Source organism: Collimonas sp. OK307, from assembly GCF_900113705.1.
In the GTDB taxonomy this organism is placed as follows: Bacteria; Pseudomonadota; Gammaproteobacteria; order Burkholderiales; family Burkholderiaceae_D; genus Collimonas.
In genome coordinates this window covers 1-230686 of record NZ_FOQI01000005.1, presented here as the reverse complement: position 1 = coordinate 230686, position 230686 = coordinate 1, and the positions used below count along the sequence as shown (strand labels likewise).

The 230686-nt window shown below is 56.6% G+C and carries 231 protein-coding genes, 1 other RNA gene and 1 pseudogene; 81 read left to right on the top strand and 152 right to left on the bottom strand.

Going from position 1 to position 230686, the window contains the following annotated elements; translation table 11 throughout:
- Positions 1-141 precede the first annotated feature (141 nt).
- The 4 genes from ychF (at position 142) to BM205_RS09465 (ending at position 4683) form a co-directional block, all read left to right on the top strand.
- On the top strand, positions 142-1233 hold the full coding sequence (ychF, locus tag BM205_RS09480; protein WP_092414252.1) for a redox-regulated ATPase YchF: 1092 nt from the start codon (positions 142-144) through the stop codon (positions 1231-1233).
- A gap of 234 nt (positions 1234-1467) precedes the next feature.
- Positions 1468-1896 carry a CzcE family metal-binding protein gene (locus tag BM205_RS09475; protein ID WP_092414251.1) on the top strand — a complete coding sequence of 143 codons (429 nt, stop codon included), beginning with the start codon at positions 1468-1470 and terminating at the stop codon, positions 1894-1896.
- Positions 1897-2060: 164 nt separating this feature from the next.
- Positions 2061-4382 carry an FdhF/YdeP family oxidoreductase gene (locus BM205_RS09470; RefSeq protein ID WP_092414250.1) on the top strand — a complete coding sequence of 774 codons (2322 nt, stop codon included), beginning with the start codon at positions 2061-2063 and terminating at the stop codon, positions 4380-4382.
- A 4-nt stretch (positions 4383-4386) separates the two neighbouring features.
- A complete protein-coding gene (locus BM205_RS09465; RefSeq protein ID WP_092414249.1) occupies positions 4387-4683 on the top strand; it encodes a helix-turn-helix domain-containing protein in 297 nt (98 codons plus the stop codon).
- A gap of 1 nt (position 4684) precedes the next feature.
- Here the strand turns inward: BM205_RS09465 and BM205_RS09460 are convergent, their stop codons facing one another.
- On the bottom strand, positions 4685-6166 hold the full coding sequence (locus tag BM205_RS09460; protein WP_092414248.1) for an aminotransferase-like domain-containing protein: 1482 nt from the start codon (positions 6164-6166) through the stop codon (positions 4685-4687).
- 173 nt (positions 6167-6339) lie between these two features.
- Between BM205_RS09460 and BM205_RS09455 the strand changes: the two genes are divergently transcribed.
- The 3 genes from BM205_RS09455 to BM205_RS09445 all read left to right on the top strand — a co-directional run bounded on the left by BM205_RS09455 (position 6340) and on the right by BM205_RS09445 (position 9227).
- The gene (locus BM205_RS09455; RefSeq protein ID WP_092414247.1) at positions 6340-6609 is read left to right on the top strand and encodes a MoaD/ThiS family protein; all 270 of its coding nucleotides are present in this window, start codon (positions 6340-6342) and stop codon (positions 6607-6609) included.
- Positions 6610-6611: 2 nt separating this feature from the next.
- On the top strand, positions 6612-7700 hold the full coding sequence (locus BM205_RS09450) for a WD40/YVTN/BNR-like repeat-containing protein (protein WP_092414246.1): 1089 nt from the start codon (positions 6612-6614) through the stop codon (positions 7698-7700).
- Between the two features lie 249 nt (positions 7701-7949).
- Positions 7950-9227 (top strand): dicarboxylate/amino acid:cation symporter, encoded by a 1278-nt coding sequence (locus tag BM205_RS09445; RefSeq protein WP_092414245.1) that lies wholly within the window; start codon positions 7950-7952, stop codon positions 9225-9227.
- 46 nt (positions 9228-9273) lie between these two features.
- On the opposite strand, the gene BM205_RS09440 is transcribed toward BM205_RS09445, so the two are convergent.
- Positions 9274-9777: a cupin domain-containing protein gene (locus tag BM205_RS09440; protein ID WP_092414244.1), complete on the bottom strand. Its 504-nt coding sequence runs from the start codon at positions 9775-9777 to the stop codon at positions 9274-9276.
- A 301-nt stretch (positions 9778-10078) separates the two neighbouring features.
- On the opposite strand from BM205_RS09440, the gene BM205_RS09435 reads away from it, so the two are divergent.
- From BM205_RS09435 to BM205_RS09400, 8 genes are all read left to right on the top strand, one after another.
- The gene (locus BM205_RS09435; protein ID WP_092414243.1) at positions 10079-11050 is read left to right on the top strand and encodes a MurR/RpiR family transcriptional regulator; all 972 of its coding nucleotides are present in this window, start codon (positions 10079-10081) and stop codon (positions 11048-11050) included.
- A gap of 1 nt (position 11051) precedes the next feature.
- Complete coding sequence (locus tag BM205_RS09430; protein WP_092414242.1) at positions 11052-12053, top strand: isoaspartyl peptidase/L-asparaginase family protein; 1002 nt, start codon at positions 11052-11054, stop codon at positions 12051-12053.
- A gap of 49 nt (positions 12054-12102) precedes the next feature.
- Positions 12103-13965, top strand: a complete 1863-nt coding sequence (locus tag BM205_RS09425; protein ID WP_092414241.1) for a dipeptide ABC transporter ATP-binding protein — start codon at positions 12103-12105, stop codon at positions 13963-13965.
- A gap of 99 nt (positions 13966-14064) precedes the next feature.
- On the top strand, positions 14065-15618 hold the full coding sequence (gsiB, locus tag BM205_RS09420) for a glutathione ABC transporter substrate-binding protein GsiB (RefSeq protein WP_092414240.1): 1554 nt from the start codon (positions 14065-14067) through the stop codon (positions 15616-15618).
- A gap of 177 nt (positions 15619-15795) precedes the next feature.
- Positions 15796-16716, top strand: coding sequence for a glutathione ABC transporter permease GsiC (gsiC, locus tag BM205_RS09415; protein WP_092414239.1), 921 nt, complete (start codon positions 15796-15798; stop codon positions 16714-16716).
- Positions 16717-16724: 8 nt separating this feature from the next.
- Positions 16725-17630, top strand: a complete 906-nt coding sequence (gsiD, locus tag BM205_RS09410; protein ID WP_092414289.1) for a glutathione ABC transporter permease GsiD — start codon at positions 16725-16727, stop codon at positions 17628-17630.
- On the top strand, positions 17630-18661 hold the full coding sequence (locus BM205_RS09405) for a DmpA family aminopeptidase (protein WP_092414238.1): 1032 nt from the start codon (positions 17630-17632) through the stop codon (positions 18659-18661). Before gsiD ends, BM205_RS09405 begins: the two co-directional genes overlap by 1 nt.
- A 22-nt stretch (positions 18662-18683) precedes the next feature.
- Positions 18684-19502, top strand: coding sequence for a M55 family metallopeptidase (locus BM205_RS09400; protein WP_092414237.1), 819 nt, complete (start codon positions 18684-18686; stop codon positions 19500-19502).
- A 376-nt stretch (positions 19503-19878) separates the two neighbouring features.
- Here BM205_RS09400 and BM205_RS09395 read toward each other — a convergent pair whose 3' ends face one another.
- On the bottom strand, positions 19879-21123 hold the full coding sequence (locus BM205_RS09395) for an MFS transporter (RefSeq protein ID WP_092414236.1): 1245 nt from the start codon (positions 21121-21123) through the stop codon (positions 19879-19881).
- Between the two features lie 147 nt (positions 21124-21270).
- On the opposite strand from BM205_RS09395, the gene gcvA reads away from it, so the two are divergent.
- Together gcvA and BM205_RS09385 are read left to right on the top strand one after the other, a co-directional pair.
- Complete coding sequence (gene gcvA, locus BM205_RS09390; RefSeq protein WP_092414235.1) at positions 21271-22173, top strand: transcriptional regulator GcvA; 903 nt, start codon at positions 21271-21273, stop codon at positions 22171-22173.
- A gap of 54 nt (positions 22174-22227) precedes the next feature.
- Positions 22228-23079 (top strand): MOSC domain-containing protein, encoded by an 852-nt coding sequence (locus BM205_RS09385; protein ID WP_092414234.1) that lies wholly within the window; start codon positions 22228-22230, stop codon positions 23077-23079.
- Between the two features lie 4 nt (positions 23080-23083).
- On the opposite strand, the gene BM205_RS09380 is transcribed toward BM205_RS09385, so the two are convergent.
- The 3 genes from BM205_RS09380 to rsmD form a co-directional block, all read right to left on the bottom strand.
- The gene (locus BM205_RS09380; protein ID WP_092414233.1) at positions 23084-23362 is read right to left on the bottom strand and encodes a YfhL family 4Fe-4S dicluster ferredoxin; all 279 of its coding nucleotides are present in this window, start codon (positions 23360-23362) and stop codon (positions 23084-23086) included.
- A gap of 102 nt (positions 23363-23464) precedes the next feature.
- Positions 23465-23953 (bottom strand): pantetheine-phosphate adenylyltransferase, encoded by a 489-nt coding sequence (coaD, locus tag BM205_RS09375; RefSeq protein WP_092414232.1) that lies wholly within the window; start codon positions 23951-23953, stop codon positions 23465-23467.
- 50 nt (positions 23954-24003) lie between these two features.
- The gene (gene rsmD, locus BM205_RS09370) at positions 24004-24663 is read right to left on the bottom strand and encodes a 16S rRNA (guanine(966)-N(2))-methyltransferase RsmD (RefSeq protein ID WP_254783817.1); all 660 of its coding nucleotides are present in this window, start codon (positions 24661-24663) and stop codon (positions 24004-24006) included.
- 212 nt (positions 24664-24875) lie between these two features.
- On the opposite strand from rsmD, the gene ftsY reads away from it, so the two are divergent.
- From ftsY to rpoH, 15 genes are all read left to right on the top strand, one after another.
- Positions 24876-26018, top strand: a complete 1143-nt coding sequence (gene ftsY / locus BM205_RS09365) for a signal recognition particle-docking protein FtsY (protein WP_092414231.1) — start codon at positions 24876-24878, stop codon at positions 26016-26018.
- A 55-nt stretch (positions 26019-26073) separates the two neighbouring features.
- Entirely contained in the window at positions 26074-26778 is a 705-nt protein-coding gene (locus BM205_RS09360) for a cell division ATP-binding protein FtsE (protein ID WP_092414230.1), read from the top strand.
- Positions 26775-27701, top strand: a complete 927-nt coding sequence (gene ftsX, locus BM205_RS09355) for a permease-like cell division protein FtsX (RefSeq protein WP_092414229.1) — start codon at positions 26775-26777, stop codon at positions 27699-27701. The genes BM205_RS09360 and ftsX overlap by 4 nt, the downstream gene beginning before the upstream one ends.
- A 21-nt stretch (positions 27702-27722) precedes the next feature.
- Entirely contained in the window at positions 27723-28559 is an 837-nt protein-coding gene (locus tag BM205_RS09350; RefSeq protein WP_092414228.1) for an AraC family transcriptional regulator, read from the top strand.
- A 106-nt stretch (positions 28560-28665) separates the two neighbouring features.
- The gene (locus BM205_RS09345; RefSeq protein WP_092414227.1) at positions 28666-29625 is read left to right on the top strand and encodes a DMT family transporter; all 960 of its coding nucleotides are present in this window, start codon (positions 28666-28668) and stop codon (positions 29623-29625) included.
- A 51-nt stretch (positions 29626-29676) separates the two neighbouring features.
- Complete coding sequence (locus tag BM205_RS09340) at positions 29677-30225, top strand: hypothetical protein (protein ID WP_254783816.1); 549 nt, start codon at positions 29677-29679, stop codon at positions 30223-30225.
- A 131-nt stretch (positions 30226-30356) separates the two neighbouring features.
- Positions 30357-30701: a DUF1840 domain-containing protein gene (locus BM205_RS09335; RefSeq protein WP_092414225.1), complete on the top strand. Its 345-nt coding sequence runs from the start codon at positions 30357-30359 to the stop codon at positions 30699-30701.
- Positions 30701-31600 (top strand): alpha/beta hydrolase, encoded by a 900-nt coding sequence (locus tag BM205_RS09330; RefSeq protein ID WP_254783815.1) that lies wholly within the window; start codon positions 30701-30703, stop codon positions 31598-31600. The genes BM205_RS09335 and BM205_RS09330 overlap by 1 nt, the downstream gene beginning before the upstream one ends.
- Positions 31601-31817: 217 nt before the next feature.
- Positions 31818-32456: a LysE family translocator gene (locus BM205_RS09325; RefSeq protein WP_092414223.1), complete on the top strand. Its 639-nt coding sequence runs from the start codon at positions 31818-31820 to the stop codon at positions 32454-32456.
- 41 nt (positions 32457-32497) lie between these two features.
- A complete protein-coding gene (gene rsmB / locus BM205_RS09320) occupies positions 32498-33808 on the top strand; it encodes a 16S rRNA (cytosine(967)-C(5))-methyltransferase RsmB (RefSeq protein ID WP_092414222.1) in 1311 nt (436 codons plus the stop codon).
- 85 nt (positions 33809-33893) lie between these two features.
- Positions 33894-34472: a DUF4390 domain-containing protein gene (locus tag BM205_RS09315; protein WP_175511218.1), complete on the top strand. Its 579-nt coding sequence runs from the start codon at positions 33894-33896 to the stop codon at positions 34470-34472.
- Between the two features lie 2 nt (positions 34473-34474).
- Entirely contained in the window at positions 34475-36763 is a 2289-nt protein-coding gene (locus BM205_RS09310) for a sensor histidine kinase (RefSeq protein ID WP_092414221.1), read from the top strand.
- 156 nt (positions 36764-36919) lie between these two features.
- Complete coding sequence (locus BM205_RS09305; protein ID WP_092414220.1) at positions 36920-37642, top strand: response regulator; 723 nt, start codon at positions 36920-36922, stop codon at positions 37640-37642.
- A gap of 40 nt (positions 37643-37682) precedes the next feature.
- Positions 37683-38051: a GTPase gene (locus tag BM205_RS09300; RefSeq protein ID WP_092414219.1), complete on the top strand. Its 369-nt coding sequence runs from the start codon at positions 37683-37685 to the stop codon at positions 38049-38051.
- Positions 38052-38323: 272 nt separating this feature from the next.
- On the top strand, positions 38324-39223 hold the full coding sequence (gene rpoH, locus BM205_RS09295) for an RNA polymerase sigma factor RpoH (RefSeq protein WP_092414218.1): 900 nt from the start codon (positions 38324-38326) through the stop codon (positions 39221-39223).
- A gap of 100 nt (positions 39224-39323) precedes the next feature.
- On the opposite strand, the gene BM205_RS09290 is transcribed toward rpoH, so the two are convergent.
- The 5 genes from BM205_RS09290 to BM205_RS09270 are packed head-to-tail and all read right to left on the bottom strand — an operon-like array spanning position 39324 to position 43418.
- Positions 39324-39965, bottom strand: a complete 642-nt coding sequence (locus BM205_RS09290) for an SCO family protein (RefSeq protein ID WP_092414217.1) — start codon at positions 39963-39965, stop codon at positions 39324-39326.
- 8 nt (positions 39966-39973) lie between these two features.
- On the bottom strand, positions 39974-40858 hold the full coding sequence (cyoE, locus tag BM205_RS09285) for a heme o synthase (RefSeq protein WP_092414216.1): 885 nt from the start codon (positions 40856-40858) through the stop codon (positions 39974-39976).
- Positions 40855-42033, bottom strand: coding sequence for a COX15/CtaA family protein (locus BM205_RS09280; RefSeq protein ID WP_092414215.1), 1179 nt, complete (start codon positions 42031-42033; stop codon positions 40855-40857). The genes cyoE and BM205_RS09280 overlap by 4 nt, the downstream gene beginning before the upstream one ends.
- A gap of 4 nt (positions 42034-42037) precedes the next feature.
- Entirely contained in the window at positions 42038-42694 is a 657-nt protein-coding gene (locus tag BM205_RS09275) for an SCO family protein (RefSeq protein WP_175511217.1), read from the bottom strand.
- A complete protein-coding gene (locus tag BM205_RS09270; protein WP_092414214.1) occupies positions 42648-43418 on the bottom strand; it encodes an SURF1 family protein in 771 nt (256 codons plus the stop codon). Before BM205_RS09270 ends, BM205_RS09275 begins: the two co-directional genes overlap by 47 nt.
- A 39-nt stretch (positions 43419-43457) precedes the next feature.
- Between BM205_RS09270 and BM205_RS09265 the strand changes: the two genes are divergently transcribed.
- Positions 43458-43658, top strand: coding sequence for a twin transmembrane helix small protein (locus tag BM205_RS09265; protein WP_092414213.1), 201 nt, complete (start codon positions 43458-43460; stop codon positions 43656-43658).
- A 139-nt stretch (positions 43659-43797) separates the two neighbouring features.
- Here BM205_RS09265 and BM205_RS09260 read toward each other — a convergent pair whose 3' ends face one another.
- The 12 genes from BM205_RS09260 to rnpB all read right to left on the bottom strand — a co-directional run bounded on the left by BM205_RS09260 (position 43798) and on the right by rnpB (position 54331).
- A complete protein-coding gene (locus tag BM205_RS09260; RefSeq protein WP_092414212.1) occupies positions 43798-44664 on the bottom strand; it encodes a cytochrome c oxidase subunit 3 in 867 nt (288 codons plus the stop codon).
- A 100-nt stretch (positions 44665-44764) separates the two neighbouring features.
- The gene (locus tag BM205_RS09255) at positions 44765-44980 is read right to left on the bottom strand and encodes a DUF2970 domain-containing protein (RefSeq protein WP_092356017.1); all 216 of its coding nucleotides are present in this window, start codon (positions 44978-44980) and stop codon (positions 44765-44767) included.
- A 50-nt stretch (positions 44981-45030) separates the two neighbouring features.
- Entirely contained in the window at positions 45031-45603 is a 573-nt protein-coding gene (locus BM205_RS09250; RefSeq protein ID WP_092414211.1) for a cytochrome c oxidase assembly protein, read from the bottom strand.
- Between the two features lie 159 nt (positions 45604-45762).
- The gene (gene ctaD / locus BM205_RS09245) at positions 45763-47373 is read right to left on the bottom strand and encodes a cytochrome c oxidase subunit I (protein WP_092414210.1); all 1611 of its coding nucleotides are present in this window, start codon (positions 47371-47373) and stop codon (positions 45763-45765) included.
- Positions 47374-47389: 16 nt separating this feature from the next.
- The gene (gene coxB, locus BM205_RS09240; protein ID WP_092414209.1) at positions 47390-48562 is read right to left on the bottom strand and encodes a cytochrome c oxidase subunit II; all 1173 of its coding nucleotides are present in this window, start codon (positions 48560-48562) and stop codon (positions 47390-47392) included.
- 32 nt (positions 48563-48594) lie between these two features.
- Positions 48595-49050, bottom strand: a complete 456-nt coding sequence (locus tag BM205_RS09235) for a DUF2244 domain-containing protein (RefSeq protein WP_092414208.1) — start codon at positions 49048-49050, stop codon at positions 48595-48597.
- A gap of 415 nt (positions 49051-49465) precedes the next feature.
- Entirely contained in the window at positions 49466-49966 is a 501-nt protein-coding gene (locus BM205_RS09230; protein WP_254783813.1) for a DsrE family protein, read from the bottom strand.
- Positions 49927-51096, bottom strand: coding sequence for an enoyl-CoA hydratase/isomerase family protein (locus BM205_RS09225; protein ID WP_092414206.1), 1170 nt, complete (start codon positions 51094-51096; stop codon positions 49927-49929). The genes BM205_RS09230 and BM205_RS09225 overlap by 40 nt, the downstream gene beginning before the upstream one ends.
- Positions 51093-51896: an enoyl-CoA hydratase gene (locus BM205_RS09220; RefSeq protein WP_092414205.1), complete on the bottom strand. Its 804-nt coding sequence runs from the start codon at positions 51894-51896 to the stop codon at positions 51093-51095. Before BM205_RS09220 ends, BM205_RS09225 begins: the two co-directional genes overlap by 4 nt.
- Complete coding sequence (locus tag BM205_RS09215; protein ID WP_092414204.1) at positions 51893-53053, bottom strand: acyl-CoA dehydrogenase family protein; 1161 nt, start codon at positions 53051-53053, stop codon at positions 51893-51895. Before BM205_RS09215 ends, BM205_RS09220 begins: the two co-directional genes overlap by 4 nt.
- A 220-nt stretch (positions 53054-53273) precedes the next feature.
- Complete coding sequence (locus tag BM205_RS09210) at positions 53274-53828, bottom strand: fasciclin domain-containing protein (protein ID WP_092414203.1); 555 nt, start codon at positions 53826-53828, stop codon at positions 53274-53276.
- Between the two features lie 177 nt (positions 53829-54005).
- An RNA gene (gene rnpB / locus BM205_RS09205) (RNase P RNA component class A) lies at positions 54006-54331 on the bottom strand.
- A gap of 170 nt (positions 54332-54501) precedes the next feature.
- Between rnpB and BM205_RS09200 the strand changes: the two genes are divergently transcribed.
- The 4 genes from BM205_RS09200 to BM205_RS09185 all read left to right on the top strand — a co-directional run bounded on the left by BM205_RS09200 (position 54502) and on the right by BM205_RS09185 (position 57736).
- On the top strand, positions 54502-55770 hold the full coding sequence (locus BM205_RS09200) for a D-amino acid dehydrogenase (protein WP_092414202.1): 1269 nt from the start codon (positions 54502-54504) through the stop codon (positions 55768-55770).
- Between the two features lie 47 nt (positions 55771-55817).
- Positions 55818-56735, top strand: a complete 918-nt coding sequence (locus tag BM205_RS09195) for an ornithine cyclodeaminase family protein (RefSeq protein ID WP_092414201.1) — start codon at positions 55818-55820, stop codon at positions 56733-56735.
- Positions 56736-56845: 110 nt separating this feature from the next.
- The gene (locus tag BM205_RS09190) at positions 56846-57517 is read left to right on the top strand and encodes a MarC family protein (protein WP_092414200.1); all 672 of its coding nucleotides are present in this window, start codon (positions 56846-56848) and stop codon (positions 57515-57517) included.
- 69 nt (positions 57518-57586) lie between these two features.
- Positions 57587-57736 (top strand): entericidin A/B family lipoprotein, encoded by a 150-nt coding sequence (locus BM205_RS09185; protein ID WP_092414199.1) that lies wholly within the window; start codon positions 57587-57589, stop codon positions 57734-57736.
- 102 nt (positions 57737-57838) lie between these two features.
- Here BM205_RS09185 and BM205_RS09180 read toward each other — a convergent pair whose 3' ends face one another.
- From BM205_RS09180 to BM205_RS09150, 7 genes are all read right to left on the bottom strand, one after another.
- Positions 57839-58603, bottom strand: coding sequence for an enoyl-CoA hydratase (locus BM205_RS09180; protein ID WP_092414198.1), 765 nt, complete (start codon positions 58601-58603; stop codon positions 57839-57841).
- A gap of 136 nt (positions 58604-58739) precedes the next feature.
- Positions 58740-59936 carry an acetyl-CoA C-acyltransferase gene (locus BM205_RS09175; protein ID WP_092414197.1) on the bottom strand — a complete coding sequence of 399 codons (1197 nt, stop codon included), beginning with the start codon at positions 59934-59936 and terminating at the stop codon, positions 58740-58742.
- Positions 59937-60030: 94 nt separating this feature from the next.
- Positions 60031-62418 carry a 3-hydroxyacyl-CoA dehydrogenase/enoyl-CoA hydratase family protein gene (locus BM205_RS09170; protein WP_092414196.1) on the bottom strand — a complete coding sequence of 796 codons (2388 nt, stop codon included), beginning with the start codon at positions 62416-62418 and terminating at the stop codon, positions 60031-60033.
- Positions 62419-62507: 89 nt separating this feature from the next.
- Positions 62508-64298 carry an acyl-CoA dehydrogenase C-terminal domain-containing protein gene (locus BM205_RS09165; RefSeq protein ID WP_092414195.1) on the bottom strand — a complete coding sequence of 597 codons (1791 nt, stop codon included), beginning with the start codon at positions 64296-64298 and terminating at the stop codon, positions 62508-62510.
- Positions 64299-64320: 22 nt separating this feature from the next.
- Positions 64321-65001, bottom strand: coding sequence for a TetR/AcrR family transcriptional regulator (locus BM205_RS09160; protein WP_092414285.1), 681 nt, complete (start codon positions 64999-65001; stop codon positions 64321-64323).
- 368 nt (positions 65002-65369) lie between these two features.
- Positions 65370-65756, bottom strand: coding sequence for an RNA-binding S4 domain-containing protein (locus tag BM205_RS09155; protein ID WP_092414194.1), 387 nt, complete (start codon positions 65754-65756; stop codon positions 65370-65372).
- Between the two features lie 2 nt (positions 65757-65758).
- On the bottom strand, positions 65759-66526 hold the full coding sequence (locus BM205_RS09150; RefSeq protein WP_092414193.1) for a Nif3-like dinuclear metal center hexameric protein: 768 nt from the start codon (positions 66524-66526) through the stop codon (positions 65759-65761).
- A gap of 74 nt (positions 66527-66600) precedes the next feature.
- Between BM205_RS09150 and BM205_RS09145 the strand changes: the two genes are divergently transcribed.
- Positions 66601-67767: a S1C family serine protease gene (locus BM205_RS09145; RefSeq protein WP_092414192.1), complete on the top strand. Its 1167-nt coding sequence runs from the start codon at positions 66601-66603 to the stop codon at positions 67765-67767.
- Between the two features lie 52 nt (positions 67768-67819).
- Positions 67820-68506 (top strand): DUF2461 domain-containing protein, encoded by a 687-nt coding sequence (locus BM205_RS09140; RefSeq protein WP_092414191.1) that lies wholly within the window; start codon positions 67820-67822, stop codon positions 68504-68506.
- 54 nt (positions 68507-68560) lie between these two features.
- On the opposite strand, the gene tatC is transcribed toward BM205_RS09140, so the two are convergent.
- The 27 genes from tatC to BM205_RS09005 all read right to left on the bottom strand — a co-directional run bounded on the left by tatC (position 68561) and on the right by BM205_RS09005 (position 93673).
- Positions 68561-69346, bottom strand: coding sequence for a twin-arginine translocase subunit TatC (tatC, locus tag BM205_RS09135; RefSeq protein WP_092414190.1), 786 nt, complete (start codon positions 69344-69346; stop codon positions 68561-68563).
- 86 nt (positions 69347-69432) lie between these two features.
- Positions 69433-69933 carry a Sec-independent protein translocase protein TatB gene (gene tatB / locus BM205_RS09130; RefSeq protein ID WP_092414189.1) on the bottom strand — a complete coding sequence of 167 codons (501 nt, stop codon included), beginning with the start codon at positions 69931-69933 and terminating at the stop codon, positions 69433-69435.
- A gap of 58 nt (positions 69934-69991) precedes the next feature.
- On the bottom strand, positions 69992-70201 hold the full coding sequence (tatA, locus tag BM205_RS09125) for a Sec-independent protein translocase subunit TatA (RefSeq protein WP_092414188.1): 210 nt from the start codon (positions 70199-70201) through the stop codon (positions 69992-69994).
- A gap of 109 nt (positions 70202-70310) precedes the next feature.
- Positions 70311-70685, bottom strand: a complete 375-nt coding sequence (locus BM205_RS09120; protein WP_092414187.1) for a histidine triad nucleotide-binding protein — start codon at positions 70683-70685, stop codon at positions 70311-70313.
- 72 nt (positions 70686-70757) lie between these two features.
- Positions 70758-71135 (bottom strand): phosphoribosyl-ATP diphosphatase, encoded by a 378-nt coding sequence (locus BM205_RS09115; protein ID WP_092414186.1) that lies wholly within the window; start codon positions 71133-71135, stop codon positions 70758-70760.
- A gap of 40 nt (positions 71136-71175) precedes the next feature.
- Positions 71176-71571, bottom strand: a complete 396-nt coding sequence (gene hisI / locus BM205_RS09110; RefSeq protein ID WP_092414185.1) for a phosphoribosyl-AMP cyclohydrolase — start codon at positions 71569-71571, stop codon at positions 71176-71178.
- The gene (hisF, locus tag BM205_RS09105; protein WP_092414184.1) at positions 71568-72332 is read right to left on the bottom strand and encodes an imidazole glycerol phosphate synthase subunit HisF; all 765 of its coding nucleotides are present in this window, start codon (positions 72330-72332) and stop codon (positions 71568-71570) included. Before hisF ends, hisI begins: the two co-directional genes overlap by 4 nt.
- Positions 72329-73144 (bottom strand): 1-(5-phosphoribosyl)-5-[(5-phosphoribosylamino)methylideneamino]imidazole-4-carboxamide isomerase, encoded by an 816-nt coding sequence (gene hisA, locus BM205_RS09100; protein ID WP_092414183.1) that lies wholly within the window; start codon positions 73142-73144, stop codon positions 72329-72331. The genes hisF and hisA overlap by 4 nt, the downstream gene beginning before the upstream one ends.
- Positions 73145-73260: 116 nt before the next feature.
- Complete coding sequence (hisH, locus tag BM205_RS09095; RefSeq protein ID WP_092414182.1) at positions 73261-73899, bottom strand: imidazole glycerol phosphate synthase subunit HisH; 639 nt, start codon at positions 73897-73899, stop codon at positions 73261-73263.
- A 64-nt stretch (positions 73900-73963) separates the two neighbouring features.
- Positions 73964-74560 carry an imidazoleglycerol-phosphate dehydratase HisB gene (hisB, locus tag BM205_RS09090; protein ID WP_092414181.1) on the bottom strand — a complete coding sequence of 199 codons (597 nt, stop codon included), beginning with the start codon at positions 74558-74560 and terminating at the stop codon, positions 73964-73966.
- 236 nt (positions 74561-74796) lie between these two features.
- Positions 74797-75585, bottom strand: a complete 789-nt coding sequence (locus BM205_RS09085; RefSeq protein WP_092414180.1) for a DNA-methyltransferase — start codon at positions 75583-75585, stop codon at positions 74797-74799.
- A 25-nt stretch (positions 75586-75610) separates the two neighbouring features.
- Positions 75611-76936, bottom strand: a complete 1326-nt coding sequence (hisD, locus tag BM205_RS09080; RefSeq protein ID WP_092414179.1) for a histidinol dehydrogenase — start codon at positions 76934-76936, stop codon at positions 75611-75613.
- Positions 76937-77010: 74 nt separating this feature from the next.
- Positions 77011-77658: an ATP phosphoribosyltransferase gene (gene hisG / locus BM205_RS09075; protein WP_092414178.1), complete on the bottom strand. Its 648-nt coding sequence runs from the start codon at positions 77656-77658 to the stop codon at positions 77011-77013.
- On the bottom strand, positions 77655-78905 hold the full coding sequence (gene murA, locus BM205_RS09070) for a UDP-N-acetylglucosamine 1-carboxyvinyltransferase (protein ID WP_092414177.1): 1251 nt from the start codon (positions 78903-78905) through the stop codon (positions 77655-77657). The genes hisG and murA overlap by 4 nt, the downstream gene beginning before the upstream one ends.
- A gap of 68 nt (positions 78906-78973) precedes the next feature.
- On the bottom strand, positions 78974-79216 hold the full coding sequence (locus BM205_RS09065) for a BolA family protein (protein ID WP_092414176.1): 243 nt from the start codon (positions 79214-79216) through the stop codon (positions 78974-78976).
- Between the two features lie 77 nt (positions 79217-79293).
- On the bottom strand, positions 79294-80049 hold the full coding sequence (locus tag BM205_RS09060; protein ID WP_092414175.1) for an ABC transporter permease: 756 nt from the start codon (positions 80047-80049) through the stop codon (positions 79294-79296).
- The gene (locus BM205_RS09055; RefSeq protein ID WP_092414174.1) at positions 80049-81002 is read right to left on the bottom strand and encodes an ABC transporter ATP-binding protein; all 954 of its coding nucleotides are present in this window, start codon (positions 81000-81002) and stop codon (positions 80049-80051) included. Before BM205_RS09055 ends, BM205_RS09060 begins: the two co-directional genes overlap by 1 nt.
- 200 nt (positions 81003-81202) lie before the next feature.
- Positions 81203-81496 (bottom strand): STAS domain-containing protein, encoded by a 294-nt coding sequence (locus tag BM205_RS09050; protein WP_092414173.1) that lies wholly within the window; start codon positions 81494-81496, stop codon positions 81203-81205.
- Between the two features lie 97 nt (positions 81497-81593).
- Entirely contained in the window at positions 81594-82217 is a 624-nt protein-coding gene (locus BM205_RS09045) for an MlaC/ttg2D family ABC transporter substrate-binding protein (RefSeq protein ID WP_092414172.1), read from the bottom strand.
- A gap of 127 nt (positions 82218-82344) precedes the next feature.
- Positions 82345-83082, bottom strand: a complete 738-nt coding sequence (locus tag BM205_RS09040) for an MlaA family lipoprotein (RefSeq protein WP_092414171.1) — start codon at positions 83080-83082, stop codon at positions 82345-82347.
- Positions 83079-83552, bottom strand: a complete 474-nt coding sequence (mlaD, locus tag BM205_RS09035) for an outer membrane lipid asymmetry maintenance protein MlaD (protein ID WP_092414170.1) — start codon at positions 83550-83552, stop codon at positions 83079-83081. Before mlaD ends, BM205_RS09040 begins: the two co-directional genes overlap by 4 nt.
- A gap of 123 nt (positions 83553-83675) precedes the next feature.
- Entirely contained in the window at positions 83676-84476 is an 801-nt protein-coding gene (mlaE, locus tag BM205_RS09030; RefSeq protein WP_092414284.1) for a lipid asymmetry maintenance ABC transporter permease subunit MlaE, read from the bottom strand.
- 8 nt (positions 84477-84484) lie between these two features.
- The gene (locus BM205_RS09025; RefSeq protein WP_092414283.1) at positions 84485-85288 is read right to left on the bottom strand and encodes an ABC transporter ATP-binding protein; all 804 of its coding nucleotides are present in this window, start codon (positions 85286-85288) and stop codon (positions 84485-84487) included.
- Positions 85289-85514: 226 nt separating this feature from the next.
- Positions 85515-86978, bottom strand: coding sequence for a glutamate synthase subunit beta (locus BM205_RS09020; RefSeq protein WP_092414169.1), 1464 nt, complete (start codon positions 86976-86978; stop codon positions 85515-85517).
- A gap of 123 nt (positions 86979-87101) precedes the next feature.
- Positions 87102-91790: a glutamate synthase-related protein gene (locus BM205_RS09015; RefSeq protein ID WP_092414168.1), complete on the bottom strand. Its 4689-nt coding sequence runs from the start codon at positions 91788-91790 to the stop codon at positions 87102-87104.
- Positions 91791-91969: 179 nt separating this feature from the next.
- Positions 91970-92692 carry a transposase gene (locus BM205_RS09010; RefSeq protein ID WP_092414167.1) on the bottom strand — a complete coding sequence of 241 codons (723 nt, stop codon included), beginning with the start codon at positions 92690-92692 and terminating at the stop codon, positions 91970-91972.
- Positions 92693-92794: 102 nt separating this feature from the next.
- Positions 92795-93673, bottom strand: a complete 879-nt coding sequence (locus tag BM205_RS09005) for a LysR family transcriptional regulator (RefSeq protein ID WP_092414166.1) — start codon at positions 93671-93673, stop codon at positions 92795-92797.
- A 150-nt stretch (positions 93674-93823) separates the two neighbouring features.
- Here BM205_RS09005 and BM205_RS09000 point away from each other — a divergent pair, with 150 nt between their 5' ends.
- The gene (locus tag BM205_RS09000; RefSeq protein ID WP_092414165.1) at positions 93824-94897 is read left to right on the top strand and encodes an NAD(P)H-dependent flavin oxidoreductase; all 1074 of its coding nucleotides are present in this window, start codon (positions 93824-93826) and stop codon (positions 94895-94897) included.
- 65 nt (positions 94898-94962) lie between these two features.
- On the top strand, positions 94963-96153 hold the full coding sequence (locus tag BM205_RS08995; protein WP_092414282.1) for a YbfB/YjiJ family MFS transporter: 1191 nt from the start codon (positions 94963-94965) through the stop codon (positions 96151-96153).
- Positions 96154-96175: 22 nt separating this feature from the next.
- Here BM205_RS08995 and BM205_RS08990 read toward each other — a convergent pair whose 3' ends face one another.
- The 6 genes from BM205_RS08990 to BM205_RS08965 all read right to left on the bottom strand — a co-directional run bounded on the left by BM205_RS08990 (position 96176) and on the right by BM205_RS08965 (position 104279).
- Entirely contained in the window at positions 96176-96406 is a 231-nt protein-coding gene (locus BM205_RS08990) for a hypothetical protein (protein WP_092414164.1), read from the bottom strand.
- Positions 96407-96452: 46 nt separating this feature from the next.
- Entirely contained in the window at positions 96453-97946 is a 1494-nt protein-coding gene (locus tag BM205_RS08985) for an AMP nucleosidase (protein ID WP_092414163.1), read from the bottom strand.
- A gap of 155 nt (positions 97947-98101) precedes the next feature.
- A complete protein-coding gene (locus tag BM205_RS08980) occupies positions 98102-98773 on the bottom strand; it encodes a glutathione S-transferase (RefSeq protein ID WP_092414162.1) in 672 nt (223 codons plus the stop codon).
- A 91-nt stretch (positions 98774-98864) separates the two neighbouring features.
- Entirely contained in the window at positions 98865-100436 is a 1572-nt protein-coding gene (locus BM205_RS08975) for a thioredoxin family protein (RefSeq protein WP_092414281.1), read from the bottom strand.
- Between the two features lie 72 nt (positions 100437-100508).
- Positions 100509-103229, bottom strand: a complete 2721-nt coding sequence (locus BM205_RS08970; RefSeq protein ID WP_092414161.1) for a TonB-dependent receptor domain-containing protein — start codon at positions 103227-103229, stop codon at positions 100509-100511.
- Between the two features lie 156 nt (positions 103230-103385).
- Positions 103386-104279, bottom strand: a complete 894-nt coding sequence (locus BM205_RS08965) for an HTH-type transcriptional regulator ArgP (RefSeq protein WP_217646036.1) — start codon at positions 104277-104279, stop codon at positions 103386-103388.
- Between the two features lie 158 nt (positions 104280-104437).
- On the opposite strand from BM205_RS08965, the gene BM205_RS08960 reads away from it, so the two are divergent.
- Both BM205_RS08960 and BM205_RS08955 read left to right on the top strand, forming a co-directional pair.
- Entirely contained in the window at positions 104438-106828 is a 2391-nt protein-coding gene (locus BM205_RS08960) for a penicillin-binding protein 1A (protein ID WP_092414160.1), read from the top strand.
- A gap of 4 nt (positions 106829-106832) precedes the next feature.
- Positions 106833-107456 carry a trimeric intracellular cation channel family protein gene (locus tag BM205_RS08955; protein WP_092414159.1) on the top strand — a complete coding sequence of 208 codons (624 nt, stop codon included), beginning with the start codon at positions 106833-106835 and terminating at the stop codon, positions 107454-107456.
- A 137-nt stretch (positions 107457-107593) separates the two neighbouring features.
- Here the strand turns inward: BM205_RS08955 and BM205_RS08950 are convergent, their stop codons facing one another.
- The 17 genes from BM205_RS08950 to BM205_RS08870 all read right to left on the bottom strand — a co-directional run bounded on the left by BM205_RS08950 (position 107594) and on the right by BM205_RS08870 (position 123689).
- On the bottom strand, positions 107594-108679 hold the full coding sequence (locus tag BM205_RS08950) for a porin (RefSeq protein ID WP_175511216.1): 1086 nt from the start codon (positions 108677-108679) through the stop codon (positions 107594-107596).
- 241 nt (positions 108680-108920) lie between these two features.
- Positions 108921-109871 (bottom strand): PDR/VanB family oxidoreductase, encoded by a 951-nt coding sequence (locus BM205_RS08945; RefSeq protein WP_092414158.1) that lies wholly within the window; start codon positions 109869-109871, stop codon positions 108921-108923.
- A 12-nt stretch (positions 109872-109883) separates the two neighbouring features.
- Entirely contained in the window at positions 109884-110321 is a 438-nt protein-coding gene (locus BM205_RS08940; protein WP_092414157.1) for a RidA family protein, read from the bottom strand.
- Between the two features lie 5 nt (positions 110322-110326).
- A complete protein-coding gene (locus BM205_RS08935) occupies positions 110327-111364 on the bottom strand; it encodes an aromatic ring-hydroxylating oxygenase subunit alpha (protein WP_092414156.1) in 1038 nt (345 codons plus the stop codon).
- A 28-nt stretch (positions 111365-111392) separates the two neighbouring features.
- Positions 111393-111626 (bottom strand): recombinase-like helix-turn-helix domain-containing protein, encoded by a 234-nt coding sequence (locus BM205_RS08930; protein WP_092414155.1) that lies wholly within the window; start codon positions 111624-111626, stop codon positions 111393-111395.
- Positions 111626-111952, bottom strand: coding sequence for a hypothetical protein (locus BM205_RS08925; RefSeq protein ID WP_092414154.1), 327 nt, complete (start codon positions 111950-111952; stop codon positions 111626-111628). Before BM205_RS08925 ends, BM205_RS08930 begins: the two co-directional genes overlap by 1 nt.
- Positions 111953-111955: 3 nt before the next feature.
- On the bottom strand, positions 111956-113125 hold the full coding sequence (locus BM205_RS08920; RefSeq protein ID WP_092414153.1) for an FAD-dependent monooxygenase: 1170 nt from the start codon (positions 113123-113125) through the stop codon (positions 111956-111958).
- Between the two features lie 14 nt (positions 113126-113139).
- A complete protein-coding gene (locus tag BM205_RS08915) occupies positions 113140-114105 on the bottom strand; it encodes a VOC family protein (RefSeq protein WP_092414152.1) in 966 nt (321 codons plus the stop codon).
- A 47-nt stretch (positions 114106-114152) separates the two neighbouring features.
- On the bottom strand, positions 114153-115628 hold the full coding sequence (locus tag BM205_RS08910; RefSeq protein WP_092414151.1) for an aldehyde dehydrogenase: 1476 nt from the start codon (positions 115626-115628) through the stop codon (positions 114153-114155).
- 12 nt (positions 115629-115640) lie between these two features.
- Entirely contained in the window at positions 115641-116447 is an 807-nt protein-coding gene (locus BM205_RS08905; RefSeq protein WP_092414150.1) for an aspartate dehydrogenase, read from the bottom strand.
- Positions 116448-116457: 10 nt separating this feature from the next.
- Complete coding sequence (locus BM205_RS08900; RefSeq protein WP_092414149.1) at positions 116458-118158, bottom strand: thiamine pyrophosphate-binding protein; 1701 nt, start codon at positions 118156-118158, stop codon at positions 116458-116460.
- On the bottom strand, positions 118151-118960 hold the full coding sequence (locus BM205_RS08895; RefSeq protein WP_092414148.1) for an SDR family oxidoreductase: 810 nt from the start codon (positions 118958-118960) through the stop codon (positions 118151-118153). Before BM205_RS08895 ends, BM205_RS08900 begins: the two co-directional genes overlap by 8 nt.
- 5 nt (positions 118961-118965) lie before the next feature.
- A complete protein-coding gene (locus BM205_RS08890; RefSeq protein WP_092414147.1) occupies positions 118966-119802 on the bottom strand; it encodes an IclR family transcriptional regulator in 837 nt (278 codons plus the stop codon).
- 9 nt (positions 119803-119811) lie between these two features.
- Positions 119812-120690: an alpha/beta fold hydrolase gene (locus BM205_RS08885; protein ID WP_254783812.1), complete on the bottom strand. Its 879-nt coding sequence runs from the start codon at positions 120688-120690 to the stop codon at positions 119812-119814.
- 13 nt (positions 120691-120703) lie between these two features.
- A complete protein-coding gene (locus tag BM205_RS08880; RefSeq protein ID WP_092414145.1) occupies positions 120704-121243 on the bottom strand; it encodes a cupin domain-containing protein in 540 nt (179 codons plus the stop codon).
- Positions 121244-121274: 31 nt separating this feature from the next.
- Entirely contained in the window at positions 121275-122039 is a 765-nt protein-coding gene (locus BM205_RS08875) for an SDR family oxidoreductase (protein ID WP_092414144.1), read from the bottom strand.
- Between the two features lie 342 nt (positions 122040-122381).
- Entirely contained in the window at positions 122382-123689 is a 1308-nt protein-coding gene (locus BM205_RS08870) for an MFS transporter (protein ID WP_092414143.1), read from the bottom strand.
- Positions 123690-124274: 585 nt separating this feature from the next.
- On the opposite strand from BM205_RS08870, the gene BM205_RS08865 reads away from it, so the two are divergent.
- Positions 124275-124979 carry a glutathione S-transferase N-terminal domain-containing protein gene (locus BM205_RS08865; protein ID WP_092414142.1) on the top strand — a complete coding sequence of 235 codons (705 nt, stop codon included), beginning with the start codon at positions 124275-124277 and terminating at the stop codon, positions 124977-124979.
- Positions 124980-125104: 125 nt separating this feature from the next.
- Positions 125105-125770, top strand: a complete 666-nt coding sequence (locus BM205_RS08860; protein WP_092414141.1) for a YcbK family protein — start codon at positions 125105-125107, stop codon at positions 125768-125770.
- Positions 125771-125849: 79 nt separating this feature from the next.
- Here the strand turns inward: BM205_RS08860 and BM205_RS08855 are convergent, their stop codons facing one another.
- The gene (locus BM205_RS08855) at positions 125850-127040 is read right to left on the bottom strand and encodes an acetyl-CoA C-acyltransferase family protein (protein ID WP_092414140.1); all 1191 of its coding nucleotides are present in this window, start codon (positions 127038-127040) and stop codon (positions 125850-125852) included.
- 58 nt (positions 127041-127098) lie between these two features.
- Complete coding sequence (locus tag BM205_RS08850) at positions 127099-127806, bottom strand: GntR family transcriptional regulator (RefSeq protein ID WP_092414139.1); 708 nt, start codon at positions 127804-127806, stop codon at positions 127099-127101.
- 195 nt (positions 127807-128001) lie between these two features.
- Between BM205_RS08850 and BM205_RS08845 the strand changes: the two genes are divergently transcribed.
- The 5 genes from BM205_RS08845 (at position 128002) to BM205_RS08825 (ending at position 133786) form a co-directional block, all read left to right on the top strand.
- Positions 128002-129303 carry an MFS transporter gene (locus tag BM205_RS08845; protein ID WP_092414138.1) on the top strand — a complete coding sequence of 434 codons (1302 nt, stop codon included), beginning with the start codon at positions 128002-128004 and terminating at the stop codon, positions 129301-129303.
- Positions 129304-129372: 69 nt separating this feature from the next.
- Entirely contained in the window at positions 129373-130101 is a 729-nt protein-coding gene (locus tag BM205_RS08840) for a maleate cis-trans isomerase family protein (protein ID WP_092414137.1), read from the top strand.
- Positions 130102-130127: 26 nt separating this feature from the next.
- Entirely contained in the window at positions 130128-131531 is a 1404-nt protein-coding gene (gene hydA / locus BM205_RS08835) for a dihydropyrimidinase (RefSeq protein WP_092414136.1), read from the top strand.
- A gap of 107 nt (positions 131532-131638) precedes the next feature.
- A complete protein-coding gene (locus BM205_RS08830; protein ID WP_092414135.1) occupies positions 131639-132823 on the top strand; it encodes a serine hydrolase domain-containing protein in 1185 nt (394 codons plus the stop codon).
- A 96-nt stretch (positions 132824-132919) separates the two neighbouring features.
- On the top strand, positions 132920-133786 hold the full coding sequence (locus BM205_RS08825) for a fumarylacetoacetate hydrolase family protein (RefSeq protein ID WP_092414134.1): 867 nt from the start codon (positions 132920-132922) through the stop codon (positions 133784-133786).
- A gap of 683 nt (positions 133787-134469) precedes the next feature.
- Here BM205_RS08825 and BM205_RS08820 read toward each other — a convergent pair.
- The 9 genes from BM205_RS08820 to BM205_RS08780 all read right to left on the bottom strand — a co-directional run bounded on the left by BM205_RS08820 (position 134470) and on the right by BM205_RS08780 (position 145715).
- Entirely contained in the window at positions 134470-135654 is a 1185-nt protein-coding gene (locus BM205_RS08820; protein WP_092414133.1) for a M20 aminoacylase family protein, read from the bottom strand.
- Positions 135655-135726: 72 nt separating this feature from the next.
- On the bottom strand, positions 135727-137184 hold the full coding sequence (locus tag BM205_RS08815; protein ID WP_092414132.1) for an aldehyde dehydrogenase family protein: 1458 nt from the start codon (positions 137182-137184) through the stop codon (positions 135727-135729).
- Between the two features lie 53 nt (positions 137185-137237).
- Entirely contained in the window at positions 137238-138563 is a 1326-nt protein-coding gene (locus BM205_RS08810) for an NAD(P)/FAD-dependent oxidoreductase (protein ID WP_092414131.1), read from the bottom strand.
- A gap of 2 nt (positions 138564-138565) precedes the next feature.
- Positions 138566-139303, bottom strand: coding sequence for a cupin domain-containing protein (locus tag BM205_RS08805; RefSeq protein ID WP_092414130.1), 738 nt, complete (start codon positions 139301-139303; stop codon positions 138566-138568).
- A 105-nt stretch (positions 139304-139408) separates the two neighbouring features.
- Positions 139409-141328: an ABC transporter ATP-binding protein gene (locus BM205_RS08800; protein WP_371326474.1), complete on the bottom strand. Its 1920-nt coding sequence runs from the start codon at positions 141326-141328 to the stop codon at positions 139409-139411.
- Positions 141329-141335: 7 nt separating this feature from the next.
- A complete protein-coding gene (locus BM205_RS08795; RefSeq protein WP_092414128.1) occupies positions 141336-142211 on the bottom strand; it encodes an ABC transporter permease in 876 nt (291 codons plus the stop codon).
- Positions 142208-143164 carry an ABC transporter permease gene (locus BM205_RS08790; RefSeq protein ID WP_092414127.1) on the bottom strand — a complete coding sequence of 319 codons (957 nt, stop codon included), beginning with the start codon at positions 143162-143164 and terminating at the stop codon, positions 142208-142210. The genes BM205_RS08795 and BM205_RS08790 overlap by 4 nt, the downstream gene beginning before the upstream one ends.
- Before the next feature lie 72 nt (positions 143165-143236).
- Positions 143237-144859: an ABC transporter substrate-binding protein gene (locus tag BM205_RS08785; RefSeq protein ID WP_092414126.1), complete on the bottom strand. Its 1623-nt coding sequence runs from the start codon at positions 144857-144859 to the stop codon at positions 143237-143239.
- A 187-nt stretch (positions 144860-145046) separates the two neighbouring features.
- On the bottom strand, positions 145047-145715 hold the full coding sequence (locus BM205_RS08780) for a haloacid dehalogenase type II (RefSeq protein ID WP_092414125.1): 669 nt from the start codon (positions 145713-145715) through the stop codon (positions 145047-145049).
- Positions 145716-146299: 584 nt separating this feature from the next.
- On the opposite strand from BM205_RS08780, the gene BM205_RS08775 reads away from it, so the two are divergent.
- The 8 genes from BM205_RS08775 (at position 146300) to BM205_RS08740 (ending at position 155421) form a co-directional block, all read left to right on the top strand.
- Positions 146300-147190 (top strand): GNAT family N-acetyltransferase, encoded by an 891-nt coding sequence (locus BM205_RS08775; RefSeq protein ID WP_092414124.1) that lies wholly within the window; start codon positions 146300-146302, stop codon positions 147188-147190.
- 19 nt (positions 147191-147209) lie between these two features.
- Positions 147210-148136 (top strand): 2-hydroxyacid dehydrogenase, encoded by a 927-nt coding sequence (locus BM205_RS08770; RefSeq protein WP_092414123.1) that lies wholly within the window; start codon positions 147210-147212, stop codon positions 148134-148136.
- Between the two features lie 209 nt (positions 148137-148345).
- On the top strand, positions 148346-149638 hold the full coding sequence (locus BM205_RS08765) for an NAD(P)/FAD-dependent oxidoreductase (protein WP_092414122.1): 1293 nt from the start codon (positions 148346-148348) through the stop codon (positions 149636-149638).
- Positions 149639-149675: 37 nt separating this feature from the next.
- Positions 149676-150782: a tartrate dehydrogenase gene (locus tag BM205_RS08760; protein WP_092414121.1), complete on the top strand. Its 1107-nt coding sequence runs from the start codon at positions 149676-149678 to the stop codon at positions 150780-150782.
- A gap of 14 nt (positions 150783-150796) precedes the next feature.
- Positions 150797-152278, top strand: coding sequence for an NAD-dependent succinate-semialdehyde dehydrogenase (locus tag BM205_RS08755; RefSeq protein WP_092414120.1), 1482 nt, complete (start codon positions 150797-150799; stop codon positions 152276-152278).
- A 41-nt stretch (positions 152279-152319) separates the two neighbouring features.
- Positions 152320-153222: a GNAT family N-acetyltransferase gene (locus BM205_RS08750; RefSeq protein WP_092414119.1), complete on the top strand. Its 903-nt coding sequence runs from the start codon at positions 152320-152322 to the stop codon at positions 153220-153222.
- A gap of 191 nt (positions 153223-153413) precedes the next feature.
- Entirely contained in the window at positions 153414-154790 is a 1377-nt protein-coding gene (locus BM205_RS08745; protein ID WP_092414278.1) for an aspartate aminotransferase family protein, read from the top strand.
- 136 nt (positions 154791-154926) lie between these two features.
- On the top strand, positions 154927-155421 hold the full coding sequence (locus BM205_RS08740) for an Lrp/AsnC family transcriptional regulator (protein ID WP_092414118.1): 495 nt from the start codon (positions 154927-154929) through the stop codon (positions 155419-155421).
- A 114-nt stretch (positions 155422-155535) separates the two neighbouring features.
- Here the strand turns inward: BM205_RS08740 and BM205_RS08735 are convergent, their stop codons facing one another.
- The 3 genes from BM205_RS08735 to BM205_RS08725 all read right to left on the bottom strand — a co-directional run bounded on the left by BM205_RS08735 (position 155536) and on the right by BM205_RS08725 (position 159970).
- Entirely contained in the window at positions 155536-156969 is a 1434-nt protein-coding gene (locus BM205_RS08735; RefSeq protein WP_092414117.1) for a porin, read from the bottom strand.
- A 342-nt stretch (positions 156970-157311) separates the two neighbouring features.
- On the bottom strand, positions 157312-157926 hold the full coding sequence (locus tag BM205_RS08730) for a response regulator transcription factor (protein WP_092414116.1): 615 nt from the start codon (positions 157924-157926) through the stop codon (positions 157312-157314).
- Between the two features lie 49 nt (positions 157927-157975).
- Positions 157976-159970, bottom strand: coding sequence for a sensor histidine kinase (locus BM205_RS08725; protein ID WP_254783823.1), 1995 nt, complete (start codon positions 159968-159970; stop codon positions 157976-157978).
- 218 nt (positions 159971-160188) lie between these two features.
- Between BM205_RS08725 and BM205_RS08720 the strand changes: the two genes are divergently transcribed.
- The 4 genes from BM205_RS08720 to BM205_RS08705 all read left to right on the top strand — a co-directional run bounded on the left by BM205_RS08720 (position 160189) and on the right by BM205_RS08705 (position 164494).
- Positions 160189-161169 carry a TRAP transporter substrate-binding protein gene (locus BM205_RS08720; protein WP_092414114.1) on the top strand — a complete coding sequence of 327 codons (981 nt, stop codon included), beginning with the start codon at positions 160189-160191 and terminating at the stop codon, positions 161167-161169.
- A 126-nt stretch (positions 161170-161295) separates the two neighbouring features.
- Positions 161296-161868 carry a TRAP transporter small permease gene (locus tag BM205_RS08715; protein WP_092414113.1) on the top strand — a complete coding sequence of 191 codons (573 nt, stop codon included), beginning with the start codon at positions 161296-161298 and terminating at the stop codon, positions 161866-161868.
- Positions 161865-163145 (top strand): TRAP transporter large permease, encoded by a 1281-nt coding sequence (locus tag BM205_RS08710; protein ID WP_092414112.1) that lies wholly within the window; start codon positions 161865-161867, stop codon positions 163143-163145. Before BM205_RS08715 ends, BM205_RS08710 begins: the two co-directional genes overlap by 4 nt.
- Positions 163146-163360: 215 nt before the next feature.
- Positions 163361-164494 carry an ABC transporter substrate-binding protein gene (locus BM205_RS08705; protein ID WP_092414111.1) on the top strand — a complete coding sequence of 378 codons (1134 nt, stop codon included), beginning with the start codon at positions 163361-163363 and terminating at the stop codon, positions 164492-164494.
- 331 nt (positions 164495-164825) lie between these two features.
- Here the strand turns inward: BM205_RS08705 and ssb are convergent, their stop codons facing one another.
- Complete coding sequence (ssb, locus tag BM205_RS08700; protein WP_092414110.1) at positions 164826-165323, bottom strand: single-stranded DNA-binding protein; 498 nt, start codon at positions 165321-165323, stop codon at positions 164826-164828.
- A gap of 145 nt (positions 165324-165468) precedes the next feature.
- The gene (locus BM205_RS08695; RefSeq protein WP_092414109.1) at positions 165469-166668 is read right to left on the bottom strand and encodes an MFS transporter; all 1200 of its coding nucleotides are present in this window, start codon (positions 166666-166668) and stop codon (positions 165469-165471) included.
- 335 nt (positions 166669-167003) lie between these two features.
- Here BM205_RS08695 and BM205_RS08690 point away from each other — a divergent pair, with 335 nt between their 5' ends.
- From BM205_RS08690 to BM205_RS08680, 3 genes are all read left to right on the top strand, one after another.
- Positions 167004-167426, top strand: a complete 423-nt coding sequence (locus BM205_RS08690; protein WP_092414108.1) for a YXWGXW repeat-containing protein — start codon at positions 167004-167006, stop codon at positions 167424-167426.
- 324 nt (positions 167427-167750) lie between these two features.
- The gene (gene uvrA, locus BM205_RS08685) at positions 167751-170606 is read left to right on the top strand and encodes an excinuclease ABC subunit UvrA (RefSeq protein WP_092414107.1); all 2856 of its coding nucleotides are present in this window, start codon (positions 167751-167753) and stop codon (positions 170604-170606) included.
- 103 nt (positions 170607-170709) lie between these two features.
- Positions 170710-171489, top strand: a complete 780-nt coding sequence (locus tag BM205_RS08680; protein ID WP_092414106.1) for a phytanoyl-CoA dioxygenase family protein — start codon at positions 170710-170712, stop codon at positions 171487-171489.
- Here the strand turns inward: BM205_RS08680 and BM205_RS08675 are convergent.
- Entirely contained in the window at positions 171475-172638 is a 1164-nt protein-coding gene (locus tag BM205_RS08675; RefSeq protein ID WP_139227227.1) for a PepSY-associated TM helix domain-containing protein, read from the bottom strand. The two genes, BM205_RS08680 and BM205_RS08675, sit on opposite strands and share 15 nt — an antisense overlap.
- A gap of 72 nt (positions 172639-172710) precedes the next feature.
- Positions 172711-174741 (bottom strand): monovalent cation:proton antiporter family protein, encoded by a 2031-nt coding sequence (locus BM205_RS08670; protein ID WP_092414104.1) that lies wholly within the window; start codon positions 174739-174741, stop codon positions 172711-172713.
- Positions 174742-174875: 134 nt separating this feature from the next.
- Here BM205_RS08670 and BM205_RS08665 point away from each other — a divergent pair, with 134 nt between their 5' ends.
- From BM205_RS08665 to hpf, 7 genes are all read left to right on the top strand, one after another.
- A complete protein-coding gene (locus tag BM205_RS08665) occupies positions 174876-175907 on the top strand; it encodes a KpsF/GutQ family sugar-phosphate isomerase (protein ID WP_092414103.1) in 1032 nt (343 codons plus the stop codon).
- A complete protein-coding gene (locus BM205_RS08660) occupies positions 175907-176515 on the top strand; it encodes a KdsC family phosphatase (protein WP_092414102.1) in 609 nt (202 codons plus the stop codon). Before BM205_RS08665 ends, BM205_RS08660 begins: the two co-directional genes overlap by 1 nt.
- Positions 176512-177105: an LPS export ABC transporter periplasmic protein LptC gene (gene lptC, locus BM205_RS08655; protein ID WP_092414101.1), complete on the top strand. Its 594-nt coding sequence runs from the start codon at positions 176512-176514 to the stop codon at positions 177103-177105. The genes BM205_RS08660 and lptC overlap by 4 nt, the downstream gene beginning before the upstream one ends.
- Positions 177106-177188: 83 nt before the next feature.
- Positions 177189-177737 (top strand): lipopolysaccharide transport periplasmic protein LptA, encoded by a 549-nt coding sequence (gene lptA / locus BM205_RS08650; protein WP_175511215.1) that lies wholly within the window; start codon positions 177189-177191, stop codon positions 177735-177737.
- Entirely contained in the window at positions 177734-178480 is a 747-nt protein-coding gene (lptB, locus tag BM205_RS08645) for an LPS export ABC transporter ATP-binding protein (RefSeq protein WP_092414100.1), read from the top strand. Before lptA ends, lptB begins: the two co-directional genes overlap by 4 nt.
- A 110-nt stretch (positions 178481-178590) precedes the next feature.
- Entirely contained in the window at positions 178591-180081 is a 1491-nt protein-coding gene (locus BM205_RS08640; RefSeq protein WP_092414099.1) for an RNA polymerase factor sigma-54, read from the top strand.
- A 167-nt stretch (positions 180082-180248) separates the two neighbouring features.
- Positions 180249-180599 (top strand): ribosome hibernation-promoting factor, HPF/YfiA family, encoded by a 351-nt coding sequence (gene hpf, locus BM205_RS08635; RefSeq protein WP_061532045.1) that lies wholly within the window; start codon positions 180249-180251, stop codon positions 180597-180599.
- A gap of 141 nt (positions 180600-180740) precedes the next feature.
- Here the strand turns inward: hpf and BM205_RS08630 are convergent, their stop codons facing one another.
- From BM205_RS08630 to BM205_RS24255, 9 genes are all read right to left on the bottom strand, one after another.
- A complete protein-coding gene (locus BM205_RS08630; RefSeq protein WP_092414098.1) occupies positions 180741-181430 on the bottom strand; it encodes a DUF4197 domain-containing protein in 690 nt (229 codons plus the stop codon).
- 96 nt (positions 181431-181526) lie between these two features.
- Complete coding sequence (locus BM205_RS08625; protein ID WP_092414097.1) at positions 181527-182669, bottom strand: deoxyguanosinetriphosphate triphosphohydrolase; 1143 nt, start codon at positions 182667-182669, stop codon at positions 181527-181529.
- Positions 182666-184414, bottom strand: coding sequence for a bifunctional shikimate kinase/3-dehydroquinate synthase AroKB (gene aroKB, locus BM205_RS08620; RefSeq protein ID WP_092414096.1), 1749 nt, complete (start codon positions 184412-184414; stop codon positions 182666-182668). Before aroKB ends, BM205_RS08625 begins: the two co-directional genes overlap by 4 nt.
- 63 nt (positions 184415-184477) lie before the next feature.
- Positions 184478-186610: a type IV pilus secretin PilQ gene (pilQ, locus tag BM205_RS08615; RefSeq protein ID WP_175511222.1), complete on the bottom strand. Its 2133-nt coding sequence runs from the start codon at positions 186608-186610 to the stop codon at positions 184478-184480.
- Positions 186611-186660: 50 nt separating this feature from the next.
- Positions 186661-187209, bottom strand: coding sequence for a pilus assembly protein PilP (locus BM205_RS08610; RefSeq protein WP_092414094.1), 549 nt, complete (start codon positions 187207-187209; stop codon positions 186661-186663).
- On the bottom strand, positions 187206-187865 hold the full coding sequence (locus tag BM205_RS08605) for a type IV pilus inner membrane component PilO (RefSeq protein ID WP_092414093.1): 660 nt from the start codon (positions 187863-187865) through the stop codon (positions 187206-187208). The genes BM205_RS08610 and BM205_RS08605 overlap by 4 nt, the downstream gene beginning before the upstream one ends.
- Complete coding sequence (locus BM205_RS08600) at positions 187862-188536, bottom strand: PilN domain-containing protein (protein WP_254783811.1); 675 nt, start codon at positions 188534-188536, stop codon at positions 187862-187864. The genes BM205_RS08605 and BM205_RS08600 overlap by 4 nt, the downstream gene beginning before the upstream one ends.
- Positions 188536-189615, bottom strand: coding sequence for a pilus assembly protein PilM (locus BM205_RS08595; protein WP_254783810.1), 1080 nt, complete (start codon positions 189613-189615; stop codon positions 188536-188538). The genes BM205_RS08600 and BM205_RS08595 overlap by 1 nt, the downstream gene beginning before the upstream one ends.
- A gap of 123 nt (positions 189616-189738) precedes the next feature.
- Positions 189739-189903 (bottom strand): hypothetical protein, encoded by a 165-nt coding sequence (locus BM205_RS24255; RefSeq protein WP_175511214.1) that lies wholly within the window; start codon positions 189901-189903, stop codon positions 189739-189741.
- Between the two features lie 152 nt (positions 189904-190055).
- Between BM205_RS24255 and BM205_RS08590 the strand changes: the two genes are divergently transcribed.
- On the top strand, positions 190056-192428 hold the full coding sequence (locus BM205_RS08590) for a penicillin-binding protein 1A (protein ID WP_254783809.1): 2373 nt from the start codon (positions 190056-190058) through the stop codon (positions 192426-192428).
- Positions 192429-192469: 41 nt separating this feature from the next.
- Here the strand turns inward: BM205_RS08590 and BM205_RS08585 are convergent, their stop codons facing one another.
- The 4 genes from BM205_RS08585 to BM205_RS08570 are packed head-to-tail and all read right to left on the bottom strand — an operon-like array spanning position 192470 to position 196489.
- Complete coding sequence (locus BM205_RS08585; protein WP_092414090.1) at positions 192470-193606, bottom strand: DUF2827 domain-containing protein; 1137 nt, start codon at positions 193604-193606, stop codon at positions 192470-192472.
- Positions 193603-194748: a DUF2827 domain-containing protein gene (locus tag BM205_RS08580; protein WP_092414089.1), complete on the bottom strand. Its 1146-nt coding sequence runs from the start codon at positions 194746-194748 to the stop codon at positions 193603-193605. Before BM205_RS08580 ends, BM205_RS08585 begins: the two co-directional genes overlap by 4 nt.
- Before the next feature lie 27 nt (positions 194749-194775).
- Positions 194776-195915, bottom strand: a complete 1140-nt coding sequence (locus tag BM205_RS08575; protein WP_092414088.1) for a DUF2827 domain-containing protein — start codon at positions 195913-195915, stop codon at positions 194776-194778.
- Between the two features lie 52 nt (positions 195916-195967).
- Positions 195968-196489, bottom strand: a complete 522-nt coding sequence (locus tag BM205_RS08570; protein WP_254783808.1) for a hypothetical protein — start codon at positions 196487-196489, stop codon at positions 195968-195970.
- Positions 196490-196526: 37 nt separating this feature from the next.
- Between BM205_RS08570 and BM205_RS24550 the strand changes: the two genes are divergently transcribed.
- Entirely contained in the window at positions 196527-196721 is a 195-nt protein-coding gene (locus BM205_RS24550) for a hypothetical protein (protein WP_254783807.1), read from the top strand.
- On the opposite strand, the gene BM205_RS08565 is transcribed toward BM205_RS24550, so the two are convergent.
- Together BM205_RS08565 and cyaY are read right to left on the bottom strand one after the other, a co-directional pair.
- On the bottom strand, positions 196718-198007 hold the full coding sequence (locus BM205_RS08565) for an MORN repeat-containing protein (protein ID WP_092414086.1): 1290 nt from the start codon (positions 198005-198007) through the stop codon (positions 196718-196720). The genes BM205_RS24550 and BM205_RS08565 overlap by 4 nt on opposite strands.
- Before the next feature lie 182 nt (positions 198008-198189).
- The gene (gene cyaY / locus BM205_RS08560; RefSeq protein WP_092414085.1) at positions 198190-198516 is read right to left on the bottom strand and encodes an iron donor protein CyaY; all 327 of its coding nucleotides are present in this window, start codon (positions 198514-198516) and stop codon (positions 198190-198192) included.
- A gap of 41 nt (positions 198517-198557) precedes the next feature.
- Between cyaY and BM205_RS08555 the strand changes: the two genes are divergently transcribed.
- The 3 genes from BM205_RS08555 to BM205_RS08545 are packed head-to-tail and all read left to right on the top strand — an operon-like array spanning position 198558 to position 200889.
- Entirely contained in the window at positions 198558-198806 is a 249-nt protein-coding gene (locus BM205_RS08555; protein WP_092414084.1) for an LPS translocon maturation chaperone LptM, read from the top strand.
- Positions 198807-198814: 8 nt separating this feature from the next.
- Positions 198815-200101 carry a diaminopimelate decarboxylase gene (lysA, locus tag BM205_RS08550; protein WP_092414083.1) on the top strand — a complete coding sequence of 429 codons (1287 nt, stop codon included), beginning with the start codon at positions 198815-198817 and terminating at the stop codon, positions 200099-200101.
- 20 nt (positions 200102-200121) lie between these two features.
- On the top strand, positions 200122-200889 hold the full coding sequence (locus tag BM205_RS08545; RefSeq protein ID WP_092414082.1) for a transporter: 768 nt from the start codon (positions 200122-200124) through the stop codon (positions 200887-200889).
- Here the strand turns inward: BM205_RS08545 and BM205_RS08540 are convergent.
- From BM205_RS08540 to BM205_RS08515, 6 genes are all read right to left on the bottom strand, one after another.
- A complete protein-coding gene (locus BM205_RS08540) occupies positions 200856-201524 on the bottom strand; it encodes a protein-methionine-sulfoxide reductase heme-binding subunit MsrQ (RefSeq protein ID WP_092414081.1) in 669 nt (222 codons plus the stop codon). The genes BM205_RS08545 and BM205_RS08540 overlap by 34 nt on opposite strands.
- Positions 201525-201540: 16 nt before the next feature.
- Complete coding sequence (gene msrP / locus BM205_RS08535; RefSeq protein ID WP_092414080.1) at positions 201541-202521, bottom strand: protein-methionine-sulfoxide reductase catalytic subunit MsrP; 981 nt, start codon at positions 202519-202521, stop codon at positions 201541-201543.
- A gap of 89 nt (positions 202522-202610) precedes the next feature.
- Complete coding sequence (locus BM205_RS08530) at positions 202611-203294, bottom strand: HAD family hydrolase (protein ID WP_254783805.1); 684 nt, start codon at positions 203292-203294, stop codon at positions 202611-202613.
- Positions 203295-203298: 4 nt separating this feature from the next.
- Positions 203299-204444 (bottom strand): c-type cytochrome biogenesis protein CcsB, encoded by a 1146-nt coding sequence (gene ccsB, locus BM205_RS08525; RefSeq protein ID WP_371326473.1) that lies wholly within the window; start codon positions 204442-204444, stop codon positions 203299-203301.
- Positions 204445-204526: 82 nt separating this feature from the next.
- Complete coding sequence (locus tag BM205_RS08520; RefSeq protein ID WP_092414078.1) at positions 204527-206713, bottom strand: cytochrome c biogenesis protein ResB; 2187 nt, start codon at positions 206711-206713, stop codon at positions 204527-204529.
- A gap of 75 nt (positions 206714-206788) precedes the next feature.
- Complete coding sequence (locus tag BM205_RS08515; protein ID WP_092414077.1) at positions 206789-207454, bottom strand: c-type cytochrome; 666 nt, start codon at positions 207452-207454, stop codon at positions 206789-206791.
- Positions 207455-207652: 198 nt separating this feature from the next.
- Between BM205_RS08515 and yihA the strand changes: the two genes are divergently transcribed.
- From yihA to BM205_RS08495, 4 genes are all read left to right on the top strand, one after another.
- A complete protein-coding gene (gene yihA / locus BM205_RS08510; RefSeq protein ID WP_092414076.1) occupies positions 207653-208381 on the top strand; it encodes a ribosome biogenesis GTP-binding protein YihA/YsxC in 729 nt (242 codons plus the stop codon).
- A 247-nt stretch (positions 208382-208628) separates the two neighbouring features.
- Positions 208629-209642, top strand: coding sequence for a porphobilinogen synthase (gene hemB / locus BM205_RS08505; protein ID WP_175511213.1), 1014 nt, complete (start codon positions 208629-208631; stop codon positions 209640-209642).
- Between the two features lie 144 nt (positions 209643-209786).
- A complete protein-coding gene (locus BM205_RS08500) occupies positions 209787-211043 on the top strand; it encodes a sterol desaturase family protein (protein ID WP_254783803.1) in 1257 nt (418 codons plus the stop codon).
- On the top strand, positions 211021-212205 hold the full coding sequence (locus BM205_RS08495; protein WP_092414073.1) for a magnesium transporter CorA family protein: 1185 nt from the start codon (positions 211021-211023) through the stop codon (positions 212203-212205). The genes BM205_RS08500 and BM205_RS08495 overlap by 23 nt, the downstream gene beginning before the upstream one ends.
- 88 nt (positions 212206-212293) lie before the next feature.
- Here BM205_RS08495 and BM205_RS08490 read toward each other — a convergent pair whose 3' ends face one another.
- From BM205_RS08490 to tuf, 33 genes and pseudogenes are all read right to left on the bottom strand, one after another.
- Positions 212294-212935 carry a peroxiredoxin gene (locus BM205_RS08490; RefSeq protein WP_092414072.1) on the bottom strand — a complete coding sequence of 214 codons (642 nt, stop codon included), beginning with the start codon at positions 212933-212935 and terminating at the stop codon, positions 212294-212296.
- Between the two features lie 121 nt (positions 212936-213056).
- Entirely contained in the window at positions 213057-214919 is a 1863-nt protein-coding gene (dsbD, locus tag BM205_RS08485; RefSeq protein WP_092414071.1) for a protein-disulfide reductase DsbD, read from the bottom strand.
- Complete coding sequence (cutA, locus tag BM205_RS08480) at positions 214912-215244, bottom strand: divalent-cation tolerance protein CutA (protein WP_092414070.1); 333 nt, start codon at positions 215242-215244, stop codon at positions 214912-214914. The genes dsbD and cutA overlap by 8 nt, the downstream gene beginning before the upstream one ends.
- A gap of 155 nt (positions 215245-215399) precedes the next feature.
- A complete protein-coding gene (gene rplQ, locus BM205_RS08475) occupies positions 215400-215795 on the bottom strand; it encodes a 50S ribosomal protein L17 (RefSeq protein ID WP_014004420.1) in 396 nt (131 codons plus the stop codon).
- A 170-nt stretch (positions 215796-215965) separates the two neighbouring features.
- On the bottom strand, positions 215966-216943 hold the full coding sequence (gene rpoA / locus BM205_RS08470) for a DNA-directed RNA polymerase subunit alpha (protein WP_014004419.1): 978 nt from the start codon (positions 216941-216943) through the stop codon (positions 215966-215968).
- 141 nt (positions 216944-217084) lie between these two features.
- Positions 217085-217708, bottom strand: a complete 624-nt coding sequence (gene rpsD / locus BM205_RS08465; RefSeq protein ID WP_092414069.1) for a 30S ribosomal protein S4 — start codon at positions 217706-217708, stop codon at positions 217085-217087.
- A gap of 192 nt (positions 217709-217900) precedes the next feature.
- Positions 217901-218305, bottom strand: a complete 405-nt coding sequence (gene rpsK / locus BM205_RS08460; RefSeq protein WP_014004417.1) for a 30S ribosomal protein S11 — start codon at positions 218303-218305, stop codon at positions 217901-217903.
- A gap of 63 nt (positions 218306-218368) precedes the next feature.
- On the bottom strand, positions 218369-218734 hold the full coding sequence (gene rpsM / locus BM205_RS08455) for a 30S ribosomal protein S13 (protein WP_092414068.1): 366 nt from the start codon (positions 218732-218734) through the stop codon (positions 218369-218371).
- A 27-nt stretch (positions 218735-218761) separates the two neighbouring features.
- On the bottom strand, positions 218762-218875 hold the full coding sequence (gene rpmJ / locus BM205_RS08450; protein ID WP_014004415.1) for a 50S ribosomal protein L36: 114 nt from the start codon (positions 218873-218875) through the stop codon (positions 218762-218764).
- Positions 218876-218900: 25 nt separating this feature from the next.
- Positions 218901-219119, bottom strand: coding sequence for a translation initiation factor IF-1 (infA, locus tag BM205_RS08445; protein ID WP_014004414.1), 219 nt, complete (start codon positions 219117-219119; stop codon positions 218901-218903).
- A 35-nt stretch (positions 219120-219154) separates the two neighbouring features.
- The gene (secY, locus tag BM205_RS08440) at positions 219155-220486 is read right to left on the bottom strand and encodes a preprotein translocase subunit SecY (protein WP_092414067.1); all 1332 of its coding nucleotides are present in this window, start codon (positions 220484-220486) and stop codon (positions 219155-219157) included.
- A gap of 34 nt (positions 220487-220520) precedes the next feature.
- Complete coding sequence (rplO, locus tag BM205_RS08435) at positions 220521-220952, bottom strand: 50S ribosomal protein L15 (protein ID WP_092356311.1); 432 nt, start codon at positions 220950-220952, stop codon at positions 220521-220523.
- A 26-nt stretch (positions 220953-220978) separates the two neighbouring features.
- A complete protein-coding gene (gene rpmD, locus BM205_RS08430; protein WP_041742931.1) occupies positions 220979-221158 on the bottom strand; it encodes a 50S ribosomal protein L30 in 180 nt (59 codons plus the stop codon).
- A 10-nt stretch (positions 221159-221168) separates the two neighbouring features.
- A complete protein-coding gene (rpsE, locus tag BM205_RS08425; protein ID WP_014004410.1) occupies positions 221169-221687 on the bottom strand; it encodes a 30S ribosomal protein S5 in 519 nt (172 codons plus the stop codon).
- A gap of 12 nt (positions 221688-221699) precedes the next feature.
- Entirely contained in the window at positions 221700-222062 is a 363-nt protein-coding gene (gene rplR / locus BM205_RS08420) for a 50S ribosomal protein L18 (protein WP_041741098.1), read from the bottom strand.
- A 12-nt stretch (positions 222063-222074) separates the two neighbouring features.
- A complete protein-coding gene (gene rplF / locus BM205_RS08415; protein WP_092414066.1) occupies positions 222075-222608 on the bottom strand; it encodes a 50S ribosomal protein L6 in 534 nt (177 codons plus the stop codon).
- Between the two features lie 10 nt (positions 222609-222618).
- A complete protein-coding gene (rpsH, locus tag BM205_RS08410) occupies positions 222619-223014 on the bottom strand; it encodes a 30S ribosomal protein S8 (RefSeq protein WP_092356317.1) in 396 nt (131 codons plus the stop codon).
- Positions 223015-223028: 14 nt separating this feature from the next.
- Positions 223029-223334, bottom strand: coding sequence for a 30S ribosomal protein S14 (gene rpsN, locus BM205_RS08405; protein ID WP_014004406.1), 306 nt, complete (start codon positions 223332-223334; stop codon positions 223029-223031).
- 7 nt (positions 223335-223341) lie between these two features.
- Positions 223342-223881, bottom strand: coding sequence for a 50S ribosomal protein L5 (rplE, locus tag BM205_RS08400; RefSeq protein WP_061936382.1), 540 nt, complete (start codon positions 223879-223881; stop codon positions 223342-223344).
- Positions 223882-223887: 6 nt separating this feature from the next.
- Positions 223888-224202, bottom strand: a complete 315-nt coding sequence (gene rplX, locus BM205_RS08395) for a 50S ribosomal protein L24 (RefSeq protein ID WP_061538669.1) — start codon at positions 224200-224202, stop codon at positions 223888-223890.
- A gap of 9 nt (positions 224203-224211) precedes the next feature.
- Positions 224212-224580 (bottom strand): 50S ribosomal protein L14, encoded by a 369-nt coding sequence (rplN, locus tag BM205_RS08390; protein ID WP_014004403.1) that lies wholly within the window; start codon positions 224578-224580, stop codon positions 224212-224214.
- Positions 224581-224804: 224 nt separating this feature from the next.
- A complete protein-coding gene (gene rpsQ / locus BM205_RS08385; RefSeq protein ID WP_014004402.1) occupies positions 224805-225077 on the bottom strand; it encodes a 30S ribosomal protein S17 in 273 nt (90 codons plus the stop codon).
- Positions 225077-225268, bottom strand: coding sequence for a 50S ribosomal protein L29 (gene rpmC / locus BM205_RS08380; protein ID WP_014004401.1), 192 nt, complete (start codon positions 225266-225268; stop codon positions 225077-225079). The genes rpsQ and rpmC overlap by 1 nt, the downstream gene beginning before the upstream one ends.
- A gap of 12 nt (positions 225269-225280) precedes the next feature.
- On the bottom strand, positions 225281-225700 hold the full coding sequence (gene rplP, locus BM205_RS08375; RefSeq protein ID WP_092356322.1) for a 50S ribosomal protein L16: 420 nt from the start codon (positions 225698-225700) through the stop codon (positions 225281-225283).
- A gap of 2 nt (positions 225701-225702) precedes the next feature.
- Entirely contained in the window at positions 225703-226557 is an 855-nt protein-coding gene (gene rpsC, locus BM205_RS08370; RefSeq protein ID WP_092356325.1) for a 30S ribosomal protein S3, read from the bottom strand.
- A 9-nt stretch (positions 226558-226566) separates the two neighbouring features.
- Positions 226567-226899, bottom strand: a complete 333-nt coding sequence (gene rplV / locus BM205_RS08365) for a 50S ribosomal protein L22 (RefSeq protein ID WP_170851020.1) — start codon at positions 226897-226899, stop codon at positions 226567-226569.
- Positions 226900-226905: 6 nt separating this feature from the next.
- Entirely contained in the window at positions 226906-227181 is a 276-nt protein-coding gene (gene rpsS / locus BM205_RS08360) for a 30S ribosomal protein S19 (RefSeq protein WP_014004397.1), read from the bottom strand.
- A gap of 10 nt (positions 227182-227191) precedes the next feature.
- Positions 227192-228019 carry a 50S ribosomal protein L2 gene (gene rplB, locus BM205_RS08355; protein WP_014004396.1) on the bottom strand — a complete coding sequence of 276 codons (828 nt, stop codon included), beginning with the start codon at positions 228017-228019 and terminating at the stop codon, positions 227192-227194.
- Positions 228019-228333, bottom strand: coding sequence for a 50S ribosomal protein L23 (gene rplW / locus BM205_RS08350; RefSeq protein ID WP_092414065.1), 315 nt, complete (start codon positions 228331-228333; stop codon positions 228019-228021). Before rplW ends, rplB begins: the two co-directional genes overlap by 1 nt.
- The gene (rplD, locus tag BM205_RS08345) at positions 228330-228950 is read right to left on the bottom strand and encodes a 50S ribosomal protein L4 (protein ID WP_014004394.1); all 621 of its coding nucleotides are present in this window, start codon (positions 228948-228950) and stop codon (positions 228330-228332) included. The genes rplW and rplD overlap by 4 nt, the downstream gene beginning before the upstream one ends.
- 3 nt (positions 228951-228953) lie before the next feature.
- A complete protein-coding gene (gene rplC, locus BM205_RS08340) occupies positions 228954-229610 on the bottom strand; it encodes a 50S ribosomal protein L3 (protein ID WP_092356334.1) in 657 nt (218 codons plus the stop codon).
- Between the two features lie 302 nt (positions 229611-229912).
- The gene (rpsJ, locus tag BM205_RS08335) at positions 229913-230230 is read right to left on the bottom strand and encodes a 30S ribosomal protein S10 (protein WP_014004392.1); all 318 of its coding nucleotides are present in this window, start codon (positions 230228-230230) and stop codon (positions 229913-229915) included.
- Between the two features lie 120 nt (positions 230231-230350).
- A pseudogene (tuf, locus tag BM205_RS08330) lies at positions 230351-230686 on the bottom strand (elongation factor Tu); the annotation flags it as partial.

Sequence of the window (230686 nt, the reverse complement as noted above, 5' to 3'; positions counted from 1 at the left end):
GCAAAATTTGTGAAAACACTCTCGATTTTGCTGGTTTTGTTGCGTGTCTGACAATTACGGGTCCTGTCATTGCGGACCAGATAAATCTTGAGCCGCAACGCCTGTCGCCACCTGTAACCTATTGATTTAGAAAGTTTTTCCATGAGTCTCAAATGCGGCATCGTCGGCCTCCCCAACGTCGGCAAATCTACCCTCTTCAATGCGCTGACTAAAGCAGGCATTCCGGCAGAAAACTATCCTTTCTGCACCATCGAGCCGAACGTCGGCATGGTAGAAGTGCCCGATCCTCGCCTGAAGGCGCTGGCCGAGATCGTCAAGCCGGAACGCATCCTGCCGGCGACCGTGGAATTTGTCGATATCGCCGGCCTGGTGGCTGGCGCCTCCAAAGGTGAAGGCCTGGGCAACCAGTTCCTCGCGCATATCCGCGAAACCGACGCCATCGTCAACGTCGTACGCTGCTTTGAAGACGACAACGTGATCCACGTCGCCGGCAAAATCAATCCGCTGGATGATATCGACGTGATCCAGACCGAGCTGGCGCTGGCCGACATGGGCACGGTTGAAAAAGCCATCCATCGCGAAAGCAAGAAAGCCCGCTCCGGCGACAAGGATGCCGCCAAGCTGGTCGCCCTGCTGGAACGCCTGATGCCGGAACTGGATCAAGCCAAGCCGGTGCGCGCCTGTGGCCTCGACGCCGAAGAAATGGCCCTGATCAAACCGCTGTGCCTGATCACCGCCAAGCCGGCCATGTATGTCGCCAACGTCTCCGACCACGGCTTCACCAACAATCCCCTGCTAGATCAGCTGACCGCTTACGCGGCTTCGCAAAATGCTCCTATCGTCGCCATCTGCGCCGCCATCGAATCGGAAATAGCCGATCTGGACGAAGCTGACAAACACGAATTCCTGGCCGACATGGGCATGGAAGAACCTGGCCTGGATCGTTTGATCCGTGCCGCCTTCAAACTGCTCGGCCTGCAAACCTACTTCACCGCCGGCGTCAAGGAAGTACGGGCATGGACTATCCATGTCGGAGATACCGGCCCACAGGCTGCAGGCGTGATCCACACCGATTTCGAACGCGGCTTTATCCGTGCGCAAACCATTGCCTATGACGATTTCATCAGCCACAAGGGTGAACAAGGCGCCAAGGAAGCCGGCAAGATGCGCGCTGAAGGCAAGGAATACGTGGTCAAGGATGGTGACGTCTTGAATTTCCTGTTTAACGTTTAATATCTTCTACGACGGGCAGATCAGCTGCCCTCATAGGATTTGGTACATGCCGACCAGGCAGCAGCCCGATTCAAAAATGTAAAGCCCGGCCCTCTCCCCTCCAAATCGGGAATGAGCGCCGGGCTTTTCTGTATCAAACATCGATGAACAAAGCCAGGCACGACGCACTCTAACGAGACGTGGCTCGCGACATCCACATGTTGCCCTCTCGCCACATCTGTTTCAGGAGGAGCCATGAACGCCAAATTGCTTATCCAGACAATGGCTGCAACTGCGCTATGCGCCGCATGCTCGTTACCGCCCAGAATCGATCTTATGGGTGATCCGGCGGTAGTAACCGCCGCCACGCGCACCATCGTTATCACTCCGGATACAACCTACGTAAACGTTACCGGCGGCGAAATCGTTAAATTCGTCGTGGGCGATAATTCATTCGCCTGGAATTTCGACGGCGCCGATTATCTTGATAAATTCGATTTAAGTCAGACCGCACCACCGGGCATGCTTGACCATAGTGTCATAGCTTATGTCGCCGCCAATCCACTTTATGCCGGCGGCGGCGATGGCGGTCGCCATGGTGGCGGACATGGAGATCATGGCGGCGGTCACGGTGGTGACTTTACCAGCGGTAGTGGTGGCCATGGCGGCGGCGGTCATAAATAGCCAAACCGGCACAACAATCGGCAACTCATCCTGACAACGCACCAATAACAAGCACAGTTACATCGAAAATTGTAACTGTGCCCTAAAATCATCGTATTGACTGTACATGCTGCTATCAACGGGCGCCAATTACACTCCCACGGACTCTGCGCGATTTGCGCAAGATGCTCCGGGGAACAAAATTGAGCGACCAGAAAATCCAGCAATATAACCACCCTGCCGGCGGCTGGGGCGCCTTGAAATATGTAGCTTTGCACTTGCTTAAAGAGAGAGTGCCGGGCGGTGGTGTGCGTACCCTGCTGGCGCAGAACCAGCCAGACGGCTTCGACTGTCCGGGCTGCGCCTGGCCGGATCGCGATCATGCATCGACCTTTGAGTTTTGCGAAAACGGCGTCAAGGCGGTGGCGGCGGAAGCTACCTCCAAGCGCGTCACGGCAGATTTTTTTGCGCAAAACAGCGTCAGTGCATTGCTGCAGCAATCGGACTACGAACTGGAAGAGCACGGCCGCCTGACCGAACCAATGGTGTACGACGCCGCCAGCGACAAATACCAGCCGATCTCCTGGCAAGACGCGTTCAGCCTGATGAGCGATCACCTGAGCACGCTGGACGATCCGAACCAGGCATCGTTCTACACGTCCGGCCGCACTAGCAATGAGGCTGCATTTCTGTACCAGTTGTTCGTGCGCGAATACGGCACCAACAACTTTCCCGATTGCTCCAACATGTGCCACGAGCCGACCAGCGTCGGCTTGCCGGAAACCGTCGGCGTCGGCAAAGGTACGGTAACGCTGGACGATTTCGACCTGGCCGATACCTTCCTGATCTTCGGCCAGAATCCCGCCACCAATCACCCGCGCATGATGGGCGAGCTGCGCGAATGCGCCAAGCGCGGCGCCACCATCGTCTCCATCAATCCCTTGCGCGAGCGCGGACTGGAGCGCTTCTCCAGCCCGCAACATCCGTCTGACATGCTGTCGCGCTCCGGCACCAGCATCAGCAACATGTTTATCCGCCCTACCCTCTGCGGCGACCTGGCGCTGGTCAAGGGCGTCATCAAGCGGGTGCTGGAACTGGACGACCTGGCGCTGCAAGACCAGAGCGAACGGGTGATCGACGTCCAGTTTATTGCAGAACACACGGCCTACTTCGAAGAGTTTGCCGCCGATATCCGCGCCGAAAGCTGGGACGACATCGTCACCGAATCGGGTGTCAGCCGGGACGATATCGAACGATTGACGCAAGTGTACGTGCGCGGCAAAAACGTCATCGCTACCTGGGGCATGGGCCTGACACAGCACAAGCATGGCGTCGCGACGATCCAGATGGTTTCCAACCTGATGCTATTGCGCGGCAATATCGGCCGCCCCGGCGCCGGCTTGTGTCCGGTGCGCGGCCATTCCAACGTGCAAGGCGACCGCACCGTCGGCATCGACGAAAAACCGACCGCCGCTTTCCTCGACCGCATCGAACAGGTTTACGGCTTCAAGCCGCCGCGTGAGCATGGTCTCGACGTGGTCGGCACGATTGAAGCGATGCTGCAAGGACAGGTCAAGGTATTCATCGGACTCGGCGGCAACTTCGCCATGGCGACACCCGATACGCCGCGCACATGGCAGGCATTGCAGTCTTGCGCACTGACCGTGCACATCACCACCAAACTGAATCGCAGCCATCTGATCCACGGCAAGGACGCCCTGATCCTGCCGACCATGGGCCGCACCGAAATCGACCGGCAGGAAAGCGGCCCGCAAGGCGTGACCGTGGAAGACTCAATGAGCATGGTGCACATTTCTTACGGCATCAACAAACCCGTCGCAAAAACCTGTTTGTCGGAAATCGACATTGTTGCGCGCCTGGCGCACGCCACGCTGAAACAAAGCCGCACGCGCTGGCTCGACTACGTCAAAGACTACGCGCTGATCCGCGACGACATTGAAAAAGTGTACGACGCCTTCAAGGATTACAACCTGCGCATCAAGCAGCCGGGCGGCTTCCACCTTGGCGTGGCGTCGCGCGAACGGGTCTGGAAAACCGCCAGCGGACGGGCTCAGTTCATCGTGCATGCGATTCCCAAAGACACGCCGATTCACCAGGCGCGCCGCAAATACGGCCCGGAACTGATGGTATTGATGACCACCCGTTCGCATGATCAGTACAACACCACCATCTATGGACTGGACGACCGTTATCGCGGCGTATTCGGGCAACGGCGCGTGGTATTTGCCAACCTGCTCGATATCCAGATGCTGGGTTTCGCACCCGGTGACCGGGTCGATCTGATCGGTGTCTGGGACGACGGCATCGAGCGCCGTGCCGACCGTTTTCTATTGGTTGAATACGATATTCCGCGCGGCTGCATCAGCGGCTATTACCCGGAAACCAATCCGCTGGTACCGCTCAATAGCTTCGCCGACCAGGCGCGCACGCCGACATCGAAATCGATCCCGGTACTGATGCGGCGCTCCATGCAGCTTGCGGCGTAATTCGATGATGAACTGGGACGATCAGATTGACGACGCAGTGCTGGCGATCTTGTCCGCACTGCATGCCGATGCTAACGACGCGCGCGGTCACTACGCCGAACCAGGAATGTCTCTGGCAAAACTCAGCAAGCGGGTCGAGCAGCGCATGAGCACTCTGCGGCGTAATCTTAGTGCCTTGGAAGACGCTGAAATTGTCAGCGTCGTTCTCAACGAAGACGGCACCGGCCGCGCTATCCTTACCGCATTCGGAATGGCGATTTTCGATGCCCTGGATGAGAGCCAGGCCACAGAGATGGCGTGATCTATTCCAGTATGGCAGCCAGCATTTCGCCCAGGCGCCGTATGGCCTGTTCGATCTGCGGCGTCCAGCTGTAGCTGTAATTCATGCGGATAAAACTGCGATAGGCGTCCGAAGTTGAAAACAAGCGGCCCGGTGCAATCGTTATGCCTTCCGCCAGCGCTTGCCGATACAAGGCCATGGAATCGATCACCGCCGGCAATTCTATCCACAACACATATCCTCCGGTAGGCCGCGTGATGCGCGTACCCGCAGGGAAAAAGCGCCCGACGAAAGCGCTCATGATGTCGCAGCGCTGTTGCAAGGTGCGTCGCACCCGGCGCAGATGGCGGTCATAGCCGCCTGCCGTCAGGTAAGCGGCTATGGCCCGTTGCGGCAAAGTCGAAGTGCTGAGCGTATTGAGGAATTTCAACTTTTCCACCTGCTCCCGATAACGCCCCGGCAAGGTCCAGCCAATGCGGTAAGCGGAAGTCAGGCTCTTGGAAAACGATGAGCAATACAGCACGATGCCGCGCTTGTCGTAAGCCTTCAACACGCTCGGATGAGCTGTGCCGAAATACAGCTCGTTGCAGACGCCGTTTTCGATAATCGGCATGTTGTAGCGTGAACCCAGCTCAACCAGTTGCCGCTTGTTTTCTTCCGGCATTTCAAAACCCAGCGGATTCTGGAAATTCGGCATCACCATGCAGGCCGCAATCGGCTGGCTCTGCATGATTTTTTTCAGCGCCGCGATATCCATTCCCAATCTCGGATCGGTTGGGATTTCGATGGCGCGCATGCCGAGCCGCTCAATCGCATGCAGCATCGCATAAAAGGTCGGCGACTCTACCGCGATCGTGTCGCCCGCTTTCGCCACCGCCTGCAAACACAGGTTGATGGCCTCGGTAGCACCCACCGTGATCACCACATCGCCGGGATCGACGCTGAGGCCGGTTTCCAGATGGCGCCTGACGATCTGCCGGATCAGGTCCGGATGACCGGGCGGCAAATCGTCCAGCACGCCCAGCGGACCGCCGCTGCGCAGGATGGCGCCGTTGTATTGGCTGATGCGCCGGGCCGGGAACAAGGTCGGATCGGGATACGGCGAGCCGAGCGGGATAGCATCGTTCTGATGAATCGATTTGAGGGTCGCCAATACATGGCGGCTGACGTCTACCTCGGCTGATACTGGTAGCGGTTGCGATCGGTCAGGTTCGGCGGGGGAGACATTAACTGCGGGAAACGCGGGATCAAGTGTCAAAGCTGATGCCGATTCCGCCGCAAACCGGGCTCGCACAAAATAACCCGACTGCGGATGACTTTCGATCAAGCCGCCGCTTTCCAGCAGCTCGTAGGCGCGCACCACGGTCGTTACGCTCAAGCCGTGTTGTCGACTGGCCTGCCGCACCGAGCTCAGGCGATCGCCGGGACGCAGCACGCCATTCTGCAGCGAAGCCCTGATCTGCTCGGCAAAACGTTGATAAAGAGGCTGGCGCGTTGTTTTCAAACCGGGAAGTGACAGAGGGCAAGGATGGGCTCATTATAGTGAAAATCGAACCGTTGCCTTGCTCATCAGCGGCAGTTATCACCCGTGCATCGCAAAAATACAGGTTCGATCTATAGTAATTACAGTATGCGCAAACATTTCTGGCGACTGATGGTGATTGATGGTGACTATTTATGGCGACACTCATTTTTACTCCGCAACTTGCCCGTTTTATCTCAGCGCCGGAAATCCACACCGACGCCCTCACCTTGCGTGCCGGCCTGGAAACAGCATTCGCATCCAACCCGCGCTTACGCGCTTATCTGCTCGATGAACAAGGCTGCCTGCGGCCGAATGTCGCGATTTTCATCGACGGCCATAACGTACGTGACCACGTGCATCTGAGCGCGCCGCTGACGGCGCACAGCAAGGTGCACGTTCTGCAAGCTCTCTCCGGAGGTTGACCATGACTGAACGCGCCTGGATCGCAAGCCGTAAAGGATTGTTTTCGCTGCAAAAACAAGATAGCGGTTGGGCCCTGGGCCCGATTGCCTTTCTCGGCGAGCCGGTTTCCATGGTGCTGCAGGACCCACGCGACGGCGCAGTCTACGCCGCGTTGAATCTTGGCCATTTCGGTGTGAAGCTGCATCGCAAGGATGCTGCGACAGAGCAGTGGACTGAAATTGCCGCACCGGCTTATCCCGTCAAACCAGAAGACTCAATCGACCCAGTCGACTGGAGCGTGAAATTCATCTGGTCGCTCGCATGCGGGGGCGCCGACCAGCCTGGCGTCATCTGGGCCGGCACCTTGCCAGGCGGCTTGTTCCGCTCCATCGACCGCGGCGAATCGTGGACGCTTGTGCGCGCCTTGTGGGATGCGCCCGAGCGCCTGGAATGGTTCGGCGGCGGCTACGACGTTCCGGGGATTCACAGCATTTGCGTTGACCCGCGCGACAGCCGCCATGTCCTGGTCGGCATTTCCTGCGGTGGCGCCTGGGTTACGCATGACGGCGGCGACAGCTGGCGTTTGAGCGCAAAAGGCATGAACGCCAACTACATGCCGCCGGAGCGCGTCGACGATCAAAATATCCAAGACCCGCATCGAATTACCGGCGCCAGGGATACCCCCGATCAGCTTTGGTGCCAGCACCACAATGGCATCTGGCGCTCCAGCAACTTTGGCGCGGACTGGCAAGAGGTCAACCCGGCACCATTGTCAAACTTCGGTTTCGCCGTAGCCGTGCATCCGGGCGATGGCAATACTGCCTGGTTTGTACCCGCACAGGCTGACCAGACACGCATCCCCTCAGATGCAGCGCTGGTGGTCACACGTACCACCGACGGTGGAAAGTCCTTCACCTCCTTGCGCAACGGTCTGCCTCAGCGGCACTGCTACGACCTGATCTATCGCCATGGCCTTGCGGTGACGGATGATGGCCGCACCCTGTTGATGGCTTCGACTACCGGCAGTGTGTGGCTGTCGGAAAACGGCGGCGACAGCTGGCAAACCATTTCCAGCAACATGCCGCCGGTTTATTCGGTGTGCTTCGGCTAATCAGGCCTGTTACTTCTTATCGCGGTAACGCGTGGGAACGATGTGCCCCTACTTCTTTCTTATTTACGATTTGCCCAGCATCGATATCAATATAGCAATAAACCATATCGATAGAGCAAAAAAATATTGGACGCAGGTGCAGCCAGCCCCGATACTCTCGGGTCGTCCGGTTTACGCGCCTGTCCCGGGCGTACCACGCTCTTGCCACCCGCTTTGCGGCAAGACACATACTCATTCCCTGATTACCCTATGAACATTTTCTCTTTCTGGTTCCGCATCCCCTTTTGGCAACGTGTGCTGGGCGGCTTCGTGCTCGGAGCGCTGGCCGGCTGGCTGGTAGGCGCTCCCGCCGAAACCTGGTTCGGCCCGCTCGGCACGCTGTACGTCACGCTGATCAAGATGATCGCCGTGCCGCTGGTTTTCTTTGCAGTCACCAACAGCATTTCCAGTTTGCACGGCATGAAAAGCGTTGCCGCATTGGGTGGCAAGACCTTCTTGTGGTTCGCCATTACAGCGGTGCTGGCGGTTGGCGTTGGCTTGCTGGTCGCGAATTTCACCAATCCGGGCCATAACCTGGGCCAGCTTACGATTGCTGCCAATTACACCGTGCGCGCAGTGCCAACCCCGATCCAGGTGTTGCTGGACGTGGTGCCGTCGAATCCGTTCAAGGCGCTGTCTGAAGGCAAGATCCTGCAAGTGATTTTCTTCGCCGGCCTGCTCGGTATGGCGCTGGTGAAGCTGGGCGACAAGGTGAAACAGGTGCGTGAACTGATGGGTGAAGCCAGCAGCGCCATGATCCAGATCACCCGCTTTGTGCTGGAAATAACCCCGCTCGGCACCTTTGGCCTGATCGCTGCACTGGTTGGTTCTTACGGTTTCGAGCGCCTGCTGCCGCTGGGGAATTTCGTGTTTACCCTGTACTTAGCGTGCGCGCTGCACATCGTAGTGGTGTACGGTGGCCTGCTGCTGAGCCATCGCCTCAATCCAATCCGGTTCTTCCGCGGCGCCTTTCCCGCGATGCAAGTGGCATTCACCAGCTCATCGAGTTTTGCCTCGATGCCTATCGCCTTGCGCAGCGTGGTACATAATCTCGGCGTGAAACAGGAATATGCGGCGTTTGCCGTACCGCTCGGCGCCAGCATCAAGATGGACGGCTGCGGTGCTATCTATCCTGCGATTGCTTCGATTTTCGTGGCCCAGTATTTTGGCCTGCAGCTGGATTTTTCGCAGTACTTCATCATCATGCTGGCCTCGGTGCTCGGCTCGTTCGGCACCGCCGGCGTGCCCGGTACCGCAATCGTGATGGTGACGCTGGTGCTCAGTTCGGCCGGCCTGCCGCTGGAAGGCATCGGCTACCTGGTCGCCATCGACCGCATTCTCGACATGATGCGCACCATGACCAATGTCACCGGACAAATGCTGGTGCCGGTGCTGGTGGCCAAGGAAGAAGGTTTGCTGGATCTGGACATTTATAACGCCGCCAACAGCGACGTCGGGCTGGACCAAAACAGCAACGCGGCTGCCTGATCCACGCGTTACCGTGCTGCGTTATTGACGCAGCACAGTAACGGCATCACGGTTCGCCATCCCAATAATCCAGGTCGTTCGACCTGCGCTGCACTACATCGAAAACCCGTTCGCCGCCGGCAGACGCCATCGCCAGAAACTTCCCTGAGTCAGGATATTCGCACACCTCCGGCTGTTCCCTGGTGCTGACCGAGAGATACTTCAGCGGCTGATCCGAGGTATTCACTATCTGGTGCGGATATTCCGGACCAGGCGGAATAAAGACGACGTCGCCGCTGCGCAGCGGCAGCATTTCGCCCGCCACCCGCAACGTGCCACTCCCTTCCAGGATAATAAACATCTCCTCCTGCGCGTAGTGAAAGTGGTATGGGCACGACATCTTGCCGGGCGCAACAGTATCTATGCTGGCGCCCAGCTTCTGTGCCACGGTCCCCGGCGCCAGGCGCGCGCCGACTGAATCGTATAAAGGCTCGCGCACGTCATGCGTGGTCGGCGCGGTGTTGAAGTTGCGAATCAAACGACGGCTCAGGCTCTCTGCGTTTTCATTCATTTTTTCTCCGAAAATTGACGGCTCCAAGGACTGAATCCCAGACCTGAACAGCAGAATACACGTAAGCACATTTTCCTGTAATTCCCAGCGGAAATACACATGCACCGTTGCGGACAACCACACGCAAAAATGGTGCAAAGCCGCATTTCCACGCTACTCACTCGCCACCCGCGCACCACTTCCGCACACATGCGATGACACAAACTACACATCTCACAAAAAGAAAATAAATTTCCTTTACTTGAAACAAAAATGAAAATATATTTACACAAATTATAAAAATCAATCCAAGGGGCAGACGGTGCAACATTCCGCAATCACAGCATGGCAACGCGAAAGTGCAGTCGCAGCACGCATAGGCAAAGCCTATCCGGAGCTATCGAAAGCGCACCGCAAGGCAGCCGATTACGTGCTGGCGAATGTATTCCACACCGCCACCATGACCATCGATGAACTGGCTGATGCAGTCGGCGTTTCGCTGGCGACCGCAAACCGCTTCGCGCATGCACTGGGATTCGACGGTTATCCGGCATTCCGGGCGGCGTTGGTGTTGGATTTCGCATCCTCGCTGGCGCCGGTCGAAAAACTGCGCGATCAAGTGCAGCGCCCTGCCACCAGCGCGGAAATCATGGCAGCAGCGCTGATAGCGGACAGGCAAAACCTGGAGGCCACACAACGCGCATTGTCGCCGGCGCATTGCGACCAGGCAGTAAGCATGATTCTCAACGCGGACAGGATATTCATACTGGGCTTCGGCGCCAGCGGTTTTCTGGCCGGCCTCATGGCGCACGCCCTGGAACCCTATTGCCGCACGGTGCTGACCGTGGCCGGGCCCGGCGGGCCGTCACAAGCCAGCCGCCAATTCTTTAAACTCGATCAGCGCGACCTGGTGATTGCACTGGCTTTCCCGCGCTATGTCACCGATACCGTGACGCTGGCAGGCCGCGCCAAGGAACGCTCGGCGCAACTGCTGGCATTTACTGACGGCCCGACATCGCCGCTGGTGCCGCTGGCAGATGTAACCCTGTACGCACAAACCGAACGCCTGTTGTCGCCGACTTCGGACGCCGCCGCCCTGGCCTTGATCCAGGCAGTGTGCGACGCGGTCGCCCATCGCGCCAATCGTTCAGTGCATGCGGCATCGAAAATGACTGAAGCCGTACTGCCGTGGCTACATCACCCGGATGGACACCGCCAGCCAGTTACTGCTAACAAGGCTGGGAAAAATGGCAACCACGCAGCAACCACCAAACCCGTAGCGAAAGTGAAATAACGTGAATACCCCAGTGACCAAGCCCGCCAATATCGCCACCATCGCCATCCATGGCGGCGCCGGCACCATCCTGCGCAGCGCCATGAACACCACACAGGAACAGGCTTACCACGACGCCCTGAACGAGATCCTCAGCGCCGGCCAGAAAATCCTGGCGGACGGCGGCAGTGCGCTGGATGCCGTCGCCTGTGCAGTGAGCATGCTGGAAGATTGCCCGCTGTTCAATGCCGGCAAAGGTGCGGTCTACACCCATGCCGGCACGCACGAACTGGATGCCGCGATCATGGACGGCGCCACACTGGACGCCGGCGCCATCGCCATGGTCGAACATGTGCGCAATCCGATTCTGGCAGCGCGTGCGGTAATGGAAAATAGCGAACATATCCTGCTGGCAGGCGCGGGCGCCGAAGCATTTGTCGCCCAGCATGGCGTAGAGCTGGTCGAGCCGGAATACTTTCATACCGAAGCCCGTCACGCCCAATGGCTACGGGCACGCGACAAGGAAGGCATGCTGTTGCTGGATCACGATGCCACCAGCCAGGCGGCGAGCGATGAGACAACTGAAATCGCTCCCATCGATCCGGATGACAAATTCGGTACGGTCGGTGCGGTCGCTGTCGACATGCACGGCAACCTGGCGGCGGCCACCTCGACCGGCGGCATTACCAATAAGCGCGTGGGCCGGGTCGGTGACTCGCCCTTGATCGGCGCCGGCTGCTACGCCAACAACCGCACCGTCGCCGTTTCCGCCACCGGTACCGGCGAAGCATTCATGCGCACGGTAGCGGCTTACGATATTTCGGCACGCATGGAGTATGCGGGCCAATCGCTGGAAGAAGCTGCCGAACAGGTGGTGATGGACCTGCTGCCGCGCTATAAAGGCCGCGGCGGCCTGATCGCCGTCGATGCCCAGGGCAACGTGGTGCTGCCGTTTAATACCGAAGGCATGTATCGCGGCTTCGCCAAGGTTGGTGAAACACCGGTGACCGCAATCTACAAATGATGCAAAAGATGATGATGCAAATGATACGTAAGATGCAGAAAGCGATCCTATGAACAAGCAAATCGGCCGCCGGGTACTGACGGTGGAACAAATGAGCGTTGGCTTCACCACTTCCGAACGCAAGGTGGAAGCGGTGCGCAATCTGTCGTTCCATATCGATGCGGGTGAAACGCTGGCCATCGTCGGCGAATCCGGCTCGGGAAAATCGGTTTCGTCGCAATCGATCATGCGCCTGATCGACTACGGCGGCGGCCGGATCACCGGCGCCAGCATGAATTTCCAGCGGCGCGATGGTAGCGTTATCGATCTGGCCAGCGCCGATCAAGGCACCATGCGCCGTATCCGCGGCTCGGAAATCGCCATGATTTTCCAGGAACCGATGACCTCGCTCAATCCGGTCTTCACGGTCGGCGAGCAGATCGCCGAATCGATACGCCTGCATCAGGGCAAGAACATGGCGGCAGCACGCGCCGAAGCCTTGCGCATGCTGGAAGTTGTACGTATCCCGGAAGCCAGACGCATCCTCGACCGCCATCCGCATCAACTCTCCGGCGGCATGCGCCAGCGCGTGATGATCGCCATGGCGCTGTCTTGCAAGCCATCGCTGCTGATCGCCGACGAACCGACCACTGCGCTGGATGTAACGATACAAGCGCAGATCCTGCAACTGATTCGCGCGCTGCAAGATGAAATGCAGATGGCGGTAATCTTCATCACCCACGATATGGGCGTGGTGGCAGAGATCGCCGATCGCGTAGTGGTCATGTGCCGCGGTGAAAAGGTCGAAGAAAACAACGTGCACGCAATCTTTGAGGCACCGCAACACCCTTACACCCGTGCTCTGCTGGCAGCGGTGCCACGTTTGGGCGCGATGCATGGCACTGACCTGCCGGAACGGATTGCCATTGCAGGCGCAATCATCACTCCTGAGATGGAAGCGGAAGCCAAGATCGTGCGTAGCATTCCAGGCGCCGACCCACAGCAACAACCGTTGCTGAAAGTACGCAACCTGACCACTCGCTTCGACGTCAAGAGCGGCGTCTTCAGCCGCGTCAGGCAGCGCGTGCATGCAGTGGAACAAATCAGTTTCGACCTGTATCCGGGCGAAACGCTCGCATTGGTGGGCGAATCCGGCTGCGGTAAATCCACCACTGGCCGTTCGCTGCTGCGGCTGGTCGACATTACCAGCGGCAGCGTCGAATTCGGCGGCCGCGATCTGGCCAAACTGCCACGTTCTGAGTTGCGCTCGCTACGGCGGGATATTCAGTTCATTTTCCAGGATCCGTTCGCTTCCCTGGATCCGCGCTTGACGGTCGGTTATTCCATCATGGAACCGCTGCTGGTGCATGGCATGGCGGAAGGCGCGCAAGAGAAAGTCGCGAAATTGCTGGAGCGGGTCGGCCTGCTGCCGGAACATGCGCAACGTTATCCGCACGAATTCTCCGGCGGCCAGCGCCAGCGGATTTGCATCGCCCGTGCACTGGCGTTGAATCCGAAGATCGTGATCGCAGATGAATCGGTATCGGCGCTGGATGTGTCGATCCAGGCGCAGATCGTCAACCTGCTGCTCGACCTGCAGCAGGAGCTGGGGATTTCATTCATTTTCATCTCGCACGATATGGCGGTGGTGGAACGCATCAGCCATCGGGTGGCGGTGATGTATCTGGGACAGATCGTTGAAATCGGTCCGCGCCGCGCGATCTTTGAAAATCCCCAGCATCCGTATACCAAGAAGCTGATGGCGGCGGTGCCGGTTGCCGATCCGAACCAGCGGCATCGCAAGCGCGAGATGCTGCCGGAAGAAATTCCGAGCCCGATCCGCAATATAGACGACCTGCCCGTGGTCGAACCTCTGAAACAGGTGGGACCGGGACATTTTGTTGCAACTCACCGGATTTCCGGTGCGTTTTAAGGACTCGTTTTAAGTGTTCGTTTTAATCGTTTTTCTAAAGCGTTTTTTGCTTTGTTTGTTTGTCTATCTTCAATGATCTTTGAACCAGGGGAGTAACACATGCGCACTACTCGATATTTCGGCAAGGTACTGGCTACCACCGCCGTTGCACTGACCGCCCAGTTTGCGGTCGGCCAGGCTTTTGCCGCCAAAGACGTCACGCTGGCAGTAGCCTCGACCTTTACCACGCTCGACCCGTACGATAGCAACGATACACTGTCGCAGGCCGCCATCAAGTCCTTCTATCAAGGCTTGTTCGGTTTCGACAAGGATTTGAAACTGGTCAATGTGCTGGCGGAAGGCTATGAAGTCAGCAAGGACGGCCTGGTCTACACCATCCGCCTGCGCAAAGGCGTCAAATTCCAGGACGGCACCGACTTCAAGGCGGATGCTGTGAAGATGGTGCTGGAACGCGTCATCAATCCGGACAACAAGCTCAAGCGCTTCAATCTGTTCAACCGCATTTCCAAGGTCGACATCATCAACGATTACGAAGTCAAGATCACCTTGAAAGAACCGTTCTCGCCTTTCATCAATACCCTGGCACACTCCTCCGCAGCGATGATTTCACCGACCGCGCTCAAGAAGTGGGGCAACAAAGATATTGCATTCCATCCAGTCGGTACCGGTCCGTTCAAGTTCGAGGAATGGAAGCAGACCGATTACCTGAAGGTCACCAAATTCGACGGCTATTGGAAGAAGGGTTATCCAAAGGTCGACAGCATCACCTGGAAACCGGTGGTCGACAACAATACCCGCAGCGCCATCATGCAAACCGGCGAAGCACAATTCGCCTATCCGCTGCCGTACGAGCAAGCCGAGTTGCTGAAGTCGAAACCAAACCTGGACCTGATTTCATCGCCGTCGATCGTGCAACGTTACATCTCGATGAATACGCTGCAAAAGCCTTTCGACAATCCGAAGGTACGGCAAGCGATCAACTATGCAATCAACAAGGAAGCATTGGTCAAGGTAGCCTTCACCGGCTACGCCATGCCTCAGGATGGCGTACTGCCGCAAGGCGTCGACTACGCGCTGAAAACCGGACCTTGGCCATACGATCCGAAGAAGGCCAGGCAATTGCTGGCTGAAGCCGGGTACCCGAATGGCTTCGAAACTGAATTGTGGTCTGCATACAACCACACTACCGCGCAGAAGATCATCCAGTTCGTGCAGCAACAACTGGCGCAAGTCGGCATCAAAGCCAAGGTCATGGCGCTGGAAGCCGGCCAACGTGTAGAGAAAGTCGAGAGCGCACCGGTTGCCGCCAACGCGCCGGTACGCATGTACTACACCGGCTGGTCGTCCTCGACCGGTGAAGCCGATTGGGGCCTGCGTCCTTTACTGGCGTCGGAATCGTTCCCGCCTAAGCTGTTCAACACGGCTTACTACAAGAGCGACAAGGTCGATGCCGACATCGCCAAGGCACTGACCACCACCGACCGCACGGAAAAGACTGCGCTGTACAAAGATGCGCAAACTGAAATCTGGAAAGATGCACCTTGGGCCTTCCTGGTGACTGAAAAACTGTTGTATGCACGTAGCAAGAACTTGAAGGGTGTCTATGTGATGCCTGACGGTTCGTTCAATTTTGATGAAATCGAATTGAAGTAATCAAGTAGAAAAAAGCAGGAAAAAAAATAGAAGAAAGCGGCACCGGATGGCACGCGAATTAGCCGGCCATCCGATGCGCGCCATAACGAATTTACTCAAACCAGGCACAGACCTGGTGAGATACATAATCCCGGGCCGGACCTGTCGTCACAGGACGGCCAACTACCAGAGCACGCCATGTTTCCTTATGTATTAAAACGCTTGCTGGGCCTGATACCAACCTTGCTGATTGTGGCGGTCATGGTATTCATGTTTGTCCACTTGCTGCCGGGTGATCCGGCACGGCTGGTGGCCGGACCTGAGGCCGATTCGCAGACCGTCGAGCTGATCCGCAAGGATCTCGGACTGGACCGGCCGATGCACGAACAATTCATCAACTATTTCAGAAAGGCCCTGCGCGGCGACTTCGGCACCTCCCTGCGCACCAAGCGCCCGGTGAGCACCGAGATCGCCGAACGTTTTTGGCCTACCTTTTGGCTCACCGTCACCAGCATGGTGTGGGCGGTGCTGTTCGGCCTGATCATCGGTATCGTTTCCGCGGTATGGCGTAATGAATGGCCAGACCGCCTCGGCATGACGCTGGCGGTATCGGGTATTTCATTTCCGTCGTTTGCGCTGGGTATGCTGCTGATGGAACTGTTCTCGGTCAAGCTCGGCTGGCTGCCTGCCATAGGCGCCGACGGCTGGCGCAATTACATCTTGCCGTCGCTGGCGCTGGGCGCCGCGGTAGCTGCCGTGATGGCGCGCTTTACCCGCGCCTCCTTCGTTGAAGTCTTGCAGGAAGATTTTGTCCGGACCGCACGAGCCAAAGGCCTGTCTGAAACCATCGTGGTGCTCAAGCACTGCCTGCGCAACTCCCTGATTCCCGTGGTCACCATGATGGGCTTGCAATTCGGCTTTTTGCTGGGCGGCTCGATCGTGGTGGAAATCGTGTTCAACTGGCCCGGCATGGGGCGGTTGCTGATCGACGCTGTTGAAATGCGCGATTACCCGGTCATCCAGGCCGAGATCCTGTTGTTCTCGCTGGAATTCATTTTCATCAATCTGGTGGTTGACGTGCTGTATGCCGTCATCAACCCTAGCATCCGTTACAAGTGAGGCCGCCTGTGTCTACTCCACTCAATCCTGTCGCGGCAATAGCTGCCGCGCCGCTGCCGAATACCATCCGCACTCCGTGGAGCGAATTCTGGCGCAAATTCAAGAAGCAGCACCTGGCGGTCGTGGCCGGCTGCTTCGTGCTGTTTCTGATCGTGGTAGCGATTGCCGCGCCTTGGATAACACCTTACGACGCTGAGAATTTTTTTGATTACGACGCATTGAATGCAGGGCCGTCGCTGACGCACTGGTTCGGCGTCGACTCCCTGGGCCGCGATATTTTCAGCCGGATCCTGATGGGCACCCGCATTTCCCTCACCGCCGGTTTTTCATCGGTGGCGGTGGGCGCGGTGATCGGCACGTTCGCCGGCCTGATTGCGGGTTATTACGAAGGTTGGGCAGAACGCATCATCATGCGCATCTGCGACGTGCTGTTTGCGTTCCCCGGCATCTTGCTGGCGATCGGCATTGTGGCGATTCTCGGTAACGGCATGACGAACGTGGTCTTCGCCGTGGCGATTTTCAGCATCCCGACTTTTGCCCGGCTGGTGCGCGGCAATACGCTGGCACTGAAGCACCTGACCTTCATCGAAGCGGTGCGCAGCATCGGCGCCAGCGATAGCACCATCATCCTGCGTCACATTTTCCCCGGCACGGTATCGGCAGTGGTGGTGTACTTCACCATGCGTATCGGCACTTCCATCATCACTGCCGCCAGCCTGTCTTTCCTCGGCATGGGTGCGCAACCGCCGATGCCGGAATGGGGGGCGATGCTGCATGAAGCGCGCTCCGACATGATGACGGCGCCGCATATTGCGATTTTCCCGAGCCTGGCAATTTTCCTGACGGTATTGGCTTTCAACCTGCTGGGTGATGGCCTGCGTGACGCCCTTGATCCAAAAATCGACCGCCGCTGATGCTTGCCCTTCCTCACATTGGCAGGCTACCTGCCGGCCCCCTGAACGCCATCAGCGACGTCGTCGGCGTTACTGTCGGCCACACCACGTTAGCGCAAGGCGCGCTGCAAACAGGCGTGACGGTGATCCGCCCGCATCAGGGCGATCCGTTTCGCGACAAGGTGCCGGCAGCGGCAACGGTGTTCAACGGCTTTGGCAAAAGCATCGGACTGGTGCAGGTGCAGGAATTGGGCCTGCTTGAAACGCCGATTGCGCTAACCAATACCTTGTCGGTCGGCAGCGTGGCGACGGCTCAGATCATTTCTGCGATCCAGGCCAATCCCGAGATCGGACGCAGCGACCCCACGGTCAACCCGCTGGTATTCGAATGCAATGACGGTTATCTGAACGATATCCAGGCGATGGCGATCAATGCCGAACATTATCAGCAAGCGCTGGCCAACACTGCGCCTGAGTTTGCCCAAGGTGCGGTCGGCGCGGGGCGTGGCATGTCATGTTTCGACCTCAAGGGTGGCATTGGCTCGGCTTCACGCTATGCAACCATCGGCGACCAGCAATATTGCGTTGGCGCGCTGGTACTCGCCAACTTCGGCAAACTGGCGGCGCTGACGCTGGCGGGCAAGCATATCGGCGAAGAATTGATCCGTTTGCGGCAAGCGGTCGCAGAAAGCCCCGAGATGGGATCGATCATCATGATTATTGCAACCGATGCGCCGCTGGATGCGCGCCAGCTGGGGCGGTTGGCAACCCGCTGCGGCGTCGGCCTGGGCCGTACCGGTTCGATCTATGGCCATGGCAGCGGCGACCTGGCTTTAGCTTTTTCGACAGCGCAGACGGTGTCATATCGCGCCTGCAGCGTGCTACGACGATCCTTTTCCTTGTACGACAATTTGCTGGACCCGCTGTTTGAGGCAGTAGTCGACAGCACCGAACAAGCCATCGTCAATGCGTTGTTTGCCGCAGAAACCGTCATCGGCCGTGATGGTCATCAGCGCCAATCCCTACGTCAAGCGGCAGCCGTCCTACCTTAGTCTCTTCTACAAATAAACGACAATGAAAATTCTTATTTCCGTTGATATCGAAGGCGTTGCCGGCGTATTCCATCCGGAACAAACCCGCGCCGGCAATGCCGAATACGAACGTGCGCGGCGCCTGATGACAGCCGAAGCCAATGCCGTAATCGAAGGCGCGCTGGCTGCCGGCGCGACCGAGATTTTGGTGAACGACTCGCACGGCGGTTTCCGCAACCTGCTGCCCGACCTGCTGCACCCCGCCGCCAAGGCCATTCTCGGCAAACCGCGCTTATTAGGCATGATGAGTGGCGTCGAGCACGGCGTCGCAGGCGTAATGATGGTCGGCTACCATGGCCGTTCGCAAAGCCGCGGCATCCTGGCCCACACCATCAACAGTTTTGCATTCGCCCGCGTCTGGCTAAACGATCAAGAGTTAGGCGAAGCAGGTATCTACGGCGCCCTCGCCGGCGAATTCAGCGTACCGGTGATTTTCGGCAGCGGCGACAATGTTTTTGTTGAAGAAAACCAGCCGCTATTTCCGCAAGCCACGCTAGTCACCATCAAAACCGCGGATGGCGCCGGCAGCGGAACATCGCTATCACCGCAAAGTGCATTGGCCATATTGAATGAAGGTGCGAAAGCTGCAGTCGGCAAGATTACAACCTGCCGTCCATTCGTCCTGCCGCCCACCATCACATGCAAGCTGCAAACCACCAACCCGGCGCTAGCCGACCTGTTCTGTCAATTGCCGATAATTGAACGGATCGACGGCGTCAATCTCACATTTTCTGCGCCGTCTGTTCAATACACAGTGCGGGTACTGAACAGTTTGTCGGCTATGTCTTTTATGCTGCGGTAGCGGCGAAAACAAAGTGCAAAGAACGGGATTTTGACGTTGCAGTTGCAGTTGCAGTTGCTTTTGAATTTGAATTTGAAGTCCGCATTGGGACGTTGCCAAATGTGGTGCGTGTCAGTCGGGAATTGTGGGAAGACATGTTTGAGCGCAGCGAGTTGGTCTTTCCACCCGACTGATGCGCGCCACATTTGGGGACCTGACCGAAGGGAAGGCAATGGCTTTGCGGTCGCCTTTCTTTGCGTACTTTCTTTGGCGAAGCAAAGAAAGTATGCGGCTGCCGGGCCGCCCCCGGCATGCATCCACGGAGTAGCTACCCTTTCAATTAACGTGAATCTCCGTCGCATGCAACAGCAAGCACTCCGTGGTCCGTTAAAAGGGGTCAGAGTAATTTACGACGATACAACTGTCGTAAAAAAACTCTGACCCCATTTAACTGCAATCCGCAGTACCAGATGCCTGCGACCAACTGCACCAACAATGCAATCGCCCACGATGCCCTGTGCGCAACCACGGCATAACTGCCCGCATCGTGCGGCCAGGCGTTGAGTAACAGTCCGAAACCATACTGCACAACAAACGCCCCGGCAAAGATCGCCAATGTCAAACCGGTGCTGACACGGCCCGCCAGATGCGCCGGAAATTCGCGCACCAGAGCCGCATACGTCAACACTCCAGAAGTACCAAACACACCGTACATGCTCCACAACAGCCAATCAGGTAAAGGTGCACCAAGCACTATCAGCAATTGCGCCAGCATGAACAAAAACATCCCCGCACCAGCAGTAGCATGCAAAGAAATCCCACGCTGCTGCAAACGACGCGCCAACCACCCCGAGCCGACCGCACCGACCACCATCGCCAGGCCAACCAGCGCCACGATATTAGCCGCAGCGGCAGCAGGCAACTGACTCACATCCCGCAAATACGGCCCGGCCCACAATCCCTGAACCCCAAGAAACACACCTTGGCTAGCCATCACAAAAGGCGCAGTACGCCAAAACACCGCGCTACCGAAAATACCCCCAATGTCACGCAATTGCGCCGCAAGACTACTCTTGGGATGCTGCTCATCCTTTTCCGGCACCAACGTAAACAAAGCCAGCACGATCATCAGGATCAGCACAGCCACCACCACGAACAACACACGCCAGGTAGTCAAACCCAAAGCCCACGCAATCGGCGTCCCGGTAGCAACCGCACCCAAACCACCAATCGCATAGATGGCGCCGTTCATCAAAGGCAAGTGATCATGCGGAAACCAGGCGACAATCGCCTTCAAACCAGCCATCAGGCAAGCCGATGTGCCAACCCCCAGCAACAGGCGGCCGATCAGCAAGCTGCCAAACCCATGCGCGTTAGCCGACACCACGGCACCGGCTGCAGCCAGCAGCAGCATACAAGCCAATACCCGGCGCGGACCAAAGCGGTCCAGCAAAATGCCAAGCGGCAGCTGGCAGGCAGCGAAAGCAAAGAAATACAAACTGGTCAGCAGCCCCAACTGCGCCGGCGACAAACCAAGTTCGCTGCTAAGCAAAGGCGCCAGCGGCAGATTGATACCGCGCGCCAGATAGGAAATGAAATAACCTGAAGAAAATATCAGGAAAATACGAGTAGCGAGTTTCATAGTCGTTCACTAATAAAAACGGAGTACAACGATAGTAAAGAGCAAATTAACCAAAAGCCAACGAAGTGTTTTATCCTTATATGTGAATGGAATTAACCGATTGCATAACGGCAGCAAATACAATACGCAAGCAAACCCCTCACCACCATGTTTGAAAGACTGCCCCCAACCCAAACCCTGCGCGCCTTTGAAGCCGCCGCACGACTAGGCAACTACACCCGGGCCGGAGAAGAACTGCATCTGACGCACAGCGCCATCAGCCACCAGATCCGCGCCCTTGAACAGCGCATCGGACGCAAACTGTTCCAGCGCGAAGGCCGGCAAATGGTGCTGACCGATGGCGGCCGCTTGCTTGCAGAGGAAGTACGGCAAGCACTGCTGGCGCTGGACCGGGCGCTGCAGATAGGCAAGGTTGAACGTCACCAAGCAGCGCAAACGCTACGCGTCAGCGCTTCGCCCTCGTTCGCCAGCGCATGGCTGGTGCCCCGGCTGGCCGCATTTCACCAACAGCATCCGCACATCGACATCAGCTTGCGCAGCACGCACGAACTGAGCGAGCTGGATTTCAGCGACGCCGACGTCGCCATCTGGTACGGCCGCGCCGGACACAAGAATTTTCGTTATCAACGCTTGCTGAAGGAAGTGATTTTCCCGGTATGCAGCCCGGCGTTCGGTGCCAGCCATCCGGCCATCACGCCGCGTGATTTGCCACGCTATCCTTTGCTGCGATTTGCCCACCATGGTGGCTGGGAGCCATGGTTTGCCGCAGCAGGCATCCAACACGGCGAGCCGCAAACCGGTCCGGTTTACGACGATCCGATGCATCTGCTGGATGCCGCCGCTGCCGATCAAGGCATCGCGCTCGCCCGCAGCTGCCTGGTGCACAACCATCTCGCCAGCGGCCGCCTGATCCGCCTGTTCGACATCACCGCTCCGGCACGTGGCACTTATTTCTCAGTCTCGCCTTTCGATACCGGGAAAGCGGCGGCTATCACCGACTTCCAGGACTGGCTGTGTGCAATCCTGTCTGACGTAACAATAGAAAAATAGAGAAATAGAGAAATAGAGAAATAGAGAAGTTGAGGAATAGAGGAATACAAACCAATGCCAACTATCACCACGCTGACGCTATACCCGATCAAATCCTGCGCCGGGATAGACCTGCCGGCAGCAACCGTCACCACCACCGGCCTCTGCCATCGGCACGTGCATGACCGTGAATGGATGCTAGTCGACAGCACCGGCCACTTTCTATCGCAGCGCAGCCATGCCGTGATGGCGTTGATCTTCCCGGTTCTGCAACCTGACGCCATGACCGTGCATGCGCCGGATATGCCGCCGCTTGAGATTGCGACTGCGGCGCTGGCTGCCGGATCGCTACCGACCGTCACAGTGCGGATCTGGGACGACAGCGTCACCGCGCACGATTGCGGCGACCTGGCTGCCGGCTGGTTCTCGCGTGTCATCGGCCTGCCCTGCCGACTGGTGCGCTTTGACCCCGCATGCAGACGCCTGGCCAGTAAAAAATGGACCCGTGACAGCGAGGCACCAACCCGCTTTTCGGATGGTTTCCCGATGCTGTTGATATCGCAGGAATCGCTCGACGATTTAAATCAGAAGTTGCAGGCACAAGGCCGCGCGGCATTGCCGATGAACCGTTTCCGGCCCAACATCGTGATCGACGGCGTGGAAGCTTTTGAAGAGGATTTCGCCGCGGTTATCCGGGCCGGACAAACATCTTTGCAACCAGTGAAGCCATGCACCCGTTGCCCGATGCCGGCCATCGACCAGGCCACCGGCGAATACGGCCCCGATCCTATGGATATCCTGATGACCTACCGCGCCAATCCGCGTGTCGACGGCGGCGTCACTTTTGGCATCAATACGATATTGCTGGAAGGAGATGGCGAAATCCTGCGCGTCGGGCAGGAGATCGAAGTAGAACTTGCGTTCTAGGGAGTTACTGCGTCTTGGCGGTGGATGGAGCCGCCAGCTCAGCCTGCAAGCGCTCGTACTTGGCTTGCAACTGCTCTTTGGATTCATGCCAGGCCGGATCCAGCGGAATGCAGCTGACCGGGCACACTTGCTGGCACTGCGGCTCATTGAAATGGCCGACGCACTCAGTACATTTGTGCGGGTCGATTTCGTAAATCAGCGGCCCCATGTAAATCGCACCGTTCGGGCACTCCGGCTCGCATACGTCGCAATTAATACAGTCGTCGGTGATCAATAAAGCCATTGCACTACTCTTTTAAATCAAGTTGCCGCGGGATCGAATGATCCCGCCTTACTACCTTGCGGTTATTTTAATCCCGTTAGAGATTCGCCGCAGCGAAGCTCCTTAAGGCTGCTGCCCGTCCAGCTTTTCCTTCAGCCATTTTTCGACCGAAGGGAAGACGAACTTGGAGACATCGCCGCCCAGCGTTGCAATCTCACGGACGATGGTGCCGGAGATAAACTGGTACTGGTCCGACGGTGTCAGGAACAAGGTTTCCACGTCCGGCAGCAGATAACGGTTCATGCCGGCCATCTGGAACTCGAACTCGAAGTCGGAGACTGCGCGCAAGCCGCGCACAATCACGTTGGCATCGTGTTGCCGCACAAAATCCTTGAGCAAGCCGGAAAAACTTTCCACCTGCACATTGGGATAATGGCCCAGCACCTCGTTCGCAATCGACAAGCGCTCTTCCAGAGAGAAAAACGGTTTTTTGTTTTTACTGTCGGCGACGCCTACTACCAATTTGTCGAACAACCCGGATGCGCGACGCACCAGATCTTCGTGGCCGCGTGTGAGCGGATCGAACGTTCCCGGATAAACTGCAGTGACCATCTTCTTCCCCTTGCACCCCAATCAGATCGCGCATTATGCCTGAATTTACATCAGCCAGAATGCCCTTGCTTTTTCAACAAGTGGTAAAACACACTACCAGCCTTGTCAGCCCGCAATAGTTGCCAACCGTTCAGCCACGACGGTAAAGCGTCCTCTTGCAACGCGAATTCGGACTCCAGGTACAGCAAACCATGCTCGGCCAGCAAACCCTCGCATTGCGGCAGCACCTTTTCCAGCCAGCCCTGCTGATACGGCGGATCGAGGAAAATCAGATCGAAACGTCCGGTATCGGCACCGGCCTCGATCCTGGCCTTACTTAGCCAGGTTACCGCATCGCCGCGCAAAATCCGCACCTGGCTGGCATCCAGCTTGGTTTTGGTGGTTTCGAGCTGGCGTGCGGCCGGTGTATTGTGCTCGATCATCGTCACTTCCAGTGCGCCCCGGCTGGCGGCTTCAAATCCTAGCGCGCCGGTGCCGGCAAACAGGTCGAGGCAACGGACCGTGCTCCAGTTGCCGTCAAGCAAATGTGTCAGCCAATTGAACAAGGTCTCGCGCACCCGATCCGGCGTCGGCCGCAAGCCTTCGCTATCCAATACCGCCAACGGCGTACGCTTCCAGGCGCCGCCAATGATTCGGACCTGGCGCGCCAATGGCGGCTTGAAGGTATGCACTGGTGTCTTCGGTGGCTTTTTGTTGCTTGGTTTTTTCATTAATTTTAATAAAAATGGGGAAATTTGCTGGAATTTCGTCAATTCAGCGGGATTCTGACAGCAGCCATGCCGCTAACTGCCATGATCAACGGGACTATCCCTAATTTGACAGGCTGCGCTCTGATAGAATGCCGGAGATTGTACCTCTTGTGCAGTAGCCCTGACCGGCTACTGCAACGCCCTATTTCACCGCCTTACAGATCAGGCCTCAGATGTTTAGTTTCTTCAAGAAAAAACCGAAACCCGAAGTTGCACCCTTGCCAGAATCTTCTGCGCCAACGGAATTAGTGCAGATGGAAAGATTGGAAACAGCGGCAGAGAGCGCTGCGGAGGTTACACCAGATACAGCAGCTCCTGTTGCCGCGGGCGCCGTGCCGGCCGTCGCGGTGGAAGTTGAAACTGAAGCGGATGCCGAAGTTGCAGCCGAAATCATCCCGGCGCCGGTGGCCGCAGAACAAAAGCGCTCCTGGCTGTCACGCTTGAAAACCGGACTGTCGAAAACCTCGTCCAACCTGAGCATCTTGTTCGTCGGCGCCAAGATCGATGACGATTTGTACGAAGAATTGGAATCGGCACTGCTGGTTTCCGACGCTGGCGTCGAAGCTACCCATTTCCTGCTCAACGCGCTGAAAAAGAAGGTCAAGGAAGACAAGCTGACCGAAGCCGCCCAGGTCAAGGCGGCGTTGCGCAGCTTGCTGATCGATTTACTCAGCCCCTTGCAAAAGCCACTGGTACTGGATCAGCACCAACCGCTGGTGATGATGATCGCCGGCGTCAACGGCGCCGGCAAGACCACCACCATCGGCAAACTGGCCAAGCATCTGCAAGCCCATAAACAATCGGTATTGCTGGCTGCCGGCGATACCTTCCGCGCTGCTGCGCGCGAACAATTGACGATTTGGGGCGAACGCAATAACGTCACGGTGATTTCGCAGGAATCCGGCGATCCGGCGGCAGTGGCGTTCGACGCCGTGCATTCGGCGCAGGCGCGCGGCACCAATGTAGTCATGGTCGATACTGCCGGCCGCCTGCCGACGCAATTGCACCTGATGGACGAGCTGAAGAAGATCAAGCGCGTCATCGGCAAAGGCATGGCCACTGCACCGCACGAAATATTGCTGGTCATCGACGGCAACACCGGCCAGAACGCGCTGGCGCAAGTCAAGGCTTTCGACGATGCGCTGGGGCTGACCGGCCTGGTGATTACCAAACTGGATGGCACTGCCAAAGGCGGCGTGCTGGCGGCTATCGCCACCACGCGCGCGATCCCGGTGTATTTCATCGGCGTCGGCGAACAGATTGAAGACTTGCAACCGTTTGATGCCGCCGAATTTGTGGACGCACTGCTAAGTTAATTTCGAATCCTTTGATTCCGACTCATTTATTGGACTATTGGACCCTTGCCATTCCATGATTGAATTCAACCAGGTCTCCAAAAAATACGCGCGTGATGTAGTCGCGCTGCGCGATATCACGCTGACGGTTAACAAGGGCGACTTGATTTTCCTGGCCGGCCCTTCCGGCGCCGGAAAAACCACGCTGCTCAACCTGATTGCGGCAATTGAGCGCCCTAGCAGCGGGACCTTGACTGTCAGCGGCGCCAACGTCGGCAAATTGAAATCTTCCGGCCTGCCTTATCTGCGGCGCAACCTCGGATTGATCCTGCAACAGCAAAAACTGCTGCAGGATCGTACCGTGCTGGCCAATGTCATGCTGCCGCTGCTGGTTACCGGCGCCACCCGTTCCGAAGCTGAAAAGCGGGCCCGGGCGGCACTTGATAAAGTCGGCCTGCTGGACAAGGCAGCGACTGATCCGAAGGCCCTGTCAGGCGGCGAGCAGCAGCGTGTATCTATCGCCCGTGCGATCGTCAACCGGCCGCAAATCATCCTGGCCGACGAACCGACCGCCAATCTCGATCGCGACAACGCCAACAAAGTGCTGGATGCGCTCCGGTCGTTTCATGCAGTCGGCGTGACCTGCCTGATATCCACCCATGACGAGCAATTCCTGAACAGCGCCAACCGCGTGGTGTTTCTCGATCAAGGACAAATTGTGGACCACTGGCAGAATTCCGCCGTGGTTAGTCACAACAGCCACAACGGAGGTGCAGCATGAAGAGCTGGCTCCGACAACATCTGTTTGCCATCAGCGATGCCCTCACCCATCTGTTCAAGGCGCCGGGCGGCTTTGCGCTGAATGTGCTGGTGGTGGCAATTGCGCTGGCGCTGCCGTTTGGCGGCCTGACTTTGATAGAAAACGTGCGCCCGGTCTCCGAGCAACTGGCAGTAGAACCGGAAATCAGCGTCTTCATGGCGCTCGATGCGGCACGCGACAAGACGACTGCGCTGGCCAAACCTATCAATACGATTTTGCAGCGACACAACAGCGCGGCTAAAGTCTTGTTCATTCCGCGCGAAGACGCTTTGATCAGCCTGAAAAACAAAACCGGCATGGATGACGCCCTGACGACTCTGGGCCAGAATCCTTTGCCGGATGCCTATGTGTTGAAGCTGGCCGGTTTCCACGATGCGCCAGACGCCGGGCGTATCGATACCATTGCGGCTGATCTGAAAGCGTTGCCCGGCGTCGATACCGTACAAGTCGATTCGGAGTGGGTCAAACGGCTGGCGGCACTGTTGGGAATCCTGCGCATGGTGCTGCTGTTCCTGGCTAGCACGCTGGCGGTGGTGGTGGTGGCTGTGGTGTTCAATACCGTGCGCCTGCAAGTGCTGACCCAACGCGAAGAAATTGCCGTCGCCAAGCTGGTCGGCGCTACCGATGCGTTTATCCACCGGCCGTTTTATTACACCGGCGCGCTGCTCGGCCTGTGCGCCGGCGGCCTGGCCCTGAGCGCTGTGGCGCTTGGTTTGCAACCGCTGAACCAGGCAATTGCCGAATTCGCCCGTTTGTATGCATCCGAGTTCCGCCTGTTGCCGCTGAACTGGCTGGCTAGCATTGTGTTGCTGGCGATCAGCGCCGGCCTCGGACTGATCGGCGCATTGCTGTCGGTGCGGCGACATCTGGCGCGCCTCGCCTGAATCCAGAATCAGAGCATCGACATGTTCCACCACCCGTCCGAATTCGTCACCTTCAAGACCAGCCCGCATCTGCCGGGCGTGGAATTGTATTCGGCGCGGCTGGTCGATCACGCATTTGCGCCGCATGTGCACGATGCGTATTCGCTGGGTGCGATTGAAACCGGGGTTGAACGGTTCCGCCACAAGGGTTCCCAACATCTGGCCCCGGCAGGCACGCTGGTGTTATTGAATCCCGACGAATTGCACGACGGCCATGCCGAGATCGCCGCCGGCTGGACTTACCAGATGCTGTTTATCGAGCCGCAGCTACTGCAAGAACTGACTGGCAGCGAGGCTTATTTCCCCACTGCTACGGCTCACGATCCGGCGCTCGCAGACAGTTTTCAATTACTGTTCAAACGCATGTGGCAGGCGCCGGACGACCTGGCTTTTGTATCGCATTTCACGGTATTGATCGACGAGGTAATCCGACGCTATGGCAAGAATCTGCGGCCGGCACCCGCGCTGACGGCCAGCCAGCCACGTCGCGTGCTGGCAATGCGGCGCGTGATCGATTGCATCGAGGCAAATCTGGAGCAGACTTTGCACATCGACACTTTGGCGGCTGAGGCTGGCATGTCGATGTTCCATTTTGTACGGGAATTCTCGGCCCAGTTTCACGCCACCCCGCATCAATACCTGCAAGCGCGCCGGACCACCCGCGCAAAAACCTTGCTGGCCCAGCGCAGCACGCCAACCGATGCCGCCGCAGCCGTCGGACTGGCCGATCAAAGCCACCTGACGCGCTGGTTCAAGCGCGCCTACGGTGTCACGCCAGCGCAGTATCAACAGCAAATTGGTACAAGACCGCTAAGCTGAAGACGGGCATGATGAGTAAATTGCCATTACTTGTCTTTGAACCCTACCTTGACTTTTCCATGCCATCTCATCAATTAATTGCAGGACCCGCTGCAGGACCCATTCTATGCTGATCGGCCTGTTATGCGCCTTGGGTGCCGGCCTGATGTGGGGACTGGTGTTCGTCGCGCCTCTGATGTTGCCCGACTACCCTGGCCTGATGCTGTCGTTCGGCCGTTATGTGGCGTTCGGCCTGATCGCGCTGGTGCCGGCTGTGCTTGACCGCAAGCGCGTAATTGCGCTGACCCGGGCCGACTGGCGCGCCGCCCTGAAACTTTCGCTGATCGGCAACCTGTTGTATTACGCCGCACTGGCGACTGCGATCCAGCTAGCCGATGCGCCGCTGCCGACCATGCTGATCGGCACCTTGCCAGTAGTGATTTCGGTATTCTCCAACTGGTCGCCGGGACACGGGGCAGAAAGCGTCGCCTGGCGTCGCCTGGCGCCGTCGCTGGTGATTATCACGATCGGCATCCTGTGTGTGAACAGCGCTGAGCTGACGCATATGCGGCTGGCGGGCAGCAGCAACACGCGCTCTATTTCGGACTATGTCCTGGGCTGTCTGATTGCAGCGGCTGCGGTCGGCGCCTGGACCTGGTATCCGATTGTCAATGCCCGCTATCTGCGCGCCAATCCGCATATCAGCTCCTCCACCTGGGCTACCGCGCAAGGTTTGGCAACCTTGCCGCTGGCGCTGATCGGATTGTTCGGATATGGCGCCTACCTGAAGCTGGCGGGTGGCTCCTATGACTTTCCGTTCGGCCCGCGGCCACTGCAATTTGTCGGCTTGATGCTAGTCATCGGCCTGTGCGCTTCCTGGATCGGCATCCTGCTCTGGAACAAGGCTAGCCAGCATTTGCCGACCGCGCTGCTGGCGCAGCTGATTGTGTTCGAAACCCTGTCGGCCCTGCTGTATGCCTTCATTTTCCGCGATGCGATGCCAGGCGCGCTAGTCATGACCGGCGTAGCGCTACTATGCCTGGGTATAGTTTTCGGTGTGCGCACCTTTCAGCATCAGATACCATAGGGGCTGTTTCCATTTTGCAGCCAGCTGCGCTATCCCGTGAAATCTGCTCGCTTGAAATCTTCCCGCTTGTTTGCCTGCTCGCTGACTGCTTGCGCCCTACTGGCGCTGGCGGCCTGCTCGCCCAAGTTCAACTGGCGCGAAGTCCGTAGCAAAGACGCTCCTTACAGCGTATTGCTGCCCGCCAAACCATCAACCTTTGCCCGTCCTATCGATCTCGACGGCGTACCGGTGACGATGACCATGACTGCCGCCAAGGTGGACGACACGGTATTCGCAGTCGGCAGCGCCACCCTGCCCGACGCCGCCAAGGCGCATGCGGCATTGATCGCGATGAAAACCGCGCTGGTGAAAAATATCAACGGCACCGTCAAGGTCGAGAAAACCACCGCAGCTGCCAGTAACGCTCAGGGCACACCGGGCCTGTCAGCCAGTATCGACGTGGAAGCGGTCGGCGCCACGCCTGGTGGCAAGCCGGAAGTCCTGTTCGGGCATTTCGTCAGCAAAGACAAGGAAATCTATCAAGTCATCGTGATGGGGCCGGAAAAGGGCGTTTCACGGGAAAACGCGGAGACTTTCATTTCGTCGTTCAAGCACAATTAGCATTGCCGGCATTGAAAATCCCAGATACCGTGCCCACACTGTAACCAGCGGTGACAGCAGTAGCGAGCCCCCTAACAAAGGGGTATTCTGTACAATGTCTTCTTTCATCAAAAACAATATTCTGAGGTTCTATGTTAGTTACATTCAAATCCAAGGCATCGGCCGAAGTCACCATGTTCGAAAACGACGCAAAGCGTATCCTCGACCTGTTGCATAAAGACGTGAAAATCGGCGTGATTACCGCTGCAGAAGGAACAGCAGCGATTGCCTTGCTGGAAGCCGAAACATCGGAAAGCCGTGCCCACCCGGTATCCGACACCGTGCAGCATGACATCGCCGCCCATCACAGCGAAGCCGGTGACGACACCGGTCATGAGCCAGTGCAGACCGTCACCTTTGCCAACAAAATTTATCCTTTGCTGGAAATGTTGCGCGAAGCGCACAAGCACAATAACGACGTACTCTGGGGCGTTTGATGACCGCTGGTCTTGAGCAACAGCTTACGACCGAAGACGGCATCCCTCTCTCCGTTACCGACTGGCTGCCTGATCCCGGTGTCCCGGTGACAGGCAGTATCCTGTTGATGCACGGACTGGGCGAGCATGCCGGGCGTTATGCCCATGTAGTACGCTTTTTCAATCGCTGCGGCCTGCTGGTGCGCAGCTACGATCACCGCGGCCACGGCCGCTCCGGCGGTCCGCGCGGCGATGTGCCGGACCAGACCGCCTTGTTGCGCGATGCCAAGCTGGTGCTGGACGATCTCAGCCGCCAGCAGCAGCTGCGTTATCCGGAACTGGCAACCAGCGCTCCCTTATTGTTCGGCCATAGCATGGGCGGCTTGTTCGCCGCACGCTTTGCGGTAGCTGGAATGTCTCCCTTGCGCGGCCTGATTTTATCCTCGCCGGGCCTGGCCTTGCGCTTGAGCCGGGTTCAACTGGGCTTGCTCAAAATGATGTCAGTGCTGGCTCCCGGCCTGGCGGTCCCCAACGGTCTGGATGTCAATCACCTGTCGCACGATCCGGCGGTTGCCCAAGCCTATGGTGACGATCCGCTGGTGCATAACAAGATTAGCGCGCGCTTGCTGAGCAGCATGCTGCTTGCAGGGAAATTCGCCCTGGACCAGGCGCACACCCTGGCAATCCCGACGCTGCTGGTGATTGCCGGCGACGACCGCATCATCGATCCAGACGGCAGCCGCCGTTTTTTTGCTGCTTTGGCACCCGCGATTGCCACGCTGCGCGACTACGACGGCATGTATCACGAAATTTTCAATGAAATCGGCGCCGAGCGGGTTTTTGCGGATGTCCGCCGCTGGCTCGATGCTTTGCCCGCACTGCAGCCTCTGGCAGCATCAACCCCCGCTTTGGTGAACTGATATCGTTTCACACCAATCGAAAAATTGCTCGTTCGACATTTATGTCCTTGCCCGGCTAATCCGCTACTGCAAACGAATATTGCCGTCAAGAAATTTTGAGATTTCGCCGAATTTCACCGAATTTCACCTTTGCCGCCACAATCGCTCCCCCAACTGTAGGTGAGCGACCATATCCCCGCTACAATCGCATTGTTACCATTCGCCTTGCTGCATCGTCATGATTACCTTCGGCATAAATGATTTCGGCCTGTTTCTGATGGCTGTCTTGCTACTGAACGCCACTCCCGGCCCGGATACCGCTTATATTGTCGGCCGCAGCGTGGCGCAGGGACGCCGCGCCGGATTACTGTCGGCGCTGGGAATCACGGCCGGCTGCTGCATCCACGCAACCCTGTCGGCTTTTGGCCTGACGGCGCTGCTGGCGGCCTCCGCCACCGCATTCATGGTAGTCAAACTGGCGGGCGGCGCTTACCTGATTTATCTCGGCATCAAGATGTTGCTCAGCAAGAAAGCCGACGTAGACGAAAAGCTGCCGAAACTCGACCTGCGTTCGCACAAGACCATTTTTGTACAAGCCTTGATCACCAATGTGCTCAATCCCAAGGTTATTTTGTTCTTCCTGTCGTTCTTTCCACAGTTCGTGCGCCATGATTCGCCGCATAAGATCGCTGCCTTTTTGCTATTGGGCGCGGCGTTTTCTGTTGTCACGCTGTGTTGGAACAGCGGCACCGCCATGCTGGCCGGAACGTTGACACGCCATGCCAGCAACAATCCGCAGATCAAGCATTGGCTGGAGCGCACAGTTGGCGCCGCCTTTATTGCCTTGGGCATAAAACTGGCTTTGACCAAGAACTAATTTTTAATAACCATCATCCGCAGAATCGACCAGAACCACTTGTGACTTATTCGACCCTAAAAAAAGATTCTCTCGCCTTTAGCCTGTTAGGCGCAGCCCAAGCCATTGCATTAGTACGCGACGGTGCGGCGTTACCCCAGGCGCTGACCCAGGTATTTGCGCAATCGGCTGCACCGGCGCCGACCCGCGGCGCCATCCAGGACATCGCCTATCGCACCATGCGCGGCATCGGCCGCGCTGAAACATTGCTCGCCAACCTCGCGAGCCGGCCGCCGGAACCGACCTTGCTACATTGCCTGCTGTGCGCCGCCTTGTGCCTGCTGGCCGATGTCGACGATCCCGCCTATGAGAATTTCACAGTAGTCGATCAAGCTGTCACTGCGGTCTCTTCCGATCCGCAGATGGCCCACGCCAAAGGCATGGTGAATGCAGTTCTGCGACGATTCCTGCGTGAACGCCAGGCCTTGATCGCAACTGCCATCAAAACGCCGTTCGGCCTGTGGAACTATCCGGTCTGGTGGATCGACCGCATGAAGGCTGCCTATCCGCAGCAATGGCAAGCCATCCTCACTGCCGGCAATATTGCACCGCCGCTGACCTTGCGTGTCAACCGCCGCAAAACCTCCGTAGCGGCCTATCTGGAAACGTTGGCAAGCCACTCTATAACTGCCCGTCAAATCGGTCCTGATGCTATACGCCTGGACAGCGCAATGCCGGTGGCCCAGATTCCAGGTTTCGACGACGGCCTGGCGTCGGTGCAGGACGCCGCTGCGCAACTTGCAGCGCCATTGCTAGACCTGCAGGACGGCATGCGGGTGCTGGACGCCTGCGCTGCGCCTGGCGGCAAGACCGGCCACATCCTGGAGTCCGCCGACGTCGAACTGACTGCGCTGGACAACAATCCTAAACGCTTGCAACGCATTACCCAGAATCTGCAACGCCTGCAACTGCAAGCCAAACTGCAAGCGGGCGATGCCAGCCTGGGCAGCCAAGGCAACGACTGGTGGGATGGCGTCCCCTTCGACCGGATCCTGGCCGATGTTCCGTGTACCGCCTCCGGTATCGTGCGCCGTCATCCCGATATACGCTGGTTGCGGCGCAAGACCGATACCGAGCAACTTGCAACACTTTCGGCAAAGATTCTGGACAATCTTTGGCAGATGCTACGCCCGGATGGTAAATTATTACTTGTAACATGTTCCGTATGGCCACAAGAATCAGAAGCCCAGGCAGTCGCATTTGCCGAGCGGAACAATGCGCGCAGACTGCCTGCGCCCGGACAATTGCTGCCAACCGCCGACGGGGAACATGATCATGACGGCTTGTTTTACGCACTGTTCCAAAAATGCTGACGTTCGTAGAATTCGTAGCGCTCGTAGTGTTACATCCGCAGTGCTGACGCACTTCCGCAATAACTTTTTAACATAACTGAAACCAGTGACACGACCATTGCTTCAATTCATCAGATACTGGCTGCTGGCCCTGCTGCTGGCTTTGTCTTTTAGCCCTGCGTCCAGCTCTGCAGCAGATGGCGTTGAATTGATCCAGGCCCATATCGAAACTGGCGACGATGGCTACAAGTTGTCGGCAACATTTTCATTCGATCTCAACCGCGGCCTGGAAGATGTGGTCAATCGCGGCGTCACGCTGTATTTCACGACCGATGTCGAACTGACGCGCCCCCGTTGGTACTGGTTCGACGAAAAAGCCATCACGGCAACCCAAACCATCCGCTTGCAATACAACGTCATCACGCGCCGTTACAACGTCGCCATCAATGGCAGTCTGCAACAGAGTTTCAACACGCTGGACGATGCCTTGGCGCTGATCCGCCGGCCAAGCCGCTGGCTGATCGCCGACAAGAGCGCTCTCAAGAGCGGCGAGGTCTATCGGGTTGCGGTACGCATGGGCCTCGATCTGGGATTGCTGTCCAAGCCGTTTCAAGTCAACGCCCTCAACAACAGCGACTGGCGCTTTTCTTCCGATTGGAAGAGCTTCAACTACAGGGTGGAATAGCCGTGTCGCGCGCGCTTCGCTATTTGCTGGTGGTCGGCGGCGCCATCGTCAGCATCCTGCTATTCCTGCTTTCTTCGGCATCGGCCAATTCAGATTTTTTCGATAAGCACTATTCATGGCTGCTAGGCATGAATGCGTTGGTGGCGGTAGCCCTGTTTCTGCTGGTCTGCCTGCTGCTGGGGCGTTTGTATAAACGTTACAAGCGCGGCAAATTCGGTTCCCGGCTAACAGCCAAACTGGTGTTCATGTTTGCGCTGATCGGGATCTTGCCCGGGGTTGTGATTTACCTGGTGTCGGTACAGTTCGTATCGCGTTCGATCGAGTCCTGGTTTGACGTCCACGTTGAATCGGCCTTGCAATCCGGCCTGAACCTGAGCCATGCCGCACTTGAATCATCGCTTGCCGACCTTAGTTCCAGGGCGCGCACGCTGGCGTCTGAATGGTCGGATCTCTCGAATTCGGCACAGGCAACCCAGCTAGGACGGCTTAGCGAGCAGAATCTGGAAGCCTCGATCGTCACCGCCAATGGCCAGGTGATCGCCTCCGTCGGTGGCCACCTGGGAACATTGGTACCCAATTTACCATCGCCCAACATGTTGCAGCAGGCCCGCTTGCCACGCGGTTTCTCCGCAATAGAAAGCGATCAGGACAACCCGACCGGCGCCCCCGCCACAGGTAATGAAACCAATGACCTGCGCCTGCACGTGGTAGTGGAAATCCCGGCGCCGCTGAAAAGCTCCACCTTGCAAAACGAAACACATTTTTTGCAAATGATACAACCGGTGCCGACCTACCTCGCAACCAATGCCGAAGCACTCGGCTCTGCCTATAGCGAATATCAAGAACGCTCGCTGGGCCGTTCCGGCTTGCGCAAGATCTACCTGGTGACGTTGACGCTGACCTTGCTGCTGGCGGTTTTCGGCGCCATCGCCAGCGCCTTCCTGATCGCAACCGACCTCGCCAAACCTTTGCTGCTGTTGGCCGAAGGCACCAAAGCCGTGGCCGAGGGCAATCTGTCGCCGCGCCCGATTGTCGCTACCTCGGACGAACTGGGCACCCTGACCCAATCCTTCAACCTGATGACGCGTCAGTTGTACGATGCCCGCGCCACGGTTGAAAAAAATCGCAGCGAACTGGAAAACGCTAAAGCCTATCTGGAATCGGTATTGGCGAATATGTCGGCCGGCGTGATGGTGCTGGATGGCGATTTCCGCCTGGTGACCAGCAACCAGTCGGTAGCACGTATCCTGCAGTACGATTTTTCCCCGCATATCGGCCAGCCGCTCACCATCATCGATGGCCTGGCGCATTTCGCGGAAGTCATCATCAACGCCTTCTCTGAACAAAATGCGCAATTCGCTACCGGCAAGATCGGCCCTGAGCTACTGCACTGGCAACAGCAGATCGAAATCCCGCGGCGGGTCGACAGCGGCGCGAGCAACGATAGCGACGATATCACCTTGCTGGCCCGCGGCTCGCGCCTGCCGGTAGAGAACCGCACCGGCTATGTGGTGGTGTTCGACGATATTTCCGACGTCATCTCCGGCCAGCGTTCGATTGCCTGGGGCGAAGTGGCGCGCCGCCTGGCGCATGAAATCAAGAACCCGCTGACGCCGATCCAGCTCTCGGCCGAGCGCCTGCAAATGAAACTGGAAGACAAGCTGATGTCGCATGATTCAGCTATCTTGAAGAAAAGTACCGATACCATCGTCAACCAGGTGGCCGCCATGAAACGTATGGTGGATGATTTCCGCGATTACGCCAAGACTCCGCCAGCCGTCCTGAGCGAGCTCGATTTGAATGTACTGGTGGCGGAAATCCTGCATCTCTATTTGGCCGGCGACGAACGCGATATGATTCATGCATCGCTGGCAACGGATTTACCCAAGATCATGGGCGACGCCACGCAACTGCGGCAGGTCATCCATAATCTTTTGCAAAATGCCCAGGATGCCGTCATGGATAGAAGCGGCGACCCGATGCCGCCGCGAATCGACCTGGTCACCGAACGTGTCAGCTACCAGAGTTCGGACGGTTTATCGCGCACGGCGGTACGGCTTTCGATTACAGATAACGGCTCGGGATTTTCGCCAAAAATCCTGGCCAGGGCATTCGAACCGTACGTCACTTCCAAGCCGCGCGGCACTGGCCTGGGTTTGCCGATGGTGAAAAAAATCATCGATGAACACGGCGGACGCATCGATCTGCAGAACCGAAGCGACACAAAGGGCGCAAAAATCCTGATTTTGCTGTTAAAGTTAGCGTCGAGTCATGATTCGGCCATAATTTGACGCAGAACATCTGCAAATTGGCAGTTGAGTGATATAGCATGTATCCGATGTATCCGGACGCGGAAATAAAACAACGAGACATCAACAATTTAACTGGACTATCTGAATCGTCCACACAGTGGGATTTGATGCAACAGGAAATGGGAAGGCAACCGCATGGCTAACATCCTAGTCGTTGACGACGAAATGGGAATTCGGGAATTGCTCTCGGAGATTTTAGGTGACGAGGGGCATGTAGTAACCGCCGCGGAAAATGCACAACAGGCTCGCGAGTTTCGTCAGGGCGGCGTACCCGACCTGGTACTGCTCGATATCTGGATGCCTGACACCGACGGCGTTACGCTCCTGAAGGAATGGCAGCGGGATGGCTTGCTAACCATGCCTGTCATCATGATGTCCGGTCACGCCACTATCGACACCGCGGTAGAAGCGACCCGTATCGGCGCGCTGAATTTCCTCGAAAAACCGATCGCCTTGCAAAAACTGTTGAAAGCAGTTCAGCAGGGCTTGTCGCAAGGGCCCAAGACTGCCCGGGCGCCAACCCTGTATCCGCAGCCGGTAACCGCCTCAAGTGAATTGAATGATGTGGTTGCACCTGGCGGCGGTTTTAGCAGTCCGGCATCGTCTGAAACAACCCACATCGCTGCCATGCCATCGGTTGCGGTCGCATCCGAAAGTTTGTTTTCGTCGTCGTTCGGCCTGCCTCTGCGCGAGGCACGCGATGCTTTCGAGCGCGCCTACTTTGAATATCACCTGATCCGCGAAAGCGGCAGCATGACCAGGGTGGCGGAAAAAACCGGGCTGGAACGCACCCATCTGTACCGCAAACTGAAACAACTCGGCGTTGACCCGGGAAAGTTGTCGAAAAAGGGCGGATAGAGGGCAGATAGCGGACGGATAGCGGACGGATAGAAAGCGTATGACCCTCACCACCCTGGTTAGCGGCGGTTCAGCCAATTCGCGCGAAGCCGCCATCCACGTCGCTATAGAGCAAGACCTGGCACGCAACGGCCGCCACATGAGCACGGCACTCATACTGGAAGGCTTGTCCGACGGCAAACTGGCAACAGTTCCCCATGAGCTGGATATCAAGCGGATCGCACCTGGTTGTTTTTGCTGTATCGGCAACCTGACCCTACGCGTCACCCTCAACCGCCTGCTGCGCAAACCGCCGGCCCGGTTATATATCAGCATCGCCGATAGTACGCATCTGGTGCAGTTACGTGATTTCCTGTCTGGCGCCCCATACGACGCTTTCCTCGAGATGACCCCTGACCTTGCCGCCTGATACATTGCCTTTTGGCAATTTACAACTTGTATCAAAAATATCGTGCGGCTGCGCAGCATTTCCTTGCGTATGGACGCAACTTTCTCCGAATTTACCTCTCTAACTCCCGTGCTTCGAACAATCAAAAGAATAAGATCGATAGCACCGCCCTATATACACTCTTTAACAAATCCTATTAGCACTCAACAATAGAGAGTGCTAATATATCCAAGTCAAACGTCTGATCGTTGATCTACCGGCAGCTTTAGCTGGCCGGACAGCAAGGAGAAAGAATGAAGAATCCATCAGTCAACACAGCTTTAATGCCTACCGACACCAACGCCTTGGCGCTCGGCTTTTCCGGCACGCTGGGGAATATCGATGCGTATATCTCGGCAGTCAATCGTCTGCCGATGTTGACACATGACCAAGAAATTTCGCTCGCACAACAATTGCGCGACAAAAACGACCTCGGCGCCGCTCAAAAGCTGGTGCTGTCGCATTTGCGCCTGGTGGTGTCGATCGCGCGCGGCTATCTCGGCTACGGCTTGCCGCACGCTGACCTGATCCAGGAAGGCAATATCGGCCTGATGAAAGCCGTTAAACGTTTTGATCCGGACCAAGGCGTACGGCTGGTGTCGTATGCAATGCATTGGATCAAGGCGGAAATGCATGAATACATTCTGAAAAACTGGCGTCTGGTGAAAGTAGCCACCACCAAAGCGCAGCGCAAACTGTTTTTCAACCTGCGTAGCCACAAGGAAGGCCTGGACGCCATGACGCCGAGCCAGGTGGATGCGCTCGCCAAGACCCTCAACGTCAAGCGCGAAGAAGTGATCGAGATGGAAACGCGTCTGACCGGCCGCGACATCGCGCTGGAAGCGCCGACTGACGACGATGACGACAAATTTGCACCGATCGCCTATCTGTCGACCGACGCGCAAGAGCCCAGCAAAGTGCTGGAAGCGCAGCGCTATGACCGCATGCAGTCGGAAGGCCTGGAATCGGCTTTGAGCAAGCTCGACGATCGCTCACGCCGTATCGTGGAAGCACGCTGGCTGGCCAACGACGACGGTTCCGGCGCCACCTTGCATGAACTGGCGGATGAATTTGGCGTGTCGGCCGAGCGGATCCGGCAAATTGAAGCGGTTGCGCTGAAGAAGATGAAGGGTTCGCTGGCGGCGTTTGCCTGACGAGCCGACTTTTTTTTGTCTGATTGCAAATAGAAAAAGGCAGCCTTGGCTGCCTTTTTTTGTTGCGCGCGCCGTCACGATCGGGCGCCGCACTCGCGAATCACTTCAATAACAATTTCAAGTCATGGGCGATCGGGTCAGCTCCCTGGCCGTGACGTATGAACAGACGGATATGGCCTTCCGGATCAAACACATAGCTCCCGGCGGTGTGGTCCATGGTGTAGCTGCCCGGCGTCTTGCCAGGTACTTTTTGATAAAACACACGGAATTCCTTCGCCACCTTATCGGTCGCCGCCTGGTCGCCATAAAGACCGACAAAACTTGGATCAAACGCCGGCACATAGTGGGACAGCAACTCCTGCGTATCGCGCTCCGGATCAACCGTAACGAACAATACCTGCACCTTGCTTGCCAGCGGCCCCAGCTCCTTCATGACATCGGCCATCTCAACCATGGTGGTTGGACAAACGTCCGGGCATTGGGTGTAACCGAAAAACACTACCACTGCCTTGCCCTTGTAGTCAGCCAGCGTGCGCGGCTTGCCGGTATGGTCCGTCAGGGCAAAATCGCGGGCGTAGCCGAGACCGGTGACGTCGGTATTGATGAACGCGCTGTTGGCCGGCGACAAAGTCATTTCCTGGCCTCCACCTGTCGATTTGTCGCCGCAGGCGGTTAACGACAACACCGACAGCACCATCAGCAGCCCCGCTAAAATCGAGACGACAGGAGTCACACGCTTCATGTTTGCTTTCAAAATTTGAGATAGTGATCGACCAGCAGAGCGGCGAACAGCAACGACAGATAGACGATTGAATACGCGAAAGTCTTGCGTGCAATCAGATCGGTGTAATGCCGGTAAATCTGCCATGCGTACCAGAGGAAGATCAGGCCCAGCACCGCTGCGCAGGCCAGGTAGATCAGGCCGCTCATGCCAACCGCAAACGGCAGCATGGTGGTAGCCACCAAGGCAATCGTATAGAGCAGGATCTGGAACTGGGTGAACTTCATGCCATGCGTGATGGGCAACATCGGCAAGCCGGATTTGGCGTAGTCGTCGCGCCGGTACATGGCCAGCGCCCAGAAATGCGGCGGAGTCCAGACGAAGATGATCATCACCAGCAGCCAGGCTTGCATCGGCACGTCGTTGGCAATCGCCGCCCAGCCCAGAGCTGGCGGCATGGCGCCGGCCAGGCCGCCGATGACGATATTTTGCGGTGTCGCCGGCTTCAGGATGATGGTGTAGATAATTGCGTAGCCGACAAACGTGGCGAAAGTCAGCCACATGGTCAGCGGATTGACGAAGTTGTACAGCACCCACATGCCAAGGCCGCCTATCACGCCGGAAAACACCAGGGTCTGGGGCACGGTGATTTCACCCCGCGCCATTGGCCGCCGTGCGGTGCGCGCCATGCGCGAATCGATTTCACGTTCAACTAGGCAATTGACGGCAAAAGCCGCACCGGCCAGCAGCCAGATGCCGATAGTGGCTGAAATCACACGTTGCCAGTCGGGCAAGCCCGGGGTGGACAGGAACATGCCGATCACCGCACAAAATACCGCCAGCTGCGTAACGCGCGGCTTGGTCAGCGCCCAGTATTGGGCAATTCGATTAGGTGGTATGGTCAAAGCGGTCATGGTTGCGGGTTGAGGCGATCAGCAGTTGGGTGGCTTGGCGCTCCTAAAACCGAGGATACGCGTAAAGCAAGTCTAGCCTTATAGTTTAACATGACCAGCAATAGCAGCAGCAGCGCTGCCCCACCGTTGTGCGCTACGGCAATCGACAGCGGCCAGTTCAGGAAAATAGTAGACAACCCGGTAATCAATTGCAAGCCGACAATGATTAGCAGCCAGCGCCCGGTCTTTTCCAAACCCCGGGTGCGTAAGGCTCTGCAGGCCAGCCAGACGATGAAGGCAATCACCACGAAAGCGAAACTGCGGTGGGTCCAGTGAATCGCGGTCAATGCCTGGAACGACAGGAACTCGCCATCCGCAGTCATGCCCAGATGGCGCCACAGGGTGAAACCATTGGCGAAATCCATATGCGGCACCAATGCGCCGTGGCAAGTGGGGAAGTCGGTACAGGCAAGCGCAGCATAGTTAGTGCTTACCCACCCGCCCAATGCAATCTGCAGCACCAATAACAACATGCCGATCAAGGCCGGCTTTACCAGAGACGTAGCGCTGGCCGCCACCGGAGCATGTGCGCTTTGACGCGCGCCGAGCCAGGTCAGCAACGCCAGCAAGGTCAGGCCAAGCAGCAAATGCGTAGTCACGATCACAGGCTGCAGTTTTTGGGTCACCGTCCAGGCGCCGAAAGCGCCTTGCAGGCAGACGAATAAAAACAGCACGGTTGGAAACCAAGGTGAGAATTTGCTTTCCTGCCCGTTTTTTTGCCCGCTCGCAGAATTTCCAGCCTTAGGCCAACGCAGCCAGCGCATCCAGGCAATCACCATCAAGGCAATGATCAGCACGCCGACACCCATCGCGAAATAACGATGGGTCATTTCGATCCAGGCTTTCATTACTGTCACCGGGCCGTCCGGCATGGCTTCCTGGGCCGCGCTGATATGCACATGCGCCTGCAACGGATTGGAATGTCCGTAGCAACCTGGCCAGTCAGGGCAACCGAGGCCGGAATCGGTCAGGCGGGTGAAGGCGCCGAACATGATCAGGTCAAATGTCAGGAACAGCGTTACCCATACCAGCTTGCGATATTTATTGGTGTCGCTGGAAACCCAGACCACGCAGAACGCCAGCAAGGCAACCAGCAATCCCATGCTGCCGAGCTGAAATAACATTGGTGTTGTCATCGGCTCACCCTATCGCCGAAGCCCGCAGCAACTTGGACAAGTCTTTTTTGACCAGGTTTGGATCGGCATCCTTGGGGAAGCGCATCATCAGATGGCCGAGCGGATCGATCAGGTAGATATGATCGGCGGCGCTGGTGCCGGCCTCAGTCGGCAGCCAGGCTTTCAGCAGATCCGGCTTCACCCGCAACAACCTGGTGCCGTCGTATTCGCGCATCACAATGGTTGGCAGGGGCTGCTCATCGGTAATCAGCCAGACGCGCTCAATCCGTTCCATTTCCTTGCCTTGCATAAGGCGCAGCTGACGCATCTCGAACAGCTTGTCCTGGCAAGCCTTTTGGCATTCGCCGCCATCGACCTGCACCATCAGCCATTTGCCTTTGTAGGCATCCAGGGTGAGCGGCTTGCCGTCCAGCGCGGTGCTGCCCAGTTCGGGGATAGGGTAGTCGCGCGGATCGATCAGCGCGCCGTAGTTATTGCGGCTCTGCGGCTTGATGACGTAGTACGTGAAATAAGACCCGATCATGGGTGCTGCGCATACCGCAATCACCGCGAACAATTTCCAACGGCCGCTCTGGCGCTGCTTGTTTTCAGCCTGATTGCCAGCCGGATTATTATCAGCCGGAACGTTGAGCGGCTGGCTTGTTGGTGTTTTCTGATCCACGTCTAAATCCTGTCACAACAAAAAAAATGAACGCCATCACGGCCAGCGCATACCATTGGAATGCGTAGCCGCGGTGCTTTTCGATACCGAGCGAAGGGCTGGGCCAATCGCGCAGCAAATGATCTTCGGTGTCGCTGGTTTGCTCGATCACGAATGGCTGCAGCTTGAATTTGCTGGCCGCTGCGAATTCGTCTATTCCCAGATTCTGCACAATTGCCCGGGGCTGCGGTGGGGCCGCATCGCCCAGCTGCAAAACATGACCGAAATCGCGCCTGACCAGCCCTTCTATCTCAATCGTGCCGGCCGGCGTCGGGTAGGACGGCACCTTGCTGCGATCCACCGGATCGCGTGGCAACCAGCCGCGCGCTACCAGTACGTAACTATCTTCCCCTGTATTTCCGCCCGTGCCCGGGACCGCAAGTTTGAACGGCATCAGCACATAAAACCCGGCAACACCGTTCAAGGGGCGATTGTCGAGATAAACCGGCCAGCCGGCAATAAATTCACCGCGTAACGCCATGCGCCTATACTCGAGTTGATCGATACCCGGCGATCCGTCGCCGAATTTGACAGTAGCATCGGCTTTGCGTTGCAATAATCTGGTTTCGATCGCCTGCTTTTGATCGCCGCGCCGCGTTTGCCATTGTGCCAACGCTATGCCTAGCACCACCAGAAATACGGTTACCACAAACGGAATCAAGCGAAAACGGAATCTGATTGGCATTACAATACCGCCTTAGTCTCTATTTTCCCGGCCCATAAAATGAAAATCGTCGTTGCCATTGCCTTCATCCTGATCATTGGCAGCCTGTTCTCGGCACTGCTTTTCCTGATGCGCGACAAAGGTAAAAGCAACCGTACGGTACAGGCCTTGACCATGCGTGTCGGCTTTTCTGTCGCTCTGTTCATCCTGCTGCTGGTCTTGTACAAATTGGGGTATATCCAGCCGACCGGGCTGCACTAAGCATTGCATAAGCATTGCGTCGTTGCTGTAGCGCATTGCTCTCGGCAATCCGCAGTAAAAAAGGCCGCACCGAAGTGTGGCCTTTCTTTTATGCGCTTAATTATTGCGCTGAATTTATACCTCTGATCCGCTTTTACTATTACAACCAGTACACCACGACGTACAAGCCAAGCCAGACCACGTCCACAAAGTGCCAGTACCAGGCCGCGCCTTCAAATGCGAAATGATGCTCTGGAGTGAAATGCCCTTTGAGCACGCGATACAGTACCACTGACAGCATGATGGCGCCGATGGTCACATGGAAGCCGTGGAAACCGGTCAGCAGGAAGAATGTGGAACCGTAGACACCGGAGGTCAGTTTCAGGTTGAAATCGCTATACGCTTCAATGTATTCGGCAGCCTGGAAACCCATGAAGGTGGCGCCCAGCACAATCGTTGCGAACAGCCAGAATGCCGTCTTGGCGCGATGACCGGAACGCAAGGCGTGGTGGGAAATCGTCAGCGTAACGCCTGATGTCAGCAGCAGAGCGGTATTGATAGTCGGGATCGGGAACGGTCCCATGGTGCTAAAGGATTCGATCGTACCGGCCGGGCCGGCATTGCCCCAATGCGCGGCGAAGTCTGGCCACAACAGTTTGTTGTCGAGGTCGCCCAGCCACGGCATGGAAATGCTGCGGGCGTAGAACAAGGCGCCAAAGAACGCGGCGAAAAACATCACTTCGGAGAAGATGAACCAGCTCATGCTCCAGCGATACGAGGTATCGATGCGGGCACTATACAGGCCGCCTTCGGATTCACGGATGGAGTCGCCGAACCATTTGTACAGCACGACCAGGAAAGACAAGATGCCGATGACGCACAGCTCAGGGCCCCACACGACGCTATTGACCCACGCTGCGGCGCCAGCCATCGTCGCCAATAGCGCTACACCTCCCAGCACTGGCCACCTGGATGGGCCAGGGACGAAATAGTAGGGTGCACTACCTTGTTGAGAACTCATTTCCATCTCCCGATACAAATTTAAATAATTGCTGTTGTTAGATTTTTCGGAACTTGTTATCTGCGTGGGCAAAAAGCCTGCCCACCCTACCCGTCCATATTGCAGTTTACTTAGCGACAACCAGTTTCACAATCGTGATCAGGATCGCAATAAAAATCAAGGCGCCGAGTATGCCGGCTATCACTACATGCACCGGATTCAAACCGGCTGCATCGCTTTCGTAATCTTTCCTCTTGCGGACCCCGAAGAACGACCAGAATACGGCCTTCATGGTGGCGCCGAATGAGGCTTTGCGGCGACTTGCTTCCTTCAGATCCGACATTTGATACCCCAAGTTGCTCTGCCAGGTTACCTGGATTCAAGTCGCCCTATTCAGGTCGGCTTATCCGGCTGCCCTGCAATTTCAAAAAACGTATAGGACAGCGTTATTACCTTCACATCTTTAGGTATAGCAGGATCTATGTAAAACACCACCGGCATTTCCTTGGCCTGGTTAGGGCCGAGAGTTTGCTGGGTGAAACAGAAACACTCGACTTTCTTGAAGAAAGCCGCTGCCTGCTGCGGTGCATAACTCGGAATCGCCTGTGCATCCATCTTGCGCGATTGCTTGTTCACCACTTCATATACCACCTGCGTCATTTCGCCCGGATGCACCTGCAGGCTGCTGACTGTCGGCCGGAAGCGCCAAGGACCTTGCGAATTACCGTCGAATTCGACAGTAATCGTCCGGGTCTTATCGACCTGGGTATTGGTCGGCGCTTCCACTGTCGCATCTTTCGGCGTCAGAAAATTGACACCGGTAATCTCGCAAATCTTTTTATACACAGGCACCAGGCCATAGCCGAAACCGAACATCATCACGGCAATTACCATCAGCTTGCCGAGCATCTGCCAATTCAGTTTTTTCGTTTCGGCCTTCGCCTCGTTATCCAGAGGATTAGTCATTTACTTGAACCACAACATCTTGACGAAGATCGCGATGAAAAAACTCAAGGCAAGTAGACCTACCAGCAATCCGGTACGTACGTTATTAGGCTTTTTCGGGTTACTCATTTTGGGCAATCGCACAGAGTTGGCGGGCTCACCTGCTACCCGCCGATCCCATTATTTAAAGGTCGGTGGCGTTTCGAAAGTATGGAAAGGCGCTGGGCTAGGCACTGTCCATTCCAGGCCCTCGGCACCATCCCATGGCTTGTCGGCTGCCTTCTTGCCGCCCTTGATCGATGGAATGATCACAAAGAACAGGAAGTAGACCTGGCTCAGGCCGAAACCCAAGGCGCCGATCGAAGCCAGCATGTTGAAATCGGTGAACTGCGCCGGATAATCGGCGTAGCGACGCGGCATGCCGGCCAGGCCCAGGAAGTGCATCGGGAAGAAAGTCACGTTGAACCAGACCAGCGAATTCCAGAAATGGATCTTGCCGCGGGTTTCGTTGTACATGAAACCAGTCCACTTCGGACCCCAGTAGTAATAACCGGCGAACAGGGCGAACAGGGAACCGGCCACCAGCACGTAGTGGAAATGCGCCACCACGTAGTAGGTATCCTGCATCTGGATGTCGATCGGCGTTACCGCCAGGATCAGGCCCGTGAAGCCGCCCATGGTGAACACGAAGATGAAGCCGATCGCGAACAGCATCGGAGTTTCGAAAGTCATCGAACCGCGCCACATGGTAGCGATCCAGTTGAAAATCTTGACGCCGGTCGGCACCGCGATGAGCATGGTTGCGTACATGAAGAACAGCTGCGCAGTCACCGGCATGCCGGTGGTGAACATGTGATGGGCCCAGACGATGAACGACAGGATCGCGATCGACGCAGTGGCGTACACCATCGAAGCGTAACCGAACAATTGCTTGCGGGCGAAAGCCGGGATGATCTGCGACACGATGCCGAACGCCGGCAGAATCATGATGTACACCTCTGGATGGCCGAAGAACCAGAAGATGTGCTGATACATTACCGGATCGCCACCGCCGGCTGCGTTAAAGAAGGAGGTACCGAAGTGACGATCGGTCAGCGTCATGGTGATCGCGCCAGCCAAAACTGGCATCACGGCGATCAGCAGGTAAGCGGTAATCAGCCAGGTCCAGCAGAACATCGGCATCTTCATCAACGTCATGCCAGGCGCGCGCATGTTGAGGATGGTGGTGATGATGTTGATCGAGCCCATGATCGACGATGCACCCATGATATGGATGGCGAAAATCGCCATGTCCATGCCAGGTCCCATTTGCGTCGACAGCGGTGCATACAGGGTCCAGCCGGCAGCGGTTGCGCCGCCAGGAACCAGGAATGAAGTCATCAGCAGCAAGGCAGCCGGCGGCATCAGCCAGAACGAGAAATTGTTCATCCGCGCAAAAGCCATGTCGGAAGCGCCGATTTGCAGCGGGATCATCCAGTTGGCGAAGCCGACGAAGGCCGGCATGATCGCGCCGAACACCATGATCAAACCGTGCATGGTGGTCAGCTGATTGAAGAATTCCGGCTTGAAAAATTGCAGGCCAGGCTGGAACAGCTCGGCGCGGATCAGCAATGCCAGCACGCCGCCAGACAGCAGCATGGTGAAAGAGAACCACAGGTACAAGGTACCGATGTCCTTGTGATTGGTGGCAAACAACCAGCGCCGCCAGCCGTGTGGGTGGTCATGTTCGTGCCCGTGCGCGTGGTCGTCCTGAGAATGACCGGGTGCGTGATCGACTGCGGTAGTGCTCATCTCAATCTCCTAAGTATTACTTACGCGCAGCCAGCACTTCAGCTGGTTGGACAATATTTTCCTGGGCTTTGTTGGACCAGTTGTTACGGGTATAGGTAATCACCGCAGCAATTTCGGTATCCGACAACACGGCTTTCCAGGCAGGCATTTGCATGCTGCCATCGGTTTTGCCGTTTAGCACAACATTGATCTGTGCGGCACGCGGGCCGTTGACGACAGGGTCGCCATCGAGCGGCGGGAATGCGCCGGGTACGCCTTTGCCGGTAGCCTGGTGGCATACTGCGCAATTGGCTGTATAGACTTTTTCGCCGCGCTGTTTCAGCTCGTCGATGGTCCAGGTCTTGGTCGGATCGTCTGCCTGGGCAGCCATTTCCTTTTTCTTGCCATCGACCCAAGCCGTGTAATCGGCTTCGCTCAGGACATTGACAACGATAGGCATGAAGGCGTGGTCTTTACCGCACAGTTCAACGCATTGGCCGCGGTAAGATCCGACCTTCTCTGCCTTGAACCAGGTATCGCGCACAAAACCGGGGATTGCATCCTGCTTGACGCCGAATGCAGGAACAGTCCAGGAATGAATCACGTCGTTAGCCGTGGTAATGATGCGCACCTTCTTGTTGACCGGCACCACCAGAGGATTATCGACTTCGATCAGGTAATTGTCGTTCTTGACTTTGGTCGAATCGACCACTTGTTCATGCGGCGTCGCCAGGTTGGACAGGAAGGAAATACCGGAACCTTCGCCGTTCAGGTAATCATAACCCCACTTCCATTGCATGCCGGTGACCTTGACCGTAATGTCGGCGTTGGACGTATCCTTCATCGCCACTACCGTCTTGGTCGCAGGCAGCGCCATGCCGATAACGATCACGAATGGAATCACAGTCCAGGCGATTTCGACGCCGGTGCTTTCGTGGAAACTGGCCGACTTGTGACCGAGCGATTTGCGATGCTTGATAATGGAGTAGAACATCACCCCGAAAACAGCCAGGAAGATCACCAGGCAAATGATCAGCATCAAATTATGAAGGTCATAGATTTGCTGGGCAATCTGCGTCACCGGCGGTTGAAAGTTCATCTGCAGTACCGCTGGACCACCCGGGCTATCGACCACCGCCCATGACGGCACAGCTGCCGACAAGAGCAATGCACCGAGCATCAACGATATAAGGCGCTTCGCATATTCCATGATTTCCTCAAAAGCCCAAAATTATAATTATGTCAAGCACAAGCCTTTTGGCTGCGCTGTAGCTCCTGCCGCAGCTCCAGAACAAACTCGCGCCGCTTCCATTCCGTCAAAAACTGCCCTACCTCAACCCTGGTGCCAAGCGCTTCAATACCTATGAGGCCCTTGTTTGTCTCGTGCACCGCAATCCGGATTGAACGTAAATCCAGCTTGAATTGTCGAATTTCCTGTGCCTGTATCAACTCCACAAGCAGATAATCGTCCAGCATCGCTATGTGCTCGCGGTCCGTGGCATGTCGGGCATAGATCAGGAATGCGATAGCTACCGCAGACATTTCCAATACCGCAAACAGCAATACGAACCAGGCCCCGCGCAAGGTAAAGCCGATTGCCACGGCAAGCGACGTGGCACAGAGGATCGCATAGAAAAAACCAAGTTGGCGCGGCGCGATTGCGCAGTTACGCCTCAAGTCCCATTCTCGCTTAATCATGATGCACTATCGACACCTGGCAAGTTGCCTATACGCACAAGCTAAAACCTTCGAAGTATAAGGGGTAACCGAAGATGTTATCAAGGAGAATCAAATACGTTATACCAGCCCGGCGTCTACCCGCGGAACCTTGTTTTCACCGCGCTGCGTAGCCGATCAGCTCCCTGAAGAACCACCGCATCATGCCCCGCCTCATATGTTTCATATAAGAAATTTATTATACTAAAATGGGATAAAATCAAAGAAATTGTAGCAAGTTGACAACGCACAACCAACTCCATCATCGCGCGCTCCCCATGCCCGGCAAGGCTTTTCCACCAATCCACAAAAAACAATTGGGGTCAGAGTCGATTTATTCCTACCAACCCGCAGCCATTTCAAATTGGCTTTTCAGACACTTATAAAGAGACCGACATCAGGGCCTCAAATAGGCATAACCTTGCGCCTGCAAATCGGCTAGCAACACAACCGCACCTTTATCCGCGATTGTAAAATCAGGTAGCAGATCTTTTAACGTGACATTCTGCGCTTTCATCGTATTGATGCAGGCACTCAGCACCAACCCCATTTTTGCCAGTTGGGCGGCATGCAGGCTGAATTCCGGGCTTGCCTGCGCCGAGTGAAACGCTTTGAGCGCCGCGCCATGTATGACCAGATTGATTTTCACTTTGTCCGGCCCACCCATGCCATCGTAATGGTTTTGAATATTGCCAAGTACGAAAGCGACCTTATCAAGGTCGCTCAGGTGATACGCGACCTTGGCCTTATCCACGTTTGCCGCATTTGCACGTGACGCGGTTCCTGCAAGGACTGCAGCCGCACCGATCGATGAAAACATTGTCCACAAAATATTGCGTCGCTGCATATTGGCCTCGATTAGATCAGGTCGGCCAGCGGATGATCCTTCTCTGACCATGGGTTGTCGAAAAAGCCGTTGCCCCAATCGTTGGTGACAGCGGCCAAAGTTGCAGGTTGCCAATGCGGCTGGCGATCCTTGTCGATAATCAGCGCCCGGATACCCTCTGCGAAATCGGTGCGGGCGGCGCAATGCAGGGAAACCACATATTCCAGCCGAAACACTTCTGCCAGCGACATATGCCGCGCCCGCTTTTGCAAGGCATGCGACAACCAGGCAGATGCAGGACTACCCGCTACCAGCGTCGCGATTCCTTTTTGCAGCCAGGGATCTTCCGTCTTCAATTCAACAATATTGTTCACCACCTCGGCCAGGGTCGGCGCACTGCATAGCTGGTTGATCAATTCAAAATGCTGATGCAACGGTGTCGGCCCTGTAACCCGCGCTTCTGCGCCTTGGCACTCGGCATGTTGCAATACCAGGCTCAACAGGACATCGTCCTGCTGGCCATCCCATGGCTGGGTTAACAATGCCGCAAGCACCGGCTGTTTTTGCGCCTGGTTGATTTGATGGTCGGCCAGTCGCGCAAAAATGGCGTCGGCCGCACCAATCGAGGCGCCGCTCAAAGCCAGGAACAAGCCGATCTGGCCCGGCATGCGATTCAGGAACCAGGTGCCGCCGACATCCGGATACAGGCCGATCGTGATCTCCGGCATGGCTAGCCGTGATTTCTCGGTCACCACGCGATGGCTGGCGCCTGCCATCAAGCCGATCCCGCCGCCCATCACGATGCCGTGCCCCCAGGCCAGGATCGGCTTGGGATAAGTATGGATCAGATAATCCAGCCGATATTCTCGCTCGAAAAAATCGCAGGCGTAAGTATTGCTGCGGATATCCTCTTGTCCACCAGCCGCATGTTGATCCAGCATGGTGCGGTACAAACCCTGCAAATCGCCGCCGGCGCAAAAGGCCTTTTCGCCGGACGCCTGCAACACCACCATCGCCAGCTGCGGATCGGCGGCCCATGCGCGCAATTGGTGATCCAGCAGATCCACCATTTCCAGCGATATCGCATTCAGCGTCTTTTCGACATTCAACGTGGCGATGCCGATGCGTTTGCCGTTATCGGTCGTCAGTTCTTCAAACAGGGCTGGCGCTGCAGCTGCGGTTACATTTACTTCTGCTTTCATTGATTGCTCCAGACAGCGGGACGTTTTTGCAAGAAGGCATTCACGCCTTCCTTTTGATCCTGAGTGTCAAACAGGTCGAGAAACAATTCGCGCTCCACCGGCAGCAAGTTCGCCAGTGGATTGCTGCGCGCGCCTTGAATCAGCTTCTTGCAGGCAGTGACGCTGGACGGACTTTGCTTCGCGACTTGTTCGGCCAGCGCCAAGGCGCGCTGCCTGGCCTCGCCTTTTTTTACCAACTCCTCGACCAAACCGATGCGTAGTGCCGTTTCGGCATTGACCCGTTCGCCACACAAGATCATACGCTTGGCCCAGCCTTCGCCAACCAGCCACGGCAGATTCTGCGTGCCGCCGGCGCAAGGCAACAAACCCACCGCGGCTTCCGGCAACGCCATCTGCGCATGCTCCTCGGCGATACGCAAATCGCAGGCCAATGCACATTCCAGACCGCCACCCATGGCGTAGCCGTTGATGGCAGCGATGGAGACGCCGCGGAAGCTGGACAAGGTCTCAAAGGCCTCGCCAAAACGGCGCGCCATCTCCCGCGCCATGACTTTGTCGCCATCGGCGAACAGTTTCAAGTCGGCGCCGGCGCAAAAGAATTTTTCCCCGTCGCCGGTCAGCACCAGGCTGTAGATATTTTTATCCAGGTTCAGTGCCTGCACCAGCCGCGTCAAATCGCGCAAGGCGTCGCCGGTCCAGGTATTGGCAGGCGGATTTGCCATCGTGACGACCGCAGTGTGGCCGATGATTTCCAGCCGCAGGTTGGTGTAGGTGTCGGTAGTGCAGGTAGCATTACTCATCGGATGTCCTCATTGGATGCGTTGCTCAACAACTGGCGGGCAATGATCACCCGCATGATTTCATTGGTGCCCTCCAAGATTTGATGCACACGGACATCGCGGAAATGGCGCTCCAGAGGGTACTCGCGAATGTAACCATAACCGCCGTGAATTTGCAGTGCTTCGTTACAAATCTGGAACCCGATGTCGGTGGCAAAGCGTTTCGCCATCGCACAGTATGTTGTCGCATTCGGATCTTTAGCGTCCAGCTTGCAAGCGGCCAGGCGCACCATCTGGCGCGCGGCAACCAGCTCGGTCTGCATATCGGCCAGCTTGAATTGCAGTGCCTGGAAATCCGACAGCGGCCGGTTGAATTGCCGACGCTGGCTCATGTACGCATGCGCTGCATCCAACGCGGCCTGGGCAGTGCCGACCGAGCAGGTGGCGATATTAATACGGCCGCCGTCCAGGCCGCGCATGGCCAGGCGGAAGCCTTCGCCCTCCTGCCCCAGCAGGTGATCGGCAGGAATCCGTACATTGTCGAAGCTGATGGTGCGCGTCGGCTGGCTATTCCAGCCCATCTTTTCTTCCTTGCGGCCATAGCTGATACCTGGTGTATCGGCGGGCACCACAAATGCCGACACCCCATGCGCGCCACCAGCGCCGGTGCGTGCCATCAGAACCAGGACGTCGGTAGCGCCGGCGCCTGAGATAAACGCTTTGGAGCCGTTGATCACATACTCGCCATTAACTAACTGCGCAGTGGTTTTCAAGGATGCGGCATCCGAGCCCGAGCCCGGTTCGGTCAGGCAGTAGGAGCCAAGCTTTTGACCGCTCGCCAGTTTCTCGCACCAGCCTGCGCGTACCGCCGGCGTGGCCCAGTTGGCGATCATCCAGCTCACCATATTGTGAATCGTCAGGTAAGCCGTAGTCGATGTGCAACCGCGCGCCAGTTCCTCGAATACGATGGTAGCGTCCAGCCGCGACAAACCCAGGCCGCCCACTTCTTCCGGCGTATACAAACCACAGAAACCCAACTCGCCAGCCTTGGCGATGACATCGGTAGGGAAGATGGCTTCAGCATCCCATTTGGCTGCATGCGGCGCCAGCTCTCCGGCGGCAAAATCACGCGCAGTCTGTTGAAATGCGCGTTGATCTTCTGATAATTCGAAATTCATGGTGGTTTGTCTCCAAGGCTAATGGGTGTCCGTATTACTGCTATCGGTTACTGCTGTCAGCAATATCTATCTCCGCAGAATAGCAATAATTGACGTTAACGTAAACGTCACCCAATTCATTTGGACGAAAAAAAAGCAACGTCAAGAATAACGTTGCCCTAACTCACTGCCACTGAAATGTTTATCCTTATCGTCCCTCCCCCGGCTTGCTCGACCTATATTATTTAGGCAGCAACACAGTATCAATCACATTGATCACGCCATTCGACTGATTCACGTCATAGGTGCTGATGCTAGCTACATGACCGCCGTCGTCTGTAATGGCGATATTGCGCGGACCATTTTGCGTAAAGGTCAACATGCCGCCACTGGCGGTTGGCAATTCGGCCTTGCCATGACCTTGCTTGATGGCGCTTTCAAGCCTTGCATAACCATAGCGGCCTGGCACTACGTGATAAGTCAGGATTTTGGTCAGGGTTGCCTTGTTTTCCGGCTTGACCAGGGTTTCCACCGTGCCGGGCGGCAGTTTGGCGAAGGCGGCATTGGTTGGAGCAAATACGGTGAACGGGCCCTTGCCTTTCAACGTGTCCACCAGGCCGGCGGCCTTTACTGCGGCTACCAAGGTGGTGTGATCCGCTGAATTGACAGCGTTGTCGACGATGTCCTTGCTGGGGTACATGTTTTGTCCGCCGACCATCACGGTATCTTCTGCGTGGACCGCACTGGCGGCGATCAGAGCGGCGGATAAAGTTAAAGCGTAGCTAAGTTTGCGCATGATAATTCCTTGAAGAGTGAATTTTAGGAGCCTGCACAGTCATATACGCGACTGGCCGAAAACTGGATTCAACGGATTCAAGGAGTTCGACGGCATGCAAAAGATGGGATGGCGATGGGGCTGCAATACAGCGTTCGCCGGTGACAACCGTGCGAGCGCAGACAACCTGCCGAAAGAAAATGAAGTAAGCCGATAGGCCGGATTCTGTTACGACGCTCAAGCTTGCGCCCTCGCGTTATGACAACCATTCCTCTAGGCGCTGGATTACTCCAGCGCTCAAGCTTCCTACCCGCACGCTCCGCGAGCAACATCAACGCGTGCCTATTTGGAATTGCTCCGAGTGGAGGTTACCGCGTTTCACCGTAACTTAATACGCTCGTCTCTGTGGCCCTATTCCTCGCCTCACGGCGGACGGCCGTTAACCGTCACCCTGCTCTATGGAGTCCGGACCTTCCTCCCGCCAACGCATTGCAACGTCGGCCAGCGGCTGTCTGGCTTACTTCAGGCGGCATTCTACCGCAATGACGGTCCCGGCCCGCGGTTTTTCACTGCTGCCTGAAGTTTATCCCGGCCTATGATGCCAAAATAGCATGAGACAGAACACCCGCGTATACGTATAGTGTTTGAAGCTTTTTGCACTGCAAAATCACTTTTCCGCAACAGGACAGAACAAATGCACATTTGCGTATTAGGTGCTGGCGTCATCGGCGTCACTTCCGCCTATCGGCTGCTGGAAGCAGGCCATCAAGTCACCCTGGTTGATGCTGCTGCGTTGCCAGGCAGCGAAACCAGCCTGGGCAATGGCGCACAACTAAGTTATTCGTACGTTGCGCCGCTGGCCGATCCGTCCGTCTGGAGCCACTGGCCTGAATACATGTTCAGCGCCGACTCGCCGCTGACCTTGCGGCCGAAAATGGATCCCGCGCAATGGCGCTGGCTACTCAAATTCCTGGCGGCCTGCAATACCAAACGCGTCAGGCAAACCACGGTTGATCTGTTGCGGCTGGCGTTCTTCAGCCGCGAGCAATTGCAGCAACTGACGCAAGCCGTCCCGTTAGACTTCCAGCATCGCAGTGCAGGCAAACTGGTGATGTACGGCGATGCCAAAGGTTTGGTCAGCGCCCGTAAACAAATTGCGTTTCAGGCCGAGCATGGCTGCCAGCAGGAAATCATCGACGCCGCGCGCTGCATGGAAATTGAACCGGCGCTGGCCAACGCCAAGCGCGACTGGGCCGGCGGCGTGTATACCCCGAGCGAGGAAGCGGGCGACTGCGCGCTGTTTTGCAGACAGTTGGTAGATGCCATGTCGCAACAGCCGGGCTTCCGCTTCGCCCATTCGCAACGTATCCATAAACTGGAGATGCGTAACGGCGCATTAGTCGCGGTGCACGCTGGCCAGGAACAAATCGATGCCGATGCTTTCGTCCTGGCGCTAGGTCCTGCCAGCGCCGATTTTGCACAGCGCGCCGGCTTTTCATTGCCGCTCTACCCGCTCAAAGGCTATAGCATCACCGTGCCGTTGACCGATAGCGCCAACCAGGCTGCAGCACCGCAAGTATCCATCACCGATCTCTCCAAGAAAATCGTTTACGCGAGATTGGGAGATCGCCTGCGAGTTGCCGGGCGCGTAGAATTGGTCGGTATGGATCGCAGCATACCCGCTACGGCAATCGATGAATTGAAACGCGGCGTCAGTGAACTGTTCCCTGGTTGCGGCGACCTGTCCGACAGCGCCAGCTTGTCGCCATGGAGCGGCTTCCGCCCCGCTACACCGAGCGGCGTGCCGCTGATTGGCGCGGCTCCGGTCAAGAACCTGTATCTGAATGTCGGCCATGGCAGTCTCGGCTGGACCCTGGCGCATGGCAGCGCAACCCTGCTGACGCAATTGATTGCAGACCAGGCCACCGCCATCGAGGCCAGCCCTTTTTCATTTAGCGCGTAACGACGAAAATTCGACGAAAACGCGCGAAAACCCAAAGGAATAAAACCATGAAACTCATCACCAACCAGCAAGTTGCCGAGCTGATCAATACCGGCGATGCCATTGCCGCCATGCGCCAGGCCTTCGCTGGCATCGGACAGGGGGCGCAACAGGCTAGAATCCGCACCAGCGCCGGCCCCGTCATGATGTCCAGCATGGGTGCATTGCTGCCTGCCGCCGGCATCGCCGGTTACAAGATCTACACCACGATCAACGGCAAATTTCATTTTGTCACCGTGCTGTTCTCTACCGAAGATGGACGGCCGCTGGCGGCGATTGAATCCGATACCATGACCGGCTTGCGTACCGCCGCAGCCACTGCGGTCGCCGCCGATCACCTGGCCAACCAGGATGCTGCCACGCTGGCGGTGATCGGCACCGGGGTTCAGGCGCACTCGCATGTGCCGGCCTTGCTGGAAGTGCGCAAATTCAAGGAAATCCTGATTGCAGGCCGCAGCGGCCAACAGCAGTTTGCAGAACAGATCACGCAGCAAACCGGTATTCCGGCGCGCGCCGTCAGTGTCGATGAGGCGGCACAGGGCGGCGATGTAGTGGTCACGGTAACGCGTTCGGCCGAGCCGTTGTTTTCCGGCGATTTGCTGAAAACGGGCGCTTTCGTTGCGGCGGTCGGCGCCAGCAAAGGCAACCTGCGTGAACTCGACGATCGTGCGATTGCCCGCGCCACCGCCCTGGTGGTTGAATGGAAACCGCAGGCACAGCAGGAAGCCGGCGATCTGTTGTTATGCCAGCCGGGCACTTTCGCCTGGGACCAGGTATGGGAGCTGGGACAGGTTGTCGATGGCAGCAGCACTTACCAGCGCCAGCCAAACGACCTCGTGATCTACAAGGCGATTGGCGTCGGCGTCGAAGACATCGCCCTGTCCGGCCTGGTATACCGCCGCGCCTGCGAGCGTTTCGGCTGGTAAGCCGCCGGTAAGCCAACTCCTGCTTCGTCCCCCAATGCGCGGCATTGCTTGCCGCCGCCATGTCGTCAGTCTAGAATCGGGCCACCGATGACTACTGACGACATGCGCACATGGAATTCCACTTATTGAGCTTCCTGAAGACCGTGCTATTCGTGCTGGCGGCTTTACTGCCGATCATGAACCCGCCCGGCGGCGCGCCGATTTTCCATGCGCTGACCATCACCGCATCCGACAGCACCCGCAACGCACTGGCGCGCGGGGTGGCCATCAATTCCTTCCTGCTGCTGATGGGAGGCATGTTCATCGGCACCCACGTATTGGCTTTTTTCGGCCTGTCGCTGCCCGTGGTAAAAGTCGCCGGTGGCCTGCTAGTAGTGGCTACCGCCTGGAAAATGCTGAACTCCGATGAAATGCCTATGGCGGAAGCCGTGCCTGAATCGCTCTGGACCGAGCAGCTCGCTTCAAAGAAAGCATTTTATCCACTGGCCTTCCCACTCACTGTAGGTCCCGGTTCGATCTCGGTCGCCATCACCCTGGGCGCCGGCGTACGGGTGCCAAACGTGCCGTTGCCGCTGTCCCTGATCGCCGCCGTCGCCGGCCTCGCAATAGCGGCATTGATAGTCTATCTCTGCAACCGTTTTGCGGGTGTGTTGATACGCCTGCTGGGCGACACCGGCACCACCGTGATGCAGCGCATGACTTCGTTCATCTTGCTCTGTATCGGCGTACAAATCCTGTGGGACGGGGTAAGCGGCCTATTGCTGTTATGGCAAGCACATTAAGGCTTTTTCTCGCCCTGCGGAATTCTAGTGATAAGATTGTTTCCTTACCCCCACCTAAAGGAGCACACGATGCTGAAGAAGATAATGGTAATTGTGGCAATGTTTGGCGTGCTAGGCGCACTTTCCGCTTGCAATACGGTTGCCGGCATGGGCCAGGACGTAAAAACCGGCGGTGAAAAGGTAAAAGACGCGGCTCAGGACGTGCAACAGAAGATGTAAAGAGAAGATGTAGTTCTGCCGTAGCTTTCGCAGGACTCCTAAGATAATAAAAAACCCGACCTGGCGTCGGGTTTTTTTATTTTCGCTAGCAAAAGCCATACATCAGGCAAATTTGCTGAAATCCGGCTTACGTTTTGCGAAGAAAGCTGTGAATGCCTCTGCCGCTTCCGGTGCAGTCAACATCGCACCGAAATGCTCTATCTCCTGCTGCATCCGCGCCTCTACTTCAGCGGTCTGGCTACCCTTCATGAGGCTCTTGGTGAGACGGATCGACGCTGCAGGCAGAGCCACCAGCTTGGCAGCCTGCGCTTGCGCAAACGCCACCAATTCTTCCGCCGGCAATATCTTGTTGACCAGGCCCATGGCATTGGCTTCTTCTGCCGAAAACGCCTCGCCCAGCAACAGCTTTTCAGCAGCGCGCTGGTAGCCTGCAATCTGCGGCAAGATCAAGCTGGAAGCCGCTTCCGGGCACAAACCCAGTTGCGTGAACGGCATCGAGAAACGGGCATTGTCTGCGGCGTACACCAGATCGCAGTGCATCAACATGGTAGTGCCGATGCCGACCGCGGCACTCGCCACCGCAGCCACCAGCGGTTTGCTGGCATGGCTGATTTGCCACAGGAATTGAAACACCGGGCTTTCTATACCTGTCGGCCGGTTCTTCATGAAATCTTCGAGATCGTTGCCGGCACTGAATATCTGCGGCTTGCCGGTAAATAAAATCGCCCTTACCGCGCTATCGGCCTCCGCATCTTTCAAGGCATCGACCATGGTCTGATACATCGCGGCAGTGATCGCATTTTTCTTCTCCAGGCGATTGAATTCAATCGTCAGGATGCCATTCTCTTTACTAGTCAATATATCCATCTGGTGCTCCGGTTCAGCGCGCTCAATACGCGGCGCGTCGATTAAATTAAAGGAGACAAAAAAGCCGTGCGAGGGGTAGCTGCACGGCTTTTTCGTTTTTTACGATTGCTTATGACAATCTGCTTGATTCAAACAATTACATGCGCTCGAAAATACCTGCGGCGCCCATGCCCGCACCAACGCACATGGTGACCATGCCGTATTTTTGATTACGGCGACGAATGCCGTGAATCGCAGTTGCAGCACGGATCGCACCGGTAGCACCCAGCGGGTGGCCCAATGCAATCGCGCCGCCCAGCGGGTTGACCTTGGATGGATCCAGGCCGAGATCCTGAATCACTGCCAGCGCTTGCGCTGCGAATGCTTCATTCAGCTCGATCCAGTCCAGCTGGTCCTGGGTCAGGCCGGCGGCGCGCAGCGCTGCAGGAATCGCTTCCTTAGGACCGATGCCCATGATTTCCGGCGGTACGCCGCGTACTGCGAACGAGACGAAGCGTGCCAGCGGAGTCAGGTTGAATTCCTTGAGGATTTTTTCGCTGACCAGGATCAGGGCGCCGGCGCCGTCCGACATTTGCGAGCTGTTGCCTGCTGTGACGGTGCCTTTGGCAGCGAATACTGCCTTCAGCTTGCCCAGTGTTTCCATCGACGATTCGGCGCGTGCGCCTTCATCACGATCAACGGTGCGGTTCTTCAGGTCGATCTGGCCGGTCGCCAGGTTGGGGAAGCGCTCAATGATGTCGACAGATGTGGTTTCGTCCTTGAATTCACCAGCCAGCTGGCCGGCGATGGCGCGGCGGTGCGACTCTACCGAGAACGCATCTTGCGCTTCACGCGAGACTTTCCATTGCTGCGCCACTTTTTCAGCCGTCAGGCCCATGCCGTAGGCCATGCCGACGTTTTCATCCTTGAACGCGTTCATGTTGACCGAAGGATGGAAACCCATCATCGGCACCATCGACATCGACTCAGCGCCGCCGGCGATCATGACGTCTGCCTCGCCGACGCGGATGCGGTCGGCAGCCATGGCGATCGCGGTGATGCCGGACGCGCAGTAACGGTTAACAGTGACGCCGCCGATGGTATTCGGCAAGCCAGCCAGCAGCACGGCGTTACGCGCCATGTTCAGGCCTTGCGCGCCTTCAGGGAAGGAACAGCCGATGATGGCGTCCTGCACCAGTTTAGGATCGAGGCCCGGCACTTGCGCCATGGCGGATTGCATGACGCGTACCAGCAGGTCGTCCGGACGGGTGTTCTTGAACATGCCGCGCGGCGCCTTGCCGATTGGGGTGCGGGTAGCGGAAACGATATACGCTTCTTGAAGTTGTTTGCTCATTTTGATCTCCTGATCAGTTGGGGACAGAGTCACACGGATAGTGTAATTCGCCACGCTACGGTGGCTCTTAAACTCTTTCCCACAAATAGTTAGCTTAGTTCCGAACTGGCTTACCGGTCTGCATCATGCCCATGATCCGCTCTTGCGTCTTAGGGTTATTCAGCAGTTCGACGAACGCTTTGCGCTCCAGGTCCAGCAACCATTGTTCATTCACGATGCTGCCTTCGTTGACTTCGCCGCCGCAAACGATGTTGGCAATCATGTGGCCCAGTTTGTAGTCATGTGCCGAGATAAACCCGCCGTCACGCATGTTGACCAGCTGCGCCAGGATGGTGGCGATGCCGTCGCGGCCTACCACCGGAATCTGCACCTTCAGCGGTGGACGATAGCCGGCGTCGAACATGGCGCGCGCTTCGACCTTTGCCACGTGCAACAATTCGTATGCATTGAATACGATCACGTCGGTAGCTTTCAGATAACCCATGCTCTGCGCTTGCAGTGCCGACTTCGACACATTCGCAGTCGCCGCATTCATGAAAGAAGTCTTCAGGAATTGCAGGATATCGTTACCCTTGGCGTCATTGGCGGCACGTACTGCTGCTTCCTTCAACCCGCCGCCTGCAGGGATCAGACCAACGCCAACTTCAACCAGACCGATATACGATTCGATCGATGCCACGCGTTTGGCTGTGTGCAGCGCCAATTCGCAACCACCGCCCAGCGCCAGGCCGGCCACTGCAGCAACCACCGGCACGCTCGCATACTTGAGGCCCATGAATGCTTGCTGCAACTCAGCCACCATCGGTTCGATCGCCTTGGCGCCGCCCGACATGAACAATGGCAGCATCGATTGCAGGTCGGCGCCTGCAGAGAATGCGCCGCCTTCAGCTGCATCTGCGTGCCACAGCACCAGGCCCTTGTAATTCTTTTCTGCTTCGGCAACCGCCTTGTTCAAACCGGCGATAACGCCCGGCCCGATGACGTGCATCTTGGTCTTGAACGACAGGACCAGTACGTCGTCGTTTTGATGCCATGCGCGTACCGAGTCATCCTCGAATACAGTGGTGCCGGCAGTCTTGCCGTCAGCCACGCCTTCACCCAGCAACGGTGCGCGGAATACCTGGCGCTCGTAGACCGGCAAAGTGGAACGGGCGACATTGGCCTTCTTCGCTGGCGAGTAGGAACCGTCAGCAGCGTGCACGCCGGTGCGGCCGTCAAATACCCAGGCTGGCAGCGGTGCATTGCACAGTGCTTTGCCGGCATCGATATCTTCCTTGACCCAGCCAGCGATCTGTTTCCAGTCGGCGGCTTGCCAGATTTCGAACGGGCCTACGCTCCAGCCGAAGCCCCAGCGCATGGCGAAATCGATGTCGCGCGCATTGTCGGCAATCGATTCCATATGGACTGCGATGTAATGGAAGCCGTCACGGAAGATCGACCACAGGAATTGCGCTTGCGGATTGGTCGATTCACGCAGTGTCTTCATGCGCTTGACCGGATCCTTGTCTTTCAGGATGCGCGCCACCAGTTCGTCGGCCTTGCCGCCGCCGGTAACGTATTCGCCCGTGGCGGCATCGATCCGCAGGATGTCCTTGCCAACCTTCTTGTAAAAGCCGGCGCCGGTTTTTTGACCCAGCGCGCCTTTCTCGACCAGTTTGGCCAGCAGCGGCGGCGTTGCGTACACGCCGTAGAAAGGATCATCTTTCAGGGTGTCCTGCATGGTCTTGATGACATGACCCATGGTATCCAGGCCAACCACGTCGGCGGTACGGAAAGTACCCGACTTGGCGCGGCCCAGCTTGGCGCCGGTCAGATCATCGACAACGTCGACCGACAGGCCGAATTTTTCAGCCTGGTGAGCCGTCGACAAGATGCCGAACACACCCACGCGGTTAGCGATGAAGTTAGGCGTATCTTTAGCGCGAACCACACCCTTGCCCAGCGTTGTCGCCAGGAAGCCTTCCAGCTGATCGAGGATCTCTGGCCTGGTGCTCGCGGTCGGGATCAGTTCCACCAGGTGCATGTAGCGCGGCGGATTGAAGAAGTGCACGCCGCAGAAACGGGCTTTCAATTCGGCGTCGAAACCTTCCGACAGAGCGGTGATCGACAGGCCGGAAGTGTTGGAAGCGAAAATCGCGTTCGGCGCAATATGCGGCGCAACCTTCTTGTACAGGTCATGCTTCCAGTCCATGCGCTCGGCGATCGCTTCGATGATCAGGTCGCAACCGGCGAGTACGTCCAGGTTGTCTTCGTAGTTGGCGACTTCGATCAGCGCTGCATCATCCTTGTTGCCCAGAGGGGCCGGGCTGAGCTTCTTCAGGTTTTCGATAGCGCGCAGGACGATGCCGTTCTTCGGGCCTTCCTTGGCTGGCAAATCGAACAGGACTACCGGCACTTTGGCGTTCAGGCAGTGGGCGGCGATTTGCGCACCCATCACGCCGGCGCCGAGAACGGCGACTTTTTTAACGATGAAATTGGACACTTGTATCTCCTTGGTCAGTCTGTTGGGGGCGTGGACATGTTTAACTTCAACTCAGTTTCAACGCATGCCCACCCTACGGCTAAATTAGATTAGAACAAATCCGCATCCAATGCCATCAAGCTGGCCGAACCGGAACGCGCCTGACGAATCAGCATTGCAGTTTCCGGCAGCAGGCGGGCGAAATAGAAACGTGCAGTCGCCAGCTTGGAAACGTAGAACTTGTCGCCTGAGTCTTGCTTGGCGAGTGCGATCTTTGCCATTTGCGCAAAGAAGTAGGCGTAGACCAGATGGCCGACTACGCGCAGGTAAGGAACCGCCGCGGCGCCAGCTTCGTCAGGATTCTGGAAAGCTTTCATGCCGATTTCCATGGTCAGCTTGCTGACCTTGTCGCCCAGGTCCGCCAACGGCGTGATGAATTCCGACATGGCTTCGTCGGCGCCGTTCTCTTCGATGAACGCTTGCACCTTGGCGCCGAATTTCTTCAGCTTGGCGCCGTTGTCCATCAATACTTTACGACCCAGCAAATCCAGCGACTGGATGGTGTTGGTGCCTTCGTAAATCATGTTGATACGGGCATCGCGGACATACTGCTCCATGCCCCACTCGGCGATGAAACCGTGGCCGCCATACACCTGCATGCACTCCGAAGTGGCAGTCCAGGCGTTGTCGGTGATGAAAGCCTTGACCACCGGCGTCAACAGGGCAACTTCATCGGCCGCATCCTTGCGCACTGCTTCGTCGGGGTGATTCAACTCCTTGTCCAACTGCAGCGCGACATACGAACAGAATGCGCGTGCGCCTTCAGCATATGCTTTTGCTGTCAACAGCATGCGGCGTACATCAGGATGAACGATGATCGGGTCCGCTGGCTTATCCGGCGCCTTGATGCCCGACAGGCTACGCATCTGGATACGGTCCTTGGCATAAACCAAGGCGTTTTGGTAGGCGACTTCTGTCAAACCCAGGCCTTGCATGCCGACGCCGAGACGGGCCGCGTTCATGAACACGAACATCGCGTTCAAGCCTTTATGTGCACCGCCGATGATCCAGCCGGTGGCGCCGTCCAGATTCATCTGGCAGGTCGAATTACCGTGGATACCCATTTTTTCTTCGATCGCGCCGCAGGTGATCGGATTACGCGCACCCAGCGAACCATCTGCATTCGGCAGGAATTTCGGTACCAGGAACAGGGAAATGCCTTTCGAGCCTTCAGGCGCGCCTGGCAAACGTGCCAGCACCAGATGCAAGATATTGGCCGACATGTCGTGTTCGCCGGCCGAAATGAAGATCTTGCTGCCGGTGATCTTGTAGGAGCCGTCGTCTTGTGGCTCGGCTTTCGAGCGCAGCATGCCGAGATCGGTACCGCAATGGGCTTCAGTCAGGCACATGGTGCCGGTCCACTCGCCGGATACCAGTTTAGGCAGGTACAGCGCTTGCTGTTCTGGCGTACCGTGTGCGTGCAGGCATTCGTAAGCGCCGTGCGACAAGCCAGGGTACATGGTCCAGGCCTGGTTCGACGAATTCATCATTTCGTAGAATGAGTTGTTCATCACCAGCGGCAAGCCTTGGCCGCCGAATTCCGGATCGCACGACAATGAAGGCCAGCCGGCTTCAACGTACTGCTTGTAGGCTTCCTTGAAGCCCTTAGGCGTGGTCACGGTATGCGTGGCCTTGTCGTGATGACAGCCTTCGCGATCGCCGGAGTGGTTCAGCGGGAACAGGACTTCAGAAGTGAACTTGCCGCCTTCTTCCAGCACTTGATTGATGATATCGGCATCGATATCGGCATGCTTCGGCAATTGTTTCAGTTCATCTTCTACATGCAGCAACTCGTGCATGACGAATTGCATATCCCGCAGCGGCGCGACGTATTGACCCATGGTGCTCTCCTGATGATTGTACTTACTGGATTGATCTAGCTGACGTTTTGGCAGCGATTTTTTGATTCGTTTGTGAGGATTTTTTTACAGCCGATGTCGCAGCTGGAGCAGATTGCGGATCGCGATAACTGTCGATCAGGCGATCAAAGCCCTTTTGAGCGCGTTCCACGCTGCCGGCCTTTTTCAGAAAACGTGCGTCGTGATGCAAGCCCAGGATCAGGCCGTACATTTCATAGACCAGCTGTTCGGCGTCGGTATCGGCACGCAGATGACCGGCTTCGATTGCCTGCACGGTGCAACGGTGCAAAGCTTCCTGCCAGGTGCGCACCATGGAGACCAGTTGTTCGCGGATTTCACCGGGACGATCGTCGTACTCGACCGCGCCGCTGATATAGATGCAACCGGAGGCGATTTCAATCGTCACCTGCCGGATCCAGCGCCCGAACATGGCTTCCAGGCGTGGCAAGCCGCGTGCTTCCTTGATACTCGGATAAAATACTTCCTGTTCGAACTGACGGTGGTACAGCTTCACCACTTCGATCTGCAGGTCTTCACGCGAGCCGAAGTGGGCAAACACGCCGGACTTGCTCATGTTCATTTTTTCGGCCAGCAAGCCGATCGTCAGACCTTCAAGGCCGTCGCGGCTCGCCAGCGTAATGGCGACGTCGAGAATCGCTGCGCGCGTCAGTTCGCCTTTACGCATGAATTTCGGCGGCATGTCAGTATGTGCCACGATAGTCCTACCTTTGTCTGGTTATGCCTGGCTAATGAGTCTGGCTAATGAGTCTTGATGCGATCGGCATCTTGTGTGAAAACAGTTTAAAAAGCAGCTTTCAAACATGAATGCGAACGCTCGTACTATTATGCACCAGAATCGAAATGTCAAACAGCGACTTAGAGGCGCAGTTCTACCGAGAACCCCCTCGAAACAGGTCGGACGCCTGTTTGGACGGCCCGACTGAGAGAGTTGGTAGCTGCAAACGTTCCGGGCAGCTCCAAGCTAGCCCGAAAATTGCGAAGGTGCGATGTCAAAATGGCACCAAACAATGATTTTCCAGAGGCTTGCCGGATCTAGGATTGCGTCTTGTCCAGCAGACGGCGGTCGCGCTTGGTTGGCCGCCCTTTAATCTCCATGGTCGGCTCACGGAAATACCTTCTATCTTCTGCCAGCGTTGCGCGCTTCACCACACTTTGCTCGGTTTCCCGATAAAGCGTCTGCGCAATTGCCGCCGAGCCGCGGGTATCACTCAAAAGTAATACCGTCACCTCCCAGACGCTGGCGCCATTGTCGATTGCCAGGATATCGCCGATTTTGAGGTTGTGGGCGGGCTTGGTCCGCTCATCGTTCAACCGGACCTTGCCGTTATCGACCGCATCGCTCGCCAGCGTGCGGGTCTTGAAAAACCGCGCCGCCCATAACCATTTGTCGATACGCACTGCTTCGACTGTTTTACTCATGATTACACCGGATTATCGATATCGATGAATTGATGCTGCAAGCCGAAACGCTCTGCCAGATGGCGCCCCAGGGCCTGCACCCCATAGCGTTCGGTCGCGTGATGACCGGCGGCCAGGTAAGCTACGCCGGTTTCACGCGCCAGATGCACGGTGGGCTCGGAAATCTCGCCGCTGATGTATACCCCGACCCCGGCGGCGATCGCATCGCCCAGCAAATTCTGCGCAGCGCCGGTGCACCAGGCAATCTGCCCCAATGGCTGCGACGGGTCGCCGATCAGGACCGGCGTGCGATGCAGGCGGCGCTCGATCAGGTTGGCCAGATCGCCCACGGTCCGGACCAGCGGATCGCTCACTGTTCCCAGCCAGCCCAGGTTATCCTCGCCGAAGCGGCCATTCGGTAGCAGATCCAATTGCTGCGCCAATTGCACGTTGTTGCCAAACTCCGGGTGGGCATCGAGCGGCAAATGATAGCCAAACAAATTGATGTCATGCGTCAACAGCAATTTCAGGCGTTTGCGCTTAGGGCCAACGACACGCGCGTCCTCACCGCGCCAGAAATACCCGTGATGCACCAGAATCGCGTCTGCGCCAGTGGTCACAGCAGCTTCCAGCAATGCATAGCTGGCGGTAACGCCCGTCACCAGACGCCTGATTTCAGTCCGTCCTTCCACCTGCAAGCCATTTGGGCAATAATCACGGAACTGTGTAATATTTAATGCTTCGGCAAGATATTTTGCGAGTTCATCGCGATTTACCGATTTCTGATTCATGGTCTTTGCCTCACGGTTCTTTACTCCGATTTTCGAGTTTTACTTACGATTTTTACTTAACCTAAGACTTCACTATGCGACGCTTCTGGCTGTTATTTGCGCAAACCATCACCGTCGGTTTAGCGATCTGGTTCATTGTAACGACCTTGAAGCCGGAATGGATAAACGGTGGCCTGACCAGCTCGCCCTTGCACATCGCCACCTCCAAGGTGCCGTTGCAAGAAGCCGCGCCGGGAACGCCGACGCCGGGTTCTTATCGCCAGGCCGCACAGCGGGCGATGCCGTCAGTGGTCAATGTTTTCACCAGCAAAGACGCCAAGCCGGTCAGCCCGGAAGTGATGGAAGATCCGCTGCTCAGGAAATTCTTCGGCGATCGCGGCGACGATGCGGACGAGAAGCAGTCCAGCCTCGGCTCAGGCGTCATTGTCAGTTCGCAGGGTTATATCCTGACCAATAACCATGTGGTCGAAGCCGCCGATGAAATCGAAGTGGCGCTGGCCGATGGCCGCACCGCCAGTGCCAAAGTGGTGGGCACCGATCCGGAAACCGATCTGGCCGTGATCAAGATCGATTTGCCGAACCTGCCTGCGGTCACGCTGGGCCGTGCCGACCAGGCCAGTGTCGGCGACGTCGTACTGGCGATCGGCAATCCGTTCGGCGTCGGCCAGACCGTCACCATGGGGATTATTTCGGCGCTGGGCAGAAGCCACCTGGGCATCAATCAGTTTGAAAATTTCATCCAGACCGATGCTGCGATCAACCCGGGCAATTCCGGCGGCGCCTTGATTGATACCAACGGCAACCTGATCGGCATCAATACCGCCATCTACTCACGCACCGGCGGTTCACTCGGGATCGGTTTCGCGGTACCGATGACTACCGCAAAAACCGTCATGGAATCGATCATCAACACCGGTCATATGGTGCGCGGCTTCATTGGCGTCGAACCGCAGGATATCACCCCGGAACTGGCGGAGAGCTTTAGCTTGAACCGAAGCACCGGCGCCATCATCGCCGGCGTGATCAAGAATGGTCCGGGCGACAAGGCGGGCTTGAAACCGGGCGATATCCTGGTGGCGATCGACGGCAAGCCGATTACCGACAGCAACGACATGACCAATCTGATCGCCCAGCTGCAACCCGGCACCAAAACAAAATTGACGGTGTTGCGCAAGGCGCAGGAAACCACGGTGGAAGCCGTAGTCGGCAAGCGGCCGCCGATGAAACGGGTTCAAGAATAGATGCGCGGTCCTGTCCACCCGCAATTGCACAATCGCACAAAGGAAACCCGTAATGCACGTACGTGATCTGACGCAATACCTCGCCGAACTATCAGAGAATAACAACCGGGCCTGGTTCGTCATGAACAAGCCGCGATACGATATCTTGCGTGCCGAATTTCTGGAACTGGTAGTGCGCCTGATCGCCCAGATCAGCAAATTCGATCCGGCGATTGCCGGTTGCAATCCAAAGAAAGCGCTATTCCGGATCAACCGCGACATGCGCTTCTCGCACGATAAGAGCCCGTATAAAACCTACTTCTCGGCATCCATCACCGCCAGTGGCCTGAAGAAACCAAGCCAGGGCGGTGGTCCGGCTTATTACTTCCATATCGACGCCAGCGGCACCCTGCTCATCGCCGGTGGCGAATACATGCCGCCGGCAGACCGTTTGCGGGCGATTCGCCTGCAAGTGATTGCCGATGCAAACGGCTTTGGCAAACTGCTGAAAAACAAGAAATTCAAGGAGGCTTACGGCGATTTGCAGACCGAGGGGCAACTGACGCGTCCGCCTAAAGGCTTTGATGCAGACTCGCCGCACATCGAATATATCAAGCTGAAGAACTTCATCGTCTGGAAAGAGCAGCCGTTGAAGAAGATGTTATCGGATGCGCTGGAGAAAGAGTTGGTAACGGGCTTTAAAGACGCCTACCCGCTGGTCAGCTGGTTACGACAGGTCAAAACCCCGATAGCCGAATAGGTCACTGCGAGTAGGCCAAATAAGCACGAGCGGCCGGGCAGCCGCTCCGTGAATTCAGATAGTATCTTCCGATTCAGCCGGCGCCTGCGTCGCCTTGGCGAACATCGGCGCCACCAGCAAGCCGATCTCGAATAACAGGCATAAAGGCACGGCCAACAATAGCTGGCTCATGATGTCCGGTGGCGTCACAACTGCCGCCACCACGAAGGCGCCGACAATGATGTAAGGACGGATCGATTTCAGCTTTTCCACTGAAACCAGGCCCATGCGCACCAGTACGATGACCACGATAGGCACTTCAAAAGTCATGCCGAAGGCGATGAACATGGTCATCACAAAATCGAAATAACTATCGATATCCGGCGCCACCGAGACCGATTTCGGCGCGAAATTGTTGATGAAGTGGAAGATCACTCCGAATACCAGGTAATAACAAAACGCGACGCCGGTGATAAACAATGCCGACGATGAAATCACCAGCGGCGCGATCAGCTTCTTTTCATGGGTATACAAGCCTGGTGCGATAAACGCCCACAGTTGGTACAGCACCCACGGCAGCGCAATCACAAAGGCCAGCAGCAAGGTCACCTTGACCGGAATAAGGAACGGCGTGATGACGCCGGTAGCAATCATCTTGCTCCCCACCGGCAAAGCCGCCAGCATGGGCGCTGCCAGCAAATCGTAGATATGGGCGGCCCAAGGCATCAGGCACAGGAACACCACGATCACCGCAATCGACGCCTTCATGATGCGATTGCGCAATTCCACCAGATGCGAAATGAACGTCTCTTCGACGCCGCCGGTTTTTTCGAAACCGCTGGTTTTTTGTTCTTCAGTCATGGGAGCACGGTGTATGGCAAACAAGCGAATTTGCGGATCTCAAGCTGCAGCCCCGGGTACAAATGTTGCTGGCCGCAAGTATGAAATCATGAAAAAAATGAACCGGAAGCCTTGTTTTGGCTGGCCGGGCGATATTTCGCAACACGTGCGGCGCCGGACAAGACACGTGCCTTCTGGCCGCTTTGTTGTTTGTACCAGGCGGGGATGGCGCTGGTACGCGCCAGTTTTTTCTTGCGAAAACTCTTGGCCTTGACCGCTAGCTGGCCGACATTAAAACTGTCCGCTGTATTGCTACCGACACCGCTATCGTTCCAGGCGTCATGCAGCGACTGCTTGGTATCCGAGACGCTACGGGAGATGCTTTGCTCGATATCGCTAGCCGCTTCCTGCACTTCCTGCTGCATCTTGCGCAATTCATCCAGCTCCATCTCGCGACTGACTTCGGATTTGACTTCATTGATGTAGCGTTGCGCGCGGCCGAACAGAGAGCCCGCCATGCGCGCTACGGTCGGCAATTTTTCCGGCCCGATAACAACCAGTGCAACGACACCAATCAGAGCAAGTTTAGTAAGGCCAATATCGATCATGGGAAGGAGCGGCAAACATCATTCAGGCCGGCTTAAGGCTAGCGCCGGCCGCAATGGATCAGTTGCCGGACTTGTCCTTTTCTTTGGTTGCAACGTCAATCGCCTCTTTGTCGGCGGCTTGTTTTTCTTCTTCACCCTTGACGCCGTCCTTGAAGCCTTTGACTGCCTTGCCCAGGTCGGAACCCATATTGCCGATTTTTTTAGTGCCAAACACCAACATGACAATCACCAGCACGATCAACCAGTGCCAAATGCTGAACGAACCCATTTTTTTCTCCTTGTCGGACAAATTGTCCGATCCTTCTAAGTCAAATTAACCGTTAAATCCTTACCAGCCGCGTGCAGCGCATTTGCCGCCAAACCCGGATTCAGCTGGTTCAGCGTTGGCCGCGCCATGGCCTTGGTCCGCCAATAACGTGCATATGCAAATGGTACACCTCTTGGCCGCCGTCTGGCCCGACGTTGAATATCGTCTTGTAACCGCCAGTGGCCTCGCCACCCTGCTCGCCCGGCTGGTAACCACAGCCCTGTTCCTGCGCCAGGCGCGGCGCCAACAACGCCATTTTACCCAACAAAGCGGCATGTGCCTCAGTGCAATCGGCGAGAGTCGGAATATGCTGCTTGGGCACGATCAGGAAATGGACAGGCGCGGCCGGATTAATATCATGGAAGGCGATCAGGTCATCGTCTTCATAGATCGCTTTCGAGGGAATCTGCTTGGCTGCAATTTTGCAAAAAATACAATTTTCCAAATTATCTCCGGGGTCTAAACGATTCTTGAACGATGCTGGAACGGTACGGCTTTTAAGCGTTCCTCAAACGACTCAGATCTTGCGCTTGTCAGTTTCTTGCTGTTCGCGCGCCGTCAGCTTGCGGTTGGCCTTCTCTTCGATGCCAGACAAGCCTTCGCGCCGCGCCAGTTCCTGCAGCACATCTTGTGGAGTCAGGTTGAACTGGGCCAGCATGATCATCGAATGAAACCACAAATCGGCACATTCATACAGCACATGGGAAACGTCACCGTCTACCCGCGCATCCTTGGCGGCCATCACGGTTTCGGTAGCTTCCTCGCCGATTTTTTTCAAAATCGCATCGTCACCCTTGGCGAACAGGCGCGCGACGTACGAGGTTTCGGGGTCGCCGCCGTTTGCCGGTTTGCGCGATTCGATGACCGCAGCCAGGCGCTGTAGAGTTTCACTCATGATTGCTTCAGATCCGATTTTTTATTTATAAAAACAAAATTTACTTGTAGATATCGTCCGGTTCTTTTAACACCGGCTCGACCGCTTCCCAGGTATTGCTGCTGCTCTCAAGCTTCTGGAAGAAGCAGGAATGACGGCCGGTATGGCAGGCAATATCGCCGGCCTGGGTCACTTTCAGCAACACCACGTCTTCATCGCAATCGAGGCGGATTTCGTGCACTTTCTGCACATGGCCGGATTCTTCACCCTTGTGCCACAGTTTCTTGCGCGAGCGGCTCCAGTAGACCGCCTCGCCCAGCGCAACCGTCTTCGCCAAAGCGTCGCGATTCATCCAGGCGAACATCAGCACATCGTTCGATCCGAGTTCCTGGGCAATCACCGGCACCAGGCCGTGTTCATCCCATCTCACCTTGTTTAACCAACTCACGCTGCTCATGCCAACCTCATCGGAATCTGCTGTGCCGCCATGAACTGCTTGGCTTCTTGCACAGTATGTTGACCATAATGGAAAATACTTGCTGCCAGCACTGCATCGGCACGGCCGATCTTAATGCCGTCGGCCAGGTCCTGCAAGCCGCCGACGCCACCCGAGGCGATCACCGGGATCGTCACGGCGTTGGAGACGCTGCTGGTCAGGGCCAGATCGAAACCGACCTTGGTACCGTCGCGGTCCATGCTGGTCAGCAGAATTTCGCCCGCGCCTAGCTGCTCCATCTTTTTCGCCCACTCGATGGCATCAAGGCCGGTGGCCTTGCGCCCGCCATGGGTGAACACCTCCCATTTGCCCGGTGCGACCTGCTTGGCGTCGATGGCGACCACGATGCATTGCGAGCCGTACTTAGCGGCGGCGTCCGCCACCAGTTGCGGATTGGTGACAGCGGAAGTATTGATGCCAACCTTGTCGGCGCCGGCATTCAGCAAACGACGCACATCCTCCACCGCGCGCACGCCGCCGCCCACAGTCAGCGGAATAAACACCTGCGATGCAACCGCTTCGATAATCGGCAAAATCAGGTCACGATTATCGGACGAGGCCGTGATGTCGAGGAACGTAAGTTCGTCCGCGCCCTGCTCGTCGTAACGACGGGCTATTTCGACCGGATCGCCGGCATCGCGCAACTCAAGGAAATTGACACCCTTGACCACGCGGCCATTGGTCACATCGAGGCAAGGAATGATGCGTTTGGCAAGCGTCATGGCTGGTCAGCGTCGGGCTGCTCCGATAAATCCTGGTCGATGAACATGTCGTCGCTCAACTCGTCGGCGCGTTCTTGCGCCGAACGCAAATCGAGCGTGCCTTCATAAATCGAACGACCGCAAATCACCGCCTCGATGCCTTCGTCCTGCACCGCGCACAATGCTTCCACATCGTGGACGTTGTGGACGCCGCCGGAAGCGATCACAGGAATCGTCATGCTTTGCGCGAGCTTGACGGTGGCTTCGATGTTGACGCCGCCCATCATGCCGTCGCGGCCGATGTCGGTATACACGATCGATGCGCAACCGTAATCTTCGAATTTCCTGGCCAGGTCGATCACTTCGTGACCGGAGAGCTTGCTCCAGCCATCGGTGGCTACCTTGCCATCCTTGGCATCCAGGCCGACGATGATCTGGCCCGGGAACGCGCTGCAGGCATCATGCAGGAAGCCTGGATTCTTGACCGCAGCGGTGCCGATGATGATGTAGCTCAAGCCGTCGTCGAGATAACGTTCGATGGTATCGAGGTCGCGGATGCCGCCACCCAGCTGCACCGGGATTTCTTCGATGCCGTTGAGCACGGCAAATTCGCGCACTGCCTTGATGATGGCTTTGACCGCCGGTTCGTTCTTGGGCTTGCCGGCAAACGCGCCATTCAGGTCGACCAGATGCAGGCGACGTGCGCCCTGCATCAGCCAATGGCGGGCCATTTCGCCCGGATCATCGGAAAATACTGTGGCTTGGTTCATATCGCCTTGTTTCAGGCGTACGCAGTGACCGTCTTTGAGGTCGATGGCAGGTATCAGCAGCATGGCTACAATTTGTATGAGATGAGGTCAGTTAAAAATCTGAATAAGGATCTGAAAAGTATCGGCTTAAATTCAGGGAAAAGCGCAGGGAAAACGCCAAAAAACACGCTGAAATACGCTCAAGGTTTCCATTGCACAAAATTCTTGTACAACTGCAAACCTGCGCTGGCGCTTTTCTCCGGATGGAACTGTGTCGCAAAAATGTTATCACGGCCGACCGCGCAGCTAAACGGCGCCCCGTATTCGGTCTCGCCAAAGGTATGCGCAGCATCGGCCGGCACCGCATAGTAACTATGCACGAAATAAAAATAGTCCTGGTCGGCAACGCCGTTCCACAGCGGATGAGTTTGCGCCTGGCGGACGCGATTCCAGCCCATTTGCGGCACTTTGAAACGCGAGCCGTCGTCTTGCAACTGGCCGTCCAGGCGAAAGCGCACTACTTTGCCGGGCAACAAACCGAGGCCCGGCGTATTGCCTTCCTCGCTCACGTCGAACAGCATTTGCTCGCCGACGCAAACGCCCAGCAGCGGCTTGCTGCGCGCCGCCTCCAGCAATACCTCTTGCAGCCCGGATTCACGCAAGCTGCGCATGCAGTCCGGCATCGCGCCTTGGCCAGGCAAGACCAGGCGGTCGGCAGCCTGGATATCGGCAATCGTGCCGGAAATCAGGACATCAGCTTCTGGCGCCACCTGACGCAGGGCTTGCGCCACTGAGCGCAAGTTGCCCATGCCATAGTCAACCACAACAATTTTGTTCATGATAAAGATTCAAGTCCGGGGAAAAATGCCGGGTAGTTAAATTTTTGCGCCAGCCGCATTAAATTTAAAGGCTGCCTTTGGTAGAAGGAATGGTGCCGGCGGAACGTGGATCCAGCTCTGTAGCCATGCGCAACGCGCGGCCAAACGCCTTGAAAACGGTTTCGCATTGATGATGGGCATTTTCGCCGCGCAGGTTGTCGATATGCAAAGATACCAGTGCGTGATTGACAAAACCCTGGAAAAATTCGTGGGTCAGATCGACGTCGAAACCGCCAATCATGGCGCGCTTGAACGGTACATGGAATTCAAGTCCGGGCCGGCCGGAAAAATCGATCACCACGCGTGACAACGCTTCATCCAGCGGCACATAAGCGTGGCCGTAGCGGCGGATACCCTTTTTGTCGCCCATCGCCTTGGCAAATGCTTGCCCCAGAGTAATGCCGACATCTTCCACAGTGTGGTGGGCGTCGATATGCAGGTCGCCATTGGCTTCAATATCCAGGTCGATCAAGCCATGCCGTGCAATCTGATCCAGCATATGATCCAGGAACGGTACGCCGGTATTCAGTTTTTGCTGGCCGGTGCCGTCCAGATTGATGGAGACGCGGATTTGCGTCTCATTGGTATTGCGCGTGATCGATGCAGTTCGAGGCGTAGACATGTTGAGCTTGAGACCAATTTGCTATGTGATGGCGCACAGGCGCCGTGGAGGTAAGTGTACTAAATTATTCGACGATCTGATTTAAGATCTAGATTGTTGTCGCTTCTCCGCTAGTCACTAGTGAAGCTTGATCGGTGCGGCCTTTTGAGCCGCACCGCCATTTTACCGACATTTTCATGCTTTCCCGCTAATCCTGGCTTTGATAATCGCTATCAGTGTTGCTATTCAAGTAAAAGCTACGCCAGCGCCCGCTCATCGGGCTTCTTGCTATCCAACTGGGCCAGTCGCTGCTCAATCAAAGCACAATACTCCGGATTCAGCTCAAAGCCGACAAACCGGCGGCCGCAACGACGCGCCGCCACTGCAGTGGTGCCGCTGCCCATGAAGGGATCCAGCACGATCCCGCCCGGAGGACAGGAAGCCTTGATCATCCGTTCGACGATTTCCAGCGGCTTCTGGGTCGGATGGTCGGCCCGCTCGCGATGTTCGCGGTGCAGGCGCGAGACGCTCCAGACATCCTTCGGGTTGTAACCCAGCTCCAGCCATTTGGCGCCGACGAAAATCGAACGTGAACGGGCTTTCTTGGTTTCTGCGTCGTAGGGAATCCGGATAGCATCCAGATCGAAATAATAGTCTTTGGCGCGGGCAAAGAATCCGATGGTGTCGTGCACCGAGGAAAAGCGCCGGGTGCCGCCACCCATCGACGGTACCCGCCGATCCCAGATGATTTCGTTATTCATGATCATGCGCTGCTTCAGCATGACGAAAATTTCAGGCGAGAAACGCCAGGTCAGGAAAATGTAAAGGCTGCCGTTCGGTTTCAGTTTTGGCAACGCGGCGTCTATCCATTCTTCAGTCCAGAGCAGATAAGCTGCGGTATCGAGCTTATCGGAATCGTTGCCGTAATCCTTGCCCAGGCCGTAGGGCGGATCGGCCAGCAACAGATCGACCGAGCCATCGGGAATGCGCTGCAAACCCTGCAGCGCGTCTTCGCCATAGATGCGGTCGATCCAGTCGTCGCTCATGACTGCCACGCTGCCGCAGCCGCTGTCATAGCGGACTATCTTTCAGACGATATTCTGCTGAACGTGCGTGCGCCTGCAAGCCTTCGCCGTAAGCCAGTTCCGCAGCGACTTTGCCCAGTGTCTGGGCGCCGGCCTCGCTGATGTTGATCATGCTGGAACGCTTCTGGAAATCGTAGACCCCGAGCGGCGACGAAAAACGCGCGGTGCGCGAAGTCGGCAACACGTGATTCGGCCCGGCACAGTAATCGCCCAGCGCTTCCGATGAAAAACGGCCAAGGAACATGGCGCCGGCATGACGGATCCGGTCAGCCCATTGCTGCGGATTCCCGGTCGAGATTTCCAGATGCTCGGCGGCGATATGGTTGGCGATTTCGCAGGCTTGTTCCAGGTCTCGCACCTTGATCAGCGCGCCACGATCGGTCAGCGAAGTGCGGATCACTTCGTGCCGCGGCATCAACGGCAGTTGCCGGTTTATGCTGGCTTCCACAGCGGCGATATAGTCGGCGTCAGGACATAGCAGGATCGACTGCGCCAATTCGTCATGCTCCGCTTGCGAAAACAGATCCATGGCGATCCAGTCGGGATCGGTAGTGCCGTCGCAGATCACCAGGATTTCCGACGGCCCGGCAATCATGTCGATGCCAACCGTGCCGAACACGCGGCGCTTGGCGGCAGCCACATAGGCATTACCGGGGCCGACGATCTTGTCGACTTGCGGAATGCTGGCGGTACCGTATGCCAGCGCCGCCACGGCTTGCGCACCGCCGATGGTGAATACGCGATCGACGCCGGCGATGGCTGCAGCCGCCAGCACCAGCGGATTCTTGATGCCGTCCGGGGTCGGCACCACCATGATGATTTCCTGCACGCCGGCGACCTTGGCTGGAATCGCATTCATCAGCACCGATGAAGGATAAGCCGCCTTGCCGCCCGGGACGTAGATGCCGACGCGGTCCAGCGGCGTGACTTTCTGTCCCAATACGGTGCCGTCGGCTTCGGTGTAGCTGAAGCCATCCGAACCGCATTCGGTTTTTTGACGCTCATGGTAGGCGCGCACACGGTCGGCCGCTGTTTGCAAGGCGCTGCGGCGTTCTGGCGACAGCTGCGCCAGGGCATCCTGCAATTCCTGCTGGCCGATTTCCAGCGTAGTCACGCTGCTGGCGCTGAGACGATCGAAGCGATTGGTATATTCCAGCACGGCAGCGTCGCCGCGCGCTTTGACATCGGCCAGGATCCGCGCCGCGGCCTGGTCGATGGCTTCATCTTCGCCAGCTTCAAAGGCCAGCACGGCTGTCAGCTGCGCCTGGAAATCCGGCTGCGCCGCATCGAGTTTTCTGATTGCTATGCTCATGTTGCTTCCGTTGTTTCCGTTGCGTTCGTTTTGCCGGTTGCGGAACCAAGCCGCAGCCGGGCTTTACAGTCGGATTATTTCGTCGAAGCTTTTTCGAATGCATCCAGGATCGGTTGCAACCGTTCGCGCTTCAGTTTCAAGGCCGCCTGGTTGACCACCAGCCGCGATGAGATATCCATGATGTGTTCGACTTCGACCAGGTTGTTGGCGCGCAACGTGCCGCCGGTACTGACCAGGTCGACAATCGCATCGGCCAGCCCGACCAGCGGCGCCAGTTCCATCGAACCGTACAATTTGATCAGGTCGACGTGCATGCCTTTGGCCGCGAAGTGTTCACGCGCGGTCAGCAGGTATTTGGTGGCAACTCGCAACCGCGCACCCTGGCGGATCGCGCTGGCGTAGTCGAAGCCGGCCGAAACCGCCACCGACATGCGGCATTTTGCGATCTCCAGGTCGATCGGCTGATACAAGCCCTCGCCGCCATGCTCCAGCAACACGTCCTTGCCGGCCACGCCGAAATCGGCGGCGCCATATTGCACGTAGGTTGGCACGTCGGAAGCGCGGACGATGATCACGTTCACTTGCGGATCGTTAGTCGGCAGGATCAGCTTGCGCGAGGTTTCCGGATCTTCGGTGACCTCGATCCCTGCTGCCTTCAGCAACGGCAAGGTTTCTTCAAAGATGCGGCCTTTGGACAAGGCCAGGGTTAACTTCTGGCTCATTTGATTCTTTCGATATTCGCGCCGACTGCCGACAACTTGCGTTCCATCTGGTCGTATCCGCGATCCAGATGATAAACGCGCTCGATCAGGGTTTCGCCCTGCGCTACCAGGCCGGCGATCACCAGCGAAGCCGAGGCGCGCAAATCGGTCGCCATGACCGGTGCGCCGACCAGCTTGTCGACGCCTTTGATAATGGCGGTATTGCCCTGCACATCGATAGCAGCGCCGAGGCGATTCATTTCCTGCACGTGCATGAAACGATTTTCAAAGATCGTTTCAGTGACATGGCTGGTGCCTTCGGCAATGCTGTTCATGGCCATGAACTGCGCTTGCATGTCGGTCGGGAAGCCAGGATATTCGGTAGTGCGGAAACTGACTGCCTTTGGCCGCGCCGCCATCTGCACGCGAATCCAGTCATCGCCGGAAGTCAGGATCACGCCCGCTTCACGCAATTTGTCGAGTACGGCATCGAGGATATGGCTACGGGTGTTCTTCAACATGACGTCGCCGCCGGTTGCAGCTACCGCGCACAGGAAAGTGCCAGTCTCGATACGATCCGCAATCACTGCATGCTCTGCGCCGTGCAACTTGTCCACGCCTTGAATCGTCAGGCGATCGGTACCGATGCCGTCGATCTTCGCGCCCATCGCCACCAGCAAATTAGCCAGGTCGGTGACTTCGGGTTCGCGTGCAGCATTTTCCAGAACGGTCTCGCCGTCAGCCAGGGTCGCTGCCATCAACAGGTTTTCGGTGCCGGTGACGGTGATCATGTCGGTAACGACGCGCGTGCCCTTCAGTTTCTTGGCCTTGGCATGGATGTAGCCGGCTTCGATCGAAATCTCGGCGCCCATCGCTTGCAAGCCTTTGATGTGCTGGTCGACCGGACGCGAACCGATGCCGCAACCGCCCGGCAACGACACGCGCGCCTCGCCAAAGCGGGCCAGCAACGGGCCTAGCACCAGGATCGATGCGCGCATGGTTTTCACCATTTCGTACGGCGCTTCCAGATTAGTGATGGCGTCGCCTTGCAACGTCACGAAATGGCCGTCCTGGGTCGCCTTCAATCCCATCTGGCGCAACAGCTTCAATATGGTCGATACGTCGTGCAGGTTCGGCACGTTGCTCAGATGCAGCTGATCTGAACTCAACAAACCCGCACACAGGATAGGCAGCGCCGCATTTTTTGCGCCGGAAATGGTGATTTCGCCGGAAAGACGGTTACCGCCTTGTATCAATAATTTATCCATTATTACTTCTCGCTGAAATTATTAGTTGCATCTTGCAGCGCGGGCAAAAAACTTGCCCACCCCACTTCTTAGTTATTGTCTTGAAATTCTTCGGGTGTCAGCGTCTTCATCGACAGTGCATGAATCTCTTCGCGCATGCGGTCGCCCAACGCTGCGTACACGATCTGATGGCGCTGTATCGGGCGCTTGCCGGCAAACGCTGCCGACACGATCACCGCCTTGAAATGCTGGCCGTCGCCCTCGACTTCCAGATGCGAGCAGTCGAGGCCGGCGGCGATGTAACTTTTAACGAGATCGGGTGTAGGGAACATAATTTTTTACCGGCTAACTGAACAAATGTGAACAAACTGAACGAATCGAAACGTATTGGCCCGCATATCGGCAGAGCTTAATGGCGCAGCTTGTAGCCGCGTTTCAGCATCTGCACCGCCAGGGTCGACAGCAACGTCAGCGAGATGCAAATAACCGCCAGGCTGATCAGCGGATTGATATCCGACTGGCCGAAGAAGCCATAGCGGAAACCGTCGATCATATAAAAGAACGGGTTCAAATGCGACACGGCTTGCCAAAATGGCGGCAACGACTTAATCGAATAGAACACGCCGGCGAGAAAAGTCAGCGGCATGATCAGGAAATTCTGGAATACCGCCAGCTGATCGAACTTGTCCGCCCAGATGCCGGCGATCAAACCCATGGTGCCAAGCAGCGCTGCGCCGAGGAAGGCAAAAATAATAATCCACCACGGCGCCACAAAGGACAGATTGCCAAACCAGGCCGTGATCACAAATACGCCGAAACCAACCGCAACGCCACGCACCACGGAGGCAAGCACATAGCCGCCATACAACTCCCAGTGCGACAACGGCGGCAACAGGACAAACACCAGATTGCCGGTCATTTTCGACTGTGTCAACGACGACGAGGTATTGGCGAAGGCATTTTGCAACACACTCATCATGACCAGGCCTGGAATCAGGAACGCCGTGTATTGCACTCCCGGATAAACTTCGACGTGATCTTTCAGCGTGTGGCCGAAAATCAGCAAGTACAACAAGGCTGTCAGGATCGGCGCACCGACGGTTTGCGTCGCTACTTTCCAGAAGCGCAGCACTTCCTTGTAAAACAGCGTTTGGAAACCGACCATCATTTGACTCCACCTGCGTTGTATTCGTCAGCGTAGACATTGAAACCGTTGGCGCTGACCTTGCTATCCATGATCTGCAGGAACACGTCCTCCAGGTCCGCCTGTTGCAGCTGCATGTCTTCAATCACTGCGCCGGCCTGGCGCAAGGAAGCGAGGATCGGTTCGACATCGGCATATTCGTTAACGCGCAAGGCGAACTTGCCGCCGTCCGCATGCAGCACCAAGTGCTGCAAAGCCTCTGGCAGACTGCCGCTGGATAACTGGACCAGCAGCTGCGAACCGGCAATCCGCTTGATAAGCGCTGACGTGGTATCAAGCGCCACCACCTGCCCCAGCTTGAGCATGGCGATGCGGTTGCACTGTTCCTGCGCTTCTTCCAGGTAATGCGTGGTCAGGACCACGGTGTGGCCTTCACGATTCAAGCGCGAAATGAAACGCCATAAGGTTTGTCGTAATTCAACGTCAACCCCCGCGGTCGGTTCATCCAGCACGATTACCGGTGGTTTGTGCACCAGCGCTTGCGCTACCAGCACCCGCCGCTTCATGCCGCCCGACAGCGCGCGCATATTGGTATCGGCCTTACTGGTCAGGTCGAGGTTTTCCATTACCTCGTCGATCCACTTGTCATTATTCTTCAGGCCGTAATAACCGGACTGCATGCGCAAGGTTTCGCGCACTGTGAAAAACGGATCGAATACCAGCTCTTGCGGCACCACGCCAAGGTTGCGGCGCGCTGCGCGATAGTCGCTGATCACATCGTGGCCGTGAATCGTGACGTTGCCGGAGTCCGGCCGGTTGAGGCCGGCGATGATCGAAATCAAGGTGGTTTTGCCGGCGCCGTTAGGGCCTAGCAAACCGAAGAATTCGCCTTCTTCGATGGTCAGGGAAACGCCGCCCAGTGCCTGCAAGGACTGGTAACGTTTCTTGACGTTGGTGATTTGAATGGCCGCCATAGTGCCTTGCTAAATATTCTTAAATTGGGGACGCCGCAGCAATGTCGACGATTCGTTGACGATTCTGCTGCCGATTCCGTCTCTGGAGCCATCCTGGACCCAGATAAGTGGCGTAACCCTTGATTATATTGGATTTTTGCTGCGAGGGCCCGGCGACAACGACAAACCCGGCATGCTAAGAAGGAGAGGAAAGGTAAAGCTCAATGATGCAGTGTACTGGCGGCAACAATCACCGTCGCAGGCGATAACAATTCTGTCACGCCATACAAGTCGATCAGGCTTTCCAGATTGGCGGGCAAACTGGAGAAATGCAGAGTCAGCCCTTGATTCAGGGCCGCACATTGCCATGCCAGCAAGGTGGCAACGGCGGCCGAATCGACCGCCACCACGTCGCTCAGGTCGATCTCGGTCTCGCCACCGGCGATCGCACGCAAGCCCTCTTCCAGAGTGACTTTGGCGTTACCGACAGTAAGCGAGTGAGATGGCCTGAACATAATAGTCAATCAACAAATTGCATAAAAACCAGCAAAATAAGGGGAAAAGTGGCTTTTGCCACCTTGGAGCGGCATTCCGACTCTTTCCCGACCTCATTTATTTCTTGGCGGCGCGCGCCTTGTTCTTGTCCGCCAGCACCTTGATCAAGCCATCAACGCCGGATCTGCCGATTTCGGACGCAAACGAACCCTTATATGACTCAACGAGCCAAGCCCCCAACACGTTGACATCATAAATCTTCCAGCTTGTACCAGCCTTTTCCATACGGTAATTCAGCTGGATCGGCTCGCCGCGCGGCTGGATCACCTGTGAACGCACTTCGACGTCTGTATCTGCCGGATCGCTACGCATCGGCTTGAAATCGATCTTCTGATCGCGCACCTGCGACAGGGCGCCGGAGTAGGTATAGATCAGCAAGCTGCGGAACTGGGTAATCAGTTGTTTCTTCTGATCATCAGTTGCATCACGCCAATAGCGACCAGCCGCCAGGGAAGTCATGCGCTCAAAGTCGACATACGGGATGATCTTTTCTTCAACCAGCGCCAGGATGCGTTGCTGGTTACCGCCCTGGATGCTTTTGTCGTTCTTGGCGGTATCCAGCACGTCCTGGCTGATACGCTTGACCAGCGCGTCAGGCGCTTCCTGCGCCTGTGCCGCTGCGGTGAATAACAGACTGCCGACAGTCAACGACAGCGCCAGGTATTTTTTAAAAATTTTCATAAGTATTTTAACAATCTTAGTAGTTGTTAGAGGCCACGCCTCAGACGCGCTATATATCGGTCCTGAGACGGCAATTTCAAGCGTCGGTTCCAACCGGCGCTCGCAATCATTCCTCAATCGTCAATCATCATTCGTCGGTCGACTTGGACTTGGCCGGTTTATCTGCCTTATCCCCTGTGCCATTATCGTCCGCGTTGCCGTGAATCTGGCTTTCGCGGCGTTGTGTATACGCATCGCGCACGAACTCATACTTGTCCAGGGCCGCACCTTCCAGCAGATCGCCTGCATCCAGCAGATTTGCGCGCTTGTCGATCAAACGTACCACAGAACCCGTATTGCGCCAGCGGACCGGGTATTTGTACGACCATATGTCGCCGTAAAAATCCACCGGCAACGCTGCAGTGTCACGAATATTCGATGGCCCGAACAGTGGCAGCACCAGATAAGGACCGGAGCCGACACCCCATTTGCCCAAAGTCTGGCCGAAATCCTTGTTGTGTTTCTGCAAGCCGGCTTCCGAGCTGATATCCAGCAAACCGCCCAGGCCGAGCGTCGAGTTGACCGCAACCCGCATCACGTCCGATGTGCCGTCTGCAACATTGCCTTGCAAGAAGCCGTTAACCGAACTCCAGACATCGCCCAGGTTACCGAAGAAATTATTGACGCCGGTCTGCACAAAGCTTGGCAGCCAGTTCCGGTAAGCGGTAGCAACTGGCTTCAGGGCGACTTTGTCTAGCGTATCGTTGAAGCTGAACACGGCACGGTTAAAGCCCTCCAGTGGGTCTTGCGGATTGCTGGCTGTGGTGGCGCAGCCGGCCAGCGTTGCAACCAAGGCCAGCGAGCCCAGACGATTCATGATTTTCATTGTTCTGTATCCTTTACATCGGCGGCTTTGCTGTACAAGAACTGGCTGATCAGGTTCTCCAGCACAATCGCAGATTGTGTTAATTTAATACGGTCGCCGGCAGCCAGGTTCTTGGTGGCGCCACCTGCCTCGATACCGATATATTGCTCACCCAGCAAGCCTGCGGTCAGGATCTTGGCCGAACTGTCTTCTGGAAACTGGTAACGCTCGTCCAGATTCAAGGTCACCACTGCCTGGAAATTCTTGTCGTCGAAATTGATCGATGCAACCCGTCCGACCACCACTCCGGCACTTCTGACCGAAGCGCGCACTTTCAAGCCGCCGATATTGTCGAACTTAGTCACTACCGGATAGGTTTTGTTGAACGTAGAGCTGCTCAGGTTCCCGGCTTTCAACGCCAGAAAACCCAAAGCCAGTATCCCGACCAACACAAATATGCCCACCCATACGTCTACGGTTTTTTGTTGCATGATTCATCACCTTAAAAATACCACTTGAGGCGAACAATCCCCAAGAAAATAGTAACGAGAAGTAAAGCGCTCCGCAAAAGCGCGCTGCGGATTACTTTGCGCGCAAAAAATCAGCGCAACTAATTAATTAAACATCAACGCTGTCAGCAGGAAGTCCAGCGCCAATACCGCCAGCGAAGAAATCACCACTGTGCGCGTAGTTGCCCTGGAAACACCTTCCGGCGTCGGCTTTGCTTCATATCCTTGCCATACTGCGATAAAGGTCGCTGCGACGCCAAACACAATACTCTTCAAGACGCCGTTAGCAATATCTTGCCAAACATCTACCCCGCCCTGCATTTGCGACCAGAACGCGCCCTCATCGACGCCGATCAGCTTGACCCCGACCAGGTAGCCGCCGAATATACCCAGCGCGCTGAACAAGGCTGCCAGCATCGGCATAGCCACCACACCGGCCCAGAAACGCGGCGCGACCACCCGTTGCATAGGGTCGACCGCCATCATTTCCATTGCCGACAGTTGCTCACCGGCTTTCATCAAGCCGATTTCCGCAGTCAGCGAAGTACCTGCGCGGCCGGCGAACAGCAGCGCGGTTACGACCGGCCCCAGTTCACGTACCAGCGACAGCGCCACCAGCAAACCCAGCGCCTGTTCGGAACCATATTTATTGAGCGTGTAATACCCCTGCAGACCCAATACGAAACCGACGAACAATCCCGATACGCCAATAATGATCAGCGAGTAATTGCCGATGAAATGGATCTGGTCGGTAATCAGCCGAGGGCGCCGCCAGAGGCCGCCAGAGGCGCGCAAAATCGCAAAAAACATCCGTGCAGCCGCACCCAGGCCGGTAATCGACTCGCGCAAGGTGCGCCCGACTGCGGCAAGAGAATTGGCTACAAATTTAGTGACAGCATCAAACATATCTAGCATCAAGCGCGCCCCTTCAATCCTAGATCCTCGGACAACGACTTGCCAGGATAGTGGAACGGCACCGGACCGTCCGGTTCAGCGTTGACGAATTGTTTCACGTATGGATGGGTCGAAGCCATCATTTCTGCCGGTGTACCCTGCGCCACGATTTGCCCTTGCGACAGGAAATAGACGTAGTCGGCAATCCCAAACGATTCATGGACGTCATGCGACACCAGGATGCTGGTCGAACCAAGCGCATCATTGAGCTTGCGGATCAGATTGGCCGTCACACCCATGGAAATCGGGTCCAAACCGGCGAACGGTTCGTCATACATGATCAGCGACGGATCCAGGGCTATCGCACGCGCCAGCGCTACCCGCCTTGCCATGCCGCCGGAAATTTCTGACGGCTTCAATTGCGCGGCATTGCGCAAGCCAACCGCATTCAATTTCAGCAACACCAGCTTGTTTAACAAATCCTGGGGCAAATCGGCATGTTCGCGCAACGGGAAGGCTACGTTTTCAAATGCGGTCAGGTCGGTAAACAAGGCGCCGCTCTGGAACAGCATGCCCATCTTGCGCCTCAGCGCATACAAGGCTGAAGTCGATAACGTGTGCACCGTTTCGCCGTCGACCTTGACACTACCTGCCTGCGGCCGCAGCTGGCCGCCGATCAGCCGCAATATGGTGGTCTTGCCGGAGCCGGAACCGCCCATCACGGCGATCACCTTGCCACGAGCAAAATCCATGTTGAGTCCCGATAAAATCGACCTCTCACCATAGCCAAATTGCAGATCACGAATCTCGACGATATTTGCCACACCGCTCACCGGATAAATCAAAGGGGCTATTGTAGTGCAAATGCGACAATCGTTCAGAGCGCGCCAATAGTAGACAGACTGATATGTCCCGCTATTACAACAGTTTGCCTATTGCCTGAATGCATGTGCAAAATTCTTGTTGCTGAAAAAAAAGCACGCCGGTGTTGCCACTGACATGCTCTTTCTCTGTTTGCTGCGCAACCGCCCGTGAATTGCAGTTGGTTTATTAGCGCGGCAAAACCGATGCTCCCATCAGGAATTCGTCGACTGCGCGCGCGCATTGACGGCCTTCGCGGATCGCCCATACCACCAGCGACTGGCCGCGACGCATGTCGCCCGCCGCAAACACCTTGTCGACCGAAGTCTTGTAGCAGCCGTCGCCGTCGGTAGTGGCCTTGGCGTTACCGCGTGCATCCTTGTCGACGCCAAACGCCTCCAGCACCTGCGCCACCGGCGAGACGAAGCCCATGGCCAGGAACACCAGGTCAGCCTTCATTTCGAATTCCGAATTCGGCACTTCCTGCATCTTGCCGTCTTTCCACTCGACGCGGGCTGCAATCAATTTCTCGACCTTGCCGTTCTTGCCTTCCAGGCGCTTGGTGGCTACGGCCCAGTCACGCTCGCAACCCTCTTCATGCGAAGAGGAGGTGCGCAACTTGGTCGGCCAGTATGGCCATACCAGCGGCTTGTTTTCCAGTTCCGGCGGTTGCGGCATCAGCTCGAACTGCTGGATCGATACCGCGCCCTGGCGATTGGAAGTACCTACGCAATCGGAGCCGGTATCGCCGCCGCCGATCACCACCACGTGCTTGCCACCGGCCAGGATCTGATCCTTGACCTTGTCGCCGGCGTTGATCTTGTTTTGCTGCGGCAGGAAGTCCATGGCGAAATGCACGCCCTTCAGCTCGCGCCCTGGCACTGGCAAATCACGTGGCTGTTCAGCGCCGCCAGCGATCACTACAGCGTCGAATTCCGCCTTCAGCTCCTCAGGAGAAATGGTTTTCTTGGCCCAGTTGTTCACATTCGACGGGAAATCCTTGCCGACCAAAACGCCGGTGCGGAAAGTCACGCCTTCTGCTTCCATCTGTTCGACACGACGATCGATGTGCGATTTCTCCATCTTGAAATCAGGGATGCCGTAGCGCAACAGGCCGCCGACCCGATCGCTCTTTTCAAACACCGTGACGTCATGGCCGATACGCGCCAGCTGCTGCGCCGCCGCCATACCTGCAGGCCCGGAACCAACTACCGCAACTTTTTTACCGGTTTTAACCAGTGCCGGCTGCGGCACGACCCAGCCGTTTTCCCAACCCTTGTCGACAATGAAATGCTCAATCGACTTGATGCCTACCGGGTCGCTGTTGATGCCCAGGGTGCACGCGCTTTCGCATGGCGCAGGGCAGATGCGGCCGGTAAATTCCGGGAAGTTATTGGTCGAATGCAGAGTCTCCAGCGCCTCGTGATAAGCACCGCGGTACACCAGGTCATTCCAGTCGGGGATGATGTTATTCACCGGGCAACCGTTGTTGCAAAATGGAATACCGCAATCCATGCAACGCGCGCCCTGGGTCTTGGCCTCGCTATCGCTCAGACTCAGGATGAATTCCTTGTAATGCTTCTTACGTGCCAGCGGCGCTTCATACGTTTCTCCGACCCGCTGAAACTCCATAAAACCCGTTACTTTTCCCATTTTTCACTCACATTTTCTCTGCAGGACGCACCGTGGCCGGGTAAAACCGGTGTCCGGCGCGTCCTTATCGTTACTTGGTTTAGGCGCTTGTGTCTGCTGACGCCTGGCTGAGGTCAGCTTAGCTTACGCGACGACTTTTTCCTTGGCCGGCGCGACGTTGCGGACCGCATTCAACTCGCTCAGTGCCCGCTTGTATTCAGTCGGGAACACTTTGACGAATTTGCTGCGCGAGGCAACCCAGTTATCCAGCAAGTTGCGGGCGCGCGTGCTGCCGGTGTACTTGAAGTGACGCTCGATCAAACCTTTCAAGATCGCCTCGTCAGCCTGTACTTCGCCGCCGCGCACGGTGCTGTGCCAGATCGCTTTATCGATCGTGGCTTCTTGCTCGCCTTGGCTCAACACCGATTCCAGCGTCACCATCGCCATATTGCATTGCGCAGCAAATGTGCCGTCCGGGTCGTAGACATAAGCAATGCCGCCAGACATGCCGGCGCCGAAATTACGGCCGGTTTCGCCCAGTACCACCACCGTGCCGCCGGTCATGTATTCGCAACCATGATCGCCGGTGCCTTCAACCACCGCAATCGCACCTGAGTTACGCACAGCAAAGCGCTCGCCGGCGACGCCATTGAGGAAAGCCTCGCCGGCAATCGCACCGTACAGCACCGTGTTACCGGCGATGATGTTGTCGACCGCACGGCCACGGAACTCGGTGTTCGGACGCACGATAATGCGGCCGCCGGACAATCCCTTGCCGACGTAGTCATTACCCTCGCCAACCAGATCCAGTGTCACGCCATGTGCCAGGAACGCGCCTGCCGACTGGCCTGCGGTACCTTGCAACTGGATATGGATGGTGTCGTCGGGCAGGCCCTCATGACCGTATTTCTTCGCGACTTCGCCCGACAGCATGGCGCCGACGGTACGGTTCAGGTTCTTGATCGGCGAGATGAACGAGACGCGCTCGCCCTTGTCCAGCGCGGCCTTGGCTTGTGTGATCAACTTGTGATCGAGCGCCTTGTCCAAACCGTGATCCTGCTCTTCGGTGTGGTAATACACGCCGCCTTCAGGCAACGCAGGCTGATAGAAAATACGGCTGAAATCCAGGCCTTGTGCTTTCCAGTGTGTGATCGCCCGCGACTTGTCCAGCAAATCGGCACGGCCGATCAGTTCATTGAAACTGCGGATGCCCAGCGAAGCCATGATCTGGCGCACTTCTTCGGCAATGAAGAAGAAGAAATTGACCACATGCTCCGGCTTGCCGGAGAACTTGGCGCGCAGTACCGGATCTTGTGTCGCGACGCCGACCGGGCAAGTATTCAGATGGCATTTGCGCATCATGATGCAGCCTTCAACCACCAGCGGTGCGGTAGCAAAACCGAACTCATCCGCACCCAGCAAAGCACCGATCACAACGTCGCGGCCGGTCTTCATCTGACCGTCGGCCTGAACCCGGATGCGGTTACGCAAACCGTTCAACACCAGCGTTTGCTGGGTTTCCGCCAGGCCCAGTTCCCAAGGGGAACCGGCATGCTTGATCGATGACAGCGGCGAAGCGCCGGTACCGCCGTCATGGCCTGCGATCACCACGTGATCCGACTTGGCTTTTGCCACGCCGGCTGCCACGGTGCCGACACCCACTTCAGACACCAGCTTGACCGAAATCGAAGCGCGCGGATTGACGTTTTTCAGATCGTGAATCAGCTGCGCCAAATCTTCGATCGAATAAATATCGTGATGCGGCGGTGGCGAAATCAGGCCGACGCCAGGTACAGAGAAACGCAGCTTGGCGATGTACTCGGACACTTTATGACCAGGCAACTGGCCGCCTTCGCCTGGCTTCGCGCCCTGCGCCATCTTGATCTGGATCTGGTCGGCGGAAATCAGGTATTCCGCAGTCACGCCGAAACGTCCGGACGCCACCTGCTTGATGCGGGAGCGCAGCGAATCGCCGGCTTGCAACGGAATATCGACTTCAATCCGGTCTTTACCGATCACCGATGCCAGAGTTTCGCCTTGCTTGATCGGGATGCCCTTCAACTCCTGGCGATAGCGGTTCTCGTCCTCGCCGCCTTCGCCGGTGTTGGACTTGCCGCCGATGCGGTTCATCGCCACTGCCAGCGTGGCATGGGCTTCAGTCGAAATCGAACCGAGCGACATCGCGCCGGTAGCAAAACGCTTGACGATTTCCTTGGCCGGCTCAACTTCATCCAGCGGGATCGCCTTGCTTGGATCGATCTTGAATTCAAACAAACCGCGCAAGGTCATGTGACGCTTGGACTGATCGTTGATCAGCTGGGCGTACTCTTTATAGCTGTTGAAGTTGTTGGCACGGGTCGAGTGCTGCAGCTTGGCGATCGCGTCCGGTGTCCACATGTGTTCTTCGCCGCGGACACGGTATGCATATTCGCCGCCGGCGTCGAGCGCGTTGGCCAGTACAGGATCGTCGCTGAACGCAGCGCGATGCAGACGCAAGGCTTCTTCCGCCACTTCAAAGACGCCGATACCTTCGACATTCGATGACGTGCCCTTGAAATACTTCTGGGTCATGCTCTTGTTAAGGCCGATCGCTTCGAAAATCTGCGCGCCGCAATACGACATGTAAGTCGAAATACCCATCTTCGACATGACTTTCAATAAGCCCTTGCCGATCGCTTTCTGGAAATTGTAGATCGCTTTTTCCGGCGACAATGTGCCCGGCAAGCCGTGTGCGAGTTCGGTCAAGGTATCCATCGCCAGGTAAGGATGGATAGCTTCTGCGCCGTAACCGGCCAGCAGTGCAAAGTGATGGGTCTCGCGCGCCGAACCGGTTTCGACTACCAGGCCGGTTGAAGTGCGCAGGCCCTTGCTCACCAGATGCTGGTGAATCGCGGATGTGGCCAGCAATGCTGGGATCGCCACTTGCTCGGCATCCACCTTGCGGTCCGATACGATCAGGATGTTGTGGCCTGACTTGACCGCATCGACCGCCTTGGCGCACAGCGATGCCAGGCGCGCTTCGATGCCTTCCTTGCCCCATGCGACCGGGTAGCAGATGTTCAACTCATACGATTTAAATTTACCCCCGGTGTGTGCGCCGATGTTGCGCAGCTTGGCGATATCGTCGTAGTTCAGGATCGGCTGCGTGACTTCCAGGCGCATCGGTGGGTTGATGTTGTTGGTGTCCAGCACGTTCGGCTTCGGTCCGATGAAGGATACCAGCGACATCACCATCGCTTCGCGGATCGGATCGATAGGCGGGTTGGTGACTTGCGCGAACAGTTGCTTGAAGTAGTGATACAGCGTCTTGTTCTTGCTGGACATGACCGCCAGCGGCGAGTCGTTACCCATCGAGCCGATCGCTTCTTCAGCGGCGGCCGCCATCGGCGACATCAGGAACTTGATATCTTCCTGGGTGTAACCGAACAATTGCTGGCGATCCAGCAGCGGAATGGTCGACCCCGATTCGGAAGGTTCCGCTTTCAACTCGTCCAGCTTGACCCGCACCGATTCAATCCATTGCTTGTATGGCTTGGCGTTGGCGAAGGTGTCTTTCAGTTCCTTGTCGTCGATGATGCGGCCGGCGTCGAGGTCGATCAGGAACATCTTGCCCGGTTGCAGACGCCATTTCTGGATGATCTTGGATTCCGGGATCGGCAATACGCCGGATTCGGAAGCCATCACCACGAAGTCGTCGTCGGTGACGATATAACGTGCCGGACGCAAGCCGTTACGATCCAGCGTGCCACCGATATGACGGCCGTCGGTAAACGCCATCGCTGCCGGGCCATCCCATGGCTCCATCATCGCAGCGTGGTATTCGTAGAAAGCGCGACGGTTGTCATCCATGGTCGTGTGGTTTTCCCACGCTTCCGGAATCATCATCATCATCGCTTGCGCAATCGGATAACCAGCCATCAGCAGCAGCTCAAGCGCGTTGTCGAAACAAGCGGTATCGGACTGGCCTTCATAGATCAGCGGGAACAATTTTTTCAGATCGTCGCCCAGCACGGCCGATTTCATCACGCCTTCGCGTGCACGCATCCAGTTGAAATTGCCTTTGACGGTGTTGATCTCGCCGTTATGCGCCAACAGGCGATACGGGTGAGCCAGCGGCCATTCAGGGAAGGTGTTGGTGGAGAAGCGTTGATGCACCAGCGCCAGAGCCGACAGGCAGCGTGGATCTTGCAGATCCTTGTAATACACGCCAACCTGATCCGCCAGCAGCAAGCCCTTGTAGACCACGGTACGCGCCGACATCGACGGCACGAAGAATTCCTTGCCATGCAACAGGTTCAGCGCCTGGATCGCGTGGCCGGACGATTTGCGGATCACATATAACTTACGCTCGAGCGCATCGGTCACCATGATGTCCGGGCCGCGGCCGATAAAGATCTGGCGGATCACCGGTTCCTTGTCGCGCACAGTCGGCGACATCGGCATCTCGATATCCACTGGCACATCGCGCCATCCCAGCACGACCTGGCCTTCAGCCAGCACTGCACGTTCGATTTCCTGTTCGCAAGCGATACGGGAAGCGTTCTCTTTTGGCAAAAACACCATGCCGACGCCAAATTCGCCCGGTGGCGGCAAGGTCACGCCCAGCTTCGCCATTTCTTCGCGATAGAACTGGTCCGGCACCTGGATCAGGATCCCGGCGCCATCGCCCATCAGTTTATCTGCACCGACCGCACCCCGATGATCCAGATTCTTCAGGATCAGCAAACCCTGCTCAATAATCGAGTGGCTCTTCTTGCCTTTGATATGGGCGATAAAACCGACGCCACAGGCATCATGTTCATTAGCCGGATCGTATAAACCTTGCGCTTGCATAACGTTGCTCCACCACTTTGAGAGTAAGGATATTAAGAATAGTGCAGACCGCACCAGACTTCAATCACAATAAATGGGGTCAGAGTCAAATTAATCAGGCTTGTTTTTGCACCAAAATTAAATAGGGACAGAGTCAATTCGGTGCGTTTGATGCTTTTCATTTCCCACATGAAACTTTTTTATTTGCGCTCTGGTGGCAGATCTGCGACATCGGGCTGCGTCTTGAAAGGCCGCCCACGCTTACCCGGCCGCACTCTGAGACTGCCCTGCTTCTCGAGATTTGATTTGAATTTTTCCGAGCCTAGCGCCCAACCCTTGTTCGTAGCATCCACCAACTGCTTCGCCTGGTCGGATGTAAGTGCTTGCTCAGCCATTTTTTTATAAGCTGCCTCACGGTCGAACGGTGTATTACCCAGCGCCCAATAGAGCGCGTGATCCACAACTAAAGGATCGGCCTTGACCCCGACGTGATGCAAATAGCTCGACCACGGGTACTCGCCCGGCGTTGCCACAATGCCAGCGCGCACTGGATTTTGATCAATGTAGCAGCTGCACAACATGAAATAGCGTTCAGAATCTATCACCGTTGCCCTGTAGCGTCCTTGCCACAAAGTCCCCACCCGCTCATATTTTTGATTGAAATAAGGTACATAGAAACGCCCTACCCACTGCATCATTTTCGCCAAACCTTCTGTATCGGATGGAGTGGCGAGCAGATGTATGTGATTACTCATCAATACATAAGCATGGATGGAAACCTTGAATTGCTTGGCGGCATCACGCAGTCGGCCAAGAAAATTCACGTAGTCTTCCGTCTCGCGGAAGACTGCCTGGCGGTCGACGCCACGCTGGATCAGGTGATGCGGCTGGTTGGGGATGACGAGTCGAGGCAGGCGGGCCATGGCAAAAAGGAACGATGAATAGAGCCGATATTTTACCGAACAATTCGACTCTGACCCCAATTGTTTGAGCTAATAATTCGACTCTGACCCTAATTATTCTAATTATTTGGACTTTGAGGCTTCTGCTTGGAGGATCTGGCTTAGGGCGTCGAAGGCTGGGGAGCTGTAGTCTTGGCGGCGGATCAGGTAGGTGGTGACTTTGCCGGCGGGGCCTATCGGGTTGATTGCCAGGCTTTCGGTGGTGTTGTGCAACTCTAGTACGGATCTGGGGGCCAGGGCTATGCCGGCGCCGGCGGCGACGCAGGCTAGCATGGCGTGATAGGAGCCGAGTTCGAGGATCCGGTCCGGGCGGCGGCTGGGGACGCTGCCTGACGCTAGCCAGTTTTCGGCGTGGCGACGGTAGGCGCAGCCGTGTTCGAAGGCTATCAAGGTGCGGCTTTGTAAATCGTCGGGGCTGTTTATCGGGGGGTGGCTGCGCGCGGTTAGCACTACCAGTTCCTCGTCATATAGCGGCAGCATGTCAAATAGCGGGTCTTCGAGCGGGCCGGCTACCAGGGCGGCGTCTAAGGTGAATGCCCGGACTCGGTCGATCAGTTGCTGGGTGGCGCCGGTGCTGAGTTCCAGCTGCACCGCCGGCCACTCCTGGTGGAACCGGGCTAGCGGCATCGGCAGGCGGCTGGCGGCGGTGCTTTCCATCGAGCCGATGCGCAGGCGCCCCTGAGGGACCGTTGGTTGTACCGCTTCGCGTGCTTCGCCGGCCAGATTCAATAGCCGTTCGGCGTAGCCAAGCAAGGTTTCGCCAGCGGGGGTCAGCACCATGCGCTTGTGATCGCGCGAAAACAGCGGTACGCCTAGCGAGGCTTCCAGCTGGCGTATGCGGGTCGTCACGTTTGATTGCACCCGGTGCAATTGCTCTGCGGCACGAGTAATGCCGCCCTCGCGGACCACGGTACGGAAAATTTCCAGAGATAACAAATCCATAATTCATCTCAATTAAAGATGGATAACATTTTTATTATTCATTTTTCAGAATGATGCTGTCAAGGTAGCATGTGCAATGCGGCCAAAAAATAGTCATTCATGGCTGCCATCCGCGGGTCACCCACCATCGATTAACTCAGGAGCATCAGCATGTCCGACATTGATTCAGGCGCAACGGTATTCACGGCAGCGCTCGGCATCCGTTATCCGATCGTGCAAGGGCCGATGAATGGCGGTTCGCCGATTGAACTGGTGACTGCTGTCAGCAACGCGGGAGGCCTGGGTTCATTTGCCGCTGCTCTGCTGTCGCCGGCGGCAATCATCGAGGCCGTGAAAAAAATCCGCAGCCTGACGTCACGGCCGTTCAACGTCAATCTGTTCATCCTGCAGCCGATCCAGCCAAGCGCAGCCGAACTCGATGCCGCGCAAGCTCTGTTGCTACCGTTCCGCACCGCACTCGGCCTCGGCCCGGCGACAACCCCGCAGAAATTCAGCGAAAACTTCCAAGACCAGCTGGCAGCCTTGCTGGAAGCGGCGCCTCCGGTTGTCAGCTTCACTTTCGGCATACTCGATGCCGCAACGGTGACGCAATTCCAACGTAAGGGATGCAAGGTCATCGGCACGGCAACCAATGTTGCCGAAGCGCGCGCCTGGGAACAAGCCGGCGCCGATTTCATTTGCATCCAAGGCGGTGAAGCTGGCGGCCATCGGGCGACTTTTATCGGCGATATCGAACAATCCTGCATTGGCTTGATGACGTTGATTCCGCAAGTAGCTGCCGCAGTCAAAGTCCCGGTGATCGCTGCCGGCGGCATCATGGACGGCCGCAGCATCGCCGCCGCCATGCTGCTGGGTGCGCAGGCAGCGCAACTGGGCACAGCCTTCCTGGCGAGCCCGGAATCGGGTATAGCGCCGGCGTGGCGGGAACAGCTGGCGAGTGCGACAGACGACAGCACACGCATGACCCGCAGCTTTTCAGGCCGATACGCACGCGGCATCGCCAATCCGTACATGGAGCAGATGCGGCCGCACGAATCGGTTGTGCCGGCCTATCCGATTCAAAATGCGCTGAGCGCAGAAATCCGCCAGACCGCTGCTAAACTGGGACGATCGGAATTCATGTCGCTGTGGGCTGGCCAAGGCGTTGCGATGTCGCGCCCCCTGCCCGCTGCACAGCTGGTGGCAACGCTGGCAGCCGAGCTGCAAGCTGTCGGTAGTCACTAGCATCGCTGGCACCACTAGTTTCAGAGAGAAATGACTTGAGCAAAAATCAGCAAACCGTAGCCGCCATGAATGAAGTGGAGGCGGACCATAGCCGCGAAGCCTGGCGCGTAGCATTGGCCGGATTACTGGCGTTGGCCGTCGCCATGGGCATCGGCCGCTTCGCTTTCACGCCGCTGTTGCCGATGATGCTGCATGACGGCGTGATTGACCTGGCGGCCGGTGGCTGGCTGGCGACCGCCAATTATGTCGGCTACCTGCTCGGCGCCCTGCTGTGCATGGCGCTGCATGTCAGCGCAACCCGCGCCATCAAGATCGGATTGGTTGCGACCGTCCTGCTGACGCTGGGAATGGGCGTATTGCATTCGCCGACGTTATGGCTGTTGCTGCGCACATTGGCAGGGATTGCCAGCGCCGGGGTGTTTGTATACGGATCCGGATGGTGCTTGCAACGCCTGGCGCAATTAAAGGCGCCAGCGCTGGGCGGTATCATTTATTGCGGACCGGGAATCGGCATTCTCATCACAGGGCTGGCAACCAGCGCGATGGTAACGCAGCACTGGCGGGCTGAGCACGGCTGGCTATTATATGGGCTGCTGGCATTGATATTGACGGCGCTGGTATGGCCGACCTTCGCGGGATCGGCCACTGCGACGGCGGCGCCGACACCGGCGGCACACGGACTGGAACCAGCGCAAGTCACGCGCCAGACGCGCGGCCTGACTCTCGCCTATGCGCTGGCCGGCTTCGGTTATATCATCACTGCGACCTTCCTTCCAGTGATTGCACGGCAGGCCTTGCCTGGCTCGAACTGGCCGGATTTATTCTGGCCCTTGTTCGGCATATGCGTTTCCATCGGCGCCCTGCTGGCAACCAGATTGCCAACCCACTGGGACAACCGGTTGCTGCTGGCCGCCTGTTATCTGCTGCAAGCATGCGGCATCCTGATCGGCATAGTCTCACCCAGCGTGACCGGCTTTGCGCTCGGCAGCATCTTGCTCGGCATGCCATTTACCGCGATCACCCTGTTCGCAATGCGCGACGCCCGCCGCCTGCGCGGCGATCACGCGCGCAGCTTGATGGGAATGCTGACAGCCGCGTACGGCGTGGGACAAATTATCGGACCGCCGCTGGCGACGCGTCTGGTGCGGAGCAGCGGCAGCTTCACCTCGTCACTGAGCGTGGCGGCGTTGGCGCTGCTGGCGGGCGCAGTCCTATTGGGCGTGATGCACAGACACAGCCGCAAACGCATCGGCTGACTTCCATTGACATTACGGCAGACTATTCCGCAGAAAACTCGGCGGCCGCCTTGGCCACCCAAAGTGCCTTGTTATAGGAATCGAACGGCACATCGTAACTATCGATTGCACCATTCTCTCCGACAAAATGCGTCCACCAGCCGGCATCATCCTGCACCATGGCGATGTCGCCGACACCGCAATGTTCAGCTATCGCCTCGCCCGTCGCCAGCGTCACGATCTTGGTTTTCCTGTGCTTGATGACGGTAGGCATGGGCGGGGAAACGGCGTGAAAAGCAATGCAAAAAATAACGTGACGATCAGCGGAACGCCGGCTCGCTGAAACTACGCAGCTTGCGGCTATGCAGCTGTTCGACACCTTGATTGCGCAACAATTCCAGCGCCTTGATGCCGATCTTCAAATGCTGGTTAACCCGCTGCTCGTAAAAACGGTTGGCCATGCCCGGCAATTTGATTTCACCGTGCAGCGGCTTGTCCGACACACACAGCAGCGTACCGTAAGGAACGCGGAAACGGAAACCGTTGGCGGCTACCGTAGCGCTTTCCATGTCCAGCGCAATCGCACGGCTTTGATTGAAGCGCAATAGCGGCTTGCGATGATCGCGCAACTCCCAGTTGCGATCGTCGATAGAGGCCACCGTGCCGGTACGCATGATGCGCTTCAGTTCATAACCGTCCAGTTGGGTAATGGCAGCCACCGCATCCTGCAATGCCAGTTGCACCTCGGCCAGCGCCGGCACCGGCACCCACAGCGGCAAGTCGTCATCGAGCACATGGTCGTCGCGCACGTAGGCGTGCGCAAGTACGTAGTCGCCCATCCGTTGCGAGGTCGATAAACCGGCGCAGTGACCCAGCATGATCCAGCCGTGCGGGCGTAATACCGCAACGTGGTCGGTAATGGTTTTGGCATTCGACGGACCGACGCCGATATTGATCAGCGTGATACCGGAACCGTCGGCACGCTGCAAATGGTAGGCCGGCATTTGCGGCTGGCGCGCCGGCGCGATGCCGGTGAGTGCACGGTCGGAAGGCAGGTCGTCGAGGTTGGAATTCCAGGTTGTCAGATCGCCCGGCTCGACAAAAGCCGTGTATTGCTGGCGATAGGCGCGTTGCTCCGGATCGTTGGTGGCCTGCATCAGTTCACGCCCCATGCGAATGAACTCATCGACATAGAACGCATAGTTGGTAAACAACACATAGCGCTGGAAACGATCGGGAGAAGTCGCCGTATAGTGCTTCAGCCTGTGCAGCGAATAATCGATGCGCGGCGCAGTAAACAAAGCCAGCGGATGCGGATCGCCCGGCATTTCCTCATACGTCCCGTTGACGATGCGATCGTCCATGGTCGCCAGGTTCGGCAGGTCGAACACATCAGGCAAAGTCCGCAAATGATCCGGATCGAGATTGCCTTCGACATGGATGCCTTCGGGGAAGGCAAAGTGCACCGGGATCGGCATGTCGCTGACACCGACTTCCAACGGCACATCGTGGTTATCGCGCAGCAGTTTGAACTGGCTGACCAGGTAGTTTGTGTAGAGTGACGGCCTGGTCAGCGTGGTTTCATAGACACCAGGGCCCGACACGAAACCGAAGGACTGACGGGTATCGGCACGGGTGTTGAATTCGGTTGTAACACGTACAAACGGATAGCAGGCGCGCACCCGCTCCGTCATTACTTCGCCATTCGAAAAGCGCTTGAAAGCGTCTCGCAATAACGCAGTGTGATGGTCGTAAATCTCTTGCACGCGCGCGACGGCTGCGTGGGGATCGGTGAATTGCTCAGTGGGGAACATTGAATCTCCGTAGCGATATCTGTACGCCAAACCGGTTGGCGCCATGGCCCGGACAGTTTTATCCGGGCCTTACAATTCAATTCTAACGGGATTGGCGCGAGCGTGGGGTGTGAGTCGGATTCGAACGTCAGGGAGCACGGTATTACGGCACAATCTTACTTCAGCAAATCGTATTTTCCGCCTTTTTCGATCGCACGCTTATACGCCGGCCGTGCATGGATCCGTTGTAAAAAGGCGAACAGGTTCGGCCGGCTGGCATCCAGGCCGCCGCGCGATTGCGAAGCTTCCAGCGGAAAGCTCATCTGAATGTCGGCGGCGCTGAATTCTTCGCCGGCAAACCAGGTCGATTTACCCAATTCGCCTTCCATGAAATCCAGATGCGTCTTGAGTTGCGGATCGATGTAGTTGCGCTGCACGCCATTTGCTATCGAACGCGCCAGCGGCCGCAGCAGAGCCGGCATCGGCGGCCGCCCCAGGCGTCCGAAAATCAGCTTCATCAGCAACGGCGGCATGGCCGAACCTTCGGCGTAATGCAGCCAGTAAGTGTAGCGCAAGCGATCCTTGCTGCCCGCCGCCGGAATCAGGCGACCGTTGCCATATTGCTGAACCAGGTATTCGATAATCGCACCCGATTCGGCAATCGTGTTATCGCCGTCTGTGATGACTGGTGATTTTCCTAAAGGATGAACAGCTTTCAGTGAAGACGGCGCCAACATGGTTTTCGGATCGCGCTGATATAGCTTGAGCTCATAATCCAGCCCCAGTTCTTCGAGCAACCAGAGCACGCGCTGTGAACGGGAGTTGTTGAGATGGTGAACAATGATCATGGTCGGCCGGTCCGGTCAAAGGAAAGGGAAAATACAAGGGGAAATCGCAGTCCCCTAGCGTAACCGATTTATCCGGAATGATCCCGTTTTACTAAACCCGGGCCGAACTCAGCAAACCCTGGCAAGTGGCGCGCTGCGCATCTGCCGCCGGCAATTTGCCGCAAACACCGTCCAGCTGCAGCCGCAAACGCCCTATCACCGCCTGATGTTTGCCATCGGCATTCCAGGTATTGAGTTTTTTCCCGAGACGCTCCAGCACTGAACGATTACGCTCGTAGAATGCATTCTGGGCGCTACCCAGCTCTTGCAGTACGTCATGCGCGACCTTTTCTATACGTCCTTCATCCTGCGGCGCCAGTTCCAGCAGACCCGACAAATACGCAGCGCCCCATTGCAAGCGTGTCGCCGGCCCCTGTGCAGCCTGATAAGCCTGTTCATACCAGTTGATGGCGCCGGTTTTATCGCCGCGTTTCCTGGCGTTCGAGGCTAGGCTAAGCATGAAATAGTATGGCGCATGCGAACGCTTCAGCTCCGCCTTGAGCAAGCGATCCGAATCATCCAGCAGGCCGGCATCGCTCAAGGCATGCGCGCCGGTATTGATCACCGATTGCCGCTCATAGGCGTCGGTGGTTGCACTATCGGCTAATGCCACGCGTTGCCGCACGTCTTTGAGCAGGGCCGGCGCCAGCGCGCCGTCCGGAGTATCGATACGCGCCAGTGATACTTGTGCCGCCAAGGCCGATAAACGATCAGTCTTGGACAACGTCTTATCGCCGGACAAACGCTGCATGGCGATATCCCAGGCGGCGATCAACTTTGCGCGGGCCGGCGTTTTCGGCACGGTAGCCAGTTGCACCAGTTCGGCCGGATAGTTGGTGAATATGTCCATATTCTCACGCGCTGTATGGACATCTGTCACAGCCTTCGTCAATTGCACTGCCGCTGCCGTTTTGTCGACACCGGCTGTTTCGCCCGGCTTAGCGATAGCTGCCGCTACCAATCCACTCAAGGCCAGGCGATTGGCGGTATCGCCAGGTGGGCAGGTTGCCGCCAGCCGCTTCAGCGTAGACGACAACTCCTTGCCGCCGACCAGTTGCTGCTCGTCGGTATCCCAGGAGTAGTAAGCCAGCAAACGCCATTCATCCGCAGTCAGCTTGCCGCCGGCAAGAGCGGCCTGCAAGGTTTGCCGGACTGGACGATTGGCGCTGATGCCGAGTGTCAGCGTCTGCAAATAACGGTCGGCGTCGACTTCACCCGGCAAACGGGTAATTTCAGTGCCGTCCGGCTTGAACAGGATCATGGTCGGATAGCCGCGTACCTTGAAACGCTCGCCGAGTTTTTGTGCGCCGGCGCTGTCGCCGTCAATATGCACCGGCACGAAGAAACGCGAACGCTCGATAAAACCTTGCCGGTTAAAAATCGTGGCTTTGACCTGGTTGCATGGCGGGCACCAGGTCGCGCCCCAGTACAGGAACAATGGTTTGTCATGCGCTTTGGCGAAGGCGAAAGCGGCGTCGACGTCGCCGTCGTACCAATTGATGCCGGCCGCCGCTGCAGCCGTTGCGGGCTTTGATTCGGCAGCGGTCAAGGCGCTGGCCGCGGCCGGTAAGGCGGCGCACAGCAACGTGGCAAACATCGCCGCAGTAGCGGATAAGCTCTTCATCTTGTATTCATCCATCATGCAAACAGGTAGAGTCGCAACTGGCGTGGTCAGCTGCGGCTATGTGAATATCTTTTACGAACCAAAGTGATAATTGAATTCCAGCCAACCCTGACGACCGTAGGGATTGTAGTTACCTACGGGATAATACGGCCAGCCGGCAGTATTGTCTTGCTTCACAGAATTAAACACATTATTGACGATCAGCGATACCGACGCCCGCGGGTTGATCTGATAACTGGCGCTCAGGTTGACCAAGGCGAACGGCGAGATGCGGCGGGTCTGGTCGGCGCTGGGCAAACTTCCGTAACGCGTGACTTGCACGGTGCTGCTCCATTTATCGCGCAGCCAGGTAACGCTGGCGTTGACCTTGGAACCCCAGTCGGGATTAGTCAGTGAATTCAATTCATCCGTATCCGGGTCGGCCGCAAACTGCTTGTAGTGATGACTGAGCACCTTGGTGTAATTCGCCTTCAACAGGAAATCACCGACGCCGCCCGCCTTGATGCGCCACTTTCCGCTGAAATCCAGGCCGCTGGTGCGTTCCGACGCGGCATTGATCGGATTGACCAGGATATTCTGGATGGCGTTCGGATTGAAGATCGCATTGGCCGGGTTACGCTGCACCCGCGCCAGCGCATCGACGCAGATCGGCGAATTGATATCCAGGTGCCCTTCGCGGCAATTGGCTTCATTGTGCAGAATCGTGTCAGGATCGAGATTGGTGACCAGGTTATCGATCTGGATACGCCAGAAATCGGCCGATATGTCGAAGTTGGAACTTGGCGACCACACCACGCCGTAGCTCCACGATTTACCATTCTCGGATTTCAGGTCCTTGCTGCCGGTCTGAATGTAATTCGCACCCGGTGAATAATTGTTGAATTCACAGCCGGCCAGCGGCTGCACTGCCTGCGCGCAGCGGTAGTAATCGGTAGTCGATGAATAGTAGCCGCGGGTCGTCGATGAATAGATGTAGTTCATGTCCGGTGCGCGGAAACTGGTCGCGTAGTTACCGCGGAACAGCAAGGTGTTGGCGGGACGGAATTCGAGCCCGGTGTTATAGGTGAATTTACCGTCGCTGCGGCCGGCGAAGTTGTACTCGTCGTAGCGTCCGGCCACAGTCGCGACCAACTCTTTGATGATCGGTATGTTCAGTTCCGTCCCCAAGGCATAGCGTTGGCGCGAACCGCTGGCGCCGTTTGCAACTGCCTGGTTGTAGAACACGCCTTGGTTGATCTGCGGATCAGGCGTATTGCTGAAACCCTGGCTGCCGAACTCGGTCACCGCCGCCATGCGCACCGGTCCGGCGGGTAAATTGAACAATTCGCCGTTGGCGCTCAGACTCAAGGTCTGGGTCCACGATTTATCGCGGCTGATTGCTTCGCCGGTGATCGAATTGAACTGATCCGGCGTCAACGGCTGGTACAGTCTTTTCGGATCCGGCGCATAGATGGCGACGCCGTCGGCATCGTAGCCAAGTCGAGGACCAAGGAAAAAGCTATCCACATTACTCAGCAACAAAGGTGTGGTTTTGCGGCTGGTGTAAGCGGAGATGTTGTAAGCCGCTTCATAGTTCCAGCTGCTGGCTGACGGTATGTCGCCGCGCACGCCTACCGTCAGGTTGGCCGCAACGTCGTTCCATTTTCGGTTATAGCGAGTGGCTCCACCGATTTCTTCCGGCGAAATCCGGCGTGACCAACTTTCGTTGTTGCCGCTGTTCTGATTGAAGAAATAACTGTTGCTGACCGCTTCGGAGGTCCAGCTGGGGCCGCGCGTATTGTTCTGCGTAGCGTTAAATCCCAGCATCAGGTCGCTGAATAATTCGGTCTTGGCGCTCAACTGATAGCGCAAGCTGCCAAACAGATTTTCGCTCTCGTTCTGGGTCATGGTGGTCCAATAGGCCGGCTGCGCCTTGCCACTCCCGCAATACACGCCGGACTTCGACTTCACCCTGACCACGCTGTCGTAAAACAGATTGCCGAGCTGGTCGCAGGTAGCTGCGCCCGGATCGATATATTTCCCGCTGTCGACGTTTTGCCGTGAAAAAACACGGGTCGGCGTGGTGCCGTCCGATGACGTGGATGACATGAAGTCGCGCTGCCGGCTCCAGATCGGTTGGGTCCGACTTAGCTCTACGCCGAACAGCCCGGTCAAATTCCCGCTGCTGCCACCACCGGTAATTTGAATCCGCTGATTAGAACCGCCGCCATTCTGCGTGCCGCCGGCCTTGACGTTGATATCTATACCGCTGACCTGCTTTTTTGTAATGATATTGACCACGCCGGCAATCGCATCCGAGCCGTAGACGGCCGAAGCACCACTGTTCAATATCTCGATACGGTCCACCAGCGCTGATGGAATGTTGGCCAGGTTGACGAAGTTGACCGAGCCGTCATAGGCCACCGGATAGTCTGCAATCCGCCTGCCGTTCAGCAGGATCAAAGTGTGATTAGGACCTAGCCCGCGCAAGCTGATGGTATTCGCAGCTGGAGTGAATGTGTTGCCGAAGTCTGCGCCCTGGGTCATGCCGGTATTCTGGGTCTGTGCATTGAGGGCATCGTACACATTGCGATAGCCTTGTTTTTCGATATCCTCGCCGGTGATCACCGTTACGCTGGTCGGTCCTTCCTTGCTGGCGCGGGGAATCCGGGAGCCGGTGACCATCACTGGTTTAGTGTCGCTGGTGGCTGCGTTGTCTTCTGTGGATTGTGCGTAAGCTGCCTGATAGAGATTTGGTGCTGCAATAGCGATCAACAGCGCAGTCTGCGCCGGCAGGGTTTTGAATCTGTGCATGTATAACTAATCCTTCCCATATGTTCTTTTGTAAAGAACTGTTGCGTTATGTAGGCTTGTTGCCTAATGGGAGTGGAGAATATAGTAGACAGGCGGCAATACAAACTGATGGTTTTACATATCGATATGCGCTATGTGCGCCAAATGCAGGCGCGACTACTTCAGGATTTTTCGCGCTGCCGAAATAATCTGGCGAGACAGGTTTTCCATACGCGGCGATTGCACCTTCCAGGTATGCCAGTACAACGCCAGCTCAAGCGGCTTGTTCGGCGCAAGATAAATCATTTCATGCTTGCCGGCACTGGCTTTAAGCAGCAGTTCCGGCACCATGCCGTAGCCCAATCCATAGCGAATCGCATTGAAATGCGATGCTGCGCCGGGAACGTAGTGGCATGGATATGCGCCCGCCGGCAAACCCAGTTTGCTCAGCAAGAAAGACGATTGCAAAGTGTCTTTGTGGGTGTACGCCACCACCGGCGCACTGCGCGCCGCCTTGCGCGTCAAGCCATCTACAAACCAGCGGTCGCAAAACGCTTCCGCCGCCACCAGCCAGTAGCGCATTACTCCCAACAGCACGGCCGAACAGCCGCGCATCGGTTTCGGTTCGGTGCTGATGCAACCAATGGCCATGCCGGTTTCCAGCAGCGTGTAAGTGTGATCCTGATCTTCTACGGTCAAGTCCAGCAGAACTTTTTCGCGTATCAGCACGTCTGACAAAGCAGGGAAAAACCAGGTGCCTATCGAATCGGCATTCAGCGCCAGCACCAGTCGCATTGGCGCATCCTGTTCCACCGCCAGCTCTGCCGCCAGATCCGCTTCCAGCATTTGCGCGCGCTTCAGATATTGCATCAGCCTGTGCCCGGTACTGGTAGCGCGCGCAGGACGGCTACGCACAATCAAGGCATTGCCCAACATGCTTTCAAGCGCATGCACGCGCTGCGATATTGCAGGTGAAGTCAGGTGCAGCTGCGCCGCGGCTTGCTCGAAGCTGCCGGTTTCGATGACCGCGCGAAAGGCCTCGGTGTGTTTTGGATTCAGGTTCAGATTCAAATTCATGCTGAATTTCCTTAGATAAGAAAAATTTATGATTAGTTAATAATACTTAATTTTATTTAACAACTGTTTTATTACAACCACAATGCACGCTCTTCAGGCCATCCAACCCGCATCCGCCAAAGATTCGAGTGCCCAATTCAACAGGAGCGACAATGAGCCAGCTGGCCGCCAAACCGAAATCCAGACTAATCCGCAATCTCAAATTCATACTGGGCTTTGGTCTCGGACTGATACTAGCTGCCAGTCTTGCCATCGGGTACTGGTTGCATCAGGCATGGCAGCAACTTCCGGCTGTCGACCATCTTGCGCAATATAGTCCGGCATTGCCGTTGCGAATCTATTCCAGCGAAGGCGTGCTATTGGCGGAGTACGGTGAAGAGCGCCGTGAATTCCTGCCGGTTGCACAGATTCCTTTGCGTATGCGCCAGGCATTGCTGGCGATCGAAGATGCGCGCTTTTATGAACATGGCGCGGTCGACTTCTTCGGCTTGCTGCGCGCAGCGTTGGCCAACGTTGTCAGTGGTCAGCATGGTCAGGGCGCCAGCACCATTACCATGCAGGTAGCACGCGGTTTCTTTTTGACGCGTGAAAAAACCGTGCAACGCAAGCTGAAGGAAATATTACTCGCCTACAAACTGGAGCAGCAATACAGCAAGGATAAATTGCTGGAGCTGTACATGAACCAGATCTATCTCGGTGAACGGTCTTACGGTTTTGCCGCAGCTTCAAATATTTATTTCGATAAACCGCTGGCGCAGCTAAGCGTGGCCGAAGCGGCAATGCTGGCCGGTTTGCCTAAAGCTCCCTCTGCCTATAATCCGGTAGCTAATCCGCAACGCGCACAAATCCGCCAGCACTACATTTTGCAACGCATGCTGGCGCTTGGTTATATTACGCCAGACGATTTCGAGCAGGCAATGGCAGAAAAACTTGTGCTCAACGCCAGTCGCAATCCATCCGTGAGAGGGGCTGCTTATGTGGTCGAGGAAGCTCGGCAAATGGTAGTGCAAACTTATCAAGAACGCGCTTACACCATGGGGCTGGACGTCATCACCACGATCCAGATGGCGCCGCAACTGGCGGCCGACAAGCATCTGCGCTCGGGCTTGCTTGATGCACAGGGACGCAGGGGATATCGCGGCCCGGAAGCGCAACTGGATGCTACCGCCAAGGGCGGCTTGCAAGACAATGCATTCAAGTTGCTCGCGCCATATCCCGACAGCGGAGAATTGCGTGCGGCAATCGTCACCGCAATGACGCAAAAACACATCACGGCAATCTTGCGCAACGGGCAGAGCTTACAGATCAATCTGCTTGACCCACGCATAGCAGGCAGCTGGGCCAAATTGCCGACGACCGGCAAACGCGGCATTGCCCCTGGCTCGGTCATCAGGGTTTATGAAGACAAGCCACAACACTGGCTACTCAGTCAAATGCCGGAAATGGAAGGCGCACTGATCTCTCTCGATGCAAAGACCGGAGATATCCTGGCGCTCGCCGGCGGTTTTGATTTTTTCCGCAATCCTTTCGATCACGCGTTGCAGGCATTTCGCCAGCCTGGCTCAAGTTTCAAGCCGTTTGTCTATTCGGCTGCACTGGAAAAAGGCTACTTCCCCGGCACCATGGTGGATGACACGCAACGCCTCTTGCTGCCGCAGGAAACCGGCGCCCGCGCCTGGCGCCCGCGCAACTTCGGCAACAATTATGAAGGTTTCATTACCGTCCGGCGCGGCTTGATGCGTTCCAAAAACCTGGTCGCAGTCAGTTTGATGCAAGCGGCAGGCGCCAATTATGTGCAGGAATTTACGACCCAATTCGGCTTCCTGCCCGAACGCAATCCGGCATCTCTGCCGCTGGCGCTTGGCGCCGGCGCGGTGACGCCGCTACAGCTGGCGCAGTCGTATGCTGTATTCGCCAACGGTGGCTTTCAACTGGCGCCAAGGTTGATCAAGGAAATCCGCGACCGCTCCGGTCAAGTGCTTTATCACGACACCGCGCGTAACAATCTCACTCCCGGCCAGCAATCCGGCAAAAGAGTTATTTCTGCGCGCAATGCCTATCTGATGGATAGCATGCTGCAGGATGTAGTCAAGTCTGGCACCGGCCGTGGCGCAAAAATACCGGCCCGCAGCGATACAGCAGGTAAGACCGGGACTTCAAACAACGCCTTTGACGCCTGGTTTGCCGGGTATTCTTCCGGTGTGGTGTCGGTAGTGTGGTTAGGCTATGATCAGCCGAAATCGCTGGGCAATGCCACCGGCGGCGTATTGGCGCTGCCAATCTGGAGCCGCTATATGCAGGTGGCGGTGAAGGACCGGCAAGAATGGATACCAGCAGAACCGGCAGGGCTGGCACTATCCGACGGCGATTATATTTATACCGAATACCTGAACAACCGCTGCCTGGAGGATAACAACCAGTTCATTCACAGCAGGCTGAAATGCAGATCTGGCGCCACTGTCAATCCGGCGCTGCAACAGGACGCTTTAAGTGCTGCACAAGAACGCGAGCAAATCTTGAAACTGTTTTCTTCCGAGGACTAAACTCATGCTTCTACACTCCATCTACCTGATTGCGATCGTGGCAGAAGCCATGTCCGGCGCCATCATGGGCATGCGACGCGACATGGATCTGTTCGGCATCTGCGTCATCGGCACCATCACCGCGTTGGGCGGCGGCACCATGCGCGATATATTGCTGGGGAATTATCCGCTGGGTTGGATCGCGCATCCTGAATATCTGTTATTTACCGTCGGCGCCGCCATCGTCACCGCCCTGGTGGCGCGTTTCCTTCATCATTTGCGCAACGTGTTCCTGGTAGTCGATGGCCTGGGCCTGGTGGCTTTCAGCGTGATTGGTTGCGATATCGCCCGCGCCAACGGCATGTCGCCCGGCATAGTGATTTTGGCCGGCATGATTACCGGAGTCTTCGGCGGCTTGTTGCGCGATGTGCTGTGCAATCAGATTCCATTGGTGCTGCAGCGTGAGTTTTACGCTACCGTTGCACTGTTCACCGGTGGCTTGTATGTCGGCTTGCTGTGGTACCAAGTCGATCCGGCGCTGGCGCCCTTGATAGCGATCGGCGCGGGGTTTCTACTCCGTCTTCTGGCCATGCGTTTTCATTGGAAACTGCCGAGTTTTAACGGCAGTGGAATCCGTGGATTTGAATAGCAGCCCGAACTAACCGGGGTCGGAGTGAACTTTCGGTATGCTTTACCGCCGAAACTTCACTCCGACCCCGCTTAGTGGACTACGGAACAGGAGTCGTAAAACGCAAAGAAACAAACCCGCGATGAGAGCCCTTGTTCTTAGAACGAGTGATGCATGCCGACAGTGGTGACCAACTGGCTGGAGCCTCCTGAAACACCTGTGCCGCCGTTGACGCCGGTGCCATTCATCACCGCGTATTTTGCATCGCCGCCGGCACGCTGATAAGCTGCTTGCACATACAACTCGGTGCGCTTGGACAAGGCATGCACATTGCTCAGGCTGACCGTGTTCCAGCGCGCGCCTTCCAGCTTGGACAAGCTGTAGCCGAAGTTCAACGTATCTGCCGTCGCGTAATGCCAGGCGGCTCCCAGATCGACGTTCTTCTGCTTCGGCGACATCGCCGTCGGCAATGCTATTTTGGTCTGCGTGTACAGGCCGTTAAGACGCACATCGCCGACCGTGTACCCAAGCCCTGCCGCGACCGTGGTCAGGCTGTTGAATACGGTGGCTGCGCTACCCAGGTTCAAGCTACCCAGGAAGGCACCGGCATAACCCGCCGGCCTGTCGTTCAATTTCGAATACGCAAGTACTGCACGTAACGGACCATTGGCATAGTTGGCGCCGGCGCTCAGGTTGCGGCCTTTGCTATTGTCGCCAGCCACCTCTCCGAAGCCAGCCATCCCGCTCAATTGCAGGCCAGAGAATGCTGGTGTGGTATAGCGCACGGCATTGTCGAACTGAAAAGTGTTAGCCAGGCTGTCCAGATTCCCGGGATGGAATAAATACCAGTTGGTGAGCTGATATCCGTTACTGAATTTGCCGGCGTAATCGAACACGATGTCCGGCATGTGACCCATGGTCACGGCGCCAAAATCGCCGGATAGCCCGACCGTACTCATCCGATTGAATAATTTTCCGGCCGACGGCTGCGCTCCGGTATCCGTGTAGAAGCCGCTTTCCAGTTGAAAATTAGCTTTCAGATTGCCGCCCAGGTCCTCGCTGCCGCGAAAGCCGATGCGATCCGGCTGCATTGTCCCTTGATCCAGGCGCACAACGGACTTGCCGCCCAGGTTATTGACGTATGCAACGCCGGCATCCAGGCTGCCGTAGATCGTCACGTTGCTTTGTGCAAACGCGCCTGCGCTCAAACCGGTCGCCGCTATGGCAATCAATATTTTCTTCATGAGTTGTCTCCCCCTCCATCGAATAACCACGGCCTAGGCCGTGTCCACCGTCCTCATATGCCCCGCGCTTACGAGATGTGTTTGGTTTGACGGCTTTAAATTGCCGCCTGCGGCTCGTTGATCGAAATTTATTTGTTTTATATACGAATCAACGTTCCACAAATTTCATAAGACTCAAAAAAATACCCGGGATAATCGCGGGTATTGCCCGTGTCTTTACTTGTTCTTTACAGATCCGGCCTTACAGGTCTAACACCAGGCGCTTACCTTTACAGCCTGAGACACAGACCATCATCATCTTGTTCGACGCTCTTTCGCTCTTGCTGAGTACACCGTCGCGATGCTCCGGCTCGCCTTCCAGCACCTTGGTTTCGCAAGAACCGCAAACGCCTTCGCGGCAGCTATGCTCTACATCCAGGCCTGCATCCAGCAAGGCGTCCAGCAGCGATTTCCCGGCCGGTACCAGAATAATTTTTTTACTGCGCGCCAGCTCCGCTACATATTCGTCGCTCTGCACCGCAGTGACATTTTCGGCGGCGGCGAAGCGCTCGATATGCACGTTAGGCAAACCCAGTTCAGCGCAAATCGCTTCAAAGGCATTGAGCATAGGCGTCGGACCGCAGCAGTAGAAATGCGCGTCTTTCGGCTTGCTGGCCAGGTAGGCACGCAGATCGGGCGGTGCGCCCTGCTCATCGTCGAAGTGTCCGCTGACGCCTGCTTGCTGCAACAGCGTCGCGCTGAACGCGGCCTCTGTGCGCGACCGGGCGCAATACAGCAACTCGGCCGATTTGTCCTGGCTACGCAAATGATTCAACATGCAAGAAATCGGCGTGATGCCGATGCCACCGGCAATCAGTACCGAATGCTTAGCCGATTCAGCCAGCGGAAAATTATTGCGCGGTACCGAAATCGTCAAGCTGGAACCGACCCGCAACTGTTCATGTACATAACGCGAACCACCGCGGCTGTTGCGGTCGTTCAGCACGCCGACCACGTAGCGATGGCGCTCCGTCGGCGAGTTCAGTAATGAATAGCTGCGTACGATGCCGTTAGCCAGATGCAGATCGATGTGCGAACCGGCTTCGAAAGGCGGCAAGGTTGCATCGTCCAACGCCACCAGTTCCACGCTAAGAATGCCTTTTGCCTCAAAGCGCATGGCCTGGACCCGCACCGAAATCAGAGAATTACTCATAAAAACCTCACACTAAACGACGGCTTGCTGCAGATCGACGTCGAGCCGCGCGCAAGCGTCGATCTCGACCGTCAATTCAGGAAACACCAAGCCACTAACTTCCACCAGCGTCGAACATGGATACGGCGTCTGGAAGAAGGCGCGGCGTGCGCGTCCCACTTCATCCTTGTCGCCGATATCCTTCACATAAATCACCAGCTTGTAGATGCTGCCGAGCGTACCGCCGGCGGCTTCCACCAGATCGCGGATCTTGCCCAGCACTACCAGCGTTTGCGCATAGGTATCGAGGGCAGCATCGCGCGCGGCAGGATACGCGGTCATGCCGGATAACACGATCTCATTGCCGAGCACCAGGCAGTTGGACCAGGTCGCGGTGGCCGGCTCGGCTACCGCGTCGCACATCACCCGGCGCACGGCAACCATGGCAGACGTGGCAGACGTGGCAGTCATGCTGCTCACGCCGCCTTGACCTGGGTTGCCGCTTCTTCCCTGGCCAGTTGCTCCTTGGCCAGGTTGCGCATATGGCGGCGCAGACGGACGATGCCCATATCGTGCTGATACAACATTTCATGTTGATTGGCGTCAGGCTCCATCACTTCCAGCACCACGCGGTCCTGCTCCAGCACCGCCCAATGGCGGGCTTCCAACCGATTGCGATAGAGGAAGCGCCAGGTATCGCGCTGCCAGCCGCTCAGCTTGCGGCAACGCCAGTGGAATACTGCAGCAACGTTGTCGCTGATCGGGGTATAGCTGCCGACGATGACGAAGCTGCCGCCGGGGCCGCCGGTTTTCGGATAAGGAATCGCCAGGCGCATCCAGTGCAGGTCGGTATCGGCCCATTCGGTCCAGTCGAAATTGACGCCGGTCTGGCCTTCTTTTTCGAATACAAAGCCGATATCGGTTTCGCGCACGCGGAAGGTTGCCGTGTTGTCGCCTTCCGCCATCGAATGCGACTGCTTGTGCAGGAAAGTGCCGTGCATCGGATCCATCACATTGTCGAGTACGTAGCGATAGCCGCCCTTCCATTCCGTGTAGCACAGGAAATTGGAGTATTCGTCGCTAGTCAACTCTTCCGGCAATTGCAACGGCGGCGGCTGGTCGACATCGACGCTGGAGTTGTACAGGAAGATTGCGCCACAGGCTTCCTGCACGTGGAAGGAGCGTGTCGCTTTCGCGCCTTCCAGCTTGCAGCCGGGGCTGCCGGGTACGCTGGTGACAACGCCATCGAAGCGCACCTGCACGCCGTGGTAGCCGCAGGCGATGCGATCGCCCAGCGCAATACCCATGGACAACGGCGCACCGCGATGCGGGCAATGGTCTTCCAGCGCGTGCAACTTGCCGGAGGTTTCGCGCCAGATGACGAATTTTCGTCCCAGGCGGCGCAGGGATACCGGGCGTTCAGCTACAAAATCAGACGGGCAAATCGGGTACCACAAATCTTTCAACCCGGCGGCGAGCACCGCTTCAACTGGATCATTGGCTGTCGTTCTCATCACTCTTCTCCTGAATAACTAGGTCGGCCTACGCCGCCAGTCTTGCGATTTCTTCTTGATACAAGGTTTCGGTCCAGATCCCGTCGTTATGCGGGCAGCCCGGGCCGGTACGGTTCAGATGCGCCACCAGCGCCGGCAAATCGTGGATGCCTGCCGCATAGGCGCGTTCGATCGAGTCGCCCAGCAGATCTTCGAACTGGGTTGGCTGGCGCCGGCGCGCCTGGTGCGGATTCAGATAGACATCCTGTCTTGTGTCGTTCATTACTGGCCTCCATTTTTTACGCGTTCGCGGATACGCTCACGCACAGGTACAAAATCGTAAGTGGGATAACATTCGGTGCGATAAGCGCCCCAGGCGCTGCGTTCGAGTTCGACATTCACCAATGGCAGCAGCGCCGGCGGCAGTTCCAGGGTCACTATCTGCCCCAGCCCCATCGCCACCGTCCAAGACACCACGCGCGAACCTTCGACCGGGAAACGCTCCCACCAGTCGGCTTTTTTCAGATGCGCCTGGATCTGGTCCAGGTTCATGGTTTGATCGTGCTTGAGCAGCACGGTCAGCAGCATCGTTTCCGGTTTATCTGCCATGATCTATACCGCTCCCGCTTCCTGTTTCATTTCTTGTCCGGCATCCAGCGGCACCGCCCAGGCATCGTAGCCGTAGACCCAATCGGCATTGCCGCCGTCGCGCAACCAGTTATTGCCGCGTGACCCGAGTTGTATCTTGCTGGTCCGCTCCAGACGCAACCGCTCGTAGCCCTGCAGCGCAGCGGCGATAGCATCCAGTGTTTTCACTTGCGCCAGGCAGCGTGCCAGAACCACCGCATCCTCGATCGCCATGCCGGCGCCTTGCGCCATGAACGGCATCATCGGATGACTGGCGTCGCCGAGCAGGGTCATATTGCCTTTGGACCAGCACGGCAGCGGATCGCGCTCATACAATGCGGTCTTCAATACTTCATCACAGGCATCCAGCAGCGCGCGTGCATCGCCGTGGAATTCGGCATAGCTGTCGCGCAATTCCTGCACGCTGCCGGGTGTAGTCCAGGATTCCAGATGCCAGCTTTCTTGTGCCGTTGTCGCGAATATGAAAATATCCTTGCCGCGGTTCAGCGGGAAAGTGACGATCTGGCTTTCCGGATTAGGCCCCCACCATTTGGTGAATGCCTGCAGGTTCGGCACGGCGGCAACGCTGGCAGCAGGGATCACCGCACGGAACGCGACGACGCCGGTAAAGCGCGGGCTTTCGGCGCCGAACATGGCTGTCCGTACTGCCGAGTGGATGCCATCGCCGCCGATCAGCACATCGACCCGGTCGGTGCTGCCGTCGGTGAACTTGAGAGTGATGCCTGATCCGTCTTGCGTAATCGCCTCGGCACGCTTGGCGAACCTGACCCGTTCAGCCGGAAATATTTCAGCCAGCACCGCCAGCAGATCGGCGCGATGAATGGTTAATTGCGGTGCACCGTATTTCTTTTCTGCGGTGTCGCCCATTTCCAGTCGCGATGTCTCTTCACCGCTATCCCAGCTGCGGCTGATCCTGTGGGTCGGCCGCGCCGCGGTGTGGCGCACTGCCTCGCCGATGCCCAGGCCATCCAGCGCGCGCACTGCATTCGGCGTCAGATTGATATCGGCGCCGACGCGCAGGAATTGTTTCGATTGTTCGTACACGACTACATCGTGGCCAGCGCGATGCAATGCAATCGCTGCGGTCAGGCCGCCGATGCCAGCGCCGAGAATACCTATTTTTAATGCGGACATATGGCTACCTCGTATCAGGATTTCGAGCGGTCGGTCAGGAATTTACCGCCTGGACCTTCGGCATTTTTCTGGCGCCGGGTATTGCCGTCGATGCCGCCATCTATCGCCCATTCGGCAAACATGGTCGGACCGGGTTCGAAGTCGCGCGGCTCCCATTTTTCATTGAGCTGATCTTCATCTGCGTAGTATTCGATCAGGCCACCGGCCGGGTTGCGGAAATACCAGAAATAAGCCGACGAAATCGGATGACGTCCGGGTCCGAGTTGCGTATCCCAGCCCTGGCGCGACATATGCATGCCGCCACCGAACACTTCGTGAATATCGCGCACCGTAAATGCCACATGGTTCAAACCCGAGCGCGCCTCCGGCGGTTGCAACAGGAAAATATCGTGATGACCGCCGTCGGCGGCGCAGCGCAGGAACGCGCCACGGCCCGGATAGTGATCGGATGGCACGAAACCGAAGTTGTCGCAATAAAAACTTTCACAGGCTTGCACGTCCTTGACGAAAAACACGACGTGACCAACTTCGATCGGCGCCGCGCGCTCATAGGCAGGGCTGCGCTGGTTGATGCGATGTTTGTGCGACCAGGTATTCATCTCTGCGCACTCGACTTCTATGTCACGCTTTTGCGTTACCTGAAAACGCACCGCCAGACCATTCGGGTCAGTGCAGCCGATGCGCGTTCCCTGGTTCACATAACCGGGAAAATCTGCAATCCGCGTCGCAAAGCGTTCCAGCACCTCTGGCGCCGACACACCCCACACCACTTCACGCAAGGTCGGCCCGGCTTCGATCGCCGGCGGCAAATCCTCAGCATCGCTGTGCTTGACCACCACGCGGCAACCGTTTTGGGTTTCAAATACCAGGACTTGCTCACTGTCCTGTACCAGCGTCATGCCCCAGTCGGAAAAAAATCGCTTGCATAACGGCAGATCGTCTGCGCCGTAGGTGATTTCGTCTATGCCTAATACATCCATTCTGCGTCTCCTCGCACTACTCTCAGTTACTTCTCAGTTACCTTTTTTCAGCCTGCCCACGGCAACGGCTCTTCATTCAAGCCCCAGTACATGCTCTTTTGCTCCATGTACTGCAAAATTCCCAAACGGCCTTTTTCGCGCCCGAGACCGCTATCGCGCCAGCCGCCAAACGGCGTCGAAATCGACAATTGCTTGTAGGTGTTGATCCAGACATTGCCGGCCTGTACCGCGCGTCCGAAGCGCCAGGCTTTCTTGTAGTCGCGGGTCCAGATTCCTGCTGCCAGGGCGTAGATGCTGTCGTTGGCTTGCGCGATCAGGTCTTCTTCGTTATCGAAAGGCATCGCCACCAGCACCGGTCCGAAAATTTCTTCCTGGCAGATGCGTTGGTCGTTAGTCAGGCCTTCGATGATGGTCGGCAGGTAATAATTTCCGCGTTCGAACAACTCTCCGTCCGGACGTGTGCCGCCGGTGCGAATCTGCCCGCCGTCGGCCACGCCCATCGCCACATACGATTCGATCGAATCGCGATGGCGCGGGGTAATCAGCGGTCCCAGTTGGGTGCGCTCGTCGGCCGGATCGCCGACGCGCAACGCCGCTGCGCCTGCCGCCAGACGTTCGATGAACGTTTCGTAAATGCCGCGTGCCACGAACAAGCGGGAACCGGCGATACAAGACTCTCCCGATGAACTGAAAATTCCATACAGCACGCCAGCTACCGCATGATCCAGGTCGGCATCCTCGAATACCATGGTCGGTGATTTTCCACCCAGCTCGAGAGATACCGGCATCATCTTGTCGGCGGCGATGTGGGCAATATGTTTGCCGGTGGTGGTGCCGCCGGTGAACGATACCCGTCGCACCAGCGGATGCACGGTGATGGCGTCGCCGATCACAGAACCCTTGCCCGGCAACACGCTGATCAATCCCTTTGGCACGCCGGCTTCATCGCAGATCTTCGCCAGTTCCAACGCCATCAGCGGCGTGACTTCGGCCGGCTTGACCACTACTGCGTTACCGGCGGCCAGCGCCGGCGCCATCTTTTGCGCTTCGCTGGCGATTGGCGAATTCCATGGCGTGATAGCCGCAACCACACCCATCGCTTCATACACGCTCATGGTCAGGTTGTCGCCGCGCATCGGTGTGATGGTGTCTTCCATGGTTTCGCAGGCAGCAGCAAAAAACTGGAAAGTGCCGGCGGCGCTGGCCACCAGCGCGCGCGTTTCCGAGATCGGCTTGCCGTTGTCCAGGCGCTGGCGTTGCGCCAGATACTCCGAGCGCTCGCGTATCAGCTGGGCCACGCGGTACAACACCGCGGCGCGCTCATGCGGTTTGCGCTGCGCCCAGCCGCTGGTGCGGAATGCATGGTCGGCGCCGCTTATGGCTTCTTCCACATCGGCGATGCTGGCGGCGTTGAGCCACGCAACCGGTTCGCCGGTGGCGGGATACAGGCTCGCATAGCGATCGCCTTGCCCCAGGCGCCAGTTGCCGGCGATGCAGATCGGTAGTGTCTCGTTTGGATTCATTTCACTCTTCACTCAGATAGATAAAGCGTGGGCGCGGTTGCCGAGTGCGCGCACGACGCTGAATACGGTCAGGGCCGAAGTTTTAGGATTGGCGGCCAACGGCTTGCCACGCATGGTCAACTCGAAACCGCCGAAGGCGCCCTTGGCTTCCACGTGATGCACGTTTTCGGTAACATCAGGGTCAGCCAGCAGACGCACATGCGTGTGGTCCAGGCCCAGTCCTGCCAGCGACAGCGTGGCGGCGACGTTGGCGTTCTTTGGATACAGGCGCGCTGCTTCACGTGCCGTGCCTTCGAAAATCACCGTCGCGGTTTTCAAGCTATCAAGATCGAACAGACCGTCTGCCGGCGTGTCCTTCCATGCGCCGGGCGGCTTGCGCCCGGTGTACACCACCGAATCGAGACCGCCGACACGGGCCGCCGACAAGGCATCGATAGCGCCGATTGCACCGGACAGCAGTTGCACCTGGGTCTTGCCCTCGCGCGCCGCCGCTTCCAGACGCTCCACCAGGCCTCTTTCAGACAAGGCCCCGATCGATACCACCATGCAGGGAATGCCACGTATCAATGCAGGAATGATGTGCTCCTCGATGGCTTTGTGGCCGGCGCATTCGATCAGCAGGTCCGGACGCCGGCCCTGCTCTTCCAGGTGGTCGGTGACACGGGCGTGCGGCGCCAGCGAAAACACCAGTGAACGCGCCGCCTCCATATGTGCCTGTGGCACGATCACGAGATCGAAGGCGACTTCCGGGTCGCTCTTCAGCAACTCCATCACGCCCAGACCGATGGCGCCACAACCAATCATTGAAACGTGCAGCATGTCAGGCTCCTCAGGCTACGGTTGCGACTGATTTTTCAGCCGCTTTTTCTTCATTCACAGGGGGACCGGCGAAGGCAGTCTTGAATTTACCGATAGACAGCATGTCGATTTCCAGCATGAACGGTCCCGGCTCGGCCAAAGCCATGCGCAGGCCGTTCTCAACGTCAGCCAGGTCGCTGATGCGGGTATGGCGCAGGTTCAGCGACTGCGACAATTGCGCATAGTCGGGCGTGTGCAGCTCAACGTAATGACGGCGGCCGCCGTATTGCGCATCCTGGATATTCTTGATGACGCCGTAGCTCTTGTCGTTCATCAGGATGATGACCATGTCGGCACGCTCCTGCACCGCAGTTGCCAGTTCACCCAGGTTGAGGATGAAACCGCCGTCGCCGGCCAGGCAGAAAGTCTTTTTCCCGGATGCAGTCGCCGCTGCACCGACCGCAGCGCCGATACCCATAGCCAGGCCTTGGCCAATGCCGCCGCCAAGTGCGTGCACGCCGGCCAGCGGATCGAAAATACGCAGATAGCGATTGCCCCAGGTGCTGTTGGAGACGGTCACGTCACGCACCCAGTTGAAATTGCGTCCTGCAGCTTTTTGCAATTGTTCGACCAACGCGCTATATGGACCGAGCCCGTCGACCAAGCCATGCACCGCACTTTCGCGCGCCTTCTGCAAATCGCCGATGAAAGTCGGATCTACTTGCAGCGACTTCAGAGCCTGCAACCGATCGGCCAGACCATCAAGCGCCTGTGCGGCATCTCCGCAGACAAAATAATCGCTGTTGTAGCAGCGACCTTCGGCAGCTGGATCGGCATCGATGCGATAGCATGCCTGCGGCAGCTTCAGCTCATACTTCAATGTCTCATTGCCGCGCAACCGCGAACCGACTACCACCACGGCATCGCAAGTCTGGTAGAAATTTTCGACCGGCTTATGCAGGTTGAATGCGCCCAGCGAACGTGGATCGTCTTCCGGCACGATGCCGCGACCTTGCGTGGTGGTGACCAGGCCGAAGCCGAGATCCAACAGACGCTTGACCTGCTTGCTGGCATGGCGCGCGCCGCCGCCAACCCACAGCATCGGACGCTTGGCCTTGACCAGGCGCGCGGCCAGTTCGTCCAGCGCATGGTCCGACGGCGTGTTGGCCGGAATCGGCAACGGTTTCAGGTCGGATGGCATGGTTATCAGCGCGGCCTGGATGTCGATCGGAATCTCTACGCTGACCGGCCCCATCGGCGGCGTCAGCGCAGTTTGCACCGCCAGCTTGATAGTACTGATCGCGGTATCGACGCTACGTACGCGGAACGCCGCTTTCGAGATTGCCTTGAGCATGGTCAGCTGATCCGGCGCTTCGTGGATGTAAGACAGGCTCTGGTCCAGGTAAGGCGTCTCGATCTGGCCGGTCAGATGCAGCAGCGGCGTACCTGCGGTCAGCGCTTCTACCATTGCTCCGGCAGCATTACCGGCTGCGGTGCCGGTGCTGGTCAGGCAGACGCCGAGACCACCGGTGGTGCGAGCGTAGGCGTCGGCCATGTTGGCGCCGCCAGCTTCGCCACGCGACATGACAAAGCGGATCTTGCCGCGCTCGCCGAAGGCATCCAGGATCGGCATGTTATGAATCGAAATGACCCCGAATGCTGCCTTGACATTGCATTGTTCGAGAAAGGCTGCGATGGCGCAGCCGACGGTAACTTGAATTTTCTTAGGCATGGCGGGAAAGTCCTCCTGAAACGTCGATATGACTGCCAGTTGTGTACGAAGAAAGCGGTGTCGCCAAAAATACGATGGCGCGCGCGGCTTCCTGTGGATGGCCGAGACGACCGAGTTGAATATGTTTTTTCCGGGCCAGTGCCTGGGTCCATTGTTCCCAGGACAAATCGCGTTCTTCACGCGCTTCATAGCGACGGCGCCATTGCCCGGACTCCACCAGGCCGATCAGGATGCCGTTGACGCGGATGCCCAGCTGGCTGAATTCTGTCGCCAGCGAGCGCACCAGGTTGTGCACGCCGGCGCGAGCGGCAGAGGTGGCCACCATGTGCGGTTCCGGCTGTATCGCCAACAAGGAATTGACACAGACGATCGCGGCATGGCCATCGGCCGCGCTCATCCGCTGCAACTGCGGCTGGAAGGCCCTGGTCGGATAAATCACGGAAAAGAATTTAAGGCGCAGTTCCTCGATCCAGGCTGCGTCTTCGGTATCGGCAAAGGTCGATACCCGCCCCTGCCCTGCATTGTTGATCAGCATCGCTGCCGGGCCGAGATTTTTCTCGACTGCAACGGCGAACGCTTGCACCTGCTCTTCCGACAGCACGTCGCACGCGGCGCAATACAATTTTGCTTGCGGAAAGCGCAGGCGCAGCATGGCTTCGACTTGCGTCAGGCGCTCCTGGCTGCGGCCGCACAGCGCCACTGCCGCACCAGCTTCCAGCAACAGTTCCACCGTGGCCAGGCCGATGCCGGAAGAGCCGCCGGTGACGACAGCAACTTTACCGTCGAGTCGAATCATGCTCATGCCGCTTACCCCCGCCACATGTTAACGACCTTGCTGCCCGATTTTTCAGGAGCATGGTCAAGCAAGCCGGACAGTTCCGTTGCGGTATCGCGCACGCAGCGCACGATATCGTCCAGCTGGGCAGGATCTATGTGCGGCAACGGAATCGTCGCCCCCATCGCCGCCACTACCTTGCCGGAGTGATCCCGGATCGGCGCTGCAATAGTCGAGATACCGGTTTCAAAAAAACCTTCCTGCAATACGTAACCGCGCTCACGATCGTGCTGCACCATGTCGAACAGCTCGACGACAGTCTTCGGCGTGTTGCTGGAGAAGCTTTCCAGGTGTTCTTCCGGATACAGTTCGCGCAGCTCTGCCAGCGACAAATCCTCCAACAGGACGCGGCCGAGCACTGTGGCATGCGCCGGCAAACGGGTACCGACGTTGACTGAGCTGACGAACGCGGTCGGCGTTACCGATTTGGCGACATATACGATCGAACGGCCGTCGCGCACTACCAGGTTGCACGGATAGGAAATCTGATCGCGCAAACGATCCAGCAAAGGGCGGCCGATTTCAGTCAGCTCCAGCGATGCCAGGTATTCGAAGCCCAGCCGCAGCACTGCCATGCCGAGACGATAATCGCGGCCACCGTCAGCGCGTTCGACAAAACCCATGCGCTCCAGGGTAGTCAGCAGGCGAAACACCGTCGAGCGCGGCACGCTCAGGCGGCGCGCCAGTTCGGGCGCCGACAGGCTCTGGTCCTGCCGGCTGAATTCGCACAACAGGCGCAAACCCCGCTCCAAACCCGGAACGAGATATTTTTCTTGCATTTCTTCTTCTGGCAGCTCTGGTTTATTCATGATCTTGTCTTAAGAAAGTTGATAAAGGTGATGACGTATCACCGCTGCTACTGCTTCCGGCTGCTCGACGTAGCAGGCATGGCCGGCGTCGTCTATCAACTGGAAAGGAAGCTTGAAACTGTCAGCCAGCGCCCGGCTATCCTGTGGCGTGGTGACGATGTCAGCGGCGCCGCAATATACCGCAGCCGACAGTCCTGCCGGCACATATCGCTGAATATCGTCGCCGCATAGCATGTGCACTGCCTGCGCATATCCGGCTGGATTCAGCTTTTGGGTATTCCAGCGTACCCAGGCACGGGCAGGCTCGCCGGCTTGCGCCGACAGCATGCGTTCAGGGCTTTTCAATGCCATGCCGTCCACTCCCAGCTTATCCAGGACATCCAGGCGTTGCTGCGCAATTTCTTGTCCGCGCATGCGCTTGTCGTCGCTGCCATAACCTTGCGCCGGACTAATCAGCAGCAACTGCGCCGCGCCACCGTGGACTGCAGCCACATGCGCCGAAGCCATCATCGCTCCCAACGAATGTCCCACCAGCACGTAATTCTTCAGCCCGAGCGTCTGCAAAAATTGTTGCAGCCGCGATGCGTAATCGGCCGCGCTTGGATGCGTCATCGGCAACGGCGATGATTTGCCATAGCCCGGCGCGTTCCAGGCAATGACCCGGGTATCTTGCTGTAGCTTCAACGCACACTGCAGCCACGACGCCGCACCCGAACCGATACCGTGCAGAAGCACTACGCTACGGCCGGTGCCGGATTCGCTGCTGGATTCTCTGCCACAAGTGCGATACGAAACCATGCTGCCGCCGACATCGACGCTATGTTCCGGGAAGGCGCTCTCGAGCAAATCGAGGGCGTCTTCCAACTGTCCTTCAGCGGCGGTCTGCATGGTCATCGCCATATCAGCCACGCTTGATTTTTGCCAGCGGATGATCGGCTGGATAAGTCGGCGTGATCGGCGTTTTCGCACCCAGCATCACGCACATCAGCGCATCTTCTTCGCCGATATTGATTTCTTCGCGATACACGCCGGGAGGAATCGACACCACGTCGCGCTCGGTCAGTATGGTTTCGTAGCGCTCACCGTCTTTTTCCAGCACCAGCTTGAGTTTGCCGCGCAGGACGAAGAACACTTCCTCGACGTCGACATGCAAATGCGGCGGACCTTCGTGGCCGGCCGGAATGATCATGGTCGAGAAAGTGAAGTGTTCGGATGGAATCACGCTGCTGTCATTTGCCACGCCGGTCCCACCGGTGCCGATGTAACGCATTTGGGCACGGCTGTATTTAGGATCGAAGTCAGCCTGGAACTTGAGTGCATTCCAGTCGTATTTGCGGCTCGAAAAGCGCGCTACGCGGCTATCCATCCACTGGTCGAAACTGGTGCCTTCGGCTTGATCCCAGCTGCGCTTGATGTTCTGTTGTTCGGATAAATCTGTCATCGTTTTCTCCTTGCGTTCGTCCAGTTGACGGTTAGTTCATGACAAAGCCGCCGTTGACGGCCATCACTTGTCCGGTAAAGAACCGGGACAAGTCGGATAGTGCAAAAATCACTGCGCCGCAGACGTCTTCCGGCAGCTGTTCACGCTGTATCGCGCGGCGATCGTGGTACATCTGATGGCGTGCCTGCGGCACGTATTCAGTGGCTTCCACCAGCGTCAAGCCAGGCGCCACGGCGTTGACGGTGATGTTGTCGGCGCCCAGTTCACGCGCCAGCGATCGTGTCATGCCAATCACTGCGCTTTTGCTGGCGACGTAAGCCAACAGATTCGGCGCGCCCCACAGCGGTGTATCGGAAGACAGGTTGACGATGCTGCCGCGGCCGGACTGGCGTAGCGCTGGCAGGCAGGCATTGGTCATCAGCCAGGTGCCGCGCACGTTGACACTCATGACCTGATCCCACATCGCTATATCCAGTTGTTCGGAACTGCGGCCGCCGGAGTTGGTCACGGCAGCGTTGTTAACCAGGCCGTCCAGGCCGCCCAGCCAGCTGATCGCCTGCTCTGCACACAACTCAACCGATTGCGGATCTGCCAGGTCGAGCGTGAAGCCGGCCACTTTCAGGCCGCGCTGCTGTAGCGCGGCGACCGCTTGCTGCAAACTGTCTTGCAGAATGTCAGCCATCGCTACGCTAGCGCCTGCTTCGGCGACAGCGGTAACGAACGCCAGGCCGAGGCCGCGCGCTGCGCCGGTAATCAAAATCCGTCGTCCTGCCAGTAGTTGCGTGCTTTGTGTCATGTTTGTCTCTTGTTATCGAACCGTGCCGGCATTCGCTTAACGCTAAATAAGCCTTGATAAGTGCTGTGACTGGCAAAGATTCATTTGTTTCATATATGAACTGATGGATCATATATGAGATTACTTAAGCGGAAATATAGCAGATATCTCGCAGATAGATAGATCTTTTTATTTTTTTTCTTATGTAACCCGATGATTTATAACTGAAAACTATGGAAACGCTGAAACCGATCGCAGCTACGACAGCCTGTGAGCCGACGCTACTCGATCAAGCAAATTATTTCCCGGGTAGTGGCCTGGCCGTCGATGCGACGCCGCGTTCGCGGCGCCAGCACCCCTCCATCATGAAACGCCAAGACCTGACACTGCTGACGCGGCCCGGTGTTTGTCGGCACGCTCACGCAGCCACAGGATCAAACCGCAAACGAACACCACCAGTTGGGTGCCTATGAGCAGCGCGAATCCTGCAAAAAATCCAGCGCCCGAACCAGCGGCTGTACCCGATGCAGCGGCCACTGCACTAATTACCCCACCCATCAGGGCCGGCATGAATCCGGCCACCAGGCTGCCGGTGCCGTTGACGACGCCAAAGGCGCTGGCAGTATGTTCGGGACGCGAATAATATTGCACCGTGCTAGGAATCGCCGGGCTGAGCAAACCCCAGAAGAAATTCGCGGCAATCAGGCTGTAGGCTGCCCAATAGGCGTTCCCCACATTAATCGCCAGCAACACCGACAACGCGACGCCTACACTTGCCGCCATGAAAATGAATGGCACGCGCTGACGCTCAATCTTGTCAATGATGACCCCACCCAGCAGCACGGCCAGCACCAGCGCATATTGCGGCAAGGAAGCAAGCCAGCCCAGTTCCTTCAGCGAGAAACCACGCGCCTCTTTCAGGTATGCCGGCAGCCAGTTGCTGCTGCCCCAAAGATAGGCCAGTGCGGCAGAAGTCAGTATGGTGATCAGGAACAGGTGACGCGTTTTCAGTGCACCGTTGACGATATCGCCCGCACGCTTCACCGCATCACCCATGGATTTAGGCTTATCCATATATGCCGCCGTTTTCGGCATGCGTACAAACGCCAGCACCAGTGGGATGCCCAGCAAGACATTCATCAAACCCACCAGATAGAACGACATCTCCCAGTGAAAACTGACCAGCATGTAACCAATCAGCGGATAGCCAAGCGCCAGGCCCAGGCCGGTTCCCATGTTGACGAATGAGTTTGGCTTGCCGTTTTCGCGCCCCTCGAAGTGCGCCTTGATGTATGACGACGCCAGAGAAAACAGCGGTCCCTCGGCAACGCCGAGCAAGATGCGCGATGCCACCAGAATGCCGTAGCCATGGAAATGCGGCGTCAGGAAAGTGACAACGCCCCACATGATCAAGCCATAGATCAGGCTCTTGCGAACTCCGAACAGTGCGGCGCAAAACGGCGTCAGGATAAAGGCGGAGATCCCGTAACCCAGCATGAACGCCGTGGCCAGGAAGCCTTGGCTGGCGCGGTCATCCTTGGCCAGGTCGATATGGCTCAGAAACGCGGGATCGGTGATCAATACCGAGATATTGATTCTGTCTACATAGGAAATGGCGACAATGATGAACAGGGTGATAACGCCGTACCAGCGGCCGCTATTGGATTTCATGAAATCCCCCGCGTTGTCGAATTGGCAGCGCTTGGGCACACGTAGCTAAGCGTGGCGAGGGGGGCGGCAAACGCGCCCGTTGTCTGTCGGCAGACAACGTTGCTGCCGACATGGCGAAATGCGATTTTGATCATAGTGCCTCTGGCTAGTTAATGCAGGTAACTTCGTACCCATCACAACGGCTGTTTGTCACACATAAAACGGAGCAAGCTCCGTTATGCAGACCATCGCCATTTGTCTCATATATAAAACACAGAACCATATGTGAACTATATTGGAATAAAATATAGCAGATATCCAGCAAAAAGAAAGCTCTTTTTGTTTCGTATGCGGTTTAGTGTTTTGCATAGGAAACATACTAAGAACCTGCTTGAAATCTATTTAGCAACACCGCTATCGGCCCCGTCCTCGAAGCGTAGGTACCGACACAAGTTGCAATACTGAAGTTTTTACGGTGTATGCGACGCGCAGCCCAAACTAAGCGGGGTCAGAGCATCTTTACCCGGCTTGCTTTAGACTAAGCATTTTTCGGCGTTTGGCGCCGGCACATTTCAAGCAGATCAATACCAGCAAAAAGGAATTTTGATGACCGATCTTTCCACATTCCCCATCACCAAAAAATGGCCTGCCCAGCATCCCGACCGGATCCAGCTGTATTCGCTGCCGACACCCAATGGCGTCAAGATCTCGATCATGCTGGAAGAAACCGGCCTGCCTTACGAGCCGCATCTAGTCAGCTTCGGCACCAACGACCAGACCTCCCCGGAATTCCTGTCGCTCAATCCCAATAACAAGATTCCGGCGATCCTCGATCCCAATGGCCCGGATGGCAAACCGCTGCCGCTGTTTGAATCGGGTGCGATCCTGATTTACCTGGCGGACAAGAGCGGCAAGTTCATGCCGAAAGATCTTGCCGGACGCTACGAGACCATCCAGTGGCTGATGTTCCAGATGGGCGGCATCGGACCGATGTTCGGCCAGCTTGGCTTTTTCAATAAATTCGCCGGCAAGGACTACGAAGACAAACGTCCGCGCGACCGCTACGTGGAGGAATCGAAGCGCCTGCTGGCGGTACTCAATCAACGCCTCGCCGAGCGCGACTGGATTATGGGAGATACCTATACCATCGCTGACATCGCCACCTTCCCGTGGATACGCAACCTGATCGGCTTCTACGAAGCGGGCGACCTGGTGGGGATTGCGGATTTTCCGCATGTCACGCGAGCGCTGGCGGCGTTTGTCGCGCGCCCGGCTGTCGCTAAAGGTCTTACGATTCCGAAGCGCGACTGAGCGCAGCCCGACTGATTGCAGCCCGACTGCTTTTCAGGTAACGCGAATCGGCGCGTAAAAACCGGCGGCTACTCAAAGTGAGGATGGTGCGATAAAATCGGCCATCCCATCACATTTGGACCTCCATGTCATCGCGCCGAAATTTCCTGCAGAAGAGCTTGTTCCTGACCGCCTCCGGACTCTTTTCCAGTCAGTTGCCATTTACAGCTTCAACGGCTTTCGCGAAAGAGACTTCCGCCAACCCTTCCGGCGCGCCGGCGCCGATGGACCCGCCGCCGGATATCTTTGACGCGCAACTGGTAGACATGGAGTTCTGGCTCAAGCCTCGGGTGCTGGAAGTGACGCGCCCGGCCAGCGGCGAACGCGCCAGGCTACTGTACTGGAAAGACGGGGAAATCCAGGAATCCGCTTATCAGCAGTTATGCCACCTGCTGCGGGACGTTCAAGGCAAGCAAACGGCGCCGATAGATCCCAAGCTGCTTGAGACCTTGTGGGGCACACAGGCTTTTATCGCACGCTATGGCATCAGCCAGCCCCTCGAAATCCTGTCCGGATTCCGGACTGCAAGCACCAATCAGCACCTGATCGAAACCGGCGTGCCGGCGGCGCGCAAATCATTGCATTTGGAAGGTCGCGCGGCTGATATCCGCCTCACCCAACTGGATGCCGACGTGCTGGGCGGCTTGATACGCAGCTTCCGCCAAGGCGGCGTCGGCTTCTATTATCGGCCGGGGAAAAACGGTGGCTGGATTCATGCCGATACGGGACTGCAGCGCACCTGGAAAGGTTGATTGCCTGCAGCCCGCAGCGATTACGTAGCGATTACGTAGCGATTATTCTCTCGTTGAAAAAAAATCGCGTCAAGTCACGTTAAAGACGCTCGATGATCAGCGCGATGCCTTGACCACCGCCAATGCACATGGTGATCAGGCCGTAGCGCTTGTTAGTGCGGATCAATTCATACAGACATTTGACCGCAATAATCGTGCCGCTCGCGCCCAACGGATGGCCAAGCGCGATGGCGCCGCCATTGACATTGGTCAGCGCAGGATCAAGTCCCAATCCTTTGCAAACACCCAGCGACTGCGCAGCAAACGCTTCATTCGACTCGATCACCGCCATGTCGCTGAGGCTAAGGCCGGCACGTTTCAACGCCAGTTGGACCGCAGGAATCGGACCGGTTCCCATGATCGACGGATCAACCCCGGCCACCCCATAGGACACCACACGCGCCAGTGGCTTCAAACCGGCTTGAGCTGCAGCATCAGCTGCCATCAGGACACAGGCAGCCGCACCGTCGTTAATGCCCGACGCGTTACCGGCCGTGACTGTACCGCCTTCTTTTTTGAATGCCGGCTTGAGCTTCGCCAGCGACTCCATGGTGGCGTCGGCCTTTGGATATTCGTCGGTATCGAATAGCGTGATGCCTTTACGGGTCTTGATTTCGACCGGCACGATCTGCGACTTGAAGTGACCGGCAGCGATGGCTGCAGTCGCACGTCGCTGGCTTTCCAGGGCGAATGCGTCCTGCTCTTCACGCGAGATACTGTATTTCTCCGCCACGTTTTCAGCAGTGATACCCATATGCCCACCGCCGAAAGGATCCGACAAGGCGCCCACCATCATGTCGACCATCTTGACGTCACCCATGCGCGCGCCCCAGCGTGCAGCCTGGGTGCCGTACATCGAGCGGCTCATGCTTTCGACGCCGCCGCCGACAGCGACATCGGTCTCGCCCAGCTGGATCGAATTTGCTGCGGTGATAATGGCTTGCAAGCCCGAGCCGCACAGGCGGTTAAGCGTCAGCGCCGTGGACTCTTTACCCATGCCGGCATTGATACCCACCACGCGTGACACGTACATGTCGCGCGCTTCGGTGTGTATGACGTTGCCGAATATGATCTGGCCGGCCTGGAGCGGATCAACCCCGGCCCGTGCAAACGCTTCCTTGACAGCAATCGCGCCCAGCTCGCCCGGCGCGAAATCCTTCAACGCGCCACCATATGTCCCGATCGCGGTACGTGCAGCGCCGACGATAACTACTTCTCTTGTGTTTGCCATGCTTATCTCCTCGTTGAATTTGATTTGACGGTGTGGTCGCATGCTGGCTTGCCGCCGTCTAGGAAGCCAGCTGGTGTAGTGCTTTCATAACTTCAGCAGCGGTATGTTCGGAATGCTCGCGCAATACCTGCGGCAGGCTTGCCGAACTGGTGCTTAGCGCTTGCATGATTTGTTCATGCTCAAGCAGCGATTCCTGCCAGCGCAGGGATTCTGCATTGGCGACGCCGCGTGCACGATGGATTTTTGCCATCAGGTTTGCATAGATCGACGACAGCACCGGATTGCGGGCGGCGTCCACGATCATTTGATGGATTTCCTGGTTCAGCCGGAAATAGGCGATGCGCTTGCCGTTAACGTGATGCACGACCATGGCCTGATGCTTGCGTTCGATCGCGCTCAGCGCTTCTTCATCAATGCGTATACATAACTGCCGGCCGGCCAACTCTTCCAATCCGTGCAGCACGTCAAAAATCGACCCGATTTCATCGATGTCTATTTCGGAGATGTGGTAACCGAGATGCTGGCGATGCTTGATCAAGCCTTCCGCCACCAGCACTTTCAGCGCCTCGCGCAGCGGTGTTTTTGAAATTTCGAAATATTCGCACAACTCTTTTTCCATGATGCGGCTGGCCGGCGCAAGCTCGCCCTCCTGGATCATTTCGCGCAGCCGGTCGGCAATCTCGCTTGAAAGCCCGCTACGACGCAAGCCCCGGCCATTGACGGGACTGGTCTTCACTTTGGTGGTTGTTTCGGGCGCGATCAACATGGCGTTTACATCACATCTTGGCTGATTTTAATAAAAAATCTTAACACACATCAATTAAAGTTTTAAATAACACTATAAATCAACAACTTACATAACTTGTAATTACAGATTAAGTATTATATGCTTACACCAGCAAGGAAAATACCGTGCGCAAATAAGAGCTGGAAAGAACTGTTCACCCTAAATGGAGACGAAATGGACGCCACAACCAATACAGCAGCGGTAGCAACAGCAGGAAAAACTTCCGTCCGATGGAAGATTTTCTTCACCATGTTGCTACTAATTTCGATTAACTACATCGACCGCGCATCGCTATCAGTCGCCATGCCGCTGATCGCAAAAGAGTTCGATCTCGGTCCGGCCATGCAAGGCTTGATCCTGAGTTCCTTCTTCTGGACTTATGCGTTCATGCAAATCCCCGGCGGCATGCTGGCCGATCGTTTCAAACCGCGTATCGTGATCGCCATCGCGACAGTCTTCTGGGGCGCATTCCAGGCACTCGCCGCGGTTTGCACCAGTTCCACCGCATTGTTATTGACACGCCTCGGCCTGGGTGCGGCAGAAGCGCCGATCTATCCGGCCGGCGGCAAACTGAATGCGATCTGGATGACGCAAAACGAACGCGGCCGCGGCGCCACACTGCTCGATGGCGGCGCACCGCTCGGCGCTGCGCTGGGCGCGATCATCATCACAGCGCTGATCACGACGCTCGGATCATGGCGCCTGGCGTTCGTGGTGGCCGGTGTCGGCACCGTACTGGCCGGCATATGGGCCTGGTATTACATCCGCAACAATCCGCGCGACCATAGTGGTGTCAATGACGCCGAAGCCAGCTACATCGAAGCAGCGCAAGCCAGCGAGTTCAAGAAAGAACCGGCTAACCTGAGCGGCCGCTCCCTTGATTTCTTCAAACACAAATCGGTGCTGTTCATGTTCTTCGGCTGGATGTGCTTCAACTCGGTGTTCTACGGTTTGCTGACCTGGATGCCGAACTACCTGAACAAAGTGCATGGTTTCGACATCAAGCAAATGGGCGGCGCCAGCTTCATCATTTTCTTCTCCGGCTTTGTCGGCGAACTGGTTGGCGGCTACATCGCCGACAAATGGAAAGCAGCCGGCGGTTCACCTAACAAAGTGATGCGCACGCTGTTTGGCATCGCCGCCGTGATTGCCACGTTCTCGATCTTCTCTGTGGCTTACATCAAAGACGCGACAACGGTCGTGGTGATGTTATCCGTAACCTTGTTCTTCATCCGCTGGTGCGGCCTGTACTGGTGCATTCCGTCAATTCTTGGCACTCGCGACAAGGTGGGCTTCCTGGGCGGCCTGATGAACCTGGGCGGCAACATCGGCGGCATCTGCGTGCCGATTATCGTCGGCACCATCGTGCAAGTAACCGGCTCTTACTTCCTGGCGCTGATGTTCTTTGCAGCGGCTGGCGTCGGCTTGTTCATCTGCTCGACCGGCATCGATTACGAGAAAAAAATCCCGATCTGATTTCCGCCTGACGCGAAACACTAAATCAACGTTTCAACGTTTTACCATATTATTTACGGAGCAATACAAATGACAAAGCGCACTCTCTTGGGCATGTTGACCCCTTCTTCCAATACTTCGCTGGAGCCGATCACCAGCGCCATGGTCAGCGGACTGCCTGGCGTTTCCGCCCATTTCTCCCGTTTCACCGTGACTGAAATATCGTTGCGCGACCAGGCACTGGGACAATTCGACGACAGCAAGATCATCGAAGCCGCGATGCTGCTGGCCGATGCCAAGGTCGACGTCATCGGCTGGAACGGCACCTCGTCCGGCTGGCTCGGCTTCGAAGCCGATGAACGGTTATGCCAGCGTATTACTGAAGCAACCGGCATTCCGGCCACTACTTCAGTGCTGGCGTTAAATGAAATCCTGGAAAAAACCAATGCCAAGGATTTCGGCCTGGTGACACCTTATCTCGACAATGTAATGGAAAAGATCATCGAGAACTATGGTCGTTCGGGTTTCAACTGCATCGCTGAACGTCACCTGAACCTGCATGTGAATTTTTCCTTCTCTGAAGTCACCGAAGACCAGATTCGCAGCATGGTGCGCGAGGTTGCCCGCAAGGACCCGAAAGCGATTTCGACCTTCTGCACCAATCTGAAAGCAGCGCACCTGGTGCCGGAACTGGAAGCGGAAACCGGTGTGCCAATCTACGACACCATTTCCACCGTGGTCTGGAAATCGCTGCGCATCGCCGGTTACGACACCACCAAGCTGACCGGCTGGGGCCGTTTGTTCCAGGAAGTCGTCTAAGTATTAGATAAGCGGAGAAAACCATCATGACAACAGCGTTCGACCTGGTCATTCGCAATGCCGATGTGGCGACCGCGTCTGACCGATTTCAATGCGATATCGGCATTCGCGACGGCAAGATCGAGGCACTCGGCAAGAATTTACCGGCCGGCGCTGAAGAAATTGATGCGACCGGCTTATTAGTCTTGCCGGGCGGCGTGGATGCCCATTGCCACCTGGATCAGCCAATGCCGGACGGCATGCGCATGGCGGATGATTTTTTTACTGGAACCCGGTCCGCTGCCTGCGGCGGAACCACCACGGTGATTCCGTTTGCGGCGCAAAGCAAAGGCGGTTCGCTGTATGCAGCAGTCGAGGATTATCATCGACGGGCTGGCGGCAAGGCTGTAATCGATTATGCCTTTCACCTGATCGTCGCCGATCCGACTCCGAAGGTATTGCAGGAAGAATTGCCGGACCTGATCCGGCAGGGCTATACCTCGTTCAAGATCTACATGACGTACGACGATCTGAAACTCAACGACCGCGAAATACTGGAAGTGCTGTCGGTGGCGCGCGAGCATAAGGCGCTGGTGATGATCCACGCGGAAAACTCCGATTGCATCGGCTGGCTGACCGACCGCCTGAGCGATGCCGGCCACAGCGCACCGAAGTATCATGCGGTGTCCCGACCGATGGCGGTGGAGCGGGAAGCTACGCACCGCGCCATCACGTTCTCGGAACTGGTCGACGTACCGATCCTGATCGTGCATGTATCGGGACGCGAAGCAATCGAACAGATCCGCTGGGCGCATGGCCGCGGCTTGCGCATCTATGCCGAGACCTGCCCGCAATATCTGTTCCTCACTGAACATGATCTTGGCGGCGAAGGCTACCACGGCGCCAAATGCGTCTGCAGCCCGCCACCACGCGACCATGAAAATCAAAAAGCGGTATGGGACGGTTTGACCAACGGTGCATTCAGCATCTTCTCATCCGATCATGCGCCGTTCCGTTATGACGATGCCGAGGGTAAAAAACTGGGTGGCAAGGAACAGCCGTTCCAATATATTCCGAACGGTATCCCCGGCCTGGAAACCCGCTTGCCGCTGCTGTTCTCCGACGGTGTGATGGAAGGCCGGCTTGACGTCCATCAATTCGTCGCTTTGACTGCGACCAATCCCGCCAAGATGTACGGACTGTATCCACGCAAGGGGTCGATCATGGTCGGCGCCGATGCTGACATCGTATTGTGGGACACCAAGCGCCAGGTGGTGATCAACAACACCATGCTGCATCACGAGGTCGATTACACGCCGTATGAAGGCAAGACGGTACAAGGCTGGCCGGTGCTGACGCTGTCGCACGGCAAAGTGGTCAGCCTGAATCAGGACTTCACCGGTACGGCTGGCGCCGGACAGTTCCTGCCCTGCGGTACGCCGTCGATCTAAGCAACGTAGCGTCGAGCAAAAGCCGGCCGGGCCGGTCCCGTTAAGAATGCGGGGACGGCAATGCTGACCATATGTGCGCAACAACCTGTTGAACAAGGAGCGAATTGATGAAATTTTCCACCCTGATCCGCCTGGCTCTGCTGCCTGCCATCGGCATTGCAACGTTTGCGGCCAGCGCAGAGGACACGGATTTTCCGTCGACCCTGCCCGAGATCGTCGGCGTCGATTCAGAGCCATTGATCCGCATGTCGGAATGGATACGCAAGGATAAGCTGGACGTGCGCAGCCTGCTCGTCATCAAAGATGGCAAGATCATTTTCGAACGCTACAGCGGCGGCCTGGTGCGCGATAATAATTACGAGTTGTATTCGGTAACCAAAAGCGTCACCTCGCTGCTGACAGGTATTCTTGAGGGTGAGGGAAAACTCGCACCGACCGACAAGATCGTCCCCAGGATAGTCGCCAAGCATCCAGAGCTAAAAACGGCGCTGGCAGACAAGCAAGATATCGCCGTGCGCGATCTGCTGTCGATGTCGAGCGGCTTGTTTTACAAGCAAACCGAGGGTTCCGACACCTTGTACTACGGTGTTCCCAACCGATTGGCGTTAGCAGCGAAAAGCCAGGCCAGACTGCCACCCGGAAAAGAATTTGATTACACCGACGTCAATCCGGTGCTGGTAGGAGCAATGGTGAGCGCGGCGGCAGGACAGCGCGAAGATGTATTCGCCGAAGAGAAATTATTCAAGCCGCTGGGCATGTCTCATTACCGCTGGGATGGCGTCGACCAGACCGGTTCGGCCTCAGGCGGATGGGGACTCAGACTACGCCCGATCGATATGGCCAAGCTGGGAACGCTGCTGCTTAACGGCGGCCAGTGGCACGAAAAACAAATCGTGCCCAATGCATGGATCAAGCAGATGACAACGCCGGCCAATCCGGCTCTCGCCAAAGACTACGGCTACTATTGCTGGATCAATCATATCGTCGAAGGGCAACCGGAATTCGGTGCGATGGGATTCAAGGGGCAATTCATTACCGTTCTGCCGACACAAAATGCGGTGGTCGTCATGACCAGCCTGTTGCCTACCGACGGTGGGCTGCGAGATGCGACTTACCTGCAACTGTATCGACGCATGGTCAACGACTATATCCTGCCGGCGATGAAGCCAGGACAAAAGCTTGTCCCGAACGCTGCGCGCCAGGCGGCTCTTTTGAAAGAATTGCAGCTCAGCGAACAAAGCGCGGGCGTCGCCGGTACTGCAACTGCATTCAACGATCCCCCGGAACGTTGAACATTTCCCTTTGGCTCGTCTTGATTGACAGCCCAGGGGGCGGTATCTATCAAATTTCGAGACAGAAACGTCTCTTCGAAAAAAAAAGGAAATCCAATGAAATTAATGCGCTACGGCTCCAAAGGCCATGAAAAGCCGGCACTGATCGATGCCGATAACCAGGTTCGTGATTTGTCGGGTGAACTATCCGACATTAGCGCGCAAACACTGTCGCCCGCAAATCTTGCACGCCTGGCGGCACTGGATATCAACGCCCTGCCGATCATCGCTCAGCCGGGCCGCATCGCCCCACCCTACAGCGGCATGGGAAAATTCATTTGTGTCGGCTTGAACTACGCCGACCACGCCGCCGAATCCGGTCTCACCGCGCCTGCCGAGCCGGTGCTGTTCATGAAGCCAACCAGCGCCGTGATCGGCTGCAACGATCCGGTGGTGCTGCCGCAAGGTTCGGTGAAAGGTGATTGGGAAGTGGAGCTGGGCGTGATCATCGGCACCACAGTGCGTTACGTTTCTGAGGCCGAAGCGCTCAAGCATGTAGCCGGCTATTGCGTGGTCAACGACATCTCCGAGCGTGAGTACCAACTCGAACGCGGCGGCCAATGGGATAAAGGCAAAGGCTGCGACACCTTCGGTCCGATCGGACCCTGGCTGGTGACAGCGGATGAAGTGCCAGATCCGCAGAATCTGGATCTGTGGCTGGAGGTCAACGGCCACCGCTTTCAAAACGGCAGCACGCGCAACATGCTGTTCAGCGTCGCTCATCTGGTCAGCTACATCAGCCGCTTCATGACGCTCTACCCTGGAGACATCATCAGCACCGGCACTCCGGCCGGTGTGGGATTGGCCCAGAAGCCTGCTCCAATCTATCTCAAGCCTGGCGACCAGATGCGCCTGGGCGTTACCGGCCTGGGTGAGCAGCGGCAGTCGGTGCATGCCTGGAATCCGGAGTTGATTGACGGTTGATACGTTACTTGGTTTCCCCCTGTCCTCCGCCATATGCGGGGAAATGCAGGGCAATAAAAAATCCCGCTAAATCAGTGATTTAGCGGGATTTTTTTACATGATCAAATTACTTGGATCTCAGAAAGGTTGTGCATACCAAAAAATGTAAACAACTAAGCCTTCTAGCTAAATACATGTTTACCGTGTAAAAGGTCACGACGATGTAGACAAGGTTCTTGAATTTTCCAGCGATATCTCGCTAAATGACCCGGGCTTCAGATGTAAATTAGATTGCAATAGTTTTTGCACCTAAAGAGGCATGAGATTGTACGAGTAGATGCAGCTCTTTTCGAAGGGTGGCTATATCTGAGCAGACTGCCACGCGTTCGTCCGTGGTAATAACGCATGGTAGACCTATATACGGCTGCTTCCAGGTTGCAATGACTTGGTCAGCAACACTGTCACTCTTGTCCCGAATCAGCAGTACAGATCTGGTCTCGGCGTGGAAATAGTCGTCAAATGATATGCGACGGTAATCAGGACCTCGATATCGTCGACATGCGATGATTTGCTTTTGTATTCCGCATTCTTTTGTCATGGGGGCACTGAATTCGGAAAGCACTCGATTAATGCTACGCCGATTCCCTACTGCCATCACGATGTCCTGAACAAAAGACCAAAATATCTGATGAAAATGCATCTTCTCACCCCGTAGTGAAATAACGCTGAGCCAATGCCACCCAGTACCGCACGCCCTCCTCGGTGACATCATCATTGAAGTCGTATTGGGGATGATGTAATGACGGTGAGCCTTTCCCCTCGGACGCGTTGCCGAGCAGCACATAGGTCCCCGGACGTTCTTCGAGCATGAAGCCGAAGTCTTCCGAGGTCATGTTGGGCGGAATATTAGTCCGTATACGCGCATCGCCGAAGGTCTCGCGGATGATGCTTTCGCATAACGCCGTCTCGCCCGGGGTATTAATTGTGGCCGGGTAATACTGGAAGAACTCGACCTCGGCTTGTGCGCCATAGGCGCTTGCCAATGCCTCGCTCATTTGGTGGATATCGCGCTGCAACTTCTGTTGCAACGAGGATGACAGCGTCCGGATGGTACCGCGAAGTTCAGCCCGATCCGGAATGACGTTGTCCGTATCGCCGGCATGGAACATGCACACCGAGATCACGGCCGGATCCACCGGATCCTTGTGACGCGCGGCGATTGTCTGGCATTGCAGCACGATGGCGCAGGCTAGTGGGATTGGATCCAACCCCAGGTGTGGTTGCGCCGCATGCGCACCCTTGCCGGTAATGGTGATTTTCAGGCGAGAGCCTGCAGCCATGATGGGGCCGGTACGCAGTCCGAAGTGTCCGGCCGGGAGTCCAGGCCAATTATGCATGCCAAACACCGCCTCGGTCGTAAACTGCTCAAACAGGCCGTCATCGATCATCTTGCGTGCCCCCGCACCGCCCTCCTCTCCGGGCTGGAAAACGAAATGCACGGCGCCGGGCAACTGCGGCATCTGCTTCAACACTCTCGCAGCGCCCAGCAACATCACTGTATGGCCGTCATGTCCGCAGGCATGCATGATCCCATGCGTGCAGGAGGCATGGGCGAAATCATTGGCTTCCTGGATCGGCAAGGCATCCATGTCGGCCCGCAGGACGATGCCGCGCCGCCGGTCGGCACCGGGCAAGCTGGCCACCACGCCGGTTCCGCCCAGGCCGCGCACGACCTGGTAGCCCAGCGCCTGGAGTTCGTTGGCAACCACCTCCGCCGTGCGATGTTCTTCGAACCGCAGCTCGGGATGGGCATGCAAATCGCGGCGCAGGCTTGCCCAGTGCGAACGATGGGTGCTCAGTATTGAGTCGGGAATGACGGGAATTTCCATGCGCGATACCTTTAAAAACTGCAAGGCAGCCGCTCACGTTGCGGCGCCCGGACTGATATGTTGGGCCAGCTTTCAATCGTAGTAGCCGAGGACCGATTTCACCTCCATGTACTCTTCCATCCCCTCGACGCCGTATTCGCGGCCGTTGCCGGATTGCTTGTAGCCGCCGAACGGCGCCTGCGGATCCCAGGCCGGGTAGTTCAAGTGGACTTGGCCTGACTGGATGCGCGCGGCCACCGCGCGCAACTGTTCCTTGTCCCTTCCCTGCACATGGGCGCCCAGGCCATAGACCGTATCGTTGGCGATGGAGATGGCTTCCTCCACCGTGTCGTAGGGCAGGATCGCCAGCACCGGGCCGAAGATTTCCTGTTGTGCGATCACCATATCCGCATGCACGTCAGAAAAGATGGTCGGCCGCGCATAGAAGCCGCGCTCCAATCCCTCTGGCCGCCCCGGCCCACCCGCCAGCAGACGGGCACCATCCTGCAATCCTGCCTCGATCATCTGCTGCACCCGCTCGAACTGCGCGCGATTGGCCAAGGGGCCGTGGGTGGTCGCCGCATCCATCGGATCGCCGACCTTCATCTGTCCCAGCGCCGCCAAGGCCAGTTGATGGACGTGATCAAGCTGGTTGCGCGGCACGATCAGGCGCGTGGGCGCGCTGCACGACTGGCCCATGTTGCGGAACGCCGCCGCCACGCCGAGCGGAATGGCCTGCGCCAGATCGGCATCCGGCAGCACGACATTGGGCGACTTCCCGCCCAGCTCCTGGGCCACGCGCTTGACGCCCGGCGCCGCCGCCTGGGCCACCAGCACACCCGCGCGGGTGGAACCGGTAATCGACACCATGTCCACCTGGGGATGTGCCGCCAGCGCCGCACCGACTTCGGCGCCGGTGCCGCTGACCAGGTTGAAGACACCGGCAGGCACCCCGGCCTCGGCGACGATCTCGGCGAACAATAAGGCCGACAACGGCGAGAGTTCGCTCGGTTTCAACACCACCGTGCACCCCGCCGCCAGTGCCGGCCCGACCTTGGCGGTGATCTGGTAGATCGGCCAGTTCCAGGGAGTGATCAGCGTGCACACGCCGATGGGTTCGCGCAGGATCGCCGTCGTACCGCGCGGCCGGATGAAGGGATAACTCGCCAGGTTGTCGCGCGCTACCCGCAGGTGTTCGGCCGCCAGTGGCACATGCGCACTGCGTGCATAGCCGATCGGCGCGCCCATCTCCAGCGTGAGCGCCGTGGCGAACAGTTCGCTGCGCTCCAGCAGCAGCGCATGGACCCGCCCCAACAACGCTGCGCGTTGCTGCGGCGGGGTTGCCGACCAGGCCGGGAAAGCCCCGCGCGCAGCCAGCACCGCACGTTCGGCATCGCGCGCATCGCCCAGTGCGATCTCGCACAGACTCTCTTCGGTCGAAGGGCAGATCACGGAGACCCGTTCGCGGCCCTCCGGCAGTATCCAATGGCCGTTGATGAATAAGCGCTCCAGTCGGCCGGTATGCTGCAGGTGATGCAGAGGTGATGTCATTCAGTATGTCCTTGCGGCGATACCGGCCCCCGCGGCGGGGGTGCCGGCGACGTCTAGAAATCGGCGACCTTGCCCCACGCGGAGCGGGCAAAGCGGCCAGGGTGATATGGGCGGGGATCGACGAGGGGCTCGGCGCCGGTTGCCAGGTCGGCGATCAAGTGACCCGCCCCGGGGCCGATACCGAAGCCATGGCCGGAAAAACCTGCGGCCAGGATCAGTCCGGGCACCTGCGGCACCTCGCCGATGCCAGGCACCCCGTCGGGTGTGCTGTCGACATAACCGGCCCAGGTGTGCGTGACCCTGGCGTTGCGCAACTCGGGCAGCAACTCGATGGCCCGCCGATGGGTGGCGCGGATGGCCACCGGATCGGCTTTGGGATCGAGGATGCGCATGCGCTCCATCGGCGTAGGCGCATCCAGGCGCCAGCGCGACAACGTCTCATGGCCGCTGCGCAGCGCTTCCAGGCCGCCCGGCGACAGGCTGCGCCAGCGCTTGGCGAACATGGGCAGAAATTGCGGCGAAAAGCGCAGGAACTGCCCGGTCGGATCCACCCGAGCGCGACCGCTGATGGCCAGCGCATAGGAACCGTCGCTGCGCCGCGTGGCCGCCACGCCCGAGGTGAACAGCGCCCCGGGCAGTGGCTTGTCCATAGGCGCCACGCTCATGATCGATTGGCGTACCGAGGCTTGCGGGAAGCGTATGCCCAACTGACGGCAGAACGACGATGCCCAGGCGCCGCCAGCCAGCACCACGGTCCTGGTCTTGATGACCCCGGCTTCGGTGACAACGCCGGCGACCCGCCCTGCCTCCATCTCGATGCCGCGCGCCGCGCATTGCTGGATCACGCTACCGCCCAGCTTCATCACGGCGCGCGCCACGGCCGGAGCGGCCTTGACCGGATCGGCGGTACCATCGGTGGGCGAGAACACCCCGCCCTTCCAGCCACGGCCGGTGGCATGGCCGCGCTCGGCGGCTTGCTGACTGTCGAGCATATGGGTGGTCACGCCAGCGGTCTTGGCAAACTTGCCCCAACTGGCCCAGCGCGCCAGTTCTTCGTCGTCATTGCTGAGATACAGCAGGCCGCAGCGCGTAAAGCCGGCATCCTCGCCGGATTCGGCGCTGAACTGCTCCCACAGGTCGATGCTCTTGGTGGCCATCGGCAATTCGCGCGCATCGCGGTTCTGCTGGCGGCACCAGCCCCAGTTGCGGCTGGACTGCTCGGCGCCGACCCGCCCCTTCTCCACCACGACCACGGACACGCCGCGCCGGGCCAGGTAATAGGCGGTGAAGATGCCGATGATGCCGCCCCCGATCACGACCACGTCGGCTGTGGCCGGAGGGATGGAAGGCGTCTGTACCAGGTTCAGTGGAGGCGACATGGTCATTTCCCTTCGATTGTGGCCGGGACGGTTTGCACCACGTAGAACTTGGCCACTCGTTCACTGCTCTCCCAGCCGATCGCCGCGCCCTGGGGCACAAAAACCGCGTCGCCAGCAGCCACCGACACCACGCTGCCGTCCGGCTCGGCAAAGCGCACGCCGCCGTCCAGGATATGCATGAACTCATTGACCGGATGCGCGCGCACGATACGGTGATAAGGCGTGGAATCCCAGGTGCCGGCCAGATACTTGATGGATTCTTCATTGAAGACATTGTCACTGCGACATTGCGGCACCGGTCCCAGCAGGATTTCCTTGGGCAACGAGTTGGCCGAAGGCTTGAAGTTGGCCTTGGCGTGCAGCGGGAACACGCCGGTTTGCGCCGCTTGCGGGCATGCGGCCGCACAGAACACCACTAGCGCCGACGAGCTGGTAGCTACCCGCAGGGCCGTGCCCGCACCGATCACCACACCGCTGCCGGGCTGTACCACCAGCGGCGCAGCGCCTGCGGTTTCCACGGTCAATTCGCCTTCGACAACGACCAGGGTTTCCACATGCGGAAACCTGACGACGTCCAGCGTACCCTCGAAACGCAGGCGACCTGCGCTCATCGCGCCGATGCCTTCCCAGGCGATTTCGCGCCAGAGCGCAAAGGGATCGTTGCCGCCCAGTCCTGCGCGGCGGAACACGGTGGAAACGGGCGCGCCTGAAGCACGATACAACACCAGCGTTGCGGTCATTTCTTCTCCTGAATGAGAGCCGGCGGCAGACTCGACAGCTTCGCCTGCGACGGCCCGGATGTGTCGCCTGCACTCTTGCGCAGGCTTGTTGTCGTCAACCAATCGTCAAACAGTCACGCCACCCACCGGCAGCAGCGGCGATTGATATTGCTGCAGCTCGGCATCGGAGCGATGGCAAAGGATCTCGCCGCCATGCTCCATGTTGCGCCGGCGCGGCGGTACCGTATTGCACACGCCGTCCACGCGCATCGTACAACGCGGCAGGAAGGCGCAGATATCGGGCGATGCCTCCACCGGCCCGATCGGCGGCAACTTGTGCTGGCCCGCGCCAGATACCTGTTCCAGCCAACCCTGCTGCATGGCCGGCACCGACGACAGCAGCAGATGCGAATACGGGTGGTAAGGCGGTGCCATCATCGCCTCGCGTGGGCGGTTGGCCACCATGCGCCCGGCATACAGCACCACGATGTCATCGCAGATGGCGCGCACCGTGCTGATGTCATGGCTGATGAACATGTAAGACACCTGCAGCTCGCGCCGCAGCTCGGCCAGCAACTCCAGGATGGCAGCGGCCACCACGGTATCCAGCGCCGAGGTCACCTCGTCGCACAGGATCAGGTCAGGCTTGGCCGCCAGCGCCCGCGCCAGGTTCACGCGTTGCTTCTGGCCACCCGAGAGCTCACTCGGCAGGCGGTCGATCACACTCGATGGCAGGCGCACTAGGTCCAGCAGCTCAGCCGTGCGACGGCGCATGGCCTCGCCCTTCAGACCGTGATAGAAGCTCAGCGGCCGGTTCAGGATGCGGCCGATGTTATGGGCTGGATTGAGCGCCGTATCGGCGTTTTGGAACACGATCTGTACCCGGCGGAACTGTTCCCGGGTGCGGCCCTCCATGGTAGGCGAGAGGTTTTCGCCATCGAGCTGGATGCTACCGCGCGCCGGCGCGATCATGCCGGCCACAGCACGTGCCAACGTGGTCTTGCCCGATCCCGATTCGCCGATGATGCCGACCGTGCTACCGCGCTGTATCGTCAGGTTGATATCGTCCAGGATCCGCACCCCCGGCAGGCCTAGGCGATCCGGGCTGCCATAGCCGGCGATCAGGCCGCTGATGCGCAGCAGCGGCACCTTGGCCTGTGTAGCCAGCGCCGGATCCGGCAATATCTCGCGCACCTGCGCCACGCGCGAAGCTGGCTCAGCGGCGGCGATCAGGCTTTGCGTATAGCTGTCGGCCGGTGTGTGCAGCACTTGGCCGGTCTGGCCGGTCTCGCGCACGGCGCCATCGCGCAGCACAATGATGCGGTCAGCCATCTGTGCCACCACCGCCAGGTCGTGCGAGACATAGACAGCCGTCGTACCCAATTCCTTAACCACGTTCTTGAAGGCACGCAGCACCTCGATCTGGGTGGTCACATCCAGCGCGGTAGTCGGCTCATCCAGGATCACCAGCTCAGGATCAGTGATCAGAGCCATGGCCGCCATCACCCGCTGCAACTGACCGCCAGAGACCTGATGCGGATAGCGCCGGCCAATATTCTCGGGGTTCGGCAAGGCCAGCGCCCGAAACAGGTCGACCGCCTTGCGCATGGCGCTGGCCTTGTCCATCACGCGGTGTTGCAGGGCGCTTTCGATGACCTGGTCCATGAGCGTGCGCGCCGGGTTGAAGGCGGCGGCTGCGCTCTGCGCGATGTAGGCGACGTGGTGACCGCGCATGGCCAGCAGCGCCTTCTCATCCATCTGGTCGATCTGGCACCGGCCGATGCGGATCCGGCCGCCAGCGATGTGGCAGCCGGCGCGCGCATATCCCAACAGCGACAGCGCAATGGTGGTCTTACCGGAACCAGATTCTCCGATCAGCGCCAGCACTTCGCCGCGCGCCACCGTGAAATTGACGTCCTTGACGATCTCCACCGAGGAGCCGTCGTCCTTGCGGGCGTTGACGCGCAGGCCGCTGACGCTCACCAGCGGCTCGCCAGGGGGCGTCCCGGGCGCCGTCGTCTTGCCGAGGAATTGGTCGAACTGCATCACAGGCTTACTCCTTGGCAGCGCGCTTGCCGCGCAGGTTATCGATCAACAGGTTCACGCCGATGGTCAGCGAGGCAATGGCCAGCGCCGGCATAATCACCGCCAGCGCGCCCTCGCCCAGTCCGGAAATGTTCTCCCGCACCAGCGAGCCCCAGTCGGCGTCGGGCGGCTGCACGCCCAGGCTCAGGAAACTCAGCCCGCTCAACAGCAGCACCACGTACACAAAGCGCAGCCCGAAGTCGGCCAGCACGGGGCGGATCATGTTGGGCAGCATCTCCATCGTCATGATGTACCACACGCCCTCGCCGCGCGCCCGCGCGGCCTGCACGTATTCCATGGCCTGCACGTTGACCGCCAGCGAGCGGGCGATCCGGTAGGCGCCCGGCATGTAGGCGATGGCGGCGGTCACCACCAGGAGCCACATGGAGGAACCAAAGGTCGCCACCATCATCAATGCGAACATCTTGCTCGGAATGGAGATCAGCGCATCGAGCGCTCGACTGATGACGGCGTCGCGCCAGCCGCCGGAGAGGGCGGCGAACAGCGCAATGGCCGTGCCGATAATGCTGGCCAGTAGTGTAGCCGCCAGCGCCAGCCCGATGGTGGCCCGGGTGCCGAAGAGGATGCGGCTCAGCATGTCGCGCCCCAGGTAATCACTGCCCAGCAAGAACTTGAGGCTCATGCCGGAAAACACATCGGCATCGACGATGGCGGTGGCGTCGTAGGGCGAGATGGTCGGGCCAATGATGGTCATGAGCAGCCAGAAGCCGACGATGCCCATGCCGATCCAGGCCATGGTGGAATGGCGGCGCGGCTTTTTGGTGGCGGCGCTGGCAGTGGCGGTCGAGGCCTCGGCGCGCGCGGGATCGTGGAGAGCTTTCATCGTGTCTTCAACCTCGGATTGGAAACAATGGCCAGCACATCGGCGGTCAGCACCAGCAGCAGGTAGCCGGCACAGAAGATCATCGAACAGGCCTGCACCAGCGGCATGTCGCGGGTGCTGACGGCATCGATCATCAGGGTGGCGATGCCGGGATAGTTGAAGATGCTCTCGACGATGATCACTCCCCCCAACAGGTAGGACAGGCTCAGCGCCACCGCATTGGCGATCGGACCGATGGCGTTAGGCAAGGCGTGGCGCAGCACGATGCGGGTGCGCCTGACGCCTTTGAGCAAGGCCATCTCGGCATAGGAGGAGCGCAACTGGTCGATCACGGCCGCGCGCGTCATGCGTGTCATCTGCGCCACGATCACACAGCAGAGCGTCATCACCGGCATCGCATAGGACTTGATAAAGGCTCCCAAGGTGGCAGCATCGGCCGAATGCGACAACGCCGACAGCCAGCGCAGCTTGACCGCGAAGATCATCACCGCGATGGTGGCGACCAGGAATTCCGGCACCGAGACCAGCGACACCGCGCTGACATTGACCACGCGATCGAAGGCCGAGCCGCGATACATGGCCGAGGCGATACCCAGCAACAGCGCCAGCGGTACCGACACCGCTGCCGTGATTGCCGCCAGCATCAGCGATGCGGGCAAGCGGCCACCGATCATCTGCGCTACCGGCACGTTATTGACCAACGATATGCCGGGGTTGCCCGAGAGCAGGTGCCCCAGCCACCGGGCATAACGCAATGGCGCCGGGAGGTCCAGCCCATACTGCAGGCGCAACGCCGCCACCGTCTCGGGCGTGGCGGCCTGGCCCAGCGCGGCTTGGGCCGCGTCGCCCGGCAACAGGTTGGTGATGAAGAACACGCCAGCCGACACCAGCAACAGCGTCAGCGCCGCCAGTGCCAGGCGGCGCAGTATCAGACGCAGGATCATTCCATTCATAGCTATCCTCGATAAGCAGGTCACGGGCCACGACGGGGTTGCCCGCCTGGCCTTTACTTCTCTTGCCGGTCCTCAGGCGTCCATCCAGACATACTCGGCACAGGTGTAGTTCATGAACGCACCCAGTGGGATCGCATCAATGCCCTTGACCTTGGTGCTGATGCCTTCGAGGTTGGTGATGAAGACCGGAATGCCGATGCCGCCCTTCTCGTGCACCAGAGTCTGCAGGTCGGCGTACATCTGCTTGCGCTTGCTGAAATCGGTCTCGCCGCGCGAGGCCACGACCAGTTGGTCGAACTGCGCGTTCTTCCAGCCTGATTCGTTCCACTGTGCATCGGACTTGAAGAACTGTGTGAACAGAATGTCGGCGCTGGGACGCGGATTGATATTGCCAAAGCCCAACGGCACCTTCATCCACTGGTTGGCCCAGTAGCCGTCGGCCGGAACCCGCTTCAGATCCAGCTTCAGGCCGATCTTCTGGGCGCTTTGCTGCATCAGCACGCCCATGTCCACCGATCCGGTCGCGGCCACCGAGGCCACGAGCGGGATGGTGCTGCCCAGCACGCCCGCCTTCTGCAGGTGGAATTTGGCCTTGTCCGGGTCGTAGGGACGCTGCGGCAGACCGGCAAAGTAGAAGCGGTTTGTCGGATCGATGGGCTGGTCGTTGGCGGTCACGGCGAAACCGCGGAAGGCGGCGGTCTTGATCTGCTCGCGATCCATCAGGTACTTCATGCCCAGCGTGAAATCCTGGCTGTTGCCAGGCGCCACGTCCTGGCGGATCACCAGGTCCGTGTAAAGACCGGACTTGGTCTCCATTACCGTGTAGCCGGCCGTGGACTTGACGCGACCGGTGGAGCGCGCATTGACGTCGTTGATCCAATGCACGTCGCCCGAGAGCAGCGCATTGACGCGTGCGGCCTCGTCGGGGATGCCAAAGAGTTCGACCTCGTCCAGGTAAGGTAGACCGGACTTCCAGTAATTCTCGTTGCGCACGGCGATGGTGCGCACGCCCGGCGTGAATTCCTTGCACTTGAATGCGCCGGTGCCGTTGGGTGTGGTGAAGTTGGTGGTGCCATCGCGGATGATGAGGAACTGGGCGGTGGCCAGGATCACCGGCAGGTCGGCGTTGGCGTTGGCCAGCTTGATCTGGACCTCATTGGGGCCGGTGGCCTTGACCGATTCGATCTGGTCGGCCAGCACCTTGACCTTGGAGGCCGTAGCAGGGTCCTTGTGGCGCATCAGTGAATAGACCACGTCGGCCGGCGTGAACGGCTTGCCGTCGTGAAACAGCACGCCCTTGCGCAACTTGACTGTCCACAGCGTGGCGTCGGTAGTCAGCATTTCCTCGGCCAGCACCATTTGCGGGCCGAGCTTGCCATCCAGCTTGGTCAGGCCGTTGTAGAACATGTGAGCGCGCGTGTAATCGGTGGAGTGCGCGGTCTTGGCCGGATCAAGGGTATCGGCGGTGGAGCTGGTCTGGGTCGCAATGCGCATCTTGCCGCCGCGCTTTGGCGGCAGCGCCATGGCGCTGCCGCTAGCGCTAAGCAGGCCCGCAGAGCCTACCGTCATAAGACTGCCAGCCAGCAGGGTGCGCATCATGTCGCGGCGGGTGAAACCGCCCTGCACGTTTTCCAGCGAATCGCCGGTAATGATGTTTCCCTCTGTGGGGTATCGTCCGTTTTCCTGCTTGCTCATGAAAAGCCTCACAATAAAAATTCAACCACGAAGACCACCGACCTGCCCCGCCCTCCTGCTCACACAGCTTGCTCCACGCGGGGGCCTGTCACCTGATGTGTCCGATCACCTGTTGCAATTTTGATACCAACTGCTGCGACGCCCGGACCACGGACTTTGCAAACGACGACCCGGCTGCCGCCGGTTGCTATAGACCAACCACGCCCGGCAGGCCGGACAGGTCGGAGATTTCGGTATAGCCGTAATACGGAGTGGACGGCTCATGGCCGCGGGCGACGAATACCTTGTTCTTGATTCCCATGTCGGAGGCTGGCATCAGATCGTAGCGCAGACTGGAGGACACGTGCAGCACGTCTTCCGGATTGCAGTTCAGGTTGTCGAGCATATATTCGAAGGCGCGCAGGCGCGGCTTGTAAGCTTGCGCCTGCTGGGCGGTAAAGACCTTGTGGAAAGGCGCACCGAGCTGTTCGACGTTGTGCATGATCTGACTGTCGTCGGCATTGGAGAAGATCACCAGTGGGATTTCCTTTGCCACCTTGGCCAGCGCGGCCGGTACGTCGGGATGCGGCCCCCAGGTCGGTACGGCCTTGTAGAAGGTGCCCAGCTCTTCGTCGGTGGTCTTGACACCCCAGCGCTCGCAGGTGCGCCGAATGGCGTTCTTGCACACCTGCTCGTAGGGCTTCCACTGGTCCAGCACTTCATCCAGGCGGTAAGCCGCAAACTGGCGCAGGAAGAATGGCATGTCGGCCTCGGAGACGCGATCGGCGTAGAGCTTCTTGGCCGTTTCCGACATCTGGAAACGGGTCAGCGTACCATAGCAATCGAAGGTGATGAATTTGGGCTTGAAAGTGCTCATTGAAAATCGTCCTATCAAAAAAGTGTTCGCTTCACCGGAATGGTCCTGCGAATAACATGGTGCTAATTCTCTTGCTTGCGGGTTCAATGCATGGGAACGATTACAACATATCGAAACTTGCGATTTACTCCTTTTTGACCGGGTCACGAAACAGAAATATGTGTTTTCGACGGCGCAATCAGCATAGCTTGCCGAGCAGTGCAACAATGCGAGCAGGGCGCACCCCTTTGGGGCGCATTCACCATGGCGATGCGGGTCGAGCCCGCTTGCGCGCAGAGTTGCCTGCTTAATTTTCTCCTCCCGACGGGCACATTGACTAATAGAAAATCTGGCATGGCATTTGTGGATGGAATACGAAATGAAATGAGCGCCGCACATAAAAGAAAAGAGAGCGCGCGCCTGTCTGCCTCATGCTATGCCGAAGCCGCCCAATTTTGTGCCGAGAACGGGGGGCAGATCGCCATAAAATTGCGAATTCGCGCCGTCGAAAACAAACGCTGCGCGGCGCCAAAGAGGCATCATCGCTAGTAACCGGCCATGCTGCACCATGGCCTCGTGAACAGGTATATATAAGGAAGCGTTCAATGCAAGCTGCAAGGACACTGCCGGCTGGCCCGGCAGGCCAGACCACACTGCGCGCCATGCGTGAGACCGACCTGCAGGCCTGCCACGGCCTGAGTCAGCATCTGAAATGGCCACACCGCCTGGCCGACTGGCAATTCCATCATGCGGTTAGTCGTGGCTGGGTAGTGGCGCTGGCGCGTACCGGGGCCGCCCCCGAGACATCGGGCAGCGGTATGCTGTGTCATTGCGGCCCCGAGCACGCCACACTGGGCCTGGTCATCATCAGCGATGCCCTGCAAGGCTACGGCCTGGGGCGTGCCATGATGCAGCAACTGCTGGCCGACGCCGGTGGGCGTAGCGTGATCCTCAATGCCACGGCGGCCGGCCGTCCTCTATATGAAAAGCTGGGCTTCCAGGTCATCGATACCCTGAGCCAACACCAGAGCGCCACGGCGCAGGTGCCGCGCACGGCATTGCCGCCAGGCAGCCGCATCCGCCCGCTGCAAGCCGGCGAAGCGCCGGCCTTGCTGACATTCGACCGTCACGCCAGCGGCATGGACCGTAGCGCCGTGCTAACGGCCCTGCTCAAGTTCGCCGAGGTAGCGGTGCTGGAACAGGATGGTCGCGTCAAGGGCGTGGCGATGCTGCGCGCGTTCGGGCGCGGCCACGTGATCGGGCCCGTGATCGCGGCCGACCTTGAGGATGCGAAAACGCTGATCAGTCACTGGGTCAACGCCTGCCCTGGCGCCTTCCTGCGCATCGACGTGCCGGGCAAGAGCGGCCTGAAACCATGGCTGCAGGACATCGGCCTTGCCTGCGTGGACGACGTGGTGACCATGTGCCGTGGTAGCGCGCCCCATGGCGATGCGCAATGGCGAATCTATTCCATCATCAACCAGGCGCTGGGCTAACGCCGGCGCAAACGACATCATGACTTTTCTCTACAAGGCCGACCTGGAACGCGGCGCCGAATGGGGCCGGCTATTCGCCCAGAAGGCGCCGGAGCTGCCCTTCCACCTGTGGCCGTATGAAGGCGATCCCGCCAGCGTGCGTTATCTGGCTGCATGGACGCCGCCCGAAGACATCGCCCGGCGTTTCCCCAACCTGGAGATCCTGTTTTCGGTGGGTGCCGGCATCGACCAGTTCGAGATGTCCGGCCTGCCGCCGGAGCTGCCGGTAGTGCGCATGACCGAGCCAGGCATCGCCGCCGGCATGGTGCAATATGTAACCCACGCAGTGCTGGGCCTGCACCGTGACAGTCGCCACTATGCCCGCCAGCAACAGCAGCAGATATGGCAAGCGCGCCGCGTGCGCCAGGCCAGCGCCTGCCGGGTCGGCGTACTGGGCCTGGGCATGCTGGGCCGGGCTGTGCTGCAGCAATTGCATGGTCTGGGCTTCCCCTGCGCCGGCTGGAGCCGATCGCCACATCAGATCGACGGCGTCGAGTGCCATAGCGGTTGCGATGGCCTGGATCATTTCTTGGCGGGCACCGATGTGCTGATCTGCCTGCTGCCGCTCACCGATGACACGCGCGGCATCCTGTGCCGCGAATTGTTCGCGCAATTGCCGCCTGGCGCGGCGCTTATCAATGTGGGACGCGGTGGCCACCTGGTCGAGGACGATCTGCTGGCAGCGCTGCAGGACGGCCAACTGAGCGCCGCCGTGCTGGACGTCTGCGATACCGAGCCGTTACCGGCCGGCCACCCATTCTGGCGCCATCCCGACATCGTCATCACACCGCATATCGCCAGCATGACACAGCCCGACGGCGCGGTCGATGCGGTGCTGGAAAACCTGCGGCGCCATCGTGCCGGCATGCCGCTTCTGGGACTGATCGACCGCCGACGAGGCTACTGAGACGGGATGAAGGGGCCGGCGAGCAAACATTCTGCCGATTCCCTGCCTGACAACGGTACATCATGCCGCCACGCCATCGCAGTTCGCGTCACAGGCACATCGGCGTGAGCTTATGCTGGATCCCATGACGCATTGCGTCTATGCACCCTAAGCATGCCGGTGATGGCGCTCCTGGTTTCATTAACCCACTTTGTCGAGTTATTCTCACCATGAAGTTAGAATCCTACTGGACCGATTCGGCGCCCGTATATGTCTCCCCGGCACGTGAATTGCCGACCCAGGTCGATGTGGCCATCGTCGGGGGAGGCTTTACGGGCCTGTCAGCCGCATTGGCCCTGGCCAAGCGCGGCGCCAGCGTGGTTGTGCTGGAAGCCGGCCCGCATGTGGCGGCCGAAGCCTCCGGGCGCAACGGCGGCCACGTCAACAACGGCCTGGCGGTGGACTATGCCGAAGTCGCGGCCAAGGTCGGCGTGGAGCGCGCCCGTGCCTGGTATCACGCTTATGACGACGCCGTCGACACGGTGGCGCAGCTGGTGGATAAGGAACAGATCGCCTGCGACTTCCTGCGCCACGGCAAACTCAAACTGGCCACCCGGCCGGGCCAGATGGTGGCCTTGCAGCGCAGCGCCGAGCGGCTTATCGCCGACGGCGTGGATCTCGACGTCGCCGTCCTGGACGCCGCGCAGGTGCGCGCCGAGGTGCAGAGCGAGCGTTTCCATGGCGGCCTGCTCTACAAACGCAGCGCGCAGATGCACATGGGCCGCTTCGCCCACGGCCTAGCGCTGGCTGCCGAGAAGCATGGCGCGGTCATCCACACCGGCACCGAAGTGCGCCGGCTGGAGCGCATCGGCGGCACCTGCGCGCATCGCGTCCATACGGTACGAGGCACGATTCTGGCCAAGCAGGTGCTGCTGGCCACCGGCGCCAGCCGTCACGGCAGCTACCGCACATTCGGCTGGTTGCGCCGCCGTATCGTGCCCATCGGCAGTTTCATCGTGGCCACTGAACCGCTAGGCGCCGAGCGTGCCACCGCACTGCTTGCGCAGCAGCGTACCTACACAACGGTGGCCAATATCCACCATTACTTCCGCATGACGCCCGACCATCGCCTGATCTTCGGCGGACGGGCCCGCTTCGCCATTTCCAGCCCGCAGTCCGATTCCGCCAGTGGCGAGATCCTGCGCGCGGGCCTGATGCAGACCTTCCCGCAACTGGGCAAGGTGCGCCTGGACTACTGCTGGGGTGGTCTGGTCGACATGACACGCGACCGCCTGCCGCAAGCAGGCGAGCGCGACGGTCTGTATTACTCGATGGGTTATAGCGGACACGGCACCCAGATGTCGGTGCACATGGGCCAATGCATGGCAGCGGTGATGACCGGCGACGCCAGCGCCAATCCCTGGCGCGAACGCGACTGGCCAGCCATCCCCGGCCACGTCGGGCCGCCATGGTTCCTGCCTCTGATCGGCATGTACTACCAGCTCAAGGACAAGCTGGCCTGAGATTATTTTTTTAGTGAATTTAATTCGAGACCCTGCCATGAAAAACAGTTTTTCCATCGCATTGATCGCCGGCGACGGCATCGGTAAGGAAGTCATGCCGGAGGGCCTGAGAGTAGTACAGGCCGCCGCGAAGCGCTTCGATATCCAGCTGGAATTGAAGGTAATCGACTGGGCCAGCTGCGACTATTACGCCACCCATGGCCAGATGATGCCGGATGATTGGAAGGATCAGCTCGCCGGCTGCGACGCCATTTACTTCGGCGCGGTAGGCTGGCCAGCCACCGTGCCTGACCATGTCTCGCTCTGGGGCTCGTTGTTGAAGTTCCGCCGCGAATTCGACCAGTTCATCAACCTGCGCCCGGTGCGCCTGTTCGAAGGCGTGCCTTGTCCGCTGGCCAATCGCAAGCCGGGCGACATCGACTACTACGTGGTGCGCGAAAACACCGAAGGCGAATACACATCACTAGGCGGCACCATGTACGCCGGCACCGAGCGCGAAATCGTGATCCAGGAATCGGTGTTCTCCCGATTCGGCGCCGACCGGGTATTGAAATATGCATTCGAGCTGGCCAACAACCGGCCGCGCAAGCACCTGACGGTGGCCACCAAGTCCAACGGCATTGCCATCAGCATGCCGTGGTGGGATGGCCGCGCCGACGCCGTGTCCGCCGGCTATCCTGAAGTGACGGTGGACAAGCAGCATATCGACATCCTGTCGGCACGCTTCGTGCTGCAACCGACGCGCTTCGATGTGGTAGTCGCCTCCAATCTGTTCGGCGACATCCTGTCCGACTTGGGACCGGCCACCACCGGCACCATCGGCTTGGCGCCCTCGGCCAACCTCAACCCGGATCGCCGCTTCCCGTCCCTGTTCGAGCCGGTGCACGGATCGGCACCTGACATCTATGGCAAGAACATTGCCAACCCCATCGCCATGATCTGGTCCGGTGCTCTCATGCTGGACTTTCTCACGACAGGCCAGGGAGCCGGCCGCGACGCCCATGACGCCATCGTCGCCGCGATCGAGGACGTTCTCAGGAGCGGCCCGCTCACGCCCGACCTTGGCGGCGACGCGTCGACCACCGAACTGGGTGAAACTATTGCCCGCCATGTCGCCAAAGGCGCAAACCACTTCTCACTTTGACATTTACTTTTGCCATGACCATCCTGGAACTGCAACATCCCCACCTGATGCCCGGCGCACAACTGATCGGTGCCGCATGGACCGAAGCCAGCGATTTCCGCCGCCTGGAGGTCAGCGATCCTGCCACTGACGAGGTGTTCGCCACGGTGCCCGATGGCAACGCCGCCGACGCGCGTGCCGCCGTCGATGCGGCTGCTGCCGCCTTCCCGGCCTGGCGTGCTACGCCGGCCAAACAGCGCGCCGGCATCCTCAAGCGCTGGAACGACCTGCTCATCGCGCACCAGGATGACCTGGGGCGGCTGATCTCACGCGAACAGGGCAAGCCGCTGGCCGAGGGCAAGGGCGAAGTCGCCTATGCCGCCAGCTATGTCGAATGGTTTGCCGAGGAAGCCACGCGCGCCAATGGCGACATTATCCCGGCCCCGGTCACCGGTCGCCGCATGATGGCGCTGAAGGAACCCGTCGGTGTGGTGGCCGCCATCACGCCGTGGAATTTCCCGGCGGCGATGATCGCACGCAAGATCGCGCCGGCGCTGGCCGCCGGCTGCACCGTGGTGTGCAAGCCGGCCGAAGACACCCCGCTGACCTCGCTGGCGCTGGTGCGCCTGGCGCAGGAGGCGGGCGTACCCGCGGGCGTCATCAACATCGTCACCGCCTCACGTGAACGCACGCCGGAGGTGGTCGATGTCTGGCTGTCGGACAGCCGCGTGCGCAAGATCAGCTTCACCGGCTCGACTGCCGTGGGCAAGCATCTGGCGCGCCACTCCGCCGACACGCTCAAGAAGCTCTCGCTGGAACTGGGCGGCAATGCGCCCTTCATCGTCTTCGACGATGCCGACCTGGACGCCGCCATCGAGGGCGTGATGGCGGCCAAGTTCCGCAATGGCGGCCAGACCTGCGTCAGCCCCAATCGCATCTATGTGCAAGAAGGCGTGCATGACGCCTTCGTCGCCAAGCTGGGTGCGCGCGTGGCCGCGCTCAAAGTCGGCCCGGCCACCGACGCATCCTCGCAGATTGGTCCGATGATCAATTCGCGCGCCATCGCCAAGATTGAACGGCATGTCCGTGATGCGGTCGAGCGCGGTGCGAAGCTCATCACCGGCGGCAAGCGCCTGCAGGGCGAGGGCTATGCCAGCAACAATTACTATGCGCCTACCGTATTGTCCAATGTCGGCCCGGACATGCTGTGCAGCGGTGAGGAAACCTTCGGACCGGTAGCACCGGTGACGCGCTTCATCACCGAAGAAGAAGTGATCGCGGCGGCAAATGCCACGCCGTTCGGACTGGCCGCGTATTTTTATTCAACCGATGTGCGCCGCGTTCACCGCGTCACCGATGCGCTGGAAAGTGGCATCGTCGGCATCAACGAAGGCGCACTGGCGGCCGAGGCCGCTCCCTTCGGCGGCGTCAAGGAATCGGGCTATGGCCGCGAAGGCTCGGTACATGGCCTGGACGATTATCTGCACACCAAGTACGTCTGCCAGGGCCAGCTCTGACGCAGTCCGACACAACACGAACGAACCGAACAGGAGCCATCATGCCAGCGCCATCGCCCTCCTCCTCATCATCCGCACCAACGCCGATGCCGGCGCTGACGCTCAGGCCCATGGAACAGGATGACCTGGGAGCCTGCCACCGGCTCTCGCTGCAGTTCAAGTGGCCGCACCGGCTGGAAGATTGGAACTTCCTGTTGCAGATGGGTCAGGGCTATTTGCTGGAAAACCAGGAGCCGGATGCCCCGCTGCGGGTGGTCGGGTCGGTCGTTTGCACCTGCTTCGGCCAGGCCCACGCGGTCATCGGCATGCTGCTGGTGCAGGCCGAATTGCAGCGACGCGGCCTGGGACGACGGCTCATGCAACATGTCATCGAGCAAGTCAACGGTCGCGGCCTGATGGTCAATGCCACCGCGGCGGGCATGCCCTTGTACAAGCAATTGGGCTTTGTGCAGGAAGATGTTCTGCATCAGTTCCAGGGGGCCTCGGCGCAACCGGTGCTGGTATCGTTGCCGCCCGGCGAGCGCGTGCGACCGATGGGCAAGAGCGATGTGCCGACCCTCCTGGCGCTGGATGCGCAGGCTACAGGCATGGATCGCAGCAAGTTGCTGGTGGCGCTGCTGGAGATGTCCGATGCAGTAGCGCTGGATCGCGATGGCGAGATGCTGGGTTTTGCGCTGGTGAGACGCTTCGGCCATGGCCGCGTGATCGGTCCGGTAGTCGCGCCCGACGCCGAGCGCGCCAAGGGATTGATCGCACACTGGATCAATACCTATTCGGATTCCTTCATCCGCATCGATGTCTTCGCCTCCTCCGGATTGCCGGACTGGTTCGACAAGCTGGGAATGACCTGCGTGGACCGCGTCACCCGCATGCGCAAGGGACCGCCGCCACAAAAGCATCCTGGCATGCAGCTGTTTTCCATCGTCAACCAGGCGCTGGGCTGACGGCGCATACGGATCTGGCTGCGGGCGCCGCAGAAAATGCTACGGTCGCCCGCAAATCGCATCAAGATGCTTTTTGGGACCAGCATCTTGCGCATATGCCGCGATCAACGAGGCATAGCATTGAGTCCATGCCGGTTGTCCCGCCCATGCGGGCGACCTTGTTCAACACCATCGTCAGCGAGTTCTCCTCTATGCAAACATCGACCCTGGCTGCCCTTGACCGCAGCCACCTGATCCATCCCGTCACCAGCTTCCGCGAGCACGAAGAGCTCGGCCCCATCATCCTCAAGTCCGGTCGCGGCGCCTACCTGACCGACCATCAGGACAAGGAATTGCTGGATGCCTTCTCGGGCCTGTGGTGCGTCAACACCGGCTACGGCCAGGAAAGCGTGATCCGCGCCGCCACCGAGCAAATGCAGCGCCTGCCCTATGCCACCGGCTATTTCCACTTCGCCTCCGAACCGGCCATCCTACTGGCCAAGAAACTGGTGGACATCAGCCCGGCTTCGCTCAAGCATGTCTATTTCACGCTGGGCGGGTCGGATGCGGTCGATGCCGCCGTCCGCTACATCACGCACTACCACAATTCCATCGGCAAGCCGAACAAGAAACATTTCATCTCTCTTCAACGCGGCTACCACGGTTCCTCGTCGGTAGGCGCCGGTCTGACGGCGCTGCCCAACTTCCATTTCAACTTCGACCTGCCGCTGCCGACCCAGCATTACATTCCCTCGCCCTATCCCTATCGCAGCGAACTGCCGGACGATGCCGCCATCATCGCCGCCTCGGTGCAGGCACTGCGCGACAAAGTGGCCGAGCTGGGCGCGGACCAGGTGGCGGCTTTCTTCTGCGAACCGGTCCAGGGTTCGGGCGGCGTGATCGTGCCACCCAGGGGCTGGTTGAAGGCCATGCAGCTGGCCTGCAACGAGCTCGACATCCTGTTCGTGGTCGACGAAGTCATCACCGGTTTCGGCCGCACCGGCCCCATGTTCGCCTGCCTGGATGAAGACGTGCAGCCGGATCTGATGACCATGGCCAAGGGGCTGACTGCCGGCTATGCGCCTATGGGTGCCGTGATGATGTCGGATCGCGTCTATCGGGGTATCGCCGATGGGGCGCCGCTGACCACCGTGGTTGGCCATGGTCAGACGTATTCAGCCCATCCGGTCAGCGCCGCCGTCGCGCTAGAGGTGCTGCGCCTGTACGAAGAAGGTGGCTTGCTGGAAAACGGCCGAGGGATGGAACCGCATTTCGCCGGTGGGCTGCGCGCCCTGCTTTCCCATCCGCTGGTGGGCGATGCCCGCAGCCGCGGCCTTCTGGGCGCGCTTGAATTGGTGACCGACAAGGGTAGCAAGGCGCGTTTCGACCCCGAGCTGAAACTGCACGATAGGATCTTCCAGGCTGCCTACAAACACGGCCTGGTGTTCCGCGCCTTTGGCGACAACATCCTCGGCTTCGCGCCGGCCCTGTGCTTTACCCAGGCCGACTTCGAACTCATGTTTGCGCGCCTGAAGGCCCTGCTCGATGAAGTACTGGAACAGCCCGAGGTACGCCAGGCCCTCAGGTAAGGCTGCTCGCTCATGTAAAGCGGACCGGCCGGACGTGGCAAAAATGGCAGGAGAGTATAAAATGCTCTGTAACATCTGGCCTGCCGGCTTCGGGATGAACCTGGCAGGCCAGATGAGTTGAATAACTCGAGACAACATGATGACTAACGGCGCGTTAAAACTGGACCGGATCGACTTGAGGATCTTGTGTCATTTGCAGCAAAATAGCCGCATTACCAATGTAGTTTTGGCCGATGCCGTGGGCCTGTCGCCCAGCCCTTGCCTGATCCGTGTAAAGCGCCTGGAAAAGGCCGGCTACATCAGCGGCTATGGCGCCTATATCAAGCTGGAAAAGCTGGCCGATGTACAGATCGTCTTTACCGAGGTAACCTTATCAGATCACCGACGCGAAGACTTCGCCAAGTTCGAGGCCTACCTTCGCAACGTTGACGAGATCATCGAATGCCACCTGGTCAGCGGCGGGTATGACTACTTGCTGAAGTTTATGACCCGTAGTGTCGTGCATTACCAAAGCGTAATCGAATCACTGCTTGAGCAGAACCTACGTATTGAGAAATATTTCAGCTACATCGTCATCAAATCGCCTTTCATTAAGCATCACTATCCACTTGAGAAGTTCATTCAGACCTAATTTTACGAAGCCGCCGTTCGTCAATTTAAATGACAAATACTTTGACGTTACTTTTTGCGATGGCCGGATTCTAACTTTGAGAGGCCGGCCCCGACCATCGAACGGATTTGTGGGCTAGAAGCTCCAGCGCAGGCCAACGCCGAATTCATTCATATTGTTGTGCCCATGGGTACTCGCCAACTTGTAACCATCGCTGATCTGTACCTGATCAGCGACTGCATAGATGTCGGTCTGAGCGTCAAATTTGTAGAAAGCAGCAGTATAGAAGGTCTGTCTTTTACCGTTGGCCGCGGAGGTAACGGCGCTGGTGTCCGCGGTTACGCCGAGCGTATTGCCGGTGGCGCCGTATCCTGCATTTTTTACCTTGATGTTGTGATATCCCAGTACATAACGCATCTTCCCGGCAGGAGTGAATACAAGCGACGTCGAGAAGACATTGTCCGTGCGGCCACCAACCGCGGCCTGGTCGACGGTGGCATGGGCTACGCCGGCCTTCCATTGAACGAGCGGGCCGAACTGATAGTTACCGCCGAAGGCAAAGATATTGTGAGCCAGATTTGACACTACCATGTGCGTATAGGTCCCATCCAGATTAAACGCACCACCGTTGTAGGCAAGCGCCACGCCTGTCGTGCTGCCGTTACCGAACTGGCCCGGGGAATTGCCTGGCCCATTTCCGTTTTCAACGTATCCGAATGCGTAGGTGGCTCCCACGACCCACGGCCCCATTTCCTTCTTCCATACGATGCTGCCGTCGTTACGCGTCCCGTCGGCACCGCCGCCGTAGAAAATCAGCTGCTGGATATTACTGTTGTTGCACCATCCGGCTTCGCTCGTATCAACCTTGGAGGTTCCGAAAGCATCACCCCAGGTTTGTATGAAATCGCGGGCCAGCGTATTCTGGCGGCCGAATGTGAGTTTCCCTATGCGCTCGCTTTCGATCCCGATCCACGCATCGCGATTAAACAACACGCCAGGGGTATCCATGTTCCCGGTCGGCGACTCAAATTCGCTTTCAAGCGTGCCGATGACTTTGGTGCCGCTATCCTTGTCGATGACATGGTATCCATGGATACCAAATCGATTACCACTCATCCATGACACCAACATACCGGTCTGCCGATTACCCTTGGTGTCGGCGTTCGATCTGCTGCCTACTGTCACATCGATCTTGCCGTATAGCGAGACGCTGGTATCGGTACCCTGAATGAGATTCCAACCCGGGGCCTGCGCAATCGTGACAGGGGTTGCGCCGGTTGCCGCCGGCGCTGCCTGCGCTTCCTTTTGGGCTGTTTCTATGTGGGCTAAACGATCGTTCAATAACTGGATTTGCGCCCTGAGATCGGACACATCATCTGCGCGAGCGGGCAACGACACGAGAACACCAATCGCCAAGGCGATGGGAGTTAATTTGGCTAACATTGAATCTCCTTTATAAGTTTTTTTTGAATAGACTGAATTTGTGCCGGCAATAATCAAGAAATTATTTTTGTCCCTGAACGGAAATTTGATTTCACTTGAAACTGCAATCAGCAGTTCAGCCGCCAACTTTGCATCGAAAATTGGTTACGCAAAGATGCCATCATTTTTTTTATTTGGACATTGAGGTTTTCCACATTGGTACAACACACAATGTGGAAAACCACAATATCGGCATGCGGGATCTTGATGTAGAAATCAACTGGCGGTTCAGCACGTCTCGACCGGGTCGAACGAGTGCTTGATATTTAACGCAGATGTGAAGATGGAGAAGCGGATATACGGGGATACTTAAGCATCGAGCCCGCAGCCTGGGACCGCAGGTACCCCAGCTCTTTGAATGAAAAAATCCCGATGTTTCAAGCAGAAAGTCGTTCGCCAGAAAGACGGAATCGTTACGATTTTGCGTGTTTAGAAATTAATGTTGTTCGAGGAAATTTGAAGGAGAGTGGCTAACTCCATTGCCGTCTTCACTTTCATTTTTTCAAAGATATGAGCGCGATGGACTTCCACAGTACGCGTGCTGATGAAAAGTTTATCCGCGATGACTTTGTTTATATTCCCCGCCAGAATAAGATCCAGTACTTCACGCTCCCGCGGAGAAAGCGTTGCCAGGCGCATCTGGGGTATAGCCGCATTAACGGCTTTCAGTGAAGCGGCAAGTGCTTCCTGTATCCGGTCCATGAGCTTATTATCGTCAAATGGCTTTTCAAAGAAATCAAAGGCGCCGCGCTTTATGGCATCGACCGCCATAGGCACGTCGCCATGACCCGTCATGAAAATTACCGGTATCCGATATATCAAATCGCGCGCTTTTAGCGTGTCGAACAGAGCAATTCCGCTGATGCTCGGCATCCGCACATCAAGCAGCACACATTCGCCCAATGGTTCGACATGCGATATGCCTTCGAGGGCGGCAAGAAATGCCTCACCGCTTTCATGAGTAACCGCTGCAATGTTGCGTGACGAGGCCAGCCATAGAAGCGAGTCCCGAATTTCTTCTTCATCGTCAACAATGTGAAGCATGTGCGTTCCTGGGAATAAATAAGAGATAAGGCATTTGGAAAACTATTTTTTACTTTTCATAAGCAAACACCGTTGCTGTCTTATCGTTGAGCAAAGCGGGCAACGAAAAGCGGAAAACAGCACCGCCACCCGGATTGTCTGCATGCGTCAGCGTGCCACCGTGGAATTCGACAGCGGTGCGGCAGATATTCAACCCCATCCCCATACCTTCCGCCTTGGTCGAAAAGAAAGGTGAAAACAATCGTTCCACGACTTCTTGCGGTATGCCATGTCCCTGATCAATTACCGAGACCGTCACGTGCGGGACCGGCATAGTGGAATCCAGCGCCGCAACGATGCGCAACACACGTCGCTCGGGCGCGCAATCCTGCATAGCTTCGATCGCATTGCGCGTGAGATTGAGCAATACCTGTTCGAGTAGCGTGCGGTCCGCCAGCACGGCCGGCAAATCGGCAGCGATACGGTAATGGGGGACGACCGAAAATTGATGCGCCTGCAATTCCACCAGCGGCATTGCACTGTCGAGCAATTCCTGGATAGTCACAGGTTCGCGAGAAGGCTCACGTTGCTTAACGAAGGCATGTACGCTACGAATAATCTGGCCGGCTCGCTGCGCTTGTGCGCTTGCCTTTTCCAAGGCCGTTTTAAGGATCTCTGGATTGATGCCGCCGGTTCCCGCCACGCTGTTGTTGAGCAAGTTCAAGGCTCCGGTCGTGTAGCTCGATATCGCCGCCAACGGCTGATTCAGTTCATGCGCCAATGTCGACGCAATTTCTCCCATGCTGGCCATGCGGGCGCTGAACTGTAATTTCTCGTGCTGCTGACGGTTGATTTCTTCAATCGCCTTACGTTCGGAAATGTCGAGTACCGATCCCATCCAGCCAGTCTGCTTTCCGTTCTCATTAACCAGTGGCGACTCGAAGATCAGCACCGGGAAACGCGTGCCGTCAGCACGCTGGAAGATCGTCTCAAAACCTTGTGGTGTGACATTGCCGGCAAGTCTTTGAGCGAGCCGCTGCTGATACTCCGACATGGCCTCCGGCGCCCAATATGGCATTGGTGGCATTTTGCCGACGAGATCCTGTTGCGAGTAGCCGACCATCTGGCTAAATGCGGGGTTAACATACGTGACGCGTCCATCGAGGTCGCGCGCGCGCAGACCGGTAACAAGTGAATTTTCCATCGCGGTGCGAAACGATACCTGCTGCAGTAGCGCCTCTTCCGTTGCCAGCCGCCGGTTAATGTCTCGCCTCAGCGCCCAGAGGCTCCATAGGAGTCCCATCGACAGAACGATGACTGAAATCACCAACAGATTCGACAATATTTTCGGCGTGCCTTTGACACTATTGGTACGCAATATAAGACTGGTTCCGGGCAAGTCAAGCACCCGGCTGTAGGTATATACATTTCGTCCTGCCCCTCCAGCCATGCGCTTGTCGATGATGTTTTCATTGCTGTCGGTCAAGACAATTTCATTCTCCTGTGCGAACCACCATGGGACCATCTCTTCTAGAATTGCAGAAGTCTGATAGGTAGCGATCAAGCTGCCTAAATAGTGATTGCCGGCATACAGAGGCAAGTGGTAATCCATCGTCATCGGCCCCGGTACGCTCGACGGCGTTGCAGGTTGACCATATTGAGGTTTTTTTAAAGTACGAGCGTCTGCCGCCGCCAAGCGAGATACGGACGAGAAATCATTTAACGTAACCGTCGTATCATTGGTCGACACCACCTGTCTGTCGTTTTCGTCCAGCCACACGATCCGGCTCAGTTCGCGGTTGCTGCGAAGGAGCGTGCTTACTCTGTCTCGTAGTTTTTTGTCCGATAAAGAACCGTTGATAATCTCATCGCTGATCGTATGGAGATTTTCCTCATTGCGGCTGAGTTGAAAATGTATGGCTTGCTCCACCCATAAGGTATCGGCAATCAATTGTTTCTGGCGGTCGTTCGCCTCCATGTGCTGCGCTTGCCATGGCAGCCACAGCAGTACCGATAAAAACAGCAATACCAGAAAAATAGAGGGCATCCAGTGCGAGATCCTCATTTTTCCGGAGGAAACTCCCAATTCGGTTGGCTTCGGGTGACGTATCATACCCGTCAGTATGATAGAAATCCGGCTGTTTTGCGGCAATAAATCTGTTGTGGTTAACCACAATTGCGGTATTTCGGGTTGCTAATGATAATGCATGGCATAAATGGATTTATACCATGCATTATTTCTAATAATCAGGAGACATCGTGAAACTAAATTTTTTGATTTCAATGCTATCTGCAGCTGTTGTCGTGAGTACAAGCGCATTTGCCCAATCTCCGATCGTGATCAAGTTCAGTCACGTTGTCGCGAATGACACCCCTAAAGGTAAAGCGGCGCTGCGCTTCAAGGAACTGGCGGAGAAAGCAACCAATGGCCGCGTCAAGATCGAGGTCTATCCCAACAGTACGCTATACAAAGACAAGGAAGAAATGGAAGCGCTGCAACTCGGCGCGGTACAGATGCTGGCTCCCTCGCTCGCCAAATTCGGTCCTCTGGGCGTAAAAGAATTCGAATTATTCGATTTACCTTATATTTTCCCGGGCAGAGACGTGCTCGATGATGTGACCCAGGGCGCGATCGGCAAGGAGCTTTTCAAGAAACTGGAGCCCAAGGGAATCACCGGCTTGGCCTACTGGGATAATGGCTTTAAAGTCATGTCGGCTAATAAGCCTTTGCATTTACCAGCCGATTTTAAAGGCTTGAAGATGCGCATCCAATCCTCTAAAGTCTTGGACGCTCAAATGCGTGTTTTGGGCGCCAATCCGCAAGTCCTCGCGTTTTCCGAGGTATACCAGGCCTTGCAGACAGGCGTGGTCGACGGCACCGAGAATCCGCCCTCCAATCTCTACACGCAAAAGATGTATGAGGTACAGAAGTATGTAGCCATGTCGAACCACGGTTATTTAGGCTACGCCGTCATCGTTAACAAGAAATTCTGGGATGGCCTGCCAGCTGATATCCGCAGCGCACTCGACGGCGCAATGAAAGAGACTACCAAGTATGCCAATACGATCGCACAACAAGAAAACGATAGTGCGATGGAGGCTATCCGTAAGTCCGGCAAGACCACGGTCTACAACTTGACCGACGAGGAAAAAACCCAATGGCGCAAAGCGCTGCTGCCGGTGCAGAAGCAAATGGAAAATCGCATCGGCAAGGATTTGATCACGGCAGTCAACCAGGAATCCGCAAAGCTTGGGTACAAATAAATAGTCAGAGTACGCAATAAATGTGCGGCAGGCAGGCTGCAATTATTTGCATGAGCGCATAGCGATTTAAGATTATTTTGTGAGAGGCGACCGGCTCCTCTTACCTCTGAACTTTACGGATATTCCATGAAATTTCTCGACCATTTGGAAGAGTGGCTAATTGCATCCTTGATGGCAATGGCAACTGTTCTTATTTTCCTTGCAGTGGTACATCGTTATGCCTCGGGGCTGCCGATTCCCTGGGTCCAGGATGAACTTATCAAAATCAACTCCAGTTGGGCCCAAGAGCTATGCATCTACATGTTTGTGTGGATGGCGAAATTCGGTGCGGCCTATGGCGTGCGTGTTGGCATCCACGTTGGGGTCGACGTATTGATCAATAAATTGAGCACGCCTTGGCGTAATAAATTCATTATTTTCGGATTATTGGCCGGAGCGCTCTTTACCGGCATCATCGGAACTTTGGGAGGCAGATTTGTGTGGGAAATGGCGCATACCGATACGGTGTCGGCCGACCTCGAAATCCCGATGTGGATTGTTTATCTTGCAGTTCCGCTTGGCTCATATCTGATGTCGTTCCGGTTCTTGCAAGTGACCTGGCAATTTTTCAAGAATGGCGAACTTCCGAAGCATGATCACACGCATGTTGACGGCGTGGAAGACGCTGTCGATGTAGAACACATCGGAGCCAAAGCATGAATGCCCTGATTATATTTGTACTGTTGTTTGCATTGATGCTGACCGGTATGCCGATCTCGATTTCGCTCGGTTTGACCGTATTGACCTTCTTGTTCACGATGACCAATGTCCCGATTGAATCGGTGGCATTGAAATTGTTCACCGGTATCGAGAATTTCGAGATCATGGCGATACCATTCTTCCTTCTGGCAGGCACCTTCCTGACGCATGGCGGGGTAGCGAAGCGAATGATCAAATTTGCAACCACCCTGGTTGGCCATTGGCATGGCGGAATCGGTCTGGCAGGCGTCATTGGTTGCGCATTGTTCGCCTCGGTATGCGGCTCAAGTGTAGCGACGGTGGCTGCGATCGGTTCCGTCGTATTACCGGAAATGGTCAAACAAGGATTCCCGAAGAAATTTGGCGCCGGCGTGATTGCGACTTCTGGAGCGCTCGGCATTTTGATGCTGCCATCGGTCATCAAAGTGATTTATGCCGTGTCTACCAATACCTCAATCGGTGCTCTTTTTATCGCTGGCTTGATTCCAGGAATTATTCTTACCGGGATGCTTTGTCTGACGACTTGGAATATTGCACGCAAAAATAATTACCCACGCCTGCCGAAAGCTACCTGGCGTGAGCGTTGGGACGCATTTCGCGACAGCGCATGGGGACTATTCCTGGTGGTGATTGTTATCGGTGGTATTTTCAGCGGCATATTTACGGCAACGGAAGCTGCTGCGATGAGCGCCGTGTATGCCTTCCTGGTGTCGATTTTCGTCTACAAAGACATGACCATCAAGAATGTGCCCAAGGTATTGCTCGATTCGGCGGCGATGTCTGCGATGCTGCTATACATCATCACGAATGCAACCTTGTTTTCCTTCCTCATGACGTCAGAGAATGTTCCTCAAGCCCTGACTGAAATTATTCTGCATATGGGATTGGGTAAGGTGGGTTTCCTACTGGTCGTGAACATACTTTTGCTGTTGGCAGGTAATGTGATGGAGGCATCCTCCATCATTCTGATCATGGCGCCTATCCTGTTCCCGGTGGCAGTCAAGATGGGTATCAATCCTATCCATTTCGGCATCATGATGATCGTGAACATGGAGGTCGGGATGTGCCATCCACCGGTAGGCTTAAATTTGTATGTGGCGTCAAGTATTACCAAAATGGGGATTACAGAATTAACCAAGGCTGTCATGCCGTGGCTGCTTACCATGATCGCGTTCCTGATTTTGATTACCTACGCGCCGCAAATCACGATGTTTCTACCAAGTCTGGTTTACAAATAAATCGTCCTGAAATCATGCAGATAAAGCCGCCATGTGTCATTTAATGACGATGGCGGCGATGTTTCTTTCGTCGGTCAATTTTGTGCGACGATCAGCTAATGCATTGCTTATAGGCAACCTCCGTTCCGGAGTCATGAATTTTCGCATCGCTTCTGTCACCCGTTGTATCGTGTAAAAAAAATAATTTTAGGCTTACCTAAATAGGGGGAGATACCATGTTCAAAGGCTTGGGAAAAACTATCGCTGTGATTGTGCTTGCAGGGGCAATCTTCAATGCACATGCTGAGGATGGCGTGACTGAAAGCACCATATTGATCGGCCAGACCATTGGCGTCACAGGAACTGTTGCAGGACCGGTCAAAGAAATGCTGGAAGGGGCAAATGCCTATTTCAATTCGGTCAATGCGAACGGTGGTGTCAATGGAAGAAAGATAAAATTAATCACGCTAGACGATAAATTCGACCCTGCACTTGCCGCCGCCAATGCGGCTAAGCTCATTAATACCGAACATGTTTTTGCTCTATTTCAAAGCCGCGGAACTCCCCACACCCAAGCAATCCTACCTGTTATGGCGGCGAATCATGTGCCATTAATAGCACCTTCGACAGGCGCCTCCATTTTCCACGATCCGGTAAACCCTCTAGTGTTTAATGTTCGGGCAAAGTATCAAACTGAAATCGGAAAAGCGGTTGAATACTTTGTATTTTCAGGATTCAAGAGCATCGGGCTTCTGCATGTCGATGATACTTTCGGCCAGGACGGCCTTGCGGGGTTTAACAATGCGATGAGGGCACGTTCGCTGTCGCCTGCCGTGATTGCCTCTTTTGCCAGAGACAACCCTGATTACAAGAAGGCAGCTGCAAATGTTATTAAGTCCAAACCAGCCGCATTGATCATTGTCAGCTCGTCAAAAAATACCGTTGAAGTAATCAAAGAAATTCGTTCTCAAAGAAGTCAGATGCAAATCATGACTCTTTCAAACAATTCTTCCGAGTCATTTCTTAAAGACCTCGGCCCCGCCAGAGCCGGCATTATTCTGGGACAGATCACACCACCACCAGATCTTGTTACCACTCTTTTAGGACAAGAATTCGAAGCGACCACTAAAAAATCGCACGCGACCGTTTCCTATGCGGCGATGGAAGGGTTCGTCTCCGCTAAGGTGTTGGTCGAAGGATTACGTAGGGCTGGGACTAATTTAACCCGCGAGCGATTTATACATGCAATGGAGTCAATTCGACACGAAGACCTAGGGGGAGTGACGGTCACCTACAGCCCACAAAATCACACTGGTAGCGAATTTGTCGAAATCACGATGATAGGGAAAGACGGGCGTTATATTCGGTAACGCGCATAGGGTGTAGATTTACGTTCCGAATTGACCCATTTGGGGAGCCGGAGACGATCCAGCAAGGTGACTAAAAATACGTGTGGAACACAGTGTCTCCAGTGAAATCATGGGTCAGCGCATATTGCAAAAATGGGGAAAATGAAGATGCAATTCCACAGTGCTAATTCTTTAAAATGAAAAACTCTATCATTACGTTCATCGTGGACGAAAAAAAACCCCTTAATTCTTTACAGAATTAAGGGATGTATTTTATTTATTTATCCAATTAAAACATAAGCTTAGAAAAGAAAAGCCGAAATTTAACTTAACAAATTTATTCTTATGTCATTTAGAACGGAATGTCGTCATCCATATCCGAGAAATTCGGCGCTGGACGCGAAGCCGGCGCCTGACGTGCCGGGGCCGCCGGTGCGCTGGTGTTTTGCTGGCGTGCCGGTGGCGCGCTGTTGTAGCCACCGCCATCGTCCATCGGCGCGCTACCGCCCGCGCCTTGACGGCTGCCGAGCATCTGCATGGTGTCTGCGATGATTTCGGTGGTGAAGCGTTCTGCGCCATCCTTGTCTTGCCATTTGCGCGTTTGCAGACGACCTTCGATGTAGATCTGCGAACCTTTTTTCAGGTACTGGCCGGCGATCTCCGCCAGCTTGCGATAGAAAGTGATGCGGTGCCACTCGGTTAATTCTTTTTTCTCGCCGCTATTCTTGTCTTTCCAGCTTTCCGTGGTGGCAACGGCGATGTTGGTGACCGCTTCGCCGTTCGGCATGTAGCGTGTTTCCGGGTCGCGGCCGAGATTGCCGACGATGATGACTTTATTGACCGATGCCATGTAATGCTCTCCTAAATGCTCATATCTTGAAAATGCGCTGAAATTTACGCCTGATGCGTTGTGCCCAAGACCCAAGGCGCTGGCTGTCTGATGTTGCTTAATAGTTACCTAATAGTGCTTAAGGAGACTTGCTGCGCGCCATGCACTACGCTGCCGCGGCCGTAGTTGATGAAGCGCCACGGCGCGGCAAATTTTTCATGCTGGATGCGATTATAAGCCAGCACAGGGTTGCTGCCCCGCCTAAAATGAAAACCGAGGATGCGCCCACATGCTGTTTAAGCAATCCGCCTAGGGCGCCGCCGCAGAACAAACCCAGGGCTTGCATGGTGTTATACACTCCCAGCGCGGCGCCTTTGGCCGCCGGCGGCGCGATGCGCGACACCAGCGACGGTTGGCTGGCTTCCAGCACGTTGAAAGCAATGAAAAATCCTAGCAACAACACGACCAGCCATTGCCAATGGATAGTTGCCATGGAAAATGTCAGCAGCAATCCAAGTTGCACTATAAACAACAAAGCTACGGCAGCCAGCATTACTTGCTTCATTTTGCCCTGCTTCTCGCCGACAAATACCGGCGGCAGCATCAATACAAAAGAAGCCAGCACCACCGGCAGATAGATTTTCCAGTGCGACTCGAGCGGCAGATCGGCGTATTTGACCAGCGCCGCGGGCATCACCACGAACATCGCCATTTGCGTCATGTGCAAGGCGAACACACCGTAGTTCAACCGCATCAGTTGGCCGTTGCGCAGGATTTCCGACCATGCGACACGCTTGGCCTTGACCAGCGGCGCCGAAGGCACCAGCCACACCACCACTGCAATCGCAGCCAGCGACAAGATGCCTGTCATGGCAAAGATGCCGCCCATGCCGATCCATTCATACAGAAGCGGCGAAACGATCAGCGACAAGGCAAACGTCAAACCGATCGATCCACCGACCATGGCCATGGCCTTGGTACGGTGTTCTTCCCTTGTGGAATCGGCGATGAAAGCGGTCACCGCCGCCGAAATCGCGCCGGAACCTTGTATCGCGCGGCCGATAATGACCCAGTAGATATTGTCGGCTGCGGCGGCAATGAAAGATCCCAGCGCGAACAGGATCAGGCCGATGACGATGATCTTCTTGCGACCGTATTTATCGGAAGCTACGCCGAACGGAATTTGTCCGAACGATTGCGCCAGGCCGTAAATCCCCATGGCGAGGCCAACCAGGGCAGCGCTATCGCCGCCTGGCAGGGTTTTAGCGTGTACTGCAAATACCGGCAAAATCAGAAACAGGCCAAGCATGCGCAATGCAAATATCGAAGCCAGGGCGCTGCTAGCTTTGACTTCAGCGCGACTCATTCCGCTACCTGCGTCGTTATCGAGAGAGGAGGACGAATTATTCATATTGGGCATTACCGGATGGGAACGTTGAGGCTGTACGACGGTGCAGACCGAAACCCGTCATAGTATCAGGGAATGAAATGGCTGTAACCCGCACGGGTATTGGACATACCCAAAACTTGCTGAATATTAAGGCGAAATACCCTGATGCATTTGAGTGCGATTGCAGTTTGTTATCCAACGGATATCAGGCGCGCTCCCTTTCAAATTAGATGTAATTTATTGCATCATTATTCGTTTTCGAAATAAAAAAAGATATAGTTTGCAGCATCAAATAACTGTGGGAGATAAATATGAAACGCATACTCTGCGCCGCCGCGCTTATAGCAGTCAGCGCTACCGCCTTTATGCCGACCCAGGCTATGGCGCAAATAGGTGTAAACATCACGATCGGCACACCGCCGCCACCGCCGCGATACGAGGTTTTGCCGCCGCCGCGGGTTGGCTACATCTGGGCTCCGGGATACTGGAATTGGGACGGCCGCCGCCATGTCTGGGCTGGCGGACATTGGGAAAGAGCGCGTAGCGGGTATCTGTACGACCGGCCGGAATGGCGTCAAGGGAGTAACGGATGGGAGCTGCGTCGTGGCGGCTGGCGTCAGGGCGACGACCGCCACCATGAGCACTATCGCGACGAGCGTCGTGATGACAGGCGTGACGATGACGGAGGCCGTTATCATTGTCCACCGGGGCAAGCCAAAAAGGGCAATTGCTAAAGTGTAGTTGCGCCCGCCTGATCTGATGTTGCCATTGGATCAGGCTGGGATTCATGCGCTCCAGGTTCATACGTACTCCTGCCATCCCTTCACTCCGCCAGCGCACCGTGTTCACGCGACCGTTTCGCGCGACCGTCTTCACAAGAGATAGCCGGACCAAACTCTAAAATCCCGACCCTGATATAGTGCTAGGTTGATCCGTTTGATATGGCACTTGCAGCACCGGCTGGATATTTCCGCCTATGGCAGCCGCAAGCCTTTCACGCGTGAAAATTGCATTTCCTACAAGCCAACACGGCCTTAAACTTACGCTGAAAGCTGTAAATGGAAGAAATCCGCATCCGGGGTGCGCGCACGCATAACCTCAAGAACATCAATCTGGATTTACCGCGCAACAAACTGATCGTGATCACCGGCTTGTCCGGCTCCGGCAAATCGTCGCTGGCATTTGATACGCTGTATGCGGAAGGTCAGCGGCGCTACGTTGAATCGTTGTCTTCCTACGCCAGGCAATTCCTGCAGTTGATGGAGAAACCGGATGTCGATCTGATTGAAGGTTTGTCGCCGGCGATTTCGATCGAACAGAAAGCCACTTCGCATAATCCGCGCTCCACCGTTGGTACGGTGACCGAGATCCACGATTATCTGCGGTTGCTGTACGCACGCGTCGGCACGCCGTATTGCCCGGATCATCCGGAGAAGCCGCTGGCGGCGCAATCGGTGTCGCAGATGGTGGATGCGGTGCTGGCGATGCCGGACGATACCAAGCTGATGATCCTGGCGCCGGTGGTGGCTAACCGCAAGGGCGAGCATGTCGACCTGTTTGAACAGATGCAGGCACAGGGCTTTGTGCGCTTCCGCATCCAGAGCGGCACCGGCACTGCCAAGATTTATGAAGTCGACGATCTGCCCAAACTGAAGAAGACCGAAAAGCACACCATCGATGTGGTGATCGATCGCTTGAAAGTAAAGGCAGACACCAAGCAACGGCTAGCTGAAAGTTTTGAAACCGCACTACGCCTGGCTGAGGGCCGCGCAATTGCGCTGGAAATGGACAGCGGCACCGAGCACGTGTACTCCAACAAATTCGCTTGCCCGATCTGCGGCTATTCGCTGCAGGAACTGGAACCGCGCCTGTTCTCTTTCAATAATCCGATGGGCGCCTGCCCGGAATGCGATGGCCTGGGCCACATCGAATTTTTCGATCCTAAGCGCATCGTCGCCTTCCCTAACCTGTCGCTGGCCAGCGGCGCGGTCAAGGGTTGGGACAGACGCAATCAGTTTTATTTCCAGATGCTGACCAATATCGCGGCGCACTACGATTTCGACATCGATGTGCCATTCGAAAAGCTGCCGGAAAAAGCCCAGCAAGCCGTGCTGTACGGCTCCGGCAAGGAAACAATTCCGTTCAGCTATGTCAATGAGCGCGGCCGTACCGTGATCAAGGAACACACGTTTGAAGGCGTGGTCAACAATCTGCAGCGACGTTATCGCGAGACGGATTCGATGGCGGTGAAAGAAGAACTGGCCAAGTTCATCAACGAAAAAGAATGCCCGTCCTGCCACGGCGCGCGATTGCGCGTCGAAGCGCGTTTCGTCAAGGTTGGCAACGGCAAACAAGAAAGAGCCATTTACGAAGTCGCGGCGACGCCGCTGCGCGAGACTTTGTCGTTCTTCGAAAAGCTGAAACTGACTGGCGCCAAGAAAGAAATTGCTGACCGGATCATCAAGGAAATCGTTTCGCGCCTGACCTTCCTGAATAACGTCGGACTCGATTACCTGTCGCTGGAACGCAGTGCCGACACCTTGTCGGGCGGCGAAGCGCAACGGATCCGGCTGGCTTCGCAAATCGGTTCCGGCCTGACCGGCGTCATGTACGTGCTGGATGAACCGTCGATCGGCTTGCATCAACGCGACAACGATCGCCTGATCGAAACCTTGCGCCATCTGCGCGACATCGGCAACAGCGTGCTGGTGGTGGAGCACGATGAAGATGCGATCCGCACCGCCGACTATGTGGTCGACATGGGGCTTGGCGCCGGCGTGCATGGCGGCGAGATAATTGCCGAAGGTACGCTGGAGCAGATTCTCAAGAGTAAAAAATCTCTGACGGCTAAATACCTGAACGGCACGCTGAAAATCGCAGTGCCGGAAAAGCGCACGCCGGCCGATCCTGATCGCCAGTTCATCATCACCGGCGCCACCGGCAACAACCTGAAGAATGTAACGATGAATTTACCGGTCGGTTTGCTGACCTGCGTTACCGGTGTTTCAGGTTCGGGTAAATCGACGCTGGTCAACGACACGCTGTATCACGCTGCTTCGCGCCATCTGTACGGCTCGCAAGCTGAACCGGCGGCGCATGAATCGATCGGTGGACTGGAGCATTTCGACAAGGTTATTTCGGTCGACCAGGCGCCTATCGGACGCACTCCGCGCTCCAATCCGGCGACCTATACCGGCTTGTTTACACCGATCCGCGATTTATTCTCCACCGTGCCGATGGCCAAGGAGCGCGGCTACAACGCCGGGCGCTTCTCGTTCAACGTCAAGGGCGGCCGCTGCGAAGCCTGCCAGGGCGATGGCGTGATCAAGGTCGAAATGCATTTCCTGCCGGACGTGTATGTGCCGTGCGATGTCTGCCACGGCAAGCGCTACAACCGCGAAACCCTGGAAGTACAGTACAAGGGCAAGAACATTACCGAAGTGCTGGGCATGACGGTGGAAGAAGCTTATGAATTCTTCAAGCCGGTGCCGATCATTGCGCGTAAATTACATACGCTGCTGGATGTCGGCCTTGGTTATATCCGGCTCGGCCAAAGCGCCACCACCTTGTCCGGCGGTGAAGCGCAGCGGGTCAAGCTGTCGCTGGAACTGTCGAAACGCGATACCGGCCGCACCTTGTACATCCTGGATGAGCCGACCACCGGCCTGCATTTCCATGATATCGATCTGCTGCTGAAAGTGATCCACCGTCTGCGTAACCAGGGAAATACCGTGGTCATCATCGAACACAACCTGGATGTCATCAAGACCGCCGACTGGCTGATCGACCTCGGGCCAGAGGGCGGCGCCGGCGGCGGCCGTATCATTGCCACCGGTACGCCGGAGCAGGTGGCGGCAAACCCGGCCAGCGTTACCGGTAAATATTTGGGACCTTTACTGCAAAAAAATAAATAACCATTTTGCCGCGGCGGCCACCCGGCCTCGGCGCAACGGCGCTTGGGCCCGGGGCTTCGTCAATGGAATGCAATAAAATAATAAAAGATACGACGAGATAACCATGTCTACCAACACCACTCCGGCGCTGTCTGCAGCGCAAATCGCCGCTTTCGAAACAGACGGTTACCTGATCTTGCCGCGCATGGTGCCGGTGGCGGATTGCGCGCTGATGATCGCCACTGCCAACGATCATCTGGCACAGGCTGTGGCGCCGCTGGAATACGAATCCGAAGTCGGCTATGCCGGCGCGCCGAAATCACTCGATAGCGTCGGCGGCCGCACTGCACGGCGCCTGCGCAATGCCTATCAGCGACATGATAGCTATCGCGCCTGGGCGCGCAATCCGCAGCTGGTAGCGATGCTGGAACTGTTGCTGCGCGAGCCGGTATGCCTGACTTTATCCCATCACAATTGCGTGATGACCAAGCACCCGCATTTCGGCACCGCGACCGGCTGGCATCGCGATATCCGCTACTGGTCGTTCCCGCGCAACGAGCTGATCTCGGTCTGGCTGGCGCTCGATAGCGAGAACCAGAACAATGGCGGCCTGCGCTTTATTCCAGGCTCGCACCGCTTCGATATCAAACCCGGACAAATGGACCAGCTGGATTTCCTGCGCCCGGAACTCGCCGAAAACCAGGCGTTGTTTGCACAAGGGAAAGCGGTAGAGCTGCAGCAAGGCGACGTGGTCTTTTTCCATAGCGGATTGTTCCACGCAGCCGGCAGGAATAATACCGAAGCGGTCAAGGAGTCGGTGGTATTTGCTTATCACGGGCAAAGCAACCGGCCGGTGCCAGGCAGCCGCTCAGCCGCCTCGGAAGATATTCTACTGAGCCATTGAGGCCCGCTGCAAACGACGCGTGCGCGCCAGGGTTTCCGATTTCCGCTTTTGCAGCCAGATGGCAATCCCGGTAATCATGAACAAGAGTGGCAACAAACCCAGGAACGCGACTAGTATCTTGCCCGGCAAACCCAGTATCTGACCGGTATGCAAGCCATACTGCACGCCTATGAAGGTATCGCCGGCAGAACCTTTTAACGGATCCAGCGAGCGCAGCACATGGCCGTCTGCAGCGTCGACAAATACCCGTACACTACCGCCGTCCTGGATGTCATCCGGCTTGCGCAAACGGACTTGATAGAGGCCGTGTTTCTCGTCATGCGCAATACGTACGATACGCGCCGGAGTAGCAAGCGGCATGGTTGCCTGCGCCGCTGCCAGCGCTTGCTGCCAGTTGATTTGCGGCTTTCCTTCAGCACTCGAACCCTTGGGCGGCGGCGTCAGCGCCGACAGGCTGGAGACCAATGGACGGGCGACGTCCGGCAGATTCATCACGGCGCCGGTAAAGGCCGTAATCACCAGCAGTATTCCGGCAACCAGGCCTACCGTGCGATGCAAGTCGTACATCAGGCGGAAACCGCCGGCGCCGCGTTTGATCGACAGCGCCTTGCCCCAACCGTTGCGATGCTTGGGCCAGGCCAATGCGAAGCCGATCAATAGCGTCGTTACCCACAACAAACCGAGGCTGCCGGAGATGATGGCGCCGGGCTTGTCCAGTAACAGATAGCGATGCAAGCGGAATAGAAACGGCATCAGGTTTTGCGGCGCAAGGCTGACCGCTTTGGTGTTGCGTTCGCCGACTACGGCAGCGGTGACCGGATCGATAAATACCGTATCCACTGCCAGCTCTTCGTTCGGTTTGCGTGAGCGCAGTTTTGCCTGGAGCGGCGCGTTGGCATCCTGCTCCATGGCAAAAAAGGCCAGCCGCGCATGTGGATAATCATGTTCAACCCGGGCCGCCAGGGCATCGATGGGTTGCCTGCTGCCGCTCGAGGCGAGATGGTAGAACTGCGGATTAAGCCAGGCATCGATGTCGTCGTTAAACGCCAGCGCCGCACCGGTCAGGCCAGCCATGACAAGGAACAGGGATAGCAGCAAACCGCTGTAGCGGTGCAATTTCACCAACCAATGACGTATTGCTTTTTTCACAATCAAAACTCGCTTGCATCTTACATAAAGCGAGTATTGTAAATGTCTATTGAATGAGAATGGGTATTATTCTCAAAAATCTTCATCGCTATGTTGACTGATGCCCGCGCTAGTCCATGCTTGCAGCAAACGCCCTTCGGCGCGGGAGATGGCGTCCGCGGCGCCACGCAGGACAACAATGTCTCCTGCCTGCAACACTGCCTCCGATGTGACGGCAATATCGCTGCGGCCACGCCGCAGAGCGGTAATCTCAGCGCCCATTTCCGGCAGGCCCAGCCAGGCCAGCGAACGGCCGATGGCACGCGCGCCAGAGGGCAAAGCCACTGAGTGCAAACGCACCTGCAAATGATCGGCGGCATCCGGCGCATCGTCGATGCCGTGGAAAAATCCGCGCAAGGTGGCATAGCGTTCGTCACGCGTAGCCTGCACCCGGTGCACCACGCGGCGCAAAGGCACGCCCAGCAAGACCAGCGCATGCGAGGCCAGCATCAGGCTGCCTTCCATGGCTTCCGGCACCACTTCGGTGGCGCCGGCAGCACGCAGCTTGTCGAGATCGGTATCGTCGTAGCTGCGCACGATCACCGGCAGCGCTGGCGCCAGCTCACTTACGTGATGCAGCACTTTCAGGGCGGAAGGCGTGCTGGCATAGGTGATCACCAGGGCGGCGGCGCGATGCACGCCAGCTGCCACCAGGCTTTCGCGGCGCGAGGCGTCGCCATAGGAAACCTGGGCGCCGGCAGCGCGGGCGTCGCGCACGCGATCAGGATCGAGATCCAGTGCGTGGTAATCGATACCCTCTTCCTTCAACAACTTGGCCAGGCTCTGGCCGCTACGGCCGAAACCGGCAATGATCACATGCTTCTTGGTGGCCATGGTGCGCGTCGCAATCTGGGTCAAGGCCAGCGATTGCATCATCCATTCGCTGGAAGACAGTTTCATTACAATCGCGTCGGATTTAGCCAGGATGAACGGCGCCGCCAGCATCGACAGCACCATGGACGCCAGGATCAGCTGGACCAGCAAAGGATCGATCAGCTGCAGGCCGCCGGCCTGGTTCAGCAGCACGAAGCCGAACTCCCCGGCCTGCGCCAGCGCCAATCCGGTGCGCAGCGCGACGCCGGTGGATGAGCGGAAGATTTTTGCCAGTGCGGCGATCAAGACGAATTTCAGGAACACCGGGCCTATCAGCAACAGCAACACCAGCCACCAGTGCTCGATCACCAGACGCATATTCAGCAACATGCCGACCGTGATGAAAAACAAACCCAGCAAGACATCGCGAAACGATTTGATGTCCTCTTCCACTTGATGCTTGTATTCGGTTTCGGAAATCAGCATACCTGCGATAAATGCGCCCAAGGCCAGCGACAGGCCGGCGCGTTCGGTAATCCATGCGGACGCCAGCGTGATCAACAACAGATTCAGCATGAACAATTCTTGCGAGCGACGCCGCACCACGATCTGGAACCAGCGCCGCATAAGTTTCTGGCCGAAGAACAGCAGCAGCGCCAGCAGCAGCACCGCTTTGCCGCTAGCCCAGGCCAGCGTCGCCAGCAAGTTGCCGGAATGCTCACTGAGCGCCGGCACGATAATCAGCAGCGGCACCAGCGCCAAGTCTTGAAACAACAGGATGCCGATGATGCGGCGTCCGTGCTCGGTTTCCAGCTCCATTCTTTCCGTTAGCAGTTTGGAAACGATGGCGGTGGACGACATGGTTAGCGCGCCGCCCAGGGCGAACGCCGCCTGCCAGCTGATATTGGTAAATTGCGGCAGGATCAGCGCCATCATCCAGGCGAACAGCATGGTGGCGCCTATGGTCAGCAGCACCTGCGCCATGCCCAGTCCGAACACGATATGCCGCATTGCCGTCAATTTCGGCAGGGAAAACTCGAGGCCGATCGAAAACATCAAAAACACCACACCGAATTCGGCCAGCGCGTGGGTGGTGGCATTGTCTTCTGCAAAGCCCAGCGCATGCGGGCCGATCAGGATCCCCACCACCAGATAGCCCAGCATAGGTGGCAAATGGAAGCTACGAAAAGCCACCACCCCCAGTACGGCGGAGCCGAGCAACAAGATTGTCAGTTCAAGTCCGGAAAGCATTATTGGCAATCAATTAATTCAATATCAACATTATGTTGCGGCAACGCTAAAACGAGAAGGGCCGAAGACAGATTAATTGAAGCCGATGAAGACTGGCAAGTTTTTTGCTTTAGGATTTCGTTTATACTTTCGGGATGAGTCTACCCGATACCAAAATTTTGCCCCAATCCCTGTCCAAGTCATTCGATGCCGGCCGTGCGCTAGAGCTTGCTCGCAGCACCCTGCAAATCGAAGCCGATGCCATCATCGCATTAAAAAACCGGATTTCCGACGACCTCGACGATCCCTTCGCCCAGGCGATTGCCTTGCTGCTCAATTGCAACGGCCGGGTAGTCGTGTCCGGAATAGGAAAATCCGGTCACATCGCCCGCAAGATCGCCGCCACGCTCGCCTCTACCGGTACCCCGGCGCTGTTCATCCATCCAGCCGAAGCAGCGCATGGCGACCTCGGCATGGTGACTGAGGACGATGCGTTCATTGCCATCTCCAATTCGGGCGAAACCGCCGAGCTGATGGCGATCGTGCCGATCATCAAACGCATGGGCGCCAGCCTGATCGCGATGACCGGCAATGACGGCTCGGCTTTGGCGCAACTCGCCAACGTGCACCTGAATGTCAAGGTGGATCAGGAAGCCTGTCCTTTGAATCTGGCCCCCACCGCCAGCACCACCGCTACCCTGGCGATGGGCGACGCCTTGGCGGTAGCCCTGTTGGACGCGCGCGGCTTCCGCGAGGAAGATTTCGCCCGCTCCCATCCTGGCGGCGCACTTGGTCGCCGTTTGTTGACCCATGTGCGTGACGTCATGCGCAGCGGCGAAGCAATCCCGGCAGTGACTGCGGATGTGTCGCTGTCGCTGGCTTTGCTTGAGATCACCCGCAAGGGGATCGCCATGACCGCCGTGGTGGACGAGCATTTCCATGCCATCGGCGTGTTTACCGACGGCGATCTGCGGCGCCTGATCGAGCAGGTGCAAGATTTCACCAAACTGACGATTGCCGATGTGATGCACGCCAATCCGCGCACCATCGGCCCCGATCAGCTGGCGGTCGACGCGGTGCACATGATGGAGCAGTTCCGCATCAATCAGCTGCTGGTCAGCGATGCCACTGGAAAATTGGTCGGCGCGCTGCATATCCATGACCTGACCCGTGCCAAGGTGATCTGATGACGACCTCGGTTAGCCATGGCGAGGGCGCCGATCTGACAGCAGGTGCAGATCTGGCAGCGCGTGCCGCGCGGGTCCGCCTGATGATTTTTGATGTCGACGGTATCCTGACCGACGGCGGCCTGTTGTACGGCGCCGACGGCGAACAACTCAAACGCTTCAACGTGCTTGACGGGCATGGCATCAAACAGTTGCAGCAAAGCGGCGTCGCCACTGCGATCATCAGCGCGCGCAAGTCGGCGATTGTCAGCCGTCGCGCCAGCGACCTCGGCATCGCCCATGTGCATCAAGGCGTGCATGACAAGCATGCGGCTTTTGCCGCATTGCTGGCGCAACTGCAACTGACGCCGGACGCATGCGGATTCATCGGCGATGATGTAATCGATTTGCCGATCCTTTCGCAAGTCGGTTTTGCCGCCAGCGTGCCGAACGGCCATCCTGATGTCAGAAGCCGCGTGCATTACGTCACCCGGGCCGGCGGCGGCCATGGTGCTGCGCGCGAAATCTGCGACCTGATCATGCGTGCGCAAAACACCTATGCCGAGGCATTGGCATCGTATCTCGGCGCTAGTCTGCCGGCAACTCCGCCAATGCCAGGTAAAGTATGAAAAATCTGCGCACCACCTATCGCTTTCGCTTCCTGCTGTTACTGATATTGTTCATCTTGCTGGCGCTCGGCAGTTTCTGGCTGGTGCAGGTGATGAACAAACATACCGAGGATTCGCTGCCGAAGGTCGCGCGCATCGAGCCGGATTATTTCGTCGAGCATTTCAACTACGTGCAAATGTCACCCAGCGGACTGCCGCGCTACAACATTTCGGGCGATCTGCTGACGCACAATCCGCTGGACGATTCGTTTGATGTGCAAAAGCCGCTGATCCATAGCCTGGATAAAGAAAAGCCGCCGATGAACCTGCGTGCGAACCGCGGCAAGATTGAAGACAACAATAGCAAGGTGCATTTATACGGCGACGTTAATGCGGATCGGCCAAAGACGCCGAAGGCGGACAACTTTCACCTGAAATCAGAGTATCTGCTGCTATTGCCAGACGACGATGTCATGCAATCAGACCGACCGGTGGAACTCACGCTGGGGCAATCGATATTGCACGGTACCGGCATGGATTTCAACAATTCCACGCGTGTACTGAAACTGTTTAGCAAGGTGCATGGCGTATTTCCGCCGACACCTCATTGAGCGACGACGATCATATGCAACGCATTGCAATCCATCGCCCCCATTTTTATGCATATAGCTCTATCCTTTATCCAGGATTTTTCATGAAACGAATTTTTTTCATATCTCTGCTATTACTCGGCGTCGGTGCCGCCGGCGTCGCGCATGCAGAAAAAGCAGACTCCGAGAAACCGACACTGATCGATTCCGACCAGCTTACGTATGACGACGTCAAGCAGGTCAACGTCGCCACCGGCAACGTGGTCCTGACGCGTGGCACGTTGCTGATGAAAGCCGATCGCGTGGTAGTGACCACCGATCCGTCCGGTTATCAATACGCGACTTTGTATGCGGATCCGGGCAAGCTGGCGACGTTCCGTCAAAAACGCGACGGCGGTCCGGACCTGTGGATCGATGGCCACGCCGAACGTATTGAATACGACGGCAAGACCGAAGTCACCAAACTGTTTTCGAAGGCGCAAATGCGCCGCTTGCAAGGCGACAAGCCGACTGACGAAGTAAATGGCGAATTCATTTCCTACGACAGCCGCACTGAATTCTATTCAGTCAACAATACGGTCAACGGCACCAGCCAGTCTGGCGCCGGGCGCATCCGCGCAGTGATCCAGCCACGTCCGAAAGCTGCCCCATGACCGCGCCTAGTACCCTGATCGTTAAAGGTCTGCAAAAGAGCTATGGCGCGCGCCAGGTGGTGCATGACGTATCGCTGGAAGTCCGGTGCGGCGAAGTGGTCGGCCTGCTGGGGCCTAACGGCGCCGGCAAAACCACATCCTTCTACATGATCGTCGGCCTGGTGCCATCGGATGGCGGCGAGATCGATCTCGACGGCGTCGACATTTCACGCCTGCCGATCCATCGGCGCGCAGTGCTTGGTCTGTCGTATCTGCCGCAGGAAGCGTCGGTATTTCGCAAGCTGACCGTAGAAGACAATATCCGCGCCGTACTCGAATTGCAGCGCCCCAATGGCAAGGCGCTCACCAAAGCCGAGATCGACGAGCAATTGCATAAACTGCTGCATGAATTGCAAATCGAAAAGCTACGTGAAAACCAGGCCTTGTCGCTCTCCGGCGGCGAACGCCGGCGCGTCGAAATTGCCCGCGCGCTGGCAACCAATCCCCGCTTCGTCCTGCTGGATGAACCGTTTGCCGGGATCGACCCGATTGCCGTGATCGAGATCCAGCGCATTGTCCGCTTCCTTAAGGAACGCGGCATAGGCGTACTGATTACCGACCACAATGTGCGCGAAACACTGGGCATTTGCGATCGCGCCTACATCATCAATCAAGGTAGCGTGCTGGCCAGCGGCAGTCCGGACGACATCATCGCAGACGAGTCGGTACGGCGCGTGTATCTCGGCGAGCATTTCCGCATGTAACTTCACGAACGCGAGAACGATGTAATTACAGGCAGCGTAATTCGCCGCAGCACAGTGGCGCTTGAACTCCTTACAACAAACCATAGAAGTGAATTGTCCGCACGGTAGCCATGAAACAATCACTCCAGCTTCGCACCTCCCAGCATCTTGCGCTGACGCCTCAATTGCAGCAGTCGATACGGCTGTTGCAACTGTCTACGCTCGAACTGCATCAGGAACTGGAGCAGATCTTGTCGGACAATCCGTTGCTGGAGCGGATCGACGACCCGCTCGATAATTCCGTGCGCTTACTGGCGGACGGCGCTATCAGCGGCAGTACGTCAACCATGGACGCGCCGATCGGCGATAGCGAGGTCAGCAGCTCGCCCAGCGAAAGCGAAGCCAGTTCAGATACGCCGCCGGCAGCGGATGGCAGCCCCGAAAATAGTGAAAGCGGCGATAGCGAATGGAGTTTTGACGATATCGCACGCAACTCGAAAACCTCGGACGACGAGGATGCGCGGCCGCAACTGGAAGCCCACGAATTGACGTTGCGTGAACATCTGTTACAGCAAATGCGCGAAACGCTGCACGACATGCGCGATCGGGCATTGGTCGAACTGACCATCGATGCGCTGGACGATAACGGCTACCTGGAAGAATCGCTGGAAGAAATCCTGGAGCGTCTGCCGCCAGAGCTGGAGATCGCGATCGAAGAGTTATCGATGGCGCTGAAAATGGTGCAAAGTTTCGACCCGGCAGGCGTCGGCGCCCGTAACGCATCGGAATGCCTGAGCTTGCAGATCAAGCGTTTTATCAAAGTGCCATTTGTCACGCGCCGCCTGGCATTGGCGATTGTGCAAGATCACCTGATGCTCTTTGCGCAACGTGATTTCAATAAAATCAAGAAAGCGCTCGATTGCGACGACGAGGATCTGCGTGAGGCGCAAGTCGTCATCAAGCAGTGCAATCCGCATCCCGGCGCGCCCTTTGCCGCCAATACGTCAGACTACGTGGTGCCGGATGTGATCGTCAGGCGCAGCAAGCAAGGCTGGCAGGTGATGCTGAATAATGACGTCATGCCAAGGTTGCGGGTGAATGTCCTGTATGCCAACATTCTGAAGCAAAGCAAGGGCGACGGCGCCCTCACTTCCCAGCTGCAGGAAGCCAAATGGCTGATCAAGAATATGCGTCAACGCTTCGACACCATCTTGCGCGTTGCGCAAGCGATAGTGGAACGCCAGAGGAACTTCTTTTCTCACGGGGCGGTCGCAATGAGGCCGCTTGTGTTGCGTGAAATAGCTGATACACTGGGACTACACGAGAGTACTATTTCTCGTGTAACCACACAGAAATACATGCTTACTCCCCACGGGATGTTTGAACTGAAGTATTTCTTCGGCAGCCATGTTGCTACTGAGGCAGGTGGAGAGGCTTCCTCAACGGCAATCAGGGCACTCATTAAGCAATTGATAGGAGCGGAAGATTCAAAAAGTCCTTTCTCTGACAGCAAGATTGCCGACATGCTTGCGGAACAAGGTATGGTGGTCGCCCGCCGCACCGTCGCAAAATATCGCGAAGCACTGAAAATTCCGTCTGTTAATTTGCGCAAGGCCTTGTAGTTTTTTTCTGGTTTGATTGTAAAGCTTAACCTTGCTGTGTTTGGATCAAGCGGTTTTCATTGAGTTTTCATTGATTCTTGCCAGGACAGTTCCTCGTGAACCGTCCGCCTAAAGATTCAGCCTGTTCTGTTCCGGACCGCCAGCAATATTCTTGATAGGAGCGCTGTATGAACTTCACCATCAGTGGGCATCACCTCGAATTAACCCCTGCCATTCGCGAATATGTACAAAGCAAACTAGAGCGTATCAAACGCCACTTCGACCAGGTCATCGATATCAGCGTGATTCTGACCGTCGACAAAATCACTGAAAAAGAAAAGCGCCAAAAAGCGGAAATTAATCTGCGCGTAAAAGGAAAAGATTTGCATGCTGAAAGTATTGCTCACGATCTTTATGCCGCCATTGATGCACTGATCGACAAGCTCGATCGCCAGGTGATCAAATACAAGGACAAGATGCAGGACCATCAGCACGATGCTATCAAACATCTGCCGGAAGAACTCCCCGCCGCGACCTGAACCGGTCGCCGAGCGCGCGAGCGAACTGTTTAGTTTAGCTCGCGCCAATAAATGAACAAGGGCGCAGTTAATGCGCCCTTTGTTATTGGTAAACCTGCTTATTGGTAAATCATATTATCGTTGTTGAAGGTTCTTCCGCTCTTACTTAAGCGCGCCAAAGACTTTGCCGATAATCGCACTGCCCGCACCGACAGGATCCTGGCGAATCGCCTTTTCCTCTTCACCTATGATTGTGTATAAGCCATCCAGCGCGCGTTGGGTAACGTAGCCTTCTACGGTGCTTTGCTCCGCCGGCACCATGCCGGTTTTACCGACTTGCCCCATGACCGAGTTATATTGCGCCGACAGGCCGTTGCGGTCGGTCACGCCTTTGACGATAGGCAGGAATTTCTGTCCCAATTGCGCCGAAGTCTTCTGTCTGAAAAAATCGGTGACTGAAGTATCGCCGCCGGTCAGGATATTTTTTGCATCTGTCACCGACATCGATTTGACCGCATTCAACAGCAAGGGCTTGGCCAACGGCACTGCCTGTTCCGCCGCATGATTCATCGACACCACCAGATCGTCCAGTTTCTGTCCCTGGCCAGTCATCCTCAACAGCGGCATGGCTTTATCCAGCACGCTGGGCAAACCGATCTTGACCTTGTCATTATTCAGGAAGCCATTCTCGACCCCCAACTTGGACACCGCAACATCCGCGCCTTTTTGCAGCGCGGCTTTCAGGCCGCTGCTGGCGTCCTGGTTACTCAAATCGCCTATCGATAAAGCAAGCGCGGCCGATGCGGTCACCGCCAGAGTGATTGTCAGTGCTGTTTGGTATGCGCGACGCATAATTGATCCTTGTGAAGTTAAATGGACAACGACAAAGTCTAACTCAACCTATTGCAATCAGATCTACAAACTATGAATGAGGCTGGCGCGTGAATCTTAAAGATGGCCTTCGTCTACCAGGAACAAACGCCTGTGTTCACGTATCGCATAGCGGTCGGTCATGCCGGCGATGTAATCGGCAATCGCGCGCGCTTGCTGTTGCGTGCCGGCCTGGCCGAACTGATAGTCGGGGGGCAGCAGATTCGGCTCGGCGCTAAAACATGCATACAGTTCTGCAACGATGCGGCGCGCCTTGGCGGTCATGCGGTTGACCAGGTAATGACGGTACAGGTTTTCGCGCAGGAAGCGTTTCAGCATAGCGGCTTGCTGCGCCATGCCATCGGAAAATGCGATCAGGGGTGGCGCATTACGTACATCGTCGACGCTTTGCAGGCGTGCATCCAGGATGCGTTGCCGGGATGTCTGGATCAGGTCGGTGATCAGGGCATTGATCATGCGCCGCACCGTTTCATTGATCGCGCGGCGCCCGCTCAGCCCGGGATACAACAACTCGACCTGGCGGCTGTGCGTGGCATAGAACTCAATCTGGTTCATCTGCTCCAGCGTCAGCAAGCCTGAACGCAAACCGTCGTCGACATCGTGGTTGTTATAAGCAATCTCATCCGCCAGGTTGGCGACTTGCGCTTCCAGCGTCGGTTGCTTGCGCTGAATGAAGCGCTCGCCGATATCGCCCAGTTTCTTGGCGTTGGCCAGCGAACAATGCTTCAGGATGCCTTCGCGCGTTTCAAACATCAGGTTCAAGCCGTCAAACGCGCCGTAGCGCTGTTCCAGCTGATCGACCACGCGCAGGCTTTGCAAATTATGTTCGAAGCCGCCGTGGCCTTCCATGCAGTCGTTCAAGGCATCCTGGCCGGCATGGCCGAATGGCGTGTGCCCCAGATCGTGGGCCAGTGAAATGGCTTCTACCAGGTCTTCGTTCAATTGCAGGTTGCGCGCAATCGAACGGGCGATTTGCGCTACTTCGATGCTGTGCGTCAAGCGCGTGCGGAACAGGTCTCCCTCGTGATTGACGAATACCTGGGTCTTGTATTCCAGCCGGCGGAATGCGGTGCAGTGGATGATGCGGTCGCGGTCGCGCTGAAACTCGCTGCGTGCGCTAGGCGAGGCTTCCTCGAACAAACGTCCTCGCGACAGCGCAGAATGTGCGGCATAGGGTGCGAGGGACGTTTCCTGGTTCATCGTGGCATGTCTCCGGAAGCTAGTTGCTGAATTGTCGCCAGCAGGGCATCTTGCGGTGCTGTAGTGATCAGATGGCCACCCAAAGGCTTCATCAAAATGAACTTGATCTGGCCGTCTTCGTTCTTCTTATCGATCTGCATCAGTTCCAGCCAGCGCTGGGCGCCCAGGTTGGGCGCCTCGGTCGGCAAACCGGCGGCGCGTACCAACGCGCAGACCCGTTCCTTGTCAATGGCGCCGATGTGGCCGAGCCTGTGCGACAGATCTGCCGCCATCACCATGCCGCAACCGACCGCTTCGCCATGCAGCCACTTACCGTAGCCCAGGCCGGATTCAATCGCGTGGCCGAAGGTATGGCCGAAATTCAGGATGGCGCGCAAACCGCCTTCACGCTCATCTTGCCTGACAACGTCGGCCTTCAGCTCGCAGGAACGGCGGATGGCGTAGGCCAGGGCGACGTTATCACGCGCCATCAGCGCATCGATGTTGTCCTCTATCCATTTGAAAAATGCGGCGTCGATCACCGCGCCGTATTTAATCACTTCTGCCAGCCCGGCCGACAGCTCGCGCTCCGGCAGGGTATGCAAGGTCATGGTATCGGCGATCACAGCTTGCGGCTGATAAAAAGCGCCGATCATGTTTTTGCCCAATGGATGATTGATACCGGTTTTCCCGCCCACGGAGGAATCAACCTGGGCCAGCAGCGTGGTCGGAATCTGCACGAATGGCACGCCACGCATGTAGGCCGAAGCAGCGAAACCGGTAAGATCGCCGATCACTCCGCCGCCCAAGGCGATCAGGGTCGTCTTGCGATCGCATTTTGCGCTCAGCAGGCAATCGAAGATCTGCATCAGGCTGGCCCAGTTCTTTTCTTCCTCACCGTCCGGCAAGACGATTTCCAGCACGCTCTTGCCGGCATCTTTCAATGCCTGGCTAAAACCTTGGAGATACAACGGTGCGACCGTGGTGTTGGTCACCACGGCGACCTGCTTGCCTGTGATCAGGCGGGCGATGCGCTCGCGGTCGGTCAATAGCGACGGCCCGATCTCGATCGGATAGCTGCGTTCGCCCAGTTCTACCTGGAGCGTGATGGTTGGCGCTGGGACCGGAAAGGTTGACGACTGATTCATAGGAAAATTTGATGAAATAGGGACGCTGGTGCTAGCCTGGCTGGTTGCACCGGCTTGCGACTCTTGTTCTTGCTCAAGCTCATCTGGCAACTGGTTTGGCAACAACTCCAGCTGGCTCAAAATGCTGTGCACAAGGAATTGTACGTTAGGTCGGCCAGTGTCGATGACAATGTCGGCGACGTCGCGATAGTATGGTTCCCTCTGCCGTGACAATTCTTCCAGGCGTCGGCGCGGATCGGCGGTTTGCAATAGCGGCCGGTTTTTATCGCGGCTGGTACGCTGCAGGATGTTATGGATGCTGGCACGCAGGTAAATCACGGTGCCGCGGCTTTTGAGATATTCGCGATTTTCGGGACGCATGACGGCGCCGCCACCAGTGGCCAGCACAATGCCGCGCCGGCCGCTCAGGTCGCGTATCACCTCCGTCTCGCGCTGACGGAAGCTCTCTTCGCCTTCTATTTCAAAAATCAAAGGAATCGAGACGCCAGTACGCGCCTCGATTTCGTGATCCGAATCAATGAATAGCTTGTTGAGTTTTTTTGCCAGGGCGCGGCCAACCGTAGTCTTGCCCGCGCCCATCAGGCCTACCAGAAAGATATTGCCTGTGTACCGCACCATTTCACCACTCAACCTTTTGCTCAAAATGCAGACACCGGCGTCTAACCGGCGCCTTCCGGGCAATTACTGCCCAGAAATCCGGTCGATGACAATCTTCGGTGTCAGGAAAATTAATAATTCAGTCCGTTTGTTAACAGTTGCCGTTTGTTTGAAAAGATAACCCAGAACTGGAATATCTCCAAGCAGTGGCACTTTATTAACATCATTTGAAATTGTCTGGGTGTAGATACCACCAATCACCACCGTGCCGCCATTCTCAACCTGCACCTGGGTCTGGACATGCTTGGTATTGATCGAAACGCCGCCAGGAACGACCACGCCTACACTGTCATTGGTTACATCCACTGTCAAAATGACATTGCCGTCCGGGGTGATCTGCGGGGTCACTTCCAGCTTCAGGTTGGCTTTCTTGAACTCTACGGAGGTAGCGCCGCTGCTGGTTGCATTTTGATAAGGAATTTCAGTACCTTGTTCAATCAGGGCTTTTTGCTGATCCGCCGTGACCACACGCGGGCTGGAGATAATCTTGCCCTTGCCGTCCGCTTCCAGTGCCGACAGCTCCAGGCTGATGAATTTCGACGCAGCGGAATTAAACAGAGTCAAAGCCACCGAACCAGCTGTACCAGTACTAGGATTGGCCGGTAAATTCACTGAATTCCCTGACGTCAGGGGAACTGTGCCAGTCGTTGTCGTCGCATTTTGCGTACCTCCGGAGGAGACATTCTTGCTATTGAAACCAAATCCAAGCTTGGCGCCAAGGTTACGGCTGAAGCCATCGTTCGCTTCGACCATACGTGCTTCGATCAAAACTTGTCGTGACGCAACATCGATTTTTTGAATCAGATTGCGGATGTTCTGCAAGGTGGTCGGCGTATCGGTCACGAACAACTGATTGGTGCGAGGGTCGATCACGGCGCTGCCGCGGTTCGACAAGATGGAATTCTTCTTCTTGCCAGCGCTGCCGCCACCGCCACCGGTGTCATCAATCCCGAATACTTTCTTGAAGGCTTCGGCCTTCTGATAATTCAGCTGGAATGACTCGGTACGCAATGGCTCCAGTTCGGCAATTTGCGAACGCTGCTCAAGCTCCATTTTTTCCTTAGTCAATAATTCGTCTTTCGGCGCAATCCAGATGACCGAACCGTTTTTACGCATGTCAAGGCCCTTGGCTTGCATCACGATATCCAAAGCCTGATCCCAGGGAACGTCTTTCAGGCGCAAGGTCAGGTTGCCGCCAACGGTATCGCTGGTAATGATGTTCAGACCGGTAAAATCGGCAATCACCTGCAATACCGAGCGCACTTCGACGTTCTGGAAATTCAGGGACAGCTTGTCGCCGTGATAGCCTTGCGTACCTTGCGCCAGCTTGTTCGGATCTTCCTTGAGCGGCTTGACTTCGATCACCAGCTGGCTGTCGCTTTGATAAGCGCTTTGTTCCCACAGGCCTTTCGGCTCGATGATCATGCGCACATTTTCGCCCTGGGTCACAGTCGTAATGGTCTTGACCGGCGTACCGAAATCACCGACATCGAGCTTGCGACGCAAAACATCCGGCAAACTGGTCTTCAGGAAATCCACCACAATCGTCTGGCCTTGCTGGCGCACATCGACGCCAACCTGGGTGTTCGGCAAATCAATCACAACCCGGCCTTCACCTGCGGTGCCGCGGCGGAAATCGATATCGCGCAAGGCCGGCTTGCCGTTTAACAAAGGTGCAGCTGCTGGCGCTGCGGCTGCGGCTCCCGCTACGGCTGCTGTAGCGGGACGAACCGGCATGCCGACAGCATTGACTGGCGTTGCCAGGCCGCCGGAACCGTCGATGGTAACGACCAAGGCATTGCCATCCATTGCAGTGGCATACGACAACGAGCGTTTCAGGTTGAATACCAAACGCGAGCGATCGTCAGCTTGCGCCACCACCACATTACGCACATCGCCCAGACTGATGTCTTGCGAGGTTTTGCCGGTGGCGTTGCCGACGCCGACAAAATCAAAAGCGATGCGGGCAGGACTAATCACGGAAAACGCCGTTGGCTGTGCGCTTAAAGGACGCTTGAAATTAATCTTGACGATGACGTTGGCACCCTGCTGATTGGCGCTGATCGAAGTAATGGCATTATCTTCGGCTGCCATTACCGATGCTCCGGTTACCAGTAAGCACACCAGCGCAACAAACTTCAATACCGTCTGTCGCATCACGCTCAGCCGGCTTACGCTCAGGTTAACGAATTTTTTTCCTGCTGCAATCATTTTGTGCTCTCCTGCAACGCTAACTTGGCTTCGCGTTCGACCCATTCGCCGGACGCATCTTGTACGATTTCTTTCAAAATTACTTCGGACTCAGTGATCTTGGTAACCATGCCGAAATTCTGTCCCACGTAATTCCCCACCTTGGTTTGGAACACGGTCTTGTCGACTTGCAGCAAGCCATAGCTCAAACCCACTTTTTGCAACGTGCCAACCATCTTGATCGTATCCAGCGGATAGTTTTCCAGCGTTTCGCGGCGGCGATCCAGGTTTGGCTTCAAGCCGGTTGAATTGCCGTGCAACTTGGCCAGCGCCACCAGCAACTTGTTGGGGTTGTACGGATCGACGCTGGTCGCGCCGGCATACGTGAAGGGAATAAACTTCTTAGGCTCGATCAGCTTAGGAATCCCGACCTTGGTATGGCTCTTGACGTCGGCCATCCATTCTTTCAGTTCCGGCACGCCGCTGTCGCCGCAACCTGACAAAGTTGAGATGAATACGACAAAAAATGTCACCTGGGTCAGACGCCCAATGCGAAAAAACGTCATTTTTGACCTTTCTGCTTTGCTGAATCGGTGGCTTTACGCTGCGCGACCACTTCGTCCTTATCCAGATACCGGAAGGTTTTGGCAATCGCGTCGAGGCTCAGCGTGCCATCCTTGCCGGTTGCCAGGCTCATATTATTCAAGGTCACGATGCGCGGCAGGTTGGCGATGTCGCTGGCGAACGAGCCGACATCGTGATAATTACCGGTTACCTTGATATTGATCGGCAGTTCGGCGTAATAATTCTTCACTACCACCTGGCCTGGCTTGAACAATTCAAACTGCAGCCCGCGTCCCAGACCGGCCTGATTGATATCGGACAGCAACGCATCCATCTCTGCCTTGCTAGGCAATTGCTTTTCCAGGGTGGCGACGTAATCGGCCACCTGCAGCTTTTGCTTTTGCAATGCTTCCAGATTGATGGCTTGCTGGACCTTCGACTTGTACTCGTCTTTCAGCTGCACTTCCTTCTGTTGGCCAGCGTTGAGCTCATCGTTCTGATCGCTCCAGTAAAGAAACCAACCCGCCGCCAGCACCAGCAGGAACACCCCGACGCCGGATAAAACACGAGGAACTATCGGCCATTGGCCCGGATGGCGACCGTTCAATCCACGAAACTGCGCGCTCAGCGAGGCGCCCAAATTATTCAGATCCGTCATTTGGCGTCTTTCAAAGTTGCTTTTGGTGCAGCCGCAGTGCCGCCAACGGCTGCAGTAGCTGCCCCGGCTGCCGCAGTTTTTGGCGTCGCAGCGGTATCTTTAGCGTCCTTGTCAGACGGTCGTTTGATGCCGACATTGACGGTGAACGCGAACACATGCTTGCTGTCGCGTCCAGTGCCGATATTGGCGGAACGAATCTCGATCAGGTCAGGGCGTTCCAGCCAGGCCGAGTTGTTACCCAAATTGCGCAGCAATTCGGACACCCGCTCATTCGACTGCGCATAACCATTCAGCGCCACCCGCTGACCATCCTGCTTGAAAGAATTCAGATAGACGCCTTCCGGCACCTGCTTGACCAGTTCATCCATCAGATACACAGGCTGATTGCGATCGCTCTGCAGATCTTCCACAGCTTGCTGGCGCGCCTTCAATGCCTCGATTTCCTGCTTGAGAGTGGCAACTTCCGCGATTTCACCGTCAAGACGTTTGTTTTCGGCGGTAATAAAATTGTTGCGCTGAGTCTGGTTAGCGATACTGTTGGCGATAAATGCGCCGACCACCAGCACCGTTACCAGACCGACAACTGCAGATAATGCCAACATGGCGAAGTAAGCATTCTTGCGCTGTTTGCGCTTGGCTTCGCGGTGCGGCAGTAAGTTAATCTTGATCATCAGCCAAACCTCCGCATCGCCAGACCGCAGGCAACCAGATAAGACGGTGCATCCATGCGCAATTGTTTTTCTCTCACATTCGGCCCAAGTTGCATGCCGGTAAACGGACTGACTACCGAGGTGGAAATCTTGGCGCGTCCCGCTACCACCTCAACCAGGCCAGGAATAGTGGCGCAGCCGCCGGCCAGGAACAATTGGTCGATGCGGGTGTACGGCGTCGAAGTAAAGAAGAACTGGATCGCCCGCGTGACTTCCAGCGCGGCGCTCTCCAGGAACGGGTTGAGGATCTCTTGTTGATAGCCGTCAGGCAGGTCACCAGTACGCTTTTTGGTATCCGCCTCTTCATACGACAGCCCATAGGCGCGCACGATGTCTTGTGTCAGTTGATTGCCGCCAAACGGCTGCTCGCGCTCATAAATCAGCTGGCCGTCCAGCAAAGCCGATACGTGCGTGGTTTGCGTGCCGATTTGAAACAGGCCGACAATCTGTCCTTGTCCGGCTTTCGGTAATTGGCCGATGATGCGGTTAATCGCCGCACGCGCTGCGTAGGATTCGATGTCCATCACGGTAGGCTTGAGGCCAGCCGCCTCTGCCACCGCCACGCGGTCCTCGACCTTCTCCTTACGGGTAGCTGCCAACAACACTTCAACGTCGTCCGGGGAATGCTGCGCCGGGCCGATAACGTCAAAATCAAGGCTCACCTCATCTAGCGCAAACGGAATATATTGGCTGGCTTCGGATTCGACCTGCATCTCAAGTTCTTCTTCCAGCATGCCGCTGGCCAGAATGATCTTTTTAGTAATCACCGATGCCGGCGGCATGCCTAAAGCCACCAGCTTGGTGCTGGAGCCGCTTTTTTTCCACAGACGCCGTACTACTTCCGTGACTTGCTCGATATTTTCAATGTTGCCATCCACCACAGCGCCACGCGGCAATGGTTCCGAAGCGAAGCGGTCCAGACGCAACTGATCCTTGCCCGTCTCGGACAGCTCAACCAGCCTGACGCCCGACGTACTAATATCAATCCCCACCAGCGGCGGGTTCTTTTTACCGATCAGCGATCCAAGATCTAATGCCAAGAGCATTTCTCCCGAGTATGTATAATTTGGGGAACATTCTGCCTGCAAGGCGATCCCATTAGCGGGATTCCGTCTCGAAGTTAGGAAAAACCTGTAAAACAGGGCTTACAGCAATGTTAAATTTTATAAGGTGAAATCGTAGCAATAAGAGTGCAGTGCTGTAAAGAAATTTCCACATGGCAATTGTTTAAGTAATACTAAAATAGCCGCCGCAGCGACTCCACTCAACCTAATTTGTTTTTCACCGACAATTTCTGTCTGAATTTCACAACGCAGTTTGCTGTTCATCAAGAACGCATGATGCAGAGCAAGTTTTGAGCCAAGTACCCTCCGGGAGGCAATTCAAGGACAATTCAATAACAGTTCAGCGTATTACCTAACTGGCGCCAGACGCTGTGCCGCTATAATGCGTGGCATCCATCTTTCATAAAACACATCGCATGACGCCTCCAGACACAGCCAGCGACACCCCGCAAACCACTCCCCCTTCGCGCCGTCGCTTGCCGCTGTTACTGCGGTTGATACTCGGTTTTTTCGGGATTGTTGTCGGCTTGGTTGTTATCGGCTGCCTGACTTTTTTCCTGATGCTGGCAATGGCCTACCCGAACTTGCCGGAGCTGGATTCGCTGACCGACTACAAACCCAAGATTCCATTGCGGATTTTCTCGGCCGACGGCGTCCTGATCGGTGAATTCGGCGAAGAACGGCGCAGCCTGGTGCGCATCAACGAAATTCCCGATGTGATGAAGAAGGCCGTGCTGGCGATTGAAGACGACCGTTTTTACCAGCATGGCGGGGTCGATTACCAAGGCATCCTGCGCGCCAGTTTTTCCAACCTGACCGGCGGCGGCGGCGGCGCCAGTACGATCACGCAGCAGGTCGCCCGCAATTTTTTCCTGACCAGCAACGAGCCGACCTTCTTCCAGAAAGCATCGCGCAAATTTCTCTATGAAATTCCGCTGGCATGGAAGATCGAGCGCAACCTGAGCAAGGACCAGATTCTTGAGGTCTACATGAACCAGATTTATCTGGGCCAGCGTGCTTACGGCTTTGCTTCGGCAGCGCAAATCTATTTCGGCAAGAAACTGCAAGATATCACCACCGCTGAAGCCGCGATGCTGGCCGGTTTGCCGAAAGCGCCGTCAGCCAACAATCCGGTCGTCAATCCGAAACGGGCGACTGTGCGCCAGCAATATATCTTGCTGCGCATGCTGCAGCTGGGTTACATCACCCCGGCGCAGTACGAGCAAGCCAAGAACGAAACCCTGCACATCAAGAGCGGCGCCAGCGAATTTGGCATCCACGCCGAATTCGTCGCTGAAATGGCGCGTCAGCTGGTGTACGAGCAATTCAAGGAAAACACCTACACGCGTGGTCTCAACGTCTTCACCACCATCACCAAGGCCGACCAGGACGCGGCGTATATAGCGCTGCGCCGCGGCGTCATGGACTATGAGAAGCGACGCGGCTATCGCGGACCGGAAGGCTATATGGACATCCCTGACGACACCAAGGAAGAAGCCGAAGACGCGATCGAAGTAGAACTGGCAGACCATCCCGACAGCGATGAAATCGTGGCGGCGGTGGTACTGGAGGCAACCCCGAAACTGGTCCGCGCGTTACTGTCCTCGGGCCAGGAAATCAGCATCAGCGGCGCCGGCCTGGGCATCGCCACCAATTTGCTGAGCGACAAAGCGCCGCCGCAACGTAAAGTCAAACGCGGCGCCATCATCCGCGTCATGCTGGAAGGAAAAAACTGGAGCATCACGCAAATGCCGGCGGTGGAATCGGCCTTCGTTGCGGCTGACACCAAGGACGGCGCCATCCGCGCCTTGATAGGCGGCTTCGACTTCAACCGCAACAAATTCAATCACGTCACGCAAGCCTGGCGTCAGCCGGGTTCGTCATTCAAACCATTCATTTATTCCGCCTCGCTGGAAAAAGGCTTGTCGCCGGCTACCATCATCAACGATGCACCACTTACCTATGGCGGCGGCCAGACCGGCGGCCAGATCTGGCAACCGAAGAACTACGGCAACAAGTACGAAGGTCCGATGAGCATGCGCAAGGCACTGACCAAATCGAAGAACGTGGTCTCGGTGCGCATCCTGGATAAGATCGGTGCCAAATACGGGCAGGAATATGTGACGCGTTTCGGCTTTGATGCTGACAAAAATCCGCCATACCTGACACTGGCACTGGGTGCAGGCGCAGTGACGCCGCTGCAAATGGTTGGCGGTTACGCAGTCTTTGCCAATGGTGGCTATAAAGTCAGCCCCTACATCATCAGCAAGATTACCGATGCCGATGGCAATGTCTTGTCGCAAGTTCATCCGGAGATCGCTGGCGACGAAGCCAATCGCATCATCGATCCACGCAATGCCTTCATGATGGATAGCATGATGCGTGATGTCGTGCGCTACGGTACCGCAGTCAAGGCACTATCGCTCAACCGTACCGACCTGGCCGGCAAGACAGGCACCACCAACGATTCGCTGGATGCGTGGTTTGCCGGTTATCAACCGTCGCTGGTGGCGGTCGGCTGGATGGGTTACGACCAGCCGCGCAGCCTGGGCGATAAGGAAACCGGCGGCGGCCTGGCGTTGCCAATCTGGATCAGCTTCATGCAACAGGCGTTGAAGGGCATACCGATGGAAGACCGCGTGGTGCCGGAAGGCCTGGTGCATTCCGGCGGCGAATATTATTACGCTGAATACCCGCCGGGCATCGCTACCCAAAGCCTTGGTGGCGGCACTACGGCACCGACGGAAGAAGAAAAAGCCAGGGATGAGGTCAAGAACGAATTGTTCTGATGTGGAGTGGGCACATTTGTGATTTGTGCCCACCCCGTGTTTTAGTTCGAATACAAATCCAGCAAGCGCCGGGTATAGATCTCAATATTCTCCGGCAAGCTCACATCCAGCGTGCGCAGCAATGTCTGCGCGTTGCGCCTGTAATCCTCTATCTGTGCATCGTGCGTCGCAAATGCACGCAGCACGGCCTGGCCGCCGGCGAACGAATCGAAGTCCGGATAATAGTAGCCGTAGTCCTTGATGAACTCCGAATTGTGGATCAGCGGATACCCTCCGTACAAGGCTTCGTAGTACAGGTAATTCTGGCCGTTTTCCCAGTGGTGCGAAATGATGCAGTCGCCATAGCTGGCCATGAATTCATACACGGCAAAACGTCCTTCAAATGATGCCAGGCCGTGATTCACGACATCGAGCGTACGCGCAAACTGCGAGAATTTGAGGTGCTCTTTCAAGTGCAAGGTATTGCAGACACGCAGGTTTTCCAGGAACGCCGGCTGTGCGCGATACGCTTCTTCGCAGGCCAGCATCGGCAGCAGCGAAGTTTTCACCATGCAGACATTCGGTTCGAAACTGCACACCCGCCAGCGCGGCTTGCCGGGCTGATAGCCGTAGCTGAGGTGATCTGGCAACGTGGCTATGCCTTTGGCGAAAAACAGCGGCGTCCACAAATGCGGCACGATATGCACCGGCGCTCGCGCCGTAAGGCTAAAGTAGTCCTTGCAGCTGCGCAGATACTCCGGCAAGGTCCACACCGCGTCGTAGGGTTTGTCGCTGCACAGGCCGCCATGCGGCTTGTTGAACATTGCGCGCTCGATGTCGATCACGTAGTCGTTACCGACCCGCATCCAGGCGTAACGTCCGCCGCGCTCGCGAAACTGCCGTACCCAGCCTTCGCTCAGCTGGGCACTCATTTCAATCACGACATCCAGCGTCTCCATGGCCTGCTCCAGGCTAATCATGTCGATGCCCAGATCGCCCATCATCATGGCGTCGTTGATCTGGTCGGGTGAGCCGTCCAGCACCAGCACCGCGCGTTCGACCGCCGGCGACTGGTTGAATAACTGCACCAGGAATGCGCAATTCTGGAAGATGCCGTTTTCCCAGATCGATTGCGCCCCGGCCCGCACAAACAGGGTGACACCTACGCGCAATTTACGTTGTGGCAGTGAATGGCTCATACCTGACCCTCCACGGTGTGCTGCAGTCTTTTCACAAATGCTTCCACATTCTCGGGGCGTAGCGGGTCGAGCTTGCTCAGGTAAGCCGTGGCAGCCGTTTTATAATCATCCCAGAATTCCGGTTCCTGGCGCCAGGCACCAAGCAAAGCGTGGCCGCCGGCGCTGGCTTCGAAATCAGGATAATAGATACCGACACCGCCTGCCTTCAGATATGCCGAATTATGTATCAGCGGATAACCGCCATAGAGCGCATCGTAGTACAGATAATTCAGGCCGCACTCCCACTGGTGCGAGACCACCGCATCCATCTTCTGCTGCGCCATGCACTCGACAAACGCTACGCGCGGCTCGTAGGTGGCCTTATGATGCTGCGTCAGATCGAGGTTGATAGCGAAACGATTGAAAGTCAGATGTTCCTTCATATGCATCGTGTTCATGACCATCATCGTGCTCACCGAACGCTGATCCAGGCGGTAAGCCTGTTCGCAGACCAGCATCGGAATAAAGCAGCTTTTGACAACAGAGATATTCGGCTCGAAAATCGCCGTACGCCAACCCGGTCGTTCAACACCGGTCCTCGCTTGATAACCGAAGTGATGACCGTCCTTTTTGACCTGGTCGATCTGGCCCTGGATAAACAGCGGCGACCAGATGTGCGGCACGGCGAACACGGGAACCCGCGACACGGTGCGCAACAGGGGACCGCTACTTTTCATGTGATGCGGCAGCGTCCATATTTCGTGCCATGGCGTCCCGTTGAAAATCTGGCCGCTGGCGCCCTCGAACATCGGTGCTTCGGCATTGTCAGCATAGGTGTGGCCAACAAAGAAAGTGATGATCTTGACGCCCAAGGCGCGTACGTGACGCAACCACTCCAGCGGCAGCTGAGCACCCATTTCGATCACGACATCCAGCTCGAATGTCACCTCATCGGGCCTCACCAGCGGTACATCGAGACCGCCCAGCCCCATCCCCTCAGGCATATGGTCGATGGCTCCGCCGTTCAGTAAAAACACGCGGCCGACTTGCGGGCTTTGCCGCAGCAACAGCACCAGGAACGCCAGGTTCTGGTTAAGGCCGTTGGACCAGAGCTGCGCCCCATGGACTGGAAAGATCGAGATACCTACATTGATTTTTTTCATGGATCACGAAAGATTGAAAATCATTTTTTACACTATTGCCTGTTGCAGCAATGTCGCCAATAAACGCTCGTACTCCGCCGTGACTTGTGCGCAGCCCGGCAGATAACGGCTTAATGCTTGCCGCTGGCGCGCCAGATAATCTTGCCAACTGCCATCGTGCGTGGCCAGCACTTCGAGCAGTCTTCTACAGCCGTCCTGCACATCATTTCCCTCGTAGTAGTAACCGAGATCGCTGCACATATAAGCGTTATGCAGCAACGGGTAACCTTGCCAGCAGACGTCGAAATAAAAATAATTCAGCGCATTCTCCATCTGATGAGAAATTACCACATCGGTCATCTCGCTCAGGAACTGGGGCGTATCGAAACGCCCCAGGAATACCGCCTTGTGCTGGCGGACGATATCCAGATGATTCATCACTGCGATGAATTCCTTGCTTTCGCGCGCCAGGCGATCGGCATTCGTTACCTGCAAGATTTCGATGTCTTGCGGCCGCTGCCGGTAAGCTTCTTCCGCAATGAATACCGGGTACATGCAGAATTTCACAATATCGTTGTTCGGCTCCATCACGGTCAGCCGCCTGGGGCCGGGGCGCGGACGATATTCACCTTGATGTTCAAAATGGCGGCTACGTTGATTGACGAAAATCGGGTCCCATACAAACGGCACTACCTGCGCTGGCCGGCGGCGCAAAGTCTCGAAATAGGATTGGCTGGTATTCGCTACCTGGGGCACCATCCAGATAGCGTCGTAACGCTGATTGACGAACAGATTGTAGCCCCACATCGGCCGGGAAAATAATACCGATTGCATGACGTTCACGTACTCAACCCCGCAGCAATACGATATCAGGCGGCATCCCTGCGTTTTCAAATAAGCGGTCTGATCGGCATCGACCTGGCCACCCAGTTCAATCAGCACGTCCAGGTTATCCTTCGCTTGCCCGAAGGCCACCGTCGGCCAGCGCGTCTGGTCCCACGGCAAAGCCGCGGTGATGGCTATCGGAGTGGTATTCACCAGATGCACTGAGGCTACGCTCGGGCATTGTTTTAACGCCTCGGCCAGGTACACGGCATTTTGCTTGATGCCGTTAGTCCATAGCGATTCGTTTTCCTGGTGCAAACCGATAGTGATGCCGATACGCAGGCCGCCGATTGAAGGACTCATGTCTTGGATTCAAATCTAAAGTAAGAAATACATTGCCGCCATTATTTACACGTCACTTATGGGCCGGCGCCGGCGTCGCCATGTTGGCCTGCTCGGTCCAGTTGTATTGCACGTAGCGCCGGATAATCAGACAACCTGGCGGTGAATCCACCAGCGAAACCGAACCGCCCGGCTCGGCAGCCGATACATATACCGTGAAAGTTGGCAGCAGAGGTGTGGCGTTATACCCTTTCAATTCGGTGTCGGCAATACTCTTGCATGAATACGGCGCGATGGAAATGCGCTCGGCGGCAACCGAACATGCGCCGCCACCCTGCGGCACGGCAGTGATGGATACCGCCGCGGACGCACCTGCATATTCGATGCCGGTCAGCGAAAAAAACGGGCCGCGATCGGGATGCGCGTGGTCCCAGTCGACCAGCACGTCGTGCGCCCCGGTGCCGTTGATGGCAAGCGCCGACAAACGCGTAATCGCCGGCTGGCACTGCTTGACGCCGACACTGCGCGCGGCTTCAGCCAGCAGGTTTTTCGGCGCGGCGGCGGCAGCCTTGGCGCCAGGCAGGTCAGCTTTCATTTGTCCGTGTGCGACGGACATCATCCAGGATGAAAAAATGAAACAGAGCAATACCCGTAGTACTACCCGTAACACTCGCAATACCCGCCATGGCTGCCGGTATCCGCTTGATGTGCTTGATGCGGTTAAACCTGTTGAATTGCCTTGTTCGGTTGTTTCAAAAATATGTGGTGCAAACTTCATCAGCTGGATCCGTTTTAAATTAAGTGGTGCTTCATGTCCGGAATCCTAGGTAACCGGCGCCGCCTCTGGCACGACAGCAGGTTTGTCGTCAGGCACTGCCGCAGGTTCACTGGCAGGCTCTGCAGCGGGGGTAGCGGGCGCTGAAATCGACGGCGCCACGGCAGGTAATTCCGGTATCGGCGCGGTTGCCGCCGGCGCCGGTTCTATGACAGGATTTGCGGGTACCGGCAACGCCGACGGTACAGGTTCCATTGCAGGCAATTCGGTTTTTGGTGTGTCAGCTACGGGCTCGACAACAGGAGTTGCAGGTGCCGCGACTGCAGGCTCAGTTGCAGGAATTGCCGGTGTCGCAGTGACGGGGCCGACATCAGGGATTGCCGGTGCCGTAACTGCAGGCTCAGCTGCAGGAATTGCCGGCATCGCAGTGACGGGCTCGACAGCAGGAGTTACTGGTGCCGTAACTACCGGCTCAGTTGCGGGAATTGCCGGCGTCGCAGTGACGGGCTCGACAGCAGGAGTAACCGTCGCAGCTGGTGCGGGTGCCACAGGAGTGCCTGCCTTGGCAGCGGCGGCTTCTTGCTCGCGCTTGATCTGCGCCACCAATTTTTTTTCACACTCATCTTCGCTGTCGCACGGAGTGACGAAGTTTTTCCCCTCCCACCAGCCGCGCAATTCATAAGTGCCATTCTCGGTTCTTCTGCCCCTACCTTCGTTCAGCATCTCCTGATATTGCGGATGCGCCGGCGGAAACGTCATGATCCCGTAGCCCAGTTGGCGTCCGCGATGCCACATACCGTTATAAACCGAGCCGTCAACAAAACTGGCCTTGCCCTCGCCTTCCGGCAAGGAATCGATAAACATGCCGTCAATACGATTGCCAGGTTCTTCGACGCCGGTAGTGTGGCCTCGTATTTTCCCTTGCTCCATGTTGCCGGTCAGTTCCGCCACCTGCTTGTTGTTACTAAGCCAGCGTACGGTTCCAGGACCTTGTGCAAAATTATTTTCGCAGCGCCCGCTCCAACGCGCTGTGATGTCACTCGCGATCTCTCCGGAGCTCCAGACTTTACAGCCGTTGGTGGTATCGGCGGCCCAGTGCCTGGGCGCTTCGGCCGCGCCGTTGTTGACCGGATTGCCGATTGGATTGTTCTGGTTGGCTGCAGCGGCCACGGCGGGAACGTTGACTGCCCCTGCCAGTTCGATTGTTGCCAGGAATGCGCTTGTCAAAAAGATGGCGCTCACCCGGCGCCACCGTCGATAGCCGCCTGCCTTGCCGTCGCCGCAGGCCGATCCCCAAACACCTGGTTCTTCCGAATCCCTGACTATTATCGTGTCCATTGGTCGCTATCCATAGTTGAGAAGCGTTGAACAACTTTTCTTGATGCAGTTCTTGCGAACGTTGAAATCAAGCCCGTGGTACAGCTGGCGAACGAACGTATCAAAACAACATTGCATTGCTCATATCTTACGACAAATGCACCTTGAGGAATCTCTTGCCGGACTGCCTCGGCAAGAAAAATTTACAGCGCTATCGCTACGCCACCCTGGGAGCTGATCATCGCCGACAAGGCGGTAAAGAACTCTGAACCGTCGCGCGTATTAACCCAGATATCGCCTTTTTGCTTGTAGTGAAAGCCCCCCGATTTCGCGGCAATCCACAGCTCCTGCATCGGCGCCTGGCTGTTGACGATAATCTTGCTGCCATTGTCGACGAACTCGATCTCCAGCACATTACCGCTGCGGCTGCACTCTACGTCCAGATCGGTATTATCTGCCGCCTGCTCCAGCGCCGTCTCGATCTTGCCTAAGGCAGCCTCTGCCGCGGCCAGGAATTCTGATTCTGTCATGCTACACTCCAATCCGTTTCGTTAAACTGTGATTCTAATCCGTGAAACCCATTTTTGATTTGTCGCGCATCACCATGATCGCCATGATTCCGGTTACGCTCAGCCTGGCGGCATGCGGCCAAAAAGGCCCGCTGTTCATGCCGGCCAAGCTACCGCCGCCTGTCGTTAGAACTGCGCCAGCGCCTGTCCAGCCAAATGTTGCCCCTGAGACATTCAGCGAATCAGCCGATCCAGCGGCCGCGGCGCAACCGAAAACCATAGCCACTCCAACAACACCTGCACCCAAATAAGCTGCCCTATGTCGTATTTTTCATACAAGAATGGCGTCCTGCACGCTGAAAACGTCGCGCTTAGCGCTATTTCGCAGCAATTTGGCAGCCCCACTTACGTCTATTCCAAAGCCGCACTGGTCGCCAATTTTTCAGCTTACGCCGATGCTTGCAAACAACATAGCCGCGAACCGGATGGCACGCTGATATGTTATTCGGTCAAATCCAATTCCAACCTGGCCGTGCTGCAATTGCTGGGCCAGCTTGGTTCTGGTTTCGATATCGTCTCGGGAGGCGAATTATTGCGTGTAATCGCTGCCGGTGGCGATCCCGCCAAGATAATTTTTTCCGGCGTCGGTAAATCGCGTGAAGAAATGCGCCTGGCCTTGTCGCATGACATTCTTTGCTTCAACGTTGAGTCTATCCCGGAGCTGCATCGCCTGAACGAAGTTGCCGGCGCCATGGGTAAGCGCGCCGCCATTTCGCTCCGCGTTAATCCCAACGTCGATGCCAAAACCCATCCTTACATCTCTACCGGCCTCAAGGAAAACAAATTCGGGGTGGCATATGAGGATGCCCTGTCCTGCTACCGGACCGCTGCCGCGCTACCGCATATCGATGTAGCGGGGATTGATTGCCATATCGGTTCGCAGTTGCTGGACGACGCACCCATGCTGGAAGCATTGGACAAGTTGATTGAACTGATCGACCAGTTGGCGAGCGAAGGCATCCACTTGCATCACCTGGATATCGGCGGCGGCATCGGCATTACCTACGACGACGAAAAGCCTGTTGCCATCGGTGATTACCTGGGCCGTTTGTTTGCCCGTATCGACACCTGGCGCCAGCAAAAATACCAAGGCGTGCCGATCAAGGTGATGTTTGAGCCGGGCCGTTCAATTGTCGGCAATGCCGGTATTCTGCTCACCGAGGTCCAGTATCTGAAACATTCGGAAGCGAAGAATTTTGCGGTGGTCGATGCCGCCATGAATGATTTGATGCGGCCGGCAATGTACCAAGCCTGGCACGGCGTACAAACTGTCATCCAACGGGATGCCGCTGCCCAGGTTTATGACGTGGTCGGCCCGGTGTGCGAGTCGGGCGACTGGCTGGCGCGTTCCCGTTCGCTGTCGATCGAGGCAGGTGATTTGCTGGCGCTGATGTCAGCCGGCGCTTACGGCATGACGATGGCTTCCAACTACAACACGCGCGGTCGCGCCGCTGAAGTAATGGTGGACGGTGCGCAAGTGCATCTGATCCGTCAACGCGAAAATCCAGCTGATCTGTTTGCCCTGGAATCACTCATATCGCCGTAACCAACAAAAACAGGAGGACCATGCGACAGATCTTGCTCACCGCCATATCTTCCTGTTTTCTGATGCAGGCCGCCCATGCCAACCATCCGCTGGTGACCGACGACACCGGCACCCAGGATAGCGGCAATCATCAAGTCGAACTGAACACGGACTGGCTGCGACAGAATGATGTTCACAGCCACGTCATGAATTTCACGTACAGCTACGGCTTGCTGAAAAATCTCGATATCTATGTCAATCCGCCCGCGACCCTGTCGCAACCTTCGGGCATCAATGACATTGCATTGGGTGTGAAATGGCGGCTACTCGAACACAACGATTTTAGTCTCGGCGTGAAGCCTGAGATAACATTCCCAAGCGGCGATCCCAACCGCGGCCTGGGGCGTGGCGCCACCAGCATGTCGCTGACGCTGATCAGCAGCTATCAAAGCGGCGACTGGGCTTTCAGCGGCAACCTGGCCGCGTATTACAACCGGTATCGCCTGGCGAGTGACCAGCAAGCCAACCGCACCGTACAGTGGCGTTTATCGGCTTATGCGCTGTATGAGCTTAACCCCAAGTTGAGCCTGGCCCTGGACGGCGGCATCCTGAGCAACACCGAACGCGCCAGCGATACCAGCGGCGACCTTCATTCGAGTAGCAATCCGGGTTATATCCTGACCGGAATAGTCTATTCGCCGACACCGAATCTCGACCTCGACCTGGGACTGAAATTCGGCATCGGCTGCGGTCCATGCGCAGCCCAAACCCATCGTCAGGTTGGTGTCGGTGTGACCTGGCGCTTTTGAACGGCGGCACGCGATCTTGCAGCGCCGTCGCCGCGATTACGCCAGGCGAAGTAGACCCGCACCAGCAGCAGTGCTGCGACGAGTGAGCCAAACAGAATCGGCTTTTCAAAATTATGCTTGCCGGCGCGCATCCACCAGAAATGCAAGATACCCAGCATCGCAATGGCATACAGGCTGCGATGCAGCCATTGCCAGCGCTTGCCGCCGAGGCGGCGGATCATGCCATTGGTGCTGGTCAGCGCCAGCGGTATCAGCAAGATGAAAGCGATGAAACCGACAGTGATGAACGGGCGTTTGACTACGTCTTTGAGCATCTCCGCAACATCGAAGAAATGATCAAACCAGAGAAATGTCGTGAAATGCAGGCTGGCATAAAAGAAGGCGAACAAACCCAGCATGCGGCGTAACTTGATGAGCCAGTTCCAGTTGGTGAAACGTCGCAACGGCGTTACGGCCAAGGTGATGCAGAGAAAATAAAGCGTCCAGTCGCCGCTGCTGCGCGTGATGAATTCGATCGGGTTGGCCCCCAGCCGATCGGTAAAGCCGAACAGCAGCAACCGCGCGGCCGGCAGCAAGGCCAGCGCAAACAGGGCTACTTTAATGAACTTGAATTGTCTCGGTGTCGGAGTGAACATGCTGCGTATTCCAGATCTAGAAGTACTTCTTCAAGTCCATGCCCCTGTACAGCGGGGCGACCTCGTTGTAGCCGTTGAACATCAAGGTCTTGCGCTTCTTGGTGAAGAAGCCGTCTTCGCCGATGCGGCGTTCAGTCGCCTGCGACCAGCGCGGATGATCGACGTCCGGATTCACATTCGAATAAAACCCGTACTCGCGCGCCGCCGTAATATTCCATGCCGTCCGCGGCTGATCCTTGACGAAGCGGATCTTGACGATCGACTTGGCGGATTTGAAACCGTATTTCCAGGGCAGCACCATGCGCACCGGCGCTCCGCTTTGATTCGGTAATACCTGGCCGTACATGCCCACCGTCAGCAACGCCAGCGGATGCATTGCTTCATCCATGCGCAAGCCCTCGACATACGGCCATTCCAGTACCGGACTGCGCAAACCGGGCATCTGGCGGTTATCGGCGAGGGTCGTGAATTCTACGTATTTGGCGTTGCCGGTCGGCTCCACTTTCTTGATCAGCTCTGACAAGGAATAACCAATCCAGGGAATCACCATCGACCACCCTTCAACGCAGCGCAGGCGATAGATACGTTCTTCCAGCGGCGCCAGTTTCAGCAGGCTGTCGATATCCAGCGTCATCGGCTTCTTGACTTCACCTTCGATCGCTATCGTCCAGGGCCGCGTCTTGAGGCTGCCGGCGTTTTCGGCGGGATCGGATTTTTCGGTGCCGAACTCGTAAAAATTATTGTAGGTGATGGCGTCCTTATAGGGCGTCGCCTGGTCCATCACGACATAAGCCGGGTTGGCCTTTGCCGCGAGTTTCTGCCCGCTGCCCGCTTGAGCGAAGGCATCGCCGGTCGTCAGTTCCAGCAATGAACCCGCGCCGACTGCGCCTACGGCAATTTGCCTGATAAAGCTGCGGCGGGATTCAAATATTTCTTGCGGAGTAATTTCGGAAGCGAACGGCAGATCGATTCCATTGGGGCGGCGATACAGCGGCATGCGGCTCTCCTGTGAGGTAGATAGAACTAATCCCTTAGTCGCTCAGGATGACGATTCCTTACGGGACCGCAGAAAAATCGCCGCAGTTTTTATCCGGCGATATTGATATGGTCGTGCAGCTCCGCCAATCGGGAAATAATTTTTGCCTGCGCGGGAAATTGCGCGTCAACCTGCTCAGGCTGCAACGCAAATACCTGCATGCCGGCAGCAACACCGGCTTGCACGCCGGGCAGGCTATCTTCGACTACAGCGCAACGGGAAGGTTCGACACCCATGGTTTTGGCGGCATGCAGGAACAGGTCCGGCGCCGGCTTCCACGAAGAGACTTCGTAGGCGCTGAAGATCCGGCCTTCGAAATAAGGCCACAGGCCGGTGACGCTAAGCGATACTTTAATCTGGTGCAATGGTCCGTTGGACGCCATGCAAAACGGCACCTTGAGCGATTTCACCAGCTCCAGCGCACCTTCGATCGGTTGCAGGCGCTGGTGCAAAACGGGAGCGATGCGGTCGCGCAGGACCTTGGTGAAATCAGCCGGCAAAGCCCGGCCGAACATCTGTTCCAGTTCAGTCACGCAATCTGCCATCTTGCCGCCCTTGAAGCGCGACAGTGCTTCTTCGGCTGACAACGGCATGCCCAGCTCTGCCAGATAAGCGACCATCACATCGGTGGCGACAGTTTCACTATCAACCAACGTGCCGTCGCAATCGAAAATCACCAAATCTACTGGAACCAGGCCTGCAGCTGCCATCGCTTCTGCCATCGCTTTTGTCATCAGTCTACAGCTCTCCGTAAGAATGCAGGCCCGACAGGAACATGTTGACGCCGAGGAAAGCAAACGTCGTCACCAGCAAGCCGATCAGCGCCCACCATGCCCCGACCCGTCCGCGCAATCCCTTCATCAGGCGCATATGCAGCCACGCCGCGTAGTTGAGCCAGACGATCAGCGCCCAGGTTTCCTTCGGATCCCATGACCAGTAGCCGCCCCACGCTTCTGCTGCCCACAGCGCGCCGAGAATGGTGGCGATGGTGAAGAAGGTGAAGCCGACGGCGATCGCCTTGTACATCACATCATCCAGTACTTCCAGCGTCGGCAGGCGATCAACCAGGTAGCCATGCGATTTCAGCAGATACGCTACCGCCACCATCGCCGACAACGCAAACGTGCCGTAGCCGATGAAGTTGGCCGGCACATGGATCTTCATCCACCAGCTTTGCAGCGCCGGCACCAGCGGCTGGATTTCAGCAGCGTCGCGCGACACCATGTACCACAGCAGGAATCCGACCGCAGCCGAGATCACCAGCAACACGAAAGCGCCGAGCTGGCGGGTACGGTAGTGGTGTTCGTAGTACAGGTAGAACAGGGCCGTAATCAGGCTGAACAGCACGAATACTTCATACAGGTTGGAAATAGGGATATGACCGATATCGGCGCCGATCAGGTACGACTCGTACCAGCGCACCAGCATGCCGGTGAAGCCCATCACCACCGCAGCCCAGCACAGCTTGGAACCGATCGATGCGCCAAAATCGGAGCGCGTGATCAAGCCGCCCCAGAAGAACAAGGTCGACAGGAAAAACAGCGTGCTCATCCACAGGATCGCGGACTGGCTGGAAAGCAGGTACTTGAGGAAAAATTTCTGGTTCGACATATCCAGCACGCCGCCATACATGGCGATTGCCGACAGCGACAGCACGGCCAGCAAAGCCATCAGCCAGCGCACCGATTTCCAGTGCCAGCCGAGCCAGGAAAAAGTCGGCGCAGCTAACAGCAGCACGCCTTTTTCGTAATAGTCCATGTGGCTGCCATAGCGGTTCAGGGCGAACAGCGACGCGGCGAACAGCGCGATGGCAAACAGCCAGTCGATCGCGGACAGGCGCTTGATAAAGCTGGTAGGGGGGGAATACGTTTGCGACAGTTCCATCATCATCTCCATGTCGTTCCGCTACTGCGCCGGAGGCGCAACGGAACGCTTGCTTTGCTTGCCTTGCAGTACGGCCGTGAATCTATGCTTCCGTCTGCTTTAATTGTGTTTTCAACACTTCAAATTCTTTTTCAAAGTCCATCGTCTTGCGCTGCGAACTCATCGCCATCAGCGCATGCGACTGGCCTTCTGCATCCTTGTCCGGGCGGATCCAGACCCACAACCGGCGCTCACGCACATACAACATCGAAAACACGCCCAGCACCAGTAACAGGCAACCCAGATACACCACCTTCTTGCCCGGTGAACGCGTGACCTGGAATACCGAAGCCTTGATCTCGTCAAAACCGGTCATTTGCAGATATACAGGCGCATTATAGAAGCTTGCATCCGACAGTGCATTGGTACTCAATTGCAAGAAGCGGGCACGCTTGTCATCGGCTGGCAGATCCTTCAATCCGTCTTTCTCACGTGCAACCTGCCACAGGTCCCACATACTGCCGTTCAGGATCTTCATGAAGATGTCTGCCGCCTTTTCCTGCTCCTGCGCCGGTACTTGCTCCAGAAATTTGGAAATTGCCATGTATCCAGCCTCACCTCCGGCTGTTCCGGCAGCTTCCTTACCGTCGCCCGCAAACAAGGACAAGCCACGCAAGGCCGACTGCTCCAGCTGGACGCGCAAGACGGCGATGCCTTCGCGGCTTTCGGGAATCGCGCGTTGCGCGTAGCGATGTGCCGCTGCCGCGCGCAATTCCGGATTCAGCAGGGCCGCCCGCATGCGCATCCACTCTTGCACCGAATCGTCGTCGTCGGCGGGAATCCGCAAATAACGGAACGGCTCGTCTGGCGTATCGCGCACCCCGGCCAGGAATACGTAGGCATCGTCGACCTTGATCGATTGCATGTAATTGCTGAACTCGCGAGCCTGGCCGGTCTTGTCGCGCAATTTATATTGCACGCTAGGACCGACATTCTTCAAATCTTTCTTGTTGGCACTTTTTGCCGCATTACCAAGATGATTGCTCAAATCGTCGCTCAAGCGTTGATTGAGGCTCCTGGTCTTTGTCACTGCACGCAAATCGTCACCCGATTGCGCCATATTCTCCACGTTAAACGGGCGGAAACCAGACCATTCAATCGTATAGTCGGTATTACCGTTATTCGCTAATGCGGGGTTGGCTAACGGCGTGGTGCCGTTGACTTCGCCCTTCACCGGAAAGCTGGTTTCGCTGCTGCCGGCCATTGGATAGGCCGTCAGCTTGAGTTTGCTGCCGCCGTCCTCAAAACTCGATTGATAGACCGCGATGCCTTTGTAAATCAGCGGTTGGTTAACCTTGATGGTTGCCGGGAAAGTATGACCGTCGGCGTTATCCCGGATCACGACTTCACTGGCGAACAGCTTCGGCATGCCGGTGCTATAAAAATCGATAATGAATTTTTTCAGCTGGATCGTGAACGGCAAGTCCTGGATCATCACGCCGTCTTTTTGCGGAATGATGGCGGTGCTGCTGGCGGAGCCTTCGGGAATCAGGGTATTGCCGCGGAAGGTAGGATTGCCCAGTCCCAAACGATGCTCTTCCTGGATGTCGGCGATGATGCCGTTGCCGTTAAACGGCGTTTTGCCATAGAACCATTGCTGCGCGCGGATCGGCATGTCAGAGTCCAGCAGACCGCCGACGCAGATGATCACGATCGCGCTATGGGCGAAGATATAGCCCCATTTATTGGCGGCGCCTTGCTTGGCTGTAATCAGGGTGGCATCGTCTTTGGCCACCAGCTTGGTCTTGTAGCCCCTGGCGGCAATCCGTGCCACCAATTGCTGCGTCAGCACAGCGGGCGCCGTAGCTGATCTCCACTCGGCCTTGTGATGGAAATTGCGCAACGATTGTTCGCGCACATTTTCGCGCCAGCTGCGCATGTCCTTCAACATCTTCGGCGCATTGCGGGCGATGCACAATGAAGTCGAAATCACCAGGAACGTCATGATCAGCAAAAACCACCAGGACGAATACACTGCGTACAAACTCAGCTTGCCGAATACTTCAAACCAGAACGGACCGAACTGGTTGACGTAGTTCGGCATCGGTTCGTTTTGCTTGAGCACCGTGCCGATCACGGAGGCGATGGCGATAATCGTCAGCAAGCTGATGGCGAACCGCATCGATGACAATAATTCAACGGCATCCGCCAGCCAGCGCCGGCTGGTTTTCAGCTGTATGCCGGCCGTCGTAATTTCGCCGTCCTTGATTTCGTCGTTACTTTTGCTCATAGCCAATTCATCTTTTTGAAAAGAAAAAGGGGTGGCCTAGGCCACCCCTGAATTCATGTTTTATTATTATTATTTTTACTTCAGGCCGGCGATGTAGTCAGCTACCGCTTTGATTTCATCATCAGACATGCGCTTGGCGATTGTCGTCATCATCGGGCCGTTCTTGCGAACGCCGTCGCGGAAATTGGTCAGCTCAGCCACGGTGTAGTCCTGATGCTGGCCGCCGATGCGCGGAAACTGGGCCGGAATGCCGGCGCCGTTCGGGCTATGGCAACCGGCACAGGCCGGGACGCTCTTTTCGGCAATCCCGCCGCGATAAATCTTTTTGCCCAGATCCAGCGTATCCTTATTCTTGGCAGCACCCGGTTTGGCCGGTTGCGCATCAAGATAAGCGGCGATGTTTTTCATTTCATCGTCGGTCAACAGCTTGGCCAGTGGCGACATGATCGGATTATTCCGGTCGGCGCCTTGGAAATTGGTCAATTGCTTGTGGATGTATGCAGAGTGCTGGCCGCCCAGTTTCGGGTTGGTGCTGATGGTTGAAGCACCGGCTGCACCGTGGCAAGAGACGCAAGCGGTAATGTTGCGCGCTGCGTCGCCATTGGTATACAGTGCTTCGCCCTTGGCTGGATCCGCTTTGGCAGGCCCGGCGGTTGGCGCATCCGAGGCATAGGCCACGGAGGAAAATGCTAGCACTGCAACGAAGAAAGATGTCACTACTGGAAAAAACGCACGGTTCATTCAAACACCCTGAGACTTGATTTTAGAATTCGGTGGCGACGAAGCTGACCGGCTGAGCACCAGCAATTGATCGCCTGGCTCCCAAAGGCTATCGATTGCGTATAAGGCAAAGCTAAGCAGAACAGCAGTACATAACCCCTTATTGTACAATAGCTTTCCGGCATTTTTGCCCCCCTTACTGCATTTTCTGCTCAACACATGTCCCTACTTTGGCAAGCCCGCTTCTTTACTACGGTTAATCATCTTCGAGACTTGCCAACTTTGCAAGTCCCCGAGATCGCTTTTGCCGGCCGTTCCAACGCCGGCAAATCGACCGCCATCAACCTTTTGTGCAATCAGAAAAAGCTGGCTTTCGCGTCTAAAACACCCGGCCGCACCCAGCATATCAACTACTTTTCCATAGGCGGCGCCCACGTCGCCCAGCATCGCAAGGACGAGACCAAGATCGACGAAATTCGCGCCTTGCTGGTCGACTTGCCCGGTTACGGCTATGCTGAAGTGTCCGGTTCGGCCAAGCTGCACTGGCAGCAATTGCTTGGCGATTACGTACGCCGCCGCCAGCAGCTGGCCGCGCTGGTCCTGATCGTCGACTCGCGCCGCCCGTTCACGGAACTCGATGTCCAGATGGTGGAGTGGTTTGCGCCTACCGGTAAGCCGATTCATTGCATCTTGAGCAAATCCGACAAGCTCAACCGCAATGACGCAACCAACGCCCTGCGCCAGGCGCGCACGTTCCTGGCGAGTTACGTCGATGAAAACAATCAGCAACTGCCGTTTACCGCGCAACTGTTTTCTGCGCTGAACCGCAGCGGGCTGGAAGAAGCCAATGATCGTATTCTGGAGTTGGCTGGCCTGACAAGCGTGGCCGGTAGTGCAGCTGATTCATCTGGCGCCGCTGATGAAGGCGACGACGAAGAGCAAGTTTAGTAATTAACTAAACATAAAACTAAACATAAAAAAGCCCTGGAGAAAGGGGAATATCTCCAGGGCGTAATGCCTTATCACCAAAAGCGATACGGCCCCGCTCAGGGAGGGAAGCGGGAGGCGAATGATGCACCTATTGCTAGGAGAAGGACTAGGCCGAAAAAGTTCACGATTTTTTTACTTTTCAGCGAAAATATTAGCGATGCGGGAAAAAATCGCTCTCCACTCACCTGATATCTCAAAGACCGACATGCCACATTCTCAGAAAACTGCTCAATTCCCAGCCATCCGCATGCGCCGTATGCGCAAAGATGCATTCTCGCGCGCAATGATGCGGGAAAACACCGTCACCACCGCCGATCTGATTTATCCGGTATTTGTACTGGACGGCAAGCATCAGCGCGAAAAAGTAAGTTCAATGCCGGGAGTTGAACGCTTGTCGATTGATTTGCTGTTGAATGTGGCAGAAGAATGCGTGGCGCTGGGGATCCCGGTCATAGCGTTATTTCCGGTCATCAACCCATCGCTGAAAACCCCTGACGGCATTGAAGCCACCAACCCGCAAGGATTGATCCCGCGTGCGGTACGCGAGCTGAAACAGCGTTTCCCTGAACTCGGCATCCTGACCGATGTCGCCCTGGATCCTTACACCAGCCACGGCCAGGACGGCGTGCTGAACGCCGACGGCTACGTGCTGAATGATGAAACCTGCACCATCCTGGTCAAGCAAGCCCTGACCCAGGCCGAAGCGGGGGTGGACATCGTGGCGCCATCCGACATGATGGATGGCCGCATCGGCGCGATCCGCAACGCGCTGGAAGCGCATCACCATATCTACACCCGCATCATGGCGTATTCCGCCAAGTATGCCTCGGCTTTTTATGGCCCGTTCCGCGACGCTGTCGGTTCTTCCGCAACGCTGGGCAAGAGCAATAAAAGCACCTACCAGATGGACCCGGCCAACAGCAACGAGGCACTGCATGAAGTCGCGCTGGATCTGGCCGAAGGCGCCGACATGGTGATGGTGAAACCGGGCATGCCTTATCTGGATATCGTGCGCCGCGTGAAAGACGAATTCAAAGTCCCGACCTTTGCCTATCAGGTCAGCGGCGAATACGCGATGATCAAGGCGGCGGCTCAAAATGGCTGGCTCGATCATGACAAGACCATGATGGAAGCCATGATGGCTTTCAAGCGCGCCGGAGCAGACGGCGTGCTGACCTATTTCGCGCTGGATATTGCCCGTCACCTGAAAAAGGGCTGAAAGACCGTTCAGGCGCCTGGGGCGCTTTGTTTGCCCGTGGTTTACTATTTTCTAGACACCGCTCTCTAATCCAAATGCGGCTTGCATTGGTTACCATGCAAGCACATAACGATCGATCGTCCTCCGGGCGACAAGGAGACTGACGTGCAAGAAAAGGTAATCACGCTGGCAACGCCGGTGTTCTTTTTACTGATATTCATCGAGCTGATTGTCGGCCGGCTGCGTCAACGCAACACCTACCGCCTCAACGATGCCATCAATAGCATCAGCCTTGGCGTGCTGAGCCAGGTGTCGGGTGTTTTCATGCAAGTGCTGCGGGTTGGCATATACGCCTGGCTCGTGAGCCATATCGGGCTATTCAAGCTGCCTGCCGACAGCATCTGGGTCTGGCTGTCCGGCTTGCTGCTCTACGATCTCTGCTACTACTGGCTGCATCGCTACGGCCATGAAGTCAACGTCTTGTGGGCGGCCCATGTGGTGCACCATCAAAGCGAAGACTACAATCTTTCCACCGCTTTGCGCCAGACCAGCAGCGGCTATCTGCTGGGCTGGATTTTCTACGTGCCGCTGGCCATCCTTGGCTATCCGGTGGAAGTATTTGCCGCGCTGGCGCTGATCGATCTGCTGTATCAGTTCTGGGTCCACACGCAACAGATAGGCAAGCTGGGCTGGCTCGACCGGGTGCTGGTCACACCGTCGAACCATCGCGTGCATCACGGCGTCAACGACATTTATCTGGATAAAAATTACGGCGGCATCCTGATCCTGTGGGATCGCCTGTTCGGTACTTTCATCGAAGAACGTGACCAGGATCCCGTGGTCTACGGCACCCGCAGTCCGCTGCGCAGCTGGAACCCGATCTGGGCCAATTTCGAAGTGTACAAAGTGCTTTGGCTGGATTCCTGGCGCACGCGGAACCTTGGGGACAAGTTGCGGGTCTGGTTTGCCGCGCCGGGCTGGCGCCCTGCCGATGTTGCGGAAAAATGGCCAAGCGCGCCGTTCGATATCGCCCGGTCGCTGTATCATCCGCAACTAAGTCGCGCCGCCCAGGTCTATTGCTTGTTGCAATTCATCATTCTGTTGCTGGTAACCACCCACTTCCTGGCGGCACAGGTCGCCATGAAGTGGCCGCAAGGGCTGGCTTACGCCATCTGGCTGGTGGCGGGGCTCTGGATTGTCGGCGGCCTGATGGAGACGCGGCCCCGCTACATCGCGCTGGAAGCATTACGCCTGGCGGCAACCAGCGCCGGCGTGGTGATCGGCAAAGTCTGGTTCGGCGCGGTATCCTTATCACCGCTGGCGCAAGGCGCAGTGATCACCGTATCGCTGGTTTCGATGATCGCCCTCTGGCTTATATTTAAACGCTTATCGACAATGCATGGACATCTTTCTCATCAGTGACAACCAGGTTAGCCAAAGCAAGAAAATACCCGACACCGTACCGGTCAAAGGTTTCTTGTGGATTGACTCTACCCATGAAGAAGTAGCCGCCGATCCGGAAGCCTGGCGTAATGCCATTGCCCTGGCTACCGGTGTCCAGATCTACGATCCGCACATGACGGATACGCTCAATCCGAATCACCCGTCGTATTTCGATTCGACTCAGGATTACGGCATGGTGGTATTTCGCAAGTTGATGCTGAACGGCGCCGGCGGTGGGAACGGTAATGGCAATGGTCATTCCCGCGCTGCTGAAAACAATGCGCAGAATGCCGACGATACAAATACTGCGCCACCAGCTGCTACACCCGAAAGCGAACACGGCAAGCGGCGGATTCCCGCTGCATTGAGAGCGTTAGCCACACAACCGGTAACGTTCCTGATCATGGACCATGCGCTGGTTACGGTGCATGAGCGCTATAGCCGTACCATCGATGCGGCGCGCACGCGTCTGCTCGATCTGTGCGACAAGCCTGAAAAAACGCCGCACTCGACAAGACCGCCGACATCGCCGGAAGATTTGTTGCTGCGCCTGATCAACGCCATGGTCGATCAATACCTGGACCTGCGCCAGCCGCTGACAACGCAACTGGATCGCTGGCAACGGGCGCTGCTGGATCCGCGCAAGCCGTTCAAGGATTGGATGGCGCTACTGGATGCGCGGATTGAATTACGCAAGCTGGAAAACCTGTGTGAAGAACAGCACGATGCCATGCAAGAGCTGCGCGACTATTTCGTCGACATCGACGACGGTATCGAAATCAGCCGCGCCAAGGATTTGCTCCTGGTGCGCATCAATGACGTGATGGAACACATCACGCGGGTGTTGAATCACGCGCGCCGGCTAGAGTCATCGATTGAATCGGCGGTGCAGATTCATTTTTCCGCAGTCGCTCATCGCACCAATGAAATCATGCGCACACTTACCGTGATTACCGCGCTGTTCATGCCGTTGACGCTGATCACCGGGATTTTCGGCATGAACTTTATCGAAATGCCGCTGCTGAAAAATAATGCCGGATTCTGGCTCACGATGGGTAGCATGCTGCTGATCGTGGTCGGCATGCTGGTATTCTTTCAGCGCCGGCGATATCTCGAAAGCCAGGCGCTGGACCGGCGCTGAACACCGTATGACCCCAATGAAAAAGCCCCGTCAAATAACGACGGGGCTTTTTAATATTTATCCATCAACTTCATAAACCGGAAAAATTTCAATCGCGGTTAGGCTGCGGAGTCAGGCGCAGATAAGGACGGATCGCCTTGTAACCCTTAGGGAATTTCTGCTTGAGAATCTCCGGATCCTGCAACGACGGAACGATCACGACGTCATCGCCGTCCTTCCAGTTTCCTGGCGTGGCAACCGAATAATTATCGGTCAGTTGCAGGGAATCGATGACGCGCAGAATTTCGTCGAAGTTGCGGCCGGTGCTGGCCGGATAGGTGATGATCAGGCGTACTTTTTTGGATGGATCGATCACGAACAGCGAGCGCACGGTTGCCGTTGCGCTGGCATTCGGATGGATCAGGTCATACAGTTCCGACACCTTGCGATCGGCATCGGCGATGATGGGGAAACCAACCACGGTGTTCTGTGTTTCGTTGATATCCTTGATCCATTCCTGATGCTTATCGGCAGGATCCACAGACAGTGCGATCACTTTGACGCCGCGTTGTTCGAATTGCGATTTCAATTTGGAAGTCAGGCCAAGCTCAGTGGTGCAGACTGGAGTGAAGTCAGCCGGATGTGAAAACAGCACCACCCACGAAGCGCCGGCCCAATCGTAAAAGTTGATCTTGCCGAGCGAAGAATCCTGCTCAAAATCGGGGGCGACATCGCCAAGGCGTAAAGTCATTTCAGGCTCCTTTAAGTTGCACGGGGTTGGCAAAAAACGTAGAACTAAGACTATAGCGTTGCACCGGCAATAGCCTAAAGAACTTTATCGACTATCGACATAACCTGCGGTTAGAAGCAAGTTATGCTTTTGCGTCCAGAACCGATAGCGATTGCAGGAATTTGTCGGCGTTCTGATAGCCGATGACACGGCCATGCGGCACTTCCTGCCCATGTCCGTCGAAAAATATGATGCCAGGCGGCCCAAACAGGTTGAAGCGCTTGAGCATCGCTTTGTCGTCCGCGTTGTTGGCGGTGACGTCGATTTGCAGCAAGATCATGTCGCCAAAGCGCGTTTGTACGCGCGGATCGGTGAACGTGAATTTTTCCATTTCCTTGCATGACACACACCAGTCGGCATAGAAATCCAGCAATGCGGATTTGCCATTGGTCTGGGTTAATGCGGCGTCCAGTTCCGCCACGGATCTGACCTTGATGAATTGCGTGTGAACACTTTGGCTTTGTTGCGCACCACCCAGATGTGCCAGCGGTGTCCATACATCGCGCCCGCCAGTGAGGCCGCCAACCAGTTGCAGCACGCCACACACCATGAATGCCACACCGAATGCCTTGGCGAACCAGGCGGACGATGCCGATGACTTCGCCCACAACAGATACGCACCATAGCCGATACCCAAGGCCGCCCAGCCCAGCATCTGCGCCAACACTGGAATAACCGGCGCCACCATCCACAACGCCACCGCCAGCATCAACACGCCGAAGAAACGCTTCACTGACTCCATCCAGGCTCCCGCGCGCGGCAGCAGAGAGCCGGCGGAAATCCCGACCAGTATCAGCGGCACGCTCATACCGACCGCCATCGCGAACAAAGCACTGCCGCCAATCACCACATCGCGCGTCTGGCTGATATATACCAGAGCCCCTGCCAGCGGCGCAGCCACGCACGGTCCGACGATCAATGCCGAAATCGCGCCCATGACAAATACGCCGATCAGCTTGCCCGCCGATTGCTGGCCGGAAGCCTGGGTCAGTTTGGTTTGGAGCGCCCCGGGCAACTGCAATTCATAGAAACCGAACATGGACAGGGACATCAGCACCATCAGCAAGGCAAACGCTGACAATACCCAGGGATTCTGTAGGGTCGCAGCCAGACCTTCACCAGCCAGGCCGGCAGCAACACCTAGTGCGGTGTAAACCAGCGCCATTCCCAACGCGTAGGTCACGGAGAGCAGGAAGCCGCGACGGCGGCTGACCTTGGTGCCCTCGCCGACAATAATCGATGACAGAATCGGCACCATCGGCAGGACGCAGGGTGTGAAGGCTAAGCCAAGGCCAAGCAGCAGGAATAAAGGCATGATGACCAGCAATTTGCCGCCCTTCAGCGACGATTCGATGCGGCCGCTTTCCGTATCGGCCTGACCCGGCGAAACCGCATTGCCTGGCGCCAGGCCGGCGACTGGCGCACTGTTATTGGTCGCAGAGTTTGCTTGCGGCGTATCGATAGCTGCGTCGCTACCTTTAGCAAGCCCCATTGCACTCAACAAGCCTCCGGCGGCACCACCGCCAGTCGTGGACAGATTGATGCTCGAATCCATAGGCGGGTAGCACAAGCCCTTGTCGGCGCAACCCTGGCCGGTGGAAATCAGCGTGAAATTACCGTTGGCCTCGACTGGCAGGCGGATGGTGACGCTATGGTGATAAGTCTCGACATTCTTGTTGAAGGTCTGGTCGAACTTGACGGTGCCGGCCGGGATCTGCGGTTCACCCAAGGTGGCGCCTTCAGCCTTGAAATGGAAACGCTCGCGGTACATGTAATAACCGTCGGCGATCGCATAGGTCACTTCAGCGGTCTTGGCATCGACCATGCGGGCGGAGAACTTGAACGCCACTTCCGGCGCCAGATAATCGTCGTCATCGGCATGTGCCAGGCTAAACACGAACATCATGGCAAACAGCACAGACAATTGCTTGAAAAGCTTAAACATTCACGTCCTTTTGGGTTTCTGCAGTAATCCAGTTCAGGTAGGCCGGCAAACCGGCCACAATCGGTAGGGCAATTATTTCCGGCAATTCGTACGGATGGACCGCTCTTATCGCGCTTTCCAGCTCTGCATAACGATTGCTGACGCTCTTGATCAGCACCGTCACCTCGCTGGCCTGCTCCACCGCACCTTGCCAGCGATACACCGACTGCACGGCAGGCATGATATTGACACAAGCTGCCAGTTTGCGTTCCACCAACTGCTGTGCCAACGCCCGCGCACTGGCTGCGTCGGGCAAGTTGGTAAGTATTAGCATGGCTTCTGACATAGTCGATCTCCGGGAACATTCCTTACAGCTGGCGCCGCCAAGTGACGGCCGGAAGGGCAGAGAACGGCATCCAGAACGCAAAAAAGCCAGGCTAAGCCTGGCTTTTTATTTTAACGCAGCTTGGCTGGTTAAGTTTGCTACTAAACCAACTAAGCTTAGTCAGCTGTCGGCACTTCAGCGCCGTCGCTGATTTCCGGACGGTCCATCAGTTCGATGTAGGCCATAGGAGCGTTATCGCCAACGCGGAAACCCATTTTCAGGATGCGCAGGTAGCCGCCGTTACGGTTAGCGTAGCGTGGGCCCAGTTCAGCGAACAGCTTCAGTACCATTTCGCGATCGCGCAGACGGGCGAAAGCCAGGCGCTTGTTTGCCAGTGTATCGGTCTTGCCCAGTGTCAGGATCGGTTCGATCACGCGACGCAGTTCTTTTGCCTTTGGCAATGTGGTCTTGATTGCTTCGTGACGCAGCAGCGAAACAGTCATGTTGCGCAACATGGCGAGGCGGTGGGAAGAAGTACGATTTAATTTACGAAGGCCGTGACGGTGACGCATGGTAATTCCTTTCAGTTTTTGAGTTTACATCCAGCTCTTCGATCGACTTTGGCGTCTTGCCTTGGTCGCGGGCCGGTTGAAATTAGGTACATCAATGAATACAACAAGGGTAAAGCGGTAAAACAAACCAAGGGTGGGATTCTATCCCACCCTTGGCCGAACAACAAATATTACTTTTCCAGGCCTGCAGGCGGCCAGTTTTCCAGCTTCATGCCCAGTGTCAAACCACGGGAAGCCAGAACTTCCTTGATTTCATTCAAGGACTTACGGCCCAGGTTTGGCGTCTTCAGCAGTTCATTTTCGCTACGTTGGATCAGATCGCCAATGTAGTAGATGTTTTCTGCTTTCAGGCAGTTTGCCGAACGTACTGTCAGTTCCAGGTCATCGACCGGACGCAACAGGATCGGATCGACTTGCGGTGCACGCGATGGCGCTTCAGCAGCAGCTTCTGTGCCTTCCAGCGCAGCGAACACGTTCAGTTGGTCAACCAGCACGCGTGCCGATTGGCGAATCGCTTCTTCCGGAGTGATCACGCCATTGGTTTCAATGTTGATGACCAGCTTGTCCAGGTCGGTACGTTGTTCCACACGCGCCGATTCAACAGCGTAGGAAACACGGCGTACTGGCGAGAACGATGCGTCCAGAATGATACGGCCGATAGTCTTGTTAGCATCTTCCGTCAGACGACGGACGTTGCCTGGCACGTAACCACGGCCTTTTTCAACCTTGATCTGCATGTCGAGTGCGCCACCAGCTGTCAGGTGGGCAATCACGTGATCCGGATTCACCAGTTCGACGTCATGCGGCAGATCGATGTCGGAAGCCAAGACTGCGCCTTCGCCATCTTTTTTCAGAGTCAGTGTGACTTCGTCACGGTTATGCAGCTTGAATACGACACCCTTCAAGTTCAAAAGAATGTCGACTACGTCTTCTTGCACGCCATCGAGCGACGAGTATTCGTGCACTACGCCAGCGATCGTCACTTCAGTCGGCGCGTAGCCAACCATCGACGACAGCAGCACGCGACGCAGCGCATTGCCCAGGGTGTGGCCGTAACCACGTTCAAACGGTTCCATCACGACTTTAGCGTGGCCGGCACCCAGTGCTTCTACTTCGATAATACGTGGCTTCAACAAGCTGTTTTGCATGAAATGTCCTTTTCAATACCCTCGGCTCATTACACCGATAAGGCTGATGGCATTAAGGGTGCCGCCGATAATCCCGAAGATTACCAGCGGCACCCTGATGAAAAAGCCTAGCCTAAAAGGCCAGGCCGGAAAAAACTAAAATTAACGCGAATACAGTTCGACGATCAGCGATTCGTTGACATCGTTAGCGATTTCGTTGCGGTCTGGCAGGGACTTGAAAGTACCTTCCATTTTCTTCGCATCAACCGCAACCCACGATGGCATGCCGCCTTGTTCTGCCAACGACAGAGCTTCAACGATACGTACTTGCTTCTTGGCCTTTTCGCGAACGGCAACTACGTCGCCTGGCTTCACTTGGTAAGAAGCGATGTTGACCACGTTACCGTTGACGGTGAACGCCTTGTGCGAGACCAATTGACGGCCTTCGGCACGGGTCGAACCGAAACCCATACGGTATACGACGTTGTCCAGACGCGCTTCCAGCAAACGCAGCAGTGTTTCGCCGGTGTTGCCCTTGCGACGATCCGCTTCAGCGAAATAACGACGGAATTGACGTTCCAGGATGCCGTACATACGCTTAACTTTTTGCTTTTCGCGCAATTGGTTACCGTAGTCGGAGGTACGTGCACCAGATGTGCGGCCATGTTGACCTGGCTTGGAATCCAGTTTGCACTTGGAATCCAGCGAGCGACGTGCGCTCTTCAGGAACAGGTCCGTACCTTCACGGCGGGAAAGTTTTGCTTTAGGTCCGATATAACGTGCCACGGTGCTTCCTTTTAAAAATATGACGCCGGTCTGCTGCCAACAACCAAGGTTGCCAGCGGTACGGCGCTAGTCTGATTTGCTTTCAATCAGACGGTGGGCTTAAGAACAAAACCCGCCAAGGTCATTGGCGGGCAACTTGCAATCGCTACTGCAGGACAGCAGCGAGAATCAGAATCGATTCAGATACAAATCTTAGATACGACGGCGCTTAGGTGGGCGGCAACCGTTATGTGGCACTGGTGTCACATCTTGAATCTGGGTGATCTTGATACCCAGGTTGTTCAATGCACGAACCGCGGATTCACGACCTGGGCCTGGGCCCTTGATACGTACTTCCAAGTTCTTCACGCCACATTCCACAGCCACTTTACCAGCGGCCTCGGCTGCAACCTGCGCTGCAAATGGAGTCGACTTGCGGGAGCCTTTAAAGCCAGCGCCACCAGATGTCGCCCACGACAACGCGTTACCTTGACGATCGGTAATCGTGATGATGGTGTTGTTGAAAGACGCGTGGATATGCGCGATACCTTCAGCAACGTTCTTTTTAACTTTTTTACGCACACGTGCTGCTGCGGCGTTATTTGGGGACTTTGCCATAATAATTTCCTTGAATCCGACTACCTAAGAACAATCAGTTGCCACGGAAGCGTGGCACCTTAATTATTTCTTCAGCGATTGAGCGGCTTTGCGCGGGCCCTTGCGGGTACGTGCATTAGTACGAGTACGTTGGCCACGGCAAGGCAAGCCTTTGCGATGACGCATACCACGATAGCAACCCAGATCCATCAAACGCTTGATGTTCATCGACAGTTCACGACGCAGGTCACCTTCGACGACGAATTTTGCAATTTCGTCGCGCAGCTTTTCCAGCTCGTTATCGTCGAGATCTTTGATCTTCTTCGTAGTCAAAATACCCGTTGCGTCGCAAATTTCTTGTGCGCGTGGGCGGCCAACACCGTAGATGGCTGTCAAGCCGATAACAGTGTGCTGATGATTGGGGATGTTTACCCCTGCAATACGTGCCATTCGTTATTCCTCGATCAATAACGTTAATTAACCTTGGCGCTGTTTATGGCGCGGCTCTGTACAAATGACGCGAACCACGCCTTTGCGCTTAATGATCTTACAGTTGCGGCAGATGCGCTTGACTGATGCGAGCACTTTCATTTTCGTCTTCTTTCTATACTAAAAGTTACTTGGTACGGAACACAATCCGTGCCCGGCTTAAATCATAAGGTGTCAATTCTACCGTCACCTTATCTCCTGGGAGGATGCGAATATAGTTCATGCGCATCTTGCCAGAAATATGACCGAGGACGATATGTCCGTTTTCCAACTTGACTCTAAATGTTGCATTGGGGAGATTCTCAAGAATCTCGCCTTGCATCTGGATAACGTCGTCTTTTGCCATTCGGTCTACTGGTTCCTCTGGTCGTTCATTTCAACTTACCGCGTCGAAACGCCGCCCTTGAAATTTGCCTTACGCAGCAGCGAATCATATTGCTGCGACATCACGTAATTCTGTACTTGCGCCATGAAGTCCATGGTAACCACTACGATAATCAACAGCGATGTACCACCAAAATAAAACGGTACCTTCCAGCGAGCGATCAAGAATTCCGGAACCAGACACACAACCGTAATATAGACCGCGCCAACCAGAGTCAAACGCATCAAAATCTTGTCGATATAACGTGCAGTCTGCTCACCGGGACGAATCCCTGGTACAAACGCGCCGCTTTTCTTCAGGTTGTCAGCTGTTTCCTTGCTGTTAAACACCAACGCGGTGTAGAAGAAGCAGAAGAAAACGATGGCAATCGCATACAGCAAAGCATGAATCGGCTCGCCTGGCGCCAATGAAGCCGCCATATCCTTCAGAAAGTTGACTACCGGATTGGTTGAATCACCGGAAGTAAACCAACTCGTGATTGTCGCAGGAAACAAGATGATCGAGGAAGCAAAGATTGGAGGAATTACACCAGCCATATTCAGCTTCAACGGCAAATGACTACTTTGACCGCCATAAATCTTGTTACCTACCTGACGCTTGGCGTAATTCACCAAAATCTTGCGTTGGCCACGTTCGATAAACACAACCAGGAATGTCACGCCGGCAGCAATCAAACAAATCAGAATCGCCGACAATGCACTCATGGAACCGGTACTTACCTGTCCGAACAAACCACCTACAGCGTTCGGCAAACCAGCTGCAATACCTGCAAAAATGATGATCGAGATACCATTACCAAGGCCACGCTCGGTAATCTGTTCACCCAACCACATCAAAAACATTGTTCCTGTTACCAGCGTTACAACTGTCGTGAAGCGGAAAGCCAAGCCTGCATCCAACACCAGGCCAGGTTGCGATTCCAGTGCTACCGCAATCCCCAGAGCCTGAAACGTCGCCAGCAACAGCGTACCGTAACGGGTGTATTGGGTAATCTTGCGGCGACCTGATTCGCCCTCTTTCTTCAACGCTTCCAGCTGAGGCGACACAATCGACATCAATTGCATCACGATCGATGCCGAGATATACGGCATGATCCCCAACGCGAACACGGTGAACCGCGACAACGCACCACCAGAGAACATGTTGAACATGCCCAAAATGCCACCCTGGTGCTGCTTAAACAATTGCGCTAACTGCGATGGGTCAATTCCCGGTACAGGAATGTGCGCACCAACACGATATACAACCAATGCACCAAGCAAGAACCACAGACGGCCCCAAGGGAAGCCGCTCGCAGCACTCTTTGCAAGTTGGGGAGAAGTCGCCACTTATTGCTCCATTGCTACGAGTTAGAACGACAAATCAAGCAACCGATCCGCCAGCCGCTTCAATCGCAGCTTTTGCACCTTTAGTAGCGATCAAACCTTTGAGCGTTACCTTTTTGGTCAGTTCGCCGGACAGGATCACGCGTACAACGCGTGCCAGTTCGCCGATCACGCCAGCTTGCTTCAACACCAGGATATCTACTTCAGTTACCGGCAGGTTTTCCAGGTCCGACAAACGAACTTCAGCTTTGAACGGGGTTGCCATCGACTTGAAGCCGCGCTTTGGCAAACGACGTTGCAAAGGCATCTGACCGCCTTCAAAACCTACTTTGTGAAAACCGCCCGAACGCGATTTTTGACCCTTGTGACCGCGGCCGGCTGTCTTACCGATACCTGAGCCGATACCACGACCAACGCGACGCTTGTAATGCTTGGCGCCATCTGCAGGTTGAATAGTATTCAATTCCATAATTTGCTCCGTTCGCAAGCCTAAGCTTACGACACCACTTTCACAAGATAGGACACTTTATTGATCATGCCGCGCACGGATGGTGTGTCTTGCAACTCGGAAACCGAATTAACGCGACGCAGGCCCAAACCGCGAACTGTCGCGCGATGAGTTTCGCGCGTGCCGATCAAACCCTTGATCAATTGTACTTTTACAGTTTTTGTCATTTTGATCACCTTAGCCCAGAATTTCTTCAACGGACTTGCCGCGTTTTGCCGCGATTTCCGATGGTGTGTTCATCTTTGACAAGCCGTTCAAAGTAGCACGAACCATGTTGTACGGATTGGTCGAACCAGTGGACTTGGCCACAACGTTCGTCACACCCAGTACTTCAAAGATTGCGCGCATTGGACCGCCGGCAATAACACCAGTACCGTCTTTAGCTGGCAGCATCAAAACCGATGACGCGCCGTGCTTGCCGGAGATAGCGTGTTGCAGAGTGCCGTTCTTCAGCGTTACCTTGATCATCTTGCGACGGGCTTCTTCCATAGCCTTCTGCACAGCAACTGGCACTTCTTTCGATTTGCCCTTGCCCATGCCGATACGGCCATCGCCATCACCAACAACAGCCAATGCTGCGAAACCCATGATACGACCACCCTTGACCACTTTGGTCACACGGTTGACCGCGATCATTTTTTCGCGCATGCCATCATCCGGCTTATCGCTTTGCATTTTTGATTGCATTTTTGCCATGACGATTCTTCCTTAGAACTTCAGACCGGCTTCACGGGCGGCATCTGCCAGCACCTTGACGCGGCCGTGGTAACGGAAACCGGAGCGATCAAACGCAACTTCGGTAACTCCTGCTTTCAGTGCCTTCTCGGCAACGCGCTTGCCAACCAGAGATGCAGCTGCTGTATTGCCGCCTGCACCGGACTTGCCGGCCAGTTCTGCACGTACTTCAGCTTCCAGTGTGGAGGCCGAAGCCAGCACTTTAGCGTCAGGGCCGATGATGCTGGCGTAAATGTGCAAGTTGGTACGATGCACTGCCAGGCGGTTCACCTTTAACTCTGCGATCTTGGCACGCGTTTGGCGTGAACGGCGCAGACGTGATTGTTTCTTATCCATCGTCAACCCCTATTACTTCTTCTTGGTTTCTTTAAGGATTACCACTTCGTCCGAGTAACGAACGCCCTTGCCCTTATAAGGCTCAGGTTCGCGGTAAGCACGAACTTCAGCAGCAACCTGACCAACACGTTGCTTGTCGATACCCTTGATCAGGATTTCGGTTTGCGTCGGTGTTGCCACGGTCACGCCTTCTGGCATTTGGTGCACAACAGGATGCGAGAAACCGAGCGACAGGTTCAACTTGTCACCTTGAGCTTGCGCACGAAAACCCACGCCAACCAGGTTCAGCTTCTTTTCAAAGCCTTTGGTAACACCATTGACCATGTTGTTGACCAGAGCACGCAAGGTGCCTGACATCGCATTGGCTTCACGGCTGTCGTCAGCGGCAGCGAAATTCAGCGTGCCGTTGTTGTTTTCGATTTTTACCAGGCCATTCAAAGCCTGGGAAAGCGAGCCCAATGGGCCCTTGACTGTGATCGCCGCTGCTGTAATGGTCGCTTCCGCGCCAGTTGGCAGTGCAATCGGCATTTTACCTACACGAGACATGTTGCACTCCTTAGGCGACGTAGCAAATAACTTCGCCACCGACACCGGTTGCGCGCGCTTTGCGGTCCGTCATGACACCAGAAGGTGTCGAAATAATTGCCACACCTAAGCCGTTCATCACGTTAGGGATGTCATCTTTGCCCTTGTAGATCCGCAGCCCTGGACGGGATACACGATCAAGGCGTTCGATAACAGGACGGCCGGCGTAATACTTCAAACCGATTTTGAGTTCCGCTTTGCCGCCTTCTTCTGCGACAGCGAAATCTTCAATGTAACCCTCGTCCTTGAGGACGTTGGCAATCGCAATCTTGACCTTCGACGATGGCATTGCCACGGTTGTCTTGTGAACTACTTGCGCATTGCGGATACGGGTCAGCATATCGGCGATAGGATCGCTCATACTCATTGCATATTCTCCTATTACCAGCTTGCTTTAGTCATACCCGGAATTTCGCCACGCATGGCGATTTCACGGAGCTTAATACGGCCCAGACCGAACTTGCGGAAAGTGCCACGTGGACGACCAGTCAGGGAGCAACGATTACGTTGACGGGTCGGAGCCGAGTTACGTGGCAGCGCTTGCAATTTCAAGCGAGCTTCGTAGCGCTCTTCTTCCGACTTCGATTGGTCATCAATGATTGCCTTTAACTCGGCACGTTTACCGGCGTATTTCTTTACCAGGTCAGCGCGCTTTTGTTCACGGTTAATCAGTGCCAGTTTTGCCATGGCAACCTCAGTTTCTGAACGGAAATTTAAATGCGGCGAGAAGCGATTTTGCTTCGTCGTCGGTCTTTGCAGTCGTCGTGATACTGATATTCATACCACGCAACACATCAATCTTGTCGTATTCAATTTCGGGGAAAATGATCTGCTCTTTCACACCGATATTGTAGTTACCACGACCGTCAAATGCACGACCGGAGACGCCACGGAAGTCACGAACGCGCGGCAGCGCGACAGTAACCAGGCGATCCAGGAACTCGTACATATGAGCGCCACGCAGTGTAACCATGCAACCGATTGGATAGCCTTCACGGATTTTAAAACCCGCAATAGCTTTCCGTGCCTTGGTCACGACTGGCTTCTGACCTGCAATCTTGGTCAAATCGCCAACAGCGTGTTCAATGATCTTCTTGTCCGCAATCGCTTCCGACAGACCCATGTTCAGGGTGATCTTCAGGATGCGCGGCACTTCCATCACGGACTTGTAAGCGTATTTCGCTGTCAAGTCGGCAACGACTTTTTCTTTATAGAATTCTTGGAGACGGGCCATGATCTCTTAAACCTTAACAACTTCGCCACTGGACTTGAAAACGCGGACTTTCTTGCCGTCCACATCTTTAAAGCCAACGCGATCTGCCTTGCCAGTTGCTGCATTGAACAACGCAACATTTGACACGTGAATTGGCATCAACTTGTCAATGATGCCACCAGTTACACCAGTCATCGGGTTAGGCTTGGTTGCTTTTTTGGCAACGTTGATACCCTCTACGACAACGTGGTTAGCATCAACGCGTTGCTTTACAACACCGCGCTTGCCCTTGTCTTTACCAGTCAGGACGATTACCTCGTCGCTTTTCCGAATCTTATCCATCTCGACTCCTTACAGCACTTCAGGCGCGAGCGACACAATCTTCATGAAGCGCTCAGTGCGCAATTCACGAGTGACTGGTCCAAAAATACGCGTACCAATTGGCTCAAGCTTCGCGTTCAGCAGCACTGCTGCATTGCCGTCGAACTTGACCAACGAACCATCTTGACGACGAACACCTTTAGCGGTCCGTACGACAACTGCGTTATAGATCTCGCCTTTTTTGACGCGACCACGTGGCGCTGCCACTTTGACGGTAACCTTGATCACATCACCAATGCTGGCATAGCGACGCTTGGAACCACCCAGAACTTTGATACACATAACTTCGCGTGCACCAGTGTTGTCGGCTACTTCGAGCCGGCTTTCCGTTTGAATCATAATATTTTCTTTCCCAACTTAACTCGCTGCCGCACGATGCGGATTTACGGTCAGTCTTGGTCCTGTCAGGGCAACTCTGCTGAGCGCACTGCTTAGGTGGACGACTTCCAAAACTTCTTGCTAGATACTGCAGGGTGTTTTTCTACTGCTCTCGCTCTTGTTGGAAGCCAACAGGAGCGAAGCCAAGCATTATTACATCAAAATGCTTGGCTCGCAACAAATACTTATAATACCTGTGCTACTTGTACCACACGTGTCACGCTCCAAGCTTTAGTCTTGGAAATCGGACGGCCTTCTTGGATCTCGACTACGTCGCCTTCCTTGGCCTGGTTGGTTTCGTCATGTGCATGGTACTTGTTAGTACGCACAATGATTTTGCCATACAGAGGATGCTTGACGTGGCGTTCGATCAGGACGGTAACAGTCTTGTCCATTTTATCGGACACAACTTTACCAACCAGCGTGCGCTTGAGCGCTTGTTTCACTTGATCGTTCATTACAGGGCGCCCTTCGAATTGATGACGGTCTTGACCCGTGCTATATCGCGACGAACTTTCTTCAATTGCGACGTATTGCTCAATTGCTGAGTAGCGATTTGCATGCGAAGGCTAAACTGCGCCTTCAGCAACTCGTTCAGCTCTTTCGTCAAGGCCGCTTGATCTTTGTCGCGGAGTTCAGATGCTTTCATGATTCACTCCAATTATTGGCCAACTTGACGCACGACGAACGTGGTCAAAAGCGGCAATTTAGCTGCAGCCAAACGGAATGCCTCACGCGCCAGAGCTTCGTCGACGCCATCCATCTCGTACAGCACTTTACCTGGCTGGATTTCAGCCACGTAGTACTCGGGATTACCCTTACCGTTACCCATCCGGACTTCAGCAGGCTTTTGCGAAATTGGCTTATCTGGGAAAATACGGATCCAGATACGACCACCCCGTTTGATATGACGGGTCATTGCGCGACGAGCTGCTTCAATTTGGCGCGCGGTGATACGACCGCGGCCAATCGCCTTCAAGCCAAATTCGCCGAACGACACGGCAGTGCCGCGCGAATGCGAAATGCCTTTATTGCGGCCCTTTTGCTCTTTACGATATTTTCTGCGTGCTGGTTGCAGCATGATTATTCTCCTGCTTTCTCGGCCGGCGCAGCAACTGCAGCAACTGCAGTTACAACACCATCAGCAGCGCCATCCGGCTTCTTGGCACGTGCAGGACGCGCACCAGGCGCACCGGCAGTTGCCGTAGTTTTAGGACGTGGACGGCTAGATGGCTTGCCATCATCGCGACGTGGGCCACGGCGTTTCTTGTCGTCGTCGTTAGGTACGTCGATTACCGGCGCTTCGCCGTTAGCCAGACGATCGCCCTTGTAAACCCAGACCTTGATGCCGATGATGCCGTATGTGGTTTCAGCTTCGCCGAAACCATAGTCGATGTCAGCGCGCAGTGTGTGAAGTGGTACACGACCTTCGCGGTACCATTCGGTACGTGCGATTTCGATACCATTCAAACGACCGGACGACATGATCTTGATGCCTTGCGCGCCCAGACGCATTGCATTCTGCATCGCACGTTTCATCGCGCGGCGGAACATGATACGTTTTTCGAGCTGTTGCGCGATCGAATCAGCGATCAGTTGTGCGTCGATTTCAGGCTTACGAATTTCTTCGATATTAACGTGAACCGGCACACCCATCAGCTTGGTCAGCGCGGACTTCAATACTTCGATGTCTTCGCCTTTTTTACCGATAACGACACCAGGACGCGAGCTGTAAATCGTGATGCGTGCGTTCTTTGCAGGACGCTCGATAACAACGCGGCCGACCGATGCGTTCTTCAGTTTCTTCTTGAGGAAAGCGCGTACTTTCAAATCTTCGCCGAGCATTTGGGCAAAATTACTATTGCCTGCATACCAGCGGGATCCCCAGTTACGAGTAACCGCAAGACGGAAACCGGTTGGATGAATCTTCTGTCCCATCGTGACTCCTTAGTTTCCGACAGTCACGTAAATGTGACAGGATTGCTTCGAGATACGATCGCCACGGCCTTTAGCACGCGCGGTGAAGCGCTTGAGGACCGAACCTTTTTCCACATATATCGTCGTGACTTTCAGCTCGTCGATATCGGCGCCATCATTGTGCTCGGCATTCGCAATTGCGGATTCCAGAACACGCTTGATGATAGTCGCGCCTTTTTTCGGGCTGAAGGCCAGGATGTTAAGTGCTTGATCAATTTTTTTGCCGCGAATCAGGTCGGCGACCAGACGGCCCTTTTGGGCCGACAGGCGCACGCCGCGGAGGGTAGCTTTAGTTTCCATCATCGGACCTTATTTCTTAGCCTTCTTATCAGCGGCATGACCCTTGAACGTACGGGTCAGCGCAAATTCGCCGAGCTTGTGACCGACCATGTTCTCGGACACATATACCGGGACGTGTTGTTTGCCGTTATGCACAGCAATCGTCAGACCGATAAAATCCGGCATGATGGTCGAGCGACGGGACCAAGTCTTGATTGGCTTTTTGTCTTTGACTGCTTGCGCAGTTTCAACTTTTTTCACCAGATGGGCGTCGCAGAACGGCCCTTTTTTCAATGAACGTGTCATGTGTTACCCCTTATTTCTTGCCACGGCGCGAGACGATCATGGAAGTAGTACGCTTGTTGCTGCGTGTCTTCTTACCCTTAGTCTGTTGACCCCATGGCGAAACTGGATGACGACCAGCTGCGGTCTTACCTTCACCACCACCGTGAGGATGGTCAACCGGGTTCATGACCACACCGCGAACGGTAGGACGAACACCACGCCAACGCATCGCACCCGCTTTACCGATCTTGCGCAGGCTGTGTTCGGCATTGCCGACTTCACCTACGGTAGCGCGGCATTCGATGTGAACGCGGCGAACTTCACCGGAACGCAAACGAATTTGAGCGTAAGTACCTTCACGAGCCATCAACACCACGCCAGCACCGGCGGTACGGGCCATTTGGGCACCCTTACCTGGCAGCATTTCGACGCAATGCAGAATCGTACCAACCGGAATATTACGGATTGGCAAGCAGTTACCGGATTTGATCGGCGCTTCCGAGCCGCTCATTACCTGGTCACCTACAGCCATGCCCTTAGTGGCGATGATGTAGTGACGTTCGCCGTCGGCGTAGCACAACAGAGCGATATTCGCTGTGCGGTTTGGATCGTATTCGATACGTTCCACTTTCGCTGGAATACCATCTTTGGTGCGCTTGAAGTCGATCAGACGGTAATGTTGCTTATGACCACCGCCGATGTGGCGAGTAGTGATATGACCGTTGTTGTTACGACCAGCTGTTTTCGACTTCTTCTCGATCAGGGCAGCAAATGGACGGCCTTTGTACAGGTCGGGATTAACGACCTTGACCATGCCACGGCGGCCCGGCGAGGTTGGTTTAACTTTAACGAGTGCCATTATTTAGCCTCCTCGGTGAAGTTGATCTCTTGACCCGGCTTCAAGCATACGAATGCGCGACGGGTATGGTTGCGGCGACCCATGGTCTTGCCGCTACGCTTTTGCTTACCCATACGATTGGCAACTTGTACCGACTCAACTTGAACTTTGAAGAGCAGCTCGACAGCAGCCTTGACTTCCAGTTTGGTAGCGTCTGGTGCGATACGGAAAACGACTTGCTCGTTCTTCTCCGCAACCATCGTTGCCTTTTCGGAAATCACCGGCGCCAGCAACACTTTCATCAAGCGTTCTTCGCTATGTTTAATTGCGTTCATGCCAGCATCTCCTCAATCTTCGCCAAAGCCAGCTTGGTGATCAGGATCTTCTTGTAGAACACAAGCGATACTGGATCAGCGTGACGTGGCTCACATACCAGGAAACCTGGCAGGTTACGCGACGCCAACAACAGGTTTTCTTCCAGGTTGTCGGTAATAACCAACACGGAATCCAGACCCATGGTCTTCAGCTTTTGTGACAGCAATTTAGTCTTTGGCGCTTCGACCGAGAAATTCTCGACGACCGACAAACGACCTTCACGTGCCAACTGCGACAGAATCGAGCAGAGACCTGCGCGATACATCTTCTTGTTTACTTTGTGCGTGAAGTTTTCATCAGGCGAGTTCGGGAAAATCCGACCACCGCCGCGCCACAGTGGCGAAGACGACATACCGGCACGAGCGCGGCCAGTACCCTTTTGGCGCCATGGCTTTTTAGTCGTGTGATGAACTTCTTCACGGTCTTTTTGCTTACGGTTACCGCTACGAGCGTTAGCCTGGTAAGCAACTACGACCTGGTGAATCAGAGCTTCGTTGTAGTCGCGACCGAAAATGGTATCCGGTGCAGCAACGTTCGAAGCAGCTTGACCTTGGTCATTCAGGAGCTTGAGTTCCATGAATTAGGCTCCCTTCTTAGCTTTGATTTTGATCGCAGGGCTGACCACGACTTGGCCGTTCTTTGCACCTGGAACCGCGCCCTTGATCAGCAACAGTTGGCGCTCAGCGTCAACACGTGCGATTTCGAGGTTTTGCGTGGTTACAGTAACGTCACCCATGTGACCGGTCATGCGCTTACCAGGGAAAACACGACCTGGATCTTGCGCCATACCGATGGAACCTGGGACATTATGCGAACGGGAGTTACCGTGGCTGGCACGACCGGATGCAAAGTTGTGACGCTTGATAGTACCGGCGTAACCTTTACCGATCGAGACACCTTGAACGTCAACCTTTTGACCGACTTCGAACAGGCTTGCAGCGATAACTTCGCCAGCCTTCAGCTCGGAAGCCTTGGTTGCATCAATGCGGAATTCTCTGAGGATGGTACCAGCCTCGACGCCAGCTTTGGCGTAGTGACCAGCAGCAGCTTTAGTCACGCGTGAAGCGCGACGCTGACCGAATGCAACTTGAACAGCGGTATAACCGTCTGTTTCAGGCGTTTTGATTTGGGTCACGCGGTTGTTCGATACGTCCAACACGGTTACCGGGATTGAATCCCCATCTTCCGTGAAAATGCGCATCATACCAACCTTGCGACCAACAAGGCCTAAGCTCATTGTTTTTCTCCATTCCCGCCTACGATTGGGCGGGGCTGATGTTTGTACAACTAAAATAAGTGCAATTGCATTAGGCCAAAGCAGCCGCAATTGCACCGAAGCCGATCAGTATAACCGGGTAAATTTTTATTTGCAAGACCATCTTTGTCGTGGTATGTCAAACTTTAGCCGGCTACACCTTATTTACAACACTCGCTAAATAAATGGAGGCAGAGTGATTTGCCGCGGGGGTTACCCGGCGGCTCTTCAACTCTGCCCCAAGAATTATTGCGAATTTACTACTACGAATTATTGCAGCTTGATTACTGCAACTTGATTTCTACATCTACGCCAGCTGGCAGGTCCAGCTTCATCAACGCATCGACAGTCTTGTCGGTTGGGTCAACGATGTCCATCAGGCGTTGGTGCGTACGGATTTCGAACTGATCGCGCGATGTCTTGTTGACGTGCGGCGAACGCAATACGTCAAAACGCTGGATACGTGTTGGCAGTGGTACTGGACCCTTGACAACGGCGCCGGTGCGCTTGGCTGTATCAACGATTTCCTGCGCGGACTGGTCGATCAGCTTGTAGTCGAACGCCTTCAGGCGGATGCGGATTTTTTGGTTAGCAGCGGACATGATTTTCCTTTAAAGAACGAACCGTGGATGACTATCAGCCACGGCATATTGTTACATTGACAGCAAACCACCGAGGTGGCTTGCTTATTGCACTACAACTTGCATTACAGCTTATTGCTATTACGCGTCAGGCAGGATCTTGGCAACAACACCTGCACCAACAGTACGGCCACCTTCGCGGATCGCGAAACGCAGACCTTCTTCCATCGCGATCGGGTTGATCAACATCACTGTGATCGACACGTTATCGCCTGGCATTACCATTTCTTTGTCTTTCGGCAACTCGATCGAACCAGTCACGTCCGTAGTACGGAAGTAGAACTGTGGACGATAGTTGTTGAAGAAAGGTGTATGACGGCCGCCTTCGTCTTTCGACAGAACATAGATCTCGCCAGTGAAATGCTTGTGTGGCTTGATCGAGTTCGGCTTAGCCAATACCTGGCCCCGCTCTACGTC

Coding starts and splice junctions, on each gene's coding strand:
- lysA (WP_092414083.1), top strand. CDS start 198,815: ATGTCGTATTTTTCATACAAGAATGGCGTCCTGCACGCTGAAAACGTC.
- BM205_RS08720 (WP_092414114.1), top strand. CDS start 160,189: ATGCTATCTGCAGCTGTTGTCGTGAGTACAAGCGCATTTGCCCAATCT.
- lptA (WP_175511215.1), top strand. CDS start 177,189: ATGAAACGAATTTTTTTCATATCTCTGCTATTACTCGGCGTCGGTGCC.
- ctaD (WP_092414210.1), bottom strand. CDS start 47,373: ATGAGCACTACCGCAGTCGATCACGCACCCGGTCATTCTCAGGACGAC.
- aroKB (WP_092414096.1), bottom strand. CDS start 184,414: ATGGTGCGGTACACAGGCAATATCTTTCTGGTAGGCCTGATGGGCGCG.
- rplQ (WP_014004420.1), bottom strand. CDS start 215,795: ATGCGTCACCGTCACGGCCTTCGTAAATTAAATCGTACTTCTTCCCAC.
- BM205_RS09225 (WP_092414206.1), bottom strand. CDS start 51,096: ATGAAAGCAGAAGTAAATGTAACCGCAGCTGCAGCGCCAGCCCTGTTT.
- BM205_RS08765 (WP_092414122.1), top strand. CDS start 148,346: ATGAAGTTAGAATCCTACTGGACCGATTCGGCGCCCGTATATGTCTCC.
- BM205_RS08545 (WP_092414082.1), top strand. CDS start 200,122: ATGCGACAGATCTTGCTCACCGCCATATCTTCCTGTTTTCTGATGCAG.
- gsiC (WP_092414239.1), top strand. CDS start 15,796: ATGTTTCCTTATGTATTAAAACGCTTGCTGGGCCTGATACCAACCTTG.
- rpmC (WP_014004401.1), bottom strand. CDS start 225,268: ATGAAAGCATCTGAACTCCGCGACAAAGATCAAGCGGCCTTGACGAAA.
- BM205_RS08750 (WP_092414119.1), top strand. CDS start 152,320: ATGCCAGCGCCATCGCCCTCCTCCTCATCATCCGCACCAACGCCGATG.
- BM205_RS08785 (WP_092414126.1), bottom strand. CDS start 144,859: ATGAGCAAGCAGGAAAACGGACGATACCCCACAGAGGGAAACATCATT.
- BM205_RS08780 (WP_092414125.1), bottom strand. CDS start 145,715: ATGAGCACTTTCAAGCCCAAATTCATCACCTTCGATTGCTATGGTACG.
- BM205_RS09360 (WP_092414230.1), top strand. CDS start 26,074: ATGATTGAATTCAACCAGGTCTCCAAAAAATACGCGCGTGATGTAGTC.
- BM205_RS09145 (WP_092414192.1), top strand. CDS start 66,601: ATGCGACGCTTCTGGCTGTTATTTGCGCAAACCATCACCGTCGGTTTA.
- BM205_RS09040 (WP_092414171.1), bottom strand. CDS start 83,082: ATGAAAATCATGAATCGTCTGGGCTCGCTGGCCTTGGTTGCAACGCTG.
- BM205_RS08970 (WP_092414161.1), bottom strand. CDS start 103,229: ATGCACAGATTCAAAACCCTGCCGGCGCAGACTGCGCTGTTGATCGCT.
- BM205_RS08925 (WP_092414154.1), bottom strand. CDS start 111,952: ATGGCAGATAAACCGGAAACGATGCTGCTGACCGTGCTGCTCAAGCAC.
- rpsS (WP_014004397.1), bottom strand. CDS start 227,181: ATGACACGTTCATTGAAAAAAGGGCCGTTCTGCGACGCCCATCTGGTG.
- hpf (WP_061532045.1), top strand. CDS start 180,249: ATGAACTTCACCATCAGTGGGCATCACCTCGAATTAACCCCTGCCATT.
- BM205_RS09140 (WP_092414191.1), top strand. CDS start 67,820: ATGCACGTACGTGATCTGACGCAATACCTCGCCGAACTATCAGAGAAT.
- BM205_RS09155 (WP_092414194.1), bottom strand. CDS start 65,756: ATGAGTAAAACAGTCGAAGCAGTGCGTATCGACAAATGGTTATGGGCG.
- BM205_RS08715 (WP_092414113.1), top strand. CDS start 161,296: ATGAAATTTCTCGACCATTTGGAAGAGTGGCTAATTGCATCCTTGATG.
- murA (WP_092414177.1), bottom strand. CDS start 78,905: ATGGATAAATTATTGATACAAGGCGGTAACCGTCTTTCCGGCGAAATC.
- BM205_RS08920 (WP_092414153.1), bottom strand. CDS start 113,125: ATGTCCGCATTAAAAATAGGTATTCTCGGCGCTGGCATCGGCGGCCTG.
- BM205_RS09235 (WP_092414208.1), bottom strand. CDS start 49,050: ATGATTAAGCGAGAATGGGACTTGAGGCGTAACTGCGCAATCGCGCCG.
- rplW (WP_092414065.1), bottom strand. CDS start 228,333: ATGAACGCAATTAAACATAGCGAAGAACGCTTGATGAAAGTGTTGCTG.
- BM205_RS08870 (WP_092414143.1), bottom strand. CDS start 123,689: ATGAAATCCAATAGCGGCCGCTGGTACGGCGTTATCACCCTGTTCATC.
- BM205_RS08490 (WP_092414072.1), bottom strand. CDS start 212,935: ATGACTTTACGCCTTGGCGATGTCGCCCCCGATTTTGAGCAGGATTCT.
- BM205_RS08975 (WP_092414281.1), bottom strand. CDS start 100,436: ATGAAGAGCTTATCCGCTACTGCGGCGATGTTTGCCACGTTGCTGTGC.
- BM205_RS08660 (WP_092414102.1), top strand. CDS start 175,907: ATGACGACCTCGGTTAGCCATGGCGAGGGCGCCGATCTGACAGCAGGT.
- BM205_RS08960 (WP_092414160.1), top strand. CDS start 104,438: ATGAGCCAGCTGGCCGCCAAACCGAAATCCAGACTAATCCGCAATCTC.
- coaD (WP_092414232.1), bottom strand. CDS start 23,953: ATGGTCACTGCAGTTTATCCGGGAACGTTCGATCCGCTCACACGCGGC.
- ssb (WP_092414110.1), bottom strand. CDS start 165,323: ATGGCATCGGTCAATAAAGTCATCATCGTCGGCAATCTCGGCCGCGAC.
- hisA (WP_092414183.1), bottom strand. CDS start 73,144: ATGCTGCTGATACCTGCCATCGACCTCAAAGACGGTCACTGCGTACGC.
- BM205_RS08800 (WP_371326474.1), bottom strand. CDS start 141,328: ATGCAGTTCGACCAATTCCTCGGCAAGACGACGGCGCCCGGGACGCCC.
- BM205_RS08815 (WP_092414132.1), bottom strand. CDS start 137,184: ATGACATCACCTCTGCATCACCTGCAGCATACCGGCCGACTGGAGCGC.
- mlaE (WP_092414284.1), bottom strand. CDS start 84,476: ATGTTTGATGCTGTCACTAAATTTGTAGCCAATTCTCTTGCCGCAGTC.
- BM205_RS08710 (WP_092414112.1), top strand. CDS start 161,865: ATGAATGCCCTGATTATATTTGTACTGTTGTTTGCATTGATGCTGACC.
- BM205_RS08905 (WP_092414150.1), bottom strand. CDS start 116,447: ATGCTGCACGTTTCAATGATTGGTTGTGGCGCCATCGGTCTGGGCGTG.
- rplP (WP_092356322.1), bottom strand. CDS start 225,700: ATGCTGCAACCAGCACGCAGAAAATATCGTAAAGAGCAAAAGGGCCGC.
- BM205_RS09450 (WP_092414246.1), top strand. CDS start 6,612: ATGACTGAACGCGCCTGGATCGCAAGCCGTAAAGGATTGTTTTCGCTG.
- BM205_RS09270 (WP_092414214.1), bottom strand. CDS start 43,418: ATGCCAATCAGATTCCGTTTTCGCTTGATTCCGTTTGTGGTAACCGTA.
- BM205_RS08930 (WP_092414155.1), bottom strand. CDS start 111,626: ATGAACGACACAAGACAGGATGTCTATCTGAATCCGCACCAGGCGCGC.
- BM205_RS08495 (WP_092414073.1), top strand. CDS start 211,021: ATGGACATCTTTCTCATCAGTGACAACCAGGTTAGCCAAAGCAAGAAA.
- BM205_RS08610 (WP_092414094.1), bottom strand. CDS start 187,209: ATGACGTTTTTTCGCATTGGGCGTCTGACCCAGGTGACATTTTTTGTC.
- BM205_RS08795 (WP_092414128.1), bottom strand. CDS start 142,211: ATGAAAGCTCTCCACGATCCCGCGCGCGCCGAGGCCTCGACCGCCACT.
- BM205_RS08915 (WP_092414152.1), bottom strand. CDS start 114,105: ATGGATGTATTAGGCATAGACGAAATCACCTACGGCGCAGACGATCTG.
- BM205_RS08855 (WP_092414140.1), bottom strand. CDS start 127,040: ATGGCAAACACAAGAGAAGTAGTTATCGTCGGCGCTGCACGTACCGCG.
- BM205_RS09050 (WP_092414173.1), bottom strand. CDS start 81,496: ATGTTCAGGCCATCTCACTCGCTTACTGTCGGTAACGCCAAAGTCACT.
- rpsM (WP_092414068.1), bottom strand. CDS start 218,734: ATGGCACGTATTGCAGGGGTAAACATCCCCAATCATCAGCACACTGTT.
- BM205_RS09345 (WP_092414227.1), top strand. CDS start 28,666: ATGCTGATCGGCCTGTTATGCGCCTTGGGTGCCGGCCTGATGTGGGGA.
- BM205_RS08515 (WP_092414077.1), bottom strand. CDS start 207,454: ATGAACCGTGCGTTTTTTCCAGTAGTGACATCTTTCTTCGTTGCAGTG.
- BM205_RS08790 (WP_092414127.1), bottom strand. CDS start 143,164: ATGAATGGAATGATCCTGCGTCTGATACTGCGCCGCCTGGCACTGGCG.
- BM205_RS08935 (WP_092414156.1), bottom strand. CDS start 111,364: ATGAGAACGACAGCCAATGATCCAGTTGAAGCGGTGCTCGCCGCCGGG.
- rplF (WP_092414066.1), bottom strand. CDS start 222,608: ATGTCTCGTGTAGGTAAAATGCCGATTGCACTGCCAACTGGCGCGGAA.
- BM205_RS09115 (WP_092414186.1), bottom strand. CDS start 71,135: ATGAGTGAAACTCTACAGCGCCTGGCTGCGGTCATCGAATCGCGCAAA.
- BM205_RS08640 (WP_092414099.1), top strand. CDS start 178,591: ATGAAACAATCACTCCAGCTTCGCACCTCCCAGCATCTTGCGCTGACG.
- ccsB (WP_371326473.1), bottom strand. CDS start 204,444: ATGGAACTGTCGCAAACGTATTCCCCCCCTACCAGCTTTATCAAGCGC.
- BM205_RS09330 (WP_254783815.1), top strand. CDS start 30,701: ATGACCGCTGGTCTTGAGCAACAGCTTACGACCGAAGACGGCATCCCT.
- BM205_RS09455 (WP_092414247.1), top strand. CDS start 6,340: ATGGCGACACTCATTTTTACTCCGCAACTTGCCCGTTTTATCTCAGCG.
- uvrA (WP_092414107.1), top strand. CDS start 167,751: ATGGAAGAAATCCGCATCCGGGGTGCGCGCACGCATAACCTCAAGAAC.
- rplR (WP_041741098.1), bottom strand. CDS start 222,062: ATGGATAAGAAACAATCACGTCTGCGCCGTTCACGCCAAACGCGTGCC.
- BM205_RS08830 (WP_092414135.1), top strand. CDS start 131,639: ATGAAATTTTCCACCCTGATCCGCCTGGCTCTGCTGCCTGCCATCGGC.
- BM205_RS09440 (WP_092414244.1), bottom strand. CDS start 9,777: ATGAATGAAAACGCAGAGAGCCTGAGCCGTCGTTTGATTCGCAACTTC.
- cutA (WP_092414070.1), bottom strand. CDS start 215,244: ATGTCAGAAGCCATGCTAATACTTACCAACTTGCCCGACGCAGCCAGT.
- BM205_RS09015 (WP_092414168.1), bottom strand. CDS start 91,790: ATGCAAGCGCAAGGTTTATACGATCCGGCTAATGAACATGATGCCTGT.
- lptC (WP_092414101.1), top strand. CDS start 176,512: ATGAAAAATCTGCGCACCACCTATCGCTTTCGCTTCCTGCTGTTACTG.
- BM205_RS08845 (WP_092414138.1), top strand. CDS start 128,002: ATGGACGCCACAACCAATACAGCAGCGGTAGCAACAGCAGGAAAAACT.
- msrP (WP_092414080.1), bottom strand. CDS start 202,521: ATGCCGCTGTATCGCCGCCCCAATGGAATCGATCTGCCGTTCGCTTCC.
- BM205_RS08900 (WP_092414149.1), bottom strand. CDS start 118,158: ATGCCTAAGAAAATTCAAGTTACCGTCGGCTGCGCCATCGCAGCCTTT.
- BM205_RS08980 (WP_092414162.1), bottom strand. CDS start 98,773: ATGATCATTGTTCACCATCTCAACAACTCCCGTTCACAGCGCGTGCTC.
- BM205_RS09255 (WP_092356017.1), bottom strand. CDS start 44,980: ATGTCGGATCTGAAGGAAGCAAGTCGCCGCAAAGCCTCATTCGGCGCC.
- tatB (WP_092414189.1), bottom strand. CDS start 69,933: ATGATCGATATTGGCCTTACTAAACTTGCTCTGATTGGTGTCGTTGCA.
- BM205_RS08880 (WP_092414145.1), bottom strand. CDS start 121,243: ATGACAGATTTATCCGAACAACAGAACATCAAGCGCAGCTGGGATCAA.
- BM205_RS09265 (WP_092414213.1), top strand. CDS start 43,458: ATGAAAATCGTCGTTGCCATTGCCTTCATCCTGATCATTGGCAGCCTG.
- ychF (WP_092414252.1), top strand. CDS start 142: ATGAGTCTCAAATGCGGCATCGTCGGCCTCCCCAACGTCGGCAAATCT.
- BM205_RS09305 (WP_092414220.1), top strand. CDS start 36,920: ATGGCTAACATCCTAGTCGTTGACGACGAAATGGGAATTCGGGAATTG.
- hisH (WP_092414182.1), bottom strand. CDS start 73,899: ATGAACAAAATTGTTGTGGTTGACTATGGCATGGGCAACTTGCGCTCA.
- BM205_RS08730 (WP_092414116.1), bottom strand. CDS start 157,926: ATGCTTCACATTGTTGACGATGAAGAAGAAATTCGGGACTCGCTTCTA.
- BM205_RS24255 (WP_175511214.1), bottom strand. CDS start 189,903: ATGAACAGCAAACTGCGTTGTGAAATTCAGACAGAAATTGTCGGTGAA.
- BM205_RS08600 (WP_254783811.1), bottom strand. CDS start 188,536: ATGATCAAGATTAACTTACTGCCGCACCGCGAAGCCAAGCGCAAACAG.
- BM205_RS08745 (WP_092414278.1), top strand. CDS start 153,414: ATGCAAACATCGACCCTGGCTGCCCTTGACCGCAGCCACCTGATCCAT.
- tatA (WP_092414188.1), bottom strand. CDS start 70,201: ATGGGTTCGTTCAGCATTTGGCACTGGTTGATCGTGCTGGTGATTGTC.
- BM205_RS08825 (WP_092414134.1), top strand. CDS start 132,920: ATGAAATTAATGCGCTACGGCTCCAAAGGCCATGAAAAGCCGGCACTG.
- BM205_RS09005 (WP_092414166.1), bottom strand. CDS start 93,673: ATGGATTTGTTATCTCTGGAAATTTTCCGTACCGTGGTCCGCGAGGGC.
- BM205_RS08945 (WP_092414158.1), bottom strand. CDS start 109,871: ATGAGTAATTCTCTGATTTCGGTGCGGGTCCAGGCCATGCGCTTTGAG.
- infA (WP_014004414.1), bottom strand. CDS start 219,119: ATGGCAAAAGACGACGTTATCCAGATGCAAGGCGAGATTCTTGAGAAT.
- BM205_RS08860 (WP_092414141.1), top strand. CDS start 125,105: ATGTCATCGCGCCGAAATTTCCTGCAGAAGAGCTTGTTCCTGACCGCC.
- BM205_RS08565 (WP_092414086.1), bottom strand. CDS start 198,007: ATGGACACGATAATAGTCAGGGATTCGGAAGAACCAGGTGTTTGGGGA.
- BM205_RS08760 (WP_092414121.1), top strand. CDS start 149,676: ATGAAAAACAGTTTTTCCATCGCATTGATCGCCGGCGACGGCATCGGT.
- rpsH (WP_092356317.1), bottom strand. CDS start 223,014: ATGAGTATGAGCGATCCTATCGCCGATATGCTGACCCGTATCCGCAAT.
- rpsC (WP_092356325.1), bottom strand. CDS start 226,557: ATGGGACAGAAGATTCATCCAACCGGTTTCCGTCTTGCGGTTACTCGT.
- BM205_RS08770 (WP_092414123.1), top strand. CDS start 147,210: ATGACTTTTCTCTACAAGGCCGACCTGGAACGCGGCGCCGAATGGGGC.
- BM205_RS09250 (WP_092414211.1), bottom strand. CDS start 45,603: ATGACTAATCCTCTGGATAACGAGGCGAAGGCCGAAACGAAAAAACTG.
- BM205_RS08570 (WP_254783808.1), bottom strand. CDS start 196,489: ATGAAAGCTGACCTGCCTGGCGCCAAGGCTGCCGCCGCCGCGCCGAAA.
- tatC (WP_092414190.1), bottom strand. CDS start 69,346: ATGACTGAAGAACAAAAAACCAGCGGTTTCGAAAAAACCGGCGGCGTC.
- BM205_RS08985 (WP_092414163.1), bottom strand. CDS start 97,946: ATGTTCCCCACTGAGCAATTCACCGATCCCCACGCAGCCGTCGCGCGC.
- BM205_RS09465 (WP_092414249.1), top strand. CDS start 4,387: ATGATGAACTGGGACGATCAGATTGACGACGCAGTGCTGGCGATCTTG.
- BM205_RS08955 (WP_092414159.1), top strand. CDS start 106,833: ATGCTTCTACACTCCATCTACCTGATTGCGATCGTGGCAGAAGCCATG.
- rplD (WP_014004394.1), bottom strand. CDS start 228,950: ATGGAACTCAAGCTCCTGAATGACCAAGGTCAAGCTGCTTCGAACGTT.
- BM205_RS08850 (WP_092414139.1), bottom strand. CDS start 127,806: ATGTTGATCGCGCCCGAAACAACCACCAAAGTGAAGACCAGTCCCGTC.
- hemB (WP_175511213.1), top strand. CDS start 208,629: ATGCCACATTCTCAGAAAACTGCTCAATTCCCAGCCATCCGCATGCGC.
- BM205_RS08940 (WP_092414157.1), bottom strand. CDS start 110,321: ATGACTGCCACGTCTGCCACGTCTGCCATGGTTGCCGTGCGCCGGGTG.
- rpsE (WP_014004410.1), bottom strand. CDS start 221,687: ATGGCAAAAATGCAATCAAAAATGCAAAGCGATAAGCCGGATGATGGC.
- BM205_RS08670 (WP_092414104.1), bottom strand. CDS start 174,741: ATGCTTTCCGGACTTGAACTGACAATCTTGTTGCTCGGCTCCGCCGTA.
- BM205_RS24550 (WP_254783807.1), top strand. CDS start 196,527: ATGAAACAGAGCAATACCCGTAGTACTACCCGTAACACTCGCAATACC.
- BM205_RS09380 (WP_092414233.1), bottom strand. CDS start 23,362: ATGGCTTTATTGATCACCGACGACTGTATTAATTGCGACGTATGCGAG.
- BM205_RS09280 (WP_092414215.1), bottom strand. CDS start 42,033: ATGACAACACCAATGTTATTTCAGCTCGGCAGCATGGGATTGCTGGTT.
- hisI (WP_092414185.1), bottom strand. CDS start 71,571: ATGAGCAGCGTGAGTTGGTTAAACAAGGTGAGATGGGATGAACACGGC.
- BM205_RS08585 (WP_092414090.1), bottom strand. CDS start 193,606: ATGAGCCATTCACTGCCACAACGTAAATTGCGCGTAGGTGTCACCCTG.
- BM205_RS09185 (WP_092414199.1), top strand. CDS start 57,587: ATGCTGAAGAAGATAATGGTAATTGTGGCAATGTTTGGCGTGCTAGGC.
- BM205_RS08725 (WP_254783823.1), bottom strand. CDS start 159,970: ATGAGGATCTCGCACTGGATGCCCTCTATTTTTCTGGTATTGCTGTTT.
- BM205_RS09200 (WP_092414202.1), top strand. CDS start 54,502: ATGCACATTTGCGTATTAGGTGCTGGCGTCATCGGCGTCACTTCCGCC.
- BM205_RS08625 (WP_092414097.1), bottom strand. CDS start 182,669: ATGAACCAGGAAACGTCCCTCGCACCCTATGCCGCACATTCTGCGCTG.
- BM205_RS09475 (WP_092414251.1), top strand. CDS start 1,468: ATGAACGCCAAATTGCTTATCCAGACAATGGCTGCAACTGCGCTATGC.
- BM205_RS08590 (WP_254783809.1), top strand. CDS start 190,056: ATGACGCCTCCAGACACAGCCAGCGACACCCCGCAAACCACTCCCCCT.
- BM205_RS09000 (WP_092414165.1), top strand. CDS start 93,824: ATGTCCGACATTGATTCAGGCGCAACGGTATTCACGGCAGCGCTCGGC.
- BM205_RS08690 (WP_092414108.1), top strand. CDS start 167,004: ATGAAACGCATACTCTGCGCCGCCGCGCTTATAGCAGTCAGCGCTACC.
- BM205_RS08995 (WP_092414282.1), top strand. CDS start 94,963: ATGAATGAAGTGGAGGCGGACCATAGCCGCGAAGCCTGGCGCGTAGCA.
- rpmJ (WP_014004415.1), bottom strand. CDS start 218,875: ATGAAAGTGCTCGCATCAGTCAAGCGCATCTGCCGCAACTGTAAGATC.
- rplV (WP_170851020.1), bottom strand. CDS start 226,899: ATGATGGAAACTAAAGCTACCCTCCGCGGCGTGCGCCTGTCGGCCCAA.
- mlaD (WP_092414170.1), bottom strand. CDS start 83,552: ATGCAACAAAAAACCGTAGACGTATGGGTGGGCATATTTGTGTTGGTC.
- BM205_RS08805 (WP_092414130.1), bottom strand. CDS start 139,303: ATGACCGCAACGCTGGTGTTGTATCGTGCTTCAGGCGCGCCCGTTTCC.
- lptB (WP_092414100.1), top strand. CDS start 177,734: ATGACCGCGCCTAGTACCCTGATCGTTAAAGGTCTGCAAAAGAGCTAT.
- BM205_RS08890 (WP_092414147.1), bottom strand. CDS start 119,802: ATGAATAAACCAGAGCTGCCAGAAGAAGAAATGCAAGAAAAATATCTC.
- hisD (WP_092414179.1), bottom strand. CDS start 76,936: ATGAGCATAGCAATCAGAAAACTCGATGCGGCGCAGCCGGATTTCCAG.
- ftsX (WP_092414229.1), top strand. CDS start 26,775: ATGAAGAGCTGGCTCCGACAACATCTGTTTGCCATCAGCGATGCCCTC.
- BM205_RS09020 (WP_092414169.1), bottom strand. CDS start 86,978: ATGGGAAAAGTAACGGGTTTTATGGAGTTTCAGCGGGTCGGAGAAACG.
- BM205_RS08885 (WP_254783812.1), bottom strand. CDS start 120,690: ATGCAGACCGCCGCTGAAGGACAGTTGGAAGACGCCCTCGATTTGCTC.
- BM205_RS08990 (WP_092414164.1), bottom strand. CDS start 96,406: ATGCCTACCGTCATCAAGCACAGGAAAACCAAGATCGTGACGCTGGCG.
- BM205_RS08895 (WP_092414148.1), bottom strand. CDS start 118,960: ATGAGCATGATTCGACTCGACGGTAAAGTTGCTGTCGTCACCGGCGGC.
- cyoE (WP_092414216.1), bottom strand. CDS start 40,858: ATGACCGCTTTGACCATACCACCTAATCGAATTGCCCAATACTGGGCG.
- rplX (WP_061538669.1), bottom strand. CDS start 224,202: ATGGATAAGATTCGGAAAAGCGACGAGGTAATCGTCCTGACTGGTAAA.
- BM205_RS09010 (WP_092414167.1), bottom strand. CDS start 92,692: ATGGCCCGCCTGCCTCGACTCGTCATCCCCAACCAGCCGCATCACCTG.
- BM205_RS09150 (WP_092414193.1), bottom strand. CDS start 66,526: ATGAATCAGAAATCGGTAAATCGCGATGAACTCGCAAAATATCTTGCC.
- BM205_RS09405 (WP_092414238.1), top strand. CDS start 17,630: ATGCTTGCCCTTCCTCACATTGGCAGGCTACCTGCCGGCCCCCTGAAC.
- BM205_RS08605 (WP_092414093.1), bottom strand. CDS start 187,865: ATGACGGATCTGAATAATTTGGGCGCCTCGCTGAGCGCGCAGTTTCGT.
- rpsQ (WP_014004402.1), bottom strand. CDS start 225,077: ATGAACGATCAAGTGAAACAAGCGCTCAAGCGCACGCTGGTTGGTAAA.
- BM205_RS08775 (WP_092414124.1), top strand. CDS start 146,300: ATGCAAGCTGCAAGGACACTGCCGGCTGGCCCGGCAGGCCAGACCACA.
- rplC (WP_092356334.1), bottom strand. CDS start 229,610: ATGAGCTTAGGCCTTGTTGGTCGCAAGGTTGGTATGATGCGCATTTTC.
- ftsY (WP_092414231.1), top strand. CDS start 24,876: ATGTTTAGTTTCTTCAAGAAAAAACCGAAACCCGAAGTTGCACCCTTG.
- BM205_RS09055 (WP_092414174.1), bottom strand. CDS start 81,002: ATGGCGGCCATTCAAATCACCAACGTCAAGAAACGTTACCAGTCCTTG.
- BM205_RS09165 (WP_092414195.1), bottom strand. CDS start 64,298: ATGGGTCAATACGTCGCGCCGCTGCGGGATATGCAATTCGTCATGCAC.
- BM205_RS08630 (WP_092414098.1), bottom strand. CDS start 181,430: ATGCGTCGCGCATACCAAACAGCACTGACAATCACTCTGGCGGTGACC.
- BM205_RS09335 (WP_092414225.1), top strand. CDS start 30,357: ATGTTAGTTACATTCAAATCCAAGGCATCGGCCGAAGTCACCATGTTC.
- BM205_RS09160 (WP_092414285.1), bottom strand. CDS start 65,001: ATGCGTAAAGGCGAACTGACGCGCGCAGCGATTCTCGACGTCGCCATT.
- BM205_RS08875 (WP_092414144.1), bottom strand. CDS start 122,039: ATGACACAAAGCACGCAACTACTGGCAGGACGACGGATTTTGATTACC.
- BM205_RS08740 (WP_092414118.1), top strand. CDS start 154,927: ATGATGACTAACGGCGCGTTAAAACTGGACCGGATCGACTTGAGGATC.
- rpsK (WP_014004417.1), bottom strand. CDS start 218,305: ATGGCAAAGTCCCCAAATAACGCCGCAGCAGCACGTGTGCGTAAAAAA.
- BM205_RS09445 (WP_092414245.1), top strand. CDS start 7,950: ATGAACATTTTCTCTTTCTGGTTCCGCATCCCCTTTTGGCAACGTGTG.
- BM205_RS08680 (WP_092414106.1), top strand. CDS start 170,710: ATGTCTACCAACACCACTCCGGCGCTGTCTGCAGCGCAAATCGCCGCT.
- BM205_RS08540 (WP_092414081.1), bottom strand. CDS start 201,524: ATGTTCACTCCGACACCGAGACAATTCAAGTTCATTAAAGTAGCCCTG.
- BM205_RS09400 (WP_092414237.1), top strand. CDS start 18,684: ATGAAAATTCTTATTTCCGTTGATATCGAAGGCGTTGCCGGCGTATTC.
- BM205_RS09325 (WP_092414223.1), top strand. CDS start 31,818: ATGATTACCTTCGGCATAAATGATTTCGGCCTGTTTCTGATGGCTGTC.
- rpoH (WP_092414218.1), top strand. CDS start 38,324: ATGAAGAATCCATCAGTCAACACAGCTTTAATGCCTACCGACACCAAC.
- BM205_RS08810 (WP_092414131.1), bottom strand. CDS start 138,563: ATGTCGCCTCCACTGAACCTGGTACAGACGCCTTCCATCCCTCCGGCC.
- BM205_RS09470 (WP_092414250.1), top strand. CDS start 2,061: ATGCTCCGGGGAACAAAATTGAGCGACCAGAAAATCCAGCAATATAAC.
- BM205_RS09065 (WP_092414176.1), bottom strand. CDS start 79,216: ATGTTCCCTACACCCGATCTCGTTAAAAGTTACATCGCCGCCGGCCTC.
- BM205_RS09195 (WP_092414201.1), top strand. CDS start 55,818: ATGAAACTCATCACCAACCAGCAAGTTGCCGAGCTGATCAATACCGGC.
- BM205_RS09260 (WP_092414212.1), bottom strand. CDS start 44,664: ATGGAAATGAGTTCTCAACAAGGTAGTGCACCCTACTATTTCGTCCCT.
- BM205_RS09230 (WP_254783813.1), bottom strand. CDS start 49,966: ATGGTCAGAGAAGGATCATCCGCTGGCCGACCTGATCTAATCGAGGCC.
- BM205_RS09385 (WP_092414234.1), top strand. CDS start 22,228: ATGCCAACTATCACCACGCTGACGCTATACCCGATCAAATCCTGCGCC.
- gcvA (WP_092414235.1), top strand. CDS start 21,271: ATGTTTGAAAGACTGCCCCCAACCCAAACCCTGCGCGCCTTTGAAGCC.
- BM205_RS09045 (WP_092414172.1), bottom strand. CDS start 82,217: ATGAAAATTTTTAAAAAATACCTGGCGCTGTCGTTGACTGTCGGCAGT.
- gsiB (WP_092414240.1), top strand. CDS start 14,065: ATGCGCACTACTCGATATTTCGGCAAGGTACTGGCTACCACCGCCGTT.
- BM205_RS09350 (WP_092414228.1), top strand. CDS start 27,723: ATGTTCCACCACCCGTCCGAATTCGTCACCTTCAAGACCAGCCCGCAT.
- hydA (WP_092414136.1), top strand. CDS start 130,128: ATGACAACAGCGTTCGACCTGGTCATTCGCAATGCCGATGTGGCGACC.
- BM205_RS08705 (WP_092414111.1), top strand. CDS start 163,361: ATGTTCAAAGGCTTGGGAAAAACTATCGCTGTGATTGTGCTTGCAGGG.
- BM205_RS09085 (WP_092414180.1), bottom strand. CDS start 75,585: ATGAGCGACGACTGGATCGACCGCATCTATGGCGAAGACGCGCTGCAG.
- cyaY (WP_092414085.1), bottom strand. CDS start 198,516: ATGACAGAATCAGAATTCCTGGCCGCGGCAGAGGCTGCCTTAGGCAAG.
- BM205_RS09395 (WP_092414236.1), bottom strand. CDS start 21,123: ATGAAACTCGCTACTCGTATTTTCCTGATATTTTCTTCAGGTTATTTC.
- BM205_RS08755 (WP_092414120.1), top strand. CDS start 150,797: ATGACCATCCTGGAACTGCAACATCCCCACCTGATGCCCGGCGCACAA.
- BM205_RS09060 (WP_092414175.1), bottom strand. CDS start 80,049: ATGGTCGGTTTCCAAACGCTGTTTTACAAGGAAGTGCTGCGCTTCTGG.
- BM205_RS08580 (WP_092414089.1), bottom strand. CDS start 194,748: ATGAAAAAAATCAATGTAGGTATCTCGATCTTTCCAGTCCATGGGGCG.
- BM205_RS08820 (WP_092414133.1), bottom strand. CDS start 135,654: ATGGAAATTCCCGTCATTCCCGACTCAATACTGAGCACCCATCGTTCG.
- rplO (WP_092356311.1), bottom strand. CDS start 220,952: ATGGAATTGAATACTATTCAACCTGCAGATGGCGCCAAGCATTACAAG.
- BM205_RS09220 (WP_092414205.1), bottom strand. CDS start 51,896: ATGAGTAATGCTACCTGCACTACCGACACCTACACCAACCTGCGGCTG.
- BM205_RS09190 (WP_092414200.1), top strand. CDS start 56,846: ATGGAATTCCACTTATTGAGCTTCCTGAAGACCGTGCTATTCGTGCTG.
- hisB (WP_092414181.1), bottom strand. CDS start 74,560: ATGTCTACGCCTCGAACTGCATCGATCACGCGCAATACCAATGAGACG.
- BM205_RS09290 (WP_092414217.1), bottom strand. CDS start 39,965: ATGAAGCGTGTGACTCCTGTCGTCTCGATTTTAGCGGGGCTGCTGATG.
- BM205_RS08665 (WP_092414103.1), top strand. CDS start 174,876: ATGAGTCTACCCGATACCAAAATTTTGCCCCAATCCCTGTCCAAGTCA.
- BM205_RS08575 (WP_092414088.1), bottom strand. CDS start 195,915: ATGAGTCCTTCAATCGGCGGCCTGCGTATCGGCATCACTATCGGTTTG.
- hisF (WP_092414184.1), bottom strand. CDS start 72,332: ATGACGCTTGCCAAACGCATCATTCCTTGCCTCGATGTGACCAATGGC.
- yihA (WP_092414076.1), top strand. CDS start 207,653: ATGTCCCTACTTTGGCAAGCCCGCTTCTTTACTACGGTTAATCATCTT.
- BM205_RS08530 (WP_254783805.1), bottom strand. CDS start 203,294: ATGACAAAAGCGATGGCAGAAGCGATGGCAGCTGCAGGCCTGGTTCCA.
- pilQ (WP_175511222.1), bottom strand. CDS start 186,610: ATGCGACAGACGGTATTGAAGTTTGTTGCGCTGGTGTGCTTACTGGTA.
- rplE (WP_061936382.1), bottom strand. CDS start 223,881: ATGGCCCGTCTCCAAGAATTCTATAAAGAAAAAGTCGTTGCCGACTTG.
- BM205_RS09215 (WP_092414204.1), bottom strand. CDS start 53,053: ATGAATTTCGAATTATCAGAAGATCAACGCGCATTTCAACAGACTGCG.
- coxB (WP_092414209.1), bottom strand. CDS start 48,562: ATGGAATATGCGAAGCGCCTTATATCGTTGATGCTCGGTGCATTGCTC.
- rsmD (WP_254783817.1), bottom strand. CDS start 24,663: ATGAAAAAACCAAGCAACAAAAAGCCACCGAAGACACCAGTGCATACC.
- BM205_RS08910 (WP_092414151.1), bottom strand. CDS start 115,628: ATGAATCCAAACGAGACACTACCGATCTGCATCGCCGGCAACTGGCGC.
- BM205_RS08840 (WP_092414137.1), top strand. CDS start 129,373: ATGACAAAGCGCACTCTCTTGGGCATGTTGACCCCTTCTTCCAATACT.
- rpsJ (WP_014004392.1), bottom strand. CDS start 230,230: ATGTCCGCTGCTAACCAAAAAATCCGCATCCGCCTGAAGGCGTTCGAC.
- BM205_RS08520 (WP_092414078.1), bottom strand. CDS start 206,713: ATGAGCAAAAGTAACGACGAAATCAAGGACGGCGAAATTACGACGGCC.
- dsbD (WP_092414071.1), bottom strand. CDS start 214,919: ATGTTTAAGCTTTTCAAGCAATTGTCTGTGCTGTTTGCCATGATGTTC.
- BM205_RS09425 (WP_092414241.1), top strand. CDS start 12,103: ATGAACAAGCAAATCGGCCGCCGGGTACTGACGGTGGAACAAATGAGC.
- BM205_RS09210 (WP_092414203.1), bottom strand. CDS start 53,828: ATGCGCAAACTTAGCTACGCTTTAACTTTATCCGCCGCTCTGATCGCC.
- rpsN (WP_014004406.1), bottom strand. CDS start 223,334: ATGGCAAAACTGGCACTGATTAACCGTGAACAAAAGCGCGCTGACCTG.
- BM205_RS08865 (WP_092414142.1), top strand. CDS start 124,275: ATGACCGATCTTTCCACATTCCCCATCACCAAAAAATGGCCTGCCCAG.
- BM205_RS08695 (WP_092414109.1), bottom strand. CDS start 166,668: ATGAGTCGCGCTGAAGTCAAAGCTAGCAGCGCCCTGGCTTCGATATTT.
- BM205_RS09175 (WP_092414197.1), bottom strand. CDS start 59,936: ATGAGCAAACAACTTCAAGAAGCGTATATCGTTTCCGCTACCCGCACC.
- rpoA (WP_014004419.1), bottom strand. CDS start 216,943: ATGCAAAACAGCTTGTTGAAGCCACGTATTATCGAAGTAGAAGCACTG.
- rpmD (WP_041742931.1), bottom strand. CDS start 221,158: ATGACAAAAACTGTAAAAGTACAATTGATCAAGGGTTTGATCGGCACG.
- hisG (WP_092414178.1), bottom strand. CDS start 77,658: ATGAGCCAGAAGTTAACCCTGGCCTTGTCCAAAGGCCGCATCTTTGAA.
- rplB (WP_014004396.1), bottom strand. CDS start 228,019: ATGGCACTCGTTAAAGTTAAACCAACCTCGCCGGGCCGCCGTGGCATG.
- rplN (WP_014004403.1), bottom strand. CDS start 224,580: ATGATTCAAACGGAAAGCCGGCTCGAAGTAGCCGACAACACTGGTGCA.
- BM205_RS09300 (WP_092414219.1), top strand. CDS start 37,683: ATGACCCTCACCACCCTGGTTAGCGGCGGTTCAGCCAATTCGCGCGAA.
- BM205_RS08950 (WP_175511216.1), bottom strand. CDS start 108,679: ATGAAGAAAATATTGATTGCCATAGCGGCGACCGGTTTGAGCGCAGGC.
- BM205_RS09180 (WP_092414198.1), bottom strand. CDS start 58,603: ATGGATATATTGACTAGTAAAGAGAATGGCATCCTGACGATTGAATTC.